We start from the raw sequence: 230,686 nt of genomic DNA, 5'->3' as shown, positions 1-230,686 counted from the left end.
GGAAAAATTGCGAATGGCGGGCGTGCCCTACATTTCCATCATGACAGACCCTGTCTATGGTGGGGTCTCTGCCTCGCTGGCGCTTCTTGGCGACATCAATGCTGCAGAACCGGGCGCACGCGCGGGTTTTGCCGGACCGAATATCATCGAGCAAACCATTCGCCAGAAACTGCCGAAAGGTTTCCAGCGCGCTGAGTTCCTGCTGGATCACGGTGCCATAGATATGATTATTCCGCGCCATGACATGCGCAATACGGTGAGCCGCATTCTGGGTAAACTCACCAACAACTGATGCTCTACGAGCCCCGCACCGCGCGGGGCTCGTCCCCGCCTCCATTCGCGACTAAAATCCCCACACTTTTCACTACCGATCTATACCCATGCGCGATCTGCAATCCTGGCTGGCACGCCTGGAACAACTGCACCCGACAGAAATAGAACTGGGGCTCGAACGGGTGTCCAGTGTGGCCCACAAGCTCGATGTGACTGTGCCCGCGCAGCGGGTGATTACCGTTGCCGGAACCAATGGCAAAGGCAGCTGTGTGCGTACCCTTGAGGCCCTGCTGACCGCGGGCGGCCATACCACCGGGGCTTACAGCTCCCCCCATTTGCTGCGCTTCAACGAGCGGATTCGCATCGGGGCCGAGGAGGTGAGCGACGCGCAGTTGATCGAGGCCTTCGAGGCGGTTGAGACTGCCCGCGCTGAAGTCAGTCTGACGTATTTCGAATTTACCACCCTGGCGGCCTTTTGGCTGTTCAAGCAGGCGGGTGTTGAATTTGCGCTGTTGGAGGTTGGTCTGGGCGGACGTCTGGATGCGGTAAATCTGGTGGATGCGGATATTGCCATCATCACCAGCGTAGCCGTGGATCACGAAGCCTGGCTGGGCAATGACCGGGAATCGATCGGGCGTGAAAAAGCAGGCATCCTGCGAGCCGGGAAAACATTTATCTGCGCCGATCCCCAGCCGCCGGCATCCGTAGTGGATGCTGCTCGTAACCTGGACTGCGACAGCTATTTTATTGGCCATCAATTCAAGATGGAGAGTCAGCAATTCGACCTGACTGCTGAGCCGGCTCTCGCTTTCGGGATTCCTGACATTCATTTGCCACCGCCCAGCGTCGCGGCGGCGCTTGCGGCGCTCGCGATTGCCGGCGAGCTTCCGGGTATTGAGCAGACCTGTGAGGTGCTGGGCGCGTTGCGCATGCCAGGGCGTTGCCAGCAGGTGCGTTGGCGCGATCTGGATCTGGTACTGGATGTCGGGCATAACCCGGCGGCCGCAGAATATCTGGCAGCCTGGTTGGATCGTCACCCGGTAAAAGGGCGCACCCTGGCGCTGGTCGCGGCCATGGCCGACAAGGATCTTGCGGGGCTGGCGGCACCGCTGTCATCCAAGGTGGACCACTGGTACCCGGCACTGTTGCCAGACAACCCGCGTGCGGCCGGCTGTGAACAATTGCTTGCGGGTTTGACGGCGGCGGACATCCCATCGGCAAGAATCTATGATGCCTGTACACCAGTCACTGAAAGCCTGATATCCCTGCATGCGGAACTGGAAGAGGGTGACAGGTTGCTTGTCTTCGGTTCTTTCTTTACCGTTGCAGAAGTACTGGGCTTTATACGAGACGACAGTGATGGCCAGCAGGGACAGTGACCCGAAAGCATTTTCTAGTGGCGGCAAGCCGCGCAAGCGCCTCAATGATGGGGTAAAGCAGCGCATCATTGGTGCGTTGGTATTGGCCGCGTTGGCCGTCATATTCCTGCCGTCCCTGTTTGATCGCCAGGGTACACGCTATATCGACGTGACCAGCCAGATTCCGCCGGCGCCGGCGATACAGCCGATTGTTATCGCCGAGCCCGAGCCGGTCAAAGAGGTCGCGCCAGCGCCGCCCGTCAATGAAGTGTTCCAGCCGGAGTTTGCGGAGCAGCGCGCTCCTGCGCCGGACCCTGCCGCACCACTGGCCGACTCTTCGAAGGATGTCGCTGCAGACAAGACTGCCATAGAGGCTAAGCCCGTGGCGAAAGTGCCGCAGGCGGCTGAGCAGGCTGAACCTGCGGCGACGCCCGCGCCGGCAAAAGCGACGGAAGAAAAAGTCAGTCTCGACAAACAGGGGCTGCCAGAGGGGTGGGTGGTCCAGGTTGGTGCGTATCGCGATGTCGCCAGTGCCGACCGGATGCGAGGCAAGTTGCTGGATGCCGGGTTCCGTGCATTCACTCGTTCGGTTGAAACGCCGAAAGGTCGGTTTGTACGCGTATTTGTCGGCCCCAAACTGGATAAGGCGGATGCCCAGTCAGATAAAGGCCGGCTGGATAAACTCCTCAATACGCAGACTCTGGTGCTGAAATACAAGGTCTGAGCTGGATCTTGCTGAACCCCAGCGGTGTGAACAGACAGTCGAAAGCGCTTTCTGGAGAACACTGTTTTCCTAAAAGACTGTGCATATTGGTGATACGCAGAGTGAACTGCTTCACGGGCTCCGGTCGGTAAGTTAGAATGCGCGCTCTTCGCGGCAGCCGCCGTGTAGCAGGTAAGGGTTGAATGAACTGGGCTGACTGGACCATTCTGGCAATCGTGGCCATTTCCACGCTCATCGGCATGAGCCGAGGCTTCGTGCGTGAAGTCTTGTCGCTGCTTACCTGGGTGGCGGCGTTTGTGGTGGCAATGATGTTCCGGGATCAGCTGGCGCCACTGCTTTCCAACCTTGTCGATACACCATCATTACAGGCCATTGCGGCCTTCGCCATCCTGTTCATCTTTACCCTGCTGGCCGGAGCCGGCCTCAATATGACTCTGTCTGCCTTTGTTGAAGCCACGGGGCTTTCAGGTACAGACCGGGTTCTGGGTATGGTGTTTGGGTTGTTTCGCGGCTGCATTATCGTGTTGGCGTTACTGATTTTTGCGCCTGCACTGGTACCGGTGGAGGAAGATGGCTGGTGGAGAGAGTCGAGGCTCATTCCCCATTTTCTCGAATTTGAAGATCGTGCGCGCGAAGCGGCAGGCGCGATCAAGGAATTCTTCGCAGGGCAATTTGATTGATTTTCGGGCTGCTGGACGCGGCGCGGGGTCTCACCTTATTTTCTCGATATGACTGGGGTTATCTGAAGTATGTGTGGCATCGTTGGAATCGTTGGCAAGAGTGACGTCAATCTGCAGTTATATGACGCGCTCACTATGCTGCAGCACCGGGGCCAGGATGCCGCAGGTATCGTCACCTGTGATGGTGACCGTCTGAACCAGCAGAAGGCGAACGGCCTGGTGCGCGACGTGTTCCGCGCGCGCCATATGCAGCGCCTTACTGGCAATTTCGGTATCGGTCATGTGCGTTACCCCACCGCTGGCAGCTCGGGTCCGGCGCTGGCCCAGCCCTTTTACGTGAACTCCCCTTACGGCATCGCCATGGCCCACAATGGCAACCTCACCAATGTCAAAGAGGTGAGCGAAGAAATCTTCCAGCAGGACCTGCGACATATCAATACGGACTCCGACTCCGAAGTCCTGCTCAATGTTTTCGCCCACGAGCTGCATAAGCTGCACGAGCTTCAGCCGAAAGCTCAGGACATCTTTACCGCCATGCGCGCGGTGCACAAGCGTGTGCGCGGCGGCTACGCCTGTGTGGCGATGATCGTCGGCTATGGCGTCGTTGCCTTCCGCGATCCAAACGGGATCCGCCCGCTGGTTTACGGTAAGCGCGAAACTGAAAACGGCACCGAGTATATGGTGGCCTCTGAGTCAGTAGCGCTGGACGTGCTGGGCTACACCCTGGTGCGTGACGTGGCACCGGGTGAATGTATTTACATTGAACTCGACGGCACTGTGCACTCCGAGCAGTGCGCGGAAAATCCGCAGCTGCGCCCGTGCATTTTCGAGCACGTATATTTCGCCCGCCCGGACTCCATCATGGATGGCGTCTCTGTACACAAGGCGCGCCTGCGTCAGGGTGAACACCTGGCGGAGAAAATCCTGCGTGAGCGCCCCGACCACGATATCGACGTGGTTATCCCGATCCCGGATTCCTCCCGCTCCGCGGGCCAGATGGCGGCACACCGCCTGGGCGTGAAATTCCGTGAAGGTCTGGTGAAAAACCGCTATATCGGCCGTACTTTTATCATGCCGGGCCAGAAGCAGCGCAAGAAGTCTGTGCGCCAGAAACTGAACCCGATTGAGTTGGAATTCCGTGGCAAGAATGTGCTGCTGGTAGACGATTCCATCGTGCGTGGTACTACCTGCAAACAGATTATCCAGATGGCACGGGATGCCGGTGCAAACAAGGTGTACTTCGCATCCGCGGCACCAGCGGTGAAATATCCGAATGTATACGGTATCGATATGCCTTCCGCTTCCGAGCTGGTAGCCCACGGTCGTACCACGGAAGAGGTACGTGAGGAGATCGGCGCAGACTGGCTGATTTACCAGGAGCTCGAAGACCTGATCGTTTCTTCCGGTGAAGGCAACACTGAAATCAAGCAGTTTGAGAACTCAGTTTTCGACGGTGAGTACATCACTGGTGACGTGACCGAGGAATACCTCAATAGCCTGCACGCTGCACGCAACGACAATGCGAAGGAAAACAAGGGCAATCAGAGCTCGATGTAATTTCCGTTCATTTTGTTGTTGAATCGCATATTCGGCCCACCAATCGGTGGGCCGAGTTGTTTTAGGTGCAAGCAACGGCATCGCTTGGCGAAACGTCGGGCACCGTCGCATTTGTATCTTCCACTCAGCGTTGTGCCGTTTCATAGGGTAAGATTACCGCCTCCAATTACATAAACCCGGGACGGTTAATTCATGTTTGAAGACGACGGCTACGCACTGGAAACTCTGGCGGTACGTGCAGGCCAGAGCCGGTCGGCGGAGGGCGAGCACTCCGAACCCATTTTCACCACCTCAAGTTACGTCTTTCCCTCAGCGGCTGAAGCCGCCGCGCGTTTCTCCGGAGAGTCTCCCGGTAACGTCTACTCGCGCTACACCAACCCCACTGTGCGTATGTTCGAAGAGCGCATCGCCGCGATGGAAGGTGGTGAAGCCGCGGTTGCAACTTCCAGTGGCATGGCCGCGATCCTGAGCCTGTGCATGGCATTGCTGAAAAGCGGTGACAAAGTGATCTGCTCGCGCAGTGTTTTTGGCACCACTACTGCGCTATTCACCCGCTACATGGTGAAGTTTGGCGTCAAGGTAACCTTTGTTGACCTGACCGACTTCCAGGCGTGGAAAGACGCGCTGGATGGCGACACCAAGCTGCTGTTTATGGAAACCCCATCCAACCCCCTGTGCGAGGTTGCTGATATTCGCGCCATGGCCGACCTGGCCCACAGCGCCGGTGCCCAGCTGGTGGTCGACAACTGCTTCTGCACCCCGGCCCTTCAGCAACCGCTGGCGCTTGGTGCCGATATCGTCGTCCACTCCGCCACCAAATTCCTCGACGGCCAGGGCCGCTGCGTGGGTGGTGTTGTGGTGGGCAAGAAGGAAGTTATGGACGAAGTCGTCATCTTCCTGCGTACCTGCGGTCCGAGCATGAGCCCGTTCAATGCATGGGTATTCCTGAAAGGTCTGGAAACCCTCAAGCTGCGTATGCAGGCCCACTGCACCAACGCACTGGATATCGCCTGGTGGCTCAATGAGCAGCCGGCGGTCGAGAAGGTCAATTTTGTCGGCTTGCCCAGCCATCCTGGACATCAGTTGGCGGCGGCGCAGCAAAACGGTTTTGGTGCGGTGTTCAGTTTTACCGTCAAGGGTGGTCGCGAAGCGGCGTGGAAAGTGATCGACGCATGCAAGATCTTCTCAGTCACCGCCAACCTCGGCGATGCGAAAAGCACGATTGTCCACCCGGCAACCACCACCCATGGTCGCCTGAGTGAGGAAGACAAGGCGCGGGCAGGCATCGCGGAAAACCTGATCCGGATTTCTGCCGGACTGGAGAATGTAGAGGATCTGAAGGCGGACCTGGCGAGAGGCTTGTCGGCACTCGTATAAAAGGGTCACAATGGCACGGATTGCAACTTTGAAAATAGGCTCCTCTCTGTCGGGGCCTATCATTAATTATTCGTTCGAGGGGAAGGGCTAGGCTCTGCGAACCTCGAATTGAAGGCTCTGCCTGCGGAGAAAGTTTTTGGGACCTTCTGCGACATGGATGTCGCGCAAGAGCCCCCATGGATGGGTTAAGGGGGGGCGCCTAGCTCGTGTCCCGAAAACTTTCCTCGCAGGCAGGGCCGCCACTGTGCTTTCTGGAGACGCTTCCATTAGGCGGCAGGGGAAGAAAAACCGAGCAGTAATGGATTTGCCGTGCAGAAAATTATCTCCGCTATTGTTGCCGATATCGGCAAAGTACTCCTGGGAAAAGAGCACCAGGTAAAACTGGCGCTGGCCTGCCTCCTGGCGCGTGGCCACCTGTTGATCGAAGACCTGCCGGGAATGGGTAAAACCACCCTGGCACACGCGCTGGCCCAGGTGCTCGGTCTTTCCTACAACCGGGTACAGTTCACCAGTGACATGCTTCCGGCCGATATTCTCGGCGTCAGTATTTTCGAGCGGGATAGCGGTCAATTCCGTTTTCACGAAGGCCCCGTGTTCAGCCAGCTACTGCTGGCGGACGAAATCAATCGCTCCTCCCCGAAAACCCAGAGCGCACTACTGGAAGCGATGGAAGAGCGCCAGGTCAGTATCGACGGTGAAACCCGCCAGCTGCCCGAGCCCTTCTTCGTCATTGCTACCCAGAACCCCCTGCAACAGTCCGGCACATTCGTGCTGCCTGAATCCCAGCTCGACCGCTTCCTGATGCGTATCAGCCTCGGGTATCCCACCCGTGAAGCCGAGCGGGCCCTGTTTCAGGGCGTAGACCCAAGGGTACAACTGGCACAACTGAAACCGCGTATCAATATTGAGGGATTGAAAAAATTACAGTCCCTCGTTAGGCAGGTGAAGGCTTCCGACTCACTACTCGACTACCTCGAGCGCCTGGTTCAGCACAGTCGCCAGAGCCCGGAATGTGCCGTCGGCCTCTCCCCCCGCGGTGCGCTGGCATTGCTGCATGCCGCGCGCGCCTGGGCACTGATTCACGGTCGCGGCCACTTGTTGCCGGAAGACCTGCAGGCTGTATTGCCTTCCGTGGCCGGCCACCGCCTGCAGAGTGACGGTGTCGACGGCTCCCAGCTCGTGGAGCGGATGGTGCACCAGGTCGATATCATTGCCGCCTGACGTGGGTAGCACGATGAACGTCCAATCGTCAGCGAAAGGCAACCGTTGGTGGCAGAGCTCGCGCCTGCAGGAAAGAGGGCAGCGCTGGCTCAGCCGGCGATTGCCGCCCGCGCAGAGCGTGACCCTGGATCACCGTAAGCTCTTTATCCTGCCCACTGGCGCCGGGCTGGCATTCCTGCTGGTGATCGCGCTTCTTTGGTTGCTCGGCACCAACTATGAAAACAACCTCGTATTTGCCCTGGCCTTCCTGCTGGTAGGCCTGTTTATCATCATGCCGGTACACACCTTTGCCAACCTGGCCGGACTGCAATTGCAGCGCCTGGATGTCGAGCCGGTATTCGCTGGAGACTACGGCCAGGTCAAGGTCAGAGTGGCGAAAACCGGCAAACGCCATCACGAGCGGGTACGACTCAGCTGGCCGCCTGAAGAGGGAGCCACCTTTGATCTGGTAGACAGTGCCGGTGATCGAGGTGAAGTACGCATTGGTATGCCATTGGTGCAGCGAGGAAGGGTGATGGCGCCGCGTATTCGCGTCGACAGTCGCTTTCCTCTGGGCCTGTTTCAGTGTTGGAGCTGGGTGGACCTGAATGTGGAGTTCCTGGTCTATCCACAACCCAAATCCGCCGGGCCGCTGCCGATTGGCGCCACTGTGGGGGAGGGTGAACAACAGCAACAGTTGGCGACCGGCGGCGACGACTTTGCCGGATTGAAGCGCTATCAGCCCGGAGATTCGCTGCGCCACGTGGCATGGAAACAGTATGCCAGCGGTCGCGACCTCAACAGTAAAGAGTACGTGACGGGCAGCGATACCCGTCTCTGGCTCGATTGGGACCTGCTCGCCGGTCGCGATGTTGAAACCCGTCTCAGTAATCTCTGCGCCTGGGTGCTGGAAGCCGAGCGAGCGCAGGTTCCTTATGGTTTGCGTATCCCCGGGCATACCCTCGGGCCGGGCCTTGGCACTGCGCACAAACAGAAAATACTGGGCCTGCTGGCATTATTTCCCGTGCAGGGGGTGAGCCGGTGAACGCGGCGAACAGCCAATTGCGCACTTTGCTGCCGCGCGAGAGCCTGTTGTGGATCTTTGCTGCACAGCTCGCCGTACTGTTGCCCCAGTTTGCGCACTTACCCCTGTGGCTGGTCGGCGCCTGGTGCCTGGCGGTTTACTGGCGTCTTGAAGTCTTTCGCGGTCGTCGGGAAATGCCGGGGCGTCTGGTTAAGTCAATCGCTGTATTGCTTGCCATCGCCGGGTTGGCACTTACTTACCGGCGCTGGTTTGCGCTGGAGCCGATGGTGGCCCTGTTGGCGGTGTCTTTTACGCTTAAGAATATCGAGCTGGTCAGTCGCCGGGATGCGCTGCTCAGCCTGATGCTGGCGTACTTCCTGGCCGCGACGCTGTTTGTGTTCGAACAGACGATTCCATACGCACTGTACGGCATTCTCTGCACCGTGATCATTACCGCAGCGCTTGCCGCGCAGCAGGGGCGGGCAAGTGCCCGGCCGCAACGCGCGCTGAGTATGTCGGCCAAATTACTGGCTCAGGCGGTTCCGGTTATGGTGCTATTGTTTGTGGTTATGCCGCGCCTCGGCCCGCTGTGGGCGGTGCCACAGAACGGTGCCAGCGCAACCACAGGGATCAGTGATTCCATGAGTCCCGGTGAATTCAGCCAGCTGTCAAAATCCGCCAAGCCGGCATTACGCATTGCTTTTGACGGCGCCGTGCCTCCCCCGGAGCAGCGCTATTGGCGGGGGTTGGTGTATACCCACTTCGACGGGCGACGTTGGAGTGAGCCGGGTGTGAGTGACGGCTTTTCCCACTGGAGCCGTGGGCGCAGTCGCTTGCAGCGCGGTGCTGAATCTGAAGAGCAGCCGCTACCTGCGGTTGGGCCACGTTATCGCTATCGGGTAATTCAGGAAGCGACGCACAGCCCCTGGCTGTTCGCCATGGCCAGGCCCAATTCGAAAACCCGCGGTGTGCGTGAAACACCGGATGACACGCTGGTGTACAAAATGCCCGTGGCAAACCGCCTGGCGTACGAAGTGCGCTCCTGGCCGCGGGAAAGCATATCCGGGCAAGACGAACTGACCAGTTGGGAGCGGCGCCGCAACCTGCAGCTGCCGCCCGCTGGCAACCCGCATGCGCGGCAGTGGGCTGAGAAGCAAATTGCCCGGGGGCTGCAACCGGAACAGATATCCGGTGAGCTGCTGGACCTGTTCCACCAGGGGTTTACCTACACCCTTCGTCCACCGGTTCTGGGAGCGGATTCAGTGGATGAATTTCTGTTTGGTACCCGCCAGGGGTTCTGTGAACATTTCGCCAGCAGTTATGTGTTCACCATGCGTGCGGCCGGTGTGCCCGCGCGCGTGGTGGCCGGTTATCAGGGTGGGGAATGGGTGGAGCAGGAAGAGTACCTGCTGGTACGCCAGTATGATGCACACGCCTGGGCCGAGATATGGCTGACCGAGCGCGGCTGGGTGCGGGTGGATCCGACCGCTGCGGTTTCTCCCGAAAGGATTCGCGACGGATTGCAGTCGGCGGCTGCCGATGAATTCATGGAGGATTCGCTGTTACCCCTGCACAAAATCGGGTTTGTCTCCCGTCTGCGCCTGCAATGGGACATGATCAATTACCGCTGGTATCAGACCGTGGTGAGCTTCGACAGTGAGCGCCAGCAGGGTGTCCTGCAGCGTTTGCTGGGGGAAATCTCGCCGTTGCGACTGGCGGTATTTATGGCGGCGCCGATCATTCTGGCTTTGGTAGTCTTGCTGATCTGGCTGAATATCAGCAGCCGTGGCCCCCGCCTGCCGGCCGCGAGCCGACAATACCTGCGGTTTTGCCGGCGCATGGCGCGCGCCGGGCTGGCGCGAAACCCTGGCGAAACACCAGGTGAGTTCGCGCATCGGGTAGCTCGTGAACTGCCTCGCCTGGGTCCCATGGCGGCGCATATTACTGCCGCCTATGAAAAAGCGGCCTACGCCGGTGACCCTGCGGCGGAGAAACAACTGCGACGCCTCGTGCGGAGCTTTTGGCCCATGCGGATTATCCGCTAAATTGTGCGGCGCGCATTTGGGCCGACTCTGTGGGACAATTGCCGCCCTGAAGTCCCGGGCCTGTGGCCCAATGCGCTAGAGCTGGGGTAAGGCGGCGTTATCAATCGTGCGTAGCTCCCGGCATTTCCGGAATCTGTAATGGCATTTCCCGCACTGGCTACACGGCTGCGAACTTTTCTTTTGGGCTATAGCGGTACATCTTTGGCTACCGGGCTACAGGTAGTTCTGTTGCCGTGGATAGCGGTTTCCCTGATGGACCTTCCGGCCTTGCAACTGGGCTGGGTGCAGGCCTCGGTGTTGTTGCCCAATCTGTTATTCCTGCTGTTTGGTGGCGCACTTGCCGATCGTTTTGATTCGGCCCGGGTTGCGGCGCTTTCCTGTCTTGGTCTCGCGTTGTGCCACGCATGTCTGGCGACGTTCCTGCTGGCTTATGTGCCGAGTTTGCCGCTACTACTGGCCTACGGTATGAGCCTGGGGGTTTGTGCGGCCTTTTTGCAGCCCGCGCGGGACAACCTGGTGCAGCGCTGTACCCGCCCGGCTGCCGGCAGCAGTGCGGCGCGGGTGAGCGAGAGCCGGGTGCAGCATACGGTAACCTGGATGATGCTCGCCCAGTACGGTGGGCAGGCGGTCGGTATGGTGTTGGCGAGCCGCTTCGACCAGTGGGGCGCGGAGCTGCTGCTGATGATCCAGATTGCCGTGCTCTGTGCCGCGGCGATCTTTTTTTATGCCATGCGGCATCTGGGCCCGGCGCCGGAACGCTCACAGCAAAAATTGCCGCTTGCACTGCTCGAAGGATTTTCTGAAGTCGGTAAAAGCCGGGCTATTTCAGAGCTGGTCGTGCTGGTCGGCTTTAACGGCCTGGTGCACATCGGGGTTTTCCTGGTTGTGCTGCCGCTGCTTGCCGACGGATACGGGCGCGGCGCCGGGTATTATGCGACCCTGCAGATCGCCTTTATTGCCGGTACTGTGGCGGCCACGGTCGTTATGTTGCGGCGGGGGCAGGGCGAACGTCCCGGGCGGGGCGTATTGATGTGTCTGCTGTATAGCGCAGCGCTGCTGATTGCGATCAGCTTTGGACCTACGCCATTTGGTCTCATGCTTCTGTGTGCATGCTGGGGCGCGGTGGCCGCAGCTTCCGCCGCACTGGGCAAGGCAATCGTTCAGTTGCTGGCGCCGGAACAGGTTCGCAGCCGTATCATTTCGATTTACCAGCTATCGCTGTTTGGCTCCGCTGCTGTCGGCGCTTTGCTGGCTGGCGCCATCAGTGAATTTGCCGCACCGCTGACCACGTTGTTGTGGGCTGGTATTTTCAGTTTGGGTGCGTTTGTCCTTGCTTGGCTTAGCGGCGCACTGCGCCAACTGTGTATTCACCAATCGGAAGCCTCCGAGAGCTGACCTTCTATGTTTGCTAAACCCAACTGGCGCCGCCCGGAAATCCTGCTGTTATTGCTCGCCCTGGCGATGCCGCTATCGTTTGGCGTGTGGCAGGCGCTGCTGAACAATTTCGTCATAGAGCGGGCCCAGTTCACCGGGGCGGAAATCGGCCTGTTACAGAGTGTACGGGAGATCCCCGGCTTTCTGGCATTTACTGTTGTATTTGTATTGCTCCTTATCCGGGAGCAGCGCCTGGCGTTTATCTCGCTGATCGCCACTGGCATTGGGGTAGCGATCACCGGTTTTTTTCCCAGTACATTGGGGCTGCTTCTGACGACATTGCTGATGTCGGTGGGGTTTCACTATTACGAGGCCCTGAAAACGTCGCTTGCTTTACAGTGGCTGCCGAAGGATAGCGCCGCAATCTGGCTCGGCCGGATCATGGCTGTGGGTTCCCTTGCCTCGCTGTTGGCCTATGGGCTGGTATGGCTGATGTCTGACCAGTGGCAGCTGGATTACACCTGGATCTATCTGCTTGGCGGTGGCCTCACCGTGGTGATCGTCGCAGCACTTTGGATAACCTTCCCGGCATTTGCGCAGCCACACGCGCAGCACAAAAAACTGATATTGCGTAAACGCTACTGGCTCTACTACGCACTGACGTTTATGAGTGGCGCGCGGCGGCAGATCTTTGTGGTATTTGCCGGGTTCCTGATGGTGGAAAAATTTGACTACAGCGTTGCCGAAATTGCTCAGCTGTTTATAGCCAATCACCTGCTGAACCTTTATCTGGCACCGAAAATTGGCCGTTTTATTGTTCGCTTTGGTGAGCGCCGCGCACTGACACTGGAATACATTGGCTTGATCATCGTATTCGGTGGTTACGCCCTGGTGGAAACCGCAACTGCGGCGGCGGCGCTGTATATCATCGATCACCTGTTTTTCTCCATGGCCATTGCCATCAAGACCTATTTCCAGAAAATCGTCGATGAGCGCGATATAGCCTCTTCCGCCGCGGTGAGCTTCACAATCAATCATATTGCAGCAGTGGTCATTCCTGTGCTGTTTGGCCTTTTATGGCTGGTCTCTCCTGCAGCCGTGTTCTGGTGCGGTGCTGCCATGGCGGCCTGCTCGCTACTGTTGGCACAGAATATTCCGGCGGCACCCGGCAAAGGCAATGAAGTTCGGGTTGGCCAGTGGGTGTCATTGGAGCGTGAGCAGACGCCAGGTTGATAGGCCCAGGTCTGTTATTGACCCCGGCAGGTATGGGCTGACCACGGTTTACTTTGCACGTCCGGCCTGCCGCACCAACCTTCCTTCACAGACTTTGATTATCCTCAATTGGCATCTTCCAGTTGGTATTCTCGTACCAACTTGTATGCATTTCGAACACTTCCCAGCACCTAAACAGGAAACATCGCTGAAGGTTGTTGCCGTTCATCTTGTTATCTTCTAACTTGAAACTGATGTATTTGTGGTAGTTATTTACATTGTGCGTTTCGCAGTCACCGTCATTGCTGTTACGTGGTTTGGATAATGGCGTCCTGCCGGCGTGCTCAAGGCCCTTTTTCAAATGGGCTACAGCTGACAAGGATAATAAAATGCTAAGACAAACAGCCGCAGTACTCTTCACTTGTTTCGGACTCTTTCTGGCGTCGCCAGGGTTTGCATTCGATTGTTCCGGGTTGTCCACCTGGGATAGACATATCAGCTATCAAACTGGCGATCAGGTGCAATACAACAGCACCGCTTACGAGGCGTCCGCCGCGACCAGTACCAAAGACCAGCCGCATAAAGGGGATCCCTGGGTCTCACTGGGCGCCTGTGATACCAGCGGTTCCTCCTCCAGTTCTGGCGGCAGCTCCTCATCTTCCAGCTCTTCTTCGGGAGGTTCCTCCTCTGGAGGGAGCGGTACGCCCATGTCCATTTATGGTGTTTGGCATTGCGGTAATCACTATTGCGACTGGAGTCAGCCGCGGGATACGGCGGCCGGTGCGGAATTTGACCAGGCAAATCACTGGATTGTTGATCGCGGCGACGGCACGCCGTCAGTCAATCTGGTGATACTGAGCTTCCTGGAACCGATGAAGCTGCTGGAGCAGACCACTGACGAGAATTTCCTCAATGGCGTCCCGCGGGGTATGACCAGAGATGTTGTTGACTACTTCAAGGTGCACGGCATCCGCGTCATGGTTTCCATGGGCGGACTTACGTACACCGACGCCTGGGATACCGCGCTAACCAACGATGCCGCGGGGCTGGCCACATTATCGCACCAGTTGGTGCTGGATCTCGGGCTGGATGGCTTTGAGATTGACTGGGAAAACGGCACTCCCGATGCAGAACAGTTGGCTGGTATTGAGACGTTTATCGATACCTACCGCTCTTTGAGCGGCGGGGGACTGTTGACCATGGATCTGGCGGTGGGCAATCGCTACCTGCAGGAGTTGAGCCGGCGCGCGTCAGCAGACTGGCTGCCGAACGGTAAGCTCGACTACATCAATGCCATGGTACCGAGAGGTGAGCCGACAACCGACCAGTGGCAGGAACATGTGGATGGCAAGTTCAACTACAACCCGCCGATCTTACCGAAGGCACCGGCCAAAGTTGCAGTAAGTATGTGGCTGACGGATGGCAACCAGCCAAACGAGAACTGCGTGGATTTCCTGAATTCCACCCAATTGCAGAAGGCCGAGTTTGTACAGACCGTGCAGCCTAACGGTGCAGGTAGCAGCGCGGGTTTCCTTGGATATATGTTCTGGGCGGCGGAGTGTCCGTCAACGCGCAATGCCTGCACGCTGCCGCCGAACAGTTGCGAGAGCGGTATGGGCGCAGGTGCTGACTATTTTGATATTCCCATCCCAATGGGGACTCTGCGCCAGGATTGATGAGTAGTCTGGTGCAGCTATAAAAGCGGGCCAGGCATTGGCAGCCTGGCCCGCTTTTTTGTTTAGTGCCGGTTAGTGATCCACAGGGTCTGGTAGGGATCGAGGGTTACCGATCCCAGCATGTCTTCAAAAATTTCATCGCTGACCAGGTCTTTCCAGCTGTCGGTTCCGATCAGGTTGATAGCATTGAGGGAAATCGTCTGTGGCTGGTCGGAGATATTGTTCAGGCAGAAAATACTCTGCCGGCGGTCCAGGCTCTGACGCCAGAATGCGAAGACCTGTTCTCCCAGGTGCAGGGTGAACTGGGTGGCGTTGGGGTGGAAGGCGGGTTGATCCCGGCGCAGCTGAATCAGGCGGCGCAGCTGGTAAAACACCTTGTGATGATGGCTTTCCGGATCGGCCAGTTTTTCATTCAGTTCCTGCTCCTGCCACTGCCGGCGGTTGATCGCGCGGTTGTGGCCATGCTCTTTCATGCGCTCGTAGTCATTGGTCGTACCGACCAGACTGTGCAGATAGAACGCCGGGATGCCCTCCAGTGCCAGCATGATGGCGTGGGCGCAGATAAAGCGCCGCAATTGCCACTGGTCTTCTCCAGCGGTTGTTCCTTTCAATGCATCGATGAGTGAAATATTGATTTCGTAGGGCTTGTTACTGCCGTCGTCCAGTGCGCGCCAGGAGATTTGTCCTCCGAAGTTTTCCATGGTCTGGATCAGGGCTTCCTGCTCGTTGTCGTCCAGCAGGCCTTCCACCGGGCGCAGGCCAATTCCATCGTGCGAGGCGATGAAATTGAAGTAGGTGGTGCCGTTCTGTGCCGGCGGCATACTCATCAGCCAGTTTTTCAGGTGTTTGCAGTTACCGGAGATCAGGGTGTTGACCAGCAGGGGCGGCAGGGAAAAGTTGTAGATGCAGTGTGCTTCGTTGGCATTACCGAAATAGGACAGGTTCTCGCGGTTGGGAATATTGGTCTCGGTAATGATGACGGCATTGGGATCGGCATGCTCGATCAGTGTGCGCAACAAGCGGACGATTTCATGAGTTTCCTTGAGATTGAGACAATTGCTGCCGGCGCGCTTCCAGATAAAGGCGACTGCATCCAGGCGAAATATACGGACGCCCATGTCCAGATAGAGACGGATGATATCGACAATTTTCGCCAGCACTTTCGGGTTGCGGAAATTCAGGTCGACCTGGTCGTGCCCGAAGGTGCACCAGACATAGCGGGTTCCCCTTGGCGTTGACGTGGCGCGCAGCAGTGGACTGGTGCGTGGGCGCACGACCTGGCTCAGGTCTTCTTCCGGATCCACTTCGAGGAAAAAATCACTGCCGGGATCTGTGCCTTGCTGGTAGTTGAGAAACCACTCGTGCTGGGCAGAGCAGTGGTTGATCACGAGATCCGCCATCAGGTGAAAATCGGTACTGATCCGCAGAATATCACTCCAGTCGCCGAGCACCGGATCCACCTGCTTGTACGCCGACACCGCAAAGCCGTCGTCACTGGTATACGGGAAAAACGGCAGGATATGCACGCTGTTGATCAGCATGGGGAAGTGGGTCTGGAGAAAGTGATGCAGCGTTTTCAGGGGCGGCTGATCGTCGCTCAGAATGGTGTTGCCGTAGGTAATGACGGCAACATCCGTCTGGTCCCAGAGGTTTTTATGGGCAAGCGGGGTCTGACAGTCTTCGTCGAGGCGTATGGTATGAACCAGTTCATGGGCGATCGTCTGGGTGTCGAGTTCCGGATAGATCACGTTCAGATGATCGACCACTTTCTGGTGTAGTACTTCTCTGATAGGTAACTCGGCCGAAGGATGTGTCACAAATGCTCCCAATTACTTGCTCTTTTACCGCGTGGCGGCTTATCGATTGAATTCTTCGTAGTCCGCTTCCACGGCGTGTTTAAGTTGTTTTAGAAACCCCGGTTCTGCACTGGTGATGCGGTTCCAGCTGGGGATAAAGGGCGTTTCCATCGGGTTTTCGAGGAATGCCTGCCCGGCTTTCACCAGGTTACTGGCGAACAGTTCTACGGTTTGCTCTTCTTTGTGTATATCAAAATTCAGGCCATTTATGATGGCGTCATTGCGGTAGGTTTCGACAAAGTCCAGCGCTACGCGGAAATAGGTGGCCTTGATACTGCGGAAGGTCTCTGACGAAAACACGGTGCCCTGGGTGGCGAGTTTGCGGAACATGGATTTTGCAATATCGATGGACATCTTCGACAAACCGCCATGCTCGTCATCAAATGACACATCCTGGTGCTTGTGATCGTACGCGTGGGCGATATCCACCTGGCACAGGCGGTTGGTGGAGTAGTTGCGGTGCATTTCTGACAGCACGCCGATTTCCAGCCCCCAGTCGCTGGGGATGCGCAGGTCATTGATCACATCGCGGCGGAAGGAAAATTCACCGGCGAGGGAGTAGCGGAAGCTATCCATGTATTCCAGGTAGTCGGTGTGGCCGTAAATTTTCTTGAGCGTGCGGATGAGTGGAGTGACCAACAGTCGGCACACGCGGCCGTTGATTTTCCCTCCGGCGACCCGGGAATAGTAACCCTTGCAGAATTCGTAACTGAAGCTGGGGTTGGCGACCGGATAGAACAGGCGCGCCAGCAACATGCGATCGTAAGTGACGATATCGCAATCGTGCAGTGCAATGGCTTCACCGCGTCCGGAAGCGAGAATGTAGCCGAGGCAGTACCATACGTTGCGCCCTTTACCGGCTTCTTTGGGGGCGAGGCCATCCCGTCGCAGCTGTTCATCCAGTTCCCGCAACCTGGGGCCATCATTCCACAGCACGCGAACATGCTGCGGTAACACGCTGAACTGGCGCAGAGCGTCTCTATATTGCGATTCATCCGCGCGGTCGAGACCGATAACAATCTCCGAGATATAGGGTACCTCGGCCAGGATTTTCAGGATCCGCGGCAGGGCTTCGCCTTCCAGCTCGGAATAGAGTGATGGCAGCAGCAGAGTCATCGGGCGCTGCCGGGAAAATCGCATCAACTCCGATTCCATATCTTCGAGCGTGCGATTGCAGAGGTTGTGCAGGGTCGTGATGGCGCCGTTCTGGAAAAAATCAGTCACGGGGTACTCCCTCCGGTTTGGAATTGTTGGGTGTCCGGGAATAAAGCGGCCCGAATGGCCAGGGCCCAGCCAAGTGGGCCGAGTTCGTCGGTAACAATGAGTTGTGGATGGGCGTTAAGTGCTGGCGGCGGGTGAACCGGTGATCGAACAATGATGGCGATATCGGCCACCCTGAGCATGTCCAGATCGTTGGGGCCATCACCACTGGCAATCAGCCGGTATTCGCGGTCGCTGAATGCTTGGTAGGTTTTTTTCAGCAGGCGCGTGGCGATACCTTTATCGGTCTGGCCCAGAAGGTGCAGGAAGCGGCCGCCCTGCAAAGTGCTGAAGCCGGCGGCGTTGGCGCGCGCTATAAACGCGGCTTTTTGCTGCTCGTCACCCTGCCACAGAAGTGGTTCGGAATAGTCCCGCGCTTGTGCCTGTACTGCCTCAGCAGTAGAAAGCCCGGTTGCCGCGACGATTTCTTCGGTGCTGGCTGCTTCGAAGTTCAGGTAAGTGCGCGGGTGTTTTTGCTGGTCCCGCTCGAGGAATTCGAGCAGTCGAGCGCGGGACGCACCTGGTTCAAGTACCCAGTAACCGTTTTCATCGTGCGCATGTTCAGGCTTACGGGGAAAGTAACCCTCAGGGATGAATATCGCCGACCCGTTCTCGACGATAAACGGGTGGTGGTTGTTGAGGGACTGCCTGAGCTCCAGCATTTCTTCGCGGGTTTTACTGCTGTTCAGGATCAGGGGGATGGCCTGTTCTTCCAGAAGTCTCAGCGTAGGATCCGCCGCTGAGTGGGAGTAGGTAAAGTGGTCGAGAAGAGTGCCATCCAGGTCGCTGACGACCAGCCATTGCTCCGGCATGGACACTTGGGATTGTTTTGTTTGCGGCATTGTTCCAGTGTCTGGTTTTATTCTTTGACCCGGTTATGCATCGGGCCTGTTTTCTTTAGTAATCCAAAAATAGTGCCAGTCCACGGGAATGTGAGCCACGACGGTGCTTTCAGAGGGATATTTGGCGGTTCTTTTACCTTTCTTTCCGGAAAAGGCGGCTTGGCTCTCCGGAAGTGCACTCATATGGTGTGCGCAAATGTTTAGCTTCGGCACAGTGCGCCATAGAGGTGCGTTTTCTTGGTGGGGGAAAGAGAGTTGGGGTTGTGAGGCGAGAGTAGCGATTGGGCAGGTGGAGTCTGCGATAGCAAAGCTTTTGATAACAAAGCCGCCCAAATGGGCGGCTCTGCTATAAGAACGATCAGTAAGCGCGAGCCCAGGTTCCGTCCGGCTGACGGCAGGCAGTACCCTGGGTACTGTGGTTGTCGCCGGTGCCGAACAGTTCTGCGGTGAAGTCACGGCAATACTGGTCGCCGCGCATTTCTACCGCACCGGGGGTTACCGCGTAATTTTGGCCACCTTGCGCACCTTGCCAGGTGATACGTTCACCTTCGGGGGCAAATTCCAGGGCCTGGGCAACGCAGGCCTGATTGCGCTGGTCCATGCGACTGCCGACTTTCCCACCGATAAGCACGCCGGCAATGGCGCCGCCGATAGTGGCCGCTGTATTGCCGCGCCCATCACCAATCTGGTGCCCGATCACACCGCCGATCAGCCCGCCCAGTACGCTGCCTACCTGACTGCTGTTGCAGCGGGTTGCGGAGGATTGCCCGGCGGGGCGCCACTCTGGACGATACTCGGGTTCCGGGGCTTGCTGGTTGAACCAGGGCGGTAACACCACAACGCGAACGCCACGGTCATGGTGGTGATGGTGATTGTCCGCATACCGGCGGTTTTTACATTTGCGCTCTTCCTTGTAATCGCCGTTGCGCTTCCAGGTACGCTCTACTTTACAGTTGCCGTCCCAATACTCTTCTTTGCGCTCATGACGAGAGTGCTTGTCGTGTTTTTTCCAGCCGCGCCCCTCGGGTGGGTCTGCATACAGGGCTGTCGAAAGGCTGCCGCAAAGCAGGGCGGCGAGAATGGTCGAAAAGTATTTCATGTCGAATCACCAGGTCGCATTCGGTTTCAGTCAATGGCGGGGAATATAACAAGTGACGTCTGAACCCGGAGTGAATGCGTCAACATTATTGGCAATTCATAGAGGGATAATTTGTACAAAATTTGATCAGGCAGGGCTGTGGCAGGCATTTGCAAAGGGGCGGGGAGGGAGGAAGTCGCTTTGTGGCAACAGGGTTACCGCAAAGCGACTTGAACAGTGGTTGCCTCAGGGCGCTGCGCAGTTCATACAGCGCACATAGAGTGCGCGGGGATCGCGGAACGTATTGAGTTCGCGCAGCGGGTTCAGGGCGGGTTGCAGGGCATTCAACCAGGCGCCCAGGGGCAGGTTTTGCTTCACGCTGGCGGCAACGCGAGCATCTACATTATCCGCCAGGGCACGCATGAGTTTTTCGCTGGGGGTGAGCTGACGCTCGATTTCAAGAACATCGTACGTTTCGAGCTTGGCGAGTTGGGCGGCATTGGCAATGGCGTCATTCAGGTTGCCGAGTTCATCCACCAGACCCAGTTCCAGTGCGGCGCGTCCGGTCCATACCTGCCCCTGGGCAATCTTGTGGACTTCTTCCGGCGTGCTGTTGCGTGCCTCGGCCACCAGTCGCAAGAAACGAGCGTAGGTATTTTCGACGCCCTGTTGGATGATATCGGCAGCAAATTCCGGCAGTGGGCGGTCGAGGCGCATGGCGCCGGCGAGCTCGGTAGTGCCAATGCCGTCGTTGTAAACGCCCAGGTGCTCGAGCGAGTCCTCAAACGTCGGGAAGGCACCGAAGACGCCAATGGAGCCGGTAATGGTGGAGGGGGAGGCCCAGATTCGGTCACCTCCGGCGGCAATCCAGTATCCGCCGGAAGCGGCGACACTGCCCATGGATATGACGACGGGGATACCGGCTTCGCGGGTGGCCAGCAGTTCCTGGCGGATAGCCTCAGAGGCAAATGCGGATCCACCGGGGCTGTCTATTCGCAGTACCAGGGCTTTTACTTTTTTGTCCCGCGCATCGGCAATCAGTTTGCTCAGGGTGTTGCTACCGATCTGGCCTGCCGGTGCTTCGCCGTCGACAATGGCGCCGGCTGCAGAGATCAGGCCGATTTTGTCGGTGTTTACCCGGGGATTGGAGAGGTTGGCAAGTTTCTGGTGGCGCAGGTAATCGCGGGCATCAATGAACTTGTACATGCTCTTGTTGGCGTCGCTGACGCCGATGGTTTCCTGCAGTTCTTTCACGGCGGTGCGGCGGCTGGCCAGTATATCGACGAAGCGATGTGTCAGCGCCGTCTCGGCCCAGTTGCCGCCCTCCGCACGCAGGTTCTGGGGCAGGTCGGCGATAAAGGTATCGATGCTGTTTGGCGGCAGGTTGCGCAGGCCGGTGACCTGCTCGGTGTATTCGGTCCAGAGTCCGTGCAGCCAGCGCTGGTTGTTTTCGCGGGAGGCCGGGGACATATCGTCGCGAGTGTAGGGCTCGATAAAATCCTTGTAATCCCCGACACGGAATACGTGGAAGTTGACCTTCAGCTTTTCCAGCGCGCTTTTATAGTAATTGCGATAGCTGCCAAACCCGGTGAGCATCAGGGAGCCCATGGGGTTGAGATAAATTTTATTGGCGTGGCTGGCCAGGAAGTACTGCCCCTGGGTGAAGTTGTCGCCGATCGCGTAAACCGGTTTGTCGCTGGCCTTGAAGCGCTGGATGGCTTCACCTACTTCTTCGAGCTTGCTCAGGTTGGCGCCCACCAGGGTATCCAGTTCGAGCACCATTGAAGAGATCCGGTTGTCTTTGGCCGCGGCGTCGATGGCGTCAACCAGGTCTTTCACTCGGGTTTCCGGTGGCGCGGAGGGGCCGCCGAGAAATGCGGGGATGCCGGCAGGCTGGCTGATTTCATCGACCAGATAACCGCCCGGTGCGACTTTCAGCGCGGCTCCCTGGGGCACGGTAATCCGCTCCTCACCACCAAAAATGGCGGTGCAGACAATCACCAGCAGGAATAAAAACAGTAGATTGGTAACCACCCGGCGCAGCCAGGTGATGGCGGCGCCGATACTGCCAAAAATGCGGCGCAGCGGGCTGCGCGTGTGAGTCGACTCTGTCAAACCTGGAACTCCTTGTTTTCGGTCTGGTGTGCGGAGACTGTTTCAGTTGCCCGACGATTGGATTTTGACCTGCCAGCGGCTGGTCATCATTGCGGAAATAAACAGGGTAAGGCTGAGGGCAGCCAGAACGCCATGCTGCCAGCCGCGTGTAGGCATCATTACATCGACAATCCCCGCTGTGATGTATAGCAGCAGGATAAAGCACAGCCACAGATAGCTGCGCTGGTTGCCTTTCAGCAGGCCCGGTAAGACCAGTAGTAGCGGAATCGTCTGGAGCAGCCACCACTTGATGGAGCCGCCCGGTAGAAACAGGTTCCACACAGCAAACAGTGCCAGCAGGGCGATATAGCAGAACCAGTTGAGGCGCTTCGCCAGGGCCAGTTTGCGTTTCAGGGCATTCAGAGAATCCTGATTATCAGTCATGGGCGGCCTCCAGTTTTTGGGCCAGGGTGCCGATGCGTTGGCCGAGGGCCCGGCACAGGGTGATTTCGTCTTCGCTAAGAGCGCCCTCGTTACCTGCTGCCCAGTGCGAGGCACCGTAGGGTGTGCCACCGGTTTTGGTATGCATCAGCGCCGCTTCCGAGTATGGAATACCGGCGATGACCATGCCGTGGTGCAGCAGGGGCAGCATCATCGAAATCAAAGTGCTTTCCTGGCCGCCGTGCAGGCTGCCGGTGGAAGTGAATACCGCGGCGGGTTTCCCGGTGAGGCTGCCATCGAGCCACATGTCGCTGGTCTGGTCGAGAAAATAGCGCAACGGAGCGGCCATATTGCCAAACCGCGTTGGGCTGCCGAGCAGCAGGCCGGCGCAATTGCGCAGGTCATCGGTCGAGCAATAGGGGGCACCGGCGTCGGGGACCGGGGGCAAGCTCGCATCCGTGTCTGGAGATACCGAAGGTACGGTGCGCAGCCGGGCATTGAGCCCGGATGCTTCGACACCGCGTGCCAGTTCCGCCGCCATGCGCGCGGTGGCGCCGTTGCGGCTGTAATAAAGGATGAGGATGTAGGACTCAGCGGACGCCGCCATTTAGATCAGCTCCAGAACATTTTCCGGGGGACGGCCGAGAACGGCCTGTTCGCCTTTTACGACAATCGGGCGTTCAATCAACTTGGGGTGTGCGGCCATGGCGTCGATCAGTTGATCGTCCGTCAGCGACGGATCTTTCAGGTTGAGCGACTTGTAGTCGTCTTCGCCCTTGCGCAGCAGGTCGCGTGCACTGATGCCGAGCTTTGACAGCAGTGCCTTGAGCGCGGCCGGGTTCGGGGGCGTTTCAAGATAGAGCACCACTTCCGGTTCTATCTGGTTGTCCTGCAAAAGCTGCAGAGTCTGACGGGATTTTGAGCAGCGGGGGTTGTGATAGATCGTCCACATTGCAGCGGTATCCTGTTGAGTTTTCGCGTATTCTAACAGTCTGCGGTGACTCGTCTACGCTGGGGGTTGGGGTATTTTTTCGGCTTGTTGGGCGCATTTACTCGCAAGATCAAATACGGGATCGAATAACCGGATCACACAAAGAGAAGACCCATGACAGAAATGGTGCATCGCTGGAGCCGTTTTTTTTCCTCGCTGTGGACGTTGTTTAACGAAAAGAATTGCCGCCAGAATGCGGCCGCGCTCACCTATATGACCTTGTTTGCGATAGTGCCTCTGGTCACGGTGAGTTACGCCATGTTGTCACTGTTCCCGGATTTCGCCGGCCTGCAGAGCAAGATTCAGCAGCAAATCTTTTCCCACTTCGTGCCCGAGAGCGGGCGGGAAGTGCAGGAATACATCAGTAATTTTTCATCCCAGGCCCAGCGCCTGACCGGTGTCGGTATCGGCTTTCTGCTGGTGACCGCCGGGCTGATGCTGAAAAATATCGAGGCGACCTTCAACGCGATCTGGGATATCCCCCGCGGCCGCCGTGGGGTATCCAGCTTCCTGCTTTACTGGGCCATCCTGAGCCTCGGTCCGATCCTGCTTGGTGCCGGGATGGCGGCCAGCACCTACCTGTTTTCGCAAAAGTTCCTGTTACAGAACGATAGCCTGGGCCTGTTGCCGATATTCCTGCGGGTGCTGCCGTGGCTGTTTACCGCAACCGCATTTACCCTTCTGTTTATTGCCGTGCCCAACTGCCGTGTGCCGATGCGACACGGTGTGGTTGGCGGGATTATCACTGCGTTTGTATTCGAGGCGGCCAAGTATCTGTTCGGAACTATCGTTGCGCGCACGTCGGTCCAGGCGATTTATGGCGCCTTTGCGTTTGTGCCGCTGTTTCTGATCTGGATCTATTTATTGTGGATGATCGTGCTGGCGGGGTGTGTTCTGGTGCGCACCCTTTCCGCGTATCACGCCGCCGCGCAGGGACGCAGTTATTCGGACCTGGTGGCCACCATGGTGTTGATGTGGAAATTCTACAGCCAGTATCAGAAAGGACTGCCGGTGCGTGACCAGGATATCTCGCGCGCCGGTATCCGGCCGAGCCAGTGGCGGCGTATTCGCCAGGTATTGCAGGATCGCAACATCATTACCCAGACCGATCGCAATGACTATGTCTTATTGCGGGATCTGGATGCCGTAACCATCCAGCAGATGATGGACTGGTTGCACCCGGCGCCGGTGCCGGAGCACGGTCACCGCGAGCTGGAGAGCCGCCCCTGGTTCCGGGAAATGGCGGCACGTTTTTCGGAGTCCCAAGCCTATTCCCGAGAGCATTTGTCGCAGACTCTGGGTGATCTGTTCCGGGCTTCCATGACCGAAGAGGAGCGCGGGGAAGCCGAGATAGTCGAGAAGGGTGAAGCCACTGAAACGGACCCGGAAGCTACGGCGAATGGAAAGAAATCAACCCGGAGGGGTGGCGGTCGCAATGCTGGTCCATCGAAAAGCACGGCTAAAAAAAGTAGCGCCTGAAGCACGTATGAATCCATTTAGGAATATATGGGTAGTTGGCACCTGGCTGTTGTTGGTCGTCCTGACTGTTGGCGGGTGTGATGCGGCACCCAGGCAAGCACCATGGCTGGATCTGGAGGGCAAGGCTGTTCAGACCGGTGGGCGAGTGCTGGTGGTGAATTATTGGGCGGAGTGGTGTGCTCCCTGCCGGGAAGAAATACCGGAGCTCAATGAATTCTACCGGCAGAACAGCGAGCGGGTACTGGTGCTCGGTATTAACTTTGATCCGCTGCCGGTGGATCGGGTTCGTACTCAGGCAGAAAAGTTTGGCATCGACTTTCCCGTTCTGGCTGCCGAGCCGCCCCAACGCTGGGGTCAGCCGCGGCCACAGGTTTTGCCATCTACGCTGTTTATTGACGCTGACGGCCAGTGGCGGCGAACCCTTGTTGGCCCACAGACAGTGGATAGCCTGGAAAAGGCCCTGTCTGAACTGGAAAAGGCCGGCTGCGACGATCGTGGCATTTGCTTATAGCGCTATAACCAAAGCGTCTTTAAATGAAATGCGCGCCAACTGCTAGGATGCAGCAAATTCTATTGCCTGCATTTGTAAAACTGGACGCCTTTCCCGATGCAATTGAGTGCATTCTTACTCCTCGCTATTTATCTGTTTTTACTCTGGCCGCTTTCCCGCTGGCATCGCAGTCGCAACTCGCTGGCGCCTGCGGTGTTCGCTGGCTTACTCCTCGGTATTCTGTTTGGAGGCTTTATTCACCTGGCCGAAGGCTGGGGCGTTAACACGCAGTGGGTGCTCGGCTGGATTGGGTTGATCGGTGATGGGTACGTCAACCTTCTCTACGTAATGGTGATGCCGTTGGTGCTGGTGTCCATTCTTGGTGCGGTGGTACGGGTGAGTGATACCCGTGCGTTGGGCAAGATCAGTGTGTCGGTACTGGCGGTGCTGCTTGGTACTACGGCGATATCGGCATTGATCGGCGTGGTGATTGCCCACCTGTTTGGTCTTACCGCGGAAGGGCTGGTAGAAGGTGCGCGGGAGGCAGCCCGGGTCGAGGTATTGAACGAGCGCATCGGCCGCGTGAGTGAGCTGAGTATTCCAGAAATTCTCACCGGTTTTATTCCCCGCAATATTTTCTTTGACCTGGCTGGCCACCGTGATAACTCGGTTATCGCGGTGGTGATTTTTGCGGTTCTGCTGGGTGTGGCTGCATTGGGGGTACGCAAGGAAAACCCGGAGCAGGGCGCAGCTATTGAGCAGTTTGTCAGTGTTGCCCAGGCCTGGGTGATGAAGTTGGTGCGCCTGGTGATGGCTTTTACGCCCTACGGTGTAATGGCACTGGTCACGGCGTTGATTGCGGATTCGAGCTGGGCAGATATCTTCAACCTGTTCAATTTTGTGGTTGCGTCCTTTGTGGCCATCGCCCTGATGTTCCTGGTGCACGGTCTGCTGCTACTTATCAATGGCGTGAGCCCGCTGCATTTTTTTGCCAAGGTCTGGCCGGTGCTGGTGTTCGCATTCAGTTCCCGCTCCAGTGCCGCCACCATCCCCCTCAATATCGAAACCCAGATCGATGAGCTCAAGAATGCGCCAGCGATCGCCAACTTCTCCGCATCATTTGGTGCCACCATCGGCCAGAACGGCTGTGCAGGTATCTACCCGGCGATGCTGGCGGTCATGGTGGCGGTGCCTATGGGCATCAATGTGTTTGATCCGGTGTGGCTGACATCTCTGATTGCCGTGGTGGTGATCAGCTCATTCGGTATCGCCGGTGTTGGCGGCGGGGCGACGTTCGCCGCGTTGGTCGTACTTCCCACCATGGGATTACCAGTGACCATTGCCGCGCTGTTGATCTCGGTAGAGCCGCTGATCGACATGGCCCGTACCGCGCTCAATGTGAACGGGGCTATGACCGCAGGAACCCTGACCCAGCGCTGGCTCGGCGGTCAGGACAGTCCGGGCGAAGCAAATGTAGTGTGAACCTCCTCAAGGTTCAGCAAAGATTCAGGCACAGCTCAGTAAAGTGCTCCCATCGGCCTGGTGGTCGGATGGTTGCCTTCGGCAAAGTGTGTCGAAGGCTGGCGGAAGAGTAAGGAACCGCAGGGAGAACTGAGATGGCTTATCCAAACCTACTCCAAAGTATCAAAAGGCTGGCGTTTGCTGGCCTCACCGCGGCCATGGTGGGCGTCAGTGCCATAGCCACAGCCGGTGAAAGTGGCTATTACGAGGGGCAGGATGGCTACGACTATGCCATCGTGACCGGTGTTACCCCTATCTACAACGATATCCAGGTGGTTGAGCCCCGCACCCGCTGCTGGGATCAGCCCGTTACTTACCAGCAGCCATCTCCCGCCGGTGCCATCATCGGTGGCCTTATTGGTGCGGCCGTCGGACGTAATATCGGCGGTGACAGACACCGCCACCGCCGCCACCACTGGCGCCATGACCATTCGAGCAAAGGGGCAAAAACCGTCGCCGGTGCCGCTGTCGGTGCGGTCATCGGCAGTGCCATCAGCCGCGGTAATGCGCCGGTGCAACACGGCACCCAGCAACAGTGCCAGGTAGTTGAAGAGGTGACCATGCGCCGGGAACTGGTAGGATACGACGTAAACTACCGCTACAACGGCCAGGAGTTCATTACTCGCACTGACCGCCATCCTGGCGATAGAATCCGGGTTCGCGTGGATGTGACACCGGTCTGGTAATCCCGCGTTTGGGATTACAGGGCGGTAATTAGAAATAACAGGAGCTGCATTGTGAAACTGACCGGCGCCATCATTTTTGTGGTCGCATTGCTTTTGAGTCTGACCCCTCCGCCTTCGCAGGCGGCTGCGGAACGGGCTTATGATGTCCCGCATCGGGCGAGTCTGGAGCGCAATGCCGGCCCATACCGGACCATCCGGGTACAACAGAAAGGCATTTCCCGGGATGAAGCCGCCTCGCTGGTTAAACGGCGCTACGGTGGCAAGATCCTCGCGATCAAAGAAGTACAGAAAAACGGCAAGAGCATGTACCGGGTAAAAGGTCTTTCAGATAAGAGCCAGGTATATGTGGTTTATGTAGATAAACAGAGCGGTCGCATTTCCCGCTGAGCCGTAAGTGCTTGCCAAGGCAGGCCGAAATATAGAGGAATAGACATGCGCGCACTGTTGGTAGAAGACGAGAATGTCCTGCGCGACCAGTTGGCCGTATCCCTGCGCAAGGCCGGCTATACCGTCGATGAAGCACCGGATGGGGAAGAAGCCCTGTATTTGGGTCGTGAATACCCTTACGACGTGGCGGTAATGGATCTGGGGCTGCCGAAAATTGATGGCATTCAGGTGATCGAGACCCTGCGCAAGGAATCCCGGCACTTCCCCATTCTTATCCTCACCGCCCGCGGCCACTGGCAGGAACGCGTGCGAGGGCTCGAAGCTGGCGGTGACGATTACCTGGTTAAACCTTTCCACAACGAGGAGTTGCTCGCGCGTCTGAACGCGCTGGTGCGCCGCTCCGCCGGTTTCTCTTCCCCGACCATTACCGTAGGCACCATCACCCTGGATACCAGTGCCCAGCGGGTAACTGTGGCGGAAAGTGAGCTGGAACTCACCTCGTTTGAATACAAGGTATTGGAATACCTGATGCTGCATCCTGATGAAGTCGTCTCCAAGACCACTCTCACAGAGCATATCTACGAGCAGGATTGTGACCGCGACAGTAATGTCATCGAAGTGTTCATCGGCCGGCTGCGCAAAAAGCTCGACGCCGCTGGCGGCATCAAGCCCATCGAGACCCTGCGCGGGCGCGGCTACCGCTTCCGGCCCGCGGACTGACCCTTGCTTTCCCGCCTGCTGCACTCCCTTTCCGGCCGTCTTTCACTGATGGCGACGCTGGTACTGCTGGTTTTTCTTGCAGTACTTTCCGGCGTGCTGGAGCGGGCTTACCGCACATCGCTGGACGAGGCCAAGGCCCGCGAGATGCAGTTGCATATCTATACGCTGCTGGCCTACGCCGAACCCGATGGCGACAGCCTGCAGCTGCCCCTGATCCTCCCCGAGCAGCGGTTCAACCAGCCTGATTCCGGCCTTATCGGCGCCGTCATGGATTCCCGCGGCCGGGTTATCTGGCGTTCCCAGTCTGCGCTCAGCCTGCCGAATTTTTCCGCCATGCCATTACCGCTGCCGTTGCGTCAGGGGCAGCAGGTATTTGCTGAAGTGCAGTTGCCGGATATGCCCACGCCCTACAGCAGCTTCCGCCAGGGTATTGCCTGGGGGCTGGACAACGAACGGCAGTTTACGTTTGTGGTGCTGGAAGACGCTGCACCTTTGCATGCTCAGGTGCGACAGTTCAGCGGAACATTGTGGCGCTGGCTCGCGCTCGGCTCGCTGGCACTAATTGCAGTGCAGCTCCTGGTTCTGCGCTGGGGGCTTGCCCCCCTGCGCTCTGTAGCCAGTGCCCTGAAGCGGATGCAGCAGGGCGGCAGCGATACCCTGCAGGGCAATTTTCCGCGCGAGCTGGTGCCGTTGACAGATAACCTCAACCTGCTGATCGAAAACGAGCGCCGCCAGCGGGAAAAGACCCGGCATACACTGGCGGACCTGGCCCACAGCCTGAAGACGCCCCTTGCCGTGTTAAAAGGCATGGATCCTATGGCTGACCCCAAGGGGGCGCAGGAAGTACTGGCCGAGCAGGTCAAGCGAATGGACAGCATCATCAGCTACCAGTTACAGCGCGCAGTGGCCAGCTCGCCAAAATCTATCTTGCGCGGTGTGGCGATTCAGCCGATGGCCGAAAAAATTCTCTCCGCGCTGGACAAGGTATACCGCAATAAGACCGTGGACGCGGAGCTGTTGTGCGGCGCGGATGCGCTGTTCTACGGCGATGAAGGCGATCTGATGGAGATGCTGGGTAACCTGCTGGACAACGGCTACAAATACGGTGGCGGCAAGCTGCTGGTGGAAATCGCCAACACTTCCGATCATCGCGGCCTGGAAATCGTGGTCTCCGATAACGGCCCCGGATTGACCGCCGAACAGTGGGCGCAGGTGATTCAGCGCGGTGTGCGCGCCGACCAGCAACAACAGGGGCAGGGGATTGGCCTCGCGGTGGTGGTGGATATTGTCGAGAGTTACCACGGTAAAATTGGTGTTGGCGCTTCCGAACTGGGTGGTGCCGAGATCAAGGTGACTCTCTGATGCATCCGGGGTAATCGGGAATTTCCCTGGGCCCCGTGAATGGAACTCAAACAATAAACAGAAAAACAAAGGGAATTGCTATGTCTGGCCTTAAATCTCGCCGGTACTTTTTTGCACTGTGCCTGCTGGCAACCACTGCGGCAAATGCCAGTGAAACGGTTTCGCCCTGGCCCGGTGGCGCAGAAGCGGCGGTTATTCTGACCTACGACGACGCCCTCGATTCTCATCTTGATGTAGCCGTTCCCCAACTGGCACAGTTCAATCTACCCGGTACCTTTTACCTGAGCGGAGCGCGCCCTTCGATTCGCCTGCGCCTTGAGGATTGGCGCAAGGCGGCTGCTGCAGGCCATGAGCTGGGTAACCACACGCTGTATCATCCCTGCAGTAAATCGGCTCCCGGCCGCGATTGGGTGAAGCCCTGGCACGACCTTGATCGCTATTCCCTGGAGCAGTTTATTGACGAACTGCAGACCACCAACAGTCTGCTGACGGCCATCGATGGCGAGCAGCAACGCAGTTTTGCCTATCCCTGCGGTGACATGAATGCGGGAGGAGCGGATGTGGTAGCGGCGATCAAACCGCTGGTGGTTGCCGCGCGATTTTTTTCTGCCGATGGCCTGCACCGTGTGGACGACCCGGATTATTTTCGCCTGGAAGCCTACGATGGTGCGGGTAAAAGTGCGCAAGATCTAATCGCCGTGGTGGAGGCCGCACGGGCGAACAATAACCTGGTGGGCTTTATGTTTCACGGGGTTGGCGGCGATTACCTGAGTGTGTCTGCGGAAGCGCATCAGGCACTGTTAAAGCACCTGAGTATGTACCCCGAACGCTACTGGGTAAGCACAGTGCGCGATGCGGTAGCGCATTTGGAAAGTGCGCAGTAAAAGTCGAGATGGGGGACTGCTTTCCTATAGGCATTCACTCAACTGAATTTGGAAGCTAAGGTGGCGATACCGGGTACAGCTTTGTGAGACCGTCTGCGGCCCGGACGGCCGCAGCCGAGCCCCCAGGGATGGGTGTACGGCGTGTCTCACAAAGCTGTACCCGGTAGTGGCACCGCCACGGTGTTGCTAAGTGAGCAACATTGGGGCGGGGCGTGCGTGATTATTCGGTAGCCGTAGCCGAGTTTGCCGTAGCAGCCTGATCGCGGCCGGGCACAACTGCTTCCCAAAGCCCGGATGACAGCGCCTCCGGGCTTTGCTTGCGTCCCTCGGATATCCAGCGCACGATGGTTGCCGCCACATCCGGCCAGCGGATACGAACGCCGGTCGGGTCTTTTTCCAGCCAAGCCCGAATGCTCTGGGCATCGATGTTTTTTACCACCTTCGCCAGTTGCAGCTCTTGCAGTGCCATGGCATTGGCTTCCTGTTCGAACTGGCCTTTTAGTGGACGGGTAAGGATCGGTTTACCCAGAGTCAGGGTTTCTGCGATCAATTCAAAACCACTGTTGCAGATAATCCCGCGTGCACTGGCTACGTCCTGGCGGAAACCTTCGACGGAAGGGGGCTTGAGGGTAATGTTGTCCGCATGTGGTAAATTTTCAGGCAGGCCGTACACCGTAAAGTTATACGGCAGCTGTGCCAGTTGCTGCAGCAATGGGACTGCGTGCTCAAATGGCAGATACACCAAGACGTGATCTTTTGTTGATGCTAAATCGCTGGAGTGGGCGATCGGCGGCAGGATCGGGTGTCCGAAGTGGTACCAGTGCATGCCCAGGCTCATATCGACGGGGGCAAAGCTCTTCATTATCGCCCGTGCCGTCCATCCAAAAGTGGGGCGGGGAATGTTGTAATTAAAGGCGTACTGGTGGCCGAGGCCGAGGCTGGGGCGCTTGTATTTCTTCGCGGCCCATGCGCACACGGGTTCAAAGTCACTGATGATCAGGTCGTAATCCTGTACCGGTAGCTCGCGGATGTCTTTCAGCAGGCGGCGCAGATTCAGCTTTCGCGCTGTGGCAAGCTGGTCGATCTTGCCTTCGCGGTGTACGAATGTCAGTCCTTCTCTCCACCAGTAATCGCCGAAGTCTTCCATGGCGAAGAGCTTTTCCGGCGGGCGTCCTGAAAACAGCCACTGTACTTCCAGTTCCGGGTGTTGCTGGAAGGCTTTGGCCATGGCTCGCGCGCGGGAAATGTGGCCGTTACCGGTCCCCTGAACGCCATACAGAATTTTCAATGCAATGCTCCAGTCGAGGCCCTTTGACGGGTTAAAGGTGTGCAGGTGTTGGGCTAAATCAGGTATCCGCTTACTGCCAGTCCCACACTGGTGCCGAGCAGGGCGCCCGCACATACATCCGTGGGGAAGTGCACGCCCAGCCCGACCCGTGACATACCCACCCCGGCCGCCCAAAAATAGCCCAGCAGCCAGATGGGGTTCAGGCATTCGCTCATCATGGTGACAAACAGGAAGGCACCCGAGGTGTGTCCTGAAGGTAAGCTGAAGCGGTCGTTGGCAATAATGATCGAGCGCAGGCCGGGTATGGCCTCAGGGGGGCGGTTCCTCTTGGTGGTGTTCTTGATGGTCCAGTACAGGGATCTTTCCACCGCGAAGGCGGCGCTGCACACGTAGAGGAATTGCAATGCCATGCCGGTATTGACCAGCGCGAGCAGCAGCGGGGAAAGCAGGTAGAGCCAGCCGTCCGCGGAGCGCGACAGCAACAGGTAGTTCCTGCGGGAGGCGGGCCTGGTGGCCCGTTCTGCCATTCGCAGTACCAGTGATACATCTACCGCTTTGAGGGTGATAGGTAAGCTTCGCATGTCTGTAAAAGTACGAAGGAAATATTGCGCAGACTTGAATGAAATATGTCAGGTCTGTGAAACCTGATGGGGGAAGGTATTGTAATGTGCAGGCAATGGGGGATTGGCAGGAGAGACCGAAGTCCCGCCTGCCGGAAAGCCCGTCAGTCGATGCTGAACTTGATCTGGGAGGAGCCGGGTAATTTCTCTACCAGGTCATGCCCACAGAGCTTCGAGGGTGTGAAATATCCGCCGGGGCCGTCGTAGCCGAGCAGGAAATCCATAACCGCGAGCGAGCCGTTGGCGGTCAAATCGTAGCCATTGGCGGTTGTGACCCGGCCTATGCGACGTTCTCCGCGGCGGTCATTGCGCACTTCGCCCCACACCCAGGTTTTCTGTTCGGCGCGTTGGTTTTCGCTGGGGCCACGGACTTTCCGGTCTACTTTCCCTTTGAGACAGTTCTGAACCCACTGCATCCGCAGCAGCCAGCGGAGTTTGTTCAGTTTCTTCATTTTCCCCGCCCGGCTAGGGCTCATGGGAATGTACACCTCGATATTCGGTATCTCGGTGGAGTAGTAAGCGGTAGCCACGTCGCCCCAGGGAATGGCTACGGCAAATTTCTCGCCGCGCCCGAAATTGATCTTGCGCGTTAGCTCCCCGTGGGGAATGGTTTCAATCTTGCCGTTGCGGCGTACGGCACCACCCACACCCAAGCTCTCGACCGAGGTTTTCGCGGTACCGGGGCTGAGACCAGAGTCCGAGTCAAACCCCAGGGTCAGGTGGGTGGCACTTGGCATGGCTTTGTGCAGCGCTGCGGCCAGGCAGTCGGTGGGAATAACGTCGAAACCGGTGCCAGGGCAGAGTACCACGTTGGCGGCTTTGGCCTCGCTGTCGAGCGCGTGGGCCTGGAGGTATACCGCCATTTCGCCGGTGATGTCCTGATAGTGGGTGCCACTGGCGATACAGGCGCGCATCATCGGCTCTGCGGTAGCTGAAAAGGGCCCGGCGCAGTGGATGACTACGGCAACATCCTTCAGGGTGCGTGCCAGTACGTCTTCGTCGTCGAGGCTTACGGCGATGGCGGGCAGCCCCAATTCCGTAGCCAGCGGGCGCAGTTTACTGGCGTTGCGGCCGGACAGAATGGGCTTCAGTCCCTTGGCCACAGCTTTGCGTGCGATCAGCTCGCCGGTATAGCCGTAGGCGCCATAAATCATGATCTGCTTGTTGTTCACCGTGAATCCTTGTTTTTTTTGGTTTTGTGGCGGCAACTGTGGAGTGGTGCTCAGTCGAGCGCTTTTTCCAGGGCAAAACGGGGAATCTGCTGGCCGTCTTTATCGATGGTCTCTGCGAACATTGCCAGGGGCCTGGCCCACACGCCGTACTCATCATACAGAGCGCGATAGATGGCCAGTTGTTCCCCGGTTTCACTGTGCGTGGCAATTTCCATCAAGTGGTAAAGATTGCCCTTGTAATGGCGATAGATACCTTTCTGCATACGTTTCCTTGCGGGGCCGTTGTCAGGCCATGTGGTATGGGGAGAGCTGGATCTGGGTAATGCGCTGTCCATGGAGTGTGGCGATACCGCTGTAGCGGCGCTCACCAGTGGACGTGAATTCGAACTCATACTGCCGGCGAAGGCGTACCTGGCCACTGCGGTCGCGCTTCAGGCGGGTGCGTGTCAGCATGACCGTATCGTCCAGCAGTTGAACACCGGTTTCGGCGCAGTGCGCCTTAACGATTCTCCGCACCCGGTCTTTGGCCGCCATACCGGACCAGAAGTACCAGACCGCGAGGATCAGCAGGAATATCCAGAACAGATCGCCCAGTGAGTAATACATAGCCGCTTCATTTTGCTATCTTTCGAGCGCGCAAGAATACCACTAGAGGAGGGACTATGCCCGGCACCATTTTCATCACCGGCTGCAGCCGGGGTATCGGCCTGGAAATGACTCGTCAATTCAGCGCTGCAGGCTGGGAGGTGATCGCCACCTGTCGCAATCCCGCCGCGGCCTGGGAACTGGGCGACCTTGCTACTGAATTCAAAAATATCGAAGTGCATACGCTGGATGTGACCGATTATGGGCAAATGGCGGATCTCGCCCGCCAGCTGGATGGCCGCCCGCTGGATATCCTGTGCAGTAACGCCGGTTATTACGGGCCCAAAGGCGTCAGCTTTGGCAATGTGGATGTCGATGAGTGGCGGAAAGTGCTCGAGGTCAACACCATATCTCCCTATAAACTTGTAGAGACCTTTTTGCCGAATCTGCTTGCCGGCAGCAACAAGGTGGTGGGGGTGCTGAGCAGCAAAGTGGGCAGCATCGCTGACAATAGTTCCGGTGGTGGGTATATGTACCGATCGTCAAAAACCGCTGTCAATCAGGTGGTGAAAAGCCTGTCAGTGGATTTGGCTGGGCAGGGCGTCACTGTGATGGCCCTGCACCCGGGGTGGGCCAAGACCGAAATGGGCGGGCCAAATGCGTTGCTTCCGGTGGAAGAGAGTGTAGATGGGCTGAAACGGCTATTACTGCAAGCGACACCGGATCAGAGTGGCCACTTTTACAATTACGATGGCAGTGAGATTCCCTGGTAATCCACCAGCATCGCTGGGCCGCTTTGAACAAGCTGTTCTTTCTTGTGCTTGGGCCAGCGCTTGATCTCGGCTTCCAGCTTGAGCGCGTCGGATTTACTGCGCATGCCACATTGGAATACCAGTGAAAGCGGGCCGCGCCCTCGCAGTGCTTTGGCCGCTTTCGGTCCACCGCTGTTGTGCTCGGCAAAGCGGCGCTCCACGTCCCGGGTAACTCCGGTATAGAGCGAGCCGCTATGGGTGCGGATCAAGTAAACAAACCAGCCAGCCAAAACAGTTCCAAAAATCCTGCGTTATTCAATTCACTCAAAAAAGACTGTGTTGGTCTCCAGCCCTGGGAGGGACTGTGAACCTGTTACAGTCGAGTGCTAGTCTGGCCCGGTTGAATCCAAGCCTGCGACAGCTTACCTGAAACCGTTGCTCGAGTAATTGTGCGAAGACCCCGGTACCGGTCTGACGTTGGCCGAATTCACTCTGATTATCGCGGCCGCCGCGGCTTTGCTGTATCAGACTCATCACGTGGTCGGCTCGCTGTGGGTAGTGTTCAGAGAGCCATTGCCGAAACAAGGGTGCCACTTCGTGTGGCAGGCGCAAAAGAATGTAGGCTGCCTGATCGGCGCCGGCTTCCCTGGATCGGCCCAGAATACTTTCCAGCTCTGAATCGTTGAGGGCGGGAATCACTGGTGCAGCCATCACCGAGGTGGGAATCCCTGCATCACTCAGAGCCTCAATCATTCGCAGGCGCGCTGCTGGGCCAGCGGTGCGAGGTTCCAGTACGCGCTTCAGCGCGTTGTCCAGCGTGGTGACGCTGATCGCAACGCGGGCCAGCCCGTCGCTCGCCATTTCGGCCAGTAGTGGCAGGTCGCGCAGGATTAGTTGGCCTTTAGTAATAATGGTCACAGGGTGTTGAAAGCGCTGCAGGGTTTCCAGTATTTGCCGGGTGATGCGTTTGTCTTTTTCAAGTGGCTGGTAGGGATCGGTATTGGTACCGAGAGCGATCGGCGTACAGCGATAGCTCGGCTTGCGCAGGGCCTGTTCGAGAAGTTCCGCGGCATTGGGTTTGAAAAACAGGCGGGTTTCAAAATCCAGCCCGGGGGACAGGTCCATATAGGCGTGAGCCGGGCGGGCGTAGCAGTAGATACAGCCGTGTTCACAGCCCCGGTAGGGATTGATTGATTGGCTGAAGGGCAGGTCAGGCGAGCTATTGGTAGCAATAATGCTTTTGGCTTTTTCTTCTATCGCCTCCGTCGCAACAGGCCCCTGAGGTTCAATCTCCAGCTGCCAGCCGTCGTTTTCCCGCGCAGAGGTATGCTCCGCGAAGCGCCCGGCAAGGTTACTGGTGGCGCCACGGCCTTTGTGAATTTGTGGGGGGCTGCAGGGGCTATCGTTAGCCAAGCTCGTTCCGCTTTCGTTTGCTGTATGAATATACAGTTTAGGCGTGTGGCTGGCCATCGCGCAAGGCTTTAGTGAGACTATAAATTCACCGGATCAGGCTGTTGCGCAGCTGGCCTGCCATCACAGTGTGCCCCAGCGTATGTCGCTATTCGTCACGCTCGTGCAGTGAGGACTTGAGATAGCTTCCTCGCGGCTGATAGTAGTGTGACAACGTTGAACTGTATTTCCCCGCCGCCCCAAGCTGCCGCGCGAAAGGTTTGAATAGAAGTTCGTCCAGGTTAAGGCTGATACCGACAAAAAACTCCGATTTTCGCTCTGGAAAGTAGGGCGCATCCTCTGCTTTGAACCCTTGTGCTGAATAGCCCAGATTGAGCTCGAGATACTTGAGCGGGGTGTTGTTCAGTTCAGGTATGCCGGCGGCCTTGAATGCCAGGAGATAGCGCATCCCCGTGTAGTCCGTCACAGGGTGGAATCCTTTCATGCCTTTTGAGGGGACATAGTCGAGACGATAATCCACGAGCTGTTTGAGTTCAGGGTACCGGGTTCTGAAGTATGAGAGCGCGATGCCCGAGGAATTGAAAACCACGTCTTCATAGGAAAAGCCGTGATCAGCAGAATAGCCATCGAACAGCTCCACATACAGCATCAAACTGCTGGCCCACAGCGCGCTATAGGTTGCGGCGAAATCTGCCTCGTTATTTCTGGACAGACCGTGGCCTATGGCTTCGGTAATCAGATAGGAGGAGTACATGTGCCCCAGCTTGTCGACCCCGCCACTGCCCGTATCCATGCCAAACCAACCCTCCTCGTTGAACTTGAACGAGGAGCTGCCCCAATTCCACTCTTTTGCGCCGAGATAGGTGATTCCACCTGCGATTGCGCCAATCTCATATTTGGCGTCTGCCAGGGACTTTTTGCTGTTCGCCCAATTGATGGTTTCGGCGGAGGTCAATGACGAAAACAGGAGTGGCAGCGCCAGACCGGCGGCGCGAAGTAGCGTTACAACGCTTCCCATAGGGTGAATCCTTTCCTTGGTAACCCTGCTGTGAATGCAAATACACAGTGAATACTGGACAACTGTAACGTTTGCCCATGCATCGGAAGTCTCCGCCACGTCCGTTTATGTGGTCAGGAAACACTTCCGTGGGAGCTGAGAATATAGGCTTGCCCCTGGCAATACAAACCAGGCAGGTTGAACTGCAGGATGCGTGAAATCCACTTGCTCTCCCGGGTGCAGGGTTTATTGACCGGGTAGTGAGTGCAATCCGCTGAGGGTGGGGGTTGAGGCGTAGATGGTGTTCAAGGTGGCTTTGTAAGACATACAATTGCCGGATAGCCGATAACAAACGCGACTGGTCGCGCAATACAGGGACGCTGGAATGGATCTTCAGGCGGTAGCCGCTATTCAGGGGTTTGCGGTAAAAGTACTGCAGCTTTTTGCACTGTTTTTTGCTTTTGGATTGGTACTGCTGGTGCTGTATGTGGTGTACATCTACCTGTCAGACATCCGTCAGACAAAACATGCCATACGGCGCAACTTTCCGGTACTGGGGCGGTTTCGCTATCAGTTCGAGCACCTCGGCGAGTTTTTTCGCCAGTATTTCTTTGCGCTGGATCGCGAGGAGATGCCCTTCAATCGAGCCCAGCGCAGCTGGGTTTACCGCGCCGCAAAGAACATCGATTCTACGCTAGCTTTCGGTTCCACCCGGCCTTTGAACCAGCCCGGGGATATCGTTTTTCTCAATCACCCGTTTCCCACCCTGGCCAAGGATGCCGTGCCACCGCGTGAAGTTACCGTTGGCGCCGGCGTGGCACGCATGCCTTATACCACCCGATCCATCTTCAATATTTCCGGAATGAGCTTTGGCGCTTTGTCCGTGCCAGCGGTGACGGCTTTATCCAAGGGCGCCAAAAAGGCCGGGATCTGGCTGAACACCGGGGAGGGTGGTCTTTCGTCCCATCATTTGTCTGGTGGTTGCGACATTGTGTTTCAGATTGGCACCGCGAAATACGGCGTGCGTGACAAAGAAGGCAACCTGTCCGACAAGAAGCTGGCGGAAGTGGCGGCGTATGAGCAGGTGAAGATGTTTGAGTTGAAGCTCTCTCAGGGCGCCAAGCCCGGTAAAGGAGGAATCCTGCCTGGAATCAAGGTCACACCGGAAATTGCTGCCGTGCGCGGTATCCATGTTGGAGAGGATTCCATCAGCCCCAATGGCCACCCCGAGTTCAGGGATGTAGGTGGGTTGCTGGATATGATCGGGCATATCCGCGAAGTCACCGGCAAACCGACCGGGTTCAAGTGTGTGATTGGTAGCAGCAACTGGTTGCACGAGTTGTGCGAAACCATTCAACAGCGCGGAATCGAGTCGGCGCCGGACTTTATCACGATCGACAGCGCAGATGGCGGCAGCGGTGCTGCGCCCCAGAGCCTGATGGATTACATGGGGTTGCCGCTAAACCGCAGCCTGCCTTTAGTGGTGGATCTTCTGGCGCAATACGGCCTGCGCGATCGCATCAAGATTATTTGCGCGGGCAAGCTGCTGACCCCCTCCATGGTGGCCTGGGCTCTGGCGATGGGGGCCGATTTCATCAATTGTGGCCGCGGCTTTATGTTTGCCCTTGGTTGTATCCAGGCCATGCAGTGCAATCGCAATACCTGTCCGACCGGCGTGACGACCCACAACCCGGATTTGCAGCAGGGACTGGATCCCATGGACAAGGCGGAGCGGGTTTATAACTACGCGCGCAATATGGCATATGAAGTGGGTACCATCGCGCATTCCTGCGGTGTAGCCGAGCCACGCCAGCTGCGTCGCTCCGATGTGGAAGTTATCAACGAGCGCGGTGTGCCGATGCCGCTCTCGGATACGGTGCCGGATGTAAAGCCGAAATCCGTGATTGCGTCAGACCGCGACTGAGCAACGTGGCCAGCGTAGTAATGGAATAAGGGAAAGGTATGGATGGTGTAACTACCCTGGTTGGTCAGGGCCTCTACATGGCGGTGGCCGCAGTATTCGGTTTGGCAATTGCACGGCTTCTCGGGCGCGACAATACGCTCGGTTGCCTGATTGCCGGCGTGCTCGCCGGAATGTTGCTGCCCGTGCTGGATTACGACACCGGTCTGCGCGCCGAGAACCTGCATCACCTGGTGTTCTTCGTCATTCTGCCTGTTCTGATTTTCGGCTCCGCCTGGAAAATAGACCCGCAAATGCTTTTCCAATGGCTTGGACCGATCATCCTCCTCTCTACGCTGGGTGTTGTGGTTTGCATGCTGATTACCGCAGCATTGGTGTATTTCGGAATCTATCATCCTGAGGGCTTTCCCTGGCTGGCGGCTTTACTGACCGGTGCGATTCTTGTGGCGACCGACCCGATTGCGGTGGTGACGCGGCTGCGTGAGCGAGACGCCAATGGAGAGCTATTGACGTTAGTGGAAGGTGAGAGTCTGTTTAATGATGCCGCGGCGATTGTATTGTTTACTTTTGTATTGGGTATTGCGACTCATAGTGTGATGGAGGGCGCGAGCGCTACTGGAGAGCTAATTACCGGTGCAGGTGGTTTTTCCCTGTATTTTTCCGCGGTATTTTTTGGCGGACTCGCCATTGGTGCCATTTGTGGCCTGCTGACTGCGATTGTAATTCTGTTTATCGCCTCCGCCGGTGCGGCTTTAATGGTTCTGGTGCTTGCGGCGTTCGGCAGTTTTTATCTGGCAGAGCACGTGGTAAGGGTGTCGGGTATTTTGTCGGTCATGGTGTGCGCGATTGTTGCGCGCGCGTGTTTGCGTGAACAGCACGAATCTTTTCTAGTACACGCGGAACCCACCTGGGAATGGCTTGAACTCCTGTTTAACGCGTTGATTTTCGTGATTATGGGGCTGGTGATTACGTTTGATATGTTTTACCAGCAATGGCTGGCCATGCTGATCGGCATAGCGGCCGCATTGGGCGCACGTGCGCTGGCTATTTTCATGCTGGCGCCGCTGGCCCGTTTCGTCGGGCCACCCATTCCGAAAAGCTGGCGACTGGTGCTGAGCTGGGGTGGTTTGCGGGGTGTGATTGCGGTGGCGTTGGTACTGTCATTGCCAACCGATCTGCCGTACTGGTGGACAGTACAGTCGATCGTATTCGGTGTGGTGTTGTTTTCGTTGCTGGTACAGGGAACGTCCAGCACGCGTTTGATCAGGAAGCTGGGTTTGTGATTTCCGACGCTGCGATATGCCAGGGCGGTTGACTGGAAGTGTGGCTGGTTTCGTTTTCGCCTTTGTTTTTGTAGTAGATGTAGCCCGCGAGCCAGAGCAGGAGCAGGGCGAATAGTAGTACACCGATGACTCTTAGCATGGATTTTGCTCCTTGGTCTTTCCCGTAAAGGGGTATTGACCCGCTGTGGTGGCGGCTAAGTATCGGGTGGAGCATTTCGAAACCGCTGTGGATACATCCCTGTACGCTGCGTCGGCGGCGTCCTTGTCGCCGACGCTTTCGAAATGCTCCACCCGATACTTAGCCTTCATTTCGCCGTTTGCACTTCGTCAGCTGAAAATATTCATCACTCAGCTATCCCAGTGCGACCTCAAAAACCGGCGATGGCAGCGGGCTAGCTCACTGCCAGTTAAGGATTACCTTACCGGACTCACCTGAACCCATGGTATCGAACCCCTTCTGGAAGTCGTCGATCGAGAACTCGTGGGTAATGATCGGAGACAGGTCGAGGCCGGATTGGATCAGGCTTGCCATCTTGTACCAGGTCTCAAACATCTCGCGGCCGTAAATACCCTTGATGATGAGGCCCTTGAAAATGACCTGGCTCCAGTCGATCGCCATTTCACCCGGGGGAATACCCAGCATCGCGATCTTGCCACCGTGGTTCATAGCCGACAGCATATCGCGGAAAGCGACGGATACACCGGACATTTCCAGGCCGACGTCAAAGCCTTCGGTCATGCCGATTTCTTTCATCACGTCCGGCAGTTTTTCGCGGCTGACATTGACGGTGCGGGTTGCACCCATTTTCTTTGCCAGGTCCAGGCGGTAGTCATTGATGTCGGTAATCACGACGTGACGTGCGCCCACGTGGCGGGCTACTGCGGCCGCCATAATGCCGATGGGGCCGGCGCCGGTAATCAGTACGTCTTCACCGACCAGGTCAAACGACAGCGCAGTGTGTACGGCGTTGCCGAACGGGTCGAAGATGGACGCGAGATCGTCGGAGATGTTGTCCGGGATCTTGAACGCGTTCAGGGCCGGAATGACCAGGTACTCGGCAAATGCACCCTGGCGGTCAACGCCCACACCGTAGGTGTTGCGGCACAGGTGACGGCGGCCGGCGCGGCAGTTGCGGCAGTGGCCGCAGGTAATATGGCCTTCGCCGGAAACCCGGTCGCCAATATTGAAGCCGGCGACTTCCTGGCCCATACCAACCACTTCACCCACATACTCGTGACCGACAATCATGGGTACCGGAATGGTTTTCTGGGACCACTCATCCCAGTGGTAAATGTGCATGTCGGTGCCGCAAATAGCGGTCTTGCGGATCTTGATCAGCAGGTCGTTGTGCCCTGGCTCCGGAATTTCGGCATCCGTCATCCAGATGCCGGGTTCGGATTTCAATTTGGATAAAGCTTTCATAAATCCTGTAGTACTTCTCAGATTGCAGCTTGTCAGATTGCGTTTTGCAGTCCTGAGGACTGCAAAGCGGAGCCGAGGCTCCGCATTGCGATTAGATGATGTTCAGCTCTTTGCCGACTTCCACAAAAGCATCGATACAGCGATCGAGTTGTTCGCGGGTGTGCGCAGCGGACATCTGGGTGCGGATGCGAGCCTGTCCTTTCGGTACTACCGGATAGAAGAAGCCGACAACGTAGATGCCTTTCTGCAGCATCTTGTCTGCCATCTGCTGGGCCAGGGCGGCGTCGCCGATCATTACCGGAATAATCGCGTGGTCGGCGCCAGCCAGGGTGAAACCGGCTTCGGTCATACGCTTGCGGAAATACGCGGAGTTTTCCTGCAGCTGGGTGCGCAACTCGCCTCCTTCCACCAGCATGTCCAGCACCTTCAGGGAGGCGGTGACAATCGCCGGTGCTACGGAGTTGGAGAACAGGTAAGGGCGTGAGCGCTGGCGCAGGAGGTCGATGATTTCCTTGCGGCCGGAAGTGAAACCGCCGGACGCGCCGCCCAGGGCTTTGCCCAAGGTGCCGGTGATGATGTCGACGCGCTCGATCACGTCGCAGTACTCATGGGTGCCGCGGCCGTGTTCGCCGAGGAAGCCCACCGCATGGGAATCGTCGACCATCACCAGGGCGTTGTATTTGTCTGCCAGATCGCAAATGCCTTTGAGGTCGGCAATAACGCCGTCCATGGAGAACACGCCGTCGGTGGCGATCAACTTGGTTTTGGCACCGGCTGCGTCGGCGGCTTTCAGCTGCTCTTCCAGGTCTGCCAGGTCGTTGTTGGCATAGCGGAAGCGCTTCGCTTTACACAGGCGCACGCCATCGATGATGGAGGCGTGGTTCAGGGCGTCGGAGATGATCGCATCTTCCGGGCCAAGCAGGGTTTCGAACAGGCCGCCATTCGCGTCGAAACAGGAGGTGTAAAGGATGGTGTCTTCGGTCTGCAGGAAGTCGGACAGACGGGACTCGAGTGCCTTGTGAATGTCCTGGGTACCGCAGATAAAGCGCACGGAAGCCATGCCAAAGCCGTACTGGTCCAGGCCATCTTTTGCCGCCTGGATCAGGTCGGGGTGATTGGCCAGCCCGAGGTAGTTGTTGGCGCAGAAGTTGAGTACCCGGGTGTCGTTGTTGACCTGGATCTCGGCGCTCTGTTGGGACGTGATGATGCGCTCGCGCTTGTAGAGGCCATCAGCTTCAATCTGCTTCAGTTCATCGCGCAGGTGCTGGAAAAAGTTCTCGGGCTTGGACATAAGTTGTTATTGGCTCCTTCAGTGTGCTTGTGGCACTGCGTTGGCATTGAGATGGACGCAAAAGGGAATCTCGTCGTTGGAGCGTCCATCTGCCGGGTATCTGGATACCGGGTATTGTAGGTTGCTCGGCGCGCAACGCGCGGCTCGATTTATCCCGCCAATTCACAGGCCTTGTGGGCCGTGACCGGTACGTCGCTGGCGCGGCAGTGGGTGGCGAACGCCAGCGCGTCTTCCGTCGAGTCGAACAGTAACTGCCACAGCAGCTGGCGATCGCCACGTTTTACCGCCCTCACGGCCGTTCGGCTGCGCTTGGGGGCAATCTGGATTTCGATAACGTCGGTGCTGGATAGCTGTAATTCGGACATGTTCCCTCCAATTTAAAAATCTGGAGGGCTGACGGCGGAAGAGGCGATGCTCTGAAATGTCAGAATCATCGCTATCCGGTAGGATTGCGTCGCTGGTTAAAGTACCAGCAAGAGCCCCATCCCCAACGCAGCGTGCAAAAAATATGCAATATGCGAAGGGAAACCACCTTGCCCCGGTAGGCAGGTTGGCGTTGGCGTCAGCCACTCTCTTGATGTCGCGGGCAAAGATAGCGGGGAGGGAATTATCAGTCAACAGCGCCGCCACTTAAGGCGGCGCTACAGGATTTTATGCGGGTAGCTGTACTGATTTCAGCTCAATAAACTCATCCAGGCCGGCTTCGCCAAATTCACGCCCATTGCCGGAACGCTTGTATCCACCGAAGGGAGCGTCGTAATTGAACTCGCCGCCGTTGACGAAGCACAGGCCGGCTTCGATGCGCCGTACCACCGGCATGGCGCTATCGGCGTCTTTTGCCCATACGCCGCTAGAGAGCCCGTATTCGGTGTCGTTGGCGATGGCGATGGCCTCGTCCAGATCACTGTATGGGATCAGGCAGGTTACCGGCCCAAAGATTTCTTCCCGGGCGATGGTCATGTCATTGCGGACATCGGCAAATACGGTGGGTTTGACGTAGAAGCCCTGCGGAAACTCGGTGGGCACCTCACTGCCGCCGGTTACCAGTCGCGCACCTTCTGCGACGCCCTTGTCGATATAGCTGCGTACGATTTCGCGCTGGCGGGCAGAAGAGAGTGGCCCCATGAATGCGTCTTTGCCGGTACCCATCGCGATGCCTTCCGCCACTTCCTTGGCAATGGCCACGGCCTCTTCGTAGCGTTCTGCCGGTACCAGCATGCGGGTGAGAGCGGTGCAGGTCTGGCCGCTATTGATGAATACGTCCTCACAGCCCCAGCGCACGGCCTGCTCCAGGTCTGCGTCCGGGGTGATGATCAGTGGCGATTTCCCGCCCAGCTCCTGGGTCACACGCTTCACCGTGGGTGCCGCGGCTTTGGCCACTTCGATGCCGGCGCGGGTTGAGCCGGTGAAGGAAACCATGTCGATATCCGGGTGGGAAGAAAGCGCGGCACCAACGACAGGACCTGCGCCGGGCACCAGGTTGAATACCCCTGCGGGCAGGCCGGCAGCATCGATGATTTCCGCCATTACATAGTCCTGCAGCGGGGTCATCTCTGAGGGTTTCTGGATCATGGTGCAACCTGCGGCCAGCGCCGGAGCGACCTTGCCCACGAACTGGTGCAGGGGGTAGTTCCATGGGGTGATAAAACCACATACGCCGACGGGTTCACGCAGAACCACCGAGTGAGCGGCCTGTTCGGTCTCTTCCATATATTTGGCGCGATCGGCGTAATAGCGCATCGCATAAATCGGGCCATCTACATGCAACCATTCGGTAATGTGGGCCGGGCAGCCCAGGGCCTGGGATATCGCTTCTATCAGGTCTTGTTTACGCGCTTCCATGCCGTCGGCAATGGCGTGCATCAGGGCTTGCCGCTTGGCTGCACGGCTGTGTCGCCAGTCCTTGAAGGCCTTGCGTGCGGCGGTAACGGCCGCGTTTACATCCTCTGAAGTTCCTTGTACCACCTGGCATATTTCCACTTCTGTGGCGGGATTTAATACCGGGTGGCGGGTGCCGTTGGTGGATTCGCGCCAGGCGCCATCAATGTACAGTTTGTCGGTTGGTAGTTTCTTCAGGTCCGTCATGGGAGCTCCAGATAAAATCCTGTGAATTTATGGTGCGCTGATTTCAATCAGGGTGGGGCCCTTGCGCGCGAAGGCCTGCGTAATTGCGGGAGCTAGTTCGTCCGCTTGTGAGATTCGGCAGCCCGCGGCGCCGAAAGATTCCGCCAGCGCGACAAAATCTGGCGCGCGCAGGTTGACGCCCTCCTGAGGCACGGCGGCCTCATCCATGAAATCACGGATTTCTCCGTAACCGCTGTTATTCCACACCAGAATGGGCAGCGAGAGCTGCCGTTCGACTGCCGCAGCCAGCTCGCCGAGGGTAAACATCAGCCCGCCGTCGCCAATCAGTCCGATGACGGCGCGGGGGCTGGCCAGCGCTGCGCCAATGGCGGCTGGAAGGGCAAAGCCCAGGGTTCCGTAACCAGTAGTGCACGTAATATGGCTGCGCGCCTGATAGAGGGGCAGCGCGTGGTTGGTGTTGTAGGCGAGTTGCGTGGAGTCAGTCACCAGGATGCCATCTTCGGGCAATACCTGGCGCAGGGCCTGTACCCATGGGAAACGGCTTTCGGAACCCGGCCACCATTCCTGGCGGCAGGTGGCGATCAGGTTGGCGACGTCTGCGGTTGCCGCTTGCACGCGTTGTTGATCGGTGTCCGGCAGCAGGGCCGCCAGTTGCGCGAGCGTTGCCCGGGCGTCGGCACAAATGGCGAGATCCGGGTTCGCGTTACACACCAGTTGCGCCGGGTCGATATCCACGCGGATAACCTTGCCCTGAAAATGGTAATTTTCGCGCATCAGGTTGCGATCGGTTTCGGCCAGCTCGGTGCCAACGGCGAGCACCACATCGGCCTGTTCCACGCGATCGCGCACCGCCTGAAACGACAGGTTGGCGCCGCCACACAGTGGATGGCGTTCGTCGACCACACCTTTTGCCGCGAGTGACAGAAATACCGGCGCGGCTATTTTTTCCGCCAGTTCGGTCGCCTCTTTACCGCTTTCCTGTGCACCGCCGCCGAGCAGGATCACCGGTTTTCGGGCTTCGCTCAGCCAGTCGGCCGCGGTTTCCAGCGCACGGGGGGCGGCCGCAGGCAGTGCGGCTGCGGGGGCGGCGCGATAATCTTCCATTGCTCCGGCCATCGGGGCTGGGAAGAGGTCAATAGGGATTTCGATATGCACCGGGCCGGGGCGGCCAGCGCGCATTACCTGAAAAGCATGTGCTAATACTTCCGGAAGTTGCGCGGCGCTGGTCAGAGCGTGTTGCCAGATACAGAAACCCCGGGAAACATCCTGCTGGCGGGGTAATTCGTGCAGGCGGCCGCGGCCAAGCCCCAGGTCTTCGCGCCGGTTGACTGCACTGATTACCAGCATGGGAATGGAGTCGGAATATGCCTGAGCCATCGCGGTAGCGGCATTGGTTACACCGGGGCCGGTAATCAGGAAACATACCCCGGGCTTGCCACTGGCACGAGCATAGCCGTCAGCCATAAAGGCTGCGCCCTGTTCGTGCCGCGGAGTGATATGGGTCAAGCCGCTGCCTGGCAGGCCGCGGTAGAGTTCAATGGTGTGTACTCCGGGAATGCCGAAAACAGTATCCACACCGTACTGGCGTAGTAGGTGCATCAGGACCTGGGCGCAACTGGGCCCGTTGGCCCGCTGATCGGATGCTTGCATATAATTCCCCGAAACCGTTTATAGAGTTTGCGCAGGAGCCTAGCCGGGCGGCGAGCACCCTGCAAGCGTCCGCAGAGTCTGCGATCTGGCGGTGAAATACGCCGGATAATTGAGTGTAGCCAGCGTGAGAATTGCGGAAAATTGCGCGCTTTGGGAATTGGCATGCAACTGCGTAAACTTGCGCACAGCAAAGTATCGAATTTAAAACACTGAAGTAAGGAAGTGACAGCGATGGAAATTGATCAGTGGCGTCGGGAATATCTGCAAGGCGGGCTGGAGCGTAACGATCTGGAAGCCGATCCGGCAGTACAGTTTGAAAAGTGGCTGGCGGAGGCGGTGAAAGCGGATCTGACCGACCCGAGTGCGGTTTGCCTGAGTACCGCAGATGCCAGCGGCCAGCCGTCGCAGCGCATTGTTTTATTGAAGGGGTTCGATGCCCGCGGCTTTGTGTTTTACACAAATCTGAAAAGTCACAAAGCCTGGGATATTGCCGCTAACCCGAAAGTCAGTCTGTTGTTCCCGTGGCAGATGTTGGAGCGCCAGGTAATTGTTGGCGGTACCGCGGAACTGCTGAACGATAAAGAGGCGGATGATTATTTTCGTACCCGCCCAAGAGAAAGCCAGATTGCTGCCTGGGCATCGCACCAAAGTGATGCAATTCTGAGTCGGGCCCAGCTCGAAGAGCAGTTTAACGAGTACCGCGAACGATTCGAAGGCCAGGATGTGCCACGGCCGGAGTTTTGGGGCGGGTACCGCGTGCGGCCACATACGGTGGAATTTTGGCAGGGCAGGGCGTCACGTCTGCACGACCGGTTCGTTTATCGGGCTCTGGATGAGGGCAAGTGGCAGATTGAACGACTGTCTCCCTGAGGCACAAGTTCGCAATTTTTTACACGTTTTATTATGAGCGGGCCGGCTGTTCTGACGGCCCCATCCTGTCCTGGACAAGTACCCGGTAACCTCGGTTACGCATGTCGTTCATGCCTAACCGGACTGCGGGAACAATGCTTTGGTCTGTGCGACAAATAAACTTTTGCAATTTTATATCCTGGGTTAGTCTCACCGTTGTTGGTCGCGAGCGATGGCGATCAATACCGCTAAGGACTGGTCGGCTTCCGAAAACAAAAAATACGGGAGACGCAGTACCGGCCGCAGTGTTCTGTTGCTATATAAAGACTGAATAACAATAAATCAGTGCAATGGAGAGAAAACAATGAGAGTCCCGTTCAAGTCCGCCAATGATTTTGGCGCAATAATCCATAGAAACCGAATTCTTGCTTCGACCTGTTCCGCAGCCGTACTGTTATTGTCCGGTGGAGTGTCGTCTGCGTTCGCCGCAGAGGAAGGGAAAGGTTCGGTCAGTACCATTCTTGAAGAAGTGCAGGTTACCGCCCGTAAACGGGCAGAGGCAGAGCGCCTGCAGGATGTTCCGGTTGCGGCCACCGCGTATTCCGATGCGCAGCTCGAAGCGCTGCAGGTGCGGGACCTGGAAAGCCTGTCGTTCAAAATGCCCAATGTGCAGCTGGATGATGTTGGTACCGTCAAAAATACCGCGAATTTCACCGTGCGTGGCCTGGGGGTAAACAGTTCTATTCCGTCAATTGATCCGACCGTAGGCGTGTTCGTGGATGGCATGTATATGGGGATCAACGCGGGTGTGGTTACCGACCTGTTTGACCTGGAAGGTATCGAAGTGCTGCGCGGTCCTCAGGGGCTGCTGTTTGGGCGCAACGTAACTGGTGGTGCGGTGGTCATCAAGACGGCGCGGCCGACGGAAGAGTTTTCCAGTAAGTTCAAATTGTCCACCACGGATAACCTGGATACGGTCGGTGCCGTTAGTATTAACGGAGCAATTAGTGAAACCATTAATGGCCGCCTGACGGCCTACTACAACAACGATAAGGGCTGGTTCGAAAACGTGTATACGGGTAACGACAGCGCGGGTGCTTCGGATACCTGGTTTATTCGCCCCAGTGTGAGTTTTGACCTGGGCCAGTCTGCCGAGCTGCTGGTGCGACTCGAATCTGGTCGTATGGATTCCGATGGCGTTGTCGGGCAGAACCGCGGTTCCCTCGCGACTAATTTTCCTGCCTACCCGCTGTTTGGTGTGGACGTTTCCGGCTGGGACAACAGCGATGACTCTTTCGAAGTGGCCCAAAATGAGGAGGGCTTCCAGAAAGATGAGTGGAACCAGGTCATCACCGAGTACACTCAGGACGTCGCCTTCGGTAGCGGTACTATCACCAATATCCTCGCCTGGCGAGAGTTCTCCGGCTACGGTATCGGGGATATCGACTCCCTTCCCATCACCGCTTTCCATGCCCGTACTTCTGTAGATCAGAGCCAGCTGAGTAACGAGCTGCGCTACGCCGGTCGTTTCGGTGCTACGTCGATCACCACAGGACTCTACTGGTTCAACCAGGACCTGGAGTACTACGAAAACCGCATCCTGCCCCTGTCTGCGCCCGGCGGCCTGGATTGGACGGGCGGCGGCTTGCAGGATCACCGGGCGATGGGTGTCTTTACCCAGGCGGATGTGGACCTCAACGAATCCTGGGTGTTGACCCTGGGTGGTCGTTACTCCACCGAGGAAAAGGATGCGAAGATCGCGACCATTCCGTTGGATCTGTGTGACCTGGGGAGTTGTGCGGCCTACGACTTCGAGGACAAGGAATCCTGGAATGCGTTTACACCCAAAGTAGGGCTGCAGTGGAATCTGGCGGATAACGCCCAGATCTACAGCTTCTGGACCAAAGGCTTCCGCAGCGGTGGCTACAACATGCGCAATACCGGTATCGATCCGAATACCGGGGTGCCATACCAGCCCGGGCCTACGGATCAGGAAGAGCAAACCAGCTTCGAGATCGGGGCCAAGGCGGATTGGTTTGATGGACGTTTACGCGCGAATATGGCCCTGTTCCACAATACGATCGACGATATGCAGCGGGAGGAAAACCTCAGTGATGTGATCAGCGGTGTGGTTCAGATTATTCGCAATACCGCCGATGCGACGGTTGATGGCGTCGAACTTGAGACCATGGCTGCGCTCACTGACAACCTGCTGTTTACTTTCAATGTTGGTTACGTCGACGGTAGTTACGACAGGGTGTTCGGTGATATCAGCGGTGATGGCGTGGTTGATGAAGTAGACCTTGGGTTGGAAATTCCGCGCCTCGCGCCCTGGACCTACGGTGTGGGGCTGGTGCATGACCTGCAACTGGGTACCCTGGGTACCCTCACTTCACGGCTGAACTTCAACCATCGTGACGAGGCCGCCTACACAGATACCAATGTGGGCATGTTGTCGGAGGCGGATATGCTTGATATCAGCTTCGGTTTCTCACCGGACTCCGGAAACTATCGCCTTGCGCTGTTTGGTAAGAACATGCTGGATCAGGTAACCGAGGGCAATAATACCCAGCTACCTGCGACGCTGGGTGGTTTGGGTGCCAGCTTTACACCGCTCAACAGGGGGCGCGTGATGGGAGTGGAATTGACCTATGACCTCTAAACAAGCCTAAAATGAAAGCCCGGCGTTGCCGGGCTTTTTTATTTCTTATGACTGTCGAGGGAAATATGCGATATATCGAACTGCGGGAACACGGCGGCCCGGAAGTAATGCAAATCGCGGAAGGTGAAAAGCCCGAGCCCGCAGCGGACGAGGTACTGATCCGGGTAGTAGCTGCCGGTGTTAACCGTCCGGATATCGTGCAGCGACAGGGCTTTTATCCTCCACCGCCCGGTGCATCACCGATTCTGGGGCTGGAGGTTGCGGGAGAAGTCTGTGCGGTTGGTGCAAATGTACAGCGTTGGCAAGTGGGTGATCGAGTGTGTGCGCTGACCAACGGTGGCGGTTATGCGGAGTATGCGGTGGCTCCTGCGGCCCAGTGCCTGCCGGTACCGCAAGGCCTTTCCATGGTTGAAGCGGCGGCACTACCGGAGACATTTTTTACGGTTTGGAGCAACCTGATACATCGGGCCCAGCTCAAGGCGGGTGAGGTGGTGCTGATACACGGCGGTTCGTCTGGCATTGGCACAACGGCGATTCAGGTTGCTCGCAGTCTGGGCGCCCGTGTTTTTGTTACCGCGGGCTCGGAAGAAAAATGCCATGCCTGTGTAGCGCTCGGTGCGGAGCGCGCAATCAATTACCGCAGTGAAGATTTTGTTGCCGTCATTCGCGAAGCGACGGACGATCATGGGGCGGATGTCATTCTCGATATGGTGGGTGGCAAGTATCTCGATCGCAATATCCAGCTAGCCGCGCTGGATGGTCGTATCGTCAATATCGCTTTTCTTGCCGGTGCGAAAGTGGAAGTCAATATGTTGCCGGTGATGCTGAAGCGCCTGATTCTGACCGGGGCCACCCTGAGGCCACAGCCTCCGGAGGTGAAAGCCCGGATTGCCCGGGATCTGGAGGCGCAGATGTGGCCAGAGATTGTCGCGGGCAGGGTAGCCCCTCAGATTGCCGCCATCTTTCCGCTAGAAGCCGTCGCAGAAGCGCACCGATTGATGGAGTCGAGCCAGCATATTGGCAAAATTGTGCTGACAATCGGGGGCTAATCGCTGGCGCACTTTTGCTGGCGTCCAGCCCCGGTTGTGATATTGGTGGGGGTGTGAGTCGGGTAACATCCCCGCTACTTATGTCTGTGTACGCACGATAAAGCCGGCTAATCCTGGATACATAGTTGACGGGTTCGGAGCCTCGCACATATCCGTAGCGGGCATTTTTGAAGTAGCGGGGCTCGGAAAGTTTCAGCATGGCTTCTTCAACGTTGCCGAACCAGACATTGGCGTCCAGGTTCAGTTTTTCCGCCAACCGCTGTGCATCGTACAGGTGGCCGATACCGGCGTTGTATGCGGCCAGTGAGAACCACAACTGGTTTTCCAGGCTGATCCCGGGTTCAAAGCGATTGCGTACCCAGTCCAGGTATTTAACACCGGCCTGAAGACCTTTTTCCGGATCAAACAGCGGGGGAAGGTAACCCATTTCGATGGCGGTTTTCGGCATCACCTGTAGCAGTCCCTGGGCGCCCACCTGGGATTCGGCATTGGGGTCAAAGCCACTTTCCTGCCACATTTGGGCGACGATCAGTCGCCAGTCAAACTCATATTTTTGCGCAATTTTCTTGACTCTTTTGTCGTAAGGGGAGAGCGGCTTTCCCGGCACCAGACTTTCTTTGTGGAGGGTGGCCAGCTGTGGGCTTGGTTTTAGATACTGCTCGACCTTCTGTGCGAATGCGTCCGTTTTTTTATAGGCGTCGATAAAATTATTGATCCTGCCTAGCAGACTTTCATTTCCGCTTGTAACCATCCAGCCCTGTGGCCGGGGCTCGGTGAGCTTTGGGCCGGGGGCGAGCGTATCGCGCAGGGATGTTTCTATCTCCGCAGTGCTACCGTCCACGATAGTGGCGTCGGCTCTTCCCGCTGCAACCATGTTGATAATCCGCTCGTAACTGGTATCAGGATCAGCAATTTTTACGGTGACACTGATGCCTTTGGCTTTCAATTTCTGAGCAGTCTGGACAAAGGAAGAGTATTTGCGCAGTAGCAGCGTGCGTCCATTAAGGTCTGCGACTGTTTTGATTTCAGGTTTTTGGCTATTGCTGATTACCTGCTCCCGATCTTGGGTGAGTGGATGGCTGAATACGATGCCCTTGGCCTCACGTTCGGGGGTGGCGGTGATGCCGGCACCGGCAAAGTCCCCTTTGCCGGCTTTCAGCCATTCACTGAGCTCATCGTCATGCGGAACTACGACCAGTTCCAGATCCAGGTTGTGCTCATTGGCAAATGCTTGAGCAAGGTCGAAATCGAATCCCATTAACTCCCCTTTCCACATGAAGTAACTGGTCGGACCGTTATAGGTGAGGAAGCGGATAACACCGGACTTCTTGATTGAGCTCCAGTCAGAGCCGCGCTCTGTTGGTTCTTCTATCAGGTTGCGGGTGAGAAAATTATTGATATGTTTTCGGAGATCCGAAGAGCCTTTGCGCATTGCCCAGACGATGTCCTCGTCATCGCTGACAAAGGCCCCGGCCTTGATGTCCTGGCGATAGCTGAGTACCCCATCTACGATGTTGCTGTCGAGAACGGTTACGAGTCGAGGGTTTTTGTTGAGGCCGTCTATGAGACGGTCGATGGTGTCAGCGCGGGAAAGTCTTCTGGGGCGCACTTTTGCGTTCGGAATCTTCGCAGCCAATGCTTCCGCGGTAGGAATAAATACGCTCTCGGTCATCACCACCAGTTCGATATCTTTCAGGGCGTCGGGCTTGGTCACGTCGGGCCCATGGCGACCGCTCACCAGTTGTTGGCGAGTTTTCCTGATCGGTACCGTGAGGTCGAACTGCTTTGCGCGCTGGTCGGTTTTGGTCAGATTTCCGGCCAGCAGGTCCGCGCGCCCTTCCGCGAGCATGCGCAGAGCCTGTTCCGGCGTGGATGCCGCAAACCAGCGTGGTTCCAGCTCCAGGCGTCTGGCGAGTTTCCTGGCGAGATTGAAGTGGCGTTGGCCGACGATGGTGGCACGGGGCAGCAGGTCATCGTCGTCTGCGGCGAGGCTGACAATGCGGAGTACCCCGTGTTTCTTCAGTGCCTCGAGATCACCGGTTTCGACGTAGTTTTTGAAGGGCTTCGGGTTTTCGCCTCCGGTCTTTTCCATATTCCGGGCGGGTGGTGGCTTGTTGGTCTCACCGCAACCACCACATGCCAGGGACGTAATTAGCAGCATCGCAGGAAAAACGCGATACACCCAGTGCCACAAAGCGCGCAGTAGCGGACCGTTTGAGAAGAATGTGGTGGATGGGACGCTTGCCGAATATTCGTTCCACGGGATTGCGCGAGGTACAAGCATAGACCGCTCCGCGTTGAGGCGACTCGCGTAGTCTAGGGTGAACGTTGTACCGGTGGTCATGGGGCGCGGTGTGGCCGCGTCCCTTGAGTCATGTAGTTGAGTGGTGAATTGGCAAGATTCGCGTTACTCCACGATGGCCTGGATCTCACCTTCTGCGAGGCGGGCGCGAATTTTTTGGCCGCTCTGGGTGTCCTGGGCGCGGCGGATAACCTGGTTGTTGTCATTGCTGACGATGGCATAACCACGTTCAAGTACCGCCAGGGGACTGACGGAATGCAGGAGTTGCGCGCTGTGTGCCGTTTGCTCGCGCTTGTGTTGTAACAACCTTGCAGCCGCTTTCTGCAAACGGTCCCGTGTCTGTATCAGTTGCTGTTTATGTTGGGCGATCCGGTGGGCCGGGTGCGCCTGTGCAATCGTACGCTCCGCGTGTTGTACGCGTTGGCGGCCGGTGGTCATGTATTGGCGTATTAGTGCGCGTAGCTGGATTTCCAGATGGTCGAGTCGCTGGGCCCGGTTTTGCAACTGTTCGCGGGGGTGGCGTATCCGGTTACTGACCAGTTTCACTTGCTGGTCCAGGTGGCGCAGTTGCAATTGCATGGCCCGCTGGAGTCGTATTTCGGTACTGGTGATCTCCTCCAGCAGCGCGGCGGCATTGGCGCTGGCAAGTTCCGCGGCGGCGGACGGAGTCGGCGCGCGCACGTCGGCGACGAGGTCCGCTACAGTATTGTCAGTTTCGTGTCCTACTGCAGAAATAGTCGGGATGGGGCAGTTGGCCAGCGCGCGGGCGACGACCTCTTCGTTGAAGGCCCACAGGTCTTCCAGGGACCCACCGCCGCGCCCCACGATCAGCAAGTCATGCCGTTGTAGCCGCCCGGCGAGCGAAATGGCGTTGGCAATCTGTTGCGCAGCACCCTGTCCCTGCACTGCAACCGGTATCAGCTCAATTCGGGCTGCCGGATAGCGGCGCCCGAGCACATGGATCATGTCGCGGATAGCCGCGCCAGTGGGGGATGTGATGATGCCGATGGTGGCAGGCAGGTAAGGCAGTGGTTTTTTACGTGCGAGTTCGAACAGCCCCTCGTGCTGCAGTTTCGCTTTGAGGGCGTCGAGCTGGCGCATCAGGGCGCCGAGTCCGGCTTCTTCCAGATGTTCAATAATCAGCTGGAACTCGCCCCTGCCTTCGTAAAGACTTACGCGGGCCCGGGCTATGACCTCGCGACCATTGGTCGGAGTAAAGCGGACACTGCGGTTGCGACCGCGGAACATGGCGCAGCGAACCTGGGCGCGGGCGTCTTTGAGGGTAAAGTACCAGTGCCCGGAAGAGGGTGCCGCGAAGTTGGATATTTCTCCGCCCACCCAGAGCAGGGGCACATTACCCTCTAATAGTTGTTTAACTTCCCGGTTCAGGTCGCTGACCGACAGGACACTGCGGCCCTGTGCGTTGCCGGGTCTTTGCTCATGGGGGGGAGTTGGTAGCATTTCGGGCTCGTCGGACTCTGAAAAGGCGGCCAATATTGCAAGTATCGGACACGAGGTAAAGAGAATCGACTTTAAAAGCGAAATAGGCTTTTGTTTCGCGGGAGGTTACGGCTATAATCGCGCCGATACCCATTCCCGCTCCCTAGAGGTTTGAGTGTCCATGTCTGAATCTCTGCGCATCGCGCGCGAAGCCCTCACTTTCGACGACGTCCTACTTGTGCCCGGATTTTCCGAGGTCACAGCCAAGGATGTTTCCCTTAAGACCAAACTGTCGCGCAATATTACTCTGAATATTCCGCTGGTATCCGCTGCGATGGATACCGTGACCGAGTCACGTCTGGCCATTGCTCTGGCTCAGGAAGGTGGTATCGGCATCATCCACAAAAGCATGACCATCGAAGAGCAGGCGCTCGCGGTGCGTGCAGTTAAGAAATTCGAGGCCGGTGTTGTAAAAGACCCGATCACCATCGAATCCGACGCCACAGTACGCGAACTGATCGCGCTTACCAGCCACCACAACATTTCCGGCGTGCCGGTAATGGAGAAGGGCAATCTGGTCGGTATCGTCACCAGCCGTGACGTGCGCTTCCAGACCAACCTGGATGTTTCCGTTGCCAGCATCATGACGCCGAAAGAGCGCCTGGTGACTTGCGACGAAGGTGCTGCACCGGAAGAAGTGCGTGAATTGTTGCACAGACACCGCATTGAAAAAGTGCTGGTGGTGAACGACAAATTCGAATTGTGCGGCCTGATTACCGTCAAGGATTACAACAAGGCCGAGCAGTACCCCAACTCCTGTAAAGACAGCGATGGCCGTCTGCGTGTCGGCGCCTCCGTTGGCACCAGCCCGGACACCGATGACCGCGTGGCGGCACTGGTTGAGGCTGGTGTGGACGTGCTGGTAGTGGATACTGCCCACGGCCATTCCCGCAACGTGATTGAGCGCGTGCGCCGTATCAAGGAAATGCACCCGCAGGTCGACGTGATCGGCGGTAATATCGCCACTGGCGAAGCCGCTCTCGCACTTGCCGAAGCTGGCGCCGACGCAGTCAAGGTTGGTATCGGCCCTGGTTCTATCTGTACAACCCGTATCGTTACCGGTATCGGTGTTCCTCAGGTGACAGCCATTGCCGAAGTCGCCAAGGCGCTGGAAGGTACCGGCGTGCCGTTGATTGCCGATGGTGGTATTCGTTTCTCCGGCGATATCTCCAAAGCGGTAGCTGCTGGCGCATACGCGGTGATGATGGGCTCCATGTTTGCCGGTACTGAGGAGGCGCCAGGCGAGGTCGAACTGTATCAAGGGCGTACCTACAAGTCCTACCGTGGTATGGGCTCTCTGGGTGCCATGTCCCGTACTCAGGGCTCGTCTGACCGCTACTTCCAGGATGCCAGTAAAGGTGCGGAAAAGCTGGTGCCGGAAGGCATCGAAGGCCGCGTACCGTACAAAGGCCCGATCTCTGCAATCGTTCATCAGATGATGGGTGGCCTGCGCTCAGCGATGGGCTATACCGGCAGCATCGATATGGAAACCATGCGTACCCGTCCGTCCTTCGTACGCGTGACTGCGGCGGGCATGGGTGAATCCCATGTACATGATGTCCAGATCACCAAAGAGGCGCCCAACTATCCAGTAGGCGGCCGCTAAATAACTGCAGCGCCCTGGATTCTATATACGGGCCGCTATGAGAAGTCACTGAAAGTGAACAGCAAACGGACCTTATGGGTCCGTTTGCTGTTTATAAATCTGTTACCGAGTAAGCCATGACGCAAGATATTCACGCCAGCCGAATCCTGATCCTCGACTTCGGTTCCCAGTACACCCAGCTGATCGCGCGCCGCGTGCGTGAGCTCGGGGTTTTCTCTGAAATTCGCGCTTTCGATATGAGCGAAGAGGAAATTCGTGAGTACAACCCTAAGGGTATCATCCTGGCGGGTGGTCCCGAATCTGTGCCGGAAGCCGGTTCACCGCGCGCGCCGGAAGTGGTCTTTGACCTTGGCGTGCCTGTGCTGGGCATCTGTTACGGCATGCAGACGATGGCGCATCAGTTGGGCGGCGCTGTGCAGGGCAGCGATGTGCGTGAGTTCGGTTACGCGCAAGTGAAAGTAGAGGGTGAGTCCGCTCTGTTACACGACATCAAGGATCACCTGGCAGAAGACGGCAAGGCGCTGTTGGATGTATGGATGAGCCACGGTGATAAAGTGGTGAACATGCCGGAAGGTTTCGAACTGATGGCTTCTACCCCTTCCTGCCCGATTGCCGGTATGTACCACCCGGAGAAAAATTTCTTCGGTGTCCAGTTCCACCCGGAGGTGACCCACACCCTGCAGGGTACCCGTATATACGAGCACTTCGTGATCGAGCTGTGCGGTTGTGAAAAACTGTGGACGCCGGAAAACATCATCGAAGACTCCATTGCCAAGGTGCGCAAGCAAGTGGGCGGCAGCAAAGTGCTGCTGGGTCTTTCCGGTGGTGTCGATAGTTCTGTCGTTGCAGCGCTGCTGCACAAGGCCATTGGCGATCAGCTGACCTGTGTGTTCGTGGACAACGGCCTGCTGCGTAAAAATGAAGGCGATCAGGTCATGCAAATGTTCGCCGATAACATGGGCGTGCGGGTGGTTCGCGCTGATGCAGAAGAGGCATTCCTGTCGCGTCTTGCCGGCGTTGAAGATCCTGAAGCCAAGCGCAAGGTGATCGGTAATACTTTTATTGAAATCTTTGATCAGGAAGCTTCCAGGCTGCAGGACGTTAAATTCCTGGCGCAGGGCACTATCTATCCGGACGTGATTGAGTCCGCCGCGGCCAAAACCGGCAAGGCGCACGTGATCAAGTCTCACCACAATGTGGGTGGCCTCCCGGAAGATATGGCTTTTGAGTTGGTTGAACCTCTGCGTGAGCTGTTCAAGGATGAAGTGCGCAAGATTGGCCTGGAGCTGGGCCTGCCTTACGACATGGTTTACCGTCACCCCTTCCCAGGCCCGGGCCTCGGCGTGCGTATTCTCGGCGAAGTGAAGAAAGAGTACGCAGATATTCTGCGTGAAGCTGATGCGATCTTTATCGAGGAGCTGCACAACGCAGATTGGTACCACAAGACCAGTCAGGCGTTTGTGGTATTCCTGCCGGTCAAATCCGTCGGTGTGGTCGGCGATGGCCGCCGCTACGAATATGTCGTGGCGTTGCGTGCTGTGGAGACCGTGGACTTTATGACCGCACGTTGGGCGCACCTGCCATACGAGCTGATCGAGAAGGTCTCCAACCGTATCATCAATGAAATTGAAAATATCTCGCGGGTAACCTACGACGTTTCCAGTAAACCACCCGCTACTATTGAGTGGGAATAATACCTTCCTAACCCCGCCGGCATGTGCCGGCGGGTTTTCTTCCGTCCGCCCCTCGCTTCATCTTCCCAATAGTTTTCCCCGGTATCTCAGGGGGACTCACGCATTGTACCTGTAAAAGCAGTTGGCACATTTTTCACTGTCGCGAATAGCGCTAAATTGGCTGAAATAGGGCGTTCCTGCATTTCGGGTAGATTTCGGCGCCTTTTGTGCATTTGGACGGCCGTACAGGGACCGCAGCTACTAGACCTGGCTATTAATGGCGTTTATTCTGCCGATTCGCTTGGGGTTCCAAGTGAGTCTCACTGCAATGGTGAACCGTGTCTCACTTTTTTGTGGGTGCATGACGCCTCATACTTGGGGCGGCAGAGAAACCCCCGGCGGCTAGAGATCGCTATCACATCGCCCTTGAAAGTCCTGTTTGGGGTGTAAGTCCGGTGGTGGCAGATCTACTCCGAGGGTACCTAAATAGTTGTTCGTTAATTGCTGATCTATTCATCGAATAGGGTCTGCTCTCGTTCTTAATGGTTGACAAAAATCGCATTTCTGTAGCGGTTTACCTGTTGCTTTTAATGAGCGTTTGATCGGGTTCACGGAACAGAACTTAAATGGATACTTGCTGAATAAAAGCAGTATTTAAATGGAGGGAATCAATGAAAAAGTATGTGTATGCCAGTTTGGCGCTATTGCTGTTCTCATCGCCAATGGCTTTTGCCGGCGGCGACTTTGGTGGCAAGCGTGGCGGCCATCATGGCGGTCATCACGGTGGCCATCACGACGGACGTCGTGGAGATGGACGCTGGGGTGATGGTGAGCGTTCAGGCGGGGAAAAGACGCACTCAGTTCCTGAGATTGACGCGGCGGGTGCAGGTATTGCCCTCGCGCTGTTGGCAGGGTTGGTTGCGGTACGCCGCGAAAGGCGCGCTGCCAAATAAGCCCAAAACCCACGAAAAGTTTGTCGAAACCCCGGCATTCCGCCGGGGTTTTTTTGTAATGAATTTCTCTTCAGATCAATTGGTTAGGGACAACCTTTGATTTATGCAACATAGAGCCATACTGCAGTTGAGCATTGCGTTATTGCTGGTGTTACAGCTTATGTATGCCAGTCAGCGCTTTGATGCCTATACCCTGATCATGGAAGGTTCTACAGGGGGGTGGCGTGCGCTGTTTGGCTATTTGGGGCAGGCTGCCAAAGTCGCTGTACTGTTTGCTGTGCTTTTAGGGGTGCTGCTACAGCGCGAATTGCGGACCTTGTGGGGCGGTATTTGCTTGGAGGCTGATATCAAGCGCGCTGGCATATTTCTGTTGCCGCAACTGTTGAGTTATTGGTTGCTCGTCCACAGCTCAATAATCATTTTTGATTTCGCCGGCCCCGGCCATGCCGATCAAACGGATACATCTATTTTTTTGCTCTGGTGTCTGGCCCTGTTATGCAGCTTATGGTGTTGGGCATCAATGTTGGCACCCATGCGGTACTGGTTTCGAACCCTGGTGCGATACTGGAAGTCTGTATGTGCCGCTGTGCTGATTGCGGTGGCAGTCTGGCTTTTTACTGGCCTGGCTAGCCGCCTGTGGGTGCCGCTGAGTTCCCTGACGTTTATGTTGTCCTCAAATTTGCTCGGGCTTTTTGATTCTGAGCTCGTGGTGATTGGGCAGAGCCAGAAGATACTTGGTTTGGGTGACTTCATTGTCAACGTGGCACCTGCATGTTCGGGTTATGAAGGCATCGGGCTGATTACTGCGTTTCTCGCGTTATACCTCCATATCAATCGCAAGGAATTTCGCTTTCCCCGTGCATTTGTACTGTTTCCCCTTGGAATTGTGGCCATTTGGCTGCTCAATGCTGTGCGTATCACGGTACTGGTGGCGTTGGGCTATTACTGGTCGGCAGATATTGCGATAGGAGGGTTTCACTCCCAGGCAGGCTGGATAGCGTTTATTCTGACCTCTTTGGGTTTGCTCTGGTTCGCTGGCCGCTGGCGGTTTGTAATTCAGTCTGGCTATGCCGGCGTGTCAAAACTCGTGCCCGGAGTCTCCGCGTCGCCTGCTGATAGCAACAGTGCGCAGGCTGTCGCGACGCTTGTACCTTTGGTAGCGTTACTCGCGTCAGTACTGCTGACTTCGGCGGTATCCTCTGAATTTGTTTGGCTATACCCGTTGCGCGTGCTTGCGGTGCTGTTCGCACTGATCTGGTTCTGGCCGGCGCTGCGCTTGTTCCCCTATCGTCTAAGCCCTTTGGCGCTCGCTGCCGGGTTTGGCGTGGCATTGATATGGATTTCGCTGCTCATTGATTCCGCACCGCAGGCTGATCGGGTATTTTCGGAGACGCTGTTTGATTCGCCTCCGCTTTGGTCCGGTTTATGGCTGGTATTTCGCTTTGTAGGTGCGGTCGTCACTGTGCCCGTTGCCGAAGAGTTGGCATTTCGGGGGTACCTGTTGTGCAAGCTAAGCCGCTCGCCGAACTACACGCGTGGCGGTTTACCCGTCTCGGTAGTGGCGGTGTTGATCTCTTCCGTTGCCTTTGGCGCATTGCATGGCGCTTGGGTGGCGGGGATAGTTGCTGGATTAGCCTATGCCTTCGTGCGGCTGCGTTCACAGCATGTCGGGGATGCTATCGCGGCGCATGCTGTAACTAACCTGATTGTATTTGTATTCGCGGCCTGCAGTGGTCAGTGGAGTATGATTTAGGTCCAACGCCCGATACCAGCACCCTAAGCTGAGGAGTCAGGGTTTATTGGCCTGGTTGGGTTCCGGGCGGTTTCGACAGTGCGCGTAAGTTGCGCAGCACTTTTTCTGCGCGGGCGATATTGGCCAGTAATTCGACGTTCTCCGGGGCCAGGGCTTTGGCTTCACGCCAGACAGCCAGGGCGCGCTCGATATAGCCCCGGCTGTATAAATCATTTCCCCGCTTAATTGCTGTTAGTACCCGGGCTTTTACCTGCGTGCGATACCGTGTTTGCAGGGGGATCAGTTCCGGGTGCTGCGGGAAGCGTCGCTGTAGCTGGTCGAGATGTTGCTGTGCGCCCAGCAGGTCGCCGGTGTCCAGAGCCTGTTGCAATTTGTCGACGGGGACAGGCTGATCCTGTTTGAGGCGGCGTTTGACTGGTTGGCGCTTAACCGGGCGAAGGTGGCTGTTTGCCAGGGCCAGATCCTGTTCGAGTGCTGCCCGTAAATTGTGATCCTGTTCCAGGTCGTCTCCGTACAGGCCTTGTGAGACTGTCAGAGCGCGGTGCGCCAGGGAATAGTCTTCCCGCTCCAGCGCTCGCTGCGCGTGTTCCTGCAGAGCTTGCGCCGAGGCACGGCGTTTGCGGTGAAAATTTTTCAATTCAAGCCAGTTCAGAAGTCCCGGGCCTTGTAACTGTTTCAAGCGCTGGTAGGCCGCAACGTCTTTAAGCAACTGTTCACCACGGTGGATTTCCAGCTCCATACGTACGCGTTCTTCGCGCAACTGGCGGCGCTCTGCTAATGCTTGTCGCGCGCCAATTAGAATCAGGCTGTCCGGCAGTACTCGTGTGCCACCTTGTAAAATCTGCTCTGCACCGTGCCAGTCACCCTGTTGTTCCAGATTGTTCGCATTGCTAATAACATCGCGCTCAAACTGCCGCAGGCTGCGCTGCAACTGTTCGACCAACTGCTGTTGAGCTGGCGTTGCGGCAGTCTGATTCTGTAGTCGAATCAGTTCGGCCGATTGATGACGAACAAGCTGCAAGGTTTCAGGTGGAAAGCCTTCCAGCGTCTGCTGCGGTGTTCGGACCAGGCTGCAGGCTGGAAGCAGTGGCAACAACAAAAAACATACAAGTGCTAACCGGCAATCACGCATGGTCAACAGTCCGCTGGCCCTGTCGACTGGTCTGAGAGTTTAAGATTTTTTGCAAATTGGCTTGTAGCAGTGGTTGATTGTTTTGTTGGAGGTCCTGTACGGAATAAATCCTCACCGGCGCCGATTTTCCACGGATCGGCAGGTTCTGCCCGGCTTGCGCAATGATGCGTGGTTGCAGCATGGTAAACAGTTGCTTCCTTATAATGATTTCATTTGGCTGGGCTTCGCAGCACAGCCGGGATGCCAGGTTTACGGCATCGCCGACCACGGTATATTCCATCCGCTCGTCTGAGCCCAGATTGCCAGCCAGCATGGCTCCACTGTTGATGCCAATGCGAAAGTGTACTTCGGGTCGCCCATTGGCGCGGCGCTGTTCGTTTAACTGTGCCGCCAGTTTCTGAATCAACACGGCGCAGCTAACTGCGTTAAATGTGTGGTCAGTATCTTCTTCCAATACACCAAATACCAGCATTGCACAGTCGCCAATAAATTTGTCGACCACCCCGCCATACATTGAGCACGCATTTGAAATGTAGGAGAAATATTCATTTAGTAACTCGGAAACCTGGCTGGGCTGCAGTTTTTCCGACATGGCGGTAAAGCCGGTTATATCGGCGAACAGTACCGTCGCCTCGATCGGACGGTCGACCAGGCGAACCTCGTCGAGGTTGGCCAGTACTTTATCGGCGACGTTTTTCGACACGTAGCGGGAAAAGACCTGTTCGACCTGCGACTTCTTGAGAAGCCCGGCCGCCATATTGTTGAAGCCTTCAAACAGAAAGCCGATTTCGTCGTTGCGTTGCTGATCGATTCGGGTTGCCAGGTCACCGCGGCCAATTGCACGCGTCGCCTCCATTAAATGGTGGATCGGTAGCGACAGGCGTCGACTCAGCCAGTAGGCCAGCAGGGACGCCAGTATGGTCATAGCCAGGGTGGCGTAGATGATGGCATTGCGCGCCCCGGCCGCGGCCCGGTCCATCTGCGAGGCTGACAGTGTTACGACCACTGATCCGGCCCGGACGCCCTGATAATTGGCTGGGGCGATAAAGCTGATCACCCTTTCCGAAGAGCCGTCAGCCTTGTCCCGGTACCAGGCTTGGGATGTTGCGCCGCTGAAGTCGGAAGGGGACAGGGTCCGTTTCGGCTGGATACCGGTCGCTGACAGTAATTCGCCATTATGTGCGTAGATACCTGCACCGAGGACTTTCTCATCCTGGCTCAGATTGGTAGTCAGCATGCGTAAATTCAGGTTGTTTTCAGACAAAATTGGCTCGCTGGCCAGTTTTGCCAATTGCAACGCCATGGTATTACCGAAGTCATGTAGCTGCGTACGGATCAGGCGGTTCTGGCTGTCACTAATAAACAGGCCGAGACTCGTCATCCCCAGAATCAGCAGCAGGGTCATCGTCAGCGCCAATTTGAGCGCAATCGGGACATGGCGGGGCACCAGGCGGCTCACACTCTTATGTAGACCGTCTTTAATGTGCCGCATAATGGCTGTGGGCTTAGCGATCAACGGGGGGACTCTCCATTAAGTCGTCACCTGTACTAGTACGAACGGGAAGAGGACTATACCAGCTCTTGGACGGCGGGATGACAAGTCCCTGGCCCCTCGTTGTTCACAGAATGCCGGTGTCCCGCTGTGGTGACGGCCCACTGCGGCCAGGGTGGTTTCGGTAGTGAAATGACTGACATGTGCTGGTAGCATGCGGCGCCGGGTTTAAGGAGCTCCGTATGCCTGCTACCTGCTATTGGTACCAGTCTACCGGGGATGTTCCACTGCTAAACCGTTGTGCTCGGGCTGTTCTGATTGCTTTACGCTATTTTACGCTAAGCCAGAAAGCGTACACATGACAGGCGCTTTACTAAGTTATTGATAATGAGTATCGTTTGCCCAAGCTTTCAGGAACTGAAGAGAATTACTATGCAATCTATATCTCAAGTACGGAAACATCGTGGCCTGGGTTTGGCATTTGGTCTGTTCGCACTACTGGCCGCCGGGCAAGTATCCGCCAATGGCGCCATCGGCGATCATGTAAACGACCTGAAAGGGCACTTGGGACAGTACTCGGAAGAAGTAGATTGGCTCATCGCCAAGTACGATGGTGTTGTGGACACTTATGAGAAGCAGGGCAAGAGCAAAACCAACACTAATGAACTGGTCGAGTTCTGGGAAGAGGTGGACTTCCACTCTGCGATCGAGACCAATTATGTACCTGTCTATGCCAATATCTGGCAGGGCATTTTCGGGGTCAAGCAGGCTATCGAAGCTGGTAAGCCTGTCGCAGAAGTCCGCGCCGAGCAGGAAAAGCTGAACAGCGCCTTCTGGCAGGCGCTGGGTGCGGTGAAACTGGCGTCTCAGTATCAGGAAAAAGGTCTGCTGAGCAAGGTGCAGACGACCGAAGCCGAGCCAACGACCATGCCTGAGACCCTGGATGACATCAAACACCGTCTGGATCGCGTGGTGGCGAAGTTTGCCGAGAAACTGCCGGAAGCCGCGACCACAATCGTCCACGATACCTACCTGCACCGTTTCGAGGGGGTTGAAGGCGCGTTGATCGAGCAGGACGCCGCATTGGTGGAAGACCTGGAAAAAGATTTCAATGTGACTCTGCCGCAAGCGCTGAATGAAAAGTCCAGCGTCGATGACGTTCGCACTGTGGTAGAAGCCATGCAGGGTAAAATCGACAGGGCCAAGAGCCTGTTGGTAGAAGCGGAAAAGAAACGTAAAGACGTTTTTTAAACCCTGTATCGGATCAGCTTGTAGTACTCAACAAGGACAATAAGTGCAGCGTAGAGCCTTTTTACACAGTCTCGCCGCGGCAGGCGCTATCGGGTGCCTGCCGTTTTCTGTCAGCCGTAGCCTTGCAGCGGGTAACAGCGCATTATCGGTAGATCAGTTGCCGCCTCTCGAGGGGGATCTGACGCTGTATCTCGGGCGCGGTGAAGGTGGGCTCTACGAAAACGTTCTTGAAGCGATTAAAAAACGTAATCCCAAGTTGAACCTTCAGGTCCGTCGCGGTGTAACCGCAGCATTGGCCAATACCATTGTGGCCGAGGCCAAAGCCGGTGTGCGTCGCGCCGATGTGTTCTGGGCGGTCGACTCCGGTGCTATCGGCCTGGTGGCTGATGCCGGCCTTGCGCGGCCATTGCCAGCCGATCTGACCGGCCAGTTGAAATCCGGCTTTCAGTATCCGCAATGGGCGCCGGTCACCGGTCGCATTCGCACGCTGCCCTATAACACCGAGCGCGTGACACCCGACCGTATTCCCGACAGTGTAATGGCGCTGGCAGACAGTGATCTCGCTATTGGCTGGGCTCCGGCCTACGCCTCTTTCCAATCTTTTATTACCGCCATGCGCTTACTTGAGGGCGATAAGGCAACGGCAGACTGGTTGCGTGCAATCAGCAAGCGGGCGAAAAGCTACGCCGGTGAGCTGGGAGTTGTAATGGGAGTTGAACGGGGGGAAGTGGATGTGGGCTTTGCCAACCACTACTACACCCTGCGTTTGAAATCCGGCAAGCCGGATGCCAAGGTCGCCCTGGCGTTTACTAACAATGATGCGGGCTGCCTGGTGAATGCCTCGGGTATTCTGGCGCTTTCAGAAGGTGATCTGCCGATCAACTTTATCCGGTATCTGCTTACCCGTGAGGTGCAGTCATACCTGGCCCAGGAAGCGTACGAGATACCCCTGGTCAATGGCGTACAGCCTCCTGCTGGACTTCCGCCTCTCAGCTCCATATCGCCGCCGAAAGTGGATCTGACTCAGCTGGCGGACCTGCGCCCAACACTGAACCTGATGCGCAATGCTGGCATTTTATGATGCCGTCATTCACTTCCGGGCTGCTTAGAGACTGGCCCCGGTCATATCCGTTTGCGCTGGTCATTGCGCTGCTGGCCCTGGTACCTGTCGGCGTGCTGATTGGGCTGGCGACTGACGAAGCGCAATTGTTCGATGCGCACAATTTAAAAGTGCTGACCAATACTCTGTTGTTGATGGTCTTTACTGTGATCGGCTCAGTGGTAATTGGTGTGCCGCTTGCCTTAATCACTGCCTATGTACAATTGCCCTGGCGCAGACTGTGGCTGGTGATTCTTGCTGCTCCCCTGGCAATCCCCAGTTATATCGGCGCTTTTACCCTTTATGCGGCGTTCGGGCGGGGCGGGGAGCTGGAAAATCTGCTGGGGCTTCCGTTGCCCGCAGTAGATGGTCTGGCCGGCGCTACCTTGGTCATGACCTTGTATTCCTACCCGTTTGTAATGCTTACAACCCGCGCGTCTCTTCTGAGTCTCGATGCCAGCCTGGTGAATGCTGCGCGTACCCTCGGGATGACGCTGGCTGCGAGCTTGTGGCGGGTGGTACTGCCACGCGTGGCGACCGGTATCGCCGCCGGCGCATTGCTGGTCGCGCTCTATACCCTGTCAGATTTCGGCACGCCGGCCATTATGCGGTTGGACACGTTCACCCGAGTGATTTTCGTAGAGTACAACGCGTTTGGCCTCAGCCAGGCGGCTATGTTATCGCTCCAGTTGCTGGTGATAGTCGGCCTGGTATTGTTTCTGGAATCCCGGGTGCGAGGCAGCCACGAAAAGCCTGGCAGGCATCTGCTGCTTTGGCCGGGACTCGGGCAGAGACTGCTTGTGGCCGTGGCGGTAGCACCGGTGATTCTGCTCGCTATCGTTCTGCCATTGTTGGTGTTTGGCATCTGGCTGGTGCGGGAGGGCACCGGTGGTTTTCAGTTCAGCTACGCCTGGAATTCTGCCCATGCCTCTTTTCTGGCAGCGATTTTTGCCGTGATACTGGCGATCCCGGTTGCACATGCCGCGATCGCCGGCCGCTTCGGAAAGTTGTTGGAGCGGGTAACCTACTTCGGGTTCGGTGTCCCGGGGATTGTGATGGGTACTGCGCTGGTCTACCTCGGGCTTCAGCTGCCCTTCCTTTATCAGACCCTGGGATTGCTGGTGCTTGCCTATGTGTTGCGCTTCCTGCCACTGGCGGTAGGATCTGTGCGCTCCACTGCGGAGGGTTTGGATCCGAGCCTGGTAAAAGCGGCGCGGGTGCTTGGGGCTGGCCCGAGGGAAGCTTTTCAGCGAATCACGCTGCCTCTTACCCTGCGGGGAATGGTTGCGGGCGCTGCCCTGGTGTTTCTTGAGGCAATGCGCGAGCTCCCCGCCACATTGATGCTCGGCCCCACCGGTTTCGAAACTCTGGCTACGTACTTGTGGAGAGTATATGAAGCGGGGTATTTTGGCCGCGCTGCCATTCCCGGTCTGTTGCTGGTCTTGATGTCCGCACTGGGGTTGGCGCTGATGCTGTCCGGCGAGCGTCGGGCTGAATTTGATGTTACCGAGAACCACCATTCCTGATGCTGAAGGTTAGCAATCTCTCTGTAAATTACGGCGCCGCTCCGGTGGTGCAGCAATTGAATTTCGCATTGGCGGAAGATGAAATCCTGATGCTGGTCGGGCCTACCGGCTGTGGTAAAACGACCATTCTACAAGCGCTGGCCGGCCTGATACCCATTACCGAAGGGGAGATCCAGTTCGACACCTGGCGCTCAACGCCGAGCAATATCGTGCCCCCGGAAAAGCGCAGGGTCGGCATGGTGTTCCAGGACTTTGCTCTCTTTCCCCATCTTACCGTCGAGCAGAATGTGTGCTTCCGTTTGACAGAGACCAGATTGGCGGATCACTGGCTCAACTTGCTTGGGCTGGATCATTTGCGGCACGCGCGGCCGGGCCGCCTTTCTGGTGGACAGAAGCAGCGTGTGGCGTTGGCGCGCACTCTTGCCCATGAGCCGTCATTTATTTTGCTGGATGAGCCCCTTTCTAACCTCGATGCAGCGCTGAAGGACAGCTTGCGTTGGGAGATCCGTGAAGCACTGAAGTCTGCTGGCGTACCGGCCATATGGGTAACCCACGACCAGGAAGAAGCGCTGTCGGTGGGTGACCGTGTCGGTATTCTCAATGGCGGGGAGCTTGAGCAGTTGGATACGCCGGAAAAGTGCTTTGCGGAACCGGCGAGCAAGTTTGTAGCCCAGTTTTTGGGCGAGGCGAGCTTTTTGCCGGGATATCTGGAAAAGGATCAGGTGTCGACGGTTCTTGGCCCTGCGCCGGGGATATCGATAGATGCTGCCAATGGGGACGTTGATCTTTTATTGCGTCCGGATGACTTGTCATTGACGCCACTAGGTACCGGCAATGGCGTGATTGACTGGGTGCGCTATGAGGGTTGCTCACGCCTGTACGCGGTAAGTACGGATGCAGGCGCACAGCTCAAGGTCCGGGTCAGTCACGAGGTGAGGGCGGAGCCCGGTGACCGAGTCCAGCTGGCAATTACCACCACCCACCCCCTGGCGGCTTTTTCTCAGTCTGCCTGATCTATCTGCTCTGCCCGGATATCGATACAACAGTCCACGGATTTGGCGTATCGCCTCCGGGCCGCCTTGTGTGACTGATGATTTTCATCGACCTGTTGCTGTACGCAACACGTATGACGCCGGCTTCCGCCCGCTTGGCGACGGATACGGTTGGCCACAAAGGGCTAATTCAAAAAAGCTTTCCACAGCCATGGTTAACCCTGATGGCTGTTGAAGTTAGCTTCGAAATTTGTCAATACTGATTTGAAGTTAATTGTAACTAGTTGATTTTGATCGAAAATTTCAATTGGTTAAATTTTCTTCACAATAAGGTTACAACGTAGTCATGCGCCCTGGCGGCGTTTTCCCGGCAGTTGCTCACAGAGATATCCACAGAATCTGTGGATTGTGTATAAAAAAACCCGGCGATTGCCGGGTTTTGTGCTAACAGGGGCAGGTGTGGCACTTTATCCGATTAGCGGAAGCGCATTTCGACTCTTCGGTTCTGTGCGCGGCCGGTGTCGGATGCATTGCTGGCGACAGGCTGCGTTTCCCCATAACCCTGCGCACTGATTCGGTTGGCATTGACGCCATTATTTACCAGATAGGTACGGACGGAATTTGCCCGTTGGCGCGACAGGCGCAGGTTGTAGTCGTCATTGCCGCGGCTGTCTGTATGTCCCGCCACCTCAACCTGGCTATTTGGCTGGTTGCGCAGTGATTGAACAACGTCATTGAGCGCGGATTTTGCCCCGGGAGTCAGATTGGCCGAATTGAATTCGAACTGAATGTTTTCCAGAGTGATAGCCTGGTTGGCGGCAACACACCCGTCACTATCGACTTCTGCGCCGGGGAGGGTGCCCGGGCAGCGGTCATTGCGATCCAGCACCCCATCCGCATCGCCGTCTGTGTTAACAATCTCGGGTTTTTCCTCTTCGGGCTCTTTGGGGGGCTCTGCATATACCGGCGTCGCAACCGGCGGGCAGTTGAGGGGAATGCTGATGCCCACGCCAAACTGCCAGTCACTCATATCGCTGGCAAAGTAGTCGCGCAGGTAGCGTACCTCGGCACGTACTTTCAGGCCGTTGGCACTGATGGCGCCGGTAGTTATACCGGCGGCAACATTAAAGAAAGCATTGGTTTCGTCTTCCCCGACATAGGGATACTTCTTTTTGTAGTTGTTATGGGAGGCGCCGATGCCGCCGAGTACATAGGGAGAGTACCCATTGCGGCCAGCGAAGCTGTAAACCATGTCGAAGCCGAGCCCCGAGAGTTCGATGTCGCCGCTGGGCAGGTAGGGGTTCGCTGGAGCGGGGCCGGGGCCTAGGTAGTCGAAGGTGCGATACTCCTCGCTCTCGAGCTGGGCACCGAACAGCTGTACTTCTGAGAACCAGTTGCCGGTCCACCCCCAACCGAAAGCGCTGCGCGCCCCCCAGGCCTGGCGCTCGGTGAGTCGATCTTTATCTACCCGGCTTAAAAAGGGCATGATATCGATATACCGATCTTCCTGGGCCTGCACCTGCGCACTGGCGGCCAGAGTGGTGGCAAGGGTAATCCCCAGTAGTTTGCTTGGTCGCATAGAAGCCTTCCTTGACGTTATTGTTCCCGCACTGGGCAGATTATTAATATGGAGAATGCTGTTCTCTGTATGCCTGGGTGTCGGGTGCAATATTGGCGAGATAGTCGAAAACAGCGTTACAGCATACTGTTTAGTTGATCGCTGCGACTTTGCCAGTGAATACCGGCACGATTGGCGGGAGTTGCCGCAAAATGGCGGTAACATGCTCCCGGGCCCGCGTAGCGGGTTGGGAGCAATAAAGCGCGCCGCCCTGGTTTAAGCGGTTTGCGCCTTTTGAAGCTGCTGCATTTGCTCCTGCAGTTGAGGCGATGGCATAAAGCGGATTCTGCGCATTGCATCGTCAGCGAGCTGGTTGGCGAATAGCTGGCGCTCCTGCTTGGTGTCGCCGAAGCCGTCTTCTTTGAGGAAGCCATCGGGGCTTAAGCGGAACATAAGGTAATGCTCTGGCGAAATCGCGAGGTGGTACTCGCATACTAGTAATCCCACATCGCCGTCGCCGACTATTGACCGCTGAAATAGCACTCCGTTTATTTCGACTTCACTAAAATCGCTATCATGGCAGGGGTAAATATAACCTGATTTAGTGGGAACTGGTTTCCCCAAAAACTTGGCTGCATCTACGGCAGAATCCATCCAGAGTTTCTCTGATACTTGGCCTCGATAAATCAAGCAGTTACGCAAAACCTGGGGGTCCAGTAAATTTCCAGAATAAAATGGTTCGACATCGTGGGTAAGCATAACTCGTAAGTTGATTGCGCCGGGGAGTGCTTCACCCGGGTAGGAGGCGCGCACATAATGATAAGCCCAGCGAGTCACTAACAGATTTAAGCGGCGATAACCTTCCGCTGACCCCTCGGGTAGGTCGCTCGGGTTAAAAATGTCGATGGTTGCAGAGGCGGTTCTGGGTGGCCTGTGGTAAATCGGGATCGGTATCCATAAGTCGCTACCTGAAAGGTCGAACTGTTGCAGCGATGCCTCCTCAAAGGGATCATGGAGGCTCTGTATGAGTTTTTCTTCCCTGTTCATCAGCCCCACTTCCCGAGTTTATTGGCCTGAGTTACTGCATTAAGGAAGTAGGCATTCTGATGGTGTACTTGCGCATTGCCCAAGCGCAGGGCGGCCAGGCTGTTTGCCATGTCACCTTGGAGCTGTTTGGCATCATCATTGCGACCCATAGTGCTTAGTTGGGTCTGTACTTTGTGCAGAGTTGTGGCCAGGCTTAGCTGGCTCTTACGGGAAGTACTTATAATTGAGCGGGAGTTGAGGCTGGCGCTGACACGTTGTAATTTTGCAAGTACCGGCGGTAGATCCACGGTGGGGTCGATAAACTGAAACTCCAGTTTGTCCATATGTCCTTTTGTTAATTCAAGTGCTCGGGCCAGCAGCTTGCTGCCGTCACCCACAATTCGCAGCCGTGCACCAGTGCCTTTTTTTACCGATATACGATATTTCTGCGTCGTTTCCAAAGTTTTGGCTAAATTGATAGACGCTTTTTCCGAATCAAAGGTTTTTTGCTCGGGAGTTATCCAGCAACCAAATCCATTGGCCAGAGCCTCTGGTATATAGAAAAGTGATAATTTGCAGCTTTCCCCATGTTGTCCTTTGTCGACCCAAGGCTCAGCCAAGTCATAGAGTTCTTGGGAGCTTTTTGCAGAGCCTATAGCCGCTTGGTCATACTCAAAAAATGTATCCTGTGTGAACTTGGGGGAATGGCCCGGTATCACGTTGTAAATCCCTGGCAGACTGCCATTGGCTTCGGAACTATTGTTGATGTCGGTAATGTAAACCCCAGGATGTAAGCTGTTGTCGCCACTTTGCTGGACTATTTTGTAGTAAACCTCAAGGTTTTCGATTTTATCCATGTGTAGCATGGCATTGTTGAGGTGCTGGTGGCTTCTTATTCCGCCGCCAATAGCGCGCAGCTGTTCAATTTTGCTTACCACACTTTGCCCGCTTGTGTGACCGACATTTACCAGGGACAAAAACTTGGGGAGCAACTGGGGGTCGATTAATACCTGGCGGCCTTCCTTGCCTTTGGTTACGGGGGAGAAGTAAACGAAGCGCTTAAAATTAATCTTGGGTGCGCCGCTTAAAGCTGTTTTCATGTCGACATTCCTTATCGCATTTAACATAAATTGTTGGTGTGGATTCTATAGGAGTTTTCGGAATATAAAAGGTATCGCAGTAGTAATAATTTATTGCTCTGATCTTAAGGTTGTTTTGGGGCTGGATTTACGCGGAGGGCTGTTGTTTGTAGTGGGGTGGCGTATTACGGCGTAGGTTTGGTTGTGTATGAGCTAAGTCGAACTTTAATTTATTGGTACGCAGGTGTTATGTGCGTTATTAATTTTTATGGGTATCGATTTAATTGGTACATATAGGTAGGTTTACTTGCGCTATATATTTGAACCGCTTTATTTACTATTACATTCGACAGGTAAATAAAGCGGTTTATTGATTTGGTCTGGCTAGCTTAGAGCTGATTGCGAAAGCAGATCAGTGCGGCTGTTACCGCAACATTCAGGCTTTCAACCCCGTTTTGCATGGGAATGCGCAAGCGGTGGGTACAGGCCTGATTGACCGCTTCGCTGACACCCTGGGTTTCATTGCCCAACACAAATATATGTGAGCGCTTGTCATCAATATCGCGCAGCGTGTCTTTCGCATGGGAGGAGAGGGCGTTTACCTGGGTTCCTTTGGTAGCGAACTCATCCAGGATCGGGGCAAGGCGGTCACAGCGTAGGATGCGGGTTTTGAACAAAGTGCCGACACTGGCTTTGATTACCAGCGGGTCAATCTGTGCGCAGCCTTTGCGCGGCAGGATAATGCCATCGATGCCGCCAGCGCAGGCGGAGCGGATGATCATCCCTAGGTTTTGCGGATTGGTAATGCCGTCCAAAGCCAGTAGCTGGAAAGCACCATCTGTCTCGTCGCGCAGAAAAGCCTCGGCGCTGCCGTATTTGGGGAGCGCTAAATCGAGTGCTACTCCCTGGTCCTGCTTTGAATTCTTGGAAATGCGCGAAAGGCTCTTGCGATCACAGTAGGCCACTTCTATCTGGCGCTCGCTGGCGATGGCTTCGATACGGCTGATCAGCTGGTCTTTTCTGTTGCTTTCTGCAAGGTGTAGTTTATGTACAGGAAGGCTTTTATCTTCCAATGCTTCCAATACGGGCTTGCGGCCGTAAATGGTCAGCAGACTGTCAAAAAATGCACGTTTTTTGCGGTATTCGGGGGAGTCGGTCACTTTGCCTGTTCTCGTAGAATGCTTTGCAGCTGATTGGCCTGGTTATCGCTGAGACCGGTTTTCTGGGCGAGCTCAACCCCGGCGAGGCCCAGCTGGCGATAGATCTCGGCGATGGTCCTGTCTGTTTTTTGCAGGGCCTGCAATTGTTTTTGGACGGTTTCAGTATCTCCGCGAGCTACTGGGCCTGTGAGCGCGTGGGCGGGGCCCAGGGCGAAATTGTTGCGCACGGTCTGGGTCACGATCGGTTCCAGAAGTTTGCGTGCAGTCTGCTCATCGATCCCGGCGGCGGCCAGTGTTTGCAGGCTCAGGTCGAGCAGTACCGTTAAATAGTTACACGCCATGACGGAGCCAGTGTGATACAGCAGTTTCTGTTCCGGGCTGAGCGACAGTGTGTCGCAGCCAAGCATGGCGAATACGCCGCGCAATACCTGAGTGCCTGTATCGTCGCCTTCCAGAGCTACGGTGCTGCCTTGCAGTGTTGTTAGTGACCGCTCGGGATCGGCAAAGCTGTGCACCGGGTGTGCGCTGGCAATGGCTGCCGGGCGGCAGGCGTTCAGTGCGGCAGCGGGTAGCGCGCCACTGCAGTGGAATATCAGGGGTAGGTTCTCTGCTCGGGTACTTTTCAGGCTTCCGCGGGCACTGAATCGCTCGGCCAGCCTGTGGGCGGATGAGGCTATCTCGCTATCGCCGGTAGCGATCAGCCAGCAATCGGCCTCAGGCATCGACATGATGTCGCTGTATACGTCGCCTGCGCCAATAAAATCAGCGGCAGCCTGAGTTGATTCGTGGCTGCGATTACAGAGTCCCACCACCGTGAACACCCCTTGCTCCTGCCACAGGCGTGCCAGGGTTTTGCCCAGCCTGCCGGCACCAATGATATTGAGCGTGAGAGATGGTGTGCGCAATTACTTGCCTGCCAGGCAGTTTACGTAAGCGTTTACTGCATTCGACAGTCCCATGCTGAGCGCATCGACGGTCAGGGCATGGCCGATGGAGACTTCCTGAAGACCCGGAAGTGTGCGGTAGCGGGGAAGATTGATCAGGTTCAGGTCGTGGCCCGCATTGACGCCCAGGCCGAGGGTCAGTGCGTGTTCGGCGGCGGCGCAGTGGGTAGCAAAAATGCGCTCGATCTCCGGGCTTTGGCGGGTCACCGCATCTGCGTATGGGCCGGTATAAAGTTCGATACGATCAGCGCCGACTTCACGCGCGCGGGTGATCTGGTCGAGATCTGGATCCATAAACAGGCTCACACGAATCCCCGCGACTTTCAGGGACTGAATGATCGGTTCCAGGCGCTGGCCGTCCCGGTCGAGATCAAAACCGTGATCCGATGTGAGCTGGTCGTTGCTGTCTGGTACCAGTGTGCACTGTTGTGGCTGGGTCTCAAGGACCAGCGGCAGCAGGCCGGGGTAAGTGCCCATGGCGTCGGCGAAGGGGTTACCTTCTACATTGAATTCCACTGTGCGGCTTTGGCACAGGGCGGCCAGCCCGCGGACATCGTCAGGGCGTATATGGCGCTGGTCCGGGCGCGGGTGCACGGTGATACCGTCGGCTCCTGCGTCGAGACAGGTACGCCCGTGGGCGACGACATCCGGGTAGTTACCCTCGCGGGAATTACGGATAAGGGCAATTTTGTTCAGGTTTACGCTCAGCGCGATCACTGCTTGGAACCTCCAGTGTCGGTAACTTTACTTCTGGCTTTGAGTATACGCACTGGCATGTTCGGCGCGTCGGGAAATGCCCGGTGCTGACCGCGGGGTTCTGCGGCGATCTGCTGCACGACACTCATCCCCAGTAATACTTTGCCAAATACGGTGTAGCCGGGTCTTTCGGCGCTGCCGTCCAGGCGGCTGTTGTCAACGAGGTTAATGTAAAACTGCGCGGTAGCGCTGTTCGGGTCGTTGGTCCGGGCCATGGCAATGGTGGCGCGGGCATTGGACAGGCCGTTGCCAGATTCATTCTCAACCGGGTCCCGGGTGGGCTTTTCCTGGAAGTCGAAGGTGTAGCCACCGCCCTGGGCCATGAACCCGGGGATGACGCGATGGAAGATGGTTCCATCGTAAAAGCCGCTGTCCACGTAGGCGAGGAAGTTTTCTACGGTTTTTGGTGCCTTGTCTGCATACAGCACCAGCTCGATAGTGCCGAGGTCAGTTTCCAGTTCGACGCGCGGATTATTGGTAACTGCGTGAGCCGTCAGGGCAGTGCTGAGAAGAGTGATGGCCAGCATGGCGCTGGACAGAATTTGGCGAAGCGAAGTTGAAAAAACCGTGAATTTCATCGTTATTTCCATGGCCGCAGTGTCATATTGACTGTTTTTGTAATGAAAAAGCCCGGTCAATGACCGGGCTTCCAAAGCCGGTTCTGGGATTCTAACCGGCTCGCTGTTGTCGAGGAAAGCGTTGAATCTTTCGTGTCTAGTTGGCCCACTCGGAGTTGCGCTTGCGCGGGCGGAAGTGTGGCGCAATCATCGCGAGGATCGCGCCCATGAGTACGGAAAGCGCGCCGTACATGTACCACTTCTGTGTGTCACTGCTGCTGAGGCGCTGGATTTCTGCTTCATTCATGGATTGCTTTTGCTTGAGCAGCTCGTGCTGATTGAGCAGTTTCTGGTGGCGCTGGTTGAGCGCTACTGCGTCGGCGGACAGAGATTTAAGCTCTTTCAACTCTTTTGAAAGCTGCTCGGCGCGCGCCTGTTCGGTCTTCAGTGCCGTGGATAGCTGGCCGTTCTCCTCTTCCAGTCTGCGTACTTCGCCACCGAGGTTGCCCTGCAGGCTCTCGATATGGCGCAGGCGTTCTTCTGCCTTTTCCAGCTTGAGCTTGGCTACGGGCTCGCTTTCCAGATATTGACGTCTGACCCAGCCTTCTTCACCGCCGGGGGTGCGCACCTGTGCCCAGCCGGTATCGGGGGAATCCTGCAGCAGGGTCAGTTTGGTGCCGCTTGGCAGGCCGCGGTGCAGGATGCGGAATTCATTGCCCTGGCCTGAACGCATCGGAACGTGCAGTTCGTCGGTGATGTAACGGTCGGAGCTGATCGCCTGGCTGGCTGTCGCAGCAGTGATCAGGGCGACGGCGGATATAGATTTCAACAGTGTTTTCATCGGTCGGTAAGACTTTCGCTTAAGCGTATTTTTATGGCGGTTAATCAAGGTAGAACCAGTTTGAATGGCTTTACGGTTACGGAGGCATAGACACCGGCTTCTACATAAGGATCCCTATCCGCCCAATTTTTTGCATCTTCCAGGCTGGCAAACTCCGCGACGACGAGGCTGCCGGTAAAGCCGGCTTCACCAGGCTCTTCACTGTCGATGGCGGGGTGAGGGCCGGCAATCAGCAGGCGTCCTTCATCCTTCAATGTATTCAGGCGCTCGATGTGAGCGGGGCGAGCGCTTTTGCGCAACGGGAGGCTGTTTTCCACGTCCTGACTGATGATTGCATACCACATAGGCGATTTCTCGATCCGTTATGTTTATTGGTGAAAGGCCTGCAGTTACTGCTGAACCATAATTTCTTCGAGGCTGAGCCCGGTCAGTTTGCCGATGCGGCGAAACAGGAAAACCAGCACCAGCATCAGAATGATGGTGGCCGGCAATGCGATTACCGGAAAGCTCAGCGCGGTCATTTTTCCCAACTCTTCGTTGAACGCCTCGGTTCCCGGCGGGCTTTTGAGCAGCATCTCGGCGAGGATGTAATTCAGTGTCGAAGACAGAAAGAAGGAGCCCGCGATCATCCACGAAGCCTGTTGCAGTGTGCGTTCGAACAGCGTTGTATTGCCGCGGTGCTCCAGGGCATGGGCAATCTTTCTGGTATCGAGAATACGCTCGTTGTAAATCAGTGTGCGCACCAGGGGCCAGCGAGTATATAGGGACGCGATGGTGGCAATGCCCAGCAGACCGGGAATAGCCGCTTCCTTGATCGCTATGTATTTTGCGTCGAGTTCCAGCAGGCTCATTCCACCGGTCAGCAGAATGCTGATAATACCGAGTGCGGAAAAGAAATTGACCTTTCCCGAGCGGCGCAGGTCCCGAAGACCATAGATGAAGGGGAATGCCAGGGCGACGACAATGGCCCATTTGCTGCCAAGCCAGTTATCGCCGGACAATTTGGTCAGAATCAGGGTGGGCAAGATGATGTTGAGCAGCAGGTTGCCGAGCAGGCTTTCCTTATGGGGAGCGGCCTGTGGAGCCTGGTTGTCCTGTGAATGCGCGTCAGTTCCTGGCGTCGCAGCCTGAATGTCCGCTTTGCGAGAGCTGCTCTGGTTGGTTTCGGTCATGCTCTGTTCCGGTGATAATGCCCGCTGGCTGACATTACAGCTGTCAGCGGCGAAAATGGATCCCCGCTATCCGGGGCGTTATCCCTGAAACCGCTGTGCCGGGGCCGTTTGAACCTGGTGTTCTCGGACCATCGGTATCGGCGAATGTTCCACGGTCAATATGACCCGCAGATTCCAATCTGGTTGTCGGCGGTAAACATACTGCCTCCAACCCATAGTCAGAAAGAATGTAGCAATGAATTCAGCCCTGAATAGGCCCTCCGGCTTCACGGAACTCGCCCTGAGCGGTCAGATTGACCTGCATTGCCACAGTACTGCGTCGGACGGTATTTTAAGCCCTGCAGCGCTGGTGTCGAGGGCGAAATGCCAAGGTGTGAGCCTGTTGGCGCTTACGGATCACGATACGGTTCGCGGGGTGGACGAAGCATCCCGGGCTGCAAAATGCCACGATTTGACCCTGATACCGGGAATCGAGTTCACCGCCGGTTGGGGTAAACGCTCGGTTCATATCGTCGGGCTGAACTTTGACCACGAATCCACGGAAATCCGTTCAGCAGTAGAGCTGCGAGACATCTTACGCGCGGAACGTGCAGAAAAAATCGCCGAAAAGCTGGAAAAATGCGGGTTTCACGGTGCGTTGGCTGGGGCTGCTGCGCTTGCTGAAGGTGCCGTGATCGGGCGTCCGCACTTCGCCCGTTGGCTGGTGGAGGCCGGTCATGTGGACAGCACAGCGCGAGCATTCAAGCGTTACCTGGGCGCAGGCAAGGCGGGTGACGTGTCGGTCGAGTGGCCACAACTGGATGAGACAATCCGGAGTATCCGCGCCGCGGGTGGAGCTGCGATTCTCGCGCACCCCCTGAAATACGGACTGACTCGTACCCGCTTGTTGGGCCTGCTTCTGGATTTTGCGGGAGCCGGTGGGGATGCCGTGGAGGTTGTCTGTGGGCAGCAGAACCCGGTACAGACACGGGAAATCCTGACCTTGCTGGAACAGGTCTCGGCAAAGGGGTGGAAGCTCCACGCTTCCCTTGGAAGCGATTTCCATCAGCCGGATCAGCCCTGGCGTGAACTGGGTGGAGTGCGGCTGCCGCCAGGCGTCGAGCCGGTATGGAATCTGTGGCAAACTGACGCCCATCGAAAGTCGGGCTGAAATCAACCCCGGGTACCGGGTAGTCGGCTTTCAGCAAAATCCTAATTTCTTGGCTCATCGGCAGGCAGCAGTGACTGTGTGTTTACCGGTGGGTTTGTCAGGTGGTTACAGGGGGTAAGCCGTGGCACAGTTTTTTCAAATTCACCCAGAAAATCCGCAGGCGCGTCTGGTCAGTCAGGCGGCCGATATTGTCTCATCCGGTGGTGTAATCGCATTTCCTACGGATTCTGCCTACGCACTGGGGTGTCGTCTGGGGGAAAAGCTCGCGGTTGAGCGCATCCGCGGGATCCGGCAATTGAACAAAGATCACAACTTCACCCTGATGTGCCGGGACCTGTCTGAATTGGCCAGCTATGCCAAGGTGGACAACCAGATGTTCCGGTTATTGAAAAACCATACGCCGGGGCCGTTTACCTTCATTATGCCGGCCACCTCGGAAGTACCGCGCCGGCTGCTCCACCCAAAGCGTAAAACCATCGGCCTGCGAGTGCCCGACAACGCTATTGCACAAGCCCTGCTGGAGGCGCTGGGTGAGCCCCTGATGACCTGCAGCCTGATCATGCCTGGAGATGAGCAACCGCTCACCGATCCCTACGATATTCGCGAAACCCTGGAGCATCATGTGGAGCTGGTAATCGATGGCGGTTTCTGCGGTCTGGAGGCGACCACGGTGGTCGACCTGACTGGCGATGAGGCCGCGCTTGTTCGTCAGGGTTGTGGCTCGATTGATGAAATAATCGGCTGACACTGATGTATAATCGCGCGTTTGGTTTTGCCGAAGGGCTGCAGTGTGTCCATTGACGATGTAGAAGAACGAGAAGAGGTCGCCGCTGAAGCTCCTGTGGGAGATGATGCGGTGCCTGAAGCCGTCGAGGTGGACGGTGGGTCTGCGAATGCCGATAGCGGTTCTGATGACACTGGAGAAGTGTCCGAAGAGTCAGAAGCCGATAGCGGCAGTAAACATCCCCGCCAGGGTGAAATGCCTTTCGCGATGGTAGCCGGCCAGGCCTTTACCGACTTGCCGAGTGACCTGTATATCCCGCCGGATGCCCTTGAAGTCATTCTCGAAGCCTTTGAAGGGCCGCTGGATCTGCTGCTTTATCTTATCCGCAGGCAGAATCTGGATATTCTGGAAATTAACGTTGCCGATATCACACGCCAGTACATGGCGTATGTGGAAATGATGAGCACGATGCGCTTTGAGTTGGCGGCTGAATATCTGGTGATGGCCGCGATGCTGGCGGAAATCAAATCGCGCATGCTGCTGCCCCGTCCGCCAGAGGCGGAAGAGGAGGAAGGAGAAGATCCTCGCGCGGCACTGATCCGCCGACTCCAGGAGTACGAACGCTTCAAAACCGCTGCTGAAGATATGGATGAGCTGCCACGCATGGGGCGGGACATCCATCAGGCGAGTGCCGCGGGACCGGATCGCAAATTGACGCGCCCGGAGCCCGAAGTGGACCTGAAAGAAGTACTGGTTGCACTGGCTGATGTACTGCGCCGTGCGGACATGTTTGAAAGCCACCAGGTAGAGCGGGAAAAGCTGTCTACCCGAGAACGTATGACCCAGGTGCTGGATAAGATCCGGCACCGTCAGTTTGTACCCTTTGTAAACTTGTTCAGTGCAGAAGAGGGGCGTCTGGGGGTCGTAGTGACTTTCCTTGCGGTGATGGAACTGGTGAAGGAATCACTGGTGGAACTGGTTCAGAACGAAGCCTTTGGTGCTATTCATGTGCGGGCCCGGGGCGACGCCCAGGAAGAGTCAGAAGATGGCGCGGCGGGCGGTTCTGAACTGGATGCGGATGAAGAAGATTATGATGAAGGGGCGTTTGGCGAAGACGTGGACCTTGATTTAGACCGCAACCTGGCGGAAACCGCGGTTGCCGAAGATGTGGACGCTCCGGATCAGGACGGTTCTGCCAGTGTTGAAATGGGATTGTTCGACAGCGAAGAAGCTACCGAGCCGGAACCGGAAACCAAGACTACCGACGCCGATGACATGCCGGCGTTGAGCTAATAACCGAGTGATCGTTTTTAAATGAGTATTGCCCCGGAATTATTGCGCCGGATTGTTGAGGGCGCGCTACTGGCTTCCGGCCAGCCATTGTCTGAGGACAAGTTGCTGTCGCTGATCGATGAAGGTGAGCGGCCGGAAAAGGCCGAGCTGAAACAGGCTCTTGAGGATATTGCAGAAAACAGCCGCGAGCGCGGTTTCGAACTGCGCCAGGTGGCCAGTGGCTGGCGCTTCCAGGTACCTGAGGACCTGGCGCCATGGGTCAACAAGCTTTGGGAAGAAAAACCACAGAAGTACTCCCGGGCGACATTGGAAACGCTGGCGATCATCGCCTATCGACAGCCAATTACCCGTGGCGACATTGAAGAAATTCGCGGTGTTGCGGTGAGCTCGCATATCGTAAAGAGCCTTTCCGAGCGCGGCTGGATCAAGGTGGTGGGCCAGCGGGATGTGCCCGGTAAGCCTTCGCTGTACGCGACCACACGCGGTTTCCTTGACTACTTCAATCTACAGAGTCTGGATGACCTGCCGACGCTGGCAGAGATTCGGGATATCGAAAGTCTTAATGCGGCGCTGGATCTTGGTGATGCTGCGTTGCCTGCTGCAGAGACCGGCGAAAGCGATACAAGCGATGCTGATGCCATCGAACCGGAAGACGGTGACGTAGAGGCGGGCGATGTCGACGTCGAGAACGGAACCGTTGAAGGCGCTACGCAAGCAGATGTTGACGATGGCTCTGACGACGGCTCTGACGATGGTGTGACCAACCAATCGGAAGACGTTGCCGATGCGGACACCGCCGAAGACCCGGAGGCCGAGTTAGCATCCGTGATCGATGGGCAGGGTAACGCGTTCAGCGGGGATGTCACCAGTGTTGAGGGTGACCACCTCGAAGCTGTTGCTGTCGAGACAGGTCATAGCGAAAGCGATGGCATTGAAGTGGAAACGCACGAGCAGGAGATAGAATCAGAAGCTGCTGTTGAGGCGGAATCAGATGCCGATGCTGCACAGGACTACTCTGATAGAGAGCTGGAAAGTGAGTCAGAGCTGGAACAGATCGGGGAGCAGGAATCGAGCTCCGAAGAACAGGCCAGCGAGGATCTCGATGGCCAGGAAATGAATACTCCGGAAAACCAAACTACATGAGTGATGATGCAGCGCCGGTAGGCGAAAAACTGCAGAAAGTACTGGCCCGTGCCGGGCTGGGATCGCGCCGCGAAATGGAACGGGCGATTGAGGCTGGCCGTGTTACGGTGAATGGCGTGGTCGCAGGTCTTGGCGAGCGCGTAACTGAAGAAGACGAGATTGAGCTGGACGGCAAGCGCCTGCCAGGTGGTGAAGAAAAGCGCCTGCGGGTGATTCTGTATAACAAGCCGGTCGGGGAGATCTGCTCCCGTCATGACCCGGAAGGCCGTCCCACGGTCTATGACCGTTTGCCGCGCCTGAAAAGTGGCCGCTGGATTTCCGTCGGTCGCCTGGATTTCAATACCAGTGGCCTGTTGTTGTTTACCAATAGCGGCGAACTGGCGAATAAGCTGATGCACCCTTCATCGGTGATTGACCGCGAGTATCTGGTGCGGATTCAGGGATTGGTAGACGACGAAATGAAAAAGCGTCTCACCAAGGGCGTTCTGCTGGACGATGGTGAAGCGCGCTTCACCGATATTGTTGAAAGTGGGGGCGAAGGTAGCAATCGCTGGTTCTACTGTGTCGTCATGGAAGGCCGCAATCGCGAAGTGCGTCGTTTGTGGGAATCACAGAACGTACGGGTTAGCCGGCTGAAGCGGGTGCGCTACGGCAGCGTATTTATTCCTTCCCATGTCCGGGTAGGGCAGTGGGTTGAGATGGAACCCAAGGAAATTGACGATCTCTGCATTACCGCCGGTTTACCAAAACTGGGGCAGCGTCCGCTGACCCAGGCGGAGAAGGAGACTCTGCAGCGCCAGCGGCGCAAGTTGCGTAAATCCACCGCGCGCACCGCGAAAGCCGGAAAACCCGTTAAGCCTGGCAATACGCCTAGTAACAAGTACAGTAAAAAGTCGTAACTGGCGAAGCTTACGACGCAAAGGCGGCCAATTGGCCGCCTTTTTTGTTGGTGCTCATGTAGCGGCTATGGTGTGTCTTCTGGCTGGAACTCTTCAATGGCGTCACCATCATCATCGCTCATGCCTTCAGGGTCTTCGTCGTCGATGATCGGGTTTTCCATCCCCGGATCTACGTCTTCGGGCTCGATAACATCGGGGCTGCCGTCCTCGGTACCGGCTTCGGGAGACGGAGTCGAACTGCCCGAGGTCTCCGTTGCTTCCTGCTCGACCACAGTTTTGAGCTTCTGCAGTCCATCTTCATATGACTGGCCAACCATCCTGGACACCATTACCCCCATCCAGCGGGCAATGGGGCCTGCCCCCATTTCAGAAGAGAAGGACCAGGTCACATTGGTGCCTTGACCCTGTGGCACTAGCTTGAAGTTGGCACTGGCCGTGCCCTGACCGCCAAAGTCCAGTGTGGTGGCCACGAGTGAGTAGGGCTCGCTGGCGGTGATGGTTTGAGAGCCATTGCCGACTTTCGGGTTATTGCTACGCCAGCGCATGGTTGCGCCATTGCCCTCCGGAACCCCCTCATAGACATATTCGGTGTCTGGATCCAGTTCAAACCAGGGGGACCACTTGTTGAAATTGCGGAAGTTGTTCAGGTAAGGGAAGACGACTTCTGGTGGCTCGGAGATGTAGACGCTGCGTTCGGTGGTAGCCTCTCGCGGGAACAGGAAGCCGGCAAGGACCAGAAGGGCGAGAAAAATCAGGATATATAGCATCCAGCGCATGGTGGATTCCCCAAATAGTTGTTGGTGTTCCTTACATACAACCTGCTGGAGTTTAATGGCTGGTCTTGGGCTGCGCCAGCGGATGCTGGCGAGCACCAAGGCCTGATCGTGTTCAGGCGCTAGAAGGTCTCATCCAACAGAGGCAGTTTGATACGGACACAGAGCCCCGCACCTTGCACATTGAAGGCGTCGATACTGCCACCGTGCTGGACGATGGTACGCTGTGCGATAGCCAGCCCCAGACCAAAGCCTCCGCTTTCGCGGGTGCGGGCTTCATCTGTGCGGTAGAAGGGCCGGAAAATCGCCTCAAGTTCTGCAGGCGGAACACCTTCACCGGCATCGGTCACATTAATCTGGCAATGTGTGTTGCTGGCTTCGATCGCAATATCGACCCTGCTGCACTCAGGGCTGTATTTGATGCTGTTGCGAAGAATGTTCTCAAGTGCTGCGGTTAAGGAGCTGCCGCGGGTTGCTACCAGCAGTTCGTGATCGCTACTGCGAATCGTGAAGTGAACCTGTTTTTGCCGCGCTTCGTCCCCCAGATCTTCCGTCAGCGCCTGCAACAGGCTGTTGAGTTCCACAACGTCGTCCAGGGGGCGGTCATCGCTGCTGTTCACCGGCAGCGAGAGAATGTCGGCAATGATGTCTTCAAGGTAGTCTGCAGCCTTGCCGATTTTATCCAGCTCGGGATCCAGCGCGTGCACATTCTTCTGCCGTGCGATTCCCAGCGCGATCTGCAGTCGGGCGAGAGGCGAGCGCAGTTCGTGGGATACGTCTTTGATCAAGCGGCGCTGCTCGGTCATGGATTCCTGTACCTGAGCGGTCATCGAGTCGAAGTCTGCCGCCAGTTCGCCGAGTTCTTTACTGTGGCCGCGAAGCGTAGGGGCGACCCGGTAACTGAGATCGCCGGCGGCAACCCGGCGAGTTGCGGTGCGCAGGTTGTCCAGGGGTTTGCTGAGATAGCGCGCCAGCCAATAGCAAGCGAGTCCGGACGCGAGGGTTGTGAGTACCAGGATCGGCCAGAAATTATCGAGCAAAAAACGCAGTAGTAACTGTTCTTTGCTCTTGCCGGCAATAAACACGACACGCAGGCTGCCACCGTCCCGTTGTGGCACAAAAAAACCTACGGTCGGCTTTTTGTCCACCAGGGCATGAGCCTCGCGATTGCGATAGCTCAGGGATGCGATCAGTGGTGCCATGGATTGCGGAATGGGGCGGCCAAGAACCTCGCGGCCGCTTCGGTCGAGCGCGAAGATCTGTTTCTGTACTTTGGCTGGCGTCCGCTCCAACCAGTGCTGGAAGTGATCGGAGCCGTGGCGGCGGGTCATACGCAGGTTGTGGGTGACTTCACGGAACAGCTCCGGGCCTTCCCAGCGGTCTTTCTGGCGCGGGTCGCCGAACTCCCGGAAGTGAGTGATGTATACCGACGAAAGCACCATCACCATCGCAGTAAGCCAGGCGCCGAGGAACATACGGCCGAAAAGACTGCTCATGGGGTTAGGCCTGGCTTTGGGTCAACATATATCCGGCGCCGCGGATATTGATGATCAGCTCCCGGCTGGCTCCCTGCTCAGCGAGCTTTTTGCGGATGTTGCTGACATGCACGTCGATGGAGCGGTCGTAGGGCATCAGCTTGCGCCCCAACGCCTTTTCGGTCAGAACCTCTTTACTGACGACTTCTCCGGCGCTTTCTACCAGAACCTTGAGGACCGAAAACTCGGCGCCGGTGAGGTTGACGGTTACATTATTCCAGGAGCACAGGTGCTCTTTGGGCATCAACTGCAGTGGGCCGCTGCTCAGGGTGCCGTCGCCGCTTGCGGATTCTGTGCGGCCTCGGCGCAGGACTGCTCGCAAGCGCGCGGCAAGTTCCCGGGGGTTGCAGGGTTTGGGCAGGTAGTCGTCCGCGCCCATCTCGAGGCCCACAATACGGTCGACGGTGTCGCCCTTGGCGGTAAGCATCAATACCGGCAGGGACTGGCCCGCAGAACCGGTCTCTTCACGCAGCTTGCGCAGAACGTCAAACCCGTTGTGTACGGGCAGCATGACGTCGAGTACCAGGGCATCGAAATCCTGTTTACGTGCCAGCTCAAGTCCGCGCCCGCCGTCATTGGCTACGGTTACGTCAAAGCCCTCTCCAACCAGAAACTCTTCCAGCAGTTCGGTCAGTTCGGTGTCGTCGTCTACCAGCAGGATGTGACTCATTTGAGGTCTCAAGTTCTTTAGTCTGTTACTTGCGGAGCATTATATGCATAGCTGGGGCGAGTGCCGTGTCGGCAAATGGGCGCTTTTACCGTTCTTAACAAATGTTTACTAGCGTTATCCCCTGTTTACATTGCGCCAGCCTAGTATGCACCTACCGAAACGGAAAACGTGAAACTAAAGGCCTCGCGATCTATCGGTCGACAGGCTCAACCCTAGAGGACAGTCATATGAAAATGTGGAAAGCATTGGCAGGTAGCGCGATTCTCAGTGGAGCCCTGGCCGCGCCAGGCATGGTGATGGCATTTCCGGATGACGATCACGGCCCGCGCCACCACAAGCATCGCATGTTTGAACACATGGCGGATGAGCTGGATCTTACTGAAGGTCAGCGTGCTCAGCTGAAAGCCAATCGGGAGGCGAACAAAGAGTCCCATAAGGCGGCGCGACAGGAAATGCATGAAGTGCGCAAGCAGCTGATGGAGGCCATAGATTCCGGGGCTGATCAGGCCACCCTCGACAGCCTGGGAGCCAAGTTGGGGCAGCTGGAAGTGTCCAAGATGCAGCGCATGCACGAACAGCGGGTGCAGTTTGAATCCATTTTGACCGACGAACAGAAGGCCAAGCTGGAAGAGCTCAAAGCCAAGCGTGAAGAGCACCGGGAGAAGCGCGAGCAGCGCTGGAAAGAGCGGGATCAGTAGTTCGCGCTGAGAGTTTCTCACCCTCGCACACGCCGGACGGACCTGTTCTGCTTCGTCCGGCCAGTCAGGGTTTCATGGGGTTTGCCCACAATCACCCCAACAGTGGGCAAACCACCCCCCTTGATGCCCCCGCACTGCGGGGGCTTTTTTATTCCCGGGATACACGCTGCCGCTGCCGAACTTGCTGGGAGGTCCTAATGTTGGGAAAATGCCCGCCGCTCCGGGGCAAGTAGACCCCGGATTTTGCCAGTTTGAGGAGAGAAAGTGAGCAAGATCGGCCTGTTTTACGGCAGTGATGAAGGCAATACGGAAGGTGTTGCCCAGCGTATCGTCGCCCGTCTGGGTGCGGATCGGGTAGATCTCCACGATATTGCAGATGTGACCCAGCTTGAGATTGCCGACTATGATCAGCTGATTTTTGGTATTCCCACCTGGGATTTCGGTCAGATCCAGTCTGACTGGGAGGACTTCTGGGAAGATGTGCAGGAGATAGATTTCACCGGCAAGACCGTGGCGCTGTTTGGCCTTGGTGATCAGTTTGGCTACGGGGACTATTTCCTGGACGCTATGGGGATGTTGCACGATGTGATTGTTGCCAACGGAGCTGCGGTTATCGGGCACTGGTCCACCGAGGGCTACGAGTATGAAGCTTCCAAGGCGGAAATCGAAGGTCAGGGAGCGTTCGTTGGGTTGGCCATTGATGAGGATCAGCAGGAAGAGCTGACTGCGGATCGACTCAATCGCTGGTGCCGGCAGATCGCGGAGGAGTTTGCGCTCGAAGGTGGGCCAGATAGCGTTGTGGCGCTTGAGGACTGATCCGGAGATGACCGACACAATATCCCTCAAGGACTTCTGGGCCTGGCTGGCAGAGCACACCAACTGTATTCTGAGGCTGGGTACACCAGACTCCATCCTGTACGACGATGACGATTACCACTGGCGTTTTTCCCAGGAAAATCCGCGAACCCTGCTGATACAGCTGATGCGAGGCAAGCGTATGGTGGGAGAGGTTTTCGTTGAGCCGGAGATGATTACCTCTGTACGTGTATCACCCGGCGAGAAAGACGATGTCATCTTTGATTTGATGTCGGAAGCGGATGATCAGGAGCAGGTTCTCTATTACTTTGTGATGGCGCATGGGCTGGAGCCCGATGAACGCTCCCGTCACGACCGCCTGCACTAGTTCCCTGGCGGATCAGATAATTGAAAGCCCTCGCCGTAAAGCGAGGGCTTTTTTACTTTGCATTCGAGATCGTATTACTCGGTCGCGGCCGCTTTAAAATCGTCGAAATAGTTTGCATCTGCGGCATTTGGATCCGCAGTGTTGGTAGAGGTGACCACGCTGTATACGCCATTGGCCTCCAGCTTGATCGTGTCAGAGTAAGCAATGGTGTCGGAGTCGCTCTGGGTGACAATCAGGTCATAGGTTCCCGGCGCATAGGTGACCCAGCCACTTGTCTCACGGAAACCAAGGGTTTCATCCGGATACAGGGAAGAGATGTTTTCCTGCTGTTCCACGAGATAGTAATCAAAGGTGTCGCTGGCACCATTGGTGAGCCTGAGCTTTGCATGGGTCGCCAGGCGCCTGACGTTGTCGGTCAGCTTTACACCGTTCCAGTCATAGGTGTCACCGACAAAATAGTAGGTGGCTCTATCGCCCTGTGTCATATCCAACTCTTTACGTGCGAGATATACACCAGGGCTGGCCGCGGGAGTTACATCGATTGAAAGGTTGGTTAGCTGGTTTTTGCCAAGCTCGCCATATTCGGATGACTCTCCAAACGGGAGTTCACTGGTGAATGTCTGCTCAAATTCGTTGTCGATGTAGACGTCAATATCGCCGCCGTCAGGTACTGCATGTGCAAAGCGCAGCTCGGTGGTCGCGTAGCGGTCGGTCAGTGTTTTGCTTTGGTCACGGAACAGGGTGATTTTTACTGGTGCAGTACCTTCACCAGCACCGTCGCGAATTGCGAAACCGACACGGGTCTGGGCGTATAGCTTGAATGAGTCCGAAATAAACAGGACTTCTTCCGGATTGCCCTCTTCGGTCAGGGTGACAACGTATTCACCTTCATCGACAAGTCCGTCGAAAGTACCCTTGGAAGACAGTGTGCCCTTTACTTGAACTGGTGAAAGATTGGTACCGGGTGCTTCCAGGTATACGTCTACTTTGCCAAGGCTTTTTGCGAGGTGGAAAAACCAGATCTCCAGGTTTTCGTCTTCGGCATCACCATCTTCATCTTCGTCTTCAATATCGAATACATGCAGTGGCTTGCTAAATTGGAGAATCTGCGTTTTCTCATACTGGCCGTACAAAACTACCATGTAGTCAGTGTCTTCATTGATCTGGATGGAGGTGGATGCAATTTCCGTGCACTCATCATCGTCCTTTTCCCCATCTTCATCTACGTCGCCGGCGCAGGCTGTTGTGTCATCGGTGGGCAGGAGCGTTTCTGCCCGAATGCCAATTTCGCCATCGGATACGGTTGAGGTAACGCTGCCTCCAAATGACAGGCTTCCCCAGCTGTATTCATCATCGTCGTCTGAGGTGAACAGGGTTATCGCACCGAGATCTGGTACTGCATTGAAGGCACCAATAATTGGTACCTGAGCGGTTTCGTCATCGTCATCATCGCTGCTGTCGCTATCCGAGCAGGCGGCCAGTAGTGCGCAAGCCAACACGGCTGAGGTCAGCGAAATTTTTTTCCAGTGATCGATAAGCATTTTTTCTCCGAATTTTTATAGGCAAATACCGGATGTACGCTATCAATCAAATTGCTTAACAGGGATAAAGAAGTGTAATTGGTGTGTATAGAAGTGTGTTTTTATCGGGAGTGAGTTAGGCCGGGAGGTGCTAAAAAGCGCTGCAATTTTGCAGCGCTTTTTTTGGGGGGGTCAGCTGGCAAACAGGCCAGTCAAAATTTCCCGGTACATTTCTTTGACCAGGTCGAGGTCGGATGCTTTTACGCACTCATCCACTTTGTGAATCGTGGCGTTGACCGGTCCCAGTTCTACCACTTGTGCACCAGTGGGGGCGATAAAGCGCCCGTCGGAGGTGCCGCCTGCGGTAGAGAGTTCGGTTTCGCGGCCGGTCACTGTGCGGATTGCGGCCTGCGCGGATTCTACCAGTGGGCCGGCTGCGGTCAGGAAAGGCTGGCCGGACAGGTTGAAGTCTGCCTGGTAGTTGAGGCCGTGTTTGTCGAAGATGGCGCGCGCGCGCTGTTCCAGTGCTTCGGCTGTGGTTTCGGTGGAGAAGCGCCAGTTGCACACCACTTTGACGTCGCCCGGAATTACGTTGGTGGCGCCGGTGCCACCGTTGATGTTGGAGACCTGGAAGCTGGTGGCAGGGAAGAAGTCGTTGCCCTGGTCCCACTCTTCTGCGGCGAGCTCGGCCAGCGCCGGGGCCAGTTTGTGTACGGGGTTTTCTGCCAGGTGCGGATAGGCTACGTGCCCCTGGATTCCGAAAACGGTAAGCTCCAGACCCAGTGAGCCACGGCGGCCGTTTTTGATCACGTCGCCGGCGAGTGTGGTGCTGGATGGTTCGCCGACCAGGCACCAGTCAATTTTCTCGCCTTTTTCTTCGAGCCACTCTACGACTTTGACGGTGCCGTGCTTGGCTGGTCCTTCTTCATCGCTGGTGATCAGGAATGCGATGCGGCCTTTATGGTCCGGGTGTGCAGCGACGAATTCTTCGCAGGCGACGACCATAGCGGCGAGGGAGCCTTTCATATCGGCGGCGCCTCGGCCATAGAGCATGCCGTCTACTACTTGTGGTTCAAACGGGGGGTAGCGCCAGTTTTCTTCCGGGCCGGTGGGTACGACGTCGGTGTGGCCGGCGAAGGCAAACAGCGGGCCTTCTTCGCCGCGTACGGACCAGAAGTTGTCGGTTTCGCCAAAGCGCAGGTGTTCGGTTTTGAAACCGATTTTTTCCAGTCGCTCGAGCATCAGTTCCATACAGCCCGCGTCTTCGGGGGTGACGGAGCGGCGACGGATCAGGTCGCAGGTGAGTTGTACTGTTGGAGTCATTTGCGTTGGGCTCCGTAGTTTTGGGAGCGCTGTTCCTGTTGTGTGGCGGCCCATCTGACGGTGGCTTCTCGCGAGACACGCCGTAGACCCATCCCTGGGGGCTCTTCTAAAACATCCCTGTTTTAGAAGGTCTCGCGAGAAGCCACCGACAGCTGGGCCTTCGCGTTGTAATGTAACGCTTTAATCAATTTCTGTAGGCGCTTTACCGCCACCGGACCAGCTTCAAATTGGCTAGGTGGAGGCAAAGTTCACGCTCTCAATCAGTTGCTATGCAGTTCCGCATTCAATTCAACTGCACTCTTGTTGGTCAGGCACTCAACGGCGCCGGTGGAAGAGTTGCGGCGGAACAGCAGGTCGGATTTACCAGCCAGGTCGCGTGCCTTAACTGATTCAGCTACTTCACCTTTGTCGTCCAGTACAGCAACTTTGGTACCGGCGGTGATGTACAGGCCGGATTCCACGGTGCAGCGATCACCCAGCGGAATACCGGTACCGGCGTTGGCACCCAGCAGGCAGCCCTCACCCAGCGCGATCACAATGTTGCCGCCACCGGAGAGGGTGCCCATGGTGGAGCTGCCACCGCCGAGGTCGGAGCCAGCACCAACGAATACGCCAGCGGAGATACGGCCTTCGATCATGCCGGGGCCTTCGGTGCCCGCATTAAAGTTGACGAAGCCCTCGTGCATGATGGTGGTGCCTTCGCCCAGGTAAGCGCCGAGGCGTACACGGGCGGTGTGGGCGATACGTACACCTTTCGGTACTACGTAGTTGGTCATTTTCGGGAACTTATCCACGCAGGATACTTCCAGCAGCTCGCCTTTCAGACGGGCTTCCAGTTGACGCGCTGGCAGTTCCTGCAGGTCGATAGCGCCCTGGTTGGTCCAGGCCACATTGGGCAGCTGGCCGAAGATGCCGTCGAGCTTGGTGCCGTGAGGTTTAACCAGGCGGTGAGACAGCAGGTGCAGTTTCAGGTAAGCCTCAGGAACGGATTGCGGTGCGTCGTCACTGTGCAGTACCACAGCGACCAGCGGGCGCTCACTACCGGCGAACTGACGCAGGATTGCGGCCTGCTCGGTGGCACCGGTACTTTCCAGTTTTTCTGCCAACGGTTGCAGTTGAGCCTGTTCCAGGGTGATTGCCTGATTGCCACTGTCGATGTTCAGTGTGCTGGTGACTGCTGCGGCAACTTCTGCGGAGGGGTTCAGCAGGGGCTGGGGGAAATAGACTTCGAGCCACTCGCCGTTATTGTTGCAGGTGCCGACGCCAAAGCCGATGCTGTATACGTTACTCATGGTGTTTTCCTTTTCCTGAATCTGTTTCTTGTGAGGAATTTATTGAACAAAGTCGGCGTAGCTGTCGGCTTTGAAGCCGAACAGGGTCTGGCCGCTGCGGGTCATTACCGGGCGCTTGATCAGGGTGGGGATCTCGAGAGCCAGTTGCTCTGCCGCCTTGTTGTCCATGCTTTCTTTCTGTGCGTCGTCGAGGGCGCGCCAGCTGGTGGAGCGGCGGTTCAGTACCTGCTCCCAGCCAAATTCATTCAGCCAGTCGGTCAGCGGGACGCTGTCCATGCCGTTATCACGGAAGTCGTGGAAGGTGTATTCCACATCGTTCTGTTCCAGCCATTTGCGGGCTTTTTTTACGGTGTCACAGTTCTTGATGCCGTAAAGAGTAATCATCATGTTCTTCTCTTTCTTGCGTGAATCTCATGCAGGCCAGGGATTCGAAGGAATCAGGCTTTTTTCGTTTTCTTCGGGTTTTTACGCGCGGGGTAGCAGGTGGTGCAGATTTCGCACACGGTGCCATCACAGCCTCGGGCAGAGCAGTATTCACGGCCGTAGAAAATGATCTGCAGGTGCAGTTTGTTCCATTTTTCTTTCGGGAATACGCGTTTCAGGTCTTTCTCCGTCTGGGCCACATTTTTGCCGCTAGTGAGCCCCCAGCGCTGGGCAAGTCGGTGGATATGGGTATCAACCGGGAATGCCGGGTGGCCGAAAGCTTGTGCCATTACAACGCCCGCGGTTTTGTGGCCAACGCCGGGCAGGGTCTCTAGTGCGGCCATGTTTTCCGGTACCTGGCCGTGATATTCGTTTACCAGAATTTCCGAAAGCGTCTTGATCGCCTTGGATTTTTGCGGTGAAAGACCGCAAGGGCGGATTACTTCGCGGATTTTCTCTACGGGCACCTTGGCCATGTCGTAGGGATTGTCCGCGAGTTCCCACAGGGCGGGTGTAATCTGGTTTACGCGCTCATCGGTGCACTGTGCGGACAGCAATACGGCGACCAGCAGCGAGTAGGCGTCGAAGTGATCCAGCGGTACGGGTGTTTCCGGGTACAGTTCTTCCAGCCGGTTGAGAATAAACTCAACCCGCTCGGCTTTTAACAAATTCTTCGGGGGGGATTGTATGGTTTCGTTCATAACGGACTGTAACAATTAGCGACAAAAACTGCGGATGCGCTTGGCAGCTTCGACGCATTCTTCCAGGGTGGCAACCAGAGCCATGCGTACATAGTCGGCACCGGGATTGATTCCGTTGGCCTTGCGAGCGAGGAAGGCGCCGGGTAGTACGGTGATGTTCTGTTGGCGGAACAGTTCACGGGTAAAGGTTTCGCCGTCGCCAACGCGTGGCCACAGATAAAAGCTGGCTTCCGGTTTTGTCACATTCAGGCAGCCGTCGAGAATATCCAGTACGGCATCAAACTTTTGTCGGTAGAGCTCGCGGTTCTGCTGCACATGCTGTTCATCCTGCCATGCGGCAACGGAGGCAAACTGTGTGGGTACCGGCATGGCGCAGCCGTGGTAGGTGCGGTAGAGCAGGATTTTTTCCAGGATCTCCGCGTCGCCAGCGACAAAGCCAGAGCGCAGGCCCGGTAGGTTGGAGCGTTTCGACAGGCTGTGAAAAACCACGCAGCGCTGGAAGTCGTTACGACCGAGTTCGGCGCAGGCTTCCAGCAGGCCGGTGGGCGGCGCGCTTTCGTCAAAGTAGAGCTCGGAGTAGCACTCGTCGGAGGCGATGATGAAGTCGAATTTGTCGGCCAGTGCGATCAGTTGCTTGAGTTCGTCGATACTCAGCAGTGCTCCGGTGGGGTTTCCGGGGGTACAGATATAAAGCAGGTCGCAAGCTTGCCAGACGGAATCAGGCACGGAGGCGAAATCTGGCTTGAAGTCAGTTTCGGCGGCGCAGTTGAGGAAATACGGACTGGCACCGGCGAGAAGGGCTGCGCCCTCATAAATCTGATAAAAGGGGTTCGGCATCAGTACTTGGGAGCCCGGCGAAACCACCGCCTGGGCGAACGCAAACAGTGCCTCGCGGGTGCCGTTTACCGGGAGTACCTGACTTTCGGCGTTCACGCCTTGTAGTTTGAAGCGCTGGCTCAGCCAGTCGGCAATGGTTTCCCGAAGCGGGTCCAGCCCTTTGGTCACCGGGTAGGCGGAAAGCTTGTCGAGATTTTCGATCAATTCATCGCGCACGAAGGCCGGCGGGGTGTGTTTGGGTTCACCGATAGAGAGGGCTATATGCGGCAGGTCAGTCGGCGCTTCCACACCCGCTTTCAGCTTCGCCAGCTTGGCAAAAGGGTAGGGTTGGAGCTGTTGCAGGTAGGGATTCATATGGTTTTTCTATATCCGTCGTGATCTGTCGTGCTGTACGGGTTATCTGGGGAGCCGGTGGTCGCCGCCCTCAGGGGTGGGGCGGCAGGGTTGCCTGATGGGCATCCAGTTCCTGGCGGATCGCTTGTTCCAGGGTTTCGATGAGCTCCGGGTCAGTCAGCGGTTCATCCTGGCTGTCGGTGATATGGAAAATATCCTCGACGCGCTCCCCCAGCGTTGAAATCTTGGCGTTGTGCAGGCGCAGGTCGTGACTGATAAAGATGCGCGCGATGCGGGCCAGCAGGCCGGGACGGTCCGCGCTGATGATTTCCAGGGTGCTGTAGGTGTCTTCCGGCTCTGTCGAAATATGAGCCCGGCTCGGCAAGTGGAACATTTTCAGGCGGCGTGGTGTGCGGCGCTTGATGACCTTGGAATAATCCTCGACCAGTTTGAGCTCTTGCTGCAGGGTGTTGCGGATCTGTTCAAGACGCTGGGGTTCATCCAGCAGAGGCTGGCCGGACTCGTCCAGCACGTAGAAGGTGTCCAGCGTGTAACCACCTGCTGAGCTGTACAGGCGTGCATCGTGAATATTCAGGTTGAGCATGTCGAGGCCGGTTACGACGGCAGCGAACACGTTCGGTCTGTCGGGTGTGTATACGAAGACTTCAGTCGCACCGTCATGCTCACCGGGGCCCGAGTTGCGGGTTAGCACCAGTGTGTCGCAGCTGGCGTCTCGGGCTGGATCCTTGAGCAATTGATAGATGGCTGCCGTGTGCCAGGTGACGTTGTCGGCGCTTTCGCGCACGAAATAGTCTTCGCCCATTTCCGACCAGATATCTTCCACGGCGTTACTTGGCAGTCCCATGGCTCGCAGCATGTTGCGCGCCTGGGCCTGGGTTTCCTCGTAGATCTCATCGCGGTCGATGGGGTTTTCCAGGCCGCGCCGCAGTGCACGCTGGGTGTACTGATAGAGCTGGCGCATCAGGCTTGCACGCCAGCTGTTCCAGAGGTCCGGGTTGGTGGCATTGATGTCGGCCACGGTCAGCGCGTACAGATAATCCAGGTGTTCGCGATCGCCTACTTCAGCGGCGAACGCGTGTACCACCTCCGGATCAGAGATGTCCTGTTTCTGTGAAACGGCACTCATCAGCAGATGTTTTTCTACCAGCCAGCATACAAGCCGGCGATCCCGCGCAGACAAGTCGTGTCGGCGGCAGAAGGCATCGGCATCGACCACGCCGAGCTTCGAATGGTCGCCACCGCGGCCTTTAGCGATATCGTGGTACAGGCCGGCGATATACAACAGCTCCGGCTTGCGCATGCGCGACAGGATTTCCGCGGCGAGAGGATACTTTTCCCAGGCATCATCACCACGGAAGCTGCGCATGTTGCGCACTACCTGGAGGGTGTGGGCATCCACGGTGTAGATATGGAACAGGTCGTGCTGCATCTGGCCGGTAACGCGCCCGAACTCTGGCAGGTAGCGCCCGAGGATGCCGTAACGGGTCATCCGTGTGAGCTGGGTGGACAGCCCTCTGGGGCTGCGCAGGAGCTGCATAAACAGGCGCGCATTGGCCGGGTCCGCGCGGAAGCGGTCGTCAATCAGGTGACGGTGCTCGCGAATCAGGCGGATAGTGGATGCCCGCACACCGTGGATCTCGGGGTTGTGGGCCATCAGTACGAAGATTTCGAGCAGCGCCGGCGGGTGCTCGATAAAGGTTCGGGTGACTGCGGCCTCAATGGTGTTGCCGCGCAGCTGGAATCGCTCATTGATCGGGGTGACCGGCAGGTGCGTGCCGCGCTGCAAAATCACTTCGTCCAGGAATTGCAGCAGGACGTCATTCAACTCCCGCAGCGCCATCACCACGCGGTAGTAGGCATGCATGAACTGCTCTACGGCGAGGTGCGAGCTGTTGTCCTTATAGCCGAATTCTTTGGCGAGTTCCCGCTGGTAATCAAACAGCAGGCGCTCTTCCGGGCGCCCGGCGAGAAGATGCAGGCCATAGCGCACGCGCCAGAGGAAGTCCTCGCCGGACTGAAGAATCGCGAACTCCTCTTCGGTAAAGAACCCTTTGCCCTGGAGTTGCTTCAGTGTCCGAACCTGGAAGTAGCGTTTGGCGACCCAGTTGATGGTCTGGATATCACGCAGCCCGCCCGGCGCATTCTTGATGTTGGGTTCTAAGTTGTATTCGGCACCCTGCTGCTTGTTGTGGCGCTCTTGTTGCTCTTCGTACTTGGCGCTGAAGAACTGTTCGGCGGGCCAGATCTTGTCCGGGGTCAGCTGCTCGTTGAGGTCTTCGCACAGGGTCGGGTTGCCGACTACGGTGCGGCACTCCAGCAGGTTGGTGGCTACGGTAATGTCTTCCGCGGCCAGCTCGATACAATGTTCGATGGTGCGCACCGAGTGCCCGATATCCAGTCTCAGGTCCCAGAGGAAGGCCACCAGGCGCTCGATGCTGTCTATGGTGGCGTCATTGGGCTTTGTTGCGCTCAGGATAAGCAGGTCGATATCGGAGTGCGGGTGCAGCTCGCCGCGGCCATAGCCACCGACCGCCAGCAGGCTAATGTCCTGGGGCCAGGAAAATTGATACCAAGCGTAGTGTAGCAGGCAGTCGACAAACAGGGCGCGTTCGTAAACCAGCGTGCGTACATCCTCGCCTTCGCGGAAGCGGCATGCCATATGGGTATTGGCGGCACCGATGGCGTCTTTGAATATTTCCAGGGCGGGCTTGCCAGACTCCGCCAGCGCGCGGCGAAAGCGCGCCTGGTCGAAGAAGAACAGAGGCTTTTCGAAGTGCGGAATGTTGGCCAACTGCATGGATTTTATCTGCGTTACTCCCTCTTCAGCAGTCTTGAGGCTGAAGAGAAACGGTTGCTCCTTCCCTGGCCGCGATTGGCCATGTTTGCGCGATAATGCCGGTAAAACCGAATCCGGCGATTAAAAAGATTCTTCCTTGCGCGCGGTAAAGACTTCAACACCGGTACTGGTCACCGCCATAGTGTGCTCCCACTGGGCGGAGAGGCGGCGGTCTACAGTCACGGCCGTCCAGCCGTCGCGGAGTACACGGCTGCCGGGCTTGCCGGCGTTGATCATTGGTTCAATCGTGAACGTCATGCCTTCCTCGAGCACTTGACCGGTACCCGGTTTGCCGTAGTGCAGAACTTGCGGGTCTTCGTGGAAGACGTCGCCAATACCGTGGCCGCAAAAATCTTTGACCACGGTGTAGTAGTTCTTTTCCGCGTGCTGCTGGATCACATGGCCGATATCGCCGAGGGTGGTGCCGGGGCGTACGATTTCGATGGCCTTGTACAGGCACTCCTGGGTTACTTTGACCAGGCGTTCGGCGTGTGCGGCCGGTTTGCCGACGAAGTACATTTTGGAGGTGTCACCGTACCAGCCATCCTTGATGACCGTCACGTCGATATTGATGATATCGCCTTTCTTGAGGACCTTGGACTCAGACGGAATCCCGTGACAGATCACTTCGTTGACTGAAGTGCAGATAGACTTGGGAAAACCGCGGTAGCCGAGGCAGGCGGGAATGGCTTGTTGCACATTGACTATGTAGTCGTGGCACCGCTGGTCCAGCTCTTCCGTGGTGACACCCGGTACGACGTATTCACCGATCATTTCCAGTACTTCGGCGGCCAGGCGGCCGGCAACGCGCATTTTGGCGATCTGTTCCGGTGTTTTTACGGCTTGAGTCATGGAAAATCCTGGTTTTGCTGCATCTTCATGAGTAATGGATGATCGCCCTGGGATGGTCACCCGGCGATGTGAGGCGCGGTATTGTAGCGGAATTGGCGTTGCGCGGCATTATGCTGTTATAGCGTGTTCAGAGCGCGGCTTGGGGCGTCAATGGCGCCTGCGAAACTTCCAGCGCCCGGGGTAATATGGTATAAAGCGCGCCGCTCCGGGCATAGCTCGGTGCGAAACCAAACTTTAGGGGCTTGAGCCCCGAACAAACGCCGCACATGTACCGGCACATTTATCTGGGTGTCTTCCGGGTTCCAACGTCTTCGGATGGAGGAATAGGGGGATTGGTGGATGGGGTACGTGGAGGATTAAACCCGGGGAGATAGCGCCGCAAGAGGTGCCCTCCCGAGTCAATATTGAGGTCTATTATGCCGCAAGTAAGCATGCGCGATATGCTGCAGGCTGGTGTTCACTTTGGTCACCAGACTCGCTACTGGAACCCGAAGATGGGTCAATTCATCTTTGGTGCTCGCAACAAGATTCATATCATTAACCTGGAGCACACTGTTCCGGCGTTCAATGAAGCCCTGCAAATTATCAAAGGCATGGCTGCTCAGAAGAAAAAGGTTCTGTTCGTTGGTACCAAGCGTGCTGCGCAGAAATCCATCAAAGAGCAAGCCGAGCGCGCAGGCCAGCCTTACGTCAGCAACCGCTGGCTGGGTGGTATGCTCACCAACTACAAAACCATTCGTGCTTCTATCAAGCGTTTCCGCGACCTCGAAATTCAGTCTCAGGACGGTACTTTCGAGAAGCTGACCAAGAAAGAAGCCCTGATGCGTACCCGTACCATGGAAAAGCTCGAGCGCTCCATTGGTGGTATTAAGGATATGGGTGGTCTGCCGGACGCACTGTTCGTGATCGACGTAGAGCACGAGCGTATTGCGATTCAGGAAGCCAACAAGCTGGGTATCCCTGTGATCGGTATCGTTGATACCAACAGCAGCCCGGAAGGCGTTGACTACGTAATCCCCGGTAACGACGACGCAATTCGTGCCATCAAGCTGTACACCACTGCCGTGGCTGATGCAGTACTGGCTGGTGTTGCCGATGCTGGTGGCAGCGTAGCTCAAAACGAGTACGTTGAAACCAACGACGACCAAGCTGCTGCGGAATAAGCGGCAGGTTGCTAGCGGCGTAACATTGCGATGTTACTCTGCAGGGAAAAGGGGCCTTGAATTTGGCCCCTTTTTTTCAAATACATCACAGAATTTGAGTCTGAACTCCGAGGATTGAATCATGGCGATTACCGCGTCAATGGTAAAAGAACTGCGTGAGCGCACTGGCCTGCCGATGATGGAGTGCAAAAAAGCACTGATCGAAGCGGACGGCGACATCGAAAAAGCGATTGAAGATCTGCGCAAGGCTTCCGGCCTGAAGGCTGCTAAAAAAGCTGGCCGCACCGCTGCTGATGGCGTTGTTGCTGCAAAAGTGGCTGAAGACGGTAGCTTCGGCGTGCTGGTTGAGGTGAACTCCGAGACTGACTTCGTTGCCCGTGATGACAACTTCCAGGCTTTCGTAGCCAAAGTGGTCGATAAGGCTTTCGCTGAACGTCAACAAGACGTTGCTGCCCTGATGGCAGGTGAGCTGGAAGATGCTCGTGAGGCGCTGGTACAGAAAATCGGTGAAAACATCGGCGTACGTCGTATCCAGCTGGTTGAAGCGGCGAAAGTGGGTGCTTACGTTCACTCCAACAACCGTATCGCTGCGCTGGTAGCCCTGAGCGGCGCTGACGTTGAAACTGCTCGCGACATCGCCATGCACGTAACTGCAGTCAATCCGCAGGTTGTTAAGCCTGAAGATATGTCTGCAGAAGTGCTGGAGAAAGAGAAGGAAATCATCAAGGCGCAGCCGGATATGGAAGGCAAGCCTGCCGAAATCGTCGAGAAGATGATGGGCGGCCGGATCAACAAGTTCCTGAAGGAAAACAGCCTGGTTGAGCAGCCTTTCGTCAAGAATCCTGACGTAACCGTTGGCAAACTGGCCAAAGATGGCGGTGCGGAAGTGCTTGGCTTCGTGCGTTTTGAAGTTGGTGAAGGCATCGAGAAGGAAGAAGTGGACTTTGCAGCAGAAGTAGCTGCTCAGGTTAAGTCCAGCTCCTGATGCTTCCAATACCGGCTGCCTTTTTTGGTGGCCGGCTCAGCGGGGTGCTCCCGGTGTGTTCTGTTGAATGCTGCCGGGGCACCCCGCTGTAGTATCTGGCCGATGGGTCAGTATTTCCTGTATATGTTTTGATCAATTGGGCCGATGATTGGCCGAATATACAGTTAAGTAGCTTGCCGGATAGGTAAAGCGCCGAATTTGTTGTAATGTTCGGCGGGCGTGACCAGTTGGCTGGTTTCGTCTCAACACAGAATTTAGCCCGTTACAGTTGAGGATCAAAGGATGCCTGGTATTAAAGACCGCAAGTACAAGAGAATCCTGTTAAAGCTCAGCGGAGAAGAGCTGATGGGCGAGCAGGGGTTTGGTATCAGCCCCAAGGTGCTGGACAAAATGGCACTGGAAATCGGCCAGTTGGTCGGTATCGGTGTGCAGGTCGGCCTGGTGGTCGGCGGCGGCAACCTGTTTCGGGGTGCGGCATTGAACGCTGCGGGCCTGGATCGTGTAACTGGTGACCACATGGGTATGCTGGCCACAGTGATGAACGCTCTGGCTCTGCGCGATGCCCTTGAGCGCTCGAATATTTCTTCCCGGGTGATGTCGGCAATCCAGATGAGCGGTATTGTCGACCACTATGACCGTCGTGCTGCTATCCGCTACCTGGAGCGGGGCGAGGTCCTGATTTTTGCTGCGGGTACCGGTAACCCCTTCTTTACCACCGACTCGGCAGCGTGCCTGCGCGGCATTGAGATCGAGGCGGAGCTGGTATTGAAGGCCACCAAAGTGGATGGCGTTTACTCTGCCGACCCGGTGCTGGTCCCGGATGCGACCCGCTATGATCGCCTTACCTATGATGAGGTGCTCGATAAAAAGCTCGGGGTAATGGATTTAACTGCAATCTGCCTGTGCCGCGAACAAAACCTGCCTGTGCGTGTATTCCGCATGGACAAGACCGGCGCTCTGCTCAACATCGTTGTGGGCGGAGAAGAGGGCACACTTATTGAAGAGGACGTGAATCAGTGATTGACGATATCAAAAAAGAAGCGGAGGGGCGGATGAAGCGCGCCCTGGAAGCGCTGGGAACCAACTTCAACAAAATTCGTACCGGTCGTGCCCATCCGAGCATTCTGGATGGTATTCAGGTGTCCTATTACGGTACCGACACGCCGCTGTCCCAGGTGGCCAACGTCACTGTTGAGGATGCTCGCACCCTGTCTGTCTCCCCGTGGGAGAAGAACCTGGTTCCAGACATCGAAAAAGCGATCATGAAGTCTGACCTGGGCCTTAATCCGAGCACTGCGGGAGCGGTGATCCGGATCCCGATGCCGATGCTGACCGAAGAGACGCGTAAGAACTTCATCAAGCAGGCCAAGAGTGAAGCCGAGAGCGCACGAGTGTCCATTCGCAACAACCGTCGCGATGCGCTGGCTGAAGTTAAAGCGCTGGTGAAGGACAAGGAAATCTCCGAGGACGACGAGCGTCGTGCGGCGGATGAGATCCAGAAGCTGACTGATAAGTACGTTGCCGAAGTAGAGAAGGCAATGGCATCCAAAGAAAAGGACTTGATGGAAATCTGATGAGTGGTGGCGGTACCAGAGTGATGGATTATGAGTCTCAGGGGCCTCGACATATTGCCATTATCATGGACGGTAATGGCCGCTGGGCTGCCCGTAAAGGGCTGCCGCCGTCCTCTGGACACAAGGCCGGGGTAGAGCGCATTCGCGATCTGATCGAGGCCTGCAAAGAGCGTCATGTCGAAGTGCTGACGCTCTTTGCGTTTTCCAGTGAAAACTGGCAGCGTCCACCCAAAGAGGTGGAGTTGCTGATGAGCCTGTTTAATTCCTATTTGCGCAAAGAAGCGCGGAGGATGCAGGAGCAGGGAGTTCGTTTGCGAGTGATCGGCCGTCGTGACCGATTTTCTGCGCGTCTGCAGCGTGCTATCGCCGAAGCCGAAGACATCACCCGAGAAGGTACCAGTGGTACGCTGGTGATTGCGGCGGATTACGGTGGTCAGTGGGATATTGCCCAGGCGGCGAAAACGCTGGCCGAAGAGGTGGCTGCAGGCAAGCGATCTCCCGATTCTATTGATGAGGAGGCGTTGTCACAGCATGTACAGCTGGCCGACTTGCCTCCGGTTGACTTGCTGATTCGCTCCAGTGGCGAACAGCGAATTAGTAATTTCACTTTGTGGCAGTGTGCGTATAGCGAATTTTATTTCACTGACACATTGTGGCCAGACTTTGGGGAAGCAGAGCTGGATATGGCCCTGGAGGCCTATCGTCTGCGCGACCGCCGTTTTGGTGGGCGCAACCAGGTGGGTCTGGAAGTGCGTGCCTGATTGCGGCGAGAGTTACAGAAGAAGGGTTTAACGGTGCTAAAACAAAGAATAATTACCGCGCTGGTGTTGGTCGCTCTGTTTCTGGGGCTACTCTTTCTTGCACCTATCCAGTGGTTTGCGATTGTGGTTGCCGGGGTGATTATTCTCGGCGGCTGGGAGTGGGCAAACCTGTCCAATCTCAACCGTGCTTTGCGGTTTGTATTTCTGGCGGCCCTCGGGGTAGCCCTTGTCTTTGCTGCCCAATATGTGTTCAGTATGGACTTTTCGAGTCCGGATACCGGGCGCGCGCGGCAGATCCTGGCGGTAGCCTGCGGGTGGTGGGCGTTGGCGTTCCTGTGGGTACAGGGATATCCGGCAAGTGCCATGCTGTGGGGTAATCGTTGGGCGCGCGGGTTGATCGGCCTGGTCGTATTGATGCCGGCCTGGTTGTCGGTTGTGATCCTTCGCGGTCAGGACCACGGCGCCTGGCTGGTGCTGTTTGTTGTTGCTGTTGTGGTTGCGGCGGATGTTGGTGCTTATTTTGTCGGCCGCAAGTTCGGAAAGCACAAGCTTGCTCGCGAGGTCAGTCCTGGGAAGTCCTGGGAGGGCTTTTTCGGTGGGCTTGCTGCCTGTCTGGTCCTCGCGCTCGGTGTTTCCTATGCGTTTGAGCTTCCGTTGAAAAATACCCTGCTATTCAGCTTCGGCGTATTGGTGACTGCGTTGGCATCGGTCATTGGTGACCTGGTTGAGAGTATGTTCAAGCGGCACCGCGGTATTAAGGACAGCAGCCGCATCCTGCCGGGGCATGGTGGTATTCTCGACCGCCTTGACAGTCTTACTGCCGCACTGCCGGTATTTACCATGGCGGCGCTTGCCAGTGAGCTGCCGAAATACCTTTAACAGGTATTGATTGAACAGTTTTAGTCGATGGTCGGCCTCCCCGGGGCGTGAGCAATAAGCTCCCGGGAGATCGCAGAGGTAGTCATTTCCATGCAATTCCCAGCTGTGCAACAGGTTTGCGTTCTCGGTTCCACCGGTTCTATCGGTGTCAGTACCCTGGATGTATTGGCCCGGCATCCGGAGCAATATTCAGTGTACGCGCTAACCGCCCGCGAACGAGTCGCAGAGCTTGCGCAGCAATGCCGTCGGTTTACTCCGCGTTACGCGGTGGTTTTGGATGAGGGTAGAGCTGCAGAGTTGCGGCGGGAGTTGTCTGAATCGGGGGTGGCAACCGAGGTACTTTGCGGCGTTGCGGGTCTCTGTCAGGTCGCCAGTGATGCGCGAGTAGATGTCGTCATGGCTGCCATTGTTGGCGCCGCCGGGCTTCGTCCCACGCTGGCGGCGGTCAAGGCCGGTAAGAAAGTACTGCTGGCAAACAAGGAGTCTCTGGTAATGGCTGGGCCTCTGTTTATGGCGGCCCTCACGGAGAGTGGTGCCCAGTTGCTGCCTATTGACAGTGAGCACAATGCCATCTTCCAGTGTTTGCCTTACCCCTGCGACAGCCTCGAGGCGGCCGGGGTAGAGAAGATTCTGCTAACGGGCTCTGGCGGCCCTTTTCGCAATCGCGAAGTGGAAGAGCTGGAGAATGTGACGCCTGACGAGGCCTGTGCCCATCCGAACTGGTCTATGGGGCGGAAGATTTCCGTGGATTCGGCCACGATGATGAACAAAGGCCTGGAGTTCATTGAGGCTTGCTATCTTTTCCATGCGTCGCCACAAGATATCGATATTGTGGTTCATCCGCAGAGCATTATTCACTCAATGGTGCAGTATCGCGATGGGTCGCTGCTGGCGCAGATGGGGAATCCCGATATGCGCACACCCATAGCTCACGCCCTGGCGTTTCCCGAGCGCATTGATAGCGGTGTGCCGGCGCTGGACCTGATCGCACAGGGGCGGCTTGATTTCGAGGCGCCAGACGAAACCCGCTTCCCCTCCCTCCGCCTGGCGCGCGAAGCGATCATCACGGGCGGTAGTGCGCCAACGGTGCTGAATGCGGCCAACGAAGTGGCGGTTGCGGCGTTTTTGGACGGTCAGCTGGCATTCACGGCGATCCCCTTGATAATAGAAGACGTAATGAATTCCGCCGAAGTGGTTGAACTGACGGGTCTGGATGTAGTCGAACTGGCAGACCGGGAAGCGCGTAATTTGGCGGAAGAGGCACTGCAAAGGCTGCGCAAGGCCGGCGCCGGCAGCGGCGAAACTCCTGAATTGAGGTCAATGTAAACGGTACCTATGTTAGATCTACTTCAGACCGCTCTCTGGGCCCTGGTGGCAATCGGTGTGCTGGTAAGTTTTCACGAGTTTGGCCACTTTCTGGTGGCCCGCTTGTGTGGTGTCAAAGTACTGCGTTTTTCCGTGGGATTTGGCCGTCGCCTGCTGTCCTGGTACGACAGGCGCGGAACGGAATTCACCATTTCCGCAATTCCTCTTGGCGGATACGTAAAAATGCTCGATGAGCGCGAGGGCCCGGTGGCTCCTCAGGAGCTTGATCAGGCGTTCAATCGGAAGAGTGTCTGGGCGCGAATGGCGATTGCGGCCGCAGGCCCTGCGGCTAACTTCCTGCTGGCTATTGCGCTGTTTTGGGGTGTTTTTCTTGGAGGTACCTCCGGTGCCGTGCCGGTCGTCAGTGAAGTGGAGGCGGGCAGTCTTGCGGCTTACGCGGGTCTGGAGCCCGGGCAGGAAATCCTGTCGGTGGATGACAAGCCTACACCCACCTGGCAGGCCCTGAACTGGCAGCTGGCTCGTCGCCTCGGTGATACCGGTGAGCTCAAGTTTACCGTGCGCTACCCTGATTCCGAGCTGGAATATCATATGTACGCGGATCTTGACCGCTGGCTGGCGGGGCAGGAGGTGCCAGATCCACTGGCTGAAATCGGCCTGAAGTTGTGGCGCCCAGCGGCCAAGATGGAGCTCGCCCTGGTGGCGGATGGCAGTCCGGCCGCGGAAGCAGGGCTTCGCGTGGGTGACGAAATTGTGGCCACTGATGGTCAGGACTTCGATAGCTGGGATGCCTGGACTGCCTACGTGCGAAATCATGCAGGGCAGCAGATTGACGTTGGAATTGTTCGCGATGGCGGCGGACTGACGCTCCCGGTGACGCCGCAAAAGGTGACCTTGGACAGTGGCGAGGAGGTTGGTCAGATTGGTGTGGCGCCAGCAGGCACTTCCTGGCCCAAGGATATGGTGCGCTCCTATCGCTATGGCGCAGGTGCAGCTTTCAGTAAAGGGCTTGAGGAAACCTGGAATAAAACGGTCTTTACCCTTGAAAGTCTCAAAAAGTTACTGTTTGGGCAGCTGTCGACCAAGAACTTGAGCGGCCCAATCACGATTGCTAAAGTGGCCGGCACTTCAGCTGATGCCGGGTGGCAGTCGTTTTTGTCGCTGCTGGCATTGCTCAGCATCAGTCTTGGCGTTCTCAATCTGCTGCCGATACCGGTGCTCGATGGCGGCCACCTTCTTTACTACGGTATTGAAGCAATTAAGGGTTCGCCGGTGTCAGAGCGAGTGCAGATGATCGGTCTGCAAGTAGGTATGGCGATGGTGCTGGGGATTATGGCACTGGCGTTGTACAACGATATTTTGCGCCTGTAGGGCTTTGCCTGCAGAACAGTATTGGTTCGGGCTTCGGGCTCGACTGGAATTGCGAATAAAAACTCGGAATTAGTAGATGAAAGATTTCCTGAAAGCGGCTTCGCTTGGCCTGGCTTTGCCGGTTTCCGCCTTTGCCCAGTCGTTTGTAGTTAACGACATCCGTGTCGAGGGTTTGCAGCGGGTATCGGCCGGTAGCGTGTTTGCGGCCTTGCCCGTGCGAGTTGGGGATCAGATTGAGAGCCTGGAAATTCAGAGTGCAACCCGGGCACTGTTCCGTACCGGTTATTTTCAGGATATCCAGATAGGGCGTGAAAACGGCGTTCTGGTAATTACCGTTCGCGAGCGCCCGGCTATTTCCAAGATTGAAATCACCGGCAACAAAGCGATCAAGACGGAAGATCTGCTCAAGGGCATGAATGACAATGGCCTGGCGGAAGGTCAGATCTTCAAGCGGGCAACCCTGGAAGGGCTGGCGCAGGAGCTGCAGCGTCAGTATGTTGCTCAGGGGCGCTACGGCGCGAGTGTAAAAACGGAAGTCAAAGAGCTACCGCGCAATCAGGTGGAGCTCAAGGTCATCGTGGATGAGGGTTCGGTAGCCGCGATCAAGCACATCAATATCGTTGGCAACTCGGTCTTTTCCGATGATGAGCTCGCGGAGATTTTTGAGCTGCAGACAACCGGCTGGCTGTCCTGGTTAAACAGTGACGACAAGTACTCCCGCGAAAAGCTGACCGGTGACCTCGAGCGCCTCGAATCGTATTACCTTGATCGTGGCTATCTGGAATTCAAGATCGACTCCACCCAGGTGTCTCTGAGTCCCGACAAGCAAAGTGTTTTTATCACCATCAATATCAGCGAGGGTGATGTTTACACCGTTTCAGATGTGGAGCTCGCCGGTGACCCGGTGGTGCCGGAAGAGCAGGTGCGCCGGCTGCTGCTGGTACGGGAAGGCCAGACTTTCTCGCAAGTGCTGATGACGACCACTTCGGATTACATCACCAAGCGCCTCGGCAACGAGGGCTACACCTTTGCAGAAGTCAACGGTATCCCTGAGGCCAATGAAGAAGATAAGACGGTAAAAGTCACCTTCTTTATCGATCCGGGCAAGCGTGCTTACGTGCGTCGGGTAAACTTCCGCGGCAATACCCGTACGTCAGATGATGTTCTGCGCCGCGAGATGCGCCAGATGGAATCTGCTTCTGCGTCGTCCGCCCGTATCGAACAGTCCAAAGTTCGCCTTGAACGTCTTGGTTACTTTAAAGAAGTGCAGGTGGAAACCACTGAAGTTCCCGGTACTTCTGATCAGATTGATGTGGAGTACACGGTTGAAGAGCAGCCGTCCGGCACCATCGGTGGTACCGTCGGTTATGCGCAAGGCAGCGGTCTGGTACTGGGCGCCAATGTTCAGGAAAACAACTGGCTGGGTACCGGCAAGTCTGTAGGCTTTGCCGTCAATACGTCCCGCTACCAATCAGTGGCCAACTTTTCCTACACCGATCCTTACTTCACTCCGGATGGCGTGAGTCGAGGCTTCAATATTTTTTACCAGGAGCGCGACTACTCGGAAATCAATCTGTCCAGCTATAACACCACTACCTACGGTGCCGGTGTCAGCTTTGGGTATCCGATTTCTGAAATTTCCCGGGTGGGATTGAATTTAGGTTTCAATCACCTTGAGTTGAGTACCCATAGCAGTTCAGTGCAGGAAATCAAAGCGAGTCCCACTCCGATTGATGGCGTCGATGGAGTGGTATCGTTTTCAGATGTAACAGAGATTAGCGAAGAACTGGCCGCAGCAGTGGAGGCTGGTACCAGTCTTGATTTCAGCGAGCCGGTAGGTCCGAGTTTGCTGAATACGGACTATGACGGGTTCGTGGATCTCTACGGGGACGAATTCGACACCTGGTCTGTAACTACATCCTATGCCCGCTCTACTTTGAACCGGGGCATACTGGCTACGCGCGGGGCATCCCAGCGTGCATCCATTGAAATTGCGTTGCCTGGTGGCGATCTCGAGTATTACAAATTTATTTATACCGGCCAGTATTTCCGTCCGTTGACCAAAGACCTGACACTGCGTTTGCGGACACGTCTCGGTTATGCCGACGGTTACGGCGATACCGAACAGATGCCATTCTTCGAGAATTTTTATGGCGGCGGCTTCGGTTCGGTGCGTGGGTTTGAGCGAAATTCTCTGGGGCCACGTTCTACTCCGGCAGAGCGCTATGAATATGTGAACTGTGCGGTGACCGACGGTGCTTATTCCCAGCTCTGCTATGTGCAGGACCCGTCAACCGGTGAGCTGATAAGTAACCCGGTCACAGCTCGCGACCCGGATCCGTTCGGTGGCAATATCCTTATCGAGGGTAGTGCGGAAGTCATTTTCCCGATTCCGTTTGTGAAGGATCAGCGCTCCATGCAGTCTGCATTCTTTGTTGACGCGGGTAATGTTTTCAGTACGAGTTGTGGCTTTTCACAGCTCAACTGTTACGATGTTGACGTTGATTACATCAATGTTTCCGCGGGTATTGGTCTGACCTGGATCACTGGCTTTGGCCCACTGACATTCAGTCTCGCCAAGGCGCTGCGTGAAAATGAAGATGATGAAATTGAAGTGTTCCAGTTCTCCCTGGGTAATAGCTTCTAGGTTCAGATCTGTTTAATCGGCGATTGCGATCGTTTGGGGTATGGGCAGTTATTGCTGTCTCTTAAAATAAAACTGGTTGCGGTTTTAATCTGCAGCCGTCAGAAATACGGAGAATTAACGTGTTCAAATCAGTAAAAGTGACCGCAGTTCTGTTCGCGGGCCTGATGTTTTCTGGTATGGCCCTGGCGCAGACCAAGGTGGCTGTAGTGAATTTCCAGGCTGCGATCATGAGCACTGAAGTGGCCAAGTCCAAAATCAATGCGTTGAAAACCAGCTCGGAGTACTCTCAGCTGCAGAGCAGTGCTGAAGGTGTTCAGGCGGAAATGCAAAAAATGGCGGAAGACGCCAAGAAGAACGGCGTTACCTGGTCTGATGAAAAGAAAGCAGAGCAGCAGCGCAAAATGAACTTCAAGCGCTCAGACCTGGAAACTGCGGTTAAGAAATTGCGTGCTATGGAGGCCCAGGCTGTTCAGGAGATCCAGAAGTCCATGGTGCCTAAAGCCAAGAGTGCGATGGAAGCGGTGATCAAGGAGCAGAAGCTTGATCTGGTGCTCGATGCCAATGCCGCAGTATTCGCCGGCCCCAATACTGACCTCACTGCTGAGGTTGTTAAACGCATGAACGCTGCGAAGTAAGCAGCGGATCTTTATCGGGAAAAATACCCTTCATGAGCGAACAGCCAACACTGGCGCAGTTGGCTGAAAGGCTGGGCGCAGAACTGCGCCTGGCCTCAGGAGCCAGCGCCAATCAGGTACCTACCGGCCTCAGTACGCTACAGGATGCCGATGCCGGGCAGGTCAGCTTTCTGGCGAGTGCCAATTACCGGCGTTATCTCAGTGTGACTCGTGCCTGCGCAGTATTGGTCACCGAGGATCTTGCGGACAGTTGTCCCGTGAGCGCGCTGGTGGTCCGGAATCCCTATCTGGCATTCGCCGAAGCCTCGGCGATTTATGACTCCACCCCCCAGTATGTCCCCGGTGTGGAAGCGTCCGCGAATGTTCACCCTGCAGCAGAAGTGCACCCCAGCGCCTATATTGGACCTGGGGCCGTTGTTGAGGCATATGTACGTATTGCTGAAGGCGTGGTGATCGGTGCGAACAGTGTAGTCGGCGAGGGAAGTGAAATCGGTGCTCGATCCCGGCTATACCCGAGTGTAGTGGTTTACCACGGGTGCTCGATCGGTGCCGACTGTATCATCCACAGTCATACCGTGATTGGTGCGGATGGGTTTGGATTTGCGCCGCACCAGAAGAGGTGGATTAAAATCCATCAGCTGGGCGGGGTTGAAATTGGCGATGAGGTCGAAATTGGAGCCTGTACCTGTATTGACCGGGGTGCACTTGGCAATACGGTCATCGGCCGCGGTGTGAAGATCGACAATATGGTGCAAATCGCGCACAATGTGCGGATTGGTGACTACTCAGCCATGGCGGCCTGTTCGGCTGTTGCGGGTAGTGCTGTTATTGGCAAGCATTGCACGATAGCTGGTGGTGCGGGCATCGTCGGACACATCACGATTGCGGATTCTAGTCATGTAACAGCGCGAACGCTGGTCACTAAATCCATTGATGAGCCCGGTTCCTACTCCAGCGGCACGCCATTTTCGGACAACCGTTCCTGGCGAAAAAATGCAGTGCGTTTCGGACAGCTGGATCAGATGTCCCGTCGCCTTCGCGAGTTGGAGCGGCAGCTGCAGAGAGAATCCTCCGGTGAGGATGACAGTTGAGTCATCGCCGGGTAGTTTAAAATAGTTCAATTGGTTATTTTCGGGGCGTTCGACGCCCCGAAGTGGTTTCTGGGGACAATTCGTCATGATGGACGTTCGGGAAATTCGTCAATACCTTCCACACCGCTATCCTTTCCTTCTGGTGGATCGCGTTGTTGAGCTGGAAGAAGGTAAGTGGATCAAGGGGTATAAAAACATCTCCATAAACGAAGAGGTGTTTAATGGGCACTTTCCGGAAATGCCTATTTTTCCGGGCGTTATGATTGTTGAGGCACTGGCTCAGGTTTCCGGTATTCTCGGTTTCAAATCGCTGGGTCAAAAGCCGGAAGACGGTTACCTCTACCTTTTTGCTGGTATTGATAATGTCCGGTTTAAGCGTCAGGTAGTTCCTGGTGATCGTTTACAGCTTGAGTCGGAAGTAGTTTCCGAGCGCCGTGGCATTTGGAAATTTGCCGGCAAGGCGAGCGTTGATGGAGAGCTGGCCGCATCTGCAGATATCCTCTGTGCGGTGAAAAAAGTCTGAACCGGGTGTGCGGAATAGCTGATATTCCATTTTTCACCCGGGAGTAAAGTACCTGCGCCGTAGCCCTATGCCGGCGAGGAGAAAGTTACAGAATGGAAACCAATATTCACCCAACCGCAATTGTCGACGAGTCGGCAAAAATTGGTGAAGGGGTGCAAATCGGGCCGTATTCGGTGGTCGGGGCAGATGTGGAGATCGGAGATGGCTGCGAGCTTACTTCGCACGTCGTCTTGAGCGGTCCAACCAGGCTCGGAAAGAACAATCGGATTTACCAGTTTGCGACGGTAGGTCAGGATACACCTGATAAAAAATACCGTGGCGAGCCGACCACGTTGGTTATCGGCGATGACAATGTCATTCGAGAAGGGGTCACTATCCATCGCGGTACGGTGCAGGATCGTGGGGAAACCACGATAGGTGACGGAAACCTGCTTATGGCCTATGCCCATATTGGTCATGACAGTGTGATCGGAAATAACACCATTCTGGTGAACAACGTCGCGCTTGCCGGGCACGTCATTGTGAAGGATTGGGCAATTCTCAGTGGTTATACCCTGGTGCACCAGCACTGCACGATTGGTGAGCATGCGTTTACCGGTATGGGCGCTGGGGTGGGGAAAGATGTTCCTGCTTACGTAATGGTTGCCGGGAATCCCGCAGAGGCCAAGACGATCAATGCAGAAGGTTTGCGCCGTCGGGGCTTCAGTCGCGAGGATATCGCACTGATCAACAAGGCGTATAAGGTCGTTTATCGACGGGGCCTTACGACTGATGAGGCGCTGGAATCTCTGGCGGAATTGCGCCAGCAATCCGCAGTGGTTCAGCCCTGGATTGATTCACTTACAACATCCACGCGCGGCATTGTTCGCTGAGGTATTTGGGTGGCGGATAACAAGGCTACTCTGCGAGTGGGAATGCTCGCAGGTGAGGCGTCAGGGGATATTCTGGGTGCGGGGCTGATTGCCGCCCTGCAGAAGCGGTATGCGCAGGTTGAGGTGGTCGGTATTGCCGGTCCGAGGATGCAGGCGCTCGGTGCAGAATCGCTGTTTCCGATGGAAAGGCTATCGGTAATGGGGCTGGTTGAGCCTTTGAAGCGCTTGCCTGAACTGCTCAAAATCCGCCGGACGCTTCGCCAGCATTTTATTCAGAATCCACCAGACGTTTTTATCGGTATAGATTCGCCGGACTTTAACCTCGGATTGGAAGAGTCGCTCCGTGCCGCTGGTATTCCTACCGTTCACTATGTGAGTCCATCGGTGTGGGCCTGGCGGCGTGGGCGCATCAAAAAAATTGCCCGCGCAGTAGATCATATCCTTACCTTGTTGCCGTTTGAGGCGGACTTTTATCGCGAGCACGAGGTACCTGTGACCTTCGTGGGGCACCCGCTGGCGGATGATATTCCACTGGATGTTGACGTGGCGGCTGCCCGGAAAAAGCTGGGTTTCTCTGGCGATGATCAGCTGGTGGCGCTGTTGCCGGGAAGCCGGGGGGGGGAGGTGCGTCTGCTTGGGCCGCTGTTTTTGCACGCGGCCAAGTGGTGTCATCAGCGCCGTCCGGGGTTAAAGTTTGTATTGCCCGCTGCCAGTGACGAACGCCGGCAACAGCTGGAAGCCCAGATTGCGGAAATGCCGGGTGGTGCAGAGTTGCCGTTGACGCTATTGGATGGCGATTCACAAACAGCACTGGCGGCCGCGGATACAGTTTTGATCGCCTCAGGTACCGCGACGCTGGAGACGATGCTGATGGGTAAGCCGATGGTGGTTGCCTACAAGATGGCAGCGCTTTCTTACGCAATATTTTCACGGATGCTGCACACTCCCTGGGTATCCCTGCCAAATCTATTGGCGCAGCGAGAGCTGGTGCCGGAAATTTTGCAGGATGACGCCACGCCCGAGGCGTTGGGTGCGGCAATTCTGCAATATTTTGACGATCCGTTGCTGCTGGACCAGTTGCAGCGGGAGTTTAGCGAGTTGCACCAGCAGCTGCGTCGCGATGCCTCCGAGCGAGCGGCTGAGGCCGTTTACCGGCTACTTGAGTCTCGCAAGTCTTCCTGACTCTGATCGACTTCTTCCAACCTTTTATTACTGCCAGTTCAGCCGATGACCAACAAAAAACCTCTCCCTCCCTATGTCTGTGCCTATGATGGCGATTATTTGGCCGGCGTCGACGAGGTAGGCAGAGGGCCTTTGGCTGGTGATGTCGTAGCCGCAGCTGTGATTCTGGATCCGCTCCAGCCTATTGAGGGGCTCGCAGATTCCAAAAAACTCACTGAAAAGAAGCGCGAACACCTCTTCGATGAAATACGTGCAAAGGCTCGTTCTTTCGCAATCGCGCGTGCTTCGGTCGAAGAAATCGACCAGCTGAATATTTTGCAGGCGAGTCTTCTGGCAATGCGACGCGCGGTTGAGCAGCTTTCCCTGCAGCCGGAGTTTGTCTTGGTGGATGGAAACCGCAAGCCCGTGTGGGCTTATGCTTGCGATACGGTGGTGAAGGGTGATGACCGCGTAGCAGAAATTGCTGCGGCTTCCATACTGGCGAAAGTAACTCGTGACCGTGAAATGGTGGAGCTCGATCAGCGTTTTCCCGGTTACGGATTGGCTGGCCACAAAGGCTATCCCACCAAGGTGCATATGGAGGCCCTGGAGCGCCTGGGGCCAACGCCTGTTCACCGGCGCAGTTTTGGGCCGGTGAAGCGGCAGCTGGAATTGATTTAAGAGTTAGGTGTTTGATGGGCGGCGTTTAGCCGCCCATTTGTTTTATGCGGGCGCTGGTGATCATTTTCTCTGAGACTTCCATGATTTCGATCAGGTAGGTCTGCAGGTACAGGCTGATGTTGCCTTCGGGGATGCTTTCCAGGTGTTCCATGATCAGGCCGTTCAGGGTTTTGGGGCCGTCAGTGGGGAGCTCCCAGTGCAGGGTTCGGTTGATTTCCCGGATCGAGGTGCCGCCATCAATAAGGTACCAGCCGTCTTCCTGGGCGACGATTTCCTCGTCATCGCTGGGTACCGGGCTGGCTGTGAAATCGCCAACGATTTCTTCCAGCAGGTCTTCCAGCGTTACGATTCCCATCACTTCTCCATACTCGTCTACCACAAGGCCCATGCGGCGCTTTTTCTGCTGAAAGTTCATCAGTAGCGTCGGTAGCGGCGTGGCTTCCGGGACGAAGTAGGGGTCATTCAGGTGGGCCTTTAGAGTGTCGGCCGTAAGCTTCTCAGGCCCGTCGCGAAGAATCTGTGCTGCGCGACGCAGGTGCAGGATACCTACCACCTGGTTGATGTCGCCGCGATAAACCGGGAGTCGGGTGTAACTGCTCTCTGCGAGCTGCGCGAGTATCTGTTCTGCGGAGTGGTCCAGATCGACACCTACGACCTCGTTGCGGGGGATCATGATGTCTTCCACCGTGGCCTGGTCGAGGTCGAGCACGTTGAGCAGCATGCCTTTGTGCTTGGTGGGCAGGAGTGCGCCGGATTCAAACACGACGGAACGAAGCTCTTCCGGGGCCAGGTGTTCCGCCTCGCCACCCTGATCCGTTGTCTCCACGCCGACCAGGCGTGCAAGCAGGTTGGAGATGCTGCTCACCAGCCATACCACCGGGGCGAGCAGCCAAAGCAGTGGGCGCAGGATGAGGGTGGCCGGGAAGGCAATTTTTTCCGGGTGCAGGGCGGCGATGGTCTTTGGTGTGACCTCTGCAAATATGAGGATGATCAGCGTAAGTGCGATGGTGGCATAGGCCAGGCCGGCATCGCCATACAGGCTGGTAAATACTGCGCCGGCAATAACCGAGGCGAGGATGTTGACCAGATTGTTGCCGATCAGGATCACGCCAATGAGCTTGTCCGGGCGAGCGAGCATCTCCATGGCGCGTTTGGCGCCGCGGTGACCGCTTTTCGCCTGGTGGCGCAGACGATAGCGATTGAGCGCCATCATGCTGGTTTCGGAGCTGGAGAAGAAGGCGGAAATGGCAATCAGCAGAGCCAGCAATGCAAATAGCAGGCCGAGCGGTATCTCGTTCAAGGGGGAACTCTTTTTTTGGGAATAGGGCGATATTGGAACAGATTGTCCCGGCTCGCAAGTTTGGGTCTGCTAGCCCCGGTGCAAAATGACTTCCAGTGCCAGTTTGCTGCCAAAAAAGGCCAGCATCAGTACAGCAAAGGCACTCAGCGTCCAGCGAACGGCGGTATTTCCACGCCAGCCTTGCTTCCAGTGTCCCCACAGCAGAATGCTGTACAGGATCCAGGCGAGGATGGAGAGAGCGGTTTTGTGTACCAGGTGTTGGGCGAACATATCCTCCATGAACAGTGCGCCGGTGAGGAGCGATGCGGTTAGCAATAGTTGGCCAAATGCGATCAGGCCAAACAGCAGGCTTTCCATCGTCTGTAGTGGCGGCAGGAAGCGACTGGCCCCGGACGGACGGTGGTTATGGAGCTGCTGGTTGAGCCAGTAGAGGTAGAGGGCCTGTAGGGTGGCCAGCGTCAGCATGGAATAGGCTGAGATGGAAAGTAGAGCGTGTGCGGCGATGCCGGGCGATATTTGTTGGCGCGGGGGTACGCCACCCCAGGCGTGTACGGCAGCGAGCTCCGCGATGGCAGCAAGTGGCGTTGCGGCGAGGATTAAAAGTGTCAGCTGGTGTCTCCGGGAAAGGATCAGAAGCAGCAGCATGACTGACCAGGCAATCAGGGACAGCATGGCCGACAGGTCGAATCGAAACCCGGAGTCGGCGAGCAGAATATGCTTGAGGGAAATACCGTGGGCGATCAGGGCACAGGTGAGCAGTCCCAGGAACAGTGATTTGCTGGGCTGACGCTGGCGAATAAGGGCCGTAGCCGCTACGCCTGTAGTGACTATGTACAGTGCTATTGCCGTCCAGTGGGCGAGACCCGCCATCGAATCTTCCATCAATTATTTTCGTGGCGGGGAGTTTGTCACAGCGCGCCGGCGCTGGAAAGGGCAGGAGAGGGTGTGGGTGGGGCGAGATGGGCGATTGAGGTGTGAGATGTATATAATCCGCGCCCGACAAACGCGTCCCGCTGGGATATACTGCCGCGTTTTCCGGGCCAGGGGCCCGCTGCCAGCCAAAATTGCGATTGAGAAGGTGATATGTTCGACAACCTGAGCGACCGTTTATCGTCAGCTTTAAAAAAGGTTACGGGTAAGGCGCGTCTGACGGACGACAATATCCGCGATACGTTGCGCGAAGTGCGCAAAGCATTGCTTGAGGCCGATGTGGCGCTGCCAGTCGTCAAGGCGTTTGTGCAGCAGGTGCGAGCCGCCGCCGTTGGCCAGAAAGTGAGTAAGGCCCTGAATCCGGGCCAGCAGTTCGTCAAGATTGTTCAGGACGAGTTGGTCAGTGTGATGGGTGAGGCTGCTACCCCGCTGAACCTTGCTGTTCAGCCGCCGGCCGTGATCCTGATGGCGGGCCTGCAGGGTGCGGGTAAAACCACTAGTGTGGCCAAGCTCTCCAAATACCTTCAGGAGCGCGAAAAGAAAAAGGTTATGGTGGTGAGTGCGGACGTCTACCGTCCTGCTGCCATCAAGCAGCTCGAGACGCTGGCTGGAGAGGTCGGCGCCCTGTTTCACCCGTCGTCGCCGGATCAGAAGCCGGTGGATATCGCGATGGGTGCGGTCGATGCTGCTCGCAAGCAGTTCGCCGATGTACTGATTGTGGACACGGCCGGTCGCTTGCATATTGATGAGCAGCTGATGGATGAGATCCGTGGGCTGCACAAGGCGCTGGATCCTGCGGAAACCCTGTTCGTGATCGATGCGATGATCGGGCAGGACGCGGTGAACACCGCCAGTGTCTTCAATGATGCCCTGCCGCTTACCGGTGTCATCCTCACCAAGGCCGATGGTGATGCCCGCGGTGGTGCGGCACTGTCTGTCCGGCATGTGACTGGCAAGCCGATCAAGTTTATCGGTGTTGGTGAAAAGACGGACGCGCTCGAGACATTCCACCCGGACCGGATCGCCTCGCGGATCCTGGGTATGGGCGACATCCTGTCCCTGATCGAGCAGGCCGAGCAGACCATCGACAAGTCCAAGGCTGAGAAGCTCGTCAAGAAAGTCCAGAAGGGCAAAGGGTTCGACCTGGAAGACTTGCGAGATCAGCTGCAGCAGATGCAGAACATGGGTGGCCTGGGAGCCCTGATGGACAAGATGCCGGGTATGGGCGGTCTGGCACAGGCGGCCCAGAAGGCCGACATGGGTAAAGAATTTCGTCGTATGGACGCTATGATCGGCTCCATGACGCCTGAAGAGCGGCGCAATCCCGAATTGTTGAACGGCTCTCGCAAACGCCGTATTACAATGGGCTCCGGCACCCAGATTCAGGATCTGAATCGCCTGCTCAAACAGCACAAGCAGATGGGCAAGATGATGAAAAAGCTCAAGGGTGGTGGTATGGGCAAGCTTATGCGCGGCATGGGCGGTCTCCCGGGCATGGGTGGCGCAGGTGGTCTTGGCGGTGGGCTCGGTGGCGGTATGCCTGGCGGTCTGCCACCCGGTTTCCGCAAGAAGTAAGAGGTCTGTCGCGGCGGTTTTTGGGGTGCTGGCAGGGGTTTTGCCGGGTTTGCAACTGGCGCTATACAAACCCTGGTGTGTACATTAGAATACGCCGCCTTTCAGCGGGCCTGTGCTTGCTGTTAATTGATTTTAAAGCAGATTTTGTTTTTGCAGGGTCTGTGTTACCGCCGCGAGGCGGAAATCCCCCGGTTTGCAATTGCGACCGGCTAGTGTTGAAACTACAGGATAGCTACATGGTAACCATTCGTTTGGCTCGTGGTGGTGCGAAGAAGCGCCCGTTTTATCACCTGACTGTGACCGACAGCCGCAAATCCCGCGACGGTCGTTTCATTGAGCGTGTTGGCTTTTTCAACCCGGTTGCACGCGGTCAGGAAGAGCGTCTGCGTGTGGATCGCGAGCGCGTTGAATTTTGGGTGGGTCAAGGCGCGCAAGTGTCTGACCGCGTCAGCAAGCTGCTGAAAGAAACTGCCTGATCCGCACCGTCGGATTCTGGCAGGAGGTACGTCTGTGGCTGAAAGTACAGCGAATGAGCTGGTCACCGTTGGACGTATCACTTCCGTATACGGAGTCCGGGGTTGGGTAAAGGTGCATTCCTATACCGAGCCCATGGAAAATATCCTGCGGTTCTCCCAGTGGCAGCTGCAGGTGCCCGGTGCCCACGGTGGCGCACAGTGGCAACCCATCGAAATTGATGCGGGTAAACAGCACGGTAAAGGGCTGGTTGTTCACATCAAGGGTGTCGATGACCGTGACCTCGCTGCGCAATACTGCCAGCGGGATATCGCCGTTTCCGGTAGCGAATTGCCGCAGCTGGAAGAAGGCGAGTACTACTGGCATCAGTTGCAGGGTTTGCAGGTGGTAAGCCAGTTTGACGGCAGTGAATACCAGTTTGGGCAGGTGCAGCGGATAATGGAAACTGGGGCGAATGATGTCCTGGTTGTGCGCGGTGGAGTGGATGGGCGCGAGCGTCTCATTCCTTATCTGCCCGGTGAATTCATTACCGCAGTGGATCTGGTCGCTGGTGTTATTCACGTCGATTGGGACCCTGAATTCTGATGGCTGTCAAGCGCATTGCGCTGGTAAGTATCTTTCCGGAGATGTTTACCGCTCTGACTGACTACGGTATCAGTGGTCGGGCAGTGAAGGACGGTTTGCTCGAGGTTCGCTGTTGGAATCCGCGTGATTACACCAGTGACCGCCATCGCACTGTCGACGATCGCCCTTACGGGGGTGGACCGGGGATGGTAATGCTGGCTGAGCCTCTGTCCCAGGCGTTGACTGATGCCCGTAACTGGGCGGAAGAGGCCGGAAGTGCGCGTACGATTTACCTGTCCCCGCAAGGGCGGCAGCTGGATCAGGGTGGCGTGGAGCAGTTGGCTGACAGCGGCAACCTGGTGTTGTTGGCCGGGCGCTATGAAGGCATCGACGAGCGTATCGTCGAAACCCTGATTGATGAAGAGTGGTCTATTGGTGACTACGTCCTGAGTGGTGGTGAGCTCGCCGCCATGGTTTTGGTGGATACAGTTACCCGCCTGATACCCGGGGCGCTTGGTCACAATCAGTCTGCGGTGGAGGATTCCTTTGCCCAGGGGCTGTTAGACTGCCCACACTATACCCGCCCGGAAAATTATCAGGGCAGGGCGGTTCCGGAGGTGTTGCTTTCCGGTAACCACGAAAAGATTCGCCTATGGCGCCTCAAGCAGGCCCTGGGGCGTACACAGCAGCGCCGACCTGACTTGTTAGACAAGCTGGCGCTAACCCCGGAGCAGTCTCGGCTGCTGGACGAGTTCCTGCACGAGCAGAACTCCGGGGAGTAGAATTAATGTCGGGTTCGCCGTGAGGCGAGAGTAATCCGGTGATCTAGCCGTGAGGCTACATAAAATCCTTTTGGAGAACTCCAAATGACCAACAAAATCATCCAGCAGCTGGAACAAGAGCAGCTGAAAGCCGAACTGCCGGAATTTGCTCCGGGTGACACCATCATTGTTCAGGTGAAGGTAAAAGAAGGTAACCGCGAGCGTCTGCAGGCGTTTGAAGGTGTTGTTATCGCGAAGCGTAATCGCGGCTTGAACTCTTCTTTCACCGTGCGCAAGATTTCTCACGGTGTTGGCGTTGAGCGTACCTTCCAGACTCACAGCCCGCTGGTTGACAGCATCAGCGTCAAGCGTCGCGGTGACGTGCGCCAGGCGAAGCTGTACTACCTGCGCAACCTGACTGGTAAAGCAGCTCGAATCAAAGAAAAACTGAACTAAGTTTTTCTTTGTGGAAAAAACCGGAGCCTGGCTCCGGTTTTTTTATGCCCGAAATACATGGGTATGCGCGCTTTTGCTCCCTTTCAGTGTGATTTAATGCCTGTATGAAACAAATGGATCAACATCTGCACCTGATTACGTCATGGCTGGATATGCTCTGGGCGGAACGTGGTGCAAGCGAGCATACCCGCGCGGCTTATGGGCGCGACGTCAAAGCCTTTGCGAATTATTGTGACGAGCAGGGGGGAGACCTGTTGGGTGTGGGGCGTGAAGATGTGCTCGGGTATCTCGGCAGAAAGCAAGCCGGCGGCCAGTCTGCGCGCTCCAGTGCGAGGGCGCTGGCCGCATTCCGCAGTTTTTACCGGTTTTGCTTGCGGCAGCGCCTGATTGAGCAGGACCCGGTGGCGCTGGTAGACAACCCCAGGTTGCCAAAACCCCTGCCGAAATCACTTTCCGAGCAGGATGTTGAGCTTCTTCTGGCGGCGCCGGAAATAGAAACGCCCATCGGGCTCCGTGATCGCGCCATGCTTGAACTGCTCTATGCCTGTGGGCTCAGGGTGTCCGAGTTGGTTGGGTTAAGGGTGTCGCAGGTGAGCCTGCGGCAGGGCGTTGTGCGTGTTTTTGGTAAGGGGCGCAAAGAGCGGCTGGTGCCCATGGGGCAAGCGGCGGAAGAATGGTTGCAGCGCTATTTTAGTGAGGCTCGCCCGCAGCTACTCCCTCCCGGGGAGAGTGATGCCTGTTTTCCCGGTCGCGGCGGCGAGCCTATGACGCGGCAAACATTCTGGTACCGCATCAAACATTGGGCGACGGTTGCCGGCATTGGTAAACCCCTTTCGCCACACACATTGCGACATGCGTTTGCCACGCACTTATTGAATCATGGGGCGGACCTGAGGGTCGTGCAGCTGTTACTGGGGCATACAGACCTCTCCACAACGCAGATTTACACCCATGTGGCGCGTGCGCGCCTTCAGGCCTTGCACGGGGAGCACCACCCCCGGGGCTAGCCGTGAGGGGGGCAGGGCGCTGCTGGGGCGATCGCGCTCCAGTGTTCAGAGTGTGTAGCGTATCCCGGCGCGGCGCGGTGAGCTGGGGCAAAATGATCCGATTGGAACTGAGTTGCGGAATGTAGTAAAAACCGCCGTACAAAAACATCGTCGTAAATTGCTGCCATACTGGCTGGAACCGGCGCTCGCTGTCGGAGTCGAAACGACGAATATGACCGGAGTACATACGTAATGACCTTATTTTCCTTGCGGTCGGCTCGCCTGCTGGCGCTAGCTGGCGCAATTGCAGCACTGGCGGGGCAGGTTGCCCACGCAGATGTGGATACCAATGTTGCCAAGCAGATCAAAGCCAAGCTTACGGCCGGCAACCCGCGCGCGACTATTGGTGAAGTACGCGAAAGTCCGGTGGAGGGGTTGTACGAAGTCGAAGTGGACGGCGGCAACATCCTATTCGTGTCTAAAGATGGCGGCCACTTCATTGCGGGTGACCTGTTCGAGGTCTCGCCCAAGCAGGTCGTCAACCTGTCTGAGCAGCGACGCACTCGCCAGAGAGCTTCGATCATGGAAAGTCAGAGTATTGATGACATGATCGTGTTTTCGCCCAAGGGCAAGCCCAAGGCGCATATCTACGTTTTTACCGATGTTGACTGCGGCTACTGCCGCAAGCTTCACGACGATGTTCCGGAGTTGAACCGCCGCGGTATCGAAGTGCGCTACCTGGCATTCCCTCGCGCGGGCTTAAACTCTCAGGGGTATCGGAAAATTGCTACCGCCTGGTGTGCTGACGACCCTAATGCCACGTTGACCAAGCTGAAAAATCGTGAAAACGTGCCGCTTGATGTATGTAAGAACAATCCGGTCGCGGCCCAGTACAAGCTGGGTAACGAATCAATTGATGTGCGCGGTACTCCCACGATCGTGATGGAAGATGGCACTGTGGTGCCAGGTTACCTGCCCCCTGATACTCTGGTGAAAGCCCTGGGTATCTGATTCAGGCGTTGGGGTGTGTCGTTTGACACGCCCCGGGTTCGATCTCGCCTGTCTTCACGTATTCCCGCCGAGTTTTTTATAAAATTGCGCAAGGTTTGACCGGGATGCGCAATTTTATTGACAATTTCCCTCTTATCTCAGTAAGGTTGTCGGCCTTTTTGGGATTTATCCGCCAGTTATTGCGCGGTATTCAAGATGATCATGCGCGGAGGGAAGTTGTGAGCGCATTTGCCGATGGGGCCATCCAGGCCAAAGAAACATCTAAATCCACTTCTGCAGACAGTGCTTCCGCGGTGCGTATTGGTATCTGCGGGCTTGGTACCGTAGGTAGCGGTACCGTCAATGTCATGATGCGCAACTGTCAGGAGATAGCTGCGCGCTGTGGGCGGTTAGTCGAAATTGTTCAGATCGGCGCGCGGCGGGACAATCCTGCCTGCGATACCAGCCACTTGAATATCACCCGGGAAATTTTTGACGTCGCTGCCAACCCTGAGGTTGATATCCTCGTGGAGCTGATCGGTGGTACTACAGTTGCCCGTGAACTGGTGCTGACCGCTATTGCCAATGGCAAGCACGTGGTGACAGCGAACAAGGCGCTCATCGCCGAGCATGGCAATGAGCTGTTCGCCGCAGCAGCGGAGAAGGGCGTGACCATTGCCTACGAGGCGGCGGTGGCTGGTGGTATTCCGATCATCAAATCATTGCGTGAAGGGCTGGTGGGTAACCGTATCCAGTGGCTTGCAGGGATTATCAATGGCACCGGTAACTACATCCTGACTGAGATGCGGGAAAAGGGGCGCAGCTTTGATGAAGCTCTGGCGCAGGCCCAGGCACTCGGCTATGCAGAGGCCGACCCCACATTTGATGTGGAAGGTATAGACGCGGCCCATAAGCTGGTGATCATGGCATCGCTGGCTTTTGGTATGCCGCTGGCCTTTGACAAGGTGTATACAGAGGGGATTAGCGGGGTGTCCCAGGAGGACATTCGTTACGCTGACGAACTGGGTTACCGGATCAAGCATCTGGGGATTGCCCGCCGCACCAGCGAGGGTGTCGAGTTGCGTGTGCATCCGACATTGATTCCCCAGCGCAGGCTGATTGCCAATGTAAACGGGGTGATGAACGCGGTGCTGGTGCACGGTGATGCGGTGGGTCCCACCCTGTATTACGGCGCAGGTGCCGGCTCAGAGGCCACGGCATCCGCTGTGATCGCTGATATCGTTGATGTCGCCAGGGCTCTGCATGTACGCCCTGATCAGCGCGTACCGCTTGCAGGCGTCACACAGGACAGTCAGGGTGATATCGATGAGGTATTGCCGATGAGTGAGACTGAAACCAGCTATTACATGCGTATTTCCGCCTTTGACAAGCCTGGTGTCATGTCCAAGGTCGCAACCATTTGCAGCAATCAGGGCATCAGTATCGAGGCGCTGATCCAGCACGAGCCTGCCGAGGGCGAAGAGCTGGTGCCGGTGGTCTTGCTGACAAGCCGCGCGCGTGAAGCGCAGTTACAGGAAGCGGTAAGCCAGCTTGAGGCACTCGACAGTATTCAGGGGCCGGTAGTACACATCCGCGTTGAACCCCTGGGCTGACCCTGACGCAACTCTCCTGACCGGGGCTCTGGCCCCGGTTATCCATTTTCACTGAACCAGAACCTGATTTGTCGTGAAATTTATCAGCACCCGCGGCCGTGCGCCGTCTCTCAGTTTTGCAGATACCGTTCTGACCGGTCTCGCCAGTGATGGCGGTCTGTATGTCCCGGAAAAACTGCCGCAATTCAGCCGCGAGGAAATCGCGGACATGGCCGGCCTCAATTACCAGGAGCTCGCGTTTCGTATCATGTGGCCATTTGTCTCCGAGGACCTCTCGGAAGATGAGATGCGCGGCATTATCGACCGCGCGTATGCCAATTTCCGTCACGACGCCATCGCGCCGCTGGTGCAGACGGCTCACAATGAGTGGATCCTGGAGCTGTTCCAGGGGCCAACCCTTGCGTTTAAAGACTTTGCCCTGCAGTTCCTCGGCCAGCTGTTCGATCTGCTGTTGAAGAAGCGCGGTGAGAAGGTGGTGGTTCTGGGGGCGACTTCCGGAGATACCGGATCTGCTGCCATCGAAGGTTGCCGCCACTGCGAGAATATCGACATCTTCATTCTGCACCCGCACAACCGGGTGTCAGAAGTGCAGCGCAAGCAGATGACCACAGTGCAATCGGACAATGTGTACAACATCGCACTGGAGGGGAATTTCGACGACTGTCAAAACATGGTCAAGGCCAGTTTTGCCGATCAATCATTCCTGCCCGATGGTCGTCGTCTGGTGGCGGTGAACTCCATTAACTGGGCGCGCATCATGGCCCAGATCGTATATTACTTTTATGCGGCGCTGAGCCTTGGCGGCCCGCATCGCCCGGTAAATTTCTCCGTCCCGACCGGTAATTTTGGCGATATCTTTGCCGGCTACCTGGCCAGGGGGATGGGGCTGCCGATCAATCAGCTGGTGATCGCGACCAATGCGAACGATATTCTGCACCGCTGTATCAGTGCTAACGATCACTCACCGAAACCGCTGGTACACAGTCTGTCACCGAGTATGGACATTATGGTGTCCAGTAATTTTGAGCGGTTGCTGTTTGACCTGTACGGCCGTGATGGTGGCGCAATTGCCGAACTGCTGTCTGATCGCAGTGCACCCCTTGAGCTTTCTGCAGCGGCTCTGGATAAGGCCCGCGGGCTCTTCTCCTCGGAGCGCGTGGATGATGCGCGTACCGTGGATGTGATTCGCGAGGTATTCGAGTCCACCGAATACCTGCTCGATCCGCATACCGCGATTGGCGTAGAAGCGGCGCGGCGCGCCCGCAAATCCGCAGCAGAGCCCATGGTCTGTCTGGCTACCGCGCATCCGGCCAAGTTCAGCGACGCGGTGGACAAGGCCCTGCCGGGCACCCGTGTACCTCTGCCCCATCACATGCAGGACCTGATGGAGCGCGAAGAACGGTTGCAAGTTCTGGAAAACGACCTCTCTGCAGTACACGATTTTATCTCGCACTCTCTGGGTTGAGTCCCGCCGGTGGGGCTGGGTTAGAATGGCGTTTTGCCGGTGGGAATGCCGGCTTGACTGGAACTAACCAGAGCGACCGGATTTGATGAGCGCGATCATTCGACGACGGCCAGTGGATTTGTCCACTGGCCGTTTTTCTTCCTCCACACCGATAATTCTGCAGCGTGTTCTGCTGGGGCGAGGGGTAACCAGTGAGGAAGCACTGGACCACCAGTTGGCCCGGCTGCACAACCCGGCGGCTATGCGGGGTGTCGAAGCCGCCGTAGCGCTATTGGTTGAAGCGGTACAGAAACAGCAAAAAATTCTGATTGTTGGTGACTTCGATGCCGACGGTGCAACCAGCAGTACCCTGGCGGTACTGGCGCTAGGCGCGCTGGGTGCGGGACCGGTGGATTTTCTGGTGCCCAACCGTTTCGAATTTGGCTATGGGCTCACACCTGAAATTGTCGAGGTCGCACGCGAATATGAGCCGGATCTTCTGATTACGGTTGATAATGGCATCAGCAGTATCGATGGTGTTGCTGCGGCAAAAGCCGCCGGGCTGAAAGTCATTGTCACCGATCACCATTTGCCGGGCAGCGAGCTGCCTGAGGCGGATGCCATTGTTAACCCCAACCAGCCAGGTTGTGCGTTCCCCAGCAAGAATCTTGCTGGTGTGGGAGTGATTTTTTACCTGCTCAGCCGCCTGCGTACAGCCTTACAGCAGCAGGGCTGGTTCGAGGAGTCCGGTATCCGTGCCCCCAATATGGCTGAGTACCTGGATCTGGTAGCGCTGGGTACGGTCGCGGATCTGGTTCCCCTGGATCACAACAACCGCGTGCTGGTGTATCAGGGGATTGCGCGGATTCGTGCCGGGCGCTGCCGGCCGGGGATCGACGCGCTGATGGAGGTGGCCGGGCGCGATCGCGCACGCCTTTCCACCACCGATATCGGATTTATTCTCGGTCCGCGGATCAATGCGGCTGGTCGCCTGGATGATATTGGTACCGGTATTCGCTGCCTGCTGACAGAGGATACCGAGGAAGCCCGGGAGCTGGCTTCCGAGCTGGACGGCCTCAACCGTGATCGCAAGGCCATCGAGGCCGGGATGCAGCGGGAAGCAATGGCCGCGCTGGATAAGCTGCAGCTCGGCAGTGGCGAGCTGCCGTGGAGTTTGTGCCTGTACGACGGGGCCTGGCATCAGGGTGTTGTGGGTATTCTGGCCAGCCGTATCAAAGAAAAATTTCACCGCCCGGTAATCGCCTTTGCCGATGGCGACAATAATTTGATCAAGGGTTCAGCGCGCTCGATTCCCGGGCTGCATATTCGGGATGCCCTCAGTGATGTGGCGGCAACACATCCGGATCTGATCAGTAAATACGGTGGTCACGCCATGGCTGCGGGCCTCAGTCTGCCCGCAGAAAACCTGGAAGCCTTCACCCGTGCATTTGAAACTGCAGTTCGCAATCGCTTGAGTGAATCGCAGTTACAGGCTGTGATTGATTCCGACGGCGAGCTGGCCCCTGCGGAATTCTCCATGCAAACCGCGGCGTTGTTACGCGACTGTGCGCCGTGGGGACAGGCTTTCCCGGAACCCCAGTTCGATGGTGAATTTTTGCTGTTACAGCAGCGTATCGTAGGTGAAAAACACCTGAAGATGGTGGTGGCGCCTGCAGCGGAGCCCCAGCGTGCAGTTGACGCCATCGCGTTTAACATCGATACAGATGTTTGGCCGGCGCAGGTCGATCGCGTACGACTGGCATTCAAACTGGATATCAACGAGTTTCGCGGCAGGCAGTCCCTGCAGCTGATGGTCAGCCACCTCGAGGCTGTTCGCTAATTTTATTTGAGGTAACACCGAATGAACCGCAAGCAGGTACAGGCGGAATTTTTATTGGTATTGGCTGCGCTTTTCTGGGGCCTGGCATTTGTGCCGCAGAAAATTGCGATGGCGCATATCGAGCCGCTGGCATTCAATGCCTGGCGTTTTTTTCTCGGCGGGTTGCTGTTGATTCCCGTTGTGTACTGGCTTTCCTCCCGTCGTGACCTGCAACCGGGTGAAGAGGGTGATGCGACCGTGCACCACCGCTGGCGCAAATGCCTGCCCGGTGGAGCCATTCTGGGGTTCTGGCTGTTTCTCGGCGCTGCGTTACAGCAGGCCGCATTGCTGTACACCACGGCCGGACGCGCTGGGTTTATCACCGGGTTTTATCTGCTGCTGGTGCCTGTAATCGGCCTGTCCCTCGGGCACAAGACCAATCGCTGGACCTGGGCGGGGATTGCGCTGGCCCTGTTGGGACTGTACTGGCTGGCGGATTTCAGCCAGGAAGCTCAACTGATCGGCGACCTGATGGTATTTGCTAGTGCGTTTGTATTCGCGATTCAGGTTCTGTCAGCGGATTATTTTGTACACCGTTACGATGCCCTGCGCCTGGCCGCCATACAGTTTCTGGTGTGTGGCCTGCTGTCCGGGTTTGGCTCGCTGATCGTGGAGACGCCCACGCTTCAATCTGCGATCGATTCTGCCTGGCCCATTGCCTACATGATGATCTTTTCAACGGCCATCGCATTTACGTTCCAGTTGTTGGCCCAGCGCCATGCGGCGCCTTCACATGCCACGGTCATCATGAGCCTGGAAGCAGTGTTCGCACTGGCGGCAGGGTGGTTGTTCCTGAATGAGTTGCTGACAGTCAGAGAGCTGGTGGGTTGTGGCCTGATGCTTGGGGGCATGCTGGTAAGCCATTACGGCAATCACACCGGAACCCATCACTGATTCGCGGCGTACTGGGGGAAGCATGGCTGTTATCGACTGGGCGGTATTGGCGCTGTTTGTGCCGACGTTCTTTTTCGTCTCTATTACCCCGGGTATGTGTATGACCCTGGCGCTTACACTCGGTATGGCGGTCGGGGTGCGGCGCACCATGTGGATGATGATCGGCGAGCTGTGTGGCGTGGCGCTGGTGGCGTTGGCGGCGGTGATGGGGATCGCGACACTGATGCTCAAGTACCCGGTGGCTTTCCAGGTTTTCAAATATGTGGGGGCGCTCTACCTGGGGTATCTCGGTGTTCAGATGTGGCGCTCCCGCGGGCGGCTGGTACTGTTGAGCGAGTCCGCCGATTCAGAACTTTCCGTTTCACCAAGGGCCCTCGTTACCCAGGGTTTTGTCACTGCGGTAGCGAACCCCAAAGGATGGGCATTTTTTATTGCGTTGCTGCCGCCATTCATCAACAGTGATTACCCCTTGGCGCCGCAGCTGACGGTGTTGCTCGCGATCATTTTGCTGCTGGAAACGGTGTGTATGTTTATTTACGCCGCTGGCGGGCGTACCTTGAGCAAACTGCTGCACCGGGGTGAAAATGTACGCCTGATAAATCGCATCGCGGGCACATTGATGCTGGGCGTCGGGGTATGGCTCGCGCTAAGCTGACACTGAGATAAATACGAACAGGGAGTCGACCTATGCCGAAATCGAGAATACTTCTGTGGGGAATGGTTCTGGCTGTAATGGCGCTGGTAGCCTGCGGTGGCCAGAACAAGAGTGCCGGGGTAGAGAAAGCCCCCGAGTCGGCTGTCGAGCAGGCAGCGCCACAGGAAGAGGAATCGATAGCGCCGGTTTCGAAACCAGCGGTACCGGACATGGCAGGAGAGAGAAAGATGCAAAGTCGCAGCGACAATGGCAGCACGCTATGGGTGATGCAGCCGATGGGTAATCGCCAGTGCGAGGGCGGTGGCATTTCGCTCGAGCAGAGCAGGGCTACCCTGCAGCAGGGTGGTGTCAGTGTGGCGGAGTCCCGCTGTGCCGTACGCACGGACCGTATGTATCCGCAAGTCTGCGGTGGCGCGACTGGCGATATTCTTGTGCATCGGATTCCAGCAACCATGCTGGACACGGCACTGGCGTTGGGGTTTGACCCGGCGTCCCAGGTTCCCCACCGCTTCAAAGAGTGCCCGCCGAGCACCGGTACCGGCTCCCCGCGTAATCCGACGCACTGAAATCCTGGCTGCAGAGCGGGCCTTGACCTTGCCCTTGCGGCAACCCTGAAACTCCTGCATGGTTATCAAGCCTTGCAGGAGTTTTCCATGAACATATCCGAAGCCGCCAAGCGGGCCGGGCTCAGCACCAAGGCCCTGCGCTACTACGAATCGGTAAAGCTGCTCATCCCCGGCCGTGGGCCAAACGGCTATCGCGAGTATTCTCTTGCCGACGTCGAGACACTCCAGTTTATCCAGCGCGCTCGCGCCAGTGGTTTTGCGGTTGAAGAAGTACGCGATCTGCTGAATCTGTACCGAAACCCTTCCCGTCGCAGCCACGATGCCAAATTGCTGGTACAGGAAAAACTGATCCAGGTTGAAACTCAGCTGCAGAGTCTGCAGCAGATGCGCGATAGTCTACGCAGCCTGGAAGCCTCCTGTGCCGGTGATGACTCTCCGGACTGCGCAATTCTGAATCAGTTGGCCAATGGCCAATAGCGGCCATTATTCCCCGGGTTTCCCAAATGATGGCAGCCAGTCCGCGAAAATATTCTGCAGGGTGTAATCCTTCACAGACTCGCTTGTCAGCTGGCGTCGCTTGGGGTTGATGGCGGCGCCGGGGCCGTGGCTGCCGAATTCGAAGAAGCGCGCGCTTTCCGGAGTGAATACGGTGCTCTTCGTGCCATCCCGGCTGGTGCCGCGCATGGATGCCCAGCCATCTTTCGTAATGTGATCTTCCATATAGGTGTTGATAAATACACTGGCGCCGATTGCATTCGGGTCGGCATAGCGCCCATCGGCAAAGGTAGTTGTCGGGTGCCATGGGCGCCCCAGGGGAGATGAGTTTGCCGGTACACCGGGCGCCTTCAGCAGTCGGCAATTGAGGAAAACCAGTCCGAATCGGTTGTTGATGTCAGTGCTGGGTGCGGTCACATAGCCAACGGTTTCCCGTGTCGTGCCCCGCGGACGCGTGACGATGTCACTCTTCTCGAACACCGCTTGTCCGGCGCCAAAAATAAAATCCACGTTGCCTTCGATCACGCTGTCGAAAAAGTAGCTTCTCCCGCCCTGCAGGAACAGAGTGTCTTGATAACCCGTGAGGCGGATGTTGCGGAAGGCGGCGCGATCACTGTTGAGGCCAGTTTCCAGGGCGACGGCCTGAGTACCTTTGATCTTGTCCCTATGACCTTTGGGCAGGGCATCGGTGGCCAGAAAGTCAAAGCTGTTCTCGATGGTGAGGTTCTCGGCCTGGAAGTCTTTTGCCTGTACCGTGAGGGTCGCGGTGGAAAAGGTGCCCATTGCCTCGCCGTTGGCTCCAGAGGGTAAACCTGCGTAGTCGTCATAGGTGATGATGGTCTGGTCTCGCCCTGCACCCACCAGTCGGATATTGGGTTTGTCCACCAGCACCTTTTCCCGGTACTGCCCCTTTGCCAGGTAAATGACGAACTGGGTCTGGCTGTCGGCCGGGGCAGCTGCCAGGGCCGCGCCAAGTGTCGGGTAGGTCGGAGTGTCCTGTTGCTGCGTGTTTTCAGTGCTGACAATGGCGTGGTAGTCGGGTGATTGAGCGCACGCGGGAGTCACGCAGGCTGCCAGCAGCGACAGCAGTAGGCCGCCCGTGGTCAGGGCGGGAATCCGGAGAGTCGGGAAGAGTTGGGTCGCCATAGGTGAAATCTCTGATATCAATTGGCTTGATCTTTCTTTGTTATTGGTCAGGCCATTTTAGCGTTGCCCTATGTTGGGGCTCAAGTGGCTCCGGGGGGAGGAACCCTGTTCTCGCGGCCCCTTAATTCTGGCGGTTTACTGAGGTAGAATGCGCGGCCGCTTTAACTGACGGAAACCCGCAGAACCTATGGAAATCAATCCGCTTCTCAATCAGATGAAAGACCTCGCAGAGCGCACTGACGTTCTCAGGGGGTATCTTTGACTACGCTGGCAAGAAAGAACGCCTGACCGAAGTCGAGCTGGAGCTGGCAGAGCCCAGTGTGTGGGACGACCCCGATCGCGCCCAGGAGTTGGGGCGTGAACGCTCTTCTCTCGAAGCCGTTGTGAAAACCATCGAAGACCTCGATGCCGGTATCAACGACAGCCGCGAGCTGTTGGATATGGCCGTGGAAGAGGGCGATGAGGACTCGGTTGACGAAGTCGCCAACGAATTGAACGCGCTCCAGCAGCAGCTGGAAACCCTCGAGTTCCGCCGTATGTTCTCCGGCGAAACCGACCCCAACAACGCCTACCTCGACATTCAGGCCGGCTCTGGCGGTACTGAAGCTCAGGATTGGGCAGAGATGCTACTGCGTATGTACCTGCGCTGGGGTGAAGCACACGGCTTCAAGACCACCCTGGAAGAAGCTTCCGCAGGTGAGGTGGCCGGTATCAAGAGTGCCACCATTCATTTCCAGGGCGAGTACGCATTTGGCTGGCTGCGCACGGAAACCGGCGTACACCGCCTGGTGCGCAAATCGCCGTTTGACTCCGGCAACCGCCGCCACACCTCGTTCACCTCGGTATTTGTCTCGCCGGAGATCGATGACAACATCGAGATCGAAGTGGACAAGTCCCAGGTGCGCGAAGACACCTACCGCGCCTCCGGCGCTGGTGGTCAGCACGTGAACAAGACCGACTCCGCCGTGCGCTTGACGCATATTGCGAGCGGAATCGTCGTGGCCTGCCAGAGTGAGCGTTCACAGCACCAGAACCGCGACAAAGCGTGGAAGATGCTGCGTGCAAAACTGTACGAGCAGGAAATGCAAAAGCGCAATGCTGAAAAGCAGGCGATGGAGGAGAGTAAATCTGACATCGGCTGGGGCAGTCAGATCCGCTCCTACGTACTGGACGACCAGCGCATTAAAGACCTGCGCACCAGTGTCCAGACCAGTAACTGCCAGGCAGTGCTGGATGGGGATCTGGATCAGTTTATTGAAGCGAGCCTGAAGGCGGGCCTCTAAGGCCAGTTTGCTTTCGAGTCCTGCTATCGAAGTAATTTGGCAGGAAACGAAGGGCAAGTGCCGGGGAATAAGTTTCGAAAGCGTCGGCGACAGGGACGTCGCCGACGCAGCGTACATGGACGTATTCACAGCGATTTTACCGGGCACGTCCGCGTGCCCGGCCCTACGGGCAGCTTCGCTGTATTAAATTGCTCCCGGCAATTTAATCGAAATCGAATGGCCGGCGCTATACCGGCACGGGCTTCTAACAGAGCTCAATACAAGCTACGAAGTCCGCAACACACACAGAAAGACATGTGATAACCATGAGCAACACACCAACTCAGCAAGACGAAAACAAACTGATCGCCGAGCGCCGCGCGAAACTCAGTGCCATGCGCGAGAAGGGCAATGCCTTCCCGAACAGCTTCCGCCGCGAAAACCTCGCCGCCGACCTGCAGAAAGAGTTTGGTGAAAAAACCAAGGAAGAACTGGAGTCTGCCGGTAACACCGCCTGCGTCGCTGGCCGAATCCTCGCCAAACGCGGCCCGTTCATGGTGATCCAGGACGTATCCGACCGCATCCAGCTGTACGCCGACAAGACCGCCCAGAAAGACATTAAAGAGCGCTGGGGAACCTGGGATATCGGTGACATCGTCGGTGTAAAAGGCACGCTGCACAAATCCGGCAAGGGCGACCTTTACGTCAACTGTGAAGAGTACAGCCTGCTGACCAAAGCTCTGCGTCCGCTCCCGGAAAAGTTCCACGGCATTGCCGATCAGGAAATGCGCTATCGTCAACGCTACGTTGACCTGATTGCCACCCCGGAGTCTCGCGATGTGTTTCGTATTCGTTCGGAAGTCATTAGCTACATCCGCAGCTTCCTGAATAACAACCAGTTCATGGAAGTGGAAACGCCAATGCTGCAGGTGATTCCAGGCGGTGCCACTGCACGTCCATTCATCACGCACCACAATGCGCTGGACATCGATATGTACCTGCGTATTGCTCCGGAGTTATACCTGAAGCGCCTGGTGGTTGGCGGCTTTGAGCGCGTGTACGAGATCAACCGCAACTTCCGCAACGAAGGCCTGTCTACCCGCCACAACCCCGAGTTCACTATGCTCGAGTTTTACCAGGCGTATGCGGACTACAACGACCTGATGGATCTTACCGAGAACATGATTCGCGGTATCTGCACCGATGTCTTGGGCAGCACGACTGTTCAGTACCAGGACAGCAGCTATGACTTTGCCAAGCCGTTTGACCGTATCAGCGTGTTCGACTCGATCCTCAAGTACAACCCGGAGCTGAAAGCTTCTGATATCGACAATATCGAAAGCGCGAAGAAGGTAGCGGAAGGCCTGGAAATTCCGCTCAAGGCTATCTGGGGCCTGGGCAAAATTCAGATCGAAATCTTCGAAAAAACTGTCGAGCACCGCCTCGATCAGCCGACGTTCATCACTGAATACCCGACCGAAGTGTCGCCGCTGGCCCGTCGCAACGACGACAATCCATTCGTGACCGACCGCTTCGAATTCTTCGTCGGTGGCCGCGAAATCGCAAACGGCTTCTCGGAGCTGAACGACGCGGAAGACCAGGCCGAGCGCTTCAAGGCGCAGGTTGCCGAGAAAGATGCTGGTGATGATGAAGCGATGCACTTTGACGCTGACTACATCCGTGCACTGGAATACGGCCTGCCGCCGACTGCCGGTGAGGGTATCGGTATCGATCGCCTGGTGATGCTGCTGACGAACTCGCCATCTATCCGTGATGTACTGCTGTTCCCGCATATGCGTCCGGAAGTACAGAGCGACTAATCAGCACTGTTAAGTGCTGTTTGAAAGAGGCGATGACCGAGAGGTGATCGCCTTTTTTATTGGTAATGGCTTATATGGGAAAGATCTCTTTATACGGATCTATGGATTGGGCGTACCGGCTAGCCGCGAATGCCCAAAGGCCCACTTGGTAAATAAATCACTTCACTATTGCTACTGCCCTGGCGCTGTATCTCCACTGCCACGCTTTTTCCCGGTTCCACTTGATACACCTGGGACCTCAGGTCTCCCATATGGAATATGCGCTGATTGTTGTAACGAATGATCTTGTCGCCCGGCCTGAGTCCGGCCTCGTAGGCAGGGGTGGATTCCAGTAGATCGCCGATTTGCAGTTCTGACCGCCCGCCCTGGGCATTCAGGTATTGCTCAAATTCATCGGTATTCAGTTCCTGCTCAAAGACTCTGCGCGGATTGCTGTATGTGTGGATTTTTTCCTGCAGGGCGCGGGCCTCAGAAGAGGATTTGTCTTTTAAGTAGCGGTATTCATAAGACAGTTGCATCTGCTCGTATTGAATCCGCTCCTGTTTGTCGAGGATAAATGCTGCGCGCTCTGGGCTGATTCCCGCGTCGGTCAGCCGCCGCAACTGGTTTTCTCGCATGCGGTCGAAGCGGGTTTCATGGTTGTCTATTTCATGCCGCCGGTTTTGCGGCGCATTTGTTACCGTGGGTTGTTCGGGCACCAAGTGGGAAGCATTGCGGGTTTTTGCGCCTTCCTGCTCGGGCAGGAGTCTGCCGCTGAGCTCATTGACCAGTTCCAGTAGCTGTCCCTGGATCTTGAGAGTTTCTTCCACAGACGACTCCAGCTGCCGGATTCGGGATTCCAGGCCTTTGTTGCTGGTAAAGCTACCGCTGGTGGAGGCGGTTTTATCCGGTCCTGACCATTGCGCGACGGCGACTCCGATCAAAAAAATCGAAGCCATGGAGGCGATGATCAGTGGCTTGCTCAGGCTCATGTCGGCACCTGCGTTCCAGGGTGTTTGGCGCGATTTCTTCCCTGTCCGGGAAGTAAGTTGAGTGTTATTCAGGATTATAGAACCACGAGGTGATTGGATAGTTCGTTCTTGGCTACCGTTGCGGGGGCCGCTTCTTCAAGGAGTTCGCCACATTTTTCCACACAGTGCACAAAGGCTTCGTTGGTTTTGCCTTTTTTCACTTCGAGGATGAAGTGTTCCACAATTTCTTGCCAGCTTTCGTTAGTGATCTGTTCGGCGAGACCCCGGTCGGCGAGTATTTCTACATAGTGTTCTGCGACGGAAACGAAAATCAGCAGGCCGAGCCGGTCTTTGGTGTGGTGGAGCTCCTGCTGTAAAAACTGTCGGCGAGCCAAATTGCTCGCGCGCCAGAACTTGATCCTTTTGGGGACCAGGCGCATGGTGAGTGGCCGCCATCGGAAGATCACCGCGAGCGCGATAAAGAGTAGCCATTGAAGGGTGAAAGCCTGCTGGTACTCCAGCCACCAAGGTAAAAACTGGAACAGGGGTGCCAGTAGCAGGGCCAGAAAAGCCGCCCACAAGGTGGAAATGTACAGGTAGTTGTCTGCTTCCCGGGCGAGAACGGTGACAACTTCGGCGTCCGTTTTCGACTCCACCTCTTTGATGGTCTCCGACAGCGTTCTGCGTTCGCTTGCATTCAACATTACCAGCCTCCCGATGCGCCGCCGCCACCGAATCCGCCACCACCGCCACCAAATCCGCCGCCAAAACCACCACCGCCGCCGAATCCGCCACCAAAGCCTCCGCCGCCGTAGTAGCCGCCATATCGACCGCGGCGGTAAGTGCGGCTGCCACCGGGTGCGCCGAACACTGATGAGCCAAACAGCTGCAGCATGACAAACAACAGAAAGATCGCGATCAGTAAAGCCAGCTGGCGATCACCGTTGGTTTCCGTGGGTTCGGCGACGTATTCGTTTTTGATTGCGGCGATTATGGATTGAACTCCGGCGATGACGCCGCCATCAAAGTCACCATTGCGGAAATGAGGGAGGATCTTCGTATGAATGATGTTGGAGGACAGCGCATCAGTCAGCGGACCTTCCAATCCGTATCCAACCTCAATGCGTAGCTGCTGCTCGCTGGGCGCAATGATTAACAGCACGCCGTTGTCTTTGCCCTTTTGGCCGATTTTCCAGTGTCGCGCCAGTTGGTAGCCAAATTCCTCAATGGTGTAACCCTCCAGATCCGGGAGTGTGACCACCACTATCTGGTTACTGGTTTCTTTCTCGTGTTGCTGCAGCAGGGTTGTCAGCTGGTAGCGGGTACTGGCGCTTAGCAGGTTGGCATTATCTACAACGCGACCAGAGAGGGGTGGGAACTTTATATCCGCCACAGCCAATGCCGCCCCGAGCAGGGCGGCGAGGGTGGCCAGTAACAGGGTGACCCAACGGATCGCCATGAAAGACTCCGGTTACGCGATTACTGGAAGTCCACTTCCGGGGCTTTTTCCGCACCTTCAGTGGTGGCCTCAAAGGTTTCGCGGATGGGCAGGTCGCTGTACAGGACTTTGTGCCAGATGCGTCCCGGGAAGGTGCGGATTTCCCGGTTGTAGCGCTCAACAGCGGCGATATAATCCCGGCGGGCTACGCTGATACGATTCTCCGTACCTTCCAGCTGGGACTGCAGCGCCAGGAAATTCTGGTTGGCTTTAAGATCAGGGTAGCGTTCCACCACGACCATAAGGCGGGAGAGTGCGCTACTCAGTTGAGCCTGGGCCGCTTCAAACTGCTGGAGTTTGGCCGGGTCATTGATAACGTCGGCGTCGACCTGCATGGAGTTCACTTTGGCTCGGGCCTCAGTGACAGCCTGCAGGGTTTCCTGCTCATGGGCCGCATAAGCCTTGACCGTTTTTACCAGGTTGGGGATCAGGTCTGCGCGGCGCTGATACTGGTTTTGTACCTGAGCCCAGGCGGCTTTGACATTTTCATCGTAGGTGGGGATGTTGTTAATACCACAGCCGCTCAGCCCCAGCGCAATGAGCGCCAGCAACGATGTTTGCCAGACTCGGCGCAGGGTGGAATTCTGTTTGCCCGTGAGTGCAGAGTTCATACCGATCATCCATGTTGGTTCCGAACGAGACAATAATAGTCGTCAATAACCGGCTTCCGTGGAAAAGTCCCCCCGGAGCCGCCATTTCGAGAGTAGTAATGGCACTTAAAGCAACAATCTTCAAAGCCCGGGTCCAGATTGCTGATATGGACCGGGAGTACTACGGTGAACATCACCTGACACTGGCACGACACCCATCTGAAACAGACGAACGAATGATGATCCGGTTGCTTGCATTCGCCCACAATGCGCACGAGCAACTTGAATTTACCCGGGGCCTGTCCAGCGATGATGAGGCGGATTTGTGGCGGCACAATTTGAGTGGCGAGATCGAACAGTGGATTGAGGTGGGGGTGCCCGCAGACGACCGGGTGCGGAAGGCCAGCAATCGGGCTCAGGCCGTCCGTATTTATGCCTACGGACAGCGGACGGCGCCGGTGTGGTGGCAGAAAATGGCTTCAGTGTGTGAACGCTTTGAGAACCTGGAAGTATTGTTCCTGCCGGCGGAGGCCTGCGGAGCGCTGGCGAATCTGGCTAACCGCAATATGGATCTCAGTGTGACGATTCAGGACGGACATATCTGGATTGCCAGTGATGCACACAGTGTGGAAGTTGTGCCAGAGATCTGGAAGTAAATTTTGATAGACATTCGCCCACTCACTTTTGGGCGGAATTTAAGGGGAATTTGTAAATGCCATCCTTTGACATTGTTTCTGAAGTAGATAAACACCAGCTGACTAACGCAGTGGACCAGGTGAACCGGACCATTACCAACCGTTTCGACTTTAAAGGCGTGGATGCGGAAGTTGAGATGTCGGACTTTGCGCTGACGTTGCGTGCCGAGTCCGATATGCAGGTTGCGCAGATGGTGGATATGCTGCGCGCGGCGCTGATCAAGTGCAGTATCGACCCGCTGGCGATGGAGGCTGGGGAGCCCGAGCAATCGGGCAAGCAGGTGAAGGTTGCGGTCACCCTGAAAAATGGTCTCGACAAAGATTTGTCGAAAAAGATCATAAAGATCATCAAGGATGAAAAACTGAAAGTGCAGGCTTCCATCCAGGGGGATCAGGTGCGGGTCACCGGCAAGAAGCGCGATGATCTTCAGCAGGTGATCGCTATGTTGCGTGGCAAAGAACTGGAACAGCCTTTGCAGTTCAATAATTTTCGCGATTAAGACAGTTCCCGCACAGGCGCCAGGAGGTGAATAGGCAGTTGAAAAAACGAAGTTTGTTCGCGGCACTGATTGCGTTCCTGGCTATTCCGGCAACCGCTGCCACCGATTCAACAGAGGTTGTACCGGCAGAGCTGGTACAGGCCTGGTGGGTAGACGGCAGCGAAGGGCTGGATATTTCCGGTCTCAGCCTTTGCTGGGGAGAGCTGGTTGCAGTGGCTGACAAGGCCTCAGACCGTTTTTACTCACTGACGCCGCATTTGGGTGAGACCAGCGTTGCATTGGTGGAGCGAGCGAGGTTTACCCCTCCGGGGCTCCCGGACGATCAGCCGGTATCCCTTAAGGCGCGCGCACTGCATGTTGCCAGTGTTGATCTCAGTATGGATTTCGAAGGTGTGACCTGCGATGAGGAACACTTCTATTTGCTGAGCGAGAGGCACAACCGATTGGCATCGCTGGATGCGAGAGCGCAGGTTGCGCGCTGGACCCCGCAAAAGTGGTTGGAATCGGCGTGGAGGGCAGGTTACATACACGATTTCAATGGTGGCAGCGAAGGGCTGGTGAAAGCCGGTGAGGATTTCTGGATTGCCCTGGAGCGAAACCCGCGAGGTTTGCTGCAATTGAAGCCGGGAGACCGCGAAGGTCATGCGTTCTTTCAGGTTCCACCGGTTGCCGGGCTGGACTTTCGTGGCTTCTCGGAAGATGTTGCCGGTTTGGCGTATTACGGCGGATACCTGTATACCCTCGAGCGGAATGCGTACGCCGTCTGTCAGCGGTCACTGACAAACCTGCACGCAAACTGGTGCGTCACTTACCGGCATATAGAGCGATCCCCTGAATACCGCTACCGGACCGGTCGGTTCGGGAAGGGTGAGGGACTGGAGGTGGACAAGCGGGGCATTTTTGTAATGCTGGACAACAATGGCGTTGCCCGGATGAAAGATGAGTCCGATACGCGGGGATTGTTGTTGTTGCTGTCCCATCCGGCGATTGATGTAGGAAAGCGATTGTCGCCGTGACTTCTGACCGACTGAAAGTATTGCTCGAAGAAGTCAGTGGGTGTCGGCTGTGTGAAGGCAGCCTGCCTCTTGGGCCAAGGCCTGTCCTGAGCGCCGCGCGGTCTGCCAGGTTGTTGATTGTCGGTCAGGCGCCGGGAACGCGGGTACACGAGACCGGAATTCCCTGGAACGACCCGTCCGGTGATCGCCTGCGCAACTGGCTGCAAATGGATCGTGAAACTTTTTACGACCAGTCTCGTATTGCTATAGTCCCGATGGGATTTTGTTACCCCGGGCGCGGCAAAGGCGGTGATTTGCCTCCGCGTCCCGAGTGCGCCGAAACCTGGCACGCACGCCTGTTGGCGGAGTTGCCTAATATCCAGCTGACCTTGCTGATCGGCCAGTACGCACAGAGATATTATCTGCCCCGCTGGTACGGCAGCATCACCGAAAACGTTCGCCACTTTGCCGACGCGCTGCCATTTGGCTTTTTCCCCTTGCCCCATCCCAGCCCCCGAAATACCCTGTGGCTCAAACAGCGCCCCTGGTTTGAAGAATTGGTAGTGCCGGCGCTGCGCACACAAATACACGATATTTTGTAGGTCAGTAATGCAGATTTCGGCGAATGTAAAAATTCATCCCACCTGGTATGCGGTTTTACAACCTGAGTTCAATAAGCCATATATGGCCGAGTTGAGGGGGTTTTTACAGCAGGAAAAACAGGCGGGTAAAAATATTTTTCCCCCGGGTGGTCAGATATTCAACGCGTTTAATTCCACACCCTTCGATCAGGTGAAGGTGGTGATTCTGGGGCAGGATCCGTATCACGGTGCGGGCCAGGCTCACGGTTTGTGTTTTTCCGTGATGCCAGGGGTACGTATACCGCCGTCGTTACAGAATATCTATAAGGAGCTGGCTTCCGACCTCGGTATTACCCCGCCCACTCACGGTTGCCTGCAGCCGTGGGCAGAGCAGGGTGTTTTATTGTTGAATGCCACCTTGACGGTGGAGGAGAGCCGGGCAGGCGCGCACCAGGGGCGCGGTTGGGAGCAGTTTACCGATGCAGCGGTGCACGCGCTGGCAGAGCAGCGCGATGGGTTGGTATTTATTCTGTGGGGAAGTTACGCGCAGAAGAAGGGCAGCTTCATTGATCGCAACCGGCATCTGGTTTTGCGTGCGCCGCACCCCTCGCCGCTCTCTGCGCACCGGGGCTTTTTCGGTACGCGGCCGTTTTCCCAGGCTAATCAATGGTTGGAGCAGCACGGCGAGGCTCCGGTCAACTGGGCATTGCCGGCGGCCAGTGAGTTACATCGCGTATCCGTGGAAATCTGATCTCAGGCAAGTGGGTCTGCGTCTGCGTCGTAAGGCAGCTCATAGAGGCTGAGTTGCCTGCCATCCTGCAATTGCATCAACGCGTTATCCACCACCTTGGATTTGGTCAGTACAGCGAGTAGCTCGATCCCGTTTTCCGTCTTGCAGGCGGATACCAGGTTGCCAACACTGGAGCTGCCATTTGGTGTAAATATTTCCACTCCCGGCTCCGGGAGCTCAACGCCATCGACGCTGGCCAGGTACATGCGGCGCTTGGCTGCTCCCAGGTATTGCATTCGTGCGACGACTTCCTGTCCGGTGTAGCAACCCTTTTTAAAGCTGACTGCGCCGAGCAGGTGCAGGTTGAGCATTTGCGGGATAAACATTTCACTGGTTGCGGCGTGCAGTTCCGGCACGCCCGCGGCGATCCATTGCTGTTGCCAGTGGTTGTAGCTGGCTGGTGTCGCGGGGGTTCTTGTGAGCTGCTGCCACAGGTCGGCTGCCTGCTCTTCGGCAACCAGCACGGCTACCATGCGTTCCTGGAGCATGCCTGCGATGGCCCGCGTGCCGTTGTGGTCGAAGGGGATCAATTGACCTGGAATCAGGTCGCCCTTGCTGTTATGCGACAGGTTCAGCAGGTGGCTGGCGCGAGTGCCGGCATCGTGTCCACAGAGACCCAGCCAGCGGAATACCCCCTCCAGAGACTTGAGTTCGGTCTTGAAAAATACGGCGTACTTTTTCAGTGCGGCCAGCGCGATTGGAGTCAAATCCCGGGGCAGTAACAGCAAAAATTCACTCTGGCTGACCTTAAGAATATGAAATGCGCTGATCATGCGCCCTTTCGGGTTGCAATGGCCGCCGAGGGTCAGGTGTTCATCCGGAAGGTTGATCAGGTCGCAGGTGAGTTGTCCCTGCAGAAACTTCTGGCTGTCTGGACCGGAGACGGAAATGGCTCCGAGAGGGCTGAGGTCGATCAACTGGAGGTCGGCGTGTGCGCTATTGTCCGGGAAGCTGGCTGCTCCCTCGCTCCATTGGGCGCCCTGGCTGATGAGGTACTCCTGCCACTGCTGTTGATCCATGCTGTACTCGCTGTATCGGATTTCCGGAAATTGGGCTGCAGTATCTGGGGGTTTGCTACTGAATTTCAACCGGGGCGCGTTCGCGTACGGTGCGTTATACTGCGCGAATTCTTAATTTGGCAACGTAAGCGTTTGAGAGGGAAGTATGGATCGCAATCGCCTGTTTTGGGCTAGCCGACGGGGTATGCTGGAGCTGGATCTGGTACTGCTGCCGTTTCTGGATAACGTTTACGAGACTCTGGATCCGGAAGATCAGCAGCGCTATATCCGCCTGCTGGATGAGCAGGATCAGGACCTGTTTGCCTGGTTCCTGCGGAGAGAGGATCCGCAGGACCCCGATCTGAAGCACATTGTACAGATCATCCGTGACAACACCGGCCTGCAGGACTGAAACGCCGGTTTCCCTTCCCCAGGCCGGTCCTGCTGCTGCCATACCCGGGCGCAGTGCAAGGCTGGCCTGTGACCTTGTACCCTCGCGTCTGTTGCGGGGGCTCCTGATTCTGGCGACATGCCAATCCCTTTTGCTGTTGTGGCTTTCCCCGCTCTACTGGCTGTTTGCTTGCCTGGGCTCCATTCTGGTCATTGCATTCACGTATCTAGAGTTCGGGCGGTTGCGGTGCGGGTACGGACGGCTTTCGACCGGTGACCGGCGCTGGTACTGGCAAAGTGCCGGGGGGGAGAGGCGTGAATTTTGTTTTCAGGGAGAGCTGGTGGCGTGGAACTGGCTGATTGTGATCAATGGCCGCTACCTGGACGGAGGTCGTCTTAGGTTGGTGGTGGCGCGGGACTCTGTGTCGCCCGATGACTGGCGTCGCTTGCAGGTTGCGCTGCGATATTCACGCACTACCTGAAGCGACGGGTGCCCATGTTTCCCGGTTTTGTGCGGGTTAGCTCGCCGGGCCAATAAAGTGGCGTTGGTCGGCAAAGTTTTCCGGTACCAGAATGGTGTCCATGGCCAACTCCCGCTGACCGGGGTAGTCGAGGGAGTAATGCAGGCCACGGCTCTCACGGCGATCCAGCGCGGAGCGGATAATCAGGTCGGATACCACTGCCAGATTCCGCAGTTCGATCAAATCGCTGGTAATACGGTAATTGGCGTAGAACTCCAGAATCTCCTGCTGCAGTAAGGCTACCCGGTGTTCCGCCCGCAGAAGGCGCTTGCGCGTACGCACAATGCCGACGAAGTCCCACATAAAGCGCCGCAGTTCGTCCCAGTTGTGGGATATCACCACGTCCTCATCCGAGTCCGTTACCCGTGAAGCATCCCAGGCGAGTGCGGGACGGGGCGGTGAAACCTTGTCGATGCTGTTTTCTATATGCAGAGCGGCGGAGCGGGCGTATACCACGCATTCCAGTAGCGAGTTGCTGGCCAGCCGGTTGGCTCCATGGAGGCCGGTGAATGTCGTCTCGCCAATCGCGTACAGCTGATCGAGATCGGTGCGGCCGTGTTGGTCAACCATCACCCCGCCACAGGTGTAATGGGCTGCGGGCACGACCGGTATCGGTTCTTTGGTGATGTCGATACCGTATTCGAGGCAGTTGCTGTAAACCGTTGGGAAGTGCTCCCGCACAAACTTCGGGTCTTTATGGGAAATATCCAGATAGACGCAATCAGCACCCAGGCGCTTCATTTCGTGGTCGATGGCTCGGGCGACGATATCCCGAGGGGCCAGTTCGCCGCGCTTGTCGAAACGATCCATGAAGCGCTCGCCATTCGGCAACTTCAGTTGTGCACCTTCGCCGCGCAGGGCTTCAGTGATCAGCATCGATTTGGCTTTGGGGTGATACAGGCAGGTGGGGTGGAACTGGTTGAATTCCATGTTCGCCACGCGGCAGCCCGCGCGCCAGGCCATGGCGATGCCGTCGCCACTGGCGCCATCCGGGTTACTGGTATAGAGGTATGCCTTGCTGGCTCCGCCGGTGGCCAGAACCACGGCGCGGCCCTGGAAGACTTCAACTTCCTCCGAGGCTTTGTTGTATACATAGCAGCCAGCGCAGCGGAATCGCCCGGTATTGGCGTCCGGCTGGCGAATCAGGTCCAGGGCGATATGGTGCTCGAAACAATCGAGATTGGGGGTGTTGCGAACCCGCTCAATCAATGTGCTGTGCACCGCGCGGCCGGTAGCGTCGGCGCTGTGAATGATGCGCCGGTGGCCGTGGCCGCCCTCCTTGGTGAGGTGGTATTCGCCGTCGTCTTCGCGGGTGAAGTCGACGCCCTGGTCTATCAGCCATTGAATGGCGTCGCGGCTGTTTTCCACCGTAAAGCGCACGGCATCCGGGTGGCAGAGTCCAGCTCCTGCATCTAATGTATCGGCTACATGGGAGTCTACCGAGTCGGATTCGTCCAGTACCGCGGCAATGCCGCCCTGGGCAAACCAGGTGGAGCCGTCCTGCAGGCGCTGCTTGGAAAGCAGTGCCACGCGGTAGCGGTCCGCAAGGTGCAGGGCCAGCGTCAGCCCGGCAGCGCCACTGCCGACCACCAGTACGTCGTAACTGTTCAATTGTGCGTTTACTTGTTCGCTCATGGAGTTTTATTAGCGTTTGGGGGCGCGTAGTATACGACATCTTGAAAATTACTGATTTGTCAGGAACTTATGACCGATCATCAGTGTCTTGTACACAACAGAATAAACTCGCGCTCTGCGGTCGTATTATCGTGCCGGGAGAGCCTGGTTGGGAGTAGGGGATGACAGCGCAACAGGCGTCACCAAGTGACAGCCAGCTGGTAGAGCGGGTCCAGAAAGGGGATAAGCGCGCTTTTGATCTGCTGGTATTGAAGTATCAGCACAAGATCATGGCTGTGGTTAGCCGCTATATCAATGATCATGCCGAAGTGAACGATGTAACCCAGGAGGCCTTCATCAAGGCCTATCGCGCGCTCAAGAATTTCCGTGGCGAAAGCGCGTTTTATACCTGGATGTACCGAATTGCGATCAATACCGCCAAGAACCACCTGGTATCCCGCAGTCGTCGCCCACCGTCCTCCGATGTGGACATGGAAGATGCCGAGTACTATTCCGGCGCGGAAGCCCTGCGTGATAACGATACCCCGGAGAATCAGCTTTTCCGCGACCAGCTGGAGGCCACGGTAAACCAGGCCATCCGCGACTTGCCGGAAGATCTTCGCTCAGCGGTCACGCTGCGGGAGATGGAGGGGTTGAGCTACGAGGAGATCGCAGAGGTCATGGGGTGTCCTGTGGGAACGGTAAGGTCGAGGATATTCCGTGCCCGGGAGGCGATTGACCGTGCGGTGCAGCAGGTTATGGCCGGGGAGCCGGAGCCGGTAGATGGTCGCGGGTAATCGGCTAATCTTTATGCAGCTTTGTTTCAATATAACCAAAGCGTCGTAGGCGAGATGTCTCTCATAGATAAAAGTTGAGTGAAATCACACAATTTTTGCTTGGGAGATAAAACTTTTGGCCACATAGCCGGTCCTAGATATCAACAAACAGGGTGCGAAACAGCATCCGTGGTATTGCACTGAAAGAGGGTTGACCCGTATGTCACACGGGAAGCATCAGCAGCGCTTGAACGAGTCACTGTCCGCAATGATGGACGGTGAGGCCAGTGAACTCGAAATTCAGCGTTTGCTCAAAGAAAGTTCTGCCGGTGGCGGCGCGGATGACCTGGGACAGCGGTGGTCGCGCTACCAGTTGGCCGCCAGCGTAATGCGCGGCGAGCAGGTGGCACCTGTCGATCTGGGACTGGCCGCCAGTATTTCTGTAGCCATTGACGAAGAGCCCGCGCACCATGTGCAGCCCGATGTGGCGGCTAATGATGCCGGGGCCCGCAGTCGCTGGTGGCGTCCGCTTTCTCGCGGAGCCGTGGCGGCAACGGTCGCTTTTGCGGCGGTACTGGGTGTGCAGCAGATACAGCAGCCCGTAACCTCCGGTGGTGAACTGGTTGCCGAGGTTGAAAGGCCGGTCCAGCAGCCGGTACAGTCGGCGCCCAGGCCGAGTGGTTTCTATGTTCCCGCTCTGAATACCCGCTCCGTTTCCACGATGCCGCTGGTAACCCCGGAGCAGCGTGGAGTCGCAGGTCAGCAGAATTTGCCTGCGCAGCTGGTGCCCTCGGCGGATTTAATGCGACATCTCAACCGGGTAATGGTTGAGCACTCTGAGCAGGCGGCCCAAATGGGTAGCCAGGGCATGGTACCTTTTGCCCGTGCAACCTATGGCGAGCAGCCGCCGGAATAACGGCCTGCTCAGCGACTGCGGATGCCGTCAGGTGCCCTGAATGTGTGGGGGCGGGCGGCAACCAGTGCATGAACGATATCCGATAACCATTAATAGAGTTGTCATGCTGAAGCGATTCCAAACTTTCCCTGATAAAGCCAACAGCTTGCTGTTGGCTTTGTTGTTAGTGGCGCCCGTCATTCAGGCCCAGGACCAGGCTTCTGAGCAAGTAAAGGCTCAGGCGCAAGCGGCTGCCTCGGCGGATAGTGAGCTTGTCCGTCCCCCACTGTTGGTGGTGGCGCAGGCAGGCGGTGAGAGCGCGCCTTTGGATGAAGATCAAACGCCGGCCTTCTGGCTGAATAAAATGGCGGAAGCGGTAACCAGCCTTGAGTACCGTGGCCTGGTGACCTTTGAGCATGTCGGCATGCTGGAAACCCTGGAAGTGGTGCGCGGGATTCGTGGTGGCGAGCTGGTGGAGCGGGTGCGCTATCTCAGTGGCACCTCCCGAGAGCTGGTCAGTCGCGGCCACGATGCCCACTGTCGGCGCGAGGGCAGCCCGCTTTCCCGTGCGGGGATCTGGAGTCGCAGTGGGCAGCAGAATGTTCAGGCGCTCTACCATGTTTTGTTGCGTGGCGACGAGCGGGTGGCCGATCGCGACGCCGTGGTATTGGAGTTGCGGCCAAAAGATATGCATCGTCTGGGGATGATGGTCAGCGTGGACAAAGAGACTGGTCTGCCGCTCAAGTCATTACTGGTCAATGCGAATGGTCAGATTCTGGAACGCTACCAGTTTGTACAGCTCGACTTGTCTCCAGTGGACGATAGCGCGCTGGTGGCGCAAACGGATTCGGCGCGGAAAAGTGAAACCATGGCGGCCTGCGGTAGTATCGTGAGCCGTTGGGATTTACGCTGGGTGCCTCCCGGCTTCAAGGCCGTGGCTGCTCGAGAAGTTGAAGATGGTGAGATGCTGGTTTATAGCGATGGTCTCAGTGTATTTACCGTCTTTATCCAGTCGCTTGGCCCGGAAATGAATTTTAACGGTCGCGCGGTGCGTGGGGCGACCGTCGCCTACATGGATCACATACTGGTTGGCGAACAGCGCTATACCATTACAGTTGTGGGCGAAATCCCCGTGCAGACGGCGCAATTGGTCGCGCGCGGAATAGCCGCTAAAAACTGATGTCCGTTACTTCGCCCTGCGGGGTGAGTTAGGGCCTCCCGGCAGGTAATTTGACAGGCTGAATTTATGATCGAAGAGCGGGGCAGAGTTGTCGCCCTTGGCCAGGATGGAATCTGGGTTGAGACTGTGCAGCGCAGCAGTTGTCACGGCTGTGCGGCCAAGTCCGGGTGCGGCACCGGACTGCTCGGTGATTTCTGGTCGAATACTTCGCGGATTCATGTGCCGGTGGCGCCTCGTCAGCTGTCCCAACTGGCGTTGCATGACACAGTGGTTATCGGAATTTCAGAAAACACCCTCGCGAGTAGTGCCTTAATCGTTTATCTGCTGCCGCTGGTGGGTATGCTTGCCGGGGCGCAACTTGGCAATATGCTGGCTGCGGAGCCGGGTGCCATTATCGTTGCGCTGGCCGGATTGGTTGGTGGTGGCATCGGTGTGCGTTGGTTTGGCAGCCGCAATCGCAATAACCCCGCGATGGTCCCCCAACTCTTGCGGCTGGAGCACAGCCAACCTTGCTCTACTCCTGCGGGCTGAGGCGGGGCGCCAAAGCCCTTAGACTGTTTTGGTTGAATGAACTCAGCCTGTGAGCTGCGCTTCCCGCGATCCATCCCAATTAAAGCCCGCAGAATTCCGAGGTGCATCCCCCGTCTTTTCCTACACTGAAAGCTGGGTCGCCGCGGCGCGCGGCTCTTTTCTCCGATTCCCATAATTTCTCCCCGGAGGGGGGCTATGGTCGAAGTGCGCAGCTACGCCGAGAGTTGGCCGCTGAAGACATCGTTTGTGATTTCTCGCGGTGCGCGCAGCCAGGCGGATGTCGTGGTGGTGGAATATTCCTCAGCAGGTTTTACCGGCGTGGGAGAGTGCACGCCCTACGCGCGCTATGGTGAGAGCGTTGAGTCCGTACTGGCCGAGATCCGTTCGTTGGCACCGGCGCTGGAGCGGGGCCTTACCCAGGCCGAGCTGCAGTCTCTGGCGTTGGCGGGTGCGGCGCGCAACGCGATTGACTGCGCGATGGCCGATTGGCATTCGAAGCAAAGCGGGGCGCATCTTCCAGATTCTCTTTCTTTACCTACTGTGCAGACATTAGTAATTGGCTCTCCCGAGTCAATGGCCGAGGCGGCAATGGTTGCTGTGGAGCGTGGTGTGTCAGTCCTCAAGCTCAAGCTTGATCGAGAGCAGGTATTACCGCGCGTGGAGGCGGTGCGAGCTGCGGCACCCTCTGCGGAACTCGTCATTGATGCCAACGAAGCCTGGAGTGGGGAGGGGCTTTCACAGCTGTGTGAGGCGCTGGCGGAGCGTGGTGTGACGATGCTCGAGCAGCCGCTGCCGGCGGCGGACGATGAGCTGCTGGCGCATTTCCCTCACCCCCTGCCAATCTGCGCCGATGAAAGCTGTCACACCCGTAAGGACTTGCCGCGGCTGCAGGGGCGCTACGACATGCTGAACATAAAACTCGATAAAACTGGCGGTATTACCGAGGCGCTGGCGCTGGCAGAAGAAGGGCGGCGTATGGGGTTCGAGTTGATGCTCGGATGCATGCTGTGCACTTCACGTGCGGTGCGCGCTGCCTGGCCTCTGGGTAGTCAGGCCCGGTTTGTGGATCTGGATGGGCCTACCTGGTTGGCCAACGATGTTGAGCCGCTGAAGTTCTCGGGTGGGCGGGTTTACTGGACTTGAGATCCGTAGCTTCCTGATTTGGTGAATGGGGGTAGGTTACTCGCTATAGCAAAGCAGGGTCGCCATGGTGTCGAGATACTCCTCGCTGGCGGCATCAGCGGAGATCGGTGGGTACTCCAGGGTAATGCAATGATGTTGCTGCTCCGCGCACCAGGTGCCAAAGGAGCCTGGGGTCTTGTAGCCAACATCGCTTACCAGGGGGAGTTCAATGTTTTCTGCGAGCCAGTGCCCTAAAGGACTTTGCTGTGGGTCTTCCACGCAGGCCAGAGGTTCGTGGATAGAAACAATCCAGGCCGGAGCCAGTTCCTGTATCAGCCGGCAGAGCGCCTGGGTTTCGGGTTCCGAGCCGGGGTTGTCACCGGTGGACAGGTACACGTCGCGGGCTTCGGCTGCGCTGTTCCAGCGGTACACGGTTCCACCTGCTTGCCAGTTTTCAGTGGCGAAGTTGCGGTTGAGGTCCACGCCATTGGCGTTGCCCCGGATGCCCAGTTGGCAACCGTCCGGGTTAACCGCGAGGATTACGTGGTGGCGGAGTTGTCCGCTGGCAAGGGATCGCAGGGCGCAGGAGAGAGCTACGACCGCCGCTACCTCATCGCCGTGGGTGCCGGCCATAACGATGCCGGAATTTTGATCCACGATCTCGGCGGGGAAGTAGAACAGCGGTGCGCCCAGTGCTGACTGGCCGTATGAGTGACGCTGGTGATGGAACAATCCGCGCTGCTGGCGGGGGCGCAATTCTGGCATGGGGTCCTTAACACTGTTTTACACTGGAAAATGCGAACTTTCTCGAAAAAAGTCCCACTAACAGGGTGCTGACGACGGAAAAGTGAATGCTTCACTTTCCGGGCTGCCAATTTGGCTCCCCAAATACTAGTGAAAACTCGGTGGAGCCAACATTGATCGAAAGATAATTTGTCTATTTAACGCATTTCTGCAACGTAGAAGGGCTTATTAGGGGTAACGAGATATGGTTACACGCTTTACGCAGTTTTTTCTTGCGCTTTGTTTCCTGATTTCCGCCACTGTCGAGGCGCGTGGGCTCCCGGAGCTGACCGGGCTAATCGAGCAGAATTCCCCGGCTGTGGTCAAGATCAATACGTTAGAGCGCAATCGCGTCTCCAGGAGCGGCGTGCCGCCACAATATCAGCAGGAAATTCCGGATATCTTCCGCCATCTGCTGGAACCGCCGCAGCGCCAGCAGCGCCCGGTGGCCAGTATGGGGTCCGGCTTCATTATCTCTGAAGATGGTTATGTGGTGACCAACAATCATGTGGTTGACGGCGCAGATGAAGTGCAGGTAACCCTGACGGACCGGCGTGAATATGACGCCAAGGTCATAGGTACGGACCAGCGTTCAGACCTGGCCCTGCTCAAGATCGAGGCGAAGGGTCTCCCGACTGTGCGCTGGGGGGACTCTGAAAGGATCAAGGTGGGTGAGTGGGTTGTTGCCATTGGCTCCCCGTTCGGCCTCGATTATTCGGCGAGTGCGGGTATTGTCAGTGCCATGGGGCGCAGCATTCCCAATGAAAGCCGTGAAAACTATGTGCCGTTCATTCAGACGGATGTTGCGATCAATCCGGGTAACTCCGGGGGGCCGCTGTTCAATCTCGAAGGTGAGGTCATCGGTATCAATTCCCAGATTTATACCCGCAGCGGGGGCTCTATTGGTCTGTCGTTCGCGATTCCTGCCAGCCTCGCTCAGGACGTCGTGGCGCAGCTGAAAGAAAAGGGGCGCGTAGATCGCGGTTGGCTCGGGGTGGGCATTCAGGATGTCGACCGCAAGCTGGCTACAGCGATGGGGCTGGGCAAGCCGACAGGTGCGCTGGTAGGGCAACTCGAGGCCGGTTCTCCGGCGGACAGAGCCGGTATCCTGGTGGGTGACGTGATAACCCGCTTCGACGGCCAGAAGATTCGTATGTCCGGTGATCTGCCGCATGTGGTTGGCCAGATTCGCCCCGGTTCCGAAGTACCTGTGGTTCTGATGCGCGAAGGTAAGGAGCGCAAGCTCAGTGTGCGCGTGGGCGCGCTACCCGGTGAGGAGGATGGTCAGCAGGCGAGTAATGTGCCGGCGACTACCGATGTCGGTGGGCGACTTGGTCTGGTGGTAGACGATATCCCCGATGGCCTGAAGCAGCGCCTGGGCGTAGAGAGCGGCGTGCTGGTCAAACAGGTGGTGCCGGGTAAGGCCGGTGCCAATGCCGGGCTGCGCAGTGGTGACATTATTGCGCAGCTGGGATTCGATGCTGTGGAAACTGTCGGTGACTATGAAAAAATCGTCAAAAAGCTGCCGTCCGGGGAGCTTCTGCCCATCCGCTTTTTCCGCGGTGGCCAGGCGACGTTCCGCACCATTCAGATTGAAGAGGATTAATCCTCACGCAAAGTGAGTAAATGAAGGGCTTCGAGGGTTGGTTGCTGCCCCGGAGCCCTTTGTTTATCAGGACTTCCGACGGACTGGATGCACTTTTCGCGCAACCTGTTAGACTTGCGCCCACAGTGCGGCCTGGTCCGCGTATTAACTCACTGATTTTTAAAAGGTTTTACCCTCGCAGTGGCCACTGATCTCTCCCATATCCGAAATTTCTCCATCATCGCCCACATCGATCACGGGAAATCCACCCTCGCTGACCGTTTCATTCAGGTCTGTGGCGGGCTGTCCGACCGTGAAATGGCCGCTCAGGTGCTCGATAGTATGGATATCGAACGGGAGCGGGGCATTACGATCAAGGCCCAGAGTGTAACGCTCGACTACACCGCTCGGGATGGTAAAACCTACCAGCTGAACTTTATTGATACGCCCGGTCACGTGGACTTTTCCTACGAGGTATCCCGTTCCCTGGCGGCCTGTGAAGGTGCTCTGCTGGTTGTAGATGCCGCGCAGGGGGTAGAAGCCCAATCCGTGGCGAACTGTTACACCGCAATTGAGCAGGGACTGGAAGTGATCCCGGTGCTCAACAAGATGGACCTGCCCCAGGCGGAACCGGAAAAGGTTGCCCAGGAAATCGAGGACATCATCGGTATTGATGCTACAGAAGCCACCCAGTGCAGTGCCAAGTCGGGTCTGGGCGTAGAGGAAGTGCTGGAAGATCTGGTGCGTCTGGTGCCGCCGCCGGAAGGCGACATTGAAGCACCGCTGCAAGCGCTGATCATCGACTCCTGGTTCGACAGCTACCTGGGTGTAGTGTCTCTGGTGCGCGTGGTGCAGGGTACCCTGAAAACCAAAGACAAGATTGTGACTAAATCGATCGGCCGCCCGCATGTGGTCGATAGCGTGGGTGTATTTACGCCCAAGCGCAAGGAAACCGGTGTCCTCAAGGCCGGTGAAGTGGGCTTTGTCGTGGCCGGGATCAAAGACATCCACGGCGCACCAGTGGGCGATACCCTGACCCACGCCAAGGGTGCGGAAGAAGTGAGCATGCTGCCCGGGTTCCAGCGTGTGAAACCGCAGGTTTACGCGGGTCTGTTTCCGGTGAGCTCCGATGATTACGAGGCCTTCCGGGATGCGCTGGACAAGCTTTCCCTGAACGATGCCTCACTGTTTTACGAACCAGAGACCTCTGACGCACTGGGTTTTGGTTTCCGCTGCGGCTTCCTCGGCATGCTGCACATGGAGATCATTCAGGAACGTCTCGAGCGTGAGTACGATCTCGATCTGATCACCACTGCACCAACGGTGATTTACGAGGTGCAGCTCACCAATGGTGACACAGTCAACATGGATAACCCCTCGCGGATGCCGGACCTCGGCATGATCGAGGAAATGCGCGAGCCGATCGTCGAAGCCAATATTCTGGTGCCGCAGGAATACCTGGGTAATGTCATTACGCTTTGTGTTGAAAAACGCGGTATTCAGAAAGATATGCAGTATGTGGGTGGCCAGGTGTCACTGCGTTATGAGCTGCCCATGAGCGAAGTGGTCATGGATTTCTTTGACCGCCTCAAATCTGTAAGCCGGGGTTTTGCTTCGCTGGATTACAATTTTGTGCGCTTTGAGCCGGCAAAACTTGTGCGCCTTGATATCCTCATCAACGGCGAACGGGTAGATGCGCTCGCGGTCATTCTGCATCGTGACAATGCCCAGGCCCGTGGTCGTGCACTGGCGGAAAAAATGAAAGAGTTGATTCCGCGGCAGATGTTTGATGTGGCTATTCAGGCGGCGATTGGTGGACAGGTTGTTGCACGTACCACCGTCAAGGCTTTGCGTAAAAACGTCACGGCAAAGTGCTACGGTGGTGACGTGACGCGGAAGAAAAAGCTGCTGGAAAAACAGAAAGCCGGTAAGCGACGCATGAAACAGTTGGGTCGGGTTGAAGTGCCGCAGGATGCATTCCTCGCTGTGCTTAAAGTGGACAGCTAACCGGTTTTTTCATCCGGGGGAAGTGTTGTCACGGCCGGAAAAGCCGTCAGAATATTACAAACAGCGGATAATTTAAGAACAAGAGACGTGTGAATGGATATCAATTTTCCCCTGATTTTGCTACTTCTTGTGGTAGGTACCGGCGCGATCTGGTTGTTTGATGCGCTGTTTCTTGCCCGCGGCCGCAGAACCGCGGCCGCCAAAGCTGCTGGCGATGGCGCGCATGGTTCTGAGGCTGTGCAGGAGCCAGTACTGGTGGAATACGCGAAATCGTTCTTTCCGGTGCTGGCGATCGTCTTTGTTCTGCGTTCATTCCTGGTGGAACCGTTTCAGATTCCGTCCGCATCCATGGATCCAACGCTGATTGAGGGTGATTTCATCCTGGTGAACAAGTTTGCGTATGGTTTGCGACTTCCTGTTTCCCGTACCAAAGTGCTGGGCTTGGGAGAGCCTGAGCGTGGGGATGTGATGGTGTTTTTCCCTCCGCATATGAACGATACCTATTACATCAAGCGTGTGATCGGCCTGCCCGGGGACGAGATCCGGGTGGTCAATAATACGCTGTATATCAATGGTAAGGCCGCATCGCAGGAGTTGATCCAGGCTCTGCCTCCGGGGAATCCGCAGAAAGAGTTTCTGTGGGAAGATATTGGTGGCAAGCGTCACCTGATGGCCAAAAATGTAACGCCCAGCCGTTATGGCAACACCCGCACTATCGTAGTACCGGCTGGTCACTATTTTATGATGGGCGACAATCGGGACAACAGCCTGGATAGTCGTGAATGGGGATTCGTGCCGGAAAAAGACATTGTTGGCAAAGCCTTTGCTATCTGGATGCATTGGGACAAACTTTTGAGCTTGCCCAGCTTTGAACGGGTTGGTGGTATCGAGTAAGGCTCGCGTTGCTGAAGCCGGAATAGAATACAACGATAAATCGGTAAAACATCATGACTGAGCAAAGACATTTTTCCCTGGGGGAGTCTCTGAATCGCCAGAGAGGTATGAGTTACTGGGGTTGGCTGTTTGTCCTGGCGATATTTGGTTTCGGCCTGACAATTGTGTCTAAAATGGGGCCTGCATACATTGACGCGCACTATGTAGAGGAAGGGCTGCAGACATTGTCGGAGATCGACAATGTTCGGGAATTGAGTAACTCTGAAATCAAGCGTGAGCTGGATCGCTACTTTACGATCAACAATGTGCGCGGTGAGCCTACCAAGGCTGTGAAGATTATCCGCGGTGCGGACAGCACTCTGGTGAGTATTAATTACGAGCTGCGTCAACCACTTTTCAAGAACGTGGACGTAGTGATGAAGTTTGACAAACAGCTGAATACAGCGAAACCGGAGCTCTGCTGTGAGCCCCTGGTCGACCTGGAACAGTTTCGAAGAGATGACAGATAGACGGTGACAGACCTTCTGCTACAGCGGCTCAGTACACGGCTGGGCCACCAGTTCGCGCGGGAAGATTTATTGAAACTCGCGCTTACCCACCGATCCCATGGCAGCCGCAACAACGAGCGGCTGGAATTTCTCGGGGACTCCATTCTCGGGTTTTCCATCAGTGCCGCCCTGTTTGAAAAATTCCCGGAAGGCCGCGAAGGTCAGATGAGTCGCCTACGGGCGCAGCTGGTGAGCGGTGAGACCCTGGCCAAGTTGGCCAGGGAGTTGCAGATCGGCGAATGCCTGTACCTCGGAGAGGGTGAGATGAAAAGCGGTGGACACCGCCGCGCCTCTATCCTGGCCGATGCTGTGGAGGCTATTATCGGAGCCATTTACCTGGATGCGGGGCTTGAAGCAGCCCGCCAGAGGGTGCTGGCCTGGTTTGCGCCGCGACTGCAGGATCTCTCCCTGGAAACGGCCAAAGATCCGAAGACCCGCTTGCAGGAGTGGTTGCAGGCACGCCAGAAACCGCTGCCGGAGTACTCCGTGCTGGAGGTCGGTGGTGAAGAGCATTCCCAGGAATTTGTTGTGGCTTGCCGGGTTGCGGGGCTCAATGAGCCCGTACAGGGTAGGGGCAGCAATCGACGCGCGGCTGAAAAGGCTGCGGCGACCGAGGCCTACGCCCGACTGTCGGGGCAGGGCTGACCCTATAATCCGGCCCAAGTTGCCTATTAATCGCATTTACATTCATTGCGCCCTGAAGCGCGGAGATTTCTTTTGAGCGAACAACCTTCCCGCTGTGGATACGTGGCCATTGTCGGCCGCCCGAACGTGGGCAAATCCACGTTGCTGAACCATATACTCGGGCAGAAGATCTGTATTACGTCCCGCAAGCCCCAGACTACCCGTCACAATATGCTGGGGATCAAGACTGAAGGTCCTAACCAGATTATTTTTGTGGATACCCCGGGGCTTCACGGTGACCAGGAAAAAGCCATCAACCGCTATATGAACCGGGCGGCAGTCAGCTCCACCCGGGATGTGGACGTGGTAGTGTTCGTAGTCGAGCGGGCACGCTGGACGGAAGGGGACGAGCTGGTTGCCCAGAAGCTCCGCGGCCTGAAGTGCCCGCTGATTATCGCGGTAAACAAGGTGGATCAGCTCGAGGATAAAAACGAGTTATTGCCGCAGCTGCAGGCGCTTTCCGAACGTTTTCCGCAAGCAGAGGTTGTACCGCTATCGGCGTTGCGTAACTCGAACCTCGAGTCGCTTGAGAGTGTTATTGTCGGTCACTTACCCGAGAGTATTCATTTCTTCGAAGAAGATCAGATTACTGACCGTAGCTCCCGTTTCCTGGCTGCAGAGATTGTCCGGGAAAAGGTCATGCGGCAGCTGGGGGCGGAAATTCCCTACGCGGTTACCGTTGAGGTCGAGGAGTTCGCCCAGGAAGGTAAGGTCCTGCATATCAGCGCGGCCATTCTGGTAGAGCGGGATGGGCAGAAGCGGATCCTGATCGGTACTAAGGGTGAGCGTATCAAGCAAATCGGCCAGCAGGCGCGCCTGGATATGGAGCGGCTGTTCGACAGTAAAGTGATGCTGAACCTTTGGGTGAAGGTAAAATCCGGTTGGTCCGACGACGAGCGAGCGCTGCGCAGTCTGGGCTATATCGACAAGCAATAGATTCTTTGGGTGCGCCGTGCAACAGCTGCCGCCTCAACCAGCCTATATCCTTCACTCCCGCCCATTTCGGGACACCAGTCTCATACTGGAACTGCTTACGCCGGATTATGGCCGTATAGCCTGTATTGCCAAGGGCGCGCGTCGCGACAAGCAGCGCCGCCAGCAGGCGCTGCAGCCATTTTCGCCGTTGCTGGTCACTTTGCTTGGGCGTCATGATCTCAAAACACTGGGGCCGGTAGAGGCAGCGGGGCAGTCGCTCTGGTTGAAAGGGCGGGCGGTATACGCAGGGCTCTACATCAATGAGCTGCTGGTGCGTTTATTGCCGGAAGGGGATGCCCTTGAGTCGGTATTTGCTGCCTATCAGTCCCTTCTTCCCGAGCTAGCTGGGCAGGACACGGATACCAATAAGGCACTGGAAGGTCCTTTAAGGCGCTTTGAACTGTTGCTGTTGCAGGAACTCGGTAGCTTGCCACCTCTGGATACCTGCCCGGTTTTGGGGATACCCATCGACAGAGAAGGTACCTACCGGTTGACCGCAGAAGATGGCTTTGTGCCGGTAATCGTGCCAGCTGGCCGCTCGCCCGGCGCGTCCGAGTTTCTTGGGGCAGAGCTACTGGCTCTTGCGAGTGCACAGGGCGGTGGTGTAATGAGCGATGAAATACTGCATGCCGCCAAGAGGTTGACCCGGCTCCTGCTAAATCCGCTCCTGGGTACGCGGCCGCTCAAGAGCCGGGAGCTGTTTCGCCAGGTATACCTGGCGAATTGAAATAGACTGCACGGCTAATTTGCCAGCTCACTTCCCTGCCCGAATAACGCTTCCAGGTCCTGTTCCGAGGCCCAGTCCTGCAGGTGTTCAATCTCCTCAAAGACATGCTGTAGCAACGCCGTATCCAGCTCAATGGTTTCGCTGTCCAGTTGGGGGCGAAGCTGTTCCTGAAGGCTACCGGTAGCTGCCCGCAGGCGTGGTACACCGCAATAACAGCAGCCTCCATGCAGGCGGTGGACCGCCTCAAATAGCTCTCGAAAGTCATTGTTCTGGGCCAGCTGGCCAAACTGCTGCTTGTCTTCATGCAGGCCCCGCAGGAGCATTTGCAGAAGGTCGCGGGCTAGCTTGGGATCCTGGTTGCTGAGATTCAGGCTTTCGCTGATATCGACCAGACGCGGTTCCAGCAAAGGTGATTCGCTACCTTCTTGCTGGGTGCTGATTTCCATCCAGCGCTTGATTGTGTGTGCGAGCTGGATTTCTCCGATCGGTTTGCTCAGGTAATCGTCCAGCCCGGCGCTTAGCAAGCGCGATTTTTCTTCGGTACCTACGTGAGCGGTCAGCGCGATCACCGGGGTACGGCGCCCGGACTCTTCCCTGCGGAGTTGGTTGGTGGTTTCAATGCCATCCATACCGGGCATCTGGATGTCCATGAAGATCATGTCGAAGTGCTGATTGCGCCATAGCTTGAGGGCTTCCTCGCCGCTGGAGGCGGTTTGGGTTTCAACATTTTGGGCTCGCAACAACTCGCTCATCAACAGGCGGTTGGCTTCATGGTCGTCAACAACCAGCACCCTGGGGCGCGCAGGCCAGGGAAGGCTGGGGAAGCTGCCAGTGATCGGGCGCGGGTGGGATTGGTGGGGAACGGCACGCTTCAAGGCTCGCAGTAGTCCGTCGCGGCTGACAGGCTTACCGACAAAGGCGAGGACCCGGGTGCGCAGCGGGTCGTAGCAGCGGCGCAAATCCATCGGGGAGCCCTGGATGATGATCCGGCACTGGAATGTGTCTACCAGTTTCTGTACGGAAGCGACGAACGTATCAAAGTCGTCACGCCACAGGCCGGTATCGATAACTACGGCATCCGGCAGGGCATCGTGTCGCCACATTTGTTCCAGCGCCGGCAGTAACGTCGTATGGTCGCGGTGTTCCAGCGGCTCCGCTCGCCATTGCTGCAGCAGCTGGTAGACCTGCTGGCGGGTTAGTGCATTCGGGTCTGCGATCATAATTCGGCAGCCGGGGAATTGCTCCCGGGTAATCGCGCTGCGGTTGCGGTCGATGACGAGCGGAATCTGGAACCAGTATGTCATGCCGCCTTCTTCATTTTCGACGATGCCGATATCCCCGTGCATCGACTGAATCAAGCGCAGAGCGATATTGAGGCCCATGCCGTTGTTGCTGACTTGTGGCTGTCGGAGGTCGCTCTGTCTCAGGAGGTGCCTGAGTTCGCGCCGGGCCTGCTCCTCATCCAGATTGCCGATATCGGTGACGCATATACGGGCGACCAGCTCTGAGTCTTTGCCGCTCTGGACGGTGACCCGCACCGGGATGCTGCCATTTTCGGAGCAGCGGATGGCGATACTGACCAGGTTGGTGAGAATCTGCTTGATACGCAGTGGGTCGCCAATCTGGGAGGGGGGTAACTGGGGGTCAATGAAAGGTACGAGGTCCAGGTGGTGTTCGTACGCGTAGGGCGCCAGTATCTGCAGGGTTTCTTCCAGAACCTGGCCGAGATTCATCGGTGTGTGGTCGAGCACCAGGTTGCCGGATTCGATACGTGAGAAATCGAGGATATCGTTGATCGTGGTGAGCAGGCTTTCAGATGAACGCTGGATCGTCTGCAGGTAATCGCGCTGCAACTCATCCATTTCTGTTTTCAGGAGTAGGTTGGTGAAGCCGATGATACCGTTCAGTGGTGTGCGGATTTCATGGCTGGTATTGGCCAGGAACGTAGATTTCACCTGGCTGGTTTCAATGGCTTTTTTCTTCGCCAGCTCCAGCTCTATATTCTGTTCTTCCATTGCATCGAGGGACTGCCGCAAGTCCTCCATCGATTGCTGCAGGCTCTCCTGATATTCCCGTTCGTTGTCGGCGATGCGAGCCGCCATTTCATTTATTTGTGTGCTCAGTTGGTGGAGTTCTTTGTTGCGGTGTTCTGATGCCCGTGCAGTAAGGTCGCCGCGGCCGATTGAGCGCAAGGTATCGCGGAAATGGTTCAGGCTTTGCGCGGCTTTTTCGGACAGGAACACGGCCCATACCAGGGCTGCAAGCGCGCAGGCAATCAGACCGATCAGGCCTATAAGGGTCACTTGATAAGTGCCGACCAGGAAGTAGGGGCGGTGTAATTCTATCGCGAGCCAGCAGTGTATGGTGGTGCCCTTGAGAGGGTGAACCACCTGCAGGCTGTGAATGTCTTCGTAAATATGGGCCTGTTTGCCGGCAAGTTGCTCTGCTGTAAACCGGGTGCGTGGCGTTGGGCCGACACTGGCGAGGATTTTTGCCTCGGCCTCTCCCGCGTCATTCAGGTCGCGGCGATAGAGCTGCACCGAGCGAATCATGTCCTGCTCAAGCATGAGAGCCATCAGGCCCTTGTTCAGCCAGTCAATCCGCTCTTCAAACGGGTGGCTGTCACTAAGCGAGATAAGCTCCACCAGCTGCTCTGCGCTTGCGTGTCCATGGCTGAGCAGCAGTTCACGACGGTCGTGCATCTGTTGCAGGGTGAACAGAAGGCTGAGTGCCACCGCCAGTACGAGTGCGGGGGCCAGGGCGTATATAAACAGGATGGCCCGCAGTGAGCGCAGGCGGGGCTGCTGGCGACGCGCCCTGGCTGAACCCGCACCGCTGTTTGCGGTCGCGCCGGTGCCAGACAGGCTGCCAGGATAGGCCTGCGGTGGAGGTTCGGACCCCGGTAGTGTCCCCCCGATGGCTTGCGGTTGCTGGGATTCGGCCATGGTAATGCGCTGTATTGAGTTATTTTTGTCCGATTCTACCCCCGGACTCGGCGGATGACACCCGCTAAAGGTGTATCAAGTGCGAGAAATACCATGGGCGAGGGTGACGGAGTTCGCAGCATTCCCTATGCGAGGGTAGAATGTGCGACCGCGTCCCGGATGGAACTGAAGTTGACTATGGAATATCCCACGATTGCCGATTGCGTAGGCAATACCCCGCTGGTGCGGTTGCAGCGTCTTGCCAGCCATACATCGAGTACCGTGCTGCTAAAGCTGGAAGGGAACAATCCCGCGGGGTCGGTTAAAGACCGCCCGGCGCTGTCTATGATCAGCCACGCGGAAGCCCGCGGCCAAATTCGTCCGGGCGATACCCTGATTGAGGCTACCAGCGGCAATACCGGAATCGCACTGGCGATGGCTGCAGCGATCAAGGGCTATCGCATGATTCTGATCATGCCGGAAACCGCCACTGACGAACGCAAGGCGGCGATGACGGCATACGGCGCCGAGCTTATTCTGGTTTCGGGTGCCCAAGGCATGGAAGGCGCGCGGGATCTGGCATTGGAAATGCAGTTCCAAGGGCGTGGGTTAGTCCTGGATCAGTTTTCCAATAGCGATAACCCGACTGCGCATATTGAGACCACAGGCCCGGAAATCTGGCAGCAGACTGGTGGTGAGATTACGCACTTTGTGTCCTCAATGGGCACAACCGGCACCATTATGGGATGTGGCCGATATCTGAAAAGCCGGAATCCGGAGATTGAAGTCATTGGACTACAGCCTACCGAGGGTTCGGCCATTCCCGGTATCAGGCGTTGGCCCCAGGCCTATCTGCCGAAGATTTTTGTCCCGGAGGAAGTTGACCGGGTTATGGATATCAGTCAGGAAGAGGCTGAACAGATGACACGCCGACTGGCCCGCGAAGAGGGTATTTTCTGTGGTGTGTCTTCTGGAGGGGCTGTCGCTGGTGCCCTGCGAGTCGCCGCAGAAGTGGAGAATGCCACTATCGTTGCAATTGTCTGTGATCGAGGTGACCGATATTTGTCATCCGGTCTATTCGATGGGCAAGCAGGTTAGCGACCTGAATCGAGAACAAATACATTGAAACCTCGCCGCGAGTAATACATTGGTACAGGTAAGAAAAAACTATCCGCGACTGAAAGACGGAAGCCTTGACCGGGAGGCTTGGCTGCGCCATATCCAGGCGCTGGCGAAGCTGGATGGGGGCGCACTGGTTACACTGCGCCATGCGGTGGAACTCAGTGAGGATGCTGAGCAGAAAGCGATCGAGGCCGAAAATATTTGGGTCGAGGGGACCAGTAGCTTCCTGACCGGCCTGGAAATGGTGGAAATCCTCGCGGACCTGCAGATCGACGGCGAAGCGCTGTGTGCGGCAATGCTCTATCGCGCTGTGCGCGAGAAGCGTTTGCCACTGAAAACCGTCGAGCAGGAAATGGGCGAGACGGTCGCCAAGCTGGTTCGCGGTGTACTGCGCATGGCGGCAATCCGCCATCGCACAGCAGATACCGGAGAAGAGAGCCAGAGCGGCGCGGTGGAGGAGCATTCGGAAAATATTCGCCGAATGCTCGTGGCGCTGGTGGACGATGTCCGGGTCGCCCTGATCAAGCTGGCGGAGCGTACCTGTGCCATTCGCGCGGCGAAAAAAGCCGATGAAGCCAAGCGACGCCGGGTTGCCCGGGAGGTCGCTGACGTTTATGCACCGCTGGCCCATCGCCTGGGTATCGGGCATATCAAGTGGGAACTTGAGGATCTCTCATTTCGCTATCTGGAACCCGACGATTATATGCAGATCGCGCGGCTTCTGGATGAAAAGCGCCTGGCCCGCCAGGAGTACATTGACGATGTGCTGGCGTTGTTGCGCAGTGAGCTCGACAAGGCCGAGATCGAAGGCGAGGTCTACGGTCGGGCCAAACATATCTACAGTATCTGGCGGAAGATGCGCCGCAAGAATATCGGTTTCTCTCAGGTTTATGATATTCGTGCGGTACGTATTCTCGTTCCGACAGTGCGCGATTGTTATGCGGTATTGGGGATCGTCCACAACCTTTGGCGTAACATTCCCAACGAATTTGACGATTACATCGCGTCACCCAAAGAAAATGGTTATCGCTCGCTGCACACCGCAGTAATCGGGCCGGACCGGAAGGTACTTGAAGTTCAGATCCGTACTTTTGCCATGCACGAAGAGGCTGAGTACGGCGTATGTGCGCACTGGCGTTACAAGGGTACCGACAAGAAATCCGGACAGCTGGACGGACAGGACGGGTACGAGCAGAAAATTTCTTGGCTCCGTCAGGTACTGGACTGGCACGAAGAGGTGGGCGGCAATCCCCTCGAAGACGACCTGCAGGCGAGCCATGTCGATACCCGCATCTACGTATTCACCCCGGAAGGACATGTGGTCGATCTTCCCCGCGGCGCGACCCCCCTGGACTTTGCCTACAAAATCCACACTGAAATCGGCCACCGCTGTCGGGGAGCCAAGGTAGATGGCCGAATCGTGCCGCTCAACCACGAATTGCAGACCGCCAACCAGGTGGAAATCCTGACCGGCAAGCGGGAAGCCCCGAGCCGGGACTGGATATCAAAAAGCCTCGGTTACATCACCACTTCGCGCGCGCGGGCAAAGGTCATTCACTGGTTCAAACAGCAGGCGCGGGATCAGAATATCGCCGATGGGCGCAGTATCCTCGACGGGGAATTCAAGCAGCTTGCGCTGATCGACTTCGATTTCGACAAGCTCGCCGGGAAGTTGAATATGCACTCCCTGGACGACCTGTATGCGGCAGTAGGAGCCGGCGATATCGGCGTGGGGCAGGTGCTGAATGCGGCCCAGCGCATGGTCAAGGTTACCCACAGTGAACCTGTGTTGCCGCTTGCCGCGCCAGTGGCGCGGGAAGGTCATGCCGATGTCTACATCGACGGGGTGGGTAGTCTGCTGACGAATATCGCCCGCTGCTGTAATCCGCTCCCCGGTGACGACATCATGGGCTATATCACGCTTGGCCGTGGTGTATCCATTCACCGGAAAGACTGCGCCAATATGCTGCGCATGCAGGCTGAGGAGCCGGAGCGGATTCTGCAGGTGGAATGGGCGAAGAAGCCTACTGAAGTGTACGCAGTGGAAATTATGGTCGAAGCATACGATCGCCACGGCCTGTTACGTGATGTCACCACCATGCTCGACAGTCAGCGGATTAATATCACCGCCATGCAGACCCACTCGAACAAACACAAGCACACCGTAGATATGGTAATCACTGCGGAAATTCACAACTTTGAAGAGTTGAGCCAGGTGCTGCATCGAATCAATCAGCTGCCGAACGTAGCGTCGGCCCGGCGCAGGATCTTGCACTGACAAAGGGCGTTCGAGTAACAGGTGGGGAAGACAGAATGGAAGATAAATCGACGTTTTCGGTTGAAGACCTGCAGTTTCTTATGGCGCAGCTGCGCAACCCCGATGGCGGTTGCCCCTGGGATTTAAAGCAGACGTTTGCCACGATAGTCCCTTCCACGATCGAGGAGGCGTACGAGGTGGCTGAGGCCATTGAGCGGGAGGATTTCGGGCACCTGAAGGAGGAGCTGGGGGATTTGCTGTTTCAGGTAATCTTCTATTCCCAGCTGGGGCGTGAGGCTGGTCACTTTGATTTCGCACAAATAGTGGACACCCTCGTGCGCAAACTCGTTCGCCGCCACCCGCATGTGTTCCCGTCCGGGGAATTGTATGGCGATAACGCGAATACCGGCATCGACGAAGCACAGGTCAAGCAGAACTGGGAAGCGATCAAGGCTTCCGAGCGGGAGGCCAAGGGTGAGCCTGGTGTACTTGATGGTGTCGCGACAGGTCTGCCCGCATTGACCAGGGCGATCAAACTGCAAAAGCGCGCGGCACAGGTTGGTTTCGACTGGCCACAGTTGGATGGGGTGCTGGCGAAGGTGGAAGAGGAAATCGGTGAGTTGCGCGAAGCAATTCAGAGTGGAGATCTCAACCACGCCAGGGAGGAGCTGGGTGATCTGCTGTTTGCATGCGTGAATGTGTCCAGGCACCTGAAGCAGGACCCTGAAGCCGCTTTGCGACGCTGTAACCGGAAATTTGAGCGGCGCTTTGGTATGGTCGAAGACCACTTGAGGGACGAGGGCAAGCAGCCGCTCGATGTATCGCTGGAAGAGCTGGATCGCTTGTGGGATGTAGCCAAAAGCCAGGAACGTCGTTAAAACGCGCTCCGGCTTGAGTAATTTTTCATGGTTTGCGCAATTTTGGCCAGACCGCCTGCAGGCTTGTCCTGCGTTGGGCCAAAGTGTAAGGTAGCGCTCTTTTTACAGGCGTGCCCCGGCCCCAATTGGGATTGTGGCGGCGGCCGTCGGCATGATCTGGAGACTTTCTGTTTATGCGAATAATTCTTCTGGGCGCACCGGGCGCCGGCAAGGGTACCCAGGCCCAATTCATCACAGAGAAATTCGGAATTCCCCAGATTTCCACTGGAGACATGCTGCGCGCGGCGGTCAAGGCTGGTACACCGCTGGGATTGCAGGCAAAAGGTGTCATGGATGCCGGTCAGCTGGTGTCCGACGACCTTATCATCGCCCTGGTAAAAGAGCGCATTGCTGAGTCGGATTGTGCTAGCGGTTTCCTGTTCGATGGTTTCCCCCGCACGATTCCGCAGGCCCAGGCCATGCTGGATGCGGATGTTGCCATTGACCATGTCCTCGAGATTGCCGTGGATGATGAAGAAATCGTCAAGCGCCTCTCTGGCCGTCGCGTTCACGAAGGTTCTGGCCGCGTGTATCACGTGGTTTATAATCCGCCGAAAACGGAAGGCGTAGATGACGCAACTGGTGAGCCACTGGTGCAGCGCACTGACGATAGCGAAGAAACTGTCCGCAATCGTCTGTCGATCTATCACGAACAGACCGAACCTCTGGTAGGCTTTTACCGCGAGCTCGAGCAGCGTGCTCCGGAAAGTGCACCCAAGTACAGCCGAGTCGAGGGTGTAGGTTCCATGGCTGATATCCGGGAGAAGGTGGAGGAGGCCCTGAGCTGATCACTTGCTCCCATTGCGGATTGGCGCTCTGCCGGAAATTGGCGGAATTCACCAGTCGCATCAGAAAGGCTCCTTCGGGAGCCTTTTTTGTATTGCCCATCTGAGCTCCTGGCGAACGCTGTCAGGAAGCCAGCAGTCGGGTCCCGGCTGTGCAGTATCTTGTTGCCGCGAATCAGGAGAATACAGAACAATGTCCCATGCGATTATTTTGATGAACCTGGGTACTCCGGCGGAACCTACCCCGAAAGCCGTACGCAGGTTCCTCAGGGAGTTTTTATCAGATCACCGGGTAGTGGAAATTCCGGCGCCTCTCTGGCAGCTGATTCTGAACCTTTTTGTGCTTACGGGGCGCCCGAAGAGGATTGCTCCAGCCTATGCCGAGATCTGGAATGAGGGGCTGGATGGCGAAGCGGTGGAAGGATCGCCTATCGCTTATTACACGCGCCGCCAGGCGGAAGGGTTAGAGCAGGCCCTGATGCAGGACTCCGCGGGTCAGCCAAGGGATATCAAATTGGCTTTCGCGATGACGTACGGTGAGCCGGGATTGGCGGAAACCGTTGCGAGTCTTCGCCAGCAAGGGGCTGAATCTTTCACCGTGCTGCCGCTTTACCCCCAGTATTCAGCGACCACCACTGGCGCAATATACGATCAAGTGGCGAAAATCATTCGCGCTGAGCGCAATGTGCCGGATATTCGCGTTGTGCATGAATACTGGAAGCACCCCAAATACATCGAAGCGCTGGCAAACTCGGTGCGAGAGCATTGGCAGAAAAATGGCGCGGCGGAAAAGCTCCTGATTTCGTTTCACGGTATCCCCATGGCAAATACCCGGAAGGGGGACCCCTACTATCAGCAGTGTTGTGGAACAGCGGAGCTCCTGACGCAGGCACTGGAACTACCTAAAGAAAAATGGGAAATCACTTTCCAGTCCCGTTTCGGCAAGGCCGAGTGGTTGCAGCCGTATACAGACAAGACGCTGATCCAATGGGGGCAGTCTGGTGTGGCCAGTGTGGATGTAATTTGTCCTGCGTTTGCATCCGACTGTCTGGAAACCCTTGAGGAAATCGCGGTTGAGAATCGCGCTAACTTTATTGATGCCGGGGGCTCGGAATACCGCTACATTCCTGCGCTGAATGCCCGGGGTGATCATATTGCCGCGCTCGCGGAGATTGTTTTGGGCCAATTGCCGGCGGAAGTCGCCCGAAATTAATTAGATTTTCTTCTCCTATACCTCTGTTATCAGTGAAAAAACGATGACAGAATGAAAAAAAACCGATTTTTTTCAAAAATCGGTTTTTTTTATCGCTATTTTCTTGCAAACGCCTATTTTTTAATTAACTTTGATACAGCCGTGTCATTTTTAATGGCTGGGCTTTTCCCGGGGCTTCTTATTGGTGTTTTGAATCTCATGCGTTGGATTGCTGGTTAGCGTTGGACTAATGGCGGCAATGTCAGGAGAGGAGGCAGTACTGAAAGAATTGCCGGGGGTGAAAGTGAGGTAGTCGTGTGACCATGGAAAACGGCAGGTGTGCCTTGTATCTATAAGGCTGCGCCGGTCGCTAATGGAATATTCCAGCGGCGCGCGTTTCAGTATTCAGAATCACTTCTTATATAGAAAAGAGGAGACAAGGGATGGCACGAGTAGCAAAGAAAAAGGCCACAGCGAAACGAGCGGTAAAAAAAGCGCCGAAACGCGCCCCCAAAGCTGCAGCGAAGAAGACAGTGGTAGCAAGTGATACTTCCCCGATTGTCGCCAAGGCGCAAAAGGCAGTGGACAGTGCAGCCAAATCACTGGATGCCCAACTGGATCGGGTAGGAAAGGCGCGGGCCAGGGTTCAGAAGTCAGCAACACCAACAGCCAAGAAGGCTTTGGCCAGCGCGAATGCCAAATTACGTGAGGATCGCGCCAAAATTGCCAAAGCCAAGCTTGAACTGGCCAAAGCCAGCGCGATGGAGGCCGTTCGCCATGCAGAAGTAATGGCGAAGAAAAAACTTGAGGAGTTGGCTGACAGCCTTTCCAGTAAGGCCGATAAAGAGTTCGACAAGGCCCTGAAGGCGTTTGAAAGCAAGTGGAAAAAAGCACGAGCCAAAGCAGACGCGAAGAAACTGAAAACAGCTGAGAAGAAGGCTGGCGCCAAAGTGAAAGCGGCGGCGAAAAAGGCTGCGACAAAGGCGAAAGCCATCGAGAAAAAGGCCGCAGCGAAGGCGAAAGCTGAAGCGAAAAAGGCCGTGAAGCAGGCGGCGAAGAAAAAAGCGGTGAAGAAATCGGCGGCCAAGAAGTCTCCGGGTCGCCCAAAGAAATCAGCGGCGGAGAAAACGGCAGCTACTGCACCGAAGAAGTCCGCCCGTCGCGGCCGGCCGCCGAAGGCTGCAGCCAAAAAGGCAGTGACCAAGAAGGCAGCGGCCAAAAAAGGTACGGGCCGACGGGGCCGCCCACCGAAAAAGGCCTCTTGAGTCCAGGAGGCGCTTCCCGTAGCTCCTGTCCCCGTCAAAACCCCGGCCTTTGCCGGGGTTTTTCATTCTGGGGTACGCCGAGTGGTTGCGGAGTACTTGCAGTTGCGTTTGTCGCGAAGCGTGCCACAATTCGCACCACTATCTTTCCCGTTTCCCGCAGCTATGGGGCCTGTCTGTTGAAAATTCTTGCCATAGATACGACGTCCGGAGCCTGTTCCGCCGCCCTGTATGATCAGGGATCCGTTTGCGAACGGTTTTTCAGGGCCGAACGGGACCATACCCGGCGACTACTGCCGATGGTGGATGAAGTATTGGCAGAGGGCGGGATCGCGCTGTCTGAGATAGACGCTCTGGCGGTTAGCCGCGGACCGGGTTCATTTACCGGGCTGCGCATTGCGATCAGCTTTGCCCAGGGATTGGCGTTTGCCAGTGACAGGCCAGTGGTGCCGGTTTCCAGCCTGGCCGCTCTGGCAGCTGGCGCGGTGCGTGAGCACGCGCACTGGCGAGGCGCGCCTGTACTGGCCACCCTGGATGCGCGAATGCAGGAAGTCTATTGGGGGGTCTATCGATCCGACGCACCACATGAAAGCCTCTTGCCTGAGGCTGTATCCAGCCCTGAGACTGCGGTGGAACAACTGAAGACTGCGGGCCTGCTTGGCTCAGAGGGGGCTCCGTTCTATGCTGCAGGCCCCGGCTTGCACTATCCGGCCCTGGATGCGCTGGAAGCTACTGAAAAGGTAGTGGCATGTGATATCCGGGCCCGTGATATAGCTGAATTGGCGGCCGGGCTCTGGGCGCAGAACGAGGCGGTACCCGCCGAGCAGCTGGAACCGATCTACCTGCGCAATGAAGTTACCTGGAAAAAGCGCGAAAGGATCCGCTCTCGCTGACGCATAGGGGGGCTTCCGGGGCCTCCTGTCGATGCCTACGGGAATTCAGCCAGAAACAATAAAAAGCAATGGAAACCGCTTTGTGGAAATTCTTCAGATCATCTTTCTCGCCCTGATCCAGGGCATCACGGAATTTTTGCCCATCTCAAGCTCCGCCCACCTGATTCTGCCGAGCCAGGTACTGGGTTGGCCGGACCAGGGGCTGGCGTTTGATGTGGCCGTGCACTTTGGTTCACTGGCGGCAGTGCTGATTTATTTCCGCAAAGATGTCTGGTCCCTGATCTGCGATGGTCTGGGGGGGTTCCGCGATGGGGAATTCAGCGATGACGGGCGGCTCGCCTGGTTGATTGTGCTGGCCACGATCCCGGCTGGACTGGCGGGGTTGATCTTTAAAGACTTTATCGAGGAACACCTGCGTTCGGCAGCTGTCATTGCGGCGACAACCATTGTGTTCGGTATCTTGCTGTGGTGGTCGGATGTTCGCGGCAAGCGCCGCGAAGAACTGCCGGCCCTCAACTGGAAAAAAGCGCTTTTGATCGGCTGTGCGCAGGCATTGGCCCTGATTCCGGGTACCTCCCGCTCCGGTATTACCATGACAGCGGGGCTGATGCTGGGAATGAAGCGGGAAGCGGCAGCCCGCTTCTCATTTTTGATGTCCATTCCGGTTATTGCGCTGAGCGCACTGTTGTTGACGATGGAATTGCTGGAGACGGAATCGGTGCCTTGGGACGATATCCTGATGGGGGCTGCGTTGTCAGGTGTCAGTGCATATCTTTGTATTCACTATTTCCTGCAGTTTATTAGCCGCATCGGCATGGCGCCATTTGCGATTTATCGCCTGCTGCTGGGCGGGGCGCTGATCTGGATGATCTGGTTTACCTGATTTTTTACATTCAAGCCAAGAGAGGTTCTGAAATGGCAACGGTGGCATTTATTGGTCTCGGCGTGATGGGCTTTCCCATGGCGGGATATCTGGCTAATGCTGGACATCAAGTACGAGTTTTCAATCGCACCGCTGAGCGGGCTGCGGCCTGGTTGGGAAAGTATCCCGGTGAAGCTTTCGCGACGCCTGAAGAGGCAGCGAAAGGTGCTGAGGTAGTATTTGCCTGTGTTGGCAACGACGATGACCTGCGGCAGGTTACTGTAGGCGCGCAGGGCGCTTTTGCGGGTATGGATCAGGGCAGCCTGTTTGTCGACCACACCACCGCTTCGGCGGATGTCGCGCGGGAACTGGCCGGAGTCGCCGCCGATAAGGGCGTGGCATTTCTTGATGCGCCGGTGTCCGGCGGGCAGGCCGGTGCTGAAAACGGCGCACTGACGGTTATGGTTGGCGGTGAACAGGCGGACTTCGATCGAGCCCGCCCGCTGATCGATAGTTATGCGCGCGCTGTGAACCTGCTGGGCCCGGTGGGTAGTGGCCAATTGTGCAAAATGGTCAATCAGATCTGTATTGCCGGTGTCGTTCAGGGGCTGGCCGAAGGCCTGCACTTCGCCAGGGCAGCGGGGCTCGATGGCGAACAGGTGATCGATGTGATCTCCAAGGGTGCAGCGCAAAGCTGGCAAATGGAAAACCGTTACCGCACGATGCTGGCCGGTGAGTACGAGCATGGTTTTGCCGTTGACTGGATGCGCAAGGACCTGGGCATCGTGCTCGATGAGGCAAAGAGCAATGGTGCTTTGCTGCCGGTTACGGCCCTGGTGGATCAGTTCTACAGTGAGGTACAGGCACTGGGTGGCGGCCGCTGGGATACCTCCAGCCTGTTTGCCCGTCTGACCAACGTCCGAGACTTTGAGCCGTCTGAGCAGTAATTTCTACGCGTACACGGCTTCCCCACCCATTCTCACCGAGTATATTTCGTGAAAGTGCTTCTGCTTTCCGCCTACGACGCCGACAGCCACAAGCGCTGGCGGCGCGGCCTCGTGGCCGCTATTCCACAGTGGCAGTGGACCGTTTTGACGTTACCGCCGCGTTACTTCAGTTGGCGCGTGCGTGGCAATAGCCTGACCTGGGCGCGTGGAGAGGCCCGGGAAACTCTGCAGCAACCCTGGGATTTACTGGTCGCAACTTCCATGACGGACCTCTCTGCACTGCGGGGTCTGGTCCCGGAGTTGGCCCGTGTGCCAACGGTGGTCTATTTCCACGAGAACCAGTTCGATTACCCCCGCAGCGATGCGGCGCTGGAATCGATCGAGCCGCAATTGCTGAATATCTATACCGCCCTCAGCGGAGATATGCTGCTGTTCAACTCCGAGTACAACCGCAGTACTTTGCTTGAAGGGGCCGCGGAGTTGTTGCAACGATTTCCGGATCATGTGCCCAAAGGTATTTGTCAGGAAATCGCCAGCAAGTCCCAGGTGCTGCCGGTTCCACTGGAAATGGCGGCCTTCCTTCCCGATGCGCGCAAACCGGAACGCCCCACGTTTATCTGGAACCACCGCTGGGAATACGATAAAGGTCCTGACATCCTGCTCGCGGCATTGAGGCGTTTCGGTCGCGAAGGTATTCCATTTACTTTACATATGGTGGGCCAGCAATTCCGGCGGCAGCCATCGGAGTTTGCCCACCTGAAAAAGCTGTTGTCGAAGCTGGGGGCCCTTGGCGCCTGGGGTTACAGGGAAAGCCTGGGCGAGTATCGCCAGCTCCTCGCGGAAAGCCACGGAGTAATCTCTACGGCGCGGCACGATTTTCAGGGGTTGGCTGTGCTGGAGGCGGTGGCTGCCGGATGTGAGCCGCTGGTACCGGATAGCCTGGCGTACCCTGAATGGTTTGGGCGCGGTGGTTGGCGCTATTCGGGCGATATTGAATCCTGTGCGTCCAACTTGAGCGCAGCCATGATCCGCTGCGCCCGGCGGGTGACAAGCGGAGAGCCGGCAAAGGTTCCCGATGTCACACCCATGAGCTGGTCGCACCTTGGGGGTGAATATCTGTCGCTGCTCAGTCAGTGTGCCGACCGTTGAACATACAACCGCTGCCCTGAAACAGGTATCATGCGGTCCTGTTTTTTAGCGCCTTGGCCGCATCGCGGAAAGTGTGTGCGGAACGAAGGTGAATAGGGCGAACGAAAGTCGATTACGGGAATAGCAAGGACTTATGAGCAAGCAGCGTGTACTTACTGGCATCACTACTACTGGTACTCCCCATCTGGGCAATTATGTGGGCGCCATCCGCCCGGCGATTGCCGCCAGTCAGGAAGAAAACAACCAGTCGTTCTATTTCCTGGCGGATTACCACGCGCTGATCAAGTGTCACGATCCTGAGCTGGTGCACCGGTCTGCACTGGAGATTGCTGCCACCTGGCTGGCTCTCGGCCTCAATACGGACAATGTCGTGTTTTACCGTCAGTCCGATATTCATGAAATTCCCGAGCTGACCTGGCTGCTGACCTGTATGACCGCCAAAGGGCTGATGAACCGTGCCCACGCCTATAAAGCGGCGGTGGATGCAAATCGCGCCGACGGCGAAGACTCGGATTTCGGTGTCACTATGGGGCTGTACAGTTATCCGATCCTGATGGCGGCGGATATGCTGATGTTCAACGCCAACAAGGTGCCGGTAGGTAAAGACCAGATCCAGCATATTGAGATGGCTCGGGATATCGCCCAGCGTTTCAACCACCATTACGGTGAGCACTTTGCATTACCGGAAGCGGTTGTGGATGACAATGTTGCCGTACTTCAGGGACTGGACGGCCGTAAAATGAGCAAAAGCTACGGTAATACCATCCCGCTCTTCCTGCCTGAAAAGCAGCTGAAGAAACACATCAACAAAATCAAGACCAACCTGCTTGAGCCGGGCGAGCCGAAAGACGCGGACACGTCAACGGTATTCCAGATCTGGCAGGCATTTGCCACGCCGGAACAAACTGCCGAAATGCGTAAAGCATTCGAGGAAGGGATTGCCTGGGGCGAGGCCAAAAAGCAGCTGTTTGAACTGATCAATGGTCAAATAGGCGAGGCACGCGAGCGCTACAACGAGCTGCTGGCCAATCCGGCACAGATTGAGGTTGAGCTGGAGAAGGGTGCAGAAAAGGCGCGTGCCTATGCCGCGCCTTTCCTGGCAGACCTGCGTGCTGCCGTAGGTATTCGTAAAATCGGTTAATCCCTGAATGGGCCGGGCCTGGGAGTGAGCGGGTGAAATTACCCTACCTGTATCTTGGTATCGCAATTTTGGCAGAAGTGGCGGCCACCAGTGCACTCAAGGCTTCGGCCCAGTTCACCAAGCTGTGGCCTTCGCTGCTAGTGCTCCTGGGCTATGGTGTTGCGTTTTATCTGCTTACCCTAGTGCTGGAGCATCTTCCCGTCGGGATTACCTATGCCATCTGGTCGGGGCTCGGCATTGTGCTGGTGGCCATTGTCAGCGCTTTTGTTTACGGCCAGGTGCCGGACCCGGCAGCCATGATTGGTATGGGTTTGATTATTGCCGGTGTCGTCGTCATCAATGTGTTTTCCAGGACGGTTTCGGCCTGACATACCTGTAAAAAATCAGGTCTCGTCGATCGCTCCCGGTCGTTGATTTGGCTCGTTGGCAAGGCTATCGCGCTGTACCTTCCAGCGGGGCGTAGGATTGTCGCCATCCACTACCGGCCAACCCTCTCTCTGGCTACTGCGATCCCCGTCCGTCTCTTCCGTCTGGTCGTGCAATAGCTGCACACAGGTTTCAAAGGGCATGTCGATATGTGCTGAGTCGAGCGCCCGTTTGACTGCGGTAATAACCCGGGCGCGGATGTGAGATACATCGGCCTGACGGCTGTGTGTCCACCAGCGGGCGCGAATGGTTACCCAGCTGGCGGCGAGTTCCCATGCCAGCGCTTCCGGTGTGGGTTTTTTCAACACCCCCTCAACGTTCAGTAGTGCCTGCCGGATGACCTCACAGGCCTCGTCGATATCATCTCCGTAGCCAATACCGATATCGTATTCACTACGGCGCTTTTCATAAGCAGTTTTGACCAGCACCGCATTGGTATAAATATCGCTGTTGGGTATGACTGCCCGCTGACCGTCATAGGTATCAATGAGTGTTGCACGGGTTTCGATCCGGCAAACGGTACCTTCAAAGCCACTCACTTCAACCTGGTCGCCGACGGAGAAAGGCTGTCGGATCAGAATCAACAACCCGGCGAGCCAGTTTTGCAATATGTCCTTGAACGCAAACCCGATAGCGACGGAACTCACCCCGAGCCCGGCGATCAGGTCTCCCGGTTTCAGGCTGGGCATGACGATGGTGGCAGCCAGTAACAACCCGATAAATACCACAGCCCATTTGATCAGGCTGCCCAGTACTTCGCCGAGGTTATCCCTGCTGCGTCGGGTGAGGTGGCGTCGTACAAACAGGCGAAAGAAATTGCCCAGTAGATAGAACACCAGCAGTACGACCAGAGCCACGCAGAAATTGGGCAGAAGGTGGATGGCGCCGTCGACCCAGCTATCTACCTGCTGCAGTGCGGTATTCAGGTCGGCATCCACGGCCTGGCGGGGCAGGTGGCGAGTGTTCACGGTCCGCCGGGATTGCTCAGGCGGATATTCAGTGAGAAGGCGGCACGCTCTCCATTTTCGGCGGCGGTGTCTTTCAGGAATATCTCTACCCGATAGGTGCCGTCACGGGGCAAAGTGCCCTTGAATCGCGCGCTTTGTCCTCTCGCACTGTGCATCGGCCTCGGTGCCGCCGGGGCAGTAACCCTGAAGCCGCTTGCCCTATTATTGCTGTGCAAATTTAGGTCCAGCGACTGGCCGGTTTTGGCCTCGATAAGGTACTCCATCGTCTGGTAGCCGCGAATCGAGGACTTTACCTGGGTAGCCCGCACGCCACCGGAAGACTCAGCGTCGGAGAACAGAACACGCTCGCTGCGCTGCTCGTTTCTGGGGCCGGCGAGTGCGGCGACCAGAGTCAGTAGTAGCAGCGGCAGAATAAACCAGATCGTTTTCGCCAAGGGAGCTCCTGAAATGTGTCATATCAGGCGCGCTCGCGGCAGGCCCTATACGAGCACGAGAAAATACTCTGATTTCAGTGTAGACGTTTTCCACGCCAGTGGCGGCAACGACATTTGCGAGGTTGTTGTGGAGGGAGCGGTGGTGGGTGTGTTGATGAAAGTGGCGGCCGCAGCGGATTCAGCGGGAGTTGCGTCTTCGCGCAGGAAACGGCCATGCTTCAGGTAGTGAATGACCTGCCGGATTACCTTGCGGTTTTTCATCATGAACACATGGGTTACCGGCATTTCAATATGGTCATTCATACCCTCAAGCCGGGTGCTGTCTACGGTCACCTTGCCATCGTCTGAGTGTGGCAGCATCTGTGACAGGAACAGATTGATACTGCGGGTTCCGGCAATGATGCCCAGATCGAAATTTGCAGGCCCCAGCTGATTGGGCACACTGAGGTTGCCGGTACCCAGCTGTAGCCCTGCATCGCCGAACATAAACTGGAACCCGGGGAAGCTACCCAGTTTATCGACCACCTCGCTGCCGTGGTTGGGCGGTCCTAGCATAACCACATGGCCAAGGTTTTCGATCGCTACCCGGCTCAGGTACTGGCGAACGAGAATCCCCCCCATGGAGTGGGTGACAAAATGCACCCGTGACAGGTCTTCGCTGCGGGCCTTTGCCTGGGCTTGACAGGTATCGAGGGCAGGCGCGATGGCGGGGCCGGCGAGTTGCTCGATGGAAAATGCAGTGGAAGGATAGTTGACGTTAACCGTGCTGAAACCGGCGTCTGCGATGGACGACTCGAGTTTCTTCATGGACGCATCGGATTTCGCCAGCCCGTGCAACAGGATCACGCACTCCGAGGCTGTCGCCGGGAGTGCAAAGCCGATTGCCATCAATAGCCAGATAGACCGGCGAAGTAGTGTGATCATTGGTGAAATTCCTGTTCTTATTTTGAATTCAGCGATCGAACCAGTCTCTCGGGGTCATCAGGTGAAATAACTACCGTGGAGGCCCCGTGGCGGATCACTACTGTGCGGGAGGTATCCGTGACGAACGCGCGGTAGCGGCCAAGCTCATTGTTGCGGAATAGCCCGATAAACCCGAACAGGCCGCCATTGCCAAAGAGTCGGATAGAGCCGGCCATCGCATTCGGCGTAAATTCAGCAGACTGAAAATCGGAGAGCGGAATACGGCTCCGCCAGCCCGGGCGCAAAATCAGTAGTTGATCGTGTTCGACGCGGTAGCCCCGGATCGCAAACAGAGCTGCGGTGAACAAAACAATCAGGGGTAACACAATGCCGATGCGGTACATCAGTGGTGGGTTTTCCTGTGCGTTCAGTTGCATGGCAATCGAAACGCCGACCAGAAAAAAGCAGGTGATACTGGTCAGCCATTTCAATTGGCGGCTCCAGGGGGCAGTGAACACAAGCGGCATGAAATGATCCGTTCAATAATATTGGCGAAGATGGTCAGCCATATAATGGCTTGCGCCCGAGTATTGCGAAATTCCCCCGTTACCGCAAACCACATCTGCATGCCGCTAGCGTCGCCGGCGGGACTGTAACTCTTGCGAAACATTCTTCGCCGCATGCGCGATGATATCTTCCGGAGGGATACCCTGGCTGATCTGCCTGGCGCCATCAGGAATGACGAGCGCTGACGCCGTTGCCATCGCCAGGCGCTTACCGGCGGCATTGGTGATATCGCAAGAGGCCACTTTCAGGCGACGGCCACGGTGTTGCACGCGGCCGGTCAGGGAAATGTCACCGTCGTTTAACGCGGCTGGCCTGATATAGCGGATATGGATGTCCATGGTGGCGAAAATGTCACCGGCTGGCAGGGTGGAATATACCGATGCCCCCATGGTGAAGTCGGCCGCCCAGGCCAGCAGGCCACCGTAAATGGCGACATTTCCGTTGGAAAACCAGGGGGATGAGGGGATGGTTGCACGGCAAAACCCGTCGTCGATTTCCCGCGGCCGATAGCCGGTAAAATGCCACACGGGGTGTGTCTTGCTTTCCGCGATAGTGGCGCGCTGGCACTCAATAGGAATCTGGTTTCCGAACTGTTTCAGTTCCGCAAAGTTTAACTCCGGTGGCTCTCTCAGAAATGGGTCCGGCGGTGTTTCCGGGCCCAGGTCCGGCGGCTCGAACGACTGACCCGGATCGACGGGGAAATCAGTGATGATGCAGCGAGAGCTGCCAAATGCCAGTGTCCGGCCGTGCTGGTCTGTGATGTCAACCGAGGACAGTCCCACCTGATTACCCGAGTGGACGATTTTTGCGCGGCCAACCATATTCTGCGTCTCCTGGCTCATCGGGCGCACGTAGTACAGGTTGAGCTCTGAAGTGGACAGGAACTTGCCGGCGGGCAGGGTAGTCCAGATTGCGGCTGCCAGGGGGGAGTCGGCAAACAGCGCGTAGAGCCCTCCCCAGTAAACGCCGGTTGCGTCTTCCAGCCAGGGGGTAACCGGCATGGCAAAAGTTGCCCGTCCAAGGCCGGTTTCCGTCGGTTGCATACCGGTAAGACGCCAGATTGGCGGGCCCGGCAACTGTCCATAAGTGAACCGTCTGAAGGTTTCCAGACCGGGCGTTTGCAGTGCCCGCAGATCGCCTATCGCGCCGCGATGAGGCTCATCGGTAATGTCGGGAAACTCGCCCATATCGTGATACCTCCACGCCTGCCCGGATACTAGTGTCGGTGACCGGCGACTGGCAGATTACCCTTGATTTTGGCTCCCGGGCGCGGCTGCAGATTGGTATACTCCGCGCGCCTCAAGCTGTACCACGAAATTGGAGAAGTTCATGTCAGATTCACTGTGCGATATTGGTTTTATTGGCGCGGGAGTCATGGGGAAAAACCTCATTCTCAACCTGGCGGACAACGGTTACCGCGTTTGCGCCTTCGACCTTGACCACAGTCGTCTCGAAGCCCTGCTTGAACAAGATGCGCAGGAGCGTGGCAATCAGCCCCCGCGTGTGGAAGTGTGCAACTCTTATACAGAACTGCTTTCCCGCGTTAAGGCGCCACACCTGGTAATTCTCTCCGTTCCTGCCGGCGCTCCGGTTGACGATGTTTGCAACAAATTGCTGGATGCGGGCATGCAGGCTGACGACATCGTGATTGATACCGGTAATAGCCTCTGGACTGACTCGGTCGAGCGCTGCAAGCGGTATGAGGGCAAATTGATTTTCTTCACTACCGCGGTTTCCGGTGGTGAAGTTGGTGCGCGGTTTGGACCTTCGCTTATGCCGAGTGGTGACCGTTACGCCTGGGCACGTATCGAACCGGTCTGGCATGCCATTGCCGCCAAGGTGGACTCGGCGACCGGCCAGCCTATCGAGCGTTTTGAGCCGGGTAACCCGGTGAAAGAGGGTGAACCCTGCGCCGCTTATATTGGTCCAATTGGTTCCGGCCATTTCGTGAAAATGGTGCACAACGGCATCGAATACGCAGACATGCAGATGATCTGTGAAGCCTATGATGTGATGCGCAGCGCCCTGGAAATGACGCCCAAGGAAATCGCGGATGTATTTCGCGAGTGGAACAAGGGCGTACTGAACAGCTACCTGATTGATATCAGCGCTGAAGTGCTGTCTACCGATGACTCCGAGACCGGACAGCCGCTGGTGGATGTGATTCTGGACCGCGCAGGGCAGAAGGGCACCGGCCTGTGGACCGCGGTGAGCAGCCTCGAAGTAGGTTGCCCGGCGCCGAGTATCGCCGAAGCGGTATTCGCCCGTTCATTGTCCACCCGCAAGGTACTGCGTACCCGTGCGGCGAAAAAGCTGGAAGGGCCTGCGGTGCAGCCGGTACCGGCCGAGGAACGTGAAGCGGTAATCGCGCAGCTGCACGACGCACTCTATTGCGCCAAGATCTGTGTTTACGCGCAGGGCTTTGACCTGATGAAGCTCGCCGCACGGGAGCAGGGCTGGGAACTGAACTTTGCCGAAATAGCACGTATCTGGCGTGCAGGGTGCATTATTCGCGCGGTCTTCCTGCAGTCCATTAGCGATGCGTATGAGCGCGATACCAAACTTTCCAACCTGTTGCTGGACGATTTCTTTATCGAGCAGATCGCCAGCCACCAGGGCAACTGGCGCCGCGCGGTGGCCGATGCTACCCTGGGTGGTATCCCGGTGCCGGCGCTCTCGTCGGCGTTGAGCTATTACGATGCGTTCCGCCGCGAGTCACTGCCGGCAAACCTGTTGCAGGCGCAGCGGGATTTCTTTGGTGCGCATACCTTCTCGCGCGTCGATCGCCCGGAGCAGCAGAAATATCATGTGCGCTGGAGCGAACCTGGTCGCCCGGTTACAAAAATCTGATGTGGGCAGACATTCTGCCCTCGCATAAAAAACGGCCGCTTTTACGAGGCCGTTTTTTTATGGGTGAGAATTTGAAGAGCGGTTAGCGCCCGAACGTATCGCTTACGGCGCCGGGCACGGCCTTCAAAGCAGCGTGGGACCCGCGGGTCAGTCGTTGGAGATTTTGCCCCGCCAACTGGTGATCAAAACACTTCTTCGACTTCAGCCGCCAGTTGGTCGGCATCAGCGCGGGAGGCGCGGGCGACGATTTCATCGACGCTGGCGGTGTCCGTATTGAGGCCACCAAACGCCGCGAGCAGATCTTTCAGCAACGCGGAAATTTCCAGGGTCATCACGGAAAACTCGATATCGAAACGCTGCGCCGCGTTGTCGGCATCGACGTTGTCCGCTTTCTCGGTGACAGCATCGCTGAACTTGAGGCGCTTGATTGCCAGCTGGTCGTCGACCATCAGTTCCACACCGTCGCGCCAGATGAGTCCCAGTTTATACACTTGCATGCCGGCAACCAGGTGATTGTGAATCTCTTCAGCGCACAGGTCCTGGTTCTTACAGCGGATCACGCTGCCGGATTCCTGCGGATCACGCAGTTCACATTCGTGTCCGAACTCAAAATTGGTCGGGGCTTCCGGCGCGGTGAGCCAGTGGGTCATGGATTGCTGCGGGATGTTCTTGGCGGTGAGCGGTATCACTGACAGGCTGCTGATAGCTTCGCGCAGGTTTTCCAGCAGCTCTTCCGCACCCTTGGCGGACGACGCGTTGACTACAATCCAGCCATCTTTCGGGTCAATGTAGGCAAACTGCAGGCGCGAGCGGGCGAATGCCTTGGGGCGCATTTCCAGCAGCACTTCATCTTTCAGGTTCTGCCGTTCCTTGCGACCCACACTGCGGGCCTCTTTATCGGCGATGGCCTGGGCCATCTCTTCAACCCTTTCGTTGATGACCGCAGCAGGAATGACTTTTTCCTGCTTCTTGGCACATACCATCAGGTAGCCATTGGCTGCGTGTACCAGCTCACTGCCGTGGCGGCCAAGCGGGGGTACCCACCCGTAACGGCTCATATCCTGGCTGCCGCAGGGGGTAAACAAGGCTGGTTCCAGCAGTTCGTTCAGCTGTTCAGCGGAGAGATGGAATTCGCGGGTGAGGCGGTATACGCGCAGGTTCTTAAACCACATACAGCAGGCCAATCGTCGATTTGGAAATTAGGGCGGGCATTATGCGATTTATACCCGGCTGGAACCAGCCTAAGTAGGGACGGATCATGCCCGGTCAGTCTCTTCAGTTGTGTAGAAATTGAACGGTCTTTCTACAAGTCCACGCTGCCTTTCTGGCTTTGCGCGTAAACGGTGTAGGGCAGGGCAACGGTGTCTGTTGCTGCCGAGAACACACTGTCGAACAGATAGACTCCCAGCATGGGCAAAAAATAAACGGAGTTACCATTGGAGTTCAGTTTGCACATATTGTAGGCAACACCGCTGTATACCCGTGGCACACTCACACAGGCGGAATTTTGCCGGTTGAGGTTAGAAGCAATCTCTCTATCGGAATGGGTCAGCGTGGTAAATGTGCCGCACCCGGACAGCAGAGACACAGCGATTAGAACAATAAGACACTTCATTGGGGTTCCTTTTTGATGTTTCCCTTTTCTGGCCACTGATACCGGACCATCTTTATTAATGTGGGGTATATCAGGTTGCCAGAATATCCAGGATTTCCACTGGACGTGCAAACAGATGGACAGGATTGTACTCGTTGAGTTCCGCACGTGAGCCGTAGCCCCACAGAACACCGGCACTGGGCAACTGGTTTTTAGCCGCGGCGGAGAGATCAAAATGGCGATCGCCAATCATCAGTGAACGGGTAGAGATTGCGTTGTCGGCAAGCAACCCCTCAAGCTGTTGCCACTTGGCGATACCAACATCGCCGCCGCTGACAAACTCAAAATGGTGCTTGAGGTTAAATTGTTCGAGGATGCGCTTGGCAAAATCAGCGCGCTTCGACGTGCACACGCCGAGCCGGATGTTGTCCCGCTGCCCCAGTTTCGCCAAGGTTTCCGAAATGCCGGGATATAACCGGTTTTCCGCATAACCGATATCTGCGTAGCGTTCCCGGTACTTGTCCACCATAGAGCGAACCAGACCCTGGTCGTCACTGTCTGCGAGGCTGGCGATGGTGGTTTCCAGCGGGGGACCGATATAAGGGGTCAGGGTATTGGCATCGAGTGGTGCGAAATCATGGGCAACCAATGCATAGTTCATGGAATTGACAAACCCTTCGGCGGGGTCGCTGAGGGTGCCGTCGAGGTCAAAAAGCAGCCAGTCATAGTTGGGCATCGGTGCGCTCCGTGTCAGAAGTTGTCAGGCAAAGCTCTGCAAACTGTCCTCTGGTCAGGGAAATCAGGTCGCCAGGCGCCAGCTCAATTTCGAGTCCCCGGCGCCCGGCGCTGACAAAGATGGTTTCCAGTGTTTTTGCAGAATTATGGAGAAACGTAGGCAGGCGCTTTTTCTGGCCCAGTGGGCTCACGCCGCCGAGGACGTAGCCGGACGAACGCATAACATCGTCTTTATCTGCCATCGCCGCCTTCTTTGCACCGGCAGCTTTGGCGATGAGTTTCATATTGAGCTGAAGCTCTACCGGTATTACCGCCACAGCGAGGGCTTTTCCATCGAGTGCGACCACCAGTGTCTTGAACACCCTGTGCGGTTCCAGACCCAGTTTTTCCGCCGCCTCCAGGCCATAGGATTCTGCCGCGGTATCGTGGGTGTACTCGTGAATGTGATAGGTGATTTTTGCTTTTGCGGCGCTGTTGATTGCGGGGGTCATGAGCATTCCTTGCGGCGTTTGAGGCTCGGAAATTAACTCGAGCGCTCGTCGTGAAGGTTGCCGAGCCTGTGTTATGCCCAGTATCAGCAGGCGTCGGTGGCACCATTTCCCGAAGATGGTCCCAAAAAATCCCGGTGCTCACAACTCCCGGGCGTCTGCGCTGTTCGTTTTTTGACTGGCTCCGCACATTGTATTTACGTGGATAAAACACCTATATTGATCTGCTATGCAGTCGGTCAACCTGCGCCACCAAACCGGCACAACTAAGCCTGCACAACAATAACAAGGCATCACCTCAGGAATACACTATGCGAATACCCCTTTTAGCCGTCGTGTTCTCATTGTCTTTGGCAAGCGCCTGTGTTTCGGCCGCTCATCCGGCGCCGCATTGGCAGGGCTCTCAGCTGGAGCGCGAGGTATCGCTTCGCGGCAGTGCCGTCGGCGAAGCCTCGCTTTGGGTGACGGGGACGGAAAGTGCCGTATACAAAAGCCTTGATGGCGGCAACTCCTGGCAGGACGTGTCCGTAACCGGGCAACCTGCCACCGATTTCCGCGATATCGAAGTCTTTGATGATCAAACCGCAATCGTAATGGGGGTGGGAACCGGCTCCGAATCGCGGCTTTACCTCACCGAGGACGGCGGAACTCACTGGCAGCTTCTGTACGACAACCCTGATCCCACCGGATTTTTTGACTCTATTGCATTCTGGAATCGCAATGAAGGAATGCTGTTAGGAGATCCCGTCGACGGCTATTACGTGGTGATGGTGACCCGCGACGGCGGCCGTAGCTGGACCCGAGTGGAGCGAAATCGCCTGCCGCCATTAGCAGAAAATGAGGCCGCGTTTGCTGCCAGTGGCAATACACTGATTGCCGGAAAAGCCGGCGAGGCCTGGTTTACTACCGGTGGGTTGGCCGCTTCCGTATATGCAACGACCGATTTCGGGCAGAGCTGGGTGCGCTTACCCGTGCCGCTTCACACAGATACCGCCACTGCAGGTGGTTATGCGCTTGGCCAAAATCGGCAGGGGCAGGTTTTTGTGATGGGAGGCGATTTCCAGAATCGTCCGGGTAAGTATCCCAATCTGGCAGCCTCTGGGGATCAGGGCTGGGGAAGTGTCAACGCCGGCCAGCGGGGATTGCGCACGGCGATGGCCTGTGCCGAGCGTCTGTGTGTGATTTCCGGAAAGACTGGAAGTGATGTCTCCTTCGATCACGGAGTTACCTGGCAACCGATGTCAGGAGAGGGTTATTACACCCTGTCGGTTGGCAGCGTAGCGGTGGGCAAGGAAATCATACTCGCCGCCGGGCACGATGGCCGGGTAGCAACGCTGTCCGTGAAGAGATCAACCGAATAAAGCAATAAGCCCTGCCGATTGGCAGGGCTTATTGCAGTATGGCTTGGAACTAAACGGCCGTTTTTCGGCTAGTTCTTATTCCATCAGTTGGCCGCAGGAATCGCGGCCACCACTTTCAGGAAGTATTCCCAGAAGTTGCCCACGCTCTCGATATGCACACGCTCTTCCGGAGAGTGCGCGCGGCGAATGGTGGGGCCGAAAGAGACCATGTCCCAGTTGGGGTAGGGCTTGGCCAGCAGGCCGCACTCGAGACCGGCGTGGATTACTTTGACTTCCGGCTCTTTGCCTTCCATTTCCTTGTACACGTCCTTCATCAACGCCAGCAGGGGAGACTGCATGTTCGGCGTCCAGCCCGGGTAGGCATTGTCCAGTGACGCTTCGGCACCGGCGAGCTTAAATGCGGCGGCGACATTGAGGCCGTGTTGGTCACGTGCGCTGTCGGAAAGGCTGCGCACCAGGCACTGGAAGCGCACACGGCTCTGGCTATCTACGGTTTCGGTCACCACGCGGGCCAGGTTGTTGGAAGTATCGGCAATACCTTCCAGCGCTGTGCTCATGCGCTCAACGCCGTTGGGGCAACAGCGGATCAGCTGAATCAGCTTTTGCTGGCTCGCACTATCCATGACACTGGCGGGAAGATCGGTGGCATCCAGGGCAATCTCCAGCTTTTCTTCGTTATTCAGTTCTGCCTTGATGGCGGCAGAAGCCTGCACCACGATTTCGGCTAAGCGCACACTCTGGTCTGCAGCAACAGTGATTACGCTGAATGATTCTCGCGGAATCGCGTTGCGCAGGCTACCGCCATCGAGGCTGGCGATACGCACACTATCCAGCTCGCTTTGCGCGATGTCGATAATGCGGTTGGCGATTTTGTTGGCGTTACCGCGTCCCTTGTCGATATCGAGGCCGGAGTGGCCGCCACGCAGGCCGCGCACACTGAGTTTGAAGGCCTGGTGACCCGCGGGAACTGCCTCAGCGGAGTAGGGCAGGGACGCATTAACGTCCACGCCACCGGCGCAGCCAACGTACAGTTCACCTTCGTCTTCGGTGTCCAGGTTTAGTAGCAGGTCGGCTTCAAAGTAGCCCGGTTGCAGGTTTTTGGCACCGGTCATGCCCGCCTCTTCGTCGATGGTCAGTAGGGCTTCCAGTGCCGGATGCGGAATATCGGTGGATTCCATCAGGGCCAGGATTGCCGCAACACCGATACCGTTGTCCGCGCCCAGTGTGGTGCCTTCCGCGGTTACCCACTCACCGTCGATGTAGGGCTTGATGGAGTCGGTCAGGAAATCGTGGTCGGTGTCGGCATTTTTCTGCGGAACCATATCCACGTGGCTTTGCATGGCGAGTATTTTCCGGTTTTCCATGCCCGGGGTGGCCGGTTTCTTGATGATGATGTTGCCGATCTCGTCCAGCTGCACGTCCAGACCGCGATTTTTGGCGAAGTCGACGATGTACGCCACGACCTTGTCTTCGTGCTTGGAGGGGCGGGGAATCTCGCACAACTTGGAAAAATGTTTCCAGAGCGGAACGGGGTTCAGTTCAGCAATATTCGACATGGGATTTCCTTGAAAGTGGGCCGCGGGTTTCCCGGCCGGTGATGGCCGCCGGGGCTTTTGGCCCCGGGGCTGGCAAGTTTAGTTTTAAAAAGTACTTGCTCGGGTGTGTTATTTCCCGGCTTCCTCGGACGCCTCTACAGTAGCCTCAGGCTGGTCGGCCTGTACCAGCTCCAGAGCGATGCGTCGTTTCTCGGTATCTACCGCAGCCAGCTTGACCTCAACAGATTGATCGAGCTGGAAACGCTCTTCGCCACGGGTAATGGTCAGGCGCTTGCCATCGAACTCGAATGGGTTCTTTTTACCATTGAAGCGCACGAAACCGTTGATACCAGTGTCTTCCATGCGCACACCGATACCCGCGCCGTTGACCAGGGTGATGGTGCCGGCAAATGTCTGTCCGACCAGGCCTTCCAGGTACTGGCAGCAGAGCCACTGTTGCAGGGCGCGATCCGCTTTGCGGCCGTTGGCGACGCTTTGTTGCAGGGTGTCGGCATCTTCCAGCGTTGGCAGGGTTTCGCCCTGAAGCGCAGCGCGCAGCACACGGTGGTTGTGCAGGTCGTTGAACTTACGGATCGGCGAGGTGACGGTCGCGTAATGAGCGAGGCCGAGTCCCAGGTGCGGCGCCGCGCTATGACTGAGTTCACCGGGGCGCAACATGCGTTTCAGTACGGAAAGCACGTTGTGCATTTCCGGCTCACTGTGGGATTCCAGTGTTTTTACCAGATTAAGGTAGTTGTCCAGCTGGTGCAGGTCCTGCTCGGCGTACTCCGGCATGGTTTCCTGCAGCAGGGAGCGGATCTCAGCCATGCGTTCGTCGCGGAAGCCAAGGTGAACGGAGAAACACCCTGCGCCCAGCTCGGCGAGCTTGTTGCCGGCGCAGATATTGGTTGCCAGCATGGCTTCTTCAACCATGCGCTGGGCGGCATTCCGCTCTACCTTTTCGATGCGTTCGACCTTGCGCTGTTCATTCAGAATCAGCTCGTAGTCGGGACGGTCTTCCATAACCAGCGAGTGGCCGGCACGGTAGCTCGCCCGTGCTTTACTCAGGTCATCCAGCAGGCGCAGGCTGATGTGCTGGCCTTCTGGTACGGCAGCGTCGTCGCCTTCGATGAAGCGCGCAACCTGTTGGTAGCTGAGTTTGTGCTGGGAGCGGATGGCGGCAAATTCGTATTCGAACCCATTCAGGGCGCCGTCTTGTCCAACCTCGATGTGCATTACCAGTGCCGGTCGCAATTCACCTTCCAGAAGGGAGAAGCCGCTTTCACACAGGTTGTTGGGCAGCATGGGAAGGGTTTCGCCGGTGAGATAAACACTGTTCGCGCGAGCGCGAGCGTCCTTATCCAGCGCACTGCCAGGCTCGATTACGCTGGAGGGGTCGGCAACGGCAATGTGCAGCGTCCATCCGGCAGTGGCTTTGGTTACCGCCAGAGCATCGTCCATATCCCTGGTTGTTTCGGCATCAATGGTTACGAAGCCCAGATCCGAGAGATCTTTACGCTCTGCGCAGAGGTTTTCCAGTTGAGCGGGGAGGGCGTCGGCCTGTGCGGAAGCAGCCTGGCTGAACTGGGCGGGCAGGCGGTATTGGGCTACGGTGAAGGCATGTTCGATGCCGGCCATATTCGGCTTGCCGACCACACTTTCGACCTTGGCCTGGGCTTTGCCGTCCTTGAACGGGTGGCGAGCGATGCTGCAGGCAATAAACTCGCCGGGCTGCGCTTTACCCCGGGCTTTGGGGGGCAGGAAAATCCAGCGTGAGAGGCCGTGTTCACGGGGCTGGATGAAATGGCCCTGACCGCGCTGTACGTACTCGCCCACGAGGTATTTAAGGTCGGATTCGAGTAGTGAGTCCAGTTCTGCGGAGAGCTTGCCCTGGTCCTCTTCCGTCAGGCTGACTCGCACGCGGTCACCCGGAAATACCCGGTCCATTTCCGCCGGCGCCAAAAAGGCTTCGCGACCATCGTCCAATACCACAAATCCGAATTTGCCATTGCTGCCGCGTACTCGCCCTTCGGCGAATTCCTTGGTGGAGCGGATGTCGGATTTCAGCTGATTGAGCTGCTTGAGGGCGTCGGCATTGAGCATGAATAAATCTCTATGGGTCTGTTTGGGCGCGGATTCTACCAGACCGGGGTTAACAGACCAGAGATAGCTGGGGGGAGTCTGATGGCGCGCGGCAGGCAATGCCTTCCTTTAGGTGACTATTTGGGCGATATGGTTCAAATATGATATTCCATCCTAAAAATCCGTAAAAATTGGGATGCATACGGGTATGCGTGGTCAGTTTGCGCAAAGATCGCAATGTCTTTATTGGGGCAGTGGATATATTCTTAGGGCCCTAGAATAAATCGCGGCCGCGGGCAAAGCCGACAAAATCGGCAGAGGCTGGCGCAGCCGCAAAACCGGCCTCCGAAGAGGAACGTTTATGAGTGTTTTTTCCCATCCCGCTTACGATAATCATGAAGAAGTCGCTTTCTATCACGACGCCAAAAGCGGTCTGAAAGCGATTATCGCCGTACACAACACCAACCTTGGCCCCTCGCTGGGTGGTTGCCGCATGTGGCCCTACGCCGATGACAACGAAGCCCTGAACGATGTGCTGCGGCTTTCCCGCGGCATGACTTACAAGTCGGCCATGGCCGGCCTGAAGCTGGGTGGCGGCAAGTCGGTGATTATTGGTGATCCGCGCAAGGAAAAGACACCTGAGCTGCTGCGCGCCATGGGTGACTTCCTGAACACGCTTGGTGGCCGCTATATCACCGCCGAGGACTCCGGTACCAGTGTGGCGGATATGAAAATTATCGGTGAGCGCACTGAATTCGTATCCGGTATGACAGCAGGCCAGGAGCATGGCGGCGACCCATCCCCGTCAACCGCTTATGGCGTGTTTGTCGGCCTCAAGGCTGCGGTGGCGCACCGTTGGGGGCGCACCGATCTGAATGGTCTCAAAGTCTCGATCCAGGGTGTTGGCAATGTGGGCTTCCGTCTGGCAAAGCTGCTGAAAGAAGCCGGCGCCGAGCTGTTTGTTACTGATATCTTCCAGGACAACGTCGATCGCGCAGTGAATGAGCTGGGTGCGACCGCGGTGACTGCCGATGAAATTTTCGACCTGGACGTTGATCTGTTCGCTCCCTGTGCCCTTGGCGCAATCCTCAACGACAACACCATTGAACGCCTGAAAGTAGGTGCCATTGCCGGCGCCGCAAACAATCAGTTGGCGGAAGAGCGCCACGCGGCGGTTCTGCGTGAGAAAGGCATCCTTTACGCACCGGACTACGTGATTAATGCCGGCGGTATTATCGACGTTTATTACCAGCAGCTGGGTGAATACAACCCGGAGCAGGTAAAGGCGCACATCGAAAACATTGGCACTACCATGCAGGAAATTTTCCAGCGTGCGGATGAAACCGGCGAAACTACTGCGCATGTGGCAGACCGCATCGCGGAAGAGCGCTTCGGGCATCAGGACACACTCAACGACGCTGATTCTGCAGCGGCGTAAATTATTTCAAATCCCCGCGACGACGTTATCGTCTCTCTGTGAGGTATTTTTCGGGCGCTACGGCGCCCGTTTTTTTTGCCTAAACTAAATGCGCTCGCAACGGGTGCAGCTGTTTTTCCAGTTGTATCCCGCGCAACTTCGTTGACATCGCCTTTCACGACAAAAACCGGGATAACGAACCATGCAGATGTGCAGTGCTTTCCGTTGGCTGGCAGCAATGGCCATTTTTATTTCCGTTGCACTTGCCGGGTGCCAGCGGGAAGAGTCGGCGCAGGAAGAGCCCGATACCCATCGTGCATTGACGGTAGATAAAGAAGCTGCCGCCAGTAGTAAGGCAGCGGCCCGCGGCAGGGAGTCAGGAGTCGAAGTCCCGAAAATCGAAATTCCTTTTCACAAGGAAGTGCTGAAAAACGGGCTGACAGTAATCGTCCATGAGGATCACAAGGCGCCGGTGGTGGCAATCAACATCTGGTACAAGGTGGGATCCAAGGATGAGGTTCCGGGAAAGACTGGCTTCGCACACCTGTTCGAACACCTGATGTTCAACGGTTCAGAAAACGCACCTGGGGAGTACTTCGAACCTTTCCAGCGTTCGGGTGCCACGGACATGAATGGCACGACCAACAATGATCGAACCAACTACTTCGAAACGGTGCCAGTAGGCGCGCTGGATATGGCGCTGTGGATGGAGTCTGACCGGATGGGGCACTTCAAGGGCGCCATCAGTCAGGAAAAGCTCGACGAGCAGCGAGGCGTGGTCAAAAACGAAAAACGCCAGGGTGAAAATGCCCCGTATGGGCGGGCGTTTGAAGTCATCGCCAAGAGCACCTTTCCCTCCGATCATCCTTACTCGTGGACCACCATCGGTTCGATGGAGGACCTGGATAACGCCAGCCTCGAAGATGTTAAGCAGTGGTTCACCGATTACTACCAGCCGGCCAACGCGGTACTGGTCATTGCCGGTGACATTACCGTTAAAGATGCCATGGCGAAGGCCCGGGAATACTTTGGGGATATTCCCAGTACCTCGGTGCCCGCGCAGCTGAAGAGCTGGGAGCTGCCCACCCAAGTGCAAAAACGGGAAGTGATGACGGATCAGGTTCCCCAAACGCGTATCTATAAAATCTGGAATGTACCCGCCGTTGGCAGCCAGGAAGAAAATGCGCTGGATTTGCTGACGTCTCTCCTGGCCAACCGCAAGAACTCGCTGTTGTATCGCCGCCTGGTCAGGGATGAAAAAGTGGCTACCAGTGTTAGCGCGTTTTACTACGGCCGTCAGCTGGCGGGCCAGTTGTTTATTATGGTGGATGTAAAGCCCGGGCAGCCGGTAGAGAAGGTGGAAAAACTGCTCAATGATGAGCTGGCCGAATTCGCGAGTACCGGGGTCAGTGGGGAGGAGCTCAAGCGTATCAAGCAGAGCGAGTTTGCCAGTTTGGTCAAGGGTCTGGAGAAAATCGGTGGTTTTGGTGGCAAAACCGATATTCTGGCCCAGTCGGAATTTTATTATGGTGACCCGGGAGCCTTGCTGGATAGCCTGAAAGACTACGCCGCGGTGACAGCGGAAGAGGTTCAGGACATAGCGCAAAAATGGCTGACGCCGGAGCACTACACACTCATTATTGAGCCGAAAGACAAATATTCCGTTACCGGTGCGGATGTGGACCGCAGCAAGTTACCGGTAGTGAATAAAATGGTCGAGCTGGAGCTGCCGGAGCAGCAGGCGTTTACGCTGGACAATGGCCTCAAAGTGGTTCTTGCGGAGCGGCACGATACCCCGGTGGTGTTCATGAGTTTGCAGTATCGCAGCGGCGCGTCGGCCGATGGCGATCAACCCGGGCTGGCGTCGGTGGTGGCGCGAATGTTGAGCGAAGGTGCTGGTAGTTATGACAGTCTGGAATTCAGCGCGCGGCAAGAGGAGCTGGGTGCAAGTATTGGTGCCAGCAGCGGGCTGGATTACAACACCCTGAGTTTCAGTGCCCTGAAAACCCAGTTGAAGCCATCGCTGGAGCTGTTCCGCGACGTTATTTCCAGTCCTCTGTTTCCGGAAGAGGACCTGGCGCGGGTCAAATCCAACTGGCTTGATTCTATTGCCCAGGAAGAAGCGCAACCCCAGAGCCTGGCACTGCGGAAGTTGCCCCCGCTGTTATTTGGAAAAGACCATCCTTACGGTGCACCATTGACCGGGTCCGGTACGGTGGAAGCCATCAAATCCATAACCCGCGATGACCTGGTTGGCTTCCACAAAACCTGGCTGCGCCCGGACAACGCGCAGCTCACGGTCGTGGGCGATGTCAGCAAGGACGAGATTTACCGCTTGCTGAACCAGACGCTTGGCAAGTGGGAGGCGCCGCGGGGTGAGCTGCCGGCACTGGAGCTGGCGGAGGTGGCGCGGCCCGAGAAGGCGCGTATATACCTGCTTGATCGGCCGGGCGCCCAGCAGAGTTACATCATGGCGGGCCTGGTGATGCCACCGTGGAAGCCGGAGGGGGCGGAAGCGTTTGATGCCATGGCGTCGGTCATTGCCGGCAAGTTCACTTCCCGTATCAATATGAATCTGCGTGAAGACAAGCACTGGTCCTATGGCGCCCGCGCGGTTTCGCTCGATACCGAAGCGCAGCGCCCATATATCGTATTTGCGCCGGTGCAAACCGACAAAACTGCTCCGGCCATGCGCGAGCTGCTGAAAGAATACCGCGATTTTCTATCCAGTAAGCCAGTGAAGGATAAGGAGCTGTCCGATTATAAAGACGATGAAGTGTTGAAGCAGAGCGCGCGCTTCCAGACGAAAGGGCAATTGTTGTCGAGTATCGCATGGCAAGTGGAGAAGGGGTTGCCGCCGGAATATATTGCCGAATACCCGCAGCGGGTAAGTGTTCTGGACAAGGAGCAAGTGGAGGCCGCAGCCAAGCAATACCTCGCTCCGGATCAGTTTACCTGGATGGTGGTCGGCGACCTCAGCAAGATTCAGAAAGAAATCGAAGCGCTGGATATTGGGCCGGTGGAGGTGTTGCCTGGTAAGCAGTGATTGCCGAGCCGTTGAAGCTGGTAGTTAATTAATTGTGCCCACTTAAATCGCCTGGTGGCAGTAACGCTGCCGGGTGGGACCTTGCGAGACACGTAGTAAACCTATCCCTGGGGGCTCTTTCGCGACATCCATGTCGTAGGAGGTCCCGCAAGGCCCCACCCGGCATCGTCACCTTCGCCCGTCGTTTGGTTTGTTTAATATCATTGTGCTATGGAGTGTGTCGGGCTGTTGCGCGCCACCTCAATTGCGGTAAATTGTCGCCTTCCTTGATAACAATAAATCTGGCAGGAAACGCGAACCGGTAACAATCCCGGTAGCTTCCGGCCATTTCATGGGGCGACAATGACCGCAATTCCTACTTTTTACTCTCTCCGAGTAACTTCAGCGCGTTGGTCAAAACTTCAAAGACATGCGCGGCACCTGCTCGGCTTGATGCTGTTGCTCGGCGGTTCTGCAATGGCTGCGGCGGAAAATCTCGCCGTGCAGGCGGGCTGGATGTTCGACAGCGAGAGCGGGCGGCTGCTGGAGAAGCGCACTGTGCACGTGGTCGACGGTAAGGTTGAGTCTGTTGAGCGCGGCTTTCGGCAGCGGGAAGGGGAGCGGGTGATTGATCTGCGCGGTTACTCTCTGCTGCCCGGCCTGATGGATATGCATACCCATCTCGCCTACGAGTATGGCCCGCGCACCTATACCGAAACGTTTACCTGGAACCCGGCGGATTACACCCTGCGTGCGGTCAACACCGCTGAACGTACCCTGATGGCTGGTTTCACCACCGTACGGGATCTGGGGGATAGCGGGAATGTCACGGTTAGCCTGCGCAATGCCATCAATCGCGGTGATATCGTCGGGCCGAGGGTGTTTACCGCCGGTAAATCAATTGCCACCACTGGCGGACACGCCGATCCCACAAATGGGTACAAATCGAGCCTGATGGGCAGCCCTGGTCCTGCGGACGGCGTTGTGAACGGTGCCGCCAGTGCGCGCCAGGCGGTTCGCCAGCGCTACAAGGATGGCGCCGACCTGATCAAGATCACGGCGACTGGTGGTGTGTTGAGTGTGGCCAAGAGTGGTCAGAATCCCCAGTTTATGGATGATGAGCTGGAAGCTATTGTCGCTACTGCCAAAGATTACGGTTTTACCGTGGCGGTGCATGCTCATGGTAAGGAAGGGATGGAGCGGGCGATCACGGCCGGAGTGGATTCTATCGAACATGGTACCTTTATGGATGATCGCACCATGGCGCTGATGAAAGAGCATGATACCTGGTATGTGCCGACACTGATGGCGGGGGAGTGGGTGACCCGAAAATCTCACGTGGAAGGTTTCTTCCCTGAAATGGTTCGGGTTAAAGCGGCCACAATCGGGCCATTGATCCAGGATACGTTTGGTCGCGCCTACCGCAAGGGATTGAATATCGCCTTTGGCACGGACTCCGGCGTTAGCCGTCACGGTGACAATGCACAGGAATTTGCCCTGATGGTTCAGAGTGGTATGTCCCCCGGGGACGCGATTCGCTCCGCTACCTGGAATGCCGCACAGCTGTTGAATGCGGAGGACGAATTGGGAAGCATCAGTCCGGGCAAGTGGGCTGACATGGTTGCGGTGGTGGGAAATCCGCTGGAAGATATCACTACGTTGCAACGTGTTCGCTTCGTAATGAAAGGCGGTAAGGTTTACAAGCAGCCTGAATAAGAACGTTCACCAGCTCCCCCGGCAGTGGCCGGGAGAGTTGGAAAATGCGTTACTTCGCGAGTTCGAAAACCAGCTCCATGTTGACGGAAACGCTGGTTTCACCCGGTGCGATCGGGGTGCTGGCTGCATCTTTTGCCATCCCCATTTCTGCACGCATCATCGGGCGCGGCATGCCGCCGTGGCTGCCCTCGGAAATACTGACAATTCTCACTACCTTGGCGTCGAGCGCTTTTGCGTAAGACTCCGCGCGGGCGCGCGCCTGCGCCAGGGCTTTTTCGCGAGCCTCTGCCAGCAGTGGTTCCGGCTCGCCGATCGTGAAGCTGGGGCCATAGATCTGGTTGGCGCCGGCAGTGGCCAGTGCATCGATGACTTTGCTCAGGTCGTCCAGTTTGCGCACAGTGATGTTCACCGTGTTGCGGGCTATATAACTGGTGATCTGGCGGTCAGGGCGATTCGGACTACCTGCCGAGTTCTCCGGGTAGCTGTAGCGGGGTGACAGGCTGATACCGCTGGTCTGCACATCCTTGTCTTCGATGCCGGCCTTTTTGATCGCCTTCATCAGTGCTTCCATCTGCTCGGCGTTGTCTTTCATCGCCGCACTACTTTCTGCTGCCTCGGTGACCACGCCTGCGGAGAGGCTGGCCGTATCTGGCGCACGGCTCGCTTCGCCTTGTGAGGATATGGAAATCAGTGTGCCCGTAGGCTTGCTTTCGGTACTGTTGCCGCAGCCGGCTGTGAATGCCACAAGGCCTGCGAGCAGGCCGGCGGTAAACAGTTTTATCGTGTTTTGCATGGCGAATCCTTGTATTGCCAGTGGTACTACTTATTACGGGGTTTATACCCGGCGCGTAATAGTGCCTATTGTTCACTGAAAAACATGAATCTCAGGTGAACAGGCGCGCGAACGTCTCGTCTTGCGGGTGGTAAATGGCAAAGCCCAGTCTCAGCAACTGCTGGCGACGATCGCAGAGCACATTTTTTTTTCGCAGTTCAGCCTGCAGCTCCTCCGCATTCTCCGCGGAACCGCAGCGGAAGGTGAAAAAGTGTCCGTGGCCATTTTCCAGGTCGTGGTGAATCAGGTTGTTGCGGTTTAGCAGGGGGTGTGTTGCTGCATCCATCGCAGCCAGAAAGCGCTGCTGGTTTTCCTGTACATAGCGGTGGATGGTTTCAACGGAGACTCCGTCGTGCTTGAACAATTCCAGCACCGACAGTGCTTTGTATAAAGCGGAGTAATCCATGGTGGCGCCGGCAAAACGCAACCAGTTATCGCCATAGCCCACACCTTCAGCGCGATTCTCCAGTTCGGCCATTTCTGCAAACCAGCCGGTATTGAGCGGACGCAACTGGCAGCCGCGGGGAATGGACATAAAGCACATGCCTTCGCCGGCACCCAGGTATTTGTAGGAGCCTGCTGTGTAGAACACTTTGTCGGCAATCGCGCTGAGATCCGTGGGACGAGCGAAGAACGCGTGATATCCGTCGATTACCATTTGGGTTGCGTCGGGCTTGCGCGCGGCGATTTCCAGTAGTTGCGGAAAGGCTACACCGGAATCGAAGAACACCTGGCTGGCGTAAGCGAGCTGGTAGTTGCCACTGCACAGTTCTTGCTCAAAACGCTGGGGCAGGGTGGCGAAGGGTTCTGTCGGTATGCGTACCACCTCGACGTTGGGCATTTCTTCCAGTCGCAGCAGCTGGCGGGCGAAGCTGTAAAACTCGCCGTCGGTCGTCAGGATACGTAACGGCTTCACTGGATCGAACGCGCTTAAAAGGCGGGCCACAAGCTCGTGAGTATTGGGGGCCAGGGCGATCTGCTCCGGAGCCGGCAAATTCAGCGTGTCTGCGATCGCGCGCTGGAACGCGGGGATTTTTTCACCAAAGATAAGTTCCCACTTTGCATCGGCGAGGTTCGCGGCGTCCTGCCAGTATTGCTGAACGGCATCCAGGGTTACGTCCGGCCAGTAGTGGTGGGAGTGGCACGCCATGTGCAGCATGGCTTCCGGGCATTCGGGGGTGGCTGCATTTTGTGCGGCCTGTAAAAACTGACGATAGTATTTTTGGTACATTTCGCTCTGGTATCTGATGAGTTTACCGATTAAGTTGTCCCGCGATTGTAATCCCGCTAAGGAGGACCTGCAGTGGAATATTTGCACACTATGGTGCGCGTCACCGATTTGGACGAATCTTTAAAGTTTTATTGCGACAAGCTTGGCCTGGTTGAGGTGGCGCGCAATGACTACGAAAAAGGCCGTTTTACCCTGGTGTTTCTGGCAGCCCCCGGAGATGCGGATGCCGCTCGCGAAAACAAGCGTCCCTGCGTGGAACTTACTTACAACTGGGATCCGGAGTCCTACTCCGGTGGCCGGAATTTCGGTCACCTGGCGTACCAGGTAGATGATATCTACGCGACCTGTCAGCATCTTATGGATAATGGGGTGACGATCAACCGTCCGCCGCGGGATGGCTATATGGCCTTCATTCGCTCCCCGGATGACATTTCCATCGAGTTGTTGCAAAAGGGTGAGCCCCTTGCGCCGCAGGAGCCCTGGGCATCCATGGAAAACACTGGAGAGTGGTGATTCGTTCGTGAAACAGAGAAGTTGTGTGATCCTCGCGGGCGCCAGCGCCGCGCAGAGGGTGCGAGAGGAAGGCCTGAGTCAGGGGCAGATTTCCACCTTGGTGGGCGCCTCGGGCGGGCCGAAATGGCTGGCGATCAGTCAGCTGGATCGCGTGCTGATGCGGGAGTTCTTCCGCGATCGCACGGCGCCGATTGTGACTTTAGGGTCGTCGATCGGCAGCTTCCGCAATATGTGTTACGCGACATCCAACCCGCTGGAAGCGCTGGAAAAGCTGGAATACGGCTATATCAACCAGACCTACGCAACGGACAGGCCAACACCGGCGGAAGTAACCGCTGCGGGAGAGCAGATCCTGCAAGCAGTACTAGGCAGCAATGGTGCCCGTGAAGTCGCCGATAACCCGGTGTGGCACAGCCACTTCGTGACTGTCCGTGGTCGCGGTCCTCTGGCCAGCGAGAAAAAAATGGTGCTGGCGCCGGCGCTTCTCGCGTCGGCACTGGCCAATGCCGTGAGCCGGCGCAGCCTCAGCGCGTTTTGGGATCGGGTGGTTTTCCATTCCGGCGAGCAGTCCGGTATCGCCTTCGATCACCTGAGTACCACTAATACCCGTTTGAGCCAGGACAACGTCTGCGCCTCGGTATTGGCCAGTGGGTCCATTCCGCTGGTGATGGCCGGCGTGCCGACGCCTCAGGGTGCTCCGGCAGGGAATTACCGCGACGGCGGTATTACCGACTACCACTTCGATCTCGGCTTTAAGCACCCGGAAGGACTGGTGCTGTATCCGCACTTCTTCCCGTATATGGTGCCGGGCTGGTTCGACAAGAGCTTCCGCTGGCGCTGGGTGCGGGGTGGGGCGATGCAGAACGTGATACTGGTTGCTCCGTCGCCGTCCTGGGTCGCCAAATTGCCGTTTGGAAAGATCCCGGATCGGGATGATTTCGTGAAGCTCACTACAGAAGAGCGCCTGAAGTATTGGCACTCGGTGGTGGACGCGGCGAAATCTGTGGCGGAGGATTTCTTTGAAATGTGGCAAACTGGCGCGATCGCCGATGAGTTGATCGAAGTCGGTGGAGACCAGGCGCCGCACAAGCTGGCGCTGGCAATGTCTGCCTGATTTTCGAGCCGGTATCGCGTATATGACTGAATCCGCATTCAATGAACCACAGGAAGAGTTTCGCACTACGCAGGAACGGGTGTACTACCAGGTGCGAGACGCCATTCTGAGGGGGCAGTTTCTGCCCGGTAAGTCGGTCACGATACGGGGGCTGGCGGCGGAGCTGGATTGCAGTCCGATGCCCGTGCGCGAAGCACTGCGCCGGTTGACCTCCGAGCGCGCGCTGGAATTGTCCGATACCCGCAGGGTCACGGTACCCACAATGACCCGCGAAAAGCTGGACGAAATCTGTGCAGCTCGGGTGGCGCTGGAATGCCAGGCTGCTGAGCAGGCTTTACCGTTCGTGGGGGAGGTGGAGCTGGAGCAGTTGCGGGCGCTGGACGACCGGGTCACCCGGGCGCTGGCTAGCCAGGACATGCAGGAGTATGTCACCGGCAACCTGGAGTTTCACTTTACTCTCTATCAGCTCGGGCGCCCGCACATCATCCTTTCCCTGATCGAAAGCCTGTGGCTGCAGACGGCTCCGTTGCAACACCTCGTGTTTCAGCGGTTTGGTGTGCAGGAGCTACCGGATCGCCACCAGGACCTGATTGAGGCCATTGCAAGTAAGGATATCCAGCGGGTTCGCACTGCGATTCGCCAGGATATCGAAGAGGGCCTCGGGTCCATTTCTGCAGAAGAGTTAATGCAATCCTGATGTTTAGTTATTTCCATATCCTGCTGCACGTACTGGTGCCTGTGGCGATCGCCTGGTTTTTCTTTCGTGAAGAATGGAAGAAAGCGGCGCTTATCATGTTGGCGGCGAACCTGGTTGATCTGGACCATTTGCTGGCGGATCCGATATACGACCCGAATCGCTGCAGTATCAACTTCCACCCCCTGCACACCATGTTCCCGATTTCGTTCTATGGTGCGGCGATGTTTTTACCCTGGAAGCCCGTGCGCTGGCTGGGTATTGGCCTGGTGATCCATATGCTGCTGGACGCAGTGGACTGCGCCTTCTGACGGCAGTGTTGCCCCAGGTCAGCCTCAGGAGGCCTGGTTAAACCGTTCGTCTTATGCGTCGGCCGATTGCCGTGCCGGCGCGTTTCCCACCTTTGTTACCTCTCTATCGTTGTACCCGTTATCCCCTCGGTGCTCCTGTTTTCACCCTTTGTGGGTTTGCTTTGCCCTGCGTGCTCGCGGCAACTTTCCGGGTGTCAGTTGGAGTGCTGGGGTTTGAAAGGTTCCCGGTGCATTGGTCACGACTATAGTGTTTAGCGAACTGTATTTAGCGCAAGCGTTCGCGCAGTTATCGATAGTTCTTGCATAACCCTTGGGGCTCCCCCTAGAATGTGATCACATTTTTGGTCGCCCTGTTTGGGCGATTGCAGATACGAATCAGTGATTCAGGAGTGAGGTCATGAACAAAAGCCAATTACAACAACACGATCGCGAGCACCTTCTGCACCCGTTTACCGATTTTCACGATCTGGGGCGCCAGGGAACCCGTGTAATCACCAGTGCCGAGGGCGCCTACATCACTGATATCGACGGGCACACCATGCTCGACGGCATGTCCGGCCTCTGGTGCTGTAACCTGGGTTACAGCCGCCGTGAAATCAGTGAGGCGATCTACGAGCAGCTCAACAAACTGCCGTTCTACAACAGCTTCTTCCAGTGCACCACCGTACCTTCCATTGAGCTGGCAGACCTGCTGGCGGAAGTTACTCCGGCGCACATGAATAACGTGTTCTTTACCGGCTCCGGCTCCGAGGCAAATGACACCAATCTGCGTCTGATTCGTCGCTATTGGGACCTGAAAGATCAGCCGGAAAAGCGCATCGTCATTTCACGCCAGAACGCCTATCACGGTTCTACCATCGGAGGCGCGAGTCTCGGCGGTATGGGCGGTATGCACAAGCAGTTCCAGGCACTGGACTACATCGAGCATATCCAGCAACCCTACTGGTTCGGTGAAGGTGGCGACATGTCACCGGAGGAGTTCGGTGTTTATGCCGCTCGCTGCCTGGATGAGAAAATCCAGGAGCTGGGGCCTGAAAAAGTGGCCGCGTTTATCGCTGAGCCGATCCAGGGTGCCGGTGGGGTAATTATTCCGCCGGAAACTTACTGGCCGGAAGTGAAAAAGGTTCTGGATCAGTACGACATCCTGCTGGTAATGGATGAGGTGATCTTTGGTTTCGGGCGTACCGGTGAGTGGTTCGGTGCTGACTACTACGGTATGCAGCCGGATCTGATGACGTTTGCGAAAGCGGTCACCAATGGCTATTTCCCACTGGGTGGCACCATGATCAGCGATCGGGTGGCGGACGTGATTAAGGCCAAGGGTGGCGAGTTTACCCACGGCTACACCTACTCGGCACACCCGGCGGCCTGTATGGCAGGTATCGCCACCCTGAATATTCTGCGAGATGAAAAAATCATCGAAAACGTGCGCGATAATACCGGGCCTTACCTGGCCAAGCGCTGGGCGGAGTTGGCGGATCACCCGATTGTGGGGGAGGCGCGTAATCTCGGCCTCGTTGGCGCGCTGGAACTGGTCAAAGACAAGGGCAGTCGCGCGCGATTTGATGACAAGAGCACAGCCGGTACCGTGTGTCGTGATATGAGTATCAAGAACGGTCTGGTCATGCGAGCTACCGGCGATACCATGATCATTGCTCCGCCGCTGATCATTACCTGCGACCAGGTTGATGAGCTGGTGGAAAAAGCGCGACGCGCGCTGGATGATACCGCCCAGGCGATGGCGTAATATCGTCCGAACCTGCCCCCCATTTTTACGTTTTGGGTTCCTGGTCATACACTGGCCCGGATCTCAACCCGACACAGGGTGGGCAGGGCCATTCCAGCAAACGCGAAAACACTTTATGGCAGTAGAAAAACAATATCAGCCGCCCGCAGACATCCTTGAAGCTTCTGAGGCTTTTCTGAGTGAGCACCCGGATCTTAAATGGATTGAGGGCTTTGCATTCGATATCAATGGAATCCCCCGAGGTAAGTGGTTGCCTGCAGACTCTGCTCGCAAACTGCTCGCGGGCGGGTTGCAGATGCCGCGCAGTGCGGTAAGCCTCGATATCTGGGGCCGAGACATCGAGAACAGTCCCCTGGTATTTGCCAGCGGAGACAGTGATGGTGTCTGCCACCCGGTTTCGCCAATCTGTCTTGCACCCTGGCACCGGGAAAAAACCGCGCAACTGCACATGCAGCTGTATGAGGCGGACGGTTCCGAACTCTATGCAGATCCTCGCGCCCAGCTGCAGAAGGTGGTATCTCGCCTTGCTGACTTGGGTTACAAAGCAGTGTGTGCCACCGAGCTTGAGTTTTATCTCCTCAAGGAAGATATGGATGCACAGGGGCATCCTCTGCCGGTGAGCGATAACGATTCAGAGCTGGTGCCATCAACCGACGTTTATGACCTCGCAGAGCTGGACGCTCAGCGTCACTTTTTTGCGGACGTGCGTGCGGCCTGTGAAGAGCAGGGAATCCCTGCAGATTCGATTCTGTCCGAGTGTGCCCCCGGCCAGTTCGAAATCAACCTGCTGCATTGTGATGACCCGCTGAAAGTCGCGGATCAAACGCTGCTGTTCAAGCGCCTGCTCAAAGGGGTCGCCCGCAGTCATGGCTTGCGTGTGAGTGCGATGGCCAAGCCATTCGGAGATCGGGCGGGAAATGGCATGCATGTGCATATGAGCCTGATTGATGGCGAGGGCAATAATGTTTTTGACGATGGAACTGATCGGGGGGCTGATCTGCTGCGCCATGCCGTAGCGGGCATGATGGCCACGGCGAATGATGCCATGGCGGTGTTTGCACCACACAGCAACTCCTATCGTCGCTTTCAGGAAAGTAGCCATGCGCCGCTCAACTTGTGTTGGGGTTATGACAACCGCACGGTGACTTTCCGTATCCCTGCCAGCGAGAGCAAGGCGCGGCGCATCGAACACCGTATTGCCGGTGCTGATGTCAATGCGTATCTGGTGTTGGCAGCGATTCTGGCGGGCGTCTGTCACGGACTGGAAAATGGTTTACAACCTCCGGCTGCGGTCGAGGGCGATGCCTACCAGGTTGAAAGTGAGCAGCTTATTAACAACTGGGGTAGTGCTCTGCAGCGCTTTGCTGACAGTCCGATCTGGCAGGAATACCTGGATCCGGAATTTGTCGATTTGTTCGTACTGCTGAAGCAGCAGGAGCAGGCGGAAATTGCAGCGCGGGTGACTGACGTTGAGTACCAGAGTTACCTGCAGCGTGTATAAAGCAATCGGAAATTTTTACCGGCGTTGATTGCGACCTGTATTCAAGGGGATTTGTGACAGAAGATAAGGCGGGGTGGTGAGCTCTGCTATACCTAAAAACAGACAGCTGCGGCTTAGTACGCAGTGTGTCGCAAACTCTCCTCCTGAAAGTGTGTTCGAGAATCCTGGCCCGCCTTTTGGCGGGCATTTTTTTGCATTTTTTTTCTTGCAGAAATTTCTTCCTATTTGACGGGACTTGCGTAGGTATTCCTTGCGGTTTCTCTGAAAACTCCACCTATACTGAATTTAACCGCGTGCCGGAGTCACGAAGGAAGAGGTGTGTCTCCTGCGGCCATGGAGCATTTCAGAGTTAAAAGGAGTTAACCATGCGAACCAAGTCCCTGATTCTCCCGCTGGCGTTTGCCGCCGTGGGCGCAACCTCCCCGGCATTTGCCGACTTTACCGGCGGCGACATGATCGTACGCATCGGTGCTGCCTACATGGATGTTGACGATTCCGTATTGTCCACCCGGGATGATTTGGAGTTTCTTGTCGAAGATCCGAATGACCCGGACACCCTGGTTGAGGGTATCGGGAATGTCTCCCTGAATCTGGATGAAGATACGACCTGGTTCATCAACGGTACGTTCTTTGTGGCCGACCACTGGGCATTAGAGTTGTACCACATGAACAGTGCAGATCTCGATGCAAGCATCGATGCCTTTGTGCGGACGGAGGACTTTGATGTTCGCGCTTCTGATAGTGTCGGCGATTTTGAAACTTATGTAACCAGTCTCTATCTGGACTGGTATCCGGTCTGTGTGGAATCCTGGGTTCAGCCCTATGTGGGTGTTGGTATTAATTACACTGATATTGAACAGGATTTCCTGCGTCCGGTTTACAGTGACAGTACAGGCGATTACGGCCTGATCAATTTCGGTAGTTCGTTTAGCTGGACTGCTCAGGTCGGTGTCGATATTGAATTTGGTCGCAATGCCAACTGGTTGTTCAACGCCTCTGCAATGTATATCGATGCGGATCCGGAACTGGAGCTCGGCTTTGATGCCCTGACCCTGAGTACCGGTGCTGTTGAGTCAGTGCGAATTAAAGACGATATGGATTATGACTCGTGGATCTTCAATCTCGGGATTGGCTATAAATTCAGCTTCTGATCTGAACGTTGCTCCAGACTTCATCGCCCCGGACGCCGCATGAATATGTGACGTCCGGGGCTTTGTTGTGCGCACCGTTCTGGAAATCAGTAATACCGGTTTTGCCGTATATATGGCGGGGCAGGTGGGGGATTTTCCGGGTTGTATTCACTCGGGGGCTGCCAATTACGGGTATGTATTGCCATATTGAAGTTGACTGAACAGTCCCATCAATTATGTGGACCGATGGCGTATGGCAGTCATATCTTCGCCGGTGTATTCTTTGCCCTTTCGGCAACCGGCAGTTTGCCTTGCCAGAACAATAAAATATGGGGAGTTTATGACCGCCTTGGGAGAATCTACCGACGGTCTCGCGGTTGCTGATCGACCGCTGAAAATCTGCCTGCTGGGCTATCGCAGTCATCCCCATTGCGGCGGGCAGGGAATTTATCTGCATTACCTCAGTAAAGCGCTGGTGGATGCCGGTCATGAGGTCGATGTCATCTCCGGGCAGCCGTATCCGGAACTGGATGCGCGGGTTCGCCTGATTAAAATGCCCGGTCTCAATCTCTATGAACATGCCAATCCGGCCATGGCGCTTCGCCTTCGGCATTTACGAAGCTGGGCCGATTTTTTTGAGTGGTTCAGTAAGCTGACCGGTGGATTTGCCGAGCCCTATACCTTTGGTCGGCGCGTGTCCAGGTATTTACGTCGTGACGGAACGCAATACGATATTGTTCACGATAACCAGTCCCTGTGTTATGGCCTGCTTGATATCGAAAAATCGGGAATTCCCGTAGTAGCGACAATACATCACCCGATAACCCGCGACCGCCAGCTGGCGCTCGATGCGGCACCGGATTGGTTTTATCGCCTGCTGGTGCGGCGCTGGCACAACTTTTTACGCATGCAGAAACGCGTTGCAAGAAAGTTAAAACATATTGTTACGGTATCAACGCAATCTCTAGAGGATATTGTCGATCAGTTTGGTGTGCGCCGGGAGCAAATGCAGCTGATATACAACGGTATCGATACTGAAGTTTTTCATCCGGTGCCAGGGCTGAAGCGAAACTCGATGCGGATAATGACTACGGCCTCGGCAGATCAGCCGCTCAAAGGGCTGCGCTTTCTGTTACAGGCGGTGGCGTTATTACGCCCGAAATACCCGGAGCTGGAAGTGCTGGTGGTCGGCAAACTGCAGGCCGGTGGAGCAACTGAGCAATTGTTACGGGAGTTGAAACTGGAGGATACGGTGCAGTTTGTCTCCGGAATCAGCCATCAGGAAATGGTGGAGTATTATTGCACCTCGCAGATGGTGGTGTGCCCATCGCTTTATGAAGGGTTTGGGTTGCCTGCGGGAGAGGCGATGGCCTGCGGAGTGCCGGTCATTTCCAGTGATGGCGGTGCTCTGCCAGAGGTGGTAGGTGATGCTGGCATCATTGTTCCAGCGGGAGATAGTGGCGCACTGTCACGGGCAGTGGATCGTCTCCTCTCTGATCCGACGTTGTGTGAAAAATACAGTCGCCTTGGGCGGGAGCGCATCGAGCTCGAATTTTCCTGGCGCCGGGTCGCAGAGCAGCTGACACAGTTTTATCGCGAAATACTCGCGCAGCGTCAGGGCAAGGGGAGCGCGATAGATCGTGCGCGGTTACGTGGTGCTCCTGAAGAGATGCAAAAAAAGGCTGCCAATACTGACGAGTGTGCTGATTGTGCGCCTCAAAAGAGTGGGGAAGCGGCCTGATGATTACGGTCAATCCCGAACTTCTCAACCTGAAAGCGGGCCAGAAAGTACTGGATCTGGGATGTGGCGAAGGTCGTCATGCGATTCACCTGATGATTACTGATCCGGTTGATGTATATGGCTTCGACCTCAGTCTGAGTGACGTACGTACCGCGAAGGACAAGGCCGCTCCCTTTACCGAGGCTTCTGACTGCCGTGGCCGGTTATTGCTCGGTGTGGGTAATGGTCTGCAACTGCCGTTTGCCGATGACGCCTTCGATGTAGTGATTTGCTCCGAAGTACTGGAGCATATCCACGACTACCAGGGGGTGTTGAAAGAAATTGATCGAATTTTGAAACCCGGTGGGATTTTTGCTGCGACTGTCCCGGCATTTTTTCCGGAGTGGGTTTGCTGGAAGCTCTCGGAGGCCTATCACCAGGTTGAAGGAGGGCACATCCGAATTTTCAGGGAAAAGCAGCTCCGCAGTCGTATAGAAACCCTCGGGCACCGGTATTTTGCGCGCCACAAAGCGCACGCATTGCATTCGCCATACTGGTGGTTGAAGTGCCTGCTTTGGGGGCGGGATGACGCGGGTGTTGTCCGTGCCTATCACCGTTTTCTGGTTTGGGATCTGATGCAGAAGCCCCGGCTTACACGTGTGGTGGAAAAGCTGCTCAATCCGTTGTTGGGTAAAAGCATCGCGCTGTATTTTGTTAAACCCGAGGCCCTGGTTTCCGGGGCATCTTCCAGAGTTGATGTGAGCATGGTTTCCCCAAGTGAAACCGCTCGGGAGGTGGCGGCGTGAGCGATCAACTCGTCGCGACCGCGACAGTGAGTGCGACTGCACAGCGAGTGTTTCCCGAAAACTTTTTGCAAAGTAGCGCGGCCTATATTCTGTCCCAGCAACTGGATGATGGTTCCATCCCCTGGTTTTCTGGGCACTACGCCGACCCTTGGGATCACGTTGAAGCCGCAATGGGGTTAAGCATTGCCGGCGAGTTTGCTGCGGCGGAAAAGGCGTACGACTGGCTGGCTCAAAATCAATTGCCGGACGGCAGTTGGTGGGCGGCATATCGAAATGGCGAAATTGACAATTGCGAACGCCGCGAGAGCAATTTTGTAGCGTATATCGCGACGGGAGTCTGGCATCACTATCTGATCAGCGAGAACCGGGCATTTCTGGTCCGTTTGTGGCCGGTAGTCGAGAAGGCGCTGGGCTTTGTGTTGTCGCTTCAGTCCGAGTATGGCGAGATTCAGTGGGCGGTGGATGCTGATGGTCAGCCGTTGCAGGATGCGCTGATTACAGGTTGCTCATCTGTCTACAAGAGCCTCGAATGCGGGATCAATATCGCGCACACGCTGGGTATTGAAAGTCGCTCCTGGGTGGAAGGGCGACATCGGCTCGGTATTGCGCTGCGTGAAAATCCCGAGCGTTTCGATCGCACATGGGAAAGCAAGGCCCGGTTTTCCATGGATTGGTTCTATCCGGTGCTCAGCGGTGCGTTTACCGGCAATGCCGCGCGCATGCGGCTGCAGAAAAAATGGGACGAATTTGTCGTGGCCGGACTCGGCTGTCGCTGTGTGAACGATGAGCCCTGGGTTACGGTGGCGGAATCCTGCGAATTGACTATGGCGCTTCTGGCGGCAGGGGAGGGGAGCAAAGCCCTGAAAATCTATCGCGCGCTTCACCGTTGGCAGGATAGTGACGGCGGTTATTGGACCGGCTACGTGTATCGCGATAGTGCGATCTGGCCCGAGGAAAAAACCACCTGGACCGTCGGCGCCATGATGCTGGCTGCGGATGCGCTGACAGGGCTTACCCCTGCCAGCAGGCTGTTTACCCGTGTCGAGTTACTGGACGCGCCGCAGGATGCCGAGCGTTTTGACCATCTCGACCAGCTCGAACTGAGCGGAAGCCAGCGCTAACTGGTATATCTCGTAGGGAGCCTGGCCGCCATCTTGCGGGTTGGGGAAAATGTCGTGAATGGCGAGGAATCCGCCCGGTACGATATGGCGAACCCAGCTACGGTAGTCCGTCAAGGCCGCTTCCCGCGAGTGGCCTCCGTCGATAAATACCATTCCCAGCGGGGTGTTCCAGTGGCGGGCAGCTATCCCTGACGGCGCGACAATCGGTACGACACAGCTCTCAAGCTCGGCTTTTCGCATATTGCTGCGGAAACTGTGAAAACTGTCCATCAGTTGCGCTTGCGGATCAAACAGTTCGCTATCGTGGTATTCCTCGCCCGGTTGGTGCTCTTCAGATCCGCGGTGGTGGTCGACAGCAAACAGGGTGTTGTTCATCAATTTGCAGGCACTGCCAATATACACCGTGGATTTACCGCAGTAGCTGCCAACTTCCAGGCATGGGCCCAGATTGCTGGCGTCCGCCGCCAGGCGATAAAGGGCATCGCCTTCCACTGGATCAAGAAAGCCTTTGACGGTGTCGATATCGAGGGGGAGTGTGTTGTCCATGATGTTCTATCTGAATTGATTATTGCGTGAAGGTAATTGCCGGGACGCAGGAATGCAATGTGCTGTAACGACAGTGCCAGTGACAATAACAAACTGAAAGAGTAGGCAATCCCCAGGATGCGCAAGGATCATAGACCTTATTGGCTGAAGCGATGGATGCTCCAATGGCGCAACTGGAAAGTGCGACACTTTTTACTGCCCCAGTTCGATGCTTGTGGGCGAGAGCCGGAGATCATGCACCCGGCATCGGTCAAAGTGTTCGGCAGCAATATTCGGCTCGGAAATTTTCCGCACCTTATTTCTACGCCGGATAACTGCATCCGTTTTACGGCACTGGCACCCCGGGGTGGGGATGCCCATATTTCCATAGGGGACTATGTGCTTGTCTCGCCCGGTGTGCGAATTTCGGCAGCGGAATCCATCGTGATTGGCAAGGCCTGTATGTTTGCGGCAAACGTGTATATATCCGATTCGGATTGGCACGGCATCTATAATCGCGCCCGACCATTTCGTTGTACGGCGCCCATCGTTATTGGCGACAATGTATGGATTGGTGACAGTGCCATCGTGTGTAAGGGTGTCTCCATAGGTGACAACGCCGTAGTGGGTGCCGGCAGCGTTGTGACCAAAGATGTACCGGCCAATAGCGTGGTCGCGGGCAATCCGGCTCGGGAAATCAAACAGATCAGCCCCGGACGCCGGATGATTACCCGTGAGGACCTGTTTGCCGATAGTTTCCGCCAGGCGCACAATCTGGATGAATTGGATAAAATGCTGCTCGCGGGCAACAGCCTGTTGGGCTGGCTGCGGTCTTTGATACTGCCGCGGCGAGGGGATTAACGAAGTAGGCCGTATAAATAGGAAGTTCAATAAACATGCATAGCAAGGGCAGTGTGGTTCTGATCGGTATGCCTGGTGCCGGTAAAAGTACTCTGGGGGTTCTGTTAGCGAAAGAGTTGGCCAAGGACTTTGTAGATACGGATGTGCTGATCCAGCTGCGGGAAGACAAGACCCTGCAGGAAATCATGAATGAATCGGATTACCTGAACCTGCGCCGGATCGAGGGCGAGGTAATCGCAGAGGCAAACTTGCCAAACCACGTGATCGCGACTGGCGGCAGTGCGGTATACAGCGAAGAGGGAATGCACAACCTGCTGAGCTTTGGTCCAGCGGTTTTCCTTAATTGCTCGGCGGACGAACTGCGCCGGCGAATTCACAATTACGAAAGCCGTGGGATTGCCAAAGCACCCGGGCAAAGCTTTGAGGCGCTATTTGAGGAGCGTCAGGCACTGTATCGCCGTTACGCTGATATTGTGGTGGACTGCGATGGATTGAGTCTGGAGCAGGTATTGTGGCAGGTGACCAGCAAGCTCGAGACCCGCTAGTTGCGGCTGTGAACTGTCAGCAAGCGGAACTCGGGGCAGGCTGCAGGAGCCCACACTGGTTTCAATACCAGCGCTGGGCTCGGAACCCTTACCCCTTAGCAGCCGGGAGGCGGAGGCTTACAGAGGCAGTTGAGTGGTGTACTTGACCTGTTTCAGTGCGAAAGTGGAGTTGACCGAGGCCACGTTGGGCAGGTGTACCAGAGAGCGTTTCAGTAATTGCTCGTAGTGTTCCACGCTGTCTACGACAACACGTAATACATAGTCTTTATCACCACTGGTGGAGTAGCATTCCACCACTTCATTTACATCCTGCACCGCAGATTCGAAGCTATTCAGCGAGTCTTCGTCGTGGTTGTGAATCGTCACATAGCAGTATACTGTGACCCCCAAGTCAAGTTTACGCGGGTCGAGCAGCGTGACGCGGCCACGGATGATGCCCTCTGCTTCCAGACGTTTGATGCGTCGCCAGCAAGGGGTATGGGAAAGACCGACTTTGTCGCCCAGCTCGGCCATGGAATAATCGGCGTTCTCCTGCAGCGCCCGCAAAATCTTGCGGTCGAAATCATCCAGGTCTGTTGAGCGCTTCATATAAACTCCTGTCCTACAGTTTCTGTGCTAGCCGAGATGGCTGTCATAATTTTACGCAGAACAGTGCAAATAAAGCAATGTCTTGTTGCGCGCTAGGCACTAGTATGACTTGACCACGCCGTCGCTGTATTTGGCAGCCTTTGCTACAAGCCATAAATAATGGCGCCTCAATCTGCGGCGCGCGCCTCGAATCACAATAATTATCGAGTGCCAATTCTACAAACTGGAAGCGGACATTCGTGCAAAAGCGGAAGATGTAGGCGTATGAGCGAGCAAAAAATGGCCAGTGAGACCCAGGTTGCCAAAGCGGCCCCGGTTTCTCTGGATGATCGATACACCACCCTCCAGGGGCAGGTACTGCTGTCAGGGATCCAGGCCCTGGTGCGTTTGCCCATTGATCAAATGCGCATTGACCGCGCTCGCGGTCTCAATACTGCGACGTTTATTTCCGGATACCGTGGCTCGCCACTCGGCGGTTACGACCAGCAGCTATCGCGCGCGAAGAAAATGCTGGATGAGTACAACATCCGCTTCGTACCCGGCGTCAACGAAGAGCTAGCGGCGACTTCCGTATGGGGTTCGCAGCAAGTGGGCCTGTTTGATGGTGCGGAAGTGGATGGGGTATGCGGTATCTGGTACGGAAAAACTCCCGGGGTTGACCGTTCCTGCGATGCGTTTCGCCATGCGAACGCTGCCGGCTCTTCGCCCAGGGGCGGAGCCCTGATCATCGCCGGTGATGACCACGGCTGTAAGTCTTCGTCCTATCCCGGTCAGTCCGAGTTCGCTTTCGTCGACATGCATATACCCGTCCTCAACCCCGCTACGGTGCAGGAGGTACTGGACTACGGGCTCTATGGCCTGGAGTTGTCGCGCTTCAGTGGTTGCTGGGTGGCGATGATTACCCTGGCGGAAAATATGGACAGTTCGTCCATGGTCGAGGTTAATCCCGCCGGTGTCTCATTTACATATCCCGAGGTCAAACAGCCGGAAGGCGGCCTCAATATCCGCAAGCAAGATAACCCGCTGGAACAGGAAGAGCGCCTGTGGCGCTACAAGCGCCCGGCGGCACTGGCCTTCGCCCGCGCGAATCAGCTGAATAAGCTGGTGCTGGATACGCCTGATGCGACCCTGGGTATCGTGACGGCCGGTAAAGCTCACCTCGACCTGATGCAGGCGTTCGAGGACATGGGCATCGATGAGGCCCAGGCCAAAGCCTTGGGTATCCGCATTCTCAAAGTGGGCATGACCTATCCGCTGGACGTTCCCGGAATTCAGGAATTTGCTCGCGGCCTGGACTCGCTGCTGGTGCTGGAAGAAAAGCGCAGCCTGATGGAAGTGCAGCTCAAAGAAGAGCTGTACAACGTGCACCTGAGAGATCCGAATTTCCCACGGATTCTCGGCAAGGTCGATGAGCACGATAACCCGCTGCTGCCCATGTATGGAGAGCTGTCACCGGCCGTTGTGGCACAGGTACTGGGCTATCTGCTGGGCGAAGATAAACTCGGTGAGAGGGCGCGACATCGCCTGATGCGGCTGGATGCGCTGGCAGAGCGGATCTCTGCGCAGGCCGGTTCCAGTGTGGCGCGCCTGCCTATGTTCTGTGCGGGTTGCCCCCACAACCGCTCTACCCGAGTGCCGGAAGGCAGTCGCGCACTGGCGGGTATCGGTTGTCACTATATGGCGCAGTGGCTGGACCGGGAAACTTACACCTTTACCCAGATGGGAGCGGAAGGTGTGAACTGGATTGGTCAGGCTGCGTTCACCAGTGAGCCGCATGTGTTCGTCAATCTCGGGGATGGAACTTACTTCCACTCGGGCATCCTGGCTATTCGTGCGGCGGTGGCTGCCCGGGTCAATATTACCTATAAGATTCTGTTTAATGATGCAGTCGCCATGACTGGCGGCCAGCCCCACGATGGCGAACTGCGCCCGGATATGATTTGCCGCCAGGTGTTGGCAGAGGGCGTGAACAAGGTCGTCCTGGTGATGGACAACACGAGCAAGTACGGCAATGCGCTGGCATTTCCTGCAGAAGTGGAAATCCGCCACCGGGATCACATGCCCGCGGTTATGGAAGAGTTGCGGGAGTCACCCGGCTGTACCGTGATCGTTTACGACCAGACCTGCGCTACTGAGTTGCGCCGCAAGCGCAAGCGCGGCTTGCTGCCCAAGGCCGAAGGGCGTCCGTTTATCAATGAGCTGGTGTGTGAAGGCTGTGGTGACTGCGTTACCCAGTCCAGCTGTATCGCCGTCGAAAAAGTGGAAACTGCACTCGGCGACAAGCGACGGGTCAATCAGACCAGCTGTAACCAGGATATGTCCTGCGTAAACGGATTCTGTCCGTCGTTTGTGACGGTCAAGGGTGGCAAGTTGAGCAAGCGCGCGGGGGTGGGCGATACCTTGTGTGATACAGCGGATAAGCTGGTGCAGCCAGTGCTCCCTGCACTGAATGAACCATTCAATTTGCTGGTTACCGGGGTTGGTGGCACCGGCGTGGTAACGATTGGCGCACTGCTGGCTATGTCCGCGCATATTGAAGGCAAGGCGTGTAGTACGCTGGACCAGACCGGTCTCGCCCAGAAAGGCGGCGCCGTGTATTCCCATGTGCGGTTTGCCGATGATCCTTCGTCCTTGCAGGCTGTACGGATTTCCGATGGGCGTGCCGACGCACTGATGGCCTGCGACCTGATTGCGGCCGGTAACCTGTCTGCGAGCCTGGCAAAGCTGGATGAGACCCACAGCCGGGCAGTGGTAAATACCCATTTGAGTCCGACAGCAGCTTCGGTACTCGGGCGCGAAGATATTCACTCGCCACAGGCCGTGCTGGATACGATCAAGGATGCGGTACTCAAGCTCGATGTGGTTGAGGGGCACAAACTGACCAAAGCTGCGCTGGGCGATACCCTGGCAGCGAATATATTTATGCTTGGTTTCGCCTGGCAGAAGGGTTTGATTCCGCTCGGGCTCGATGCGATCCGCCAGGCGATCAGTTTGAACGGCGTTGCCGTCGAGGCAAACCTTCAGGGGTTGGCTGCGGGCCGTCTCGCTGCCGCTGATCCCGATACGCTTAATCGCCTCCTCGTACAGGAGGAGGTTGAGGTGTTGCCCCGAGGGCTTGAAGGGGTGGTTGCACACCGGGTGGCCCACCTTACCGGGTACCAGAATGCAGCGCTGGCCCGTCGCTATCGTGCCCTGGTCGATAAGGTAAAGGATGCGGAAATCCTCAAGGTACCGGGTAGCGATGCGCTGGCGGAAACCGTAGCGCGCAATTATGCGAAGCTGCTCGCTTACAAAGATGAGTACGAAGTGGCTCGCCTGTATAGCGATAGCCGGTTTGTCGAGTCCCTGCGCGAAAGCTTTGCCGGCGACTTCGAGCTGGAGTTCAACCTGGCTCCGCCGTTACTGAGCCCGTTTGACAAAATTACCGGTCGACCACGCAAGTTGAAGTTTGGCGGCTGGATGATGAAAGCCTTTGGCTTGCTGGCAAAGCTGAAATTCCTGCGTGGCACGGCGCTGGATATTTTTGGTTACACCGCTGAACGCAAGATGGAGCGTCGTCTGATTGCTGAGTATGAGCAGGTGGTTGACGAGGTCGTTGGCAAGCTCAATGCAAGTAACCATGCTGCGGCCATCGAGTTGCTCAATTATCCCGACCTGATCCGCGGCTATGGTCCGGTGAAGGATGCGAATGTGGCGAAGGCGAAAGAGCTTAAGGAGTTGTCGCTACAGCGTTTTTACAACCCGAAAGCGGGTGTAGAAGGGGCTGCGGCGGCACCGGTGGAGGTGTTCGATCCAGCCAAGGCGCAGCAGGTGGGGTGATTCCCGCAAGTTGTGTAAGCAAACAAAAATGGCGAGCCAGTGGCTCGCCATTTTTGTTTGCTTAGCTCGGTGTCGTTATTACCAGCCGATCTGCGCGCGGATGCCGAACTGATCGGTATTATCGCCAGTGAAATCGTCGTCGCCCATGATGTAATTGAACATAAAGCGAACATTGCGATTGGCGTAGAAATTGAGGCCGATGGTCGTGCTGCTGGCTTCCAGGTTGCTGATATCGCGGTTTTCCATGGTGTCGTAGCGGAACGTCAGTTCCCAGGCACCGCCCCAGAGTCCGTCGCCGCTGGGTTTGGCAGAGCTGAATGCACCGCGCCGTGTGCTGTAAGGCTTGTGCTCACCGGTCAGCATCCAGCTGCCCTGGACATACCAGGTTTGGATGGTCTGGTCGCTCATATAGCAGCCGAACTCCGGGTCACAGGGAAAGGGCGCGGGCGCACCAAACTCACCTTCGAACTGGTCTTCTGAGAGGTAGTAATTTCCGTCGAAGCTGCCAATAACGTATTCCGCCTGCAGGTACAGAGGTCCGTAGCTGCCGGCCAGCTCCAGTGCGGCGGTGGATGCGTCACCAGTAGGTGTAAGCGCCATCAGCTGTGACGGGCCGCGGCGGCCCGCGTAGTCGGCTTCCGCGGTCAGCTCTGGGGAGTCCTGGTTGGCATTCTCGTAGCTGATGGAGGTGCCCAGGTGCAGGGTCTCGTTATCAGTATTTATCGGGTGCCAGGCCAACCGTCCCGCTGCGCCCAGGCCTTCGTTGCGCGGTGTGCCCGCATCCCGCAAGTTGAATGCCATCATGCCGAGGGTGAAGCAGTCCAGAACGCCGGTCCAGCCGATACCCTGCTGGAACTGGTTGCCGTCATAAAGGCCGGTGGCGCTGGAAAACGGGCGCTCCAGGAAGGTAATTTCATTGGAGCTGGTCATTTCCGCCATGGAGCGGAAAGGTTTGAACTGGCCGATACGCACTTCGCCGTTAAGGAATTTGTGCGCCAGGAACACATCGCGGTAGCCGCTCAGGGTGTCGCCGCCAGTAAAGTCCTGCTCCAGCACGTAACTCCAGTCGTAGATGTTGCCTTTCAGGGTGATACGCGCGCGGCGGAAGTCCGTGGTGCTGGTGGGATCTTCGAGATCGCTGTCAAAGAGGTAAGTATCGAAGTGAATACGCCCGCCGAGTGAGGCGGAGAAGTTGCCGTCATCGGAGGTGATTTTCAGGTTGCCCTTGGTTGTCGCTTCATCCGCTACTGCGGTACCGGAGAGCAGGCTGGTCAGGGCGGTGGCCATCAGGCTCTTATGGAGGCGGTCCATTTGAAATATCCCGTGTCATTTGGCTTTTGTAATGGCGGCGGATTCTAGCAGTCCATTTTGTCTGTCAAAAATTAGAAACATTTCTGAAACATCCGAGATCCATAAAATTAAATGTTTCAGTTTGTAATAATCCTGTAACAATTGCGGAGCCAGATGCCGTACCAGTCTAGTTGCCCGAGACAGTAGAGAGGGAGGTCAAATCTGCTTTATGTTGAAGCCGGCGGCTTTCAGGTAATCGGAAACGGATTTTTCACCGATCAGGTGCCCTGCACCCACCACAACGAACAGTTTTCCATGTTGCTCGCTGAAGGTTTGGATCTTTTTCGCCATCTCTCGGTTGCGCCGGTAGAACAGCCGCTCGTGCAGCTGTACAAACTCCGGGTACTGCTCGATGTCTTGGCGGAAAATCAGGTCGTAGAGCGCCTCCTGATCACCGGCTTTCCAGGCTCCGGTGATGCGCGGAACAAACTGATCCATTTCTGAAAGCTGTTCCAGCGTCTGCTTCAGATAGAGTTCCGGCTTTTCCAGGCTGTTCAATAGCTGCAACTGCTGTAAGACACTTTCCAGTTCGAGGATAGGCTTTACCTGGCGGTGCGCTTCGGCAAGAAAGTGGCGATCAATCCCCGCGTTGGGGTCCAGCCCGTGTGCCTGCATTTCCACGATGCTGAGGGTGATCATGGCAATGGCAGGGCGCATACGGCTGAAAAGGCGCTCCGGGATCATGCGTTTCCGCAGCCACTCCTGTAATTCACCATACAGTTCCGGTGGTATGTGGTTCTTCAGCTGGTCGCCCGGGGGGTAGAAGGATTCCTGCGTTACCTTCTGTTGCAGCTGTGGATCGGATTCCATCGCAATGACGTCAGCTTCTACCACCAGGGCGTCGCTACTGTTGTAGGCGTTTAAGATGACGTCCCGCAGCGGGTAGAAGCTCTGGTCAGCGAGATGGATTGAGCCCAACAGGTAAATTTTATGCCCGTCTTTACTGGCTTCGAGTAACAGTCCCCGATCTTCTGCGGCATACGTGGAAGTTACCACGCAGAGCAGCGCGGCAATTAGTAGAAAGCATCTGCGCGCTAATCCGGACTTTTCCTTTGCTTGCATTGTTCCTTTGCGGCTCCCTTTCAAATACTTGTAATAACCGATTGCTCATAGGCAGTGTGATTGTTTCACAAGAGCGCATGCTACTGCATCGCGCCAGAAATGTGACCGGTTGTCGTTGCCGCAACATTTCTGCGCAATGGCGTTTAAATCAGCGGTAGAATTGCTGGATACATTAAGGAATGCAAAAGGGACGGCTGGGTAACAGTTATGCGGATCGTTCAGGTATTACCCTCATTGGAAGGCGGGGAAGTGGCGCTTACGGCGCTGGAGTTTGCTCAGGAGCTGGTCAAACAGGGGCATGAATCCATTGTGATTTCGGCCGGGGGAGAGTTGGTGTCGCGCTTGCAGCTCCATGGGAGTCGCCATATCACCTTGCCGCTGGGGCAGTCGTCTCTGTTGCGAAACCTGATTATGAAGCGCCGGCTACGGACGCATTTAAAATCGCTACAGCCGGATGTCCTGCATGCACGAGGTCCTTATCCTGCGCGCATTGCTCGGGCTGCCTGGAAAGGTTTGCCGGATAGTCAGCGCCCGCGCCTGGTAACGTCGATTCACGAAGTGCCGTCCAGAGGGCTGTTTCGCGGCCGCCTGAGCAACCGGGCGTTGGCCGCTGGTGAGCGGGTGGTGGCAGCTTCCGGTGGGCTGGCAGCACATCTTAGGCAGCGCTTTAACTCGGTGCTGGGCGAGCGCGAGCCGCAGGTGATTTACCGGGGCGTCAACACACGCGAGCTGGATAAAAATGCACCGGTGTCTGGTCTCTGGCACCAGAAGATCCTCAATGACTACCCTCAGCTGGAAGGCAAACACTGGCTTTTGCTGCCTGCAAAAGTAGCGCCGGGGCAGGGGCATGAGCGTTTTCTTGAAATGCTTGCGGCGATCAGTCTGGAGCGCGACGACGTTTTTGGTGTGATTGTCGGTGAGATTCCACCCGGCGGTGAAAAATTTGCCCTTCGTATGGAGCGGCGGGCGCAGCAGATGGGGTTGAGTGAAAAGGTTCTGTTCCTTGGGGCCCGTCGCGACATGCGCGAATTTTACGCCAGTGCGCGGATTACGTTTGACCTTGCGCAAAAACCGCAGAGTAGCGGTCGGATAGTGACCGAGGCTTTGGCGATGAATTGCCCGGTTGTTTGTATCAAAGGGCGCGGGGCGGCGGCGGAGGTTGCGGAATTGTGCTTCCCCCAGGGAGTTGTAGAGGAAAGTAGTGTAGAGGCGTTGGTTAGCGCCGCACTCAGTATTCTTTCCGGGGCGCAGCCTATTCGCTTCGCGGGTTTTTCCCTGACAGAGACGACGCAGCAGGCTCTGTCGCTGTACGAAGTACTGTGCGGCAGGGATACCCCTGCGTCGGGGTCACTCTGAATGTTTCTATGGTCGAATGCCGGTGGTGTGCTATTGCCGCTGGAACGGTCGCCCGCGGGATCTGTGTTTCAGGCGATCAAGCGGGAATAAACCTGCCATGTAGCGCGGGCCATGCTGTCCAGCGTCAGTTCTTGTCTGGCGTGTTCGAACCGCGTGGCAAAGTCTTCTTTTGGCTGATCGAGCGCCCATTGTATTTTTTCGGCAATGTGCGTGTGTGTCAGATCCGAAAATAAGTAGGCCTCGGGCAGATAATCGAGCGCGTTGCCGGTGGGGGTCGATACTACCGGGCAGCGGTTCAGTAGGGCTTCGATCAATGTGTACGGTGTCCCATCGCTGCGGGCGGGGATCACCAGTAAATCCGCTACTTCCAGAAAGTTCGCCAGTGTATTGTCTGCACTGAAAAAGACGATACGTTTTTCCAGGCCGCGATTGCGGCACTGCGCTTCTAGCGCCTCTTTTTCCGGGCCATCCCCCAATATCATCAAGTAAGTGTCCGGGAGTAGGGCCATGGCGTCGATTAGACGATCGATTCCGCGTGCCTTTATCAATCGGCTTGCCGCCAATAAAAGTGGTCGCTGTTGGATAATTTCTGGCAGCAGCGGTGAATTGGCGGCCGGGGACTGGCGTTCCACACCGTTGGGTATGATGTGCCACTCCAGCCTGGAGTTGGCGATGGCGCCTTCGCTGATGGCAATGCGGGCATCGAATGTACTGGCCAGTTTGTCCCGGGGGTGCCGCACGTTGTGCCGGGTAATGACTTGCAGGGCTTCGGTATACGGTTTAACTGCGGCCAATAGCTGGGCGGACTTGCTGCCGTGGCCGTGGGCAATCTGGTATTGGCCTTTGCGGATTTGATTGGCCAGCCGCCAGACCAGGTTGGGGTGATGCCGGCTGCGGTCGGTGTTCAAGGGTATGAACTGAACTTTCTCATCCAGAGTAGGCAGGTATCTGGGATGAGCGATAACTGAAACCTGGGCGTTGGTGTTTCTCGCCTGCCAGCGTGACAGGTCGGCAACATGTTTTTCAAGCCCACCATGTTCCCGGCTGGCAATGAGGTGGCAGATGTTTTTGATCATTCGGCGGAAAATCCGGTTCTGGCGCTGCCGGTTGTTGTTTAACGTTGGTTTTACAGCGCTTTGCCCGCAAGTCACGTGTGGGATCGTGATTTAACGTGAATGTATTGTCGCGGGCTTGTGTGACAGGATTTTTATTGAACTGTGACTATTTTGTTGCGGTGGTTTGAGAGCCTCGTTACCTAAAAGGTTACGTGCCAATTCAACGATGCAAAATCGAAACCGGGGTTCGGTGTGTTGGTATAACCGTTGGAAAAATGGCTATACCGCAGCGAAACCGTTTGGCCGTTTTGCAATGTATACCCAGAGGCAAAATGCAGAGAAAAATTCAGGTTGGTTGATAGGTCGATAACACCGAAGCTGCGCTCGGTGAGGTAGGCAGCACCGATTCCGAGTTCTCCGAACCAGCCTCTCGCCTCGGTACCGGGATACCAGCGCATAACGGGCTTCAGCTCCCAGATCTGCTGCTTTTGCTCCCGGCCACCATAGGTCATTTGCATGTACGAGTAGCTGCCCTGAGCCCACCACTGTATACGGTGATTGGCGGGATAGTCGTAAAACTGATATGACCAGTTGGCGCCTACCATGCCTGCGCCCGCAATAGACTTTTGCTGAATCAGCGCGTTTCCAAGACCTTTGCCCGCACTGATAATCCATTCCTGATCACCTTTTTCCGCATGGGCCGGTTCAGCAATCCCCAGGCTGAGCAGCAATGCCAGCAGGAGTGCAGCCAGTAACAGTGCAGGGGGATAGGTTGGTAATACGGATTGGCTTTTACACATGAGAAGACGTCGCCGATTATCAGTGTTAGCGGGCTTTCATTGTCCGGAATAAGGTTAGTCGCAAACAGGGGGAGCGCAAGCAAAAGCCGGTGAGGATGAGGGGCAGTGCGCATTGCGCGCGCGCCCCTCATTTTGGGGGTGACGGTAGTAAATTGCGCGCTTGGTCAGCGCCACTGCCGCTTCAGTTGCCTGAGTGCATCGGAGTGCAGTTGTCGAGCCCGCTCCTGGCTGAGACCCAATTGCTCGCCGATAACACGGAAGGAGCAGTCGCGGTCTGAAATCAAACCATAGCGAAGGCTCAGGACCGTGCGCTGCCGCGGCGGCAGTTTGGCGACCGCTTCCCGCAGGCGCTCGGCCAGTTCCTGGTTTGAAACCAGTTCATCGGTATTGAACAGTTCGTTGGCTGGCGCATAGTCCAGGCGAGTACTGCTCTGGTCGTCGGAGATAGGGTCGTCCAGCGAGCCGGTGGGCCCGGGCAATTTCAAAAGGTTTTGCACCCGCTCCAGATCCAGGCCTGTTTGCCTGGCAATGTTTTCATCAGACGCCGGCAGACCTTCCGCGCGTACCTGATTGATGGCGCGGTAGATATTGCGCAGGTCATCCTGAACGTTGGCCGGTTGCCGTACCAGATCGTCATTGCGGCGCAGCGTGAGTTGGATTTCCTGCTGTATCCACCAATAGGCGTAGGTGGAAAAACGGTAACCCATTTGTGGCTTGAAGCGCTCAATTGCCTTCATCAGACCGACGTTGCCCTCCTGTATCAGGTCGATAAAAGGTACTGACGGGTTGCGGAAGCGCTTGGCGATGGCTATCACGAGCCTCAGGTTGCACTGAATCAGGCGTTTGCGTTGGGCTCTGAAGCGCTTCATCAGGCTTTGCAGTGAGCTGCGGTCGCGCCGGGAAATCTTGTCTCCCGCCAGTAATTCCTCGGCTTTCGCGATAATCAAACCGTGATCGTAGGCGCCGGTACTCCCTCGCTGCTCCACGCCTTCACTGCGAAGGTCCACCAGCGTGACGCCCCGTTTCTGCAGCAGGGCAATGATTTTGTCCTCCAGTTCCCGCAGCAGGCAGGTTGTCGTGTGTTCTTCCTCTGGAGTGAGCAGATCCAGTCGGTAGAGATGTTTCAGGTAGTTTTGCATCGGGGTGCCGACACTTTCACCCACGCTTTCTTCAGATGCAGTTACGTTGTCATCAGTACTGTCCGGTTCGGAAAACGCCGCTTCCGCGTCGTTTGGGGAATAGTCATCTCCGGAGAGGTTAGTGCTATTTTCCTTCAGCCATTCATCATCCCTTGAGTGAATATTGACTCGGGACAAGATTCTGAACCTTATGCTGTGGCTGAATGGTGCAGCGGTCCCGCGCCATGCAGCGTGCCGTAAGAAAACCGGCGTGATCCGTTCGCAGGATTATCGAATGGCGCGCAAAACGCCATGCGACACTCTGACTATAGTCGACGGTTGAAAGGCGCGCCGGGGCATTCCTGACTGCACAGTTCGGTATTTATGGGGTGCGGATGGGGATGCGGGTGGAGATGGAAATGGGAGTGCGGGGGGGTATTGTGCTGAGGCGAGAATCAGGGGGGTGGATGCCCCTGAGCCTGCTGGCCAGGGGCGGTAGGGGATCACTGGATCCGCTTGACCTTCACGGAGCGGCCCCCGCTCACTTTGCGCATATAAAATGCGCCCAGTACCCCGCGATCCAGCTCGATCTGCTCACCGCCTTTCCAGATCACCTTGGTGCTACCTGTCTGCCGCCAGATCTGGCCATTGTTCAGCACGAAGGTGTACTTCCCGTAAGCGCCTTTTTGCACGGAGCTGATGGTGGCGACGATGGATTCTGGAGCACCTTCGATCACTGTCTTCTGCTCCTGGCCGAATTGACTGATCGCGTGCTGTTTGAGGTTGTCGGCCAATTCGTCGTAACAGGACAGTCGTTTGGTGTCGTCGCTGTATTGTGTGCAGGTTTGCAGTTTGGATTTCAGCGTCTCTGCGGACGCGGAGGTGGCGCCAAGGGCCGCAATAGAAAGTAGTGCAAGTGCAGCGTATGGCAGTGGCCGGCAAAACAATTTCATCGAGAACTCCGGTAATGGCTTTTCCGGGATTTTGCCCCACCGGGTCCGCCTGAACAAATCAATTTGTGTGGCCGGTCACATACCTGCTGTTGGTGCCGTGGAACAATCGTTTCGCTGTTCGAACGAAAACAAACATAACATTCCACACAGTCAGGGGTTGGAAATGAAAAAGCTCATTATTCCCGCGCTCGCTATCGCTGCCATTGGCGGCTATTTTTACTACGTCAATCTTGAACCCGCTGCGCCAGAAAGCGCCGTGGCCACTGAAGTGGACGCGGCAATGGCGGAAGCTGAGGCTGCTGGCGCCGAAGTCGTCGAGTCTGCTGAAAGCGTGATGGCCGCCGCCGAGGGCGATGTTTTTGCCGATGTGCCTGAAGCCATGGAGGCTGCTGGGGAAGCCACCGATGAGGTTATGGAATCCGCCGCTGAAGTTGTTGAAGAAGCGATGGATGAAGTCGCTGAGGCGGCGGAAGAAATCGATCACGCTGATGAATAAGGCTTTTTGCGAAAGGTGACAAGCGTAAAAAATAAAGCCCGGGTTTACCCCGGGCTTTTTTATTATGGTCAGGCAAGTGCACTGTAACTTTGGTAATTCGAGTCTATCGGTTATTGCGCGGCCTTTACGTTTTGCAGTGCTCGTCGCAAAAATCCACTGGCATCGCCAAGTGCCTTTTCTGATGCCTGCCTGTCCAGCCCGCTGAGAATGACCATGATTGCCAGCTTGGCGTTTTGGTCGCAGTCATTCAAAACCTGATCCGCTTCTTCATAAGTGATGCCGGTTGCCTCCATTACGATTCGGCGGGTGCGTCCAATCAGCTTTTTGTTGGTGGCTTTAACATCCACCATCAGGTTGTAAAAACTCTTGCCCAGGCGAATCATGCTCGCTGTTGTGATCATATTGAGCACCAGCTTTTGCGCGGTCCCGGCTTTCATGCGGGTGGAGCCAGTCAGTATTTCCGGGCCAACTTCTGGCAGGATGGAAATCTCAGCTTCGTTGGCTATCGCGGCGGTTTTGTTGCAGGCGAGTGCGACGGTCTTGCAGCCGATGCGGCGTGCGTATTGCAGTCCGCCAACGACATAGGGTGTACGTCCACTGGCTGCTATTCCGACCACGGTATCGTTGCTGGTGAGATGCAGGGATTTGAGGTCGGCCTTGCCTTGCTCCGGATCATCTTCGGCGCCTTCAATAGCTCGGTGAACAGCGTTTTCGCCGCCGGCGATGAGTGGGATCACCATGCCTTCTGGTACTCCATAGGTTGGCGGGCACTCCACGGCGTCCAGAAGGCCGATGCGACCACTGGTGCCTGCACCCAGGTAGATTAGCCGGCCACCCTGCTGGAACGACTGAACAGCAGCCTCCACGGCCTCGGCGATGGCTGGCAGTACCTCGCGCACAGCGGCGGGTACCTGCGCATCGGCATCATTGATCTTTTCCAGTATGTCCTTTACCGGCAGCAGGTCGATATCCAGGCTGTCGGGGTTGCGGGCTTCGCTGGTGAGCGAGCCGAGCTCGTCCAGAAGTCTATTTTTCATATCCCCCTCGCCATTGGGCCCATCATCGCGCTATTTCAGCACTTCGGGAGAATCAGGATTTCCGATTTTAATCCCGCGGAGGTTGCTATTCACAGTGGGAGTTGGCGGAGTATAGTTGGGTGAAATAACGGAGAGTCGGCTGAGAAGAAATGGATCTGAATCAGGTTACGTTGCCGGTACGGGATATGGCACTGGCGACGGCGTTTTATCGGCGTTTGGGGTTTCTGCAAATCGTGGATACACCTCATTATGCGCGCTTCGAGTGTTCCCCGGGCGGTGCCAGTTTTTCTTTGGCGTTGGACGATTCGGACTTTCGCAATGGCGCGGTGATTTATTTCGAGTGCGAAGACCTTGATCAGCGCGTAGCGGTTTTGCAGGAGAAGGGCGTTGAATTTTCCCGGTTGCCGGAAGATATGCGCTGGTTGTGGCGCGAGGCCGTGTTGTACGACCCCAGTGGTAACAAAATCAAATTGTATTGGGCGGGAGAGAACCGGCTCAACCCGCCCTGGCGTGTGACGTTATCCGAATCGCCCGGCGTTACCCCTGAGCGTTGAACTGTCGGCCGTTCACGCCAATGCTGTCGTCACCCATCAGGTAGAGGTATGTGGGCATGATATCGGCGGGTGCGGCGACCGATTTCGGATCTTCGGCTGGGTAAGCGGTTGCCCGCATGTTGGTGCGAGTGGCGCCGGGATTGATGCTGTTGACGCGGATATTGGACACGCCGTCGACCTCATCCGCCAACACCTGCATCAACCCTTCGGTGGCAAATTTGGAAGCGGCATAGGCGCCCCAGTAAGCGCGCCCCTTCAGGCCTACGCCGGAGCCGGTAAAGATAATCGAGCCGGCCGCAGACTGCTCCAACAGGGGCAGCATCGCCTTGGTGAGCCCGAATGCGGCGTTCACATTGACCTGCATGACCTGTTGCCAGGTGGCGAAGTGGTAATTGGCGATAGGAGTGCGCTGCCCCAGCAGGCTGGCGTTATGCAGTAATCCATCGAGGCGCCCGAACTCCTGATCAACCCCCTGGGCAAGGTACTCGAATTCTTCCCAGCGGGCGCCCGACAGGTCTACGGGCAGGATTGCGGGCTTGGCGCCTCCGGCGGCCTCGATTTCGTCGTACACCGCCTCCAGTTTGGCGGTTGTGCGGCCGAGCAAAATGACCGTGGCGCCGTGTGCCGCATAGGTTTTTGCGGCTTCGCGGCCGATGCCGTCGCCCGCGCCAGTCACGAGGATGATTTTTTCTTTCAGTAGGTCCGCACGGGCGGTGTAATCAGTGACGGTTTCAGACATGGATTCCGTGTCTCGCTAAATCGAAAAAGGTTGTGTTTGGTCGGCAGTGCTCAGCTTTTCAGGTAGTGCTGCTGCAGCAGTGGCCAGATTTCGCCGGCATCGTGTACCAGGTGGTCGGCATTCCAGCTGGCGGGGTCGTCATCGCTGTCGATGTAACCGTAACTGCACGCAATCGTCGGCATCCCGGCGGCGCGGCCAGCCATGATGTCGCGTTCGTGATCGCCCACATAGATGGCTTCCCCGGGCTGGCAGCCGATACGGTTGCAGGCCAGCAGGATAGGCTCCGGATCCGGTTTGCGATTGGTAACGTCATCAGGGCAGATGATCGCGCCGGGGGTTGGCAGGTGCGCGAAGGAGCGCATCAGCGGAATGGTGTAGGCCGAAGGTTTGTTGGTGACCACGCCCCAGGCAATCCCGATATCCGCCAGCTGATTGAGCAGCAGTTCGATGCCCGGGAAGGGGACGGTATGGTGAGCCAGGTGGGCCAGGTAGAGGTCGAGCAGGCGTTGACGCAGGTCGTCGAAGCCGGATTCACCTTCGTCCACCCCAAAGCCGAGCCGCACCATGGCGCGCGCGCCATTGGAGACCACTTCGCGAATGGTGGTATCTGCCAGGGGCGGCAGCTGTTCCTGCTCACGCAGCTGATTAAGCACCACCACGAAATCCGGGGCGGTGTCGAACAGGGTGCCGTCTAAGTCGAAAAGTACTGCTTTCATATCGGGATACATCGGATTTTATTGTGCCCGCGTCGTTATTCCGCGGGTTTGGTGGCATGCATTAGGTAATTTACGTCCACATCCCGCGGATTGAGCTTGTAGCTGCGGGTAAGTGGATTGTAGGTCATGCCAGTGATATCCCGGGTCTGCAGGCCGGCTTCTCTCGCCCAGCCGCCAAGCTCCGAGGGGCGGATGAACTTGCCGTATTCGTGGGTGCCTTTGGGCAGCATACGGAGCACGTATTCTGCGCCAACCACCGCGAACAGCCAGCCTTTGGGGGTGCGGTTGATGGTGGAAAAGAATATATGGCCGCCGGGTTTGGCGAGTTTGGTGCAGGCGCGGATTACTGAGGCCGGGTCGGGTACGTGTTCCAGCATTTCCAGGCAGGTGACAATGTCGTAGGTGCCGGCTTCCGCTTCGGCGAGTTCTTCCGCCGGGATCTTGCGGTAATCAATGCTGATACCGGATTCCAGGGCGTGCAATTTGGCCACGTTCAGTGGGGCCTCGCCCATATCGATTCCGGTGACCTGTGCGCCGCGCTGGGCCATGGCTTCAGCGAGAATGCCGCCGCCACAGCCGACGTCGAGCACTTTTTTACCGGCAACCGGGGCGCGCTGGTCGATATAATTGGCGCGCAGTGGGTTGATTTCATGCAGTGGCTTGAATTCACCCTGCTGGTCCCACCAGCGGCTGGCGAGTTGTTCAAATTTGGCGATTTCCGCCGGATCTACGTTGGTCATCTTGCCTTGTCTTATCTCCAGGAGGGGGGCTCGCCCGCCTCGAGTAGCGCTGACGGTCCCGGAAACGGTTGCCGGGATCGCCACCTTCAATTCTGAACGCGAACCTTCGCGAGAAGTTTCCTGCGCCCGTACTATTTTACGAGACCGGCGATTCTATCACGCCACGTGCAGGCGCGTTGTCGCACTTCTTCTTCATTTAGGGTTGTGAGTTTTCGGTCCCTCAGCAGCTGCTTTCCTGCGACCCACACGTTGCGCACATGGTGCCCATTCGCTGTGTAAATCAGTTGTGAGAGTGGGTCGTGCAGGGGCTGTTGCTCCAGTTCACCGAGGTCGATGGCGCACAGGTCGGCGGCCTTGCCGACTTCGATGCTGCCGGTTACGTCGTCGATCCCCAGGGCGCGGGCGCCGTTGATGGTGGCCATGGCGAGGGCCTGGTGAGCGGGGAGGGCGTCGGCTTTACCGGAGACGGCTTTGGCGAGGAGGGCGGCGGTGTTGGTTTCCAGCAGCATGTCCAGCCCGTTGTTACTGGCTGCGCCATCGGTACCGATGGATACATTGATGCCCGCTTCCACGAGCCTGGCGACCGGGCTGAAGCCGGAGGCCAGTTTGAGATTGGAGCGTGGGCAGTGGGCGATGTGGGCGCCGGTTTTCTGCAGCAGGGCAATATCGCTATCGTCCAGTGCAGTCATATGGACACACAGCATTTGTGGCGAGAGCAGGCCGAGCCGGTGCAGGCGCTCGATCGGGCGAATGCCGGTTTCGGCTGCGGCGCTATCTACTTCGCCGGCGGTTTCATGCAGGTGCATCTGCACGGGCATTTGAAGCTCGTCGGCGTAAATCGCGATTTTCTTCAGGGTTTCATCGCCCACGGTATAGGGGGCGTGTGGTGCGAAGGCGAGGCCGATACGGTGGTGGGAGCGGTAGTCGTCGCGCAGGGCGAGGCCCTTGTCGATGGCATCGTCCCCGTTTCTGGACCAGGGGTTGGGAAAGTCGATGATGGGGAATGCGATTTGGGCGCGCATTCCGGCATCGCGGGCCGCGGCTGCGGCTGCTTCCGGAAAGAAGTACTGATCTGCGAAGGTGGTCGTGCCGCTCCGGAGCATCTCTGCCATTGCCAGGCGTGTGCCGTCTGCAACGAACTCTGGGCTGACCCACTGCTGTTCGGCGGGCCAGATGTGTTTTTCCAGCCAGGTCATCAGGGGATGGTCGTCAGCGTAACCCCGGAGGAGGCTCATGGCAGCGTGGTTATGGGTGTTGATCAGTCCGGGGATGATCAGTTGTTCCCCCAGGTTCACCTCTTCTCTGGCGGAAAAACGATTGCGGGCTTCACGCTGGGGCAGTATGGCGAGGATTTTGCCGTCGTTGATGGCCAGGGCGCAGTGTTCATACACGCGTTGTTCCGGAATCACCGGGATGATCCAGCGCGCATGCAGCAGTGTGTCGACTGGTTGTTTTTTCGACGATTGGTCGGTGGGGTGCGAATTGCTGGTGGTTGCCATTGTTCGATTTTTGTTCCGGGGGAAAGTCGCAGACTTTAGCGGTGAGACGAGGCGTGAACAAGTCTGTATAAGTCGTCCTACAGCGCGCCAAGTGTGGTAGAATCGCCCGCTTGTTTGGGGCTATGACCAGTTAGCCCCACTTATTTCCCAGCCTGGTTCCCAACAATAACCCGATGTCGGGAGGGGCGCCTAGGGGCCGAATAGGCTGGCGGCGTTAACGATAAGGAATGCCTGAGAATATGGGCGAACTAGCCAAAGAAATTTCTCCGATCAATATCGAGGAAGAGCTGAAGCAGTCCTACCTCGATTATGCGATGAGCGTGATTGTAGGGCGTGCGCTGCCGGATGTGCGCGACGGCCTGAAGCCGGTGCACCGCCGGGTGCTCTTCGCCATGAACGAGCTGAAGAACGACTGGAATAAGCCGTACAAAAAATCTGCCCGTGTGGTGGGTGACGTAATCGGTAAATACCACCCGCACGGCGACAGCGCGGTATATGACACTATCGTGCGTATGGCGCAGCCATTCTCGCTGCGCTACATGCTGGTGGATGGCCAGGGTAACTTCGGCTCCATCGACGGTGACAGTGCGGCAGCGATGCGTTACACCGAAATCCGCATGGACAAACTCGCCCACGAGTTGCTGTCGGATCTGGATAAAGAAACCGTCAATTTCATCGACAACTACGATGGCTCCGAGCAGATGCCGGAAGTGTTGCCGTCGCGGGTGCCGAACCTGCTGGTAAACGGTTCCTCCGGTATTGCTGTGGGCATGGCCACCAATATCCCGCCTCACAACCTGAGTGAGGTGGTGCGTGGCTGTCTGGCGCTGATCGATAACAGCGAGTTGTCGATCGACGACCTGATGGAATATATCCCTGGTCCCGATTTCCCCACGGGCGCGATCATTAATGGTCGCGCCGGTATCCTGATGGCCTACCGCACCGGTCGTGGTCGTATCTATATCCGTGCCAAGGCGGAAGTGGTGCGCGATGACAAGACCAATCGCGAAACCATCATCATCCACGAGATTCCCTATCAGCTGAACAAGGCGCGCCTGATTGAGCGTATTGCCGAGCTGGTAAAAGAGAAGAAGATCGAGGGTATCTCCGAGCTGCGTGACGAGTCGGATAAAGACGGCTTGCGTGTCGTGATCGAGCTCAAGCGCGGCGAGTTGGGCGATGTTGTCCTGAACAACCTGTATTCCCAGACCCAGCTGGAAAGCGTGTTTGGTATCAATATGGTGGCGCTGGTTGATGGCCAGCCCAAATTGTTGAATCTCAAGCAGCTGCTGGAATACTTCATTCGCCACCGCCAGGAAGTGGTCACCCGCCGTACGGTGTACTTGCTGCGCAAGGCGCGTGAGCGTGGACATATCCTGGAAGGCCTGGCGATCGCCATCTCCAATATCGACCCGGTGATCGAGTTGATCAAGGCGTCCGCAACCCCTGCCGAAGCGCGCGAAGCGCTGCTGGCCAAAGGTTGGCCGGTGGGAGAGGTGGAGCAGTTCCTGGAGCGCGCGGGTGCCGATGCTTGCCGCCCGGACGATCTGCCGGAAGAATTCGGCCTGCGCGACGGTAGTTATTATCTGTCGCCGGCCCAGGCTCAGGCCATCCTCGAGTTGCGCCTGCACCGTCTGACCGGTATGGAGCACGACAAGCTGCTGGCGGAATACAGTGAGCGCCTGGAGCAGATTGCCGAGTACCTGGAGATCCTGGGTAGTCCGGAACGCCTGATGCAGGTGATTCGCGAAGAGCTGGAAGTGCTGGAAAAAGAGTATGGTGACGAGCGCCGTACCGAAATCGTTGCTTCCCGTCAGGATCTGTCAGTAGAAGACCTGATCACGCCGGAAGATAAAGTGGTAACAATTTCCCACGGCGGCTACGCGAAGAGTCAGCCGCTGGCGGACTATCAGGCCCAGCGCCGTGGCGGTATGGGCAAGTCTGCCACCCAGGTGAAAGACGAGGACTTCGTTGAGCACCTGTTGATTGCCAATTCGCACGACACCATTCTCTGTTTCTCAAACAGGGGTAAGGTGTACTGGCTCAAAGTTTATGAAGTGCCGACGGCGGGTCGCGCCTCCCGTGGTCGTCCAATGGTCAACATGCTGCCGCTTGAAGATGATGAGCGTATCAGCAGCCTGATGCCAGTTTCTGAGTACGAAGAAAATCAGTTTATTTTCTTCGCCACCGCAAATGGTACTGTTAAGAAAACACCGCTTACCGCGTTCTCGCGCCCGCGCAGTGTTGGATTGCGTGCGATTGAGCTGGATGAGGAAGATCGTCTGGTGGCGACGGCGATTACTGACGGCAGTCGCGATGTCCTGCTGCTGACCAGTGCTGGTAAGGCGGCGCGCTTCGCTGAAGAGAATGTCCGCTCCATGGGGCGTGTGTCTCGCGGTGTGCGCGGTATTCGTATGGCGGAAGGCGTGTCTGTGATCGCCATGGTGATTCCGGAAGAGGGTGGCTCCGTGATGATGGCCACCGAAAATGGTTACGGCAAGCGCACGGCAACTTCGGACTTCCCGACCAAAGGTCGCGGCACCCAGGGTGTCATTGCCATCGCGGAAAGCGAGCGTAATGGGGCGCTGGTGGGTGCCTGTCAGGTTCACCCCGGCGAGGAAATCATGCTGATTTCTGATCAGGGAACCCTGGTGCGTACGCGGGTGGATGAGGTCTCCGTGCTGGGTCGCAACACCCAGGGTGTCCGGGTTATCCGCCTTAAAGACGGTGAAAACCTGGTCGGTCTCGCGCGTATTGAGGAAAGTGAGGGCGAGGATGGTGAAGGTGGCGACGAAGGCGCTGCCGCCGGAGACGGCGCTGCTGAGGAGTGATTCCTGAACTGTGTAACTCAAAAAAGGCTGCGAACATTCGCGGCCTTTTTTGACTTTGTTGCATGGGAAACTGTTTGGGTGAAAGTTCTGTAATCGACCGCTAGTGATTTGGGGTTGGGGGCTTTCGCTTTGTGCTTGTATTGAAAAGTTTTAGTTCAAATCTGTTTTCTTCTGTGGAATTGAGTCAATGAGGAAGTTTAATTTCTGTGCGGGTCCTGCGGCGTTGCCGGAGCCGGTGTTGCGGCAGGCGCAGGAAGAGCTGCTGGACTGGCAGGGATTGGGTTGTTCGGTGATGGAGGTTAGTCACCGGTCGCCGGAATACACGGTTGTGGCAGAGCAGGCGGAGCAGGATCTGCGGGACTTGCTGAGCATTCCGGACAACTACAAAGTGCTGTTTTTGCAAGGTGGTGCTACGGCCCAGTTCAGCGCTGTGCCCTGGAACCTGTTTGGTGCGGGCAGTAAGAAGGCGGATTACATTCACACCGGGCAGTGGGCGGCAAAGGCCATTGGCGAGGCGCGCCGTTATGGTGAGGTGAACGTTGTGGCTTCATCGGAAGACCGCAATTTCTCCTATGCACCGGCGGCGGACGCGTGGGTGGAAAGTAGCGATGCCGCGTACTTTCATTACACGCCAAATGAAACCATTGGCGGGGTGGAATTTCCCTATATCCCGGAAGTGAAGGCGCCGTTGATCGCGGATATGTCCTCCAACATCCTGTCGCAGCCGATTCCGGTGGAGAAGTTTGGGTTTATTTATGCCGGTGCGCAAAAGAATATCGGCCCGTCCGGCATTGCCGTGGGCATTCTGCGCGACGACCTGCTGGATCGCGCCATACCGGAAATTCCGCGCAGCCTGAGCTGGAAAATCGCCGCGGAAGGGCACTCGATGGATAATACGCCGCCGACTTTTGCCTGGTATTTATCCGGGTTGGTGTTCAAGTGGTTGAAGGCGCAGGGTGGTGTCGATGCAATGGCGGCATTGAGTCTTCAGAAGTCGGCGCTGCTGTACGATTTCCTGGACAGCAGCGAATTTTTCTCAAGTCCGGTAGAGGTCTCCTGTCGCTCGCGTATGAATGTGCCGTTCGTGCTGGCGGACGAGAAGTTGGATAAGCAGTTTTTGCGTGAGACCGAAGAAGCTGGTCTGCTGAACCTCAAGGGGCATCGCTCCGTTGGTGGGATGCGTGCGTCGTTGTACAACGCGGTTCCGCTGGAGGCCGTTGAGGCTCTGGTGGCGTTTATGGCGGACTTCGAGCAGCGAAATGGATAGTCCGCGTCTGGCGGAAAAAAGATTGATCTAGGCGAGAGTTATGTCTGAAGAAAAGTCGAAGCAGAGCGAGCATTTGCTTGAGCTGCGCAATCGTATCGATCGTATCGACAGCGATATCGCACGGCTGATTTCCGAGCGCGCCAACTGCGCGCTGGAAGTGGCGGAAGTCAAAAAGAGCAATGGCGAAAATGCGCTGTACTATCGCCCCGAAAGGGAGGCGCAGGTGCTGCGCCGGGCGATGGAGCGAAACCCCGGGCCGCTGACCGATGAGGAAATGGCGCGCCTGTTCCGTGAAATCATGTCGGCGTGTCTGGCACTGGAAGAGCCGGTCAAGGTGGCGTATCTGGGGCCTGAGGGTACGTTTACCCAGCAGGCTGCGCTGAAGCATTTCGGCCAGTCGGCGGTTTCCAAGCCGCTGGCGGCGATTGATGAAGTGTTCCGCGAGGTGGAAGCGGGTGCGGTCAATTACGGCGTGGTGCCGGTTGAAAACTCCACTGAGGGGGTGGTGAACCACACGCTCGACAACTTCATGACCTCGAATCTGCAAATCTGTGGCGAAGTGGAGTTGCGCATTCATCAGCATCTGATGATTTCGGATATTACCCGCAAGGATGCAATTACCCGTATTTATTCCCATGCGCAGAGCCTGGCGCAGTGCCGCAAGTGGCTGGATTCTTACTACCCCAACGTAGAGCGCGTGGCGGTGGCGAGCAATGCGGAAGCGGCAAAGCGTGTTAAGGGCGAGTGGAATGCGGCGGCTATCGCGGGCGATATGGCGGCGGATCTTTACGGACTGAAGATTCTGAATGAGAAGATCGAAGACCGTCCGGATAACTCTACCCGCTTCCTGATCATTGGCTCGCAGGCGGTGCCGGTCAGTGGCGATGACAAAACCTCGCTGATGGTATCCATGCGCAATGAGCCGGGCGTATTGCACGATCTCCTGGAGCCGTTCCAGCGTCATAAGATCGACCTGACGCGTGTGGAAACCCGTCCGGCGCAGACCGGCAACTGGACCTACGTGTTCTTCATCGATTTTGTCGGTCACCGGGACAGTGAAAATGTGGCGGCCGCACTGAAAGAGGTGGGTGCCGGGGCTTCTGATATGAAGGTGCTGGGTTCTTACCCGCGCGGAGTGCTGTAGGAGTGGCGGATATGGGGCAGAACGGACTCGGCCGCCTGGTGATTGTTGGTATCGGGTTGATTGGTGGCAGTCTGGCGCTTGGTTTGAAGGCCGCTGGCGGTTGTCGTGAGGTTATCGGCGTCGCGCGTCGGGCTCAGACCTGTGAGCAGGCGGTGGCGCTGGGTATTGTGGATCGTGCGGTAACCGATATTGCTGAAATCCTGCCGGAGCTGGAGGCGGGCGATGTCATTTTTGTTGCGGTCCCAACGCTGGCGGTGGAGGGAGTGTTTGCGCAGCTGAAGGGCGCACTTGCGGAGGGTGTAACGGTTACCGATGGCGCCAGCGTCAAGGGTAGTGTGGTTGAAGCGGCCGCAAATGTGTGGGGTGAGGTACCGGCATTCCTGGTTCCCGGGCATCCCATCGCCGGTTCTGAGCAGAGTGGTGTCACCGCAGCCCGCGACGACCTGTATATTGCACATCGCATTATTCTTACGCCGCTGGAAAATACTGCCGATATGCACGTGCAGCGGGTGCGTAGTATGTGGGAAGCGGTGGGCGCCGAGGTGCTGTCCATGCCGGTGGCTGAGCACGATGAGGTGCTCGCGGCCACCAGTCATCTTCCCCATGTGATTGCGTTTGGGCTCGTGGATACCCTGGCGCACGATGCGGAGAATGAAAACATCTTCCGCTATGCTGCTGGCGGATTCCGGGATTTCACTCGCATTGCCTCCAGTGACCCGGTTATGTGGCGTGACATCATGCTCGCCAATCGGGACGCGATTCTGAAATCCATTGATCTCTATACCTCCAATCTGGGTTCGCTGCGCGATGCGATAGCCGGCGGCGACAGTGAACGTTTGATGGGGGTT

Annotated in this window: 212 protein-coding genes, 2 pseudogenes and 1 riboswitch (2 of these 215 only partly in view); of the genes and pseudogenes, 130 read left to right on the top strand and 84 right to left on the bottom strand. The window is 56.7% G+C overall.

Annotation, left to right across the window (positions count from 1 at the left end):
* The 12 genes from accD to LC093_RS11825 form a co-directional block, all read left to right on the top strand.
* Nucleotides 1-292: the 3' end of an acetyl-CoA carboxylase, carboxyltransferase subunit beta gene (gene accD / locus LC093_RS11880; protein ID WP_226665009.1), read on the top strand. 563 nt of this gene lie to the left of the window's left edge; only the last 292 of its 855 coding nucleotides appear in the window; its start codon lies beyond the left edge, outside the window; the stop codon is at nt 290-292.
* Between the two features lie 88 nt (nt 293-380).
* On the top strand, nt 381-1,652 hold the full coding sequence (gene folC, locus LC093_RS11875; RefSeq protein WP_226665008.1) for a bifunctional tetrahydrofolate synthase/dihydrofolate synthase: 1,272 nt from the start codon (nt 381-383) through the stop codon (nt 1,650-1,652).
* Nucleotides 1,633-2,355 (top strand): SPOR domain-containing protein, encoded by a 723-nt coding sequence (locus tag LC093_RS11870; protein WP_226665007.1) that lies wholly within the window; start codon nt 1,633-1,635, stop codon nt 2,353-2,355. The genes folC and LC093_RS11870 overlap by 20 nt, the downstream gene beginning before the upstream one ends.
* A gap of 182 nt (nt 2,356-2,537) precedes the next feature.
* Nucleotides 2,538-3,035: a CvpA family protein gene (locus LC093_RS11865; protein ID WP_226665006.1), complete on the top strand. Its 498-nt coding sequence runs from the start codon at nt 2,538-2,540 to the stop codon at nt 3,033-3,035.
* A gap of 69 nt (nt 3,036-3,104) precedes the next feature.
* Nucleotides 3,105-4,592 (top strand): amidophosphoribosyltransferase, encoded by a 1,488-nt coding sequence (gene purF, locus LC093_RS11860; protein ID WP_226665005.1) that lies wholly within the window; start codon nt 3,105-3,107, stop codon nt 4,590-4,592.
* 192 nt (nt 4,593-4,784) lie between these two features.
* Nucleotides 4,785-5,969 (top strand): O-succinylhomoserine sulfhydrylase, encoded by a 1,185-nt coding sequence (locus LC093_RS11855; protein ID WP_226665004.1) that lies wholly within the window; start codon nt 4,785-4,787, stop codon nt 5,967-5,969.
* A gap of 309 nt (nt 5,970-6,278) precedes the next feature.
* Entirely contained in the window at nt 6,279-7,190 is a 912-nt protein-coding gene (locus tag LC093_RS11850) for an AAA family ATPase (protein WP_226665003.1), read from the top strand.
* Between the two features lie 13 nt (nt 7,191-7,203).
* Complete coding sequence (locus LC093_RS11845; protein WP_226665002.1) at nt 7,204-8,214, top strand: DUF58 domain-containing protein; 1,011 nt, start codon at nt 7,204-7,206, stop codon at nt 8,212-8,214.
* The gene (locus tag LC093_RS11840) at nt 8,211-10,238 is read left to right on the top strand and encodes a DUF3488 and DUF4129 domain-containing transglutaminase family protein (RefSeq protein WP_226665001.1); all 2,028 of its coding nucleotides are present in this window, start codon (nt 8,211-8,213) and stop codon (nt 10,236-10,238) included. Before LC093_RS11845 ends, LC093_RS11840 begins: the two co-directional genes overlap by 4 nt.
* A gap of 138 nt (nt 10,239-10,376) precedes the next feature.
* Complete coding sequence (locus LC093_RS11835) at nt 10,377-11,633, top strand: MFS transporter (protein ID WP_226665000.1); 1,257 nt, start codon at nt 10,377-10,379, stop codon at nt 11,631-11,633.
* Between the two features lie 6 nt (nt 11,634-11,639).
* A complete protein-coding gene (locus LC093_RS11830) occupies nt 11,640-12,845 on the top strand; it encodes an MFS transporter (RefSeq protein WP_226664999.1) in 1,206 nt (401 codons plus the stop codon).
* Between the two features lie 368 nt (nt 12,846-13,213).
* Nucleotides 13,214-14,500 carry a glycosyl hydrolase family 18 protein gene (locus LC093_RS11825; protein ID WP_226664998.1) on the top strand — a complete coding sequence of 429 codons (1,287 nt, stop codon included), beginning with the start codon at nt 13,214-13,216 and terminating at the stop codon, nt 14,498-14,500.
* Nucleotides 14,501-14,562: 62 nt separating this feature from the next.
* Here the strand turns inward: LC093_RS11825 and LC093_RS11820 are convergent, their stop codons facing one another.
* The 8 genes from LC093_RS11820 to arsC form a co-directional block, all read right to left on the bottom strand.
* The gene (locus LC093_RS11820) at nt 14,563-16,317 is read right to left on the bottom strand and encodes an alpha-amylase family glycosyl hydrolase (protein ID WP_226664997.1); all 1,755 of its coding nucleotides are present in this window, start codon (nt 16,315-16,317) and stop codon (nt 14,563-14,565) included.
* Between the two features lie 39 nt (nt 16,318-16,356).
* On the bottom strand, nt 16,357-17,580 hold the full coding sequence (locus LC093_RS11815) for a glycosyl transferase (RefSeq protein WP_226664996.1): 1,224 nt from the start codon (nt 17,578-17,580) through the stop codon (nt 16,357-16,359).
* Nucleotides 17,577-18,458, bottom strand: coding sequence for an HAD-IIB family hydrolase (locus LC093_RS11810; protein WP_226664995.1), 882 nt, complete (start codon nt 18,456-18,458; stop codon nt 17,577-17,579). The genes LC093_RS11815 and LC093_RS11810 overlap by 4 nt, the downstream gene beginning before the upstream one ends.
* A gap of 358 nt (nt 18,459-18,816) precedes the next feature.
* Complete coding sequence (locus LC093_RS11805; RefSeq protein ID WP_226664994.1) at nt 18,817-19,557, bottom strand: glycine zipper 2TM domain-containing protein; 741 nt, start codon at nt 19,555-19,557, stop codon at nt 18,817-18,819.
* 225 nt (nt 19,558-19,782) lie between these two features.
* Nucleotides 19,783-21,651: a signal peptide peptidase SppA gene (sppA, locus tag LC093_RS11800; protein ID WP_226664993.1), complete on the bottom strand. Its 1,869-nt coding sequence runs from the start codon at nt 21,649-21,651 to the stop codon at nt 19,783-19,785.
* A gap of 42 nt (nt 21,652-21,693) precedes the next feature.
* Nucleotides 21,694-22,074, bottom strand: coding sequence for a DUF2069 domain-containing protein (locus tag LC093_RS11795; RefSeq protein WP_226664992.1), 381 nt, complete (start codon nt 22,072-22,074; stop codon nt 21,694-21,696).
* Nucleotides 22,067-22,678 (bottom strand): NAD(P)H:quinone oxidoreductase, encoded by a 612-nt coding sequence (gene wrbA / locus LC093_RS11790; RefSeq protein ID WP_226664991.1) that lies wholly within the window; start codon nt 22,676-22,678, stop codon nt 22,067-22,069. The genes LC093_RS11795 and wrbA overlap by 8 nt, the downstream gene beginning before the upstream one ends.
* Nucleotides 22,679-23,023 (bottom strand): arsenate reductase (glutaredoxin), encoded by a 345-nt coding sequence (gene arsC / locus LC093_RS11785; RefSeq protein ID WP_226664990.1) that lies wholly within the window; start codon nt 23,021-23,023, stop codon nt 22,679-22,681. It abuts the gene before it with no gap.
* 153 nt (nt 23,024-23,176) lie between these two features.
* Between arsC and LC093_RS11780 the strand changes: the two genes are divergently transcribed.
* From LC093_RS11780 to LC093_RS11745, 8 genes are all read left to right on the top strand, one after another.
* Nucleotides 23,177-24,541 carry a YihY family inner membrane protein gene (locus tag LC093_RS11780; protein WP_226664989.1) on the top strand — a complete coding sequence of 455 codons (1,365 nt, stop codon included), beginning with the start codon at nt 23,177-23,179 and terminating at the stop codon, nt 24,539-24,541.
* Nucleotides 24,542-24,548: 7 nt separating this feature from the next.
* Nucleotides 24,549-25,052 carry a TlpA family protein disulfide reductase gene (locus LC093_RS11775; RefSeq protein WP_226664988.1) on the top strand — a complete coding sequence of 168 codons (504 nt, stop codon included), beginning with the start codon at nt 24,549-24,551 and terminating at the stop codon, nt 25,050-25,052.
* Between the two features lie 96 nt (nt 25,053-25,148).
* Nucleotides 25,149-26,513, top strand: a complete 1,365-nt coding sequence (locus tag LC093_RS11770; protein ID WP_226664987.1) for an L-cystine transporter — start codon at nt 25,149-25,151, stop codon at nt 26,511-26,513.
* A gap of 134 nt (nt 26,514-26,647) precedes the next feature.
* Nucleotides 26,648-27,238 carry a glycine zipper 2TM domain-containing protein gene (locus LC093_RS11765; protein ID WP_226664986.1) on the top strand — a complete coding sequence of 197 codons (591 nt, stop codon included), beginning with the start codon at nt 26,648-26,650 and terminating at the stop codon, nt 27,236-27,238.
* A gap of 51 nt (nt 27,239-27,289) precedes the next feature.
* Nucleotides 27,290-27,625, top strand: coding sequence for a PepSY domain-containing protein (locus tag LC093_RS11760; RefSeq protein ID WP_226664985.1), 336 nt, complete (start codon nt 27,290-27,292; stop codon nt 27,623-27,625).
* Between the two features lie 45 nt (nt 27,626-27,670).
* Complete coding sequence (locus LC093_RS11755) at nt 27,671-28,345, top strand: response regulator transcription factor (protein ID WP_226664984.1); 675 nt, start codon at nt 27,671-27,673, stop codon at nt 28,343-28,345.
* Between the two features lie 3 nt (nt 28,346-28,348).
* Nucleotides 28,349-29,707, top strand: coding sequence for an ATP-binding protein (locus LC093_RS11750; RefSeq protein ID WP_226664983.1), 1,359 nt, complete (start codon nt 28,349-28,351; stop codon nt 29,705-29,707).
* Nucleotides 29,708-29,787: 80 nt separating this feature from the next.
* Nucleotides 29,788-30,591, top strand: a complete 804-nt coding sequence (locus LC093_RS11745; protein ID WP_226664982.1) for a polysaccharide deacetylase family protein — start codon at nt 29,788-29,790, stop codon at nt 30,589-30,591.
* A gap of 220 nt (nt 30,592-30,811) precedes the next feature.
* Here the strand turns inward: LC093_RS11745 and LC093_RS11740 are convergent, their stop codons facing one another.
* The 5 genes from LC093_RS11740 to LC093_RS11720 form a co-directional block, all read right to left on the bottom strand.
* A complete protein-coding gene (locus tag LC093_RS11740; protein ID WP_226664981.1) occupies nt 30,812-31,879 on the bottom strand; it encodes an MJ1255/VC2487 family glycosyltransferase in 1,068 nt (355 codons plus the stop codon).
* Between the two features lie 53 nt (nt 31,880-31,932).
* Nucleotides 31,933-32,406, bottom strand: coding sequence for a phosphatase PAP2 family protein (locus LC093_RS11735; protein ID WP_226664980.1), 474 nt, complete (start codon nt 32,404-32,406; stop codon nt 31,933-31,935).
* Nucleotides 32,407-32,603: 197 nt separating this feature from the next.
* Entirely contained in the window at nt 32,604-33,671 is a 1,068-nt protein-coding gene (locus LC093_RS11730) for a saccharopine dehydrogenase family protein (RefSeq protein ID WP_226664979.1), read from the bottom strand.
* 50 nt (nt 33,672-33,721) lie between these two features.
* On the bottom strand, nt 33,722-33,934 hold the full coding sequence (locus tag LC093_RS11725; RefSeq protein WP_226664978.1) for a DUF1653 domain-containing protein: 213 nt from the start codon (nt 33,932-33,934) through the stop codon (nt 33,722-33,724).
* Nucleotides 33,935-33,956: 22 nt separating this feature from the next.
* A complete protein-coding gene (locus LC093_RS11720) occupies nt 33,957-34,277 on the bottom strand; it encodes a DUF3301 domain-containing protein (protein WP_226664977.1) in 321 nt (106 codons plus the stop codon).
* A 56-nt stretch (nt 34,278-34,333) separates the two neighbouring features.
* Here LC093_RS11720 and LC093_RS11715 point away from each other — a divergent pair, with 56 nt between their 5' ends.
* A complete protein-coding gene (locus LC093_RS11715; protein WP_226664976.1) occupies nt 34,334-35,029 on the top strand; it encodes an SDR family oxidoreductase in 696 nt (231 codons plus the stop codon).
* Here the strand turns inward: LC093_RS11715 and LC093_RS11710 are convergent.
* The 3 genes from LC093_RS11710 to LC093_RS11700 all read right to left on the bottom strand — a co-directional run bounded on the left by LC093_RS11710 (nt 35,002) and on the right by LC093_RS11700 (nt 37,436).
* A complete protein-coding gene (locus LC093_RS11710; protein ID WP_226664975.1) occupies nt 35,002-35,298 on the bottom strand; it encodes a GIY-YIG nuclease family protein in 297 nt (98 codons plus the stop codon). The two genes, LC093_RS11715 and LC093_RS11710, sit on opposite strands and share 28 nt — an antisense overlap.
* Nucleotides 35,299-35,332: 34 nt before the next feature.
* Nucleotides 35,333-36,421 carry a PA0069 family radical SAM protein gene (locus tag LC093_RS11705; RefSeq protein ID WP_226664974.1) on the bottom strand — a complete coding sequence of 363 codons (1,089 nt, stop codon included), beginning with the start codon at nt 36,419-36,421 and terminating at the stop codon, nt 35,333-35,335.
* A gap of 145 nt (nt 36,422-36,566) precedes the next feature.
* Nucleotides 36,567-37,436 (bottom strand): DUF2279 domain-containing protein, encoded by an 870-nt coding sequence (locus LC093_RS11700; protein WP_226664973.1) that lies wholly within the window; start codon nt 37,434-37,436, stop codon nt 36,567-36,569.
* Nucleotides 37,437-37,800: 364 nt separating this feature from the next.
* On the opposite strand from LC093_RS11700, the gene LC093_RS11695 reads away from it, so the two are divergent.
* Nucleotides 37,801-39,339 carry an FMN-binding glutamate synthase family protein gene (locus tag LC093_RS11695; protein WP_226664972.1) on the top strand — a complete coding sequence of 513 codons (1,539 nt, stop codon included), beginning with the start codon at nt 37,801-37,803 and terminating at the stop codon, nt 39,337-39,339.
* A 38-nt stretch (nt 39,340-39,377) separates the two neighbouring features.
* A complete protein-coding gene (locus tag LC093_RS11690) occupies nt 39,378-40,619 on the top strand; it encodes a cation:proton antiporter (RefSeq protein WP_226664971.1) in 1,242 nt (413 codons plus the stop codon).
* On the opposite strand, the gene LC093_RS11685 is transcribed toward LC093_RS11690, so the two are convergent.
* From LC093_RS11685 to LC093_RS11660, 6 genes are all read right to left on the bottom strand, one after another.
* Complete coding sequence (locus LC093_RS11685; protein ID WP_226664970.1) at nt 40,600-40,758, bottom strand: hypothetical protein; 159 nt, start codon at nt 40,756-40,758, stop codon at nt 40,600-40,602. The two genes, LC093_RS11690 and LC093_RS11685, sit on opposite strands and share 20 nt — an antisense overlap.
* Nucleotides 40,759-41,016: 258 nt before the next feature.
* Nucleotides 41,017-42,042 (bottom strand): L-threonine 3-dehydrogenase, encoded by a 1,026-nt coding sequence (gene tdh, locus LC093_RS11680; protein WP_226664969.1) that lies wholly within the window; start codon nt 42,040-42,042, stop codon nt 41,017-41,019.
* 91 nt (nt 42,043-42,133) lie between these two features.
* Nucleotides 42,134-43,333, bottom strand: a complete 1,200-nt coding sequence (locus LC093_RS11675) for a glycine C-acetyltransferase (RefSeq protein WP_226664968.1) — start codon at nt 43,331-43,333, stop codon at nt 42,134-42,136.
* A gap of 149 nt (nt 43,334-43,482) precedes the next feature.
* Nucleotides 43,483-43,698: a hypothetical protein gene (locus LC093_RS11670; RefSeq protein ID WP_226664967.1), complete on the bottom strand. Its 216-nt coding sequence runs from the start codon at nt 43,696-43,698 to the stop codon at nt 43,483-43,485.
* 87 nt (nt 43,699-43,785) lie between these two features.
* Nucleotides 43,786-43,919: riboswitch (SAM-I-IV-variant riboswitch) on the bottom strand.
* Between the two features lie 65 nt (nt 43,920-43,984).
* Nucleotides 43,985-45,418 (bottom strand): aldehyde dehydrogenase family protein, encoded by a 1,434-nt coding sequence (locus LC093_RS11665; RefSeq protein WP_226664966.1) that lies wholly within the window; start codon nt 45,416-45,418, stop codon nt 43,985-43,987.
* Nucleotides 45,419-45,445: 27 nt separating this feature from the next.
* Nucleotides 45,446-47,068, bottom strand: a complete 1,623-nt coding sequence (locus LC093_RS11660) for a 5-guanidino-2-oxopentanoate decarboxylase (RefSeq protein WP_226664965.1) — start codon at nt 47,066-47,068, stop codon at nt 45,446-45,448.
* Between the two features lie 231 nt (nt 47,069-47,299).
* On the opposite strand from LC093_RS11660, the gene pdxH reads away from it, so the two are divergent.
* The 3 genes from pdxH to LC093_RS11645 all read left to right on the top strand — a co-directional run bounded on the left by pdxH (nt 47,300) and on the right by LC093_RS11645 (nt 51,628).
* Nucleotides 47,300-47,938 (top strand): pyridoxamine 5'-phosphate oxidase, encoded by a 639-nt coding sequence (gene pdxH / locus LC093_RS11655; RefSeq protein WP_226664964.1) that lies wholly within the window; start codon nt 47,300-47,302, stop codon nt 47,936-47,938.
* A gap of 343 nt (nt 47,939-48,281) precedes the next feature.
* The gene (locus LC093_RS11650) at nt 48,282-50,579 is read left to right on the top strand and encodes a TonB-dependent receptor (RefSeq protein WP_226664963.1); all 2,298 of its coding nucleotides are present in this window, start codon (nt 48,282-48,284) and stop codon (nt 50,577-50,579) included.
* Between the two features lie 65 nt (nt 50,580-50,644).
* The gene (locus tag LC093_RS11645) at nt 50,645-51,628 is read left to right on the top strand and encodes an NAD(P)H-quinone oxidoreductase (RefSeq protein ID WP_226664962.1); all 984 of its coding nucleotides are present in this window, start codon (nt 50,645-50,647) and stop codon (nt 51,626-51,628) included.
* Nucleotides 51,629-51,884: 256 nt separating this feature from the next.
* Here LC093_RS11645 and LC093_RS11640 read toward each other — a convergent pair.
* Both LC093_RS11640 and xseA read right to left on the bottom strand, forming a co-directional pair.
* Nucleotides 51,885-53,720: pseudogene (locus tag LC093_RS11640) on the bottom strand (transporter substrate-binding domain-containing protein); the annotation flags it as partial.
* Nucleotides 53,721-54,035: 315 nt separating this feature from the next.
* Entirely contained in the window at nt 54,036-55,391 is a 1,356-nt protein-coding gene (gene xseA / locus LC093_RS11635; RefSeq protein ID WP_226664961.1) for an exodeoxyribonuclease VII large subunit, read from the bottom strand.
* Nucleotides 55,392-55,551: 160 nt separating this feature from the next.
* On the opposite strand from xseA, the gene guaB reads away from it, so the two are divergent.
* The 4 genes from guaB to xrtE all read left to right on the top strand — a co-directional run bounded on the left by guaB (nt 55,552) and on the right by xrtE (nt 61,415).
* A complete protein-coding gene (gene guaB / locus LC093_RS11630; RefSeq protein ID WP_226664960.1) occupies nt 55,552-57,036 on the top strand; it encodes an IMP dehydrogenase in 1,485 nt (494 codons plus the stop codon).
* A 116-nt stretch (nt 57,037-57,152) separates the two neighbouring features.
* Nucleotides 57,153-58,730 carry a glutamine-hydrolyzing GMP synthase gene (gene guaA / locus LC093_RS11625; RefSeq protein WP_226664959.1) on the top strand — a complete coding sequence of 526 codons (1,578 nt, stop codon included), beginning with the start codon at nt 57,153-57,155 and terminating at the stop codon, nt 58,728-58,730.
* Nucleotides 58,731-59,380: 650 nt separating this feature from the next.
* Nucleotides 59,381-59,662: a hypothetical protein gene (locus LC093_RS11620; RefSeq protein WP_226664958.1), complete on the top strand. Its 282-nt coding sequence runs from the start codon at nt 59,381-59,383 to the stop codon at nt 59,660-59,662.
* A 103-nt stretch (nt 59,663-59,765) separates the two neighbouring features.
* The gene (gene xrtE / locus LC093_RS11615) at nt 59,766-61,415 is read left to right on the top strand and encodes an exosortase E/protease, VPEID-CTERM system (RefSeq protein WP_226664957.1); all 1,650 of its coding nucleotides are present in this window, start codon (nt 59,766-59,768) and stop codon (nt 61,413-61,415) included.
* Nucleotides 61,416-61,458: 43 nt separating this feature from the next.
* On the opposite strand, the gene LC093_RS11610 is transcribed toward xrtE, so the two are convergent.
* Both LC093_RS11610 and LC093_RS11605 read right to left on the bottom strand, forming a co-directional pair.
* Nucleotides 61,459-62,508 (bottom strand): hypothetical protein, encoded by a 1,050-nt coding sequence (locus LC093_RS11610; RefSeq protein ID WP_226664956.1) that lies wholly within the window; start codon nt 62,506-62,508, stop codon nt 61,459-61,461.
* Nucleotides 62,509-62,539: 31 nt separating this feature from the next.
* Nucleotides 62,540-64,039 (bottom strand): adenylate/guanylate cyclase domain-containing protein, encoded by a 1,500-nt coding sequence (locus LC093_RS11605; protein WP_226664955.1) that lies wholly within the window; start codon nt 64,037-64,039, stop codon nt 62,540-62,542.
* A 432-nt stretch (nt 64,040-64,471) separates the two neighbouring features.
* Between LC093_RS11605 and LC093_RS11600 the strand changes: the two genes are divergently transcribed.
* The 4 genes from LC093_RS11600 to LC093_RS11585 are packed head-to-tail and all read left to right on the top strand — an operon-like array spanning nt 64,472 to nt 68,928.
* Nucleotides 64,472-65,290, top strand: coding sequence for a hypothetical protein (locus tag LC093_RS11600; protein ID WP_226664954.1), 819 nt, complete (start codon nt 64,472-64,474; stop codon nt 65,288-65,290).
* 43 nt (nt 65,291-65,333) lie between these two features.
* Complete coding sequence (locus LC093_RS11595) at nt 65,334-66,371, top strand: substrate-binding domain-containing protein (RefSeq protein ID WP_226664953.1); 1,038 nt, start codon at nt 65,334-65,336, stop codon at nt 66,369-66,371.
* Nucleotides 66,368-67,915: an ABC transporter permease gene (locus LC093_RS11590; protein ID WP_226664952.1), complete on the top strand. Its 1,548-nt coding sequence runs from the start codon at nt 66,368-66,370 to the stop codon at nt 67,913-67,915. The genes LC093_RS11595 and LC093_RS11590 overlap by 4 nt, the downstream gene beginning before the upstream one ends.
* On the top strand, nt 67,915-68,928 hold the full coding sequence (locus LC093_RS11585) for an ABC transporter ATP-binding protein (RefSeq protein ID WP_226664951.1): 1,014 nt from the start codon (nt 67,915-67,917) through the stop codon (nt 68,926-68,928). The genes LC093_RS11590 and LC093_RS11585 overlap by 1 nt, the downstream gene beginning before the upstream one ends.
* A gap of 454 nt (nt 68,929-69,382) precedes the next feature.
* On the opposite strand, the gene LC093_RS11580 is transcribed toward LC093_RS11585, so the two are convergent.
* The 10 genes from LC093_RS11580 to LC093_RS11535 all read right to left on the bottom strand — a co-directional run bounded on the left by LC093_RS11580 (nt 69,383) and on the right by LC093_RS11535 (nt 78,000).
* Nucleotides 69,383-70,486 carry an OmpA family protein gene (locus LC093_RS11580; protein WP_226664950.1) on the bottom strand — a complete coding sequence of 368 codons (1,104 nt, stop codon included), beginning with the start codon at nt 70,484-70,486 and terminating at the stop codon, nt 69,383-69,385.
* A 255-nt stretch (nt 70,487-70,741) separates the two neighbouring features.
* Nucleotides 70,742-71,512, bottom strand: a complete 771-nt coding sequence (locus LC093_RS11575; RefSeq protein WP_226664949.1) for a hypothetical protein — start codon at nt 71,510-71,512, stop codon at nt 70,742-70,744.
* The gene (locus LC093_RS11570) at nt 71,512-72,591 is read right to left on the bottom strand and encodes a hypothetical protein (RefSeq protein ID WP_226664948.1); all 1,080 of its coding nucleotides are present in this window, start codon (nt 72,589-72,591) and stop codon (nt 71,512-71,514) included. Before LC093_RS11570 ends, LC093_RS11575 begins: the two co-directional genes overlap by 1 nt.
* Nucleotides 72,592-72,959: 368 nt before the next feature.
* A complete protein-coding gene (locus tag LC093_RS11565) occupies nt 72,960-73,730 on the bottom strand; it encodes a TrmH family RNA methyltransferase (RefSeq protein ID WP_226664947.1) in 771 nt (256 codons plus the stop codon).
* The gene (locus tag LC093_RS11560; RefSeq protein ID WP_226664946.1) at nt 73,727-74,635 is read right to left on the bottom strand and encodes a Rossmann-like and DUF2520 domain-containing protein; all 909 of its coding nucleotides are present in this window, start codon (nt 74,633-74,635) and stop codon (nt 73,727-73,729) included. The genes LC093_RS11565 and LC093_RS11560 overlap by 4 nt, the downstream gene beginning before the upstream one ends.
* A complete protein-coding gene (locus LC093_RS11555) occupies nt 74,636-75,391 on the bottom strand; it encodes a pyridoxine 5'-phosphate synthase (protein WP_226664945.1) in 756 nt (251 codons plus the stop codon).
* Nucleotides 75,388-75,957 carry a peptidylprolyl isomerase gene (locus tag LC093_RS11550; protein ID WP_319004925.1) on the bottom strand — a complete coding sequence of 190 codons (570 nt, stop codon included), beginning with the start codon at nt 75,955-75,957 and terminating at the stop codon, nt 75,388-75,390. Before LC093_RS11550 ends, LC093_RS11555 begins: the two co-directional genes overlap by 4 nt.
* Nucleotides 75,958-76,144: 187 nt before the next feature.
* Complete coding sequence (locus LC093_RS11545) at nt 76,145-76,816, bottom strand: TIGR04211 family SH3 domain-containing protein (protein ID WP_226664943.1); 672 nt, start codon at nt 76,814-76,816, stop codon at nt 76,145-76,147.
* A gap of 56 nt (nt 76,817-76,872) precedes the next feature.
* A complete protein-coding gene (locus LC093_RS11540) occupies nt 76,873-77,172 on the bottom strand; it encodes a YciI family protein (RefSeq protein ID WP_226664942.1) in 300 nt (99 codons plus the stop codon).
* Between the two features lie 45 nt (nt 77,173-77,217).
* Nucleotides 77,218-78,000: a VC0807 family protein gene (locus tag LC093_RS11535; protein ID WP_226664941.1), complete on the bottom strand. Its 783-nt coding sequence runs from the start codon at nt 77,998-78,000 to the stop codon at nt 77,218-77,220.
* A 235-nt stretch (nt 78,001-78,235) separates the two neighbouring features.
* Between LC093_RS11535 and LC093_RS11530 the strand changes: the two genes are divergently transcribed.
* From LC093_RS11530 to rluB, 5 genes and pseudogenes are all read left to right on the top strand, one after another.
* Nucleotides 78,236-79,150 (top strand): PHP domain-containing protein, encoded by a 915-nt coding sequence (locus LC093_RS11530; RefSeq protein ID WP_226664940.1) that lies wholly within the window; start codon nt 78,236-78,238, stop codon nt 79,148-79,150.
* Nucleotides 79,151-79,271: 121 nt separating this feature from the next.
* The gene (locus LC093_RS11525; RefSeq protein ID WP_226664939.1) at nt 79,272-79,895 is read left to right on the top strand and encodes an L-threonylcarbamoyladenylate synthase; all 624 of its coding nucleotides are present in this window, start codon (nt 79,272-79,274) and stop codon (nt 79,893-79,895) included.
* A 180-nt stretch (nt 79,896-80,075) separates the two neighbouring features.
* A pseudogene (locus tag LC093_RS11520) lies at nt 80,076-80,900 on the top strand (segregation and condensation protein A); the annotation flags it as partial.
* 288 nt (nt 80,901-81,188) lie between these two features.
* Nucleotides 81,189-82,310: an SMC-Scp complex subunit ScpB gene (gene scpB / locus LC093_RS11515; protein WP_226664938.1), complete on the top strand. Its 1,122-nt coding sequence runs from the start codon at nt 81,189-81,191 to the stop codon at nt 82,308-82,310.
* Nucleotides 82,307-83,209 carry a 23S rRNA pseudouridine(2605) synthase RluB gene (gene rluB / locus LC093_RS11510; RefSeq protein ID WP_226664937.1) on the top strand — a complete coding sequence of 301 codons (903 nt, stop codon included), beginning with the start codon at nt 82,307-82,309 and terminating at the stop codon, nt 83,207-83,209. The genes scpB and rluB overlap by 4 nt, the downstream gene beginning before the upstream one ends.
* Before the next feature lie 65 nt (nt 83,210-83,274).
* On the opposite strand, the gene LC093_RS11505 is transcribed toward rluB, so the two are convergent.
* The 3 genes from LC093_RS11505 to LC093_RS11495 all read right to left on the bottom strand — a co-directional run bounded on the left by LC093_RS11505 (nt 83,275) and on the right by LC093_RS11495 (nt 86,187).
* Nucleotides 83,275-83,985, bottom strand: coding sequence for an SRPBCC family protein (locus LC093_RS11505; protein ID WP_226664936.1), 711 nt, complete (start codon nt 83,983-83,985; stop codon nt 83,275-83,277).
* A gap of 119 nt (nt 83,986-84,104) precedes the next feature.
* Nucleotides 84,105-85,478: an ATP-binding protein gene (locus LC093_RS11500; protein ID WP_226664935.1), complete on the bottom strand. Its 1,374-nt coding sequence runs from the start codon at nt 85,476-85,478 to the stop codon at nt 84,105-84,107.
* A 4-nt stretch (nt 85,479-85,482) separates the two neighbouring features.
* Complete coding sequence (locus LC093_RS11495; RefSeq protein ID WP_226664934.1) at nt 85,483-86,187, bottom strand: response regulator transcription factor; 705 nt, start codon at nt 86,185-86,187, stop codon at nt 85,483-85,485.
* A gap of 227 nt (nt 86,188-86,414) precedes the next feature.
* Between LC093_RS11495 and LC093_RS11490 the strand changes: the two genes are divergently transcribed.
* The 3 genes from LC093_RS11490 (at nt 86,415) to LC093_RS11480 (ending at nt 88,068) form a co-directional block, all read left to right on the top strand.
* Nucleotides 86,415-86,885 (top strand): Spy/CpxP family protein refolding chaperone, encoded by a 471-nt coding sequence (locus LC093_RS11490; RefSeq protein ID WP_226664933.1) that lies wholly within the window; start codon nt 86,415-86,417, stop codon nt 86,883-86,885.
* A 264-nt stretch (nt 86,886-87,149) separates the two neighbouring features.
* Entirely contained in the window at nt 87,150-87,701 is a 552-nt protein-coding gene (locus LC093_RS11485) for a flavodoxin (protein WP_226664932.1), read from the top strand.
* 7 nt (nt 87,702-87,708) lie between these two features.
* Nucleotides 87,709-88,068, top strand: coding sequence for a hypothetical protein (locus LC093_RS11480; protein ID WP_226664931.1), 360 nt, complete (start codon nt 87,709-87,711; stop codon nt 88,066-88,068).
* Nucleotides 88,069-88,142: 74 nt separating this feature from the next.
* Here LC093_RS11480 and LC093_RS11475 read toward each other — a convergent pair whose 3' ends face one another.
* The 8 genes from LC093_RS11475 to map all read right to left on the bottom strand — a co-directional run bounded on the left by LC093_RS11475 (nt 88,143) and on the right by map (nt 98,206).
* Nucleotides 88,143-89,609 (bottom strand): DUF4397 domain-containing protein, encoded by a 1,467-nt coding sequence (locus LC093_RS11475; RefSeq protein ID WP_226664930.1) that lies wholly within the window; start codon nt 89,607-89,609, stop codon nt 88,143-88,145.
* Between the two features lie 171 nt (nt 89,610-89,780).
* Nucleotides 89,781-90,911, bottom strand: coding sequence for a succinyl-diaminopimelate desuccinylase (gene dapE, locus LC093_RS11470; protein WP_226664929.1), 1,131 nt, complete (start codon nt 90,909-90,911; stop codon nt 89,781-89,783).
* A gap of 260 nt (nt 90,912-91,171) precedes the next feature.
* A complete protein-coding gene (gene dapD / locus LC093_RS11465; protein WP_226664928.1) occupies nt 91,172-92,203 on the bottom strand; it encodes a 2,3,4,5-tetrahydropyridine-2,6-dicarboxylate N-succinyltransferase in 1,032 nt (343 codons plus the stop codon).
* A 39-nt stretch (nt 92,204-92,242) separates the two neighbouring features.
* Complete coding sequence (locus tag LC093_RS11460; RefSeq protein WP_226664927.1) at nt 92,243-92,590, bottom strand: ArsC family reductase; 348 nt, start codon at nt 92,588-92,590, stop codon at nt 92,243-92,245.
* Nucleotides 92,591-92,640: 50 nt separating this feature from the next.
* The gene (gene nth, locus LC093_RS11455) at nt 92,641-93,294 is read right to left on the bottom strand and encodes an endonuclease III (protein ID WP_413231506.1); all 654 of its coding nucleotides are present in this window, start codon (nt 93,292-93,294) and stop codon (nt 92,641-92,643) included.
* Nucleotides 93,295-93,342: 48 nt separating this feature from the next.
* Nucleotides 93,343-94,518, bottom strand: a complete 1,176-nt coding sequence (gene dapC / locus LC093_RS11450) for a succinyldiaminopimelate transaminase (protein WP_226664925.1) — start codon at nt 94,516-94,518, stop codon at nt 93,343-93,345.
* A 70-nt stretch (nt 94,519-94,588) separates the two neighbouring features.
* Complete coding sequence (locus tag LC093_RS11445) at nt 94,589-97,315, bottom strand: [protein-PII] uridylyltransferase (RefSeq protein WP_226664924.1); 2,727 nt, start codon at nt 97,313-97,315, stop codon at nt 94,589-94,591.
* 120 nt (nt 97,316-97,435) lie between these two features.
* Complete coding sequence (map, locus tag LC093_RS11440) at nt 97,436-98,206, bottom strand: type I methionyl aminopeptidase (RefSeq protein ID WP_226664923.1); 771 nt, start codon at nt 98,204-98,206, stop codon at nt 97,436-97,438.
* A 416-nt stretch (nt 98,207-98,622) separates the two neighbouring features.
* On the opposite strand from map, the gene rpsB reads away from it, so the two are divergent.
* From rpsB to rnhB, 15 genes are all read left to right on the top strand, one after another.
* Nucleotides 98,623-99,369, top strand: a complete 747-nt coding sequence (gene rpsB / locus LC093_RS11435; protein ID WP_226664922.1) for a 30S ribosomal protein S2 — start codon at nt 98,623-98,625, stop codon at nt 99,367-99,369.
* Between the two features lie 121 nt (nt 99,370-99,490).
* A complete protein-coding gene (gene tsf, locus LC093_RS11430; RefSeq protein WP_226664921.1) occupies nt 99,491-100,354 on the top strand; it encodes a translation elongation factor Ts in 864 nt (287 codons plus the stop codon).
* A 282-nt stretch (nt 100,355-100,636) separates the two neighbouring features.
* Entirely contained in the window at nt 100,637-101,374 is a 738-nt protein-coding gene (gene pyrH / locus LC093_RS11425) for a UMP kinase (protein ID WP_226664920.1), read from the top strand.
* Nucleotides 101,371-101,928 carry a ribosome recycling factor gene (gene frr, locus LC093_RS11420; RefSeq protein WP_226664919.1) on the top strand — a complete coding sequence of 186 codons (558 nt, stop codon included), beginning with the start codon at nt 101,371-101,373 and terminating at the stop codon, nt 101,926-101,928. The genes pyrH and frr overlap by 4 nt, the downstream gene beginning before the upstream one ends.
* Entirely contained in the window at nt 101,928-102,689 is a 762-nt protein-coding gene (gene uppS / locus LC093_RS11415; RefSeq protein ID WP_226664918.1) for a polyprenyl diphosphate synthase, read from the top strand. Before frr ends, uppS begins: the two co-directional genes overlap by 1 nt.
* 33 nt (nt 102,690-102,722) lie before the next feature.
* Nucleotides 102,723-103,568 (top strand): phosphatidate cytidylyltransferase, encoded by an 846-nt coding sequence (locus LC093_RS11410; protein ID WP_226664917.1) that lies wholly within the window; start codon nt 102,723-102,725, stop codon nt 103,566-103,568.
* Between the two features lie 90 nt (nt 103,569-103,658).
* Nucleotides 103,659-104,894: a 1-deoxy-D-xylulose-5-phosphate reductoisomerase gene (gene ispC / locus LC093_RS11405; protein WP_226664916.1), complete on the top strand. Its 1,236-nt coding sequence runs from the start codon at nt 103,659-103,661 to the stop codon at nt 104,892-104,894.
* Between the two features lie 9 nt (nt 104,895-104,903).
* Nucleotides 104,904-106,262, top strand: a complete 1,359-nt coding sequence (gene rseP / locus LC093_RS11400) for an RIP metalloprotease RseP (RefSeq protein ID WP_226664915.1) — start codon at nt 104,904-104,906, stop codon at nt 106,260-106,262.
* A gap of 76 nt (nt 106,263-106,338) precedes the next feature.
* Nucleotides 106,339-108,909, top strand: coding sequence for an outer membrane protein assembly factor BamA (gene bamA, locus LC093_RS11395; protein ID WP_226664914.1), 2,571 nt, complete (start codon nt 106,339-106,341; stop codon nt 108,907-108,909).
* A 119-nt stretch (nt 108,910-109,028) separates the two neighbouring features.
* The gene (locus tag LC093_RS11390; RefSeq protein WP_226664913.1) at nt 109,029-109,544 is read left to right on the top strand and encodes an OmpH family outer membrane protein; all 516 of its coding nucleotides are present in this window, start codon (nt 109,029-109,031) and stop codon (nt 109,542-109,544) included.
* A gap of 32 nt (nt 109,545-109,576) precedes the next feature.
* Nucleotides 109,577-110,635 carry a UDP-3-O-(3-hydroxymyristoyl)glucosamine N-acyltransferase gene (gene lpxD, locus LC093_RS11385; protein WP_226664912.1) on the top strand — a complete coding sequence of 353 codons (1,059 nt, stop codon included), beginning with the start codon at nt 109,577-109,579 and terminating at the stop codon, nt 110,633-110,635.
* 85 nt (nt 110,636-110,720) lie between these two features.
* Nucleotides 110,721-111,158 carry a 3-hydroxyacyl-ACP dehydratase FabZ gene (fabZ, locus tag LC093_RS11380; RefSeq protein ID WP_226664911.1) on the top strand — a complete coding sequence of 146 codons (438 nt, stop codon included), beginning with the start codon at nt 110,721-110,723 and terminating at the stop codon, nt 111,156-111,158.
* Between the two features lie 92 nt (nt 111,159-111,250).
* Nucleotides 111,251-112,030: an acyl-ACP--UDP-N-acetylglucosamine O-acyltransferase gene (gene lpxA / locus LC093_RS11375; protein ID WP_226664910.1), complete on the top strand. Its 780-nt coding sequence runs from the start codon at nt 111,251-111,253 to the stop codon at nt 112,028-112,030.
* 42 nt (nt 112,031-112,072) lie between these two features.
* Nucleotides 112,073-113,212: a lipid-A-disaccharide synthase gene (lpxB, locus tag LC093_RS11370; RefSeq protein ID WP_226665082.1), complete on the top strand. Its 1,140-nt coding sequence runs from the start codon at nt 112,073-112,075 to the stop codon at nt 113,210-113,212.
* A 45-nt stretch (nt 113,213-113,257) separates the two neighbouring features.
* Entirely contained in the window at nt 113,258-113,872 is a 615-nt protein-coding gene (gene rnhB / locus LC093_RS11365; protein ID WP_226664909.1) for a ribonuclease HII, read from the top strand.
* A gap of 25 nt (nt 113,873-113,897) precedes the next feature.
* Here the strand turns inward: rnhB and LC093_RS11360 are convergent, their stop codons facing one another.
* Together LC093_RS11360 and LC093_RS11355 are read right to left on the bottom strand one after the other, a co-directional pair.
* Nucleotides 113,898-115,172 carry an HlyC/CorC family transporter gene (locus tag LC093_RS11360; protein WP_226664908.1) on the bottom strand — a complete coding sequence of 425 codons (1,275 nt, stop codon included), beginning with the start codon at nt 115,170-115,172 and terminating at the stop codon, nt 113,898-113,900.
* Nucleotides 115,173-115,241: 69 nt separating this feature from the next.
* Nucleotides 115,242-116,054: an inner membrane protein YpjD gene (locus LC093_RS11355; protein WP_226664907.1), complete on the bottom strand. Its 813-nt coding sequence runs from the start codon at nt 116,052-116,054 to the stop codon at nt 115,242-115,244.
* Between the two features lie 201 nt (nt 116,055-116,255).
* On the opposite strand from LC093_RS11355, the gene ffh reads away from it, so the two are divergent.
* The 14 genes from ffh to LC093_RS11285 all read left to right on the top strand — a co-directional run bounded on the left by ffh (nt 116,256) and on the right by LC093_RS11285 (nt 129,436).
* On the top strand, nt 116,256-117,677 hold the full coding sequence (gene ffh / locus LC093_RS11350; RefSeq protein WP_226664906.1) for a signal recognition particle protein: 1,422 nt from the start codon (nt 116,256-116,258) through the stop codon (nt 117,675-117,677).
* A 236-nt stretch (nt 117,678-117,913) separates the two neighbouring features.
* The gene (gene rpsP / locus LC093_RS11345; RefSeq protein WP_226664905.1) at nt 117,914-118,153 is read left to right on the top strand and encodes a 30S ribosomal protein S16; all 240 of its coding nucleotides are present in this window, start codon (nt 117,914-117,916) and stop codon (nt 118,151-118,153) included.
* Between the two features lie 34 nt (nt 118,154-118,187).
* On the top strand, nt 118,188-118,736 hold the full coding sequence (rimM, locus tag LC093_RS11340) for a ribosome maturation factor RimM (protein WP_226664904.1): 549 nt from the start codon (nt 118,188-118,190) through the stop codon (nt 118,734-118,736).
* Entirely contained in the window at nt 118,736-119,497 is a 762-nt protein-coding gene (gene trmD, locus LC093_RS11335; protein WP_226664903.1) for a tRNA (guanosine(37)-N1)-methyltransferase TrmD, read from the top strand. The genes rimM and trmD overlap by 1 nt, the downstream gene beginning before the upstream one ends.
* A gap of 84 nt (nt 119,498-119,581) precedes the next feature.
* Entirely contained in the window at nt 119,582-119,932 is a 351-nt protein-coding gene (gene rplS, locus LC093_RS11330; protein WP_226664902.1) for a 50S ribosomal protein L19, read from the top strand.
* Between the two features lie 113 nt (nt 119,933-120,045).
* Nucleotides 120,046-120,939, top strand: coding sequence for a site-specific tyrosine recombinase XerD (gene xerD, locus LC093_RS11325; RefSeq protein WP_319004922.1), 894 nt, complete (start codon nt 120,046-120,048; stop codon nt 120,937-120,939).
* A gap of 231 nt (nt 120,940-121,170) precedes the next feature.
* Nucleotides 121,171-121,929, top strand: coding sequence for a DsbC family protein (locus LC093_RS11320; protein ID WP_226664900.1), 759 nt, complete (start codon nt 121,171-121,173; stop codon nt 121,927-121,929).
* A gap of 347 nt (nt 121,930-122,276) precedes the next feature.
* Nucleotides 122,277-123,521, top strand: coding sequence for a homoserine dehydrogenase (locus LC093_RS11315; protein ID WP_413231505.1), 1,245 nt, complete (start codon nt 122,277-122,279; stop codon nt 123,519-123,521).
* Between the two features lie 73 nt (nt 123,522-123,594).
* On the top strand, nt 123,595-124,986 hold the full coding sequence (thrC, locus tag LC093_RS11310; RefSeq protein ID WP_226664899.1) for a threonine synthase: 1,392 nt from the start codon (nt 123,595-123,597) through the stop codon (nt 124,984-124,986).
* A gap of 85 nt (nt 124,987-125,071) precedes the next feature.
* On the top strand, nt 125,072-126,805 hold the full coding sequence (gene recJ / locus LC093_RS11305) for a single-stranded-DNA-specific exonuclease RecJ (RefSeq protein WP_226664898.1): 1,734 nt from the start codon (nt 125,072-125,074) through the stop codon (nt 126,803-126,805).
* A gap of 21 nt (nt 126,806-126,826) precedes the next feature.
* A complete protein-coding gene (locus tag LC093_RS11300) occupies nt 126,827-127,738 on the top strand; it encodes a DMT family transporter (protein WP_226664897.1) in 912 nt (303 codons plus the stop codon).
* Nucleotides 127,739-127,760: 22 nt separating this feature from the next.
* On the top strand, nt 127,761-128,393 hold the full coding sequence (locus LC093_RS11295; RefSeq protein WP_226664896.1) for a LysE family translocator: 633 nt from the start codon (nt 127,761-127,763) through the stop codon (nt 128,391-128,393).
* A gap of 32 nt (nt 128,394-128,425) precedes the next feature.
* Complete coding sequence (locus LC093_RS11290) at nt 128,426-128,959, top strand: hypothetical protein (RefSeq protein ID WP_226664895.1); 534 nt, start codon at nt 128,426-128,428, stop codon at nt 128,957-128,959.
* An 87-nt stretch (nt 128,960-129,046) separates the two neighbouring features.
* A complete protein-coding gene (locus LC093_RS11285) occupies nt 129,047-129,436 on the top strand; it encodes a MerR family DNA-binding protein (protein ID WP_226664894.1) in 390 nt (129 codons plus the stop codon).
* Between the two features lie 6 nt (nt 129,437-129,442).
* Here LC093_RS11285 and LC093_RS11280 read toward each other — a convergent pair whose 3' ends face one another.
* Entirely contained in the window at nt 129,443-130,600 is a 1,158-nt protein-coding gene (locus LC093_RS11280) for a pectinesterase family protein (protein WP_226664893.1), read from the bottom strand.
* Between the two features lie 187 nt (nt 130,601-130,787).
* Between LC093_RS11280 and prfB the strand changes: the two genes are divergently transcribed.
* Both prfB and lysS read left to right on the top strand, forming a co-directional pair.
* Nucleotides 130,788-131,883 (top strand): peptide chain release factor 2 gene (gene prfB, locus LC093_RS11275; RefSeq protein WP_226664892.1). Its coding sequence is split into 2 segments (ribosomal slippage): nt 130,788-130,859 and nt 130,861-131,883, totalling 1,095 coding nucleotides; the frame shifts between segments, so codons are not numbered across the junction.
* Nucleotides 131,884-132,188: 305 nt separating this feature from the next.
* Nucleotides 132,189-133,682, top strand: coding sequence for a lysine--tRNA ligase (gene lysS, locus LC093_RS11270; RefSeq protein WP_226664891.1), 1,494 nt, complete (start codon nt 132,189-132,191; stop codon nt 133,680-133,682).
* Between the two features lie 119 nt (nt 133,683-133,801).
* Here lysS and LC093_RS11265 read toward each other — a convergent pair whose 3' ends face one another.
* The 4 genes from LC093_RS11265 to LC093_RS11250 form a co-directional block, all read right to left on the bottom strand.
* Nucleotides 133,802-134,653, bottom strand: a complete 852-nt coding sequence (locus LC093_RS11265; protein ID WP_226664890.1) for a PDZ domain-containing protein — start codon at nt 134,651-134,653, stop codon at nt 133,802-133,804.
* Between the two features lie 74 nt (nt 134,654-134,727).
* Nucleotides 134,728-135,336, bottom strand: coding sequence for a TPM domain-containing protein (locus tag LC093_RS11260; RefSeq protein ID WP_226664889.1), 609 nt, complete (start codon nt 135,334-135,336; stop codon nt 134,728-134,730).
* Nucleotides 135,336-136,091 (bottom strand): TPM domain-containing protein, encoded by a 756-nt coding sequence (locus LC093_RS11255; RefSeq protein WP_226664888.1) that lies wholly within the window; start codon nt 136,089-136,091, stop codon nt 135,336-135,338. Before LC093_RS11255 ends, LC093_RS11260 begins: the two co-directional genes overlap by 1 nt.
* A gap of 20 nt (nt 136,092-136,111) precedes the next feature.
* Nucleotides 136,112-136,741 (bottom strand): LemA family protein, encoded by a 630-nt coding sequence (locus LC093_RS11250; protein WP_226664887.1) that lies wholly within the window; start codon nt 136,739-136,741, stop codon nt 136,112-136,114.
* Nucleotides 136,742-136,839: 98 nt separating this feature from the next.
* Between LC093_RS11250 and LC093_RS11245 the strand changes: the two genes are divergently transcribed.
* Genes LC093_RS11245 through ung form a run of 5 tightly spaced genes read left to right on the top strand, consistent with a single transcriptional unit; the run spans nt 136,840 to nt 140,242 of the window.
* Nucleotides 136,840-137,376: a YaeQ family protein gene (locus LC093_RS11245; protein ID WP_226664886.1), complete on the top strand. Its 537-nt coding sequence runs from the start codon at nt 136,840-136,842 to the stop codon at nt 137,374-137,376.
* 56 nt (nt 137,377-137,432) lie between these two features.
* Nucleotides 137,433-137,915 (top strand): YajQ family cyclic di-GMP-binding protein, encoded by a 483-nt coding sequence (locus LC093_RS11240; protein WP_226664885.1) that lies wholly within the window; start codon nt 137,433-137,435, stop codon nt 137,913-137,915.
* 38 nt (nt 137,916-137,953) lie between these two features.
* Nucleotides 137,954-138,931: an esterase-like activity of phytase family protein gene (locus tag LC093_RS11235; protein WP_226664884.1), complete on the top strand. Its 978-nt coding sequence runs from the start codon at nt 137,954-137,956 to the stop codon at nt 138,929-138,931.
* Nucleotides 138,928-139,512: a uracil-DNA glycosylase family protein gene (locus LC093_RS11230; protein WP_226664883.1), complete on the top strand. Its 585-nt coding sequence runs from the start codon at nt 138,928-138,930 to the stop codon at nt 139,510-139,512. The genes LC093_RS11235 and LC093_RS11230 overlap by 4 nt, the downstream gene beginning before the upstream one ends.
* A gap of 7 nt (nt 139,513-139,519) precedes the next feature.
* A complete protein-coding gene (ung, locus tag LC093_RS11225; RefSeq protein ID WP_226664882.1) occupies nt 139,520-140,242 on the top strand; it encodes a uracil-DNA glycosylase in 723 nt (240 codons plus the stop codon).
* Nucleotides 140,243-140,244: 2 nt separating this feature from the next.
* Here ung and LC093_RS11220 read toward each other — a convergent pair whose 3' ends face one another.
* Nucleotides 140,245-141,300, bottom strand: coding sequence for a YgfZ/GcvT domain-containing protein (locus LC093_RS11220; protein ID WP_226664881.1), 1,056 nt, complete (start codon nt 141,298-141,300; stop codon nt 140,245-140,247).
* A gap of 145 nt (nt 141,301-141,445) precedes the next feature.
* Here LC093_RS11220 and LC093_RS11215 point away from each other — a divergent pair, with 145 nt between their 5' ends.
* Nucleotides 141,446-141,691, top strand: a complete 246-nt coding sequence (locus tag LC093_RS11215) for a succinate dehydrogenase assembly factor 2 (protein WP_226664880.1) — start codon at nt 141,446-141,448, stop codon at nt 141,689-141,691.
* Nucleotides 141,666-142,151, top strand: a complete 486-nt coding sequence (locus LC093_RS20460) for a protein YgfX (protein WP_319004921.1) — start codon at nt 141,666-141,668, stop codon at nt 142,149-142,151. The genes LC093_RS11215 and LC093_RS20460 overlap by 26 nt, the downstream gene beginning before the upstream one ends.
* Nucleotides 142,152-142,187: 36 nt before the next feature.
* Here the strand turns inward: LC093_RS20460 and nadB are convergent, their stop codons facing one another.
* Nucleotides 142,188-143,825 carry an L-aspartate oxidase gene (gene nadB / locus LC093_RS11205; RefSeq protein ID WP_226664878.1) on the bottom strand — a complete coding sequence of 546 codons (1,638 nt, stop codon included), beginning with the start codon at nt 143,823-143,825 and terminating at the stop codon, nt 142,188-142,190.
* Nucleotides 143,826-143,986: 161 nt separating this feature from the next.
* Here nadB and rpoE point away from each other — a divergent pair, with 161 nt between their 5' ends.
* The 5 genes from rpoE to ycjG all read left to right on the top strand — a co-directional run bounded on the left by rpoE (nt 143,987) and on the right by ycjG (nt 148,329).
* A complete protein-coding gene (gene rpoE, locus LC093_RS11200) occupies nt 143,987-144,601 on the top strand; it encodes an RNA polymerase sigma factor RpoE (RefSeq protein WP_226664877.1) in 615 nt (204 codons plus the stop codon).
* 199 nt (nt 144,602-144,800) lie between these two features.
* Nucleotides 144,801-145,496 (top strand): sigma-E factor negative regulatory protein, encoded by a 696-nt coding sequence (locus LC093_RS11195; RefSeq protein ID WP_226664876.1) that lies wholly within the window; start codon nt 144,801-144,803, stop codon nt 145,494-145,496.
* A gap of 103 nt (nt 145,497-145,599) precedes the next feature.
* Complete coding sequence (locus tag LC093_RS11190; protein ID WP_226664875.1) at nt 145,600-146,655, top strand: MucB/RseB C-terminal domain-containing protein; 1,056 nt, start codon at nt 145,600-145,602, stop codon at nt 146,653-146,655.
* A gap of 66 nt (nt 146,656-146,721) precedes the next feature.
* Entirely contained in the window at nt 146,722-147,186 is a 465-nt protein-coding gene (locus LC093_RS11185; RefSeq protein WP_226664874.1) for a SoxR reducing system RseC family protein, read from the top strand.
* Nucleotides 147,187-147,381: 195 nt separating this feature from the next.
* A complete protein-coding gene (gene ycjG, locus LC093_RS11180) occupies nt 147,382-148,329 on the top strand; it encodes an L-Ala-D/L-Glu epimerase (RefSeq protein WP_226664873.1) in 948 nt (315 codons plus the stop codon).
* A 36-nt stretch (nt 148,330-148,365) separates the two neighbouring features.
* Here ycjG and mpaA read toward each other — a convergent pair whose 3' ends face one another.
* Nucleotides 148,366-149,073, bottom strand: coding sequence for a murein tripeptide amidase MpaA (gene mpaA / locus LC093_RS11175; RefSeq protein ID WP_226664872.1), 708 nt, complete (start codon nt 149,071-149,073; stop codon nt 148,366-148,368).
* A gap of 223 nt (nt 149,074-149,296) precedes the next feature.
* Between mpaA and LC093_RS11170 the strand changes: the two genes are divergently transcribed.
* From LC093_RS11170 to recO, 7 genes are all read left to right on the top strand, one after another.
* Nucleotides 149,297-150,697 (top strand): DegQ family serine endoprotease, encoded by a 1,401-nt coding sequence (locus LC093_RS11170; RefSeq protein WP_226664871.1) that lies wholly within the window; start codon nt 149,297-149,299, stop codon nt 150,695-150,697.
* Between the two features lie 180 nt (nt 150,698-150,877).
* Nucleotides 150,878-152,683: a translation elongation factor 4 gene (gene lepA, locus LC093_RS11165; RefSeq protein WP_226664870.1), complete on the top strand. Its 1,806-nt coding sequence runs from the start codon at nt 150,878-150,880 to the stop codon at nt 152,681-152,683.
* Between the two features lie 93 nt (nt 152,684-152,776).
* Nucleotides 152,777-153,577, top strand: a complete 801-nt coding sequence (lepB, locus tag LC093_RS11160; protein WP_226664869.1) for a signal peptidase I — start codon at nt 152,777-152,779, stop codon at nt 153,575-153,577.
* 53 nt (nt 153,578-153,630) lie between these two features.
* On the top strand, nt 153,631-154,086 hold the full coding sequence (locus tag LC093_RS11155) for a DUF4845 domain-containing protein (RefSeq protein ID WP_226664868.1): 456 nt from the start codon (nt 153,631-153,633) through the stop codon (nt 154,084-154,086).
* 3 nt (nt 154,087-154,089) lie between these two features.
* Nucleotides 154,090-154,770 carry a ribonuclease III gene (gene rnc / locus LC093_RS11150; RefSeq protein ID WP_226664867.1) on the top strand — a complete coding sequence of 227 codons (681 nt, stop codon included), beginning with the start codon at nt 154,090-154,092 and terminating at the stop codon, nt 154,768-154,770.
* Nucleotides 154,771-154,842: 72 nt separating this feature from the next.
* Nucleotides 154,843-155,745: a GTPase Era gene (gene era, locus LC093_RS11145; RefSeq protein WP_226664866.1), complete on the top strand. Its 903-nt coding sequence runs from the start codon at nt 154,843-154,845 to the stop codon at nt 155,743-155,745.
* 16 nt (nt 155,746-155,761) lie between these two features.
* Nucleotides 155,762-156,511: a DNA repair protein RecO gene (recO, locus tag LC093_RS11140; protein ID WP_226664865.1), complete on the top strand. Its 750-nt coding sequence runs from the start codon at nt 155,762-155,764 to the stop codon at nt 156,509-156,511.
* A gap of 14 nt (nt 156,512-156,525) precedes the next feature.
* On the opposite strand, the gene LC093_RS11135 is transcribed toward recO, so the two are convergent.
* Nucleotides 156,526-159,456, bottom strand: coding sequence for a response regulator (locus tag LC093_RS11135; RefSeq protein WP_226664864.1), 2,931 nt, complete (start codon nt 159,454-159,456; stop codon nt 156,526-156,528).
* Between the two features lie 171 nt (nt 159,457-159,627).
* Here LC093_RS11135 and cysM point away from each other — a divergent pair, with 171 nt between their 5' ends.
* From cysM to LC093_RS11070, 13 genes are all read left to right on the top strand, one after another.
* Nucleotides 159,628-160,533: a cysteine synthase CysM gene (gene cysM, locus LC093_RS11130; protein WP_319004924.1), complete on the top strand. Its 906-nt coding sequence runs from the start codon at nt 159,628-159,630 to the stop codon at nt 160,531-160,533.
* Nucleotides 160,534-160,582: 49 nt separating this feature from the next.
* Complete coding sequence (gene relA, locus LC093_RS11125) at nt 160,583-162,835, top strand: GTP diphosphokinase (protein ID WP_226664863.1); 2,253 nt, start codon at nt 160,583-160,585, stop codon at nt 162,833-162,835.
* A gap of 35 nt (nt 162,836-162,870) precedes the next feature.
* Nucleotides 162,871-163,692: a nucleoside triphosphate pyrophosphohydrolase gene (mazG, locus tag LC093_RS11120; RefSeq protein ID WP_226664862.1), complete on the top strand. Its 822-nt coding sequence runs from the start codon at nt 162,871-162,873 to the stop codon at nt 163,690-163,692.
* Between the two features lie 173 nt (nt 163,693-163,865).
* Nucleotides 163,866-164,519 carry an adenylate kinase gene (gene adk, locus LC093_RS11115; protein ID WP_226664861.1) on the top strand — a complete coding sequence of 218 codons (654 nt, stop codon included), beginning with the start codon at nt 163,866-163,868 and terminating at the stop codon, nt 164,517-164,519.
* 190 nt (nt 164,520-164,709) lie between these two features.
* Entirely contained in the window at nt 164,710-165,729 is a 1,020-nt protein-coding gene (hemH, locus tag LC093_RS11110; protein ID WP_226664860.1) for a ferrochelatase, read from the top strand.
* A gap of 51 nt (nt 165,730-165,780) precedes the next feature.
* Entirely contained in the window at nt 165,781-165,948 is a 168-nt protein-coding gene (locus LC093_RS11105) for a hypothetical protein (protein ID WP_226664859.1), read from the top strand.
* A 548-nt stretch (nt 165,949-166,496) separates the two neighbouring features.
* Nucleotides 166,497-166,973 carry a hypothetical protein gene (locus LC093_RS11100; protein WP_226664858.1) on the top strand — a complete coding sequence of 159 codons (477 nt, stop codon included), beginning with the start codon at nt 166,497-166,499 and terminating at the stop codon, nt 166,971-166,973.
* A gap of 176 nt (nt 166,974-167,149) precedes the next feature.
* Entirely contained in the window at nt 167,150-167,863 is a 714-nt protein-coding gene (tsaB, locus tag LC093_RS11095) for a tRNA (adenosine(37)-N6)-threonylcarbamoyltransferase complex dimerization subunit type 1 TsaB (protein WP_226664857.1), read from the top strand.
* Nucleotides 167,864-167,945: 82 nt separating this feature from the next.
* Nucleotides 167,946-168,746, top strand: a complete 801-nt coding sequence (locus tag LC093_RS11090) for an undecaprenyl-diphosphate phosphatase (protein WP_226664856.1) — start codon at nt 167,946-167,948, stop codon at nt 168,744-168,746.
* Between the two features lie 32 nt (nt 168,747-168,778).
* Nucleotides 168,779-169,672: an NAD(P)-dependent oxidoreductase gene (locus tag LC093_RS11085; RefSeq protein WP_226664855.1), complete on the top strand. Its 894-nt coding sequence runs from the start codon at nt 168,779-168,781 to the stop codon at nt 169,670-169,672.
* Nucleotides 169,673-169,720: 48 nt separating this feature from the next.
* On the top strand, nt 169,721-170,821 hold the full coding sequence (locus LC093_RS11080; RefSeq protein ID WP_226664854.1) for a DUF3524 domain-containing protein: 1,101 nt from the start codon (nt 169,721-169,723) through the stop codon (nt 170,819-170,821).
* Between the two features lie 133 nt (nt 170,822-170,954).
* Nucleotides 170,955-171,962, top strand: a complete 1,008-nt coding sequence (locus LC093_RS11075; RefSeq protein ID WP_226664853.1) for a tryptophan--tRNA ligase — start codon at nt 170,955-170,957, stop codon at nt 171,960-171,962.
* Between the two features lie 32 nt (nt 171,963-171,994).
* Complete coding sequence (locus LC093_RS11070; RefSeq protein ID WP_226664852.1) at nt 171,995-172,330, top strand: DMT family transporter; 336 nt, start codon at nt 171,995-171,997, stop codon at nt 172,328-172,330.
* 15 nt (nt 172,331-172,345) lie between these two features.
* Here LC093_RS11070 and LC093_RS11065 read toward each other — a convergent pair whose 3' ends face one another.
* The 5 genes from LC093_RS11065 to LC093_RS11045 form a co-directional block, all read right to left on the bottom strand.
* A complete protein-coding gene (locus LC093_RS11065; protein WP_226664851.1) occupies nt 172,346-173,356 on the bottom strand; it encodes a mechanosensitive ion channel family protein in 1,011 nt (336 codons plus the stop codon).
* A complete protein-coding gene (locus LC093_RS11060; RefSeq protein ID WP_226664850.1) occupies nt 173,353-173,790 on the bottom strand; it encodes a hypothetical protein in 438 nt (145 codons plus the stop codon). Before LC093_RS11060 ends, LC093_RS11065 begins: the two co-directional genes overlap by 4 nt.
* A 45-nt stretch (nt 173,791-173,835) precedes the next feature.
* Nucleotides 173,836-174,714 carry an esterase/lipase family protein gene (locus tag LC093_RS11055; RefSeq protein WP_226664849.1) on the bottom strand — a complete coding sequence of 293 codons (879 nt, stop codon included), beginning with the start codon at nt 174,712-174,714 and terminating at the stop codon, nt 173,836-173,838.
* 17 nt (nt 174,715-174,731) lie between these two features.
* Entirely contained in the window at nt 174,732-175,220 is a 489-nt protein-coding gene (locus LC093_RS11050; RefSeq protein WP_226664848.1) for a PH domain-containing protein, read from the bottom strand.
* 105 nt (nt 175,221-175,325) lie between these two features.
* Nucleotides 175,326-176,447, bottom strand: coding sequence for a PaaI family thioesterase (locus LC093_RS11045; RefSeq protein WP_226664847.1), 1,122 nt, complete (start codon nt 176,445-176,447; stop codon nt 175,326-175,328).
* Between the two features lie 142 nt (nt 176,448-176,589).
* On the opposite strand from LC093_RS11045, the gene gndA reads away from it, so the two are divergent.
* Nucleotides 176,590-178,110: an NADP-dependent phosphogluconate dehydrogenase gene (gene gndA, locus LC093_RS11040; RefSeq protein ID WP_226664846.1), complete on the top strand. Its 1,521-nt coding sequence runs from the start codon at nt 176,590-176,592 to the stop codon at nt 178,108-178,110.
* Between the two features lie 182 nt (nt 178,111-178,292).
* Here the strand turns inward: gndA and rdgC are convergent, their stop codons facing one another.
* From rdgC to ybaK, 4 genes are all read right to left on the bottom strand, one after another.
* Nucleotides 178,293-179,282, bottom strand: coding sequence for a recombination-associated protein RdgC (rdgC, locus tag LC093_RS11035; RefSeq protein WP_226664845.1), 990 nt, complete (start codon nt 179,280-179,282; stop codon nt 178,293-178,295).
* 131 nt (nt 179,283-179,413) lie between these two features.
* Nucleotides 179,414-179,725, bottom strand: coding sequence for a YceK/YidQ family lipoprotein (locus LC093_RS11030; RefSeq protein WP_226664844.1), 312 nt, complete (start codon nt 179,723-179,725; stop codon nt 179,414-179,416).
* 70 nt (nt 179,726-179,795) lie between these two features.
* Entirely contained in the window at nt 179,796-180,440 is a 645-nt protein-coding gene (locus tag LC093_RS11025) for an HAD hydrolase-like protein (RefSeq protein WP_226664843.1), read from the bottom strand.
* A complete protein-coding gene (ybaK, locus tag LC093_RS11020; RefSeq protein ID WP_226664842.1) occupies nt 180,427-180,930 on the bottom strand; it encodes a Cys-tRNA(Pro) deacylase in 504 nt (167 codons plus the stop codon). Before ybaK ends, LC093_RS11025 begins: the two co-directional genes overlap by 14 nt.
* Nucleotides 180,931-181,238: 308 nt before the next feature.
* Between ybaK and LC093_RS11015 the strand changes: the two genes are divergently transcribed.
* On the top strand, nt 181,239-182,288 hold the full coding sequence (locus tag LC093_RS11015; protein ID WP_226664841.1) for a WD40/YVTN/BNR-like repeat-containing protein: 1,050 nt from the start codon (nt 181,239-181,241) through the stop codon (nt 182,286-182,288).
* 83 nt (nt 182,289-182,371) lie between these two features.
* Here LC093_RS11015 and LC093_RS11010 read toward each other — a convergent pair whose 3' ends face one another.
* Entirely contained in the window at nt 182,372-183,844 is a 1,473-nt protein-coding gene (locus LC093_RS11010; protein ID WP_226664840.1) for an aminoacyl-histidine dipeptidase, read from the bottom strand.
* 108 nt (nt 183,845-183,952) lie between these two features.
* Complete coding sequence (locus tag LC093_RS11005; RefSeq protein WP_226664839.1) at nt 183,953-185,926, bottom strand: VacB/RNase II family 3'-5' exoribonuclease; 1,974 nt, start codon at nt 185,924-185,926, stop codon at nt 183,953-183,955.
* Between the two features lie 340 nt (nt 185,927-186,266).
* Between LC093_RS11005 and LC093_RS11000 the strand changes: the two genes are divergently transcribed.
* The 3 genes from LC093_RS11000 to LC093_RS10990 all read left to right on the top strand — a co-directional run bounded on the left by LC093_RS11000 (nt 186,267) and on the right by LC093_RS10990 (nt 192,063).
* Nucleotides 186,267-187,343, top strand: a complete 1,077-nt coding sequence (locus LC093_RS11000) for a Glu/Leu/Phe/Val dehydrogenase dimerization domain-containing protein (protein ID WP_226664838.1) — start codon at nt 186,267-186,269, stop codon at nt 187,341-187,343.
* A gap of 181 nt (nt 187,344-187,524) precedes the next feature.
* Nucleotides 187,525-190,368, top strand: a complete 2,844-nt coding sequence (locus tag LC093_RS10995; protein WP_226664837.1) for a M16 family metallopeptidase — start codon at nt 187,525-187,527, stop codon at nt 190,366-190,368.
* 456 nt (nt 190,369-190,824) lie between these two features.
* A complete protein-coding gene (locus LC093_RS10990; protein WP_226664836.1) occupies nt 190,825-192,063 on the top strand; it encodes a metal-dependent hydrolase family protein in 1,239 nt (412 codons plus the stop codon).
* Between the two features lie 49 nt (nt 192,064-192,112).
* Here LC093_RS10990 and LC093_RS10985 read toward each other — a convergent pair whose 3' ends face one another.
* Both LC093_RS10985 and LC093_RS10980 read right to left on the bottom strand, forming a co-directional pair.
* Nucleotides 192,113-192,856: an SIMPL domain-containing protein gene (locus LC093_RS10985; protein WP_226664835.1), complete on the bottom strand. Its 744-nt coding sequence runs from the start codon at nt 192,854-192,856 to the stop codon at nt 192,113-192,115.
* Nucleotides 192,857-192,947: 91 nt separating this feature from the next.
* Nucleotides 192,948-194,126: an aminotransferase class V-fold PLP-dependent enzyme gene (locus LC093_RS10980; protein WP_226664834.1), complete on the bottom strand. Its 1,179-nt coding sequence runs from the start codon at nt 194,124-194,126 to the stop codon at nt 192,948-192,950.
* Nucleotides 194,127-194,198: 72 nt separating this feature from the next.
* Between LC093_RS10980 and LC093_RS10975 the strand changes: the two genes are divergently transcribed.
* From LC093_RS10975 to LC093_RS10930, 10 genes are all read left to right on the top strand, one after another.
* Nucleotides 194,199-194,639, top strand: coding sequence for a VOC family protein (locus LC093_RS10975; protein WP_226664833.1), 441 nt, complete (start codon nt 194,199-194,201; stop codon nt 194,637-194,639).
* Between the two features lie 7 nt (nt 194,640-194,646).
* A complete protein-coding gene (locus LC093_RS10970; protein ID WP_226664832.1) occupies nt 194,647-195,753 on the top strand; it encodes a hypothetical protein in 1,107 nt (368 codons plus the stop codon).
* A gap of 22 nt (nt 195,754-195,775) precedes the next feature.
* Nucleotides 195,776-196,450: a GntR family transcriptional regulator gene (locus LC093_RS10965; protein ID WP_226664831.1), complete on the top strand. Its 675-nt coding sequence runs from the start codon at nt 195,776-195,778 to the stop codon at nt 196,448-196,450.
* On the top strand, nt 196,450-196,758 hold the full coding sequence (locus LC093_RS10960) for a DUF6122 family protein (RefSeq protein WP_226664830.1): 309 nt from the start codon (nt 196,450-196,452) through the stop codon (nt 196,756-196,758). Before LC093_RS10965 ends, LC093_RS10960 begins: the two co-directional genes overlap by 1 nt.
* Nucleotides 196,759-197,155: 397 nt before the next feature.
* The gene (locus LC093_RS10955; protein ID WP_226664829.1) at nt 197,156-198,505 is read left to right on the top strand and encodes an aspartate aminotransferase family protein; all 1,350 of its coding nucleotides are present in this window, start codon (nt 197,156-197,158) and stop codon (nt 198,503-198,505) included.
* A gap of 115 nt (nt 198,506-198,620) precedes the next feature.
* Complete coding sequence (locus LC093_RS10950; RefSeq protein ID WP_226664828.1) at nt 198,621-200,006, top strand: glutamine synthetase family protein; 1,386 nt, start codon at nt 198,621-198,623, stop codon at nt 200,004-200,006.
* A gap of 365 nt (nt 200,007-200,371) precedes the next feature.
* On the top strand, nt 200,372-201,157 hold the full coding sequence (locus LC093_RS10945; protein WP_226664827.1) for an OmpW/AlkL family protein: 786 nt from the start codon (nt 200,372-200,374) through the stop codon (nt 201,155-201,157).
* 319 nt (nt 201,158-201,476) lie between these two features.
* Complete coding sequence (locus LC093_RS10940; protein ID WP_226664826.1) at nt 201,477-202,877, top strand: glycosyltransferase family 4 protein; 1,401 nt, start codon at nt 201,477-201,479, stop codon at nt 202,875-202,877.
* Nucleotides 202,877-203,662: a class I SAM-dependent methyltransferase gene (locus LC093_RS10935; protein WP_226664825.1), complete on the top strand. Its 786-nt coding sequence runs from the start codon at nt 202,877-202,879 to the stop codon at nt 203,660-203,662. Before LC093_RS10940 ends, LC093_RS10935 begins: the two co-directional genes overlap by 1 nt.
* Complete coding sequence (locus tag LC093_RS10930) at nt 203,659-204,783, top strand: prenyltransferase/squalene oxidase repeat-containing protein (RefSeq protein WP_226664824.1); 1,125 nt, start codon at nt 203,659-203,661, stop codon at nt 204,781-204,783. The genes LC093_RS10935 and LC093_RS10930 overlap by 4 nt, the downstream gene beginning before the upstream one ends.
* Here the strand turns inward: LC093_RS10930 and LC093_RS10925 are convergent.
* Nucleotides 204,709-205,329 (bottom strand): class I SAM-dependent methyltransferase, encoded by a 621-nt coding sequence (locus LC093_RS10925; protein WP_226664823.1) that lies wholly within the window; start codon nt 205,327-205,329, stop codon nt 204,709-204,711. The two genes, LC093_RS10930 and LC093_RS10925, sit on opposite strands and share 75 nt — an antisense overlap.
* Nucleotides 205,330-205,485: 156 nt before the next feature.
* Here LC093_RS10925 and LC093_RS10920 point away from each other — a divergent pair, with 156 nt between their 5' ends.
* Both LC093_RS10920 and LC093_RS10915 read left to right on the top strand, forming a co-directional pair.
* Nucleotides 205,486-206,169 carry an acyltransferase gene (locus tag LC093_RS10920; protein ID WP_319004920.1) on the top strand — a complete coding sequence of 228 codons (684 nt, stop codon included), beginning with the start codon at nt 205,486-205,488 and terminating at the stop codon, nt 206,167-206,169.
* A 35-nt stretch (nt 206,170-206,204) separates the two neighbouring features.
* Entirely contained in the window at nt 206,205-206,714 is a 510-nt protein-coding gene (locus LC093_RS10915; RefSeq protein ID WP_226664821.1) for a shikimate kinase, read from the top strand.
* 117 nt (nt 206,715-206,831) lie between these two features.
* Here LC093_RS10915 and LC093_RS10910 read toward each other — a convergent pair whose 3' ends face one another.
* Entirely contained in the window at nt 206,832-207,302 is a 471-nt protein-coding gene (locus tag LC093_RS10910) for an Lrp/AsnC family transcriptional regulator (RefSeq protein WP_226664820.1), read from the bottom strand.
* 264 nt (nt 207,303-207,566) lie between these two features.
* On the opposite strand from LC093_RS10910, the gene LC093_RS10905 reads away from it, so the two are divergent.
* A complete protein-coding gene (locus LC093_RS10905; RefSeq protein WP_226664819.1) occupies nt 207,567-211,121 on the top strand; it encodes an indolepyruvate ferredoxin oxidoreductase family protein in 3,555 nt (1,184 codons plus the stop codon).
* Nucleotides 211,122-211,199: 78 nt separating this feature from the next.
* On the opposite strand, the gene LC093_RS10900 is transcribed toward LC093_RS10905, so the two are convergent.
* Together LC093_RS10900 and LC093_RS10895 are read right to left on the bottom strand one after the other, a co-directional pair.
* Nucleotides 211,200-212,432, bottom strand: a complete 1,233-nt coding sequence (locus tag LC093_RS10900) for an OprO/OprP family phosphate-selective porin (RefSeq protein ID WP_226664818.1) — start codon at nt 212,430-212,432, stop codon at nt 211,200-211,202.
* A gap of 195 nt (nt 212,433-212,627) precedes the next feature.
* Nucleotides 212,628-213,467 (bottom strand): TraB/GumN family protein, encoded by an 840-nt coding sequence (locus LC093_RS10895; RefSeq protein ID WP_226664817.1) that lies wholly within the window; start codon nt 213,465-213,467, stop codon nt 212,628-212,630.
* A gap of 273 nt (nt 213,468-213,740) precedes the next feature.
* Between LC093_RS10895 and LC093_RS10890 the strand changes: the two genes are divergently transcribed.
* Nucleotides 213,741-214,889 carry a glycosyltransferase gene (locus tag LC093_RS10890; protein WP_226664816.1) on the top strand — a complete coding sequence of 383 codons (1,149 nt, stop codon included), beginning with the start codon at nt 213,741-213,743 and terminating at the stop codon, nt 214,887-214,889.
* Nucleotides 214,890-214,957: 68 nt separating this feature from the next.
* On the opposite strand, the gene LC093_RS10885 is transcribed toward LC093_RS10890, so the two are convergent.
* From LC093_RS10885 to LC093_RS10870, 4 genes are all read right to left on the bottom strand, one after another.
* On the bottom strand, nt 214,958-215,965 hold the full coding sequence (locus LC093_RS10885) for a glycosyltransferase family 4 protein (RefSeq protein WP_226664815.1): 1,008 nt from the start codon (nt 215,963-215,965) through the stop codon (nt 214,958-214,960).
* Nucleotides 215,966-216,144: 179 nt separating this feature from the next.
* Complete coding sequence (locus tag LC093_RS10880) at nt 216,145-216,744, bottom strand: acyloxyacyl hydrolase (RefSeq protein WP_226664814.1); 600 nt, start codon at nt 216,742-216,744, stop codon at nt 216,145-216,147.
* Between the two features lie 164 nt (nt 216,745-216,908).
* The gene (locus LC093_RS10875) at nt 216,909-218,060 is read right to left on the bottom strand and encodes an RNA polymerase sigma factor RpoD/SigA (RefSeq protein ID WP_226664813.1); all 1,152 of its coding nucleotides are present in this window, start codon (nt 218,058-218,060) and stop codon (nt 216,909-216,911) included.
* Nucleotides 218,061-218,365: 305 nt separating this feature from the next.
* Entirely contained in the window at nt 218,366-218,815 is a 450-nt protein-coding gene (locus LC093_RS10870; protein WP_226664812.1) for a hypothetical protein, read from the bottom strand.
* A gap of 163 nt (nt 218,816-218,978) precedes the next feature.
* Between LC093_RS10870 and LC093_RS10865 the strand changes: the two genes are divergently transcribed.
* Nucleotides 218,979-219,311, top strand: a complete 333-nt coding sequence (locus tag LC093_RS10865; protein WP_226664811.1) for a hypothetical protein — start codon at nt 218,979-218,981, stop codon at nt 219,309-219,311.
* A 110-nt stretch (nt 219,312-219,421) separates the two neighbouring features.
* On the opposite strand, the gene murQ is transcribed toward LC093_RS10865, so the two are convergent.
* A complete protein-coding gene (gene murQ, locus LC093_RS10860) occupies nt 219,422-220,348 on the bottom strand; it encodes an N-acetylmuramic acid 6-phosphate etherase (RefSeq protein ID WP_226664810.1) in 927 nt (308 codons plus the stop codon).
* Between the two features lie 149 nt (nt 220,349-220,497).
* On the opposite strand from murQ, the gene LC093_RS10855 reads away from it, so the two are divergent.
* Nucleotides 220,498-220,902: a VOC family protein gene (locus tag LC093_RS10855; RefSeq protein ID WP_226664809.1), complete on the top strand. Its 405-nt coding sequence runs from the start codon at nt 220,498-220,500 to the stop codon at nt 220,900-220,902.
* On the opposite strand, the gene LC093_RS10850 is transcribed toward LC093_RS10855, so the two are convergent.
* The 4 genes from LC093_RS10850 to LC093_RS10835 all read right to left on the bottom strand — a co-directional run bounded on the left by LC093_RS10850 (nt 220,886) and on the right by LC093_RS10835 (nt 224,596).
* Nucleotides 220,886-221,641 carry a YciK family oxidoreductase gene (locus LC093_RS10850; RefSeq protein WP_226664808.1) on the bottom strand — a complete coding sequence of 252 codons (756 nt, stop codon included), beginning with the start codon at nt 221,639-221,641 and terminating at the stop codon, nt 220,886-220,888. The two genes, LC093_RS10855 and LC093_RS10850, sit on opposite strands and share 17 nt — an antisense overlap.
* Nucleotides 221,642-221,691: 50 nt before the next feature.
* Nucleotides 221,692-222,357 carry an HAD family hydrolase gene (locus LC093_RS10845; protein ID WP_226664807.1) on the bottom strand — a complete coding sequence of 222 codons (666 nt, stop codon included), beginning with the start codon at nt 222,355-222,357 and terminating at the stop codon, nt 221,692-221,694.
* Between the two features lie 35 nt (nt 222,358-222,392).
* Complete coding sequence (gene ubiG, locus LC093_RS10840) at nt 222,393-223,097, bottom strand: bifunctional 2-polyprenyl-6-hydroxyphenol methylase/3-demethylubiquinol 3-O-methyltransferase UbiG (RefSeq protein WP_226664806.1); 705 nt, start codon at nt 223,095-223,097, stop codon at nt 222,393-222,395.
* 131 nt (nt 223,098-223,228) lie between these two features.
* Nucleotides 223,229-224,596 carry a TRZ/ATZ family hydrolase gene (locus tag LC093_RS10835; protein ID WP_226664805.1) on the bottom strand — a complete coding sequence of 456 codons (1,368 nt, stop codon included), beginning with the start codon at nt 224,594-224,596 and terminating at the stop codon, nt 223,229-223,231.
* A 239-nt stretch (nt 224,597-224,835) separates the two neighbouring features.
* Between LC093_RS10835 and gyrA the strand changes: the two genes are divergently transcribed.
* The 4 genes from gyrA to LC093_RS10815 form a co-directional block, all read left to right on the top strand.
* Nucleotides 224,836-227,427, top strand: a complete 2,592-nt coding sequence (gene gyrA / locus LC093_RS10830) for a DNA gyrase subunit A (protein ID WP_226664804.1) — start codon at nt 224,836-224,838, stop codon at nt 227,425-227,427.
* A 187-nt stretch (nt 227,428-227,614) separates the two neighbouring features.
* The gene (serC, locus tag LC093_RS10825) at nt 227,615-228,694 is read left to right on the top strand and encodes a 3-phosphoserine/phosphohydroxythreonine transaminase (protein WP_226664803.1); all 1,080 of its coding nucleotides are present in this window, start codon (nt 227,615-227,617) and stop codon (nt 228,692-228,694) included.
* A gap of 40 nt (nt 228,695-228,734) precedes the next feature.
* The gene (gene pheA, locus LC093_RS10820) at nt 228,735-229,838 is read left to right on the top strand and encodes a prephenate dehydratase (protein WP_226664802.1); all 1,104 of its coding nucleotides are present in this window, start codon (nt 228,735-228,737) and stop codon (nt 229,836-229,838) included.
* Between the two features lie 11 nt (nt 229,839-229,849).
* Nucleotides 229,850-230,686 carry the beginning of a bifunctional prephenate dehydrogenase/3-phosphoshikimate 1-carboxyvinyltransferase gene (locus tag LC093_RS10815; RefSeq protein ID WP_226664801.1) on the top strand. Its footprint extends 1,404 nt past the window's final position, so only the first 837 of its 2,241 coding nucleotides appear in the window; the start codon lies at nt 229,850-229,852; the stop codon falls past the right edge of the window.

Source organism: Microbulbifer aggregans (assembly GCF_020524005.1).
Classification (GTDB): Bacteria; Pseudomonadota; Gammaproteobacteria; order Pseudomonadales; family Cellvibrionaceae; genus Microbulbifer; species Microbulbifer aggregans_A.
Note: the sequence above shows the minus strand (reverse complement) of the source record. Positions and strands in the feature narration are given on the sequence as shown.

Excerpts from the sequence above, each read along its gene's own strand:
- folC (WP_226665008.1), top strand. The coding sequence starts at position 381 with ATGCGCGATCTGCAATCCTGGCTGGCACGCCTGGAACAACTGCACCCG.
- LC093_RS11870 (WP_226665007.1), top strand. The coding sequence starts at position 1,633 with ATGGCCAGCAGGGACAGTGACCCGAAAGCATTTTCTAGTGGCGGCAAG.
- LC093_RS11865 (WP_226665006.1), top strand. The coding sequence starts at position 2,538 with ATGAACTGGGCTGACTGGACCATTCTGGCAATCGTGGCCATTTCCACG.
- purF (WP_226665005.1), top strand. The coding sequence starts at position 3,105 with ATGTGTGGCATCGTTGGAATCGTTGGCAAGAGTGACGTCAATCTGCAG.
- LC093_RS11855 (WP_226665004.1), top strand. The coding sequence starts at position 4,785 with ATGTTTGAAGACGACGGCTACGCACTGGAAACTCTGGCGGTACGTGCA.
- LC093_RS11845 (WP_226665002.1), top strand. The coding sequence starts at position 7,204 with ATGAACGTCCAATCGTCAGCGAAAGGCAACCGTTGGTGGCAGAGCTCG.
- LC093_RS11835 (WP_226665000.1), top strand. The coding sequence starts at position 10,377 with ATGGCATTTCCCGCACTGGCTACACGGCTGCGAACTTTTCTTTTGGGC.
- LC093_RS11830 (WP_226664999.1), top strand. The coding sequence starts at position 11,640 with ATGTTTGCTAAACCCAACTGGCGCCGCCCGGAAATCCTGCTGTTATTG.
- LC093_RS11825 (WP_226664998.1), top strand. The coding sequence starts at position 13,214 with ATGCTAAGACAAACAGCCGCAGTACTCTTCACTTGTTTCGGACTCTTT.
- LC093_RS11810 (WP_226664995.1), bottom strand. The coding sequence starts at position 18,458 with ATGCCGCAAACAAAACAATCCCAAGTGTCCATGCCGGAGCAATGGCTG.
- LC093_RS11805 (WP_226664994.1), bottom strand. The coding sequence starts at position 19,557 with ATGAAATACTTTTCGACCATTCTCGCCGCCCTGCTTTGCGGCAGCCTT.
- LC093_RS11795 (WP_226664992.1), bottom strand. The coding sequence starts at position 22,074 with ATGACTGATAATCAGGATTCTCTGAATGCCCTGAAACGCAAACTGGCC.
- wrbA (WP_226664991.1), bottom strand. The coding sequence starts at position 22,678 with ATGGCGGCGTCCGCTGAGTCCTACATCCTCATCCTTTATTACAGCCGC.
- arsC (WP_226664990.1), bottom strand. The coding sequence starts at position 23,023 with ATGTGGACGATCTATCACAACCCCCGCTGCTCAAAATCCCGTCAGACT.
- LC093_RS11780 (WP_226664989.1), top strand. The coding sequence starts at position 23,177 with ATGACAGAAATGGTGCATCGCTGGAGCCGTTTTTTTTCCTCGCTGTGG.
- LC093_RS11775 (WP_226664988.1), top strand. The coding sequence starts at position 24,549 with ATGAATCCATTTAGGAATATATGGGTAGTTGGCACCTGGCTGTTGTTG.
- LC093_RS11770 (WP_226664987.1), top strand. The coding sequence starts at position 25,149 with ATGCAATTGAGTGCATTCTTACTCCTCGCTATTTATCTGTTTTTACTC.
- LC093_RS11765 (WP_226664986.1), top strand. The coding sequence starts at position 26,648 with ATGGCTTATCCAAACCTACTCCAAAGTATCAAAAGGCTGGCGTTTGCT.
- LC093_RS11755 (WP_226664984.1), top strand. The coding sequence starts at position 27,671 with ATGCGCGCACTGTTGGTAGAAGACGAGAATGTCCTGCGCGACCAGTTG.
- LC093_RS11745 (WP_226664982.1), top strand. The coding sequence starts at position 29,788 with ATGTCTGGCCTTAAATCTCGCCGGTACTTTTTTGCACTGTGCCTGCTG.
- LC093_RS11735 (WP_226664980.1), bottom strand. The coding sequence starts at position 32,406 with ATGGCAGAACGGGCCACCAGGCCCGCCTCCCGCAGGAACTACCTGTTG.
- LC093_RS11725 (WP_226664978.1), bottom strand. The coding sequence starts at position 33,934 with ATGCAGAAAGGTATCTATCGCCATTACAAGGGCAATCTTTACCACTTG.
- LC093_RS11720 (WP_226664977.1), bottom strand. The coding sequence starts at position 34,277 with ATGTATTACTCACTGGGCGATCTGTTCTGGATATTCCTGCTGATCCTC.
- LC093_RS11715 (WP_226664976.1), top strand. The coding sequence starts at position 34,334 with ATGCCCGGCACCATTTTCATCACCGGCTGCAGCCGGGGTATCGGCCTG.
- LC093_RS11700 (WP_226664973.1), bottom strand. The coding sequence starts at position 37,436 with ATGGGAAGCGTTGTAACGCTACTTCGCGCCGCCGGTCTGGCGCTGCCA.
- LC093_RS11695 (WP_226664972.1), top strand. The coding sequence starts at position 37,801 with ATGGATCTTCAGGCGGTAGCCGCTATTCAGGGGTTTGCGGTAAAAGTA.
- LC093_RS11690 (WP_226664971.1), top strand. The coding sequence starts at position 39,378 with ATGGATGGTGTAACTACCCTGGTTGGTCAGGGCCTCTACATGGCGGTG.
- LC093_RS11685 (WP_226664970.1), bottom strand. The coding sequence starts at position 40,758 with ATGCTAAGAGTCATCGGTGTACTACTATTCGCCCTGCTCCTGCTCTGG.
- tdh (WP_226664969.1), bottom strand. The coding sequence starts at position 42,042 with ATGAAAGCTTTATCCAAATTGAAATCCGAACCCGGCATCTGGATGACG.
- LC093_RS11675 (WP_226664968.1), bottom strand. The coding sequence starts at position 43,333 with ATGTCCAAGCCCGAGAACTTTTTCCAGCACCTGCGCGATGAACTGAAG.
- LC093_RS11670 (WP_226664967.1), bottom strand. The coding sequence starts at position 43,698 with ATGTCCGAATTACAGCTATCCAGCACCGACGTTATCGAAATCCAGATT.
- LC093_RS11665 (WP_226664966.1), bottom strand. The coding sequence starts at position 45,418 with ATGACGGACCTGAAGAAACTACCAACCGACAAACTGTACATTGATGGC.
- LC093_RS11660 (WP_226664965.1), bottom strand. The coding sequence starts at position 47,068 with ATGCAAGCATCCGATCAGCGGGCCAACGGGCCCAGTTGCGCCCAGGTC.
- pdxH (WP_226664964.1), top strand. The coding sequence starts at position 47,300 with ATGGAAATTGATCAGTGGCGTCGGGAATATCTGCAAGGCGGGCTGGAG.
- LC093_RS11650 (WP_226664963.1), top strand. The coding sequence starts at position 48,282 with ATGAGAGTCCCGTTCAAGTCCGCCAATGATTTTGGCGCAATAATCCAT.
- LC093_RS11645 (WP_226664962.1), top strand. The coding sequence starts at position 50,645 with ATGCGATATATCGAACTGCGGGAACACGGCGGCCCGGAAGTAATGCAA.
- xseA (WP_226664961.1), bottom strand. The coding sequence starts at position 55,391 with ATGCTACCAACTCCCCCCCATGAGCAAAGACCCGGCAACGCACAGGGC.
- guaB (WP_226664960.1), top strand. The coding sequence starts at position 55,552 with ATGTCTGAATCTCTGCGCATCGCGCGCGAAGCCCTCACTTTCGACGAC.
- guaA (WP_226664959.1), top strand. The coding sequence starts at position 57,153 with ATGACGCAAGATATTCACGCCAGCCGAATCCTGATCCTCGACTTCGGT.
- LC093_RS11620 (WP_226664958.1), top strand. The coding sequence starts at position 59,381 with ATGAAAAAGTATGTGTATGCCAGTTTGGCGCTATTGCTGTTCTCATCG.
- xrtE (WP_226664957.1), top strand. The coding sequence starts at position 59,766 with ATGCAACATAGAGCCATACTGCAGTTGAGCATTGCGTTATTGCTGGTG.
- LC093_RS11605 (WP_226664955.1), bottom strand. The coding sequence starts at position 64,039 with ATGCGGCACATTAAAGACGGTCTACATAAGAGTGTGAGCCGCCTGGTG.
- LC093_RS11600 (WP_226664954.1), top strand. The coding sequence starts at position 64,472 with ATGCAATCTATATCTCAAGTACGGAAACATCGTGGCCTGGGTTTGGCA.
- LC093_RS11590 (WP_226664952.1), top strand. The coding sequence starts at position 66,368 with ATGATGCCGTCATTCACTTCCGGGCTGCTTAGAGACTGGCCCCGGTCA.
- LC093_RS11585 (WP_226664951.1), top strand. The coding sequence starts at position 67,915 with ATGCTGAAGGTTAGCAATCTCTCTGTAAATTACGGCGCCGCTCCGGTG.
- LC093_RS11580 (WP_226664950.1), bottom strand. The coding sequence starts at position 70,486 with ATGCGACCAAGCAAACTACTGGGGATTACCCTTGCCACCACTCTGGCC.
- LC093_RS11575 (WP_226664949.1), bottom strand. The coding sequence starts at position 71,512 with ATGAACAGGGAAGAAAAACTCATACAGAGCCTCCATGATCCCTTTGAG.
- LC093_RS11570 (WP_226664948.1), bottom strand. The coding sequence starts at position 72,591 with ATGAAAACAGCTTTAAGCGGCGCACCCAAGATTAATTTTAAGCGCTTC.
- LC093_RS11550 (WP_319004925.1), bottom strand. The coding sequence starts at position 75,957 with ATGCTGGCCATCACTCTTCTCAGCACTGCCCTGACGGCTCACGCAGTT.
- LC093_RS11540 (WP_226664942.1), bottom strand. The coding sequence starts at position 77,172 with ATGTGGTATGCAATCATCAGTCAGGACGTGGAAAACAGCCTCCCGTTG.
- LC093_RS11535 (WP_226664941.1), bottom strand. The coding sequence starts at position 78,000 with ATGACCGAAACCAACCAGAGCAGCTCTCGCAAAGCGGACATTCAGGCT.
- LC093_RS11530 (WP_226664940.1), top strand. The coding sequence starts at position 78,236 with ATGAATTCAGCCCTGAATAGGCCCTCCGGCTTCACGGAACTCGCCCTG.
- scpB (WP_226664938.1), top strand. The coding sequence starts at position 81,189 with ATGAGTATTGCCCCGGAATTATTGCGCCGGATTGTTGAGGGCGCGCTA.
- rluB (WP_226664937.1), top strand. The coding sequence starts at position 82,307 with ATGAGTGATGATGCAGCGCCGGTAGGCGAAAAACTGCAGAAAGTACTG.
- LC093_RS11505 (WP_226664936.1), bottom strand. The coding sequence starts at position 83,985 with ATGCGCTGGATGCTATATATCCTGATTTTTCTCGCCCTTCTGGTCCTT.
- LC093_RS11500 (WP_226664935.1), bottom strand. The coding sequence starts at position 85,478 with ATGAGCAGTCTTTTCGGCCGTATGTTCCTCGGCGCCTGGCTTACTGCG.
- LC093_RS11495 (WP_226664934.1), bottom strand. The coding sequence starts at position 86,187 with ATGAGTCACATCCTGCTGGTAGACGACGACACCGAACTGACCGAACTG.
- LC093_RS11490 (WP_226664933.1), top strand. The coding sequence starts at position 86,415 with ATGAAAATGTGGAAAGCATTGGCAGGTAGCGCGATTCTCAGTGGAGCC.
- LC093_RS11480 (WP_226664931.1), top strand. The coding sequence starts at position 87,709 with ATGACCGACACAATATCCCTCAAGGACTTCTGGGCCTGGCTGGCAGAG.
- LC093_RS11475 (WP_226664930.1), bottom strand. The coding sequence starts at position 89,609 with ATGCTTATCGATCACTGGAAAAAAATTTCGCTGACCTCAGCCGTGTTG.
- dapE (WP_226664929.1), bottom strand. The coding sequence starts at position 90,911 with ATGACTCCAACAGTACAACTCACCTGCGACCTGATCCGTCGCCGCTCC.
- dapD (WP_226664928.1), bottom strand. The coding sequence starts at position 92,203 with ATGAGTAACGTATACAGCATCGGCTTTGGCGTCGGCACCTGCAACAAT.
- LC093_RS11460 (WP_226664927.1), bottom strand. The coding sequence starts at position 92,590 with ATGATGATTACTCTTTACGGCATCAAGAACTGTGACACCGTAAAAAAA.
- dapC (WP_226664925.1), bottom strand. The coding sequence starts at position 94,518 with ATGAATCCCTACCTGCAACAGCTCCAACCCTACCCTTTTGCCAAGCTG.
- LC093_RS11445 (WP_226664924.1), bottom strand. The coding sequence starts at position 97,315 with ATGCAGTTGGCCAACATTCCGCACTTCGAAAAGCCTCTGTTCTTCTTC.
- map (WP_226664923.1), bottom strand. The coding sequence starts at position 98,206 with ATGACTCAAGCCGTAAAAACACCGGAACAGATCGCCAAAATGCGCGTT.
- rpsB (WP_226664922.1), top strand. The coding sequence starts at position 98,623 with ATGCCGCAAGTAAGCATGCGCGATATGCTGCAGGCTGGTGTTCACTTT.
- tsf (WP_226664921.1), top strand. The coding sequence starts at position 99,491 with ATGGCGATTACCGCGTCAATGGTAAAAGAACTGCGTGAGCGCACTGGC.
- pyrH (WP_226664920.1), top strand. The coding sequence starts at position 100,637 with ATGCCTGGTATTAAAGACCGCAAGTACAAGAGAATCCTGTTAAAGCTC.
- uppS (WP_226664918.1), top strand. The coding sequence starts at position 101,928 with ATGAGTGGTGGCGGTACCAGAGTGATGGATTATGAGTCTCAGGGGCCT.
- ispC (WP_226664916.1), top strand. The coding sequence starts at position 103,659 with ATGCAATTCCCAGCTGTGCAACAGGTTTGCGTTCTCGGTTCCACCGGT.
- rseP (WP_226664915.1), top strand. The coding sequence starts at position 104,904 with ATGTTAGATCTACTTCAGACCGCTCTCTGGGCCCTGGTGGCAATCGGT.
- bamA (WP_226664914.1), top strand. The coding sequence starts at position 106,339 with ATGAAAGATTTCCTGAAAGCGGCTTCGCTTGGCCTGGCTTTGCCGGTT.
- lpxD (WP_226664912.1), top strand. The coding sequence starts at position 109,577 with ATGAGCGAACAGCCAACACTGGCGCAGTTGGCTGAAAGGCTGGGCGCA.
- fabZ (WP_226664911.1), top strand. The coding sequence starts at position 110,721 with ATGATGGACGTTCGGGAAATTCGTCAATACCTTCCACACCGCTATCCT.
- lpxA (WP_226664910.1), top strand. The coding sequence starts at position 111,251 with ATGGAAACCAATATTCACCCAACCGCAATTGTCGACGAGTCGGCAAAA.
- lpxB (WP_226665082.1), top strand. The coding sequence starts at position 112,073 with ATGCTCGCAGGTGAGGCGTCAGGGGATATTCTGGGTGCGGGGCTGATT.
- rnhB (WP_226664909.1), top strand. The coding sequence starts at position 113,258 with ATGACCAACAAAAAACCTCTCCCTCCCTATGTCTGTGCCTATGATGGC.
- LC093_RS11355 (WP_226664907.1), bottom strand. The coding sequence starts at position 116,054 with ATGGAAGATTCGATGGCGGGTCTCGCCCACTGGACGGCAATAGCACTG.
- ffh (WP_226664906.1), top strand. The coding sequence starts at position 116,256 with ATGTTCGACAACCTGAGCGACCGTTTATCGTCAGCTTTAAAAAAGGTT.
- rpsP (WP_226664905.1), top strand. The coding sequence starts at position 117,914 with ATGGTAACCATTCGTTTGGCTCGTGGTGGTGCGAAGAAGCGCCCGTTT.
- trmD (WP_226664903.1), top strand. The coding sequence starts at position 118,736 with ATGGCTGTCAAGCGCATTGCGCTGGTAAGTATCTTTCCGGAGATGTTT.
- rplS (WP_226664902.1), top strand. The coding sequence starts at position 119,582 with ATGACCAACAAAATCATCCAGCAGCTGGAACAAGAGCAGCTGAAAGCC.
- xerD (WP_319004922.1), top strand. The coding sequence starts at position 120,046 with ATGGATCAACATCTGCACCTGATTACGTCATGGCTGGATATGCTCTGG.
- LC093_RS11320 (WP_226664900.1), top strand. The coding sequence starts at position 121,171 with ATGACCTTATTTTCCTTGCGGTCGGCTCGCCTGCTGGCGCTAGCTGGC.
- LC093_RS11315 (WP_413231505.1), top strand. The coding sequence starts at position 122,277 with ATGATGCGCAACTGTCAGGAGATAGCTGCGCGCTGTGGGCGGTTAGTC.
- recJ (WP_226664898.1), top strand. The coding sequence starts at position 125,072 with ATGAGCGCGATCATTCGACGACGGCCAGTGGATTTGTCCACTGGCCGT.
- LC093_RS11300 (WP_226664897.1), top strand. The coding sequence starts at position 126,827 with ATGAACCGCAAGCAGGTACAGGCGGAATTTTTATTGGTATTGGCTGCG.
- LC093_RS11295 (WP_226664896.1), top strand. The coding sequence starts at position 127,761 with ATGGCTGTTATCGACTGGGCGGTATTGGCGCTGTTTGTGCCGACGTTC.
- LC093_RS11290 (WP_226664895.1), top strand. The coding sequence starts at position 128,426 with ATGCCGAAATCGAGAATACTTCTGTGGGGAATGGTTCTGGCTGTAATG.
- LC093_RS11285 (WP_226664894.1), top strand. The coding sequence starts at position 129,047 with ATGAACATATCCGAAGCCGCCAAGCGGGCCGGGCTCAGCACCAAGGCC.
- LC093_RS11280 (WP_226664893.1), bottom strand. The coding sequence starts at position 130,600 with ATGGCGACCCAACTCTTCCCGACTCTCCGGATTCCCGCCCTGACCACG.
- lysS (WP_226664891.1), top strand. The coding sequence starts at position 132,189 with ATGAGCAACACACCAACTCAGCAAGACGAAAACAAACTGATCGCCGAG.
- LC093_RS11265 (WP_226664890.1), bottom strand. The coding sequence starts at position 134,653 with ATGAGCCTGAGCAAGCCACTGATCATCGCCTCCATGGCTTCGATTTTT.
- LC093_RS11260 (WP_226664889.1), bottom strand. The coding sequence starts at position 135,336 with ATGTTGAATGCAAGCGAACGCAGAACGCTGTCGGAGACCATCAAAGAG.
- LC093_RS11255 (WP_226664888.1), bottom strand. The coding sequence starts at position 136,091 with ATGGCGATCCGTTGGGTCACCCTGTTACTGGCCACCCTCGCCGCCCTG.
- LC093_RS11250 (WP_226664887.1), bottom strand. The coding sequence starts at position 136,741 with ATGAACTCTGCACTCACGGGCAAACAGAATTCCACCCTGCGCCGAGTC.
- LC093_RS11245 (WP_226664886.1), top strand. The coding sequence starts at position 136,840 with ATGGCACTTAAAGCAACAATCTTCAAAGCCCGGGTCCAGATTGCTGAT.
- LC093_RS11240 (WP_226664885.1), top strand. The coding sequence starts at position 137,433 with ATGCCATCCTTTGACATTGTTTCTGAAGTAGATAAACACCAGCTGACT.
- ung (WP_226664882.1), top strand. The coding sequence starts at position 139,520 with ATGCAGATTTCGGCGAATGTAAAAATTCATCCCACCTGGTATGCGGTT.
- LC093_RS11220 (WP_226664881.1), bottom strand. The coding sequence starts at position 141,300 with ATGGATCAACAGCAGTGGCAGGAGTACCTCATCAGCCAGGGCGCCCAA.
- LC093_RS11215 (WP_226664880.1), top strand. The coding sequence starts at position 141,446 with ATGGATCGCAATCGCCTGTTTTGGGCTAGCCGACGGGGTATGCTGGAG.
- nadB (WP_226664878.1), bottom strand. The coding sequence starts at position 143,825 with ATGAGCGAACAAGTAAACGCACAATTGAACAGTTACGACGTACTGGTG.
- rpoE (WP_226664877.1), top strand. The coding sequence starts at position 143,987 with ATGACAGCGCAACAGGCGTCACCAAGTGACAGCCAGCTGGTAGAGCGG.
- LC093_RS11195 (WP_226664876.1), top strand. The coding sequence starts at position 144,801 with ATGTCACACGGGAAGCATCAGCAGCGCTTGAACGAGTCACTGTCCGCA.
- LC093_RS11190 (WP_226664875.1), top strand. The coding sequence starts at position 145,600 with ATGCTGAAGCGATTCCAAACTTTCCCTGATAAAGCCAACAGCTTGCTG.
- LC093_RS11185 (WP_226664874.1), top strand. The coding sequence starts at position 146,722 with ATGATCGAAGAGCGGGGCAGAGTTGTCGCCCTTGGCCAGGATGGAATC.
- ycjG (WP_226664873.1), top strand. The coding sequence starts at position 147,382 with ATGGTCGAAGTGCGCAGCTACGCCGAGAGTTGGCCGCTGAAGACATCG.
- mpaA (WP_226664872.1), bottom strand. The coding sequence starts at position 149,073 with ATGCCAGAATTGCGCCCCCGCCAGCAGCGCGGATTGTTCCATCACCAG.
- LC093_RS11170 (WP_226664871.1), top strand. The coding sequence starts at position 149,297 with ATGGTTACACGCTTTACGCAGTTTTTTCTTGCGCTTTGTTTCCTGATT.
- lepB (WP_226664869.1), top strand. The coding sequence starts at position 152,777 with ATGGATATCAATTTTCCCCTGATTTTGCTACTTCTTGTGGTAGGTACC.
- LC093_RS11155 (WP_226664868.1), top strand. The coding sequence starts at position 153,631 with ATGACTGAGCAAAGACATTTTTCCCTGGGGGAGTCTCTGAATCGCCAG.
- LC093_RS11135 (WP_226664864.1), bottom strand. The coding sequence starts at position 159,456 with ATGGCCGAATCCCAGCAACCGCAAGCCATCGGGGGGACACTACCGGGG.
- mazG (WP_226664862.1), top strand. The coding sequence starts at position 162,871 with ATGGAAGATAAATCGACGTTTTCGGTTGAAGACCTGCAGTTTCTTATG.
- adk (WP_226664861.1), top strand. The coding sequence starts at position 163,866 with ATGCGAATAATTCTTCTGGGCGCACCGGGCGCCGGCAAGGGTACCCAG.
- hemH (WP_226664860.1), top strand. The coding sequence starts at position 164,710 with ATGTCCCATGCGATTATTTTGATGAACCTGGGTACTCCGGCGGAACCT.
- LC093_RS11105 (WP_226664859.1), top strand. The coding sequence starts at position 165,781 with ATGAAAAAAAACCGATTTTTTTCAAAAATCGGTTTTTTTTATCGCTAT.
- LC093_RS11100 (WP_226664858.1), top strand. The coding sequence starts at position 166,497 with ATGGCGAAGAAAAAACTTGAGGAGTTGGCTGACAGCCTTTCCAGTAAG.
- LC093_RS11085 (WP_226664855.1), top strand. The coding sequence starts at position 168,779 with ATGGCAACGGTGGCATTTATTGGTCTCGGCGTGATGGGCTTTCCCATG.
- LC093_RS11075 (WP_226664853.1), top strand. The coding sequence starts at position 170,955 with ATGAGCAAGCAGCGTGTACTTACTGGCATCACTACTACTGGTACTCCC.
- LC093_RS11055 (WP_226664849.1), bottom strand. The coding sequence starts at position 174,714 with ATGATCACACTACTTCGCCGGTCTATCTGGCTATTGATGGCAATCGGC.
- LC093_RS11050 (WP_226664848.1), bottom strand. The coding sequence starts at position 175,220 with ATGCCGCTTGTGTTCACTGCCCCCTGGAGCCGCCAATTGAAATGGCTG.
- LC093_RS11045 (WP_226664847.1), bottom strand. The coding sequence starts at position 176,447 with ATGGGCGAGTTTCCCGACATTACCGATGAGCCTCATCGCGGCGCGATA.
- gndA (WP_226664846.1), top strand. The coding sequence starts at position 176,590 with ATGTCAGATTCACTGTGCGATATTGGTTTTATTGGCGCGGGAGTCATG.
- rdgC (WP_226664845.1), bottom strand. The coding sequence starts at position 179,282 with ATGTGGTTTAAGAACCTGCGCGTATACCGCCTCACCCGCGAATTCCAT.
- LC093_RS11030 (WP_226664844.1), bottom strand. The coding sequence starts at position 179,725 with ATGAAGTGTCTTATTGTTCTAATCGCTGTGTCTCTGCTGTCCGGGTGC.
- LC093_RS11025 (WP_226664843.1), bottom strand. The coding sequence starts at position 180,440 with ATGCCCAACTATGACTGGCTGCTTTTTGACCTCGACGGCACCCTCAGC.
- ybaK (WP_226664842.1), bottom strand. The coding sequence starts at position 180,930 with ATGACCCCCGCAATCAACAGCGCCGCAAAAGCAAAAATCACCTATCAC.
- LC093_RS11015 (WP_226664841.1), top strand. The coding sequence starts at position 181,239 with ATGCGAATACCCCTTTTAGCCGTCGTGTTCTCATTGTCTTTGGCAAGC.
- LC093_RS11010 (WP_226664840.1), bottom strand. The coding sequence starts at position 183,844 with ATGTCGAATATTGCTGAACTGAACCCCGTTCCGCTCTGGAAACATTTT.
- LC093_RS11005 (WP_226664839.1), bottom strand. The coding sequence starts at position 185,926 with ATGCTCAATGCCGACGCCCTCAAGCAGCTCAATCAGCTGAAATCCGAC.
- LC093_RS11000 (WP_226664838.1), top strand. The coding sequence starts at position 186,267 with ATGAGTGTTTTTTCCCATCCCGCTTACGATAATCATGAAGAAGTCGCT.
- LC093_RS10995 (WP_226664837.1), top strand. The coding sequence starts at position 187,525 with ATGCAGATGTGCAGTGCTTTCCGTTGGCTGGCAGCAATGGCCATTTTT.
- LC093_RS10990 (WP_226664836.1), top strand. The coding sequence starts at position 190,825 with ATGGCTGCGGCGGAAAATCTCGCCGTGCAGGCGGGCTGGATGTTCGAC.
- LC093_RS10985 (WP_226664835.1), bottom strand. The coding sequence starts at position 192,856 with ATGCAAAACACGATAAAACTGTTTACCGCCGGCCTGCTCGCAGGCCTT.
- LC093_RS10980 (WP_226664834.1), bottom strand. The coding sequence starts at position 194,126 with ATGTACCAAAAATACTATCGTCAGTTTTTACAGGCCGCACAAAATGCA.
- LC093_RS10965 (WP_226664831.1), top strand. The coding sequence starts at position 195,776 with ATGACTGAATCCGCATTCAATGAACCACAGGAAGAGTTTCGCACTACG.
- LC093_RS10960 (WP_226664830.1), top strand. The coding sequence starts at position 196,450 with ATGTTTAGTTATTTCCATATCCTGCTGCACGTACTGGTGCCTGTGGCG.
- LC093_RS10955 (WP_226664829.1), top strand. The coding sequence starts at position 197,156 with ATGAACAAAAGCCAATTACAACAACACGATCGCGAGCACCTTCTGCAC.
- LC093_RS10950 (WP_226664828.1), top strand. The coding sequence starts at position 198,621 with ATGGCAGTAGAAAAACAATATCAGCCGCCCGCAGACATCCTTGAAGCT.
- LC093_RS10945 (WP_226664827.1), top strand. The coding sequence starts at position 200,372 with ATGCGAACCAAGTCCCTGATTCTCCCGCTGGCGTTTGCCGCCGTGGGC.
- LC093_RS10940 (WP_226664826.1), top strand. The coding sequence starts at position 201,477 with ATGACCGCCTTGGGAGAATCTACCGACGGTCTCGCGGTTGCTGATCGA.
- LC093_RS10935 (WP_226664825.1), top strand. The coding sequence starts at position 202,877 with ATGATTACGGTCAATCCCGAACTTCTCAACCTGAAAGCGGGCCAGAAA.
- LC093_RS10925 (WP_226664823.1), bottom strand. The coding sequence starts at position 205,329 with ATGGACAACACACTCCCCCTCGATATCGACACCGTCAAAGGCTTTCTT.
- LC093_RS10920 (WP_319004920.1), top strand. The coding sequence starts at position 205,486 with ATGCTCCAATGGCGCAACTGGAAAGTGCGACACTTTTTACTGCCCCAG.
- LC093_RS10915 (WP_226664821.1), top strand. The coding sequence starts at position 206,205 with ATGCATAGCAAGGGCAGTGTGGTTCTGATCGGTATGCCTGGTGCCGGT.
- LC093_RS10910 (WP_226664820.1), bottom strand. The coding sequence starts at position 207,302 with ATGAAGCGCTCAACAGACCTGGATGATTTCGACCGCAAGATTTTGCGG.
- LC093_RS10905 (WP_226664819.1), top strand. The coding sequence starts at position 207,567 with ATGAGCGAGCAAAAAATGGCCAGTGAGACCCAGGTTGCCAAAGCGGCC.
- LC093_RS10900 (WP_226664818.1), bottom strand. The coding sequence starts at position 212,432 with ATGGACCGCCTCCATAAGAGCCTGATGGCCACCGCCCTGACCAGCCTG.
- LC093_RS10890 (WP_226664816.1), top strand. The coding sequence starts at position 213,741 with ATGCGGATCGTTCAGGTATTACCCTCATTGGAAGGCGGGGAAGTGGCG.
- LC093_RS10885 (WP_226664815.1), bottom strand. The coding sequence starts at position 215,965 with ATGATCAAAAACATCTGCCACCTCATTGCCAGCCGGGAACATGGTGGG.
- LC093_RS10880 (WP_226664814.1), bottom strand. The coding sequence starts at position 216,744 with ATGTGTAAAAGCCAATCCGTATTACCAACCTATCCCCCTGCACTGTTA.
- LC093_RS10870 (WP_226664812.1), bottom strand. The coding sequence starts at position 218,815 with ATGAAATTGTTTTGCCGGCCACTGCCATACGCTGCACTTGCACTACTT.
- LC093_RS10865 (WP_226664811.1), top strand. The coding sequence starts at position 218,979 with ATGAAAAAGCTCATTATTCCCGCGCTCGCTATCGCTGCCATTGGCGGC.
- murQ (WP_226664810.1), bottom strand. The coding sequence starts at position 220,348 with ATGAAAAATAGACTTCTGGACGAGCTCGGCTCGCTCACCAGCGAAGCC.
- LC093_RS10855 (WP_226664809.1), top strand. The coding sequence starts at position 220,498 with ATGGATCTGAATCAGGTTACGTTGCCGGTACGGGATATGGCACTGGCG.
- LC093_RS10850 (WP_226664808.1), bottom strand. The coding sequence starts at position 221,641 with ATGTCTGAAACCGTCACTGATTACACCGCCCGTGCGGACCTACTGAAA.
- LC093_RS10845 (WP_226664807.1), bottom strand. The coding sequence starts at position 222,357 with ATGAAAGCAGTACTTTTCGACTTAGACGGCACCCTGTTCGACACCGCC.
- ubiG (WP_226664806.1), bottom strand. The coding sequence starts at position 223,097 with ATGACCAACGTAGATCCGGCGGAAATCGCCAAATTTGAACAACTCGCC.
- LC093_RS10835 (WP_226664805.1), bottom strand. The coding sequence starts at position 224,596 with ATGGCAACCACCAGCAATTCGCACCCCACCGACCAATCGTCGAAAAAA.
- gyrA (WP_226664804.1), top strand. The coding sequence starts at position 224,836 with ATGGGCGAACTAGCCAAAGAAATTTCTCCGATCAATATCGAGGAAGAG.
- serC (WP_226664803.1), top strand. The coding sequence starts at position 227,615 with ATGAGGAAGTTTAATTTCTGTGCGGGTCCTGCGGCGTTGCCGGAGCCG.
- pheA (WP_226664802.1), top strand. The coding sequence starts at position 228,735 with ATGTCTGAAGAAAAGTCGAAGCAGAGCGAGCATTTGCTTGAGCTGCGC.